At 53.0% G+C, this 230,686-nt stretch carries 196 protein-coding genes and 1 pseudogene (2 of these 197 running past the window's edge); 86 read left to right on the top strand and 111 right to left on the bottom strand.

The window, feature by feature from the left end; all coding sequences use genetic code 11:
- From ACYVHB_RS12670 to ACYVHB_RS12685, 4 genes are all read right to left on the bottom strand, one after another.
- Window positions 1-103, bottom strand: the 5' portion of a protein-coding gene (locus tag ACYVHB_RS12670) for a ribonuclease HII (protein WP_461052106.1). It extends 503 nt beyond the left edge of the window; the window shows 103 of its 606 coding nt (coding positions 1-103); its start codon is at window positions 101-103; its stop codon lies off the left edge, out of view.
- 93 nt (window positions 104-196) lie between these two features.
- Window positions 197-1,276, bottom strand: coding sequence for a VWA domain-containing protein (locus ACYVHB_RS12675; protein ID WP_461052107.1), 1,080 nt, complete (start codon window positions 1,274-1,276; stop codon window positions 197-199).
- Between the two features lie 4 nt (window positions 1,277-1,280).
- Complete coding sequence (locus ACYVHB_RS12680; RefSeq protein ID WP_461052108.1) at window positions 1,281-2,357, bottom strand: hypothetical protein; 1,077 nt, start codon at window positions 2,355-2,357, stop codon at window positions 1,281-1,283.
- Between the two features lie 2 nt (window positions 2,358-2,359).
- On the bottom strand, window positions 2,360-3,220 hold the full coding sequence (locus ACYVHB_RS12685) for a DUF58 domain-containing protein (RefSeq protein WP_461052109.1): 861 nt from the start codon (window positions 3,218-3,220) through the stop codon (window positions 2,360-2,362).
- A gap of 84 nt (window positions 3,221-3,304) precedes the next feature.
- Between ACYVHB_RS12685 and ACYVHB_RS12690 the strand changes: the two genes are divergently transcribed.
- The 3 genes from ACYVHB_RS12690 (at window position 3,305) to ACYVHB_RS12700 (ending at window position 5,953) form a co-directional block, all read left to right on the top strand.
- The gene (locus ACYVHB_RS12690; RefSeq protein ID WP_461052110.1) at window positions 3,305-3,700 is read left to right on the top strand and encodes a DUF4296 domain-containing protein; all 396 of its coding nucleotides are present in this window, start codon (window positions 3,305-3,307) and stop codon (window positions 3,698-3,700) included.
- On the top strand, window positions 3,697-5,076 hold the full coding sequence (gene hemG, locus ACYVHB_RS12695) for a protoporphyrinogen oxidase (RefSeq protein ID WP_461052111.1): 1,380 nt from the start codon (window positions 3,697-3,699) through the stop codon (window positions 5,074-5,076). The genes ACYVHB_RS12690 and hemG overlap by 4 nt, the downstream gene beginning before the upstream one ends.
- Before the next feature lie 73 nt (window positions 5,077-5,149).
- The gene (locus ACYVHB_RS12700; RefSeq protein ID WP_461052112.1) at window positions 5,150-5,953 is read left to right on the top strand and encodes a polyprenol monophosphomannose synthase; all 804 of its coding nucleotides are present in this window, start codon (window positions 5,150-5,152) and stop codon (window positions 5,951-5,953) included.
- A gap of 33 nt (window positions 5,954-5,986) precedes the next feature.
- Here the strand turns inward: ACYVHB_RS12700 and ACYVHB_RS12705 are convergent, their stop codons facing one another.
- From ACYVHB_RS12705 to ACYVHB_RS12715, 3 genes are read right to left on the bottom strand one after another with little or no spacing between them, the layout of a single operon-like run.
- A complete protein-coding gene (locus tag ACYVHB_RS12705; protein ID WP_461052113.1) occupies window positions 5,987-6,895 on the bottom strand; it encodes an SDR family oxidoreductase in 909 nt (302 codons plus the stop codon).
- A 58-nt stretch (window positions 6,896-6,953) separates the two neighbouring features.
- Window positions 6,954-7,661 (bottom strand): peptidylprolyl isomerase, encoded by a 708-nt coding sequence (locus ACYVHB_RS12710; RefSeq protein ID WP_461052114.1) that lies wholly within the window; start codon window positions 7,659-7,661, stop codon window positions 6,954-6,956.
- A 26-nt stretch (window positions 7,662-7,687) separates the two neighbouring features.
- Window positions 7,688-8,314 (bottom strand): ABC transporter ATP-binding protein, encoded by a 627-nt coding sequence (locus ACYVHB_RS12715; protein ID WP_461052115.1) that lies wholly within the window; start codon window positions 8,312-8,314, stop codon window positions 7,688-7,690.
- Between the two features lie 122 nt (window positions 8,315-8,436).
- On the opposite strand from ACYVHB_RS12715, the gene purN reads away from it, so the two are divergent.
- On the top strand, window positions 8,437-9,036 hold the full coding sequence (gene purN / locus ACYVHB_RS12720) for a phosphoribosylglycinamide formyltransferase (protein WP_461052116.1): 600 nt from the start codon (window positions 8,437-8,439) through the stop codon (window positions 9,034-9,036).
- Window positions 9,037-9,066: 30 nt separating this feature from the next.
- Window positions 9,067-10,215: an acyltransferase family protein gene (locus tag ACYVHB_RS12725; RefSeq protein ID WP_461052117.1), complete on the top strand. Its 1,149-nt coding sequence runs from the start codon at window positions 9,067-9,069 to the stop codon at window positions 10,213-10,215.
- A gap of 19 nt (window positions 10,216-10,234) precedes the next feature.
- On the opposite strand, the gene ACYVHB_RS12730 is transcribed toward ACYVHB_RS12725, so the two are convergent.
- From ACYVHB_RS12730 to ACYVHB_RS12760, 7 genes are all read right to left on the bottom strand, one after another.
- Window positions 10,235-11,161: an alpha/beta hydrolase gene (locus ACYVHB_RS12730; protein ID WP_461052118.1), complete on the bottom strand. Its 927-nt coding sequence runs from the start codon at window positions 11,159-11,161 to the stop codon at window positions 10,235-10,237.
- 34 nt (window positions 11,162-11,195) lie between these two features.
- Window positions 11,196-12,446 (bottom strand): serine hydrolase domain-containing protein, encoded by a 1,251-nt coding sequence (locus ACYVHB_RS12735; protein WP_461052119.1) that lies wholly within the window; start codon window positions 12,444-12,446, stop codon window positions 11,196-11,198.
- Between the two features lie 124 nt (window positions 12,447-12,570).
- Window positions 12,571-14,058 (bottom strand): capsule assembly Wzi family protein, encoded by a 1,488-nt coding sequence (locus ACYVHB_RS12740; protein WP_461052120.1) that lies wholly within the window; start codon window positions 14,056-14,058, stop codon window positions 12,571-12,573.
- A gap of 45 nt (window positions 14,059-14,103) precedes the next feature.
- Window positions 14,104-15,483 carry a sugar transferase gene (locus ACYVHB_RS12745; RefSeq protein ID WP_461052121.1) on the bottom strand — a complete coding sequence of 460 codons (1,380 nt, stop codon included), beginning with the start codon at window positions 15,481-15,483 and terminating at the stop codon, window positions 14,104-14,106.
- 176 nt (window positions 15,484-15,659) lie between these two features.
- Window positions 15,660-17,180: a capsule assembly Wzi family protein gene (locus ACYVHB_RS12750; protein WP_461052122.1), complete on the bottom strand. Its 1,521-nt coding sequence runs from the start codon at window positions 17,178-17,180 to the stop codon at window positions 15,660-15,662.
- Window positions 17,181-17,351: 171 nt separating this feature from the next.
- Complete coding sequence (locus tag ACYVHB_RS12755) at window positions 17,352-17,903, bottom strand: T9SS type A sorting domain-containing protein (RefSeq protein ID WP_461052123.1); 552 nt, start codon at window positions 17,901-17,903, stop codon at window positions 17,352-17,354.
- A gap of 130 nt (window positions 17,904-18,033) precedes the next feature.
- A complete protein-coding gene (locus ACYVHB_RS12760; RefSeq protein ID WP_461052124.1) occupies window positions 18,034-19,182 on the bottom strand; it encodes a glycosyltransferase in 1,149 nt (382 codons plus the stop codon).
- A 355-nt stretch (window positions 19,183-19,537) separates the two neighbouring features.
- Here ACYVHB_RS12760 and ACYVHB_RS12765 point away from each other — a divergent pair, with 355 nt between their 5' ends.
- Window positions 19,538-21,103: a glycosyl hydrolase family 28-related protein gene (locus tag ACYVHB_RS12765; RefSeq protein ID WP_461052125.1), complete on the top strand. Its 1,566-nt coding sequence runs from the start codon at window positions 19,538-19,540 to the stop codon at window positions 21,101-21,103.
- A 53-nt stretch (window positions 21,104-21,156) separates the two neighbouring features.
- Here ACYVHB_RS12765 and ACYVHB_RS12770 read toward each other — a convergent pair whose 3' ends face one another.
- The 6 genes from ACYVHB_RS12770 to ACYVHB_RS12795 form a co-directional block, all read right to left on the bottom strand.
- Window positions 21,157-22,293, bottom strand: coding sequence for a glycosyltransferase family 4 protein (locus ACYVHB_RS12770; protein WP_461052126.1), 1,137 nt, complete (start codon window positions 22,291-22,293; stop codon window positions 21,157-21,159).
- Window positions 22,278-23,219, bottom strand: coding sequence for an O-antigen ligase family protein (locus ACYVHB_RS12775; protein WP_461052127.1), 942 nt, complete (start codon window positions 23,217-23,219; stop codon window positions 22,278-22,280). Before ACYVHB_RS12775 ends, ACYVHB_RS12770 begins: the two co-directional genes overlap by 16 nt.
- Before the next feature lie 371 nt (window positions 23,220-23,590).
- Window positions 23,591-24,877, bottom strand: a complete 1,287-nt coding sequence (locus tag ACYVHB_RS12780) for a hypothetical protein (RefSeq protein ID WP_461052128.1) — start codon at window positions 24,875-24,877, stop codon at window positions 23,591-23,593.
- 6 nt (window positions 24,878-24,883) lie between these two features.
- Window positions 24,884-25,537: a class I SAM-dependent methyltransferase gene (locus ACYVHB_RS12785; protein WP_461052129.1), complete on the bottom strand. Its 654-nt coding sequence runs from the start codon at window positions 25,535-25,537 to the stop codon at window positions 24,884-24,886.
- Between the two features lie 4 nt (window positions 25,538-25,541).
- Window positions 25,542-26,102, bottom strand: a complete 561-nt coding sequence (locus tag ACYVHB_RS12790) for an acyltransferase (protein ID WP_461052130.1) — start codon at window positions 26,100-26,102, stop codon at window positions 25,542-25,544.
- Between the two features lie 43 nt (window positions 26,103-26,145).
- Entirely contained in the window at window positions 26,146-27,483 is a 1,338-nt protein-coding gene (locus tag ACYVHB_RS12795) for an oligosaccharide flippase family protein (protein ID WP_461052131.1), read from the bottom strand.
- 505 nt (window positions 27,484-27,988) lie between these two features.
- Here ACYVHB_RS12795 and ACYVHB_RS12800 point away from each other — a divergent pair.
- On the top strand, window positions 27,989-31,339 hold the full coding sequence (locus ACYVHB_RS12800) for a right-handed parallel beta-helix repeat-containing protein (protein ID WP_461052132.1): 3,351 nt from the start codon (window positions 27,989-27,991) through the stop codon (window positions 31,337-31,339).
- A gap of 66 nt (window positions 31,340-31,405) precedes the next feature.
- Here the strand turns inward: ACYVHB_RS12800 and ACYVHB_RS12805 are convergent, their stop codons facing one another.
- The 4 genes from ACYVHB_RS12805 to ACYVHB_RS12820 all read right to left on the bottom strand — a co-directional run bounded on the left by ACYVHB_RS12805 (window position 31,406) and on the right by ACYVHB_RS12820 (window position 37,999).
- Entirely contained in the window at window positions 31,406-33,319 is a 1,914-nt protein-coding gene (locus tag ACYVHB_RS12805; protein WP_461052133.1) for an autotransporter outer membrane beta-barrel domain-containing protein, read from the bottom strand.
- A 182-nt stretch (window positions 33,320-33,501) separates the two neighbouring features.
- Window positions 33,502-34,464, bottom strand: a complete 963-nt coding sequence (locus tag ACYVHB_RS12810; RefSeq protein ID WP_461052134.1) for a GDP-mannose 4,6-dehydratase — start codon at window positions 34,462-34,464, stop codon at window positions 33,502-33,504.
- Window positions 34,465-34,474: 10 nt separating this feature from the next.
- The gene (locus ACYVHB_RS12815; protein WP_461052135.1) at window positions 34,475-35,557 is read right to left on the bottom strand and encodes a GNVR domain-containing protein; all 1,083 of its coding nucleotides are present in this window, start codon (window positions 35,555-35,557) and stop codon (window positions 34,475-34,477) included.
- A gap of 12 nt (window positions 35,558-35,569) precedes the next feature.
- The gene (locus tag ACYVHB_RS12820; RefSeq protein ID WP_461052136.1) at window positions 35,570-37,999 is read right to left on the bottom strand and encodes an SLBB domain-containing protein; all 2,430 of its coding nucleotides are present in this window, start codon (window positions 37,997-37,999) and stop codon (window positions 35,570-35,572) included.
- 321 nt (window positions 38,000-38,320) lie between these two features.
- Between ACYVHB_RS12820 and secA the strand changes: the two genes are divergently transcribed.
- The 5 genes from secA (at window position 38,321) to ACYVHB_RS12845 (ending at window position 45,753) form a co-directional block, all read left to right on the top strand.
- A complete protein-coding gene (gene secA / locus ACYVHB_RS12825; protein WP_461052137.1) occupies window positions 38,321-41,716 on the top strand; it encodes a preprotein translocase subunit SecA in 3,396 nt (1,131 codons plus the stop codon).
- A gap of 155 nt (window positions 41,717-41,871) precedes the next feature.
- On the top strand, window positions 41,872-42,453 hold the full coding sequence (locus ACYVHB_RS12830; protein WP_461052138.1) for a Uma2 family endonuclease: 582 nt from the start codon (window positions 41,872-41,874) through the stop codon (window positions 42,451-42,453).
- Window positions 42,453-43,547 carry a DUF922 domain-containing protein gene (locus ACYVHB_RS12835; protein ID WP_461052139.1) on the top strand — a complete coding sequence of 365 codons (1,095 nt, stop codon included), beginning with the start codon at window positions 42,453-42,455 and terminating at the stop codon, window positions 43,545-43,547. The genes ACYVHB_RS12830 and ACYVHB_RS12835 overlap by 1 nt, the downstream gene beginning before the upstream one ends.
- A complete protein-coding gene (locus tag ACYVHB_RS12840) occupies window positions 43,544-44,680 on the top strand; it encodes a glycosyltransferase (protein ID WP_461052140.1) in 1,137 nt (378 codons plus the stop codon). The genes ACYVHB_RS12835 and ACYVHB_RS12840 overlap by 4 nt, the downstream gene beginning before the upstream one ends.
- 134 nt (window positions 44,681-44,814) lie before the next feature.
- Window positions 44,815-45,753, top strand: a complete 939-nt coding sequence (locus ACYVHB_RS12845; protein ID WP_461052141.1) for a 3-oxoacyl-ACP synthase III family protein — start codon at window positions 44,815-44,817, stop codon at window positions 45,751-45,753.
- 59 nt (window positions 45,754-45,812) lie between these two features.
- On the opposite strand, the gene ACYVHB_RS12850 is transcribed toward ACYVHB_RS12845, so the two are convergent.
- The 19 genes from ACYVHB_RS12850 to ACYVHB_RS12940 form a co-directional block, all read right to left on the bottom strand.
- On the bottom strand, window positions 45,813-47,789 hold the full coding sequence (locus tag ACYVHB_RS12850; RefSeq protein ID WP_461052142.1) for a M1 family metallopeptidase: 1,977 nt from the start codon (window positions 47,787-47,789) through the stop codon (window positions 45,813-45,815).
- 95 nt (window positions 47,790-47,884) lie between these two features.
- The gene (locus ACYVHB_RS12855) at window positions 47,885-48,493 is read right to left on the bottom strand and encodes a cytochrome c oxidase subunit 3 (RefSeq protein ID WP_461052143.1); all 609 of its coding nucleotides are present in this window, start codon (window positions 48,491-48,493) and stop codon (window positions 47,885-47,887) included.
- A 178-nt stretch (window positions 48,494-48,671) separates the two neighbouring features.
- On the bottom strand, window positions 48,672-49,478 hold the full coding sequence (gene ispE / locus ACYVHB_RS12860) for a 4-(cytidine 5'-diphospho)-2-C-methyl-D-erythritol kinase (protein ID WP_461052144.1): 807 nt from the start codon (window positions 49,476-49,478) through the stop codon (window positions 48,672-48,674).
- A 95-nt stretch (window positions 49,479-49,573) separates the two neighbouring features.
- Entirely contained in the window at window positions 49,574-52,039 is a 2,466-nt protein-coding gene (locus ACYVHB_RS12865; protein ID WP_461052145.1) for an OmpA family protein, read from the bottom strand.
- 160 nt (window positions 52,040-52,199) lie between these two features.
- A complete protein-coding gene (locus ACYVHB_RS12870; protein WP_461052146.1) occupies window positions 52,200-54,362 on the bottom strand; it encodes a T9SS type B sorting domain-containing protein in 2,163 nt (720 codons plus the stop codon).
- A 323-nt stretch (window positions 54,363-54,685) separates the two neighbouring features.
- On the bottom strand, window positions 54,686-56,074 hold the full coding sequence (locus ACYVHB_RS12875; protein WP_461052147.1) for an ATP-binding cassette domain-containing protein: 1,389 nt from the start codon (window positions 56,072-56,074) through the stop codon (window positions 54,686-54,688).
- A 66-nt stretch (window positions 56,075-56,140) separates the two neighbouring features.
- Window positions 56,141-56,752: a hypothetical protein gene (locus ACYVHB_RS12880; RefSeq protein WP_461052148.1), complete on the bottom strand. Its 612-nt coding sequence runs from the start codon at window positions 56,750-56,752 to the stop codon at window positions 56,141-56,143.
- Between the two features lie 175 nt (window positions 56,753-56,927).
- Window positions 56,928-58,649, bottom strand: a complete 1,722-nt coding sequence (locus tag ACYVHB_RS12885) for a GMC oxidoreductase (protein WP_461052149.1) — start codon at window positions 58,647-58,649, stop codon at window positions 56,928-56,930.
- A 78-nt stretch (window positions 58,650-58,727) separates the two neighbouring features.
- The gene (locus ACYVHB_RS12890; RefSeq protein ID WP_461052150.1) at window positions 58,728-59,366 is read right to left on the bottom strand and encodes a gluconate 2-dehydrogenase subunit 3 family protein; all 639 of its coding nucleotides are present in this window, start codon (window positions 59,364-59,366) and stop codon (window positions 58,728-58,730) included.
- A 238-nt stretch (window positions 59,367-59,604) separates the two neighbouring features.
- Window positions 59,605-60,921 (bottom strand): esterase-like activity of phytase family protein, encoded by a 1,317-nt coding sequence (locus ACYVHB_RS12895; protein ID WP_461052151.1) that lies wholly within the window; start codon window positions 60,919-60,921, stop codon window positions 59,605-59,607.
- 101 nt (window positions 60,922-61,022) lie between these two features.
- A complete protein-coding gene (locus ACYVHB_RS12900; RefSeq protein WP_461052152.1) occupies window positions 61,023-61,616 on the bottom strand; it encodes a YdeI/OmpD-associated family protein in 594 nt (197 codons plus the stop codon).
- The gene (locus ACYVHB_RS12905; protein ID WP_461052153.1) at window positions 61,594-62,661 is read right to left on the bottom strand and encodes an SO2930 family diheme c-type cytochrome; all 1,068 of its coding nucleotides are present in this window, start codon (window positions 62,659-62,661) and stop codon (window positions 61,594-61,596) included. The genes ACYVHB_RS12900 and ACYVHB_RS12905 overlap by 23 nt, the downstream gene beginning before the upstream one ends.
- A complete protein-coding gene (locus tag ACYVHB_RS12910) occupies window positions 62,658-63,866 on the bottom strand; it encodes a parallel beta-helix domain-containing protein (RefSeq protein ID WP_461052154.1) in 1,209 nt (402 codons plus the stop codon). The genes ACYVHB_RS12905 and ACYVHB_RS12910 overlap by 4 nt, the downstream gene beginning before the upstream one ends.
- Before the next feature lie 125 nt (window positions 63,867-63,991).
- Window positions 63,992-64,357, bottom strand: a complete 366-nt coding sequence (locus tag ACYVHB_RS12915; protein WP_461052155.1) for a helix-turn-helix domain-containing protein — start codon at window positions 64,355-64,357, stop codon at window positions 63,992-63,994.
- 152 nt (window positions 64,358-64,509) lie between these two features.
- Complete coding sequence (locus ACYVHB_RS12920) at window positions 64,510-65,595, bottom strand: mannose-1-phosphate guanylyltransferase (protein WP_461052156.1); 1,086 nt, start codon at window positions 65,593-65,595, stop codon at window positions 64,510-64,512.
- An 89-nt stretch (window positions 65,596-65,684) separates the two neighbouring features.
- On the bottom strand, window positions 65,685-67,154 hold the full coding sequence (locus ACYVHB_RS12925; protein WP_461052157.1) for an efflux transporter outer membrane subunit: 1,470 nt from the start codon (window positions 67,152-67,154) through the stop codon (window positions 65,685-65,687).
- The gene (locus ACYVHB_RS12930; RefSeq protein ID WP_461052158.1) at window positions 67,151-68,263 is read right to left on the bottom strand and encodes an efflux RND transporter periplasmic adaptor subunit; all 1,113 of its coding nucleotides are present in this window, start codon (window positions 68,261-68,263) and stop codon (window positions 67,151-67,153) included. Before ACYVHB_RS12930 ends, ACYVHB_RS12925 begins: the two co-directional genes overlap by 4 nt.
- 6 nt (window positions 68,264-68,269) lie before the next feature.
- On the bottom strand, window positions 68,270-68,572 hold the full coding sequence (locus ACYVHB_RS12935; protein ID WP_461052159.1) for a DUF952 domain-containing protein: 303 nt from the start codon (window positions 68,570-68,572) through the stop codon (window positions 68,270-68,272).
- A 2-nt stretch (window positions 68,573-68,574) separates the two neighbouring features.
- On the bottom strand, window positions 68,575-71,742 hold the full coding sequence (locus ACYVHB_RS12940; RefSeq protein ID WP_461052160.1) for an efflux RND transporter permease subunit: 3,168 nt from the start codon (window positions 71,740-71,742) through the stop codon (window positions 68,575-68,577).
- 340 nt (window positions 71,743-72,082) lie between these two features.
- On the opposite strand from ACYVHB_RS12940, the gene ACYVHB_RS12945 reads away from it, so the two are divergent.
- Window positions 72,083-72,529, top strand: a complete 447-nt coding sequence (locus tag ACYVHB_RS12945) for a peptidylprolyl isomerase (protein ID WP_461052161.1) — start codon at window positions 72,083-72,085, stop codon at window positions 72,527-72,529.
- Between the two features lie 63 nt (window positions 72,530-72,592).
- On the opposite strand, the gene ACYVHB_RS12950 is transcribed toward ACYVHB_RS12945, so the two are convergent.
- From ACYVHB_RS12950 to gcvP, 3 genes are all read right to left on the bottom strand, one after another.
- Complete coding sequence (locus ACYVHB_RS12950; RefSeq protein ID WP_461052162.1) at window positions 72,593-73,402, bottom strand: tryptophan-rich sensory protein; 810 nt, start codon at window positions 73,400-73,402, stop codon at window positions 72,593-72,595.
- Between the two features lie 91 nt (window positions 73,403-73,493).
- Window positions 73,494-75,494: an OmpA family protein gene (locus tag ACYVHB_RS12955; protein WP_461052163.1), complete on the bottom strand. Its 2,001-nt coding sequence runs from the start codon at window positions 75,492-75,494 to the stop codon at window positions 73,494-73,496.
- Between the two features lie 175 nt (window positions 75,495-75,669).
- Window positions 75,670-78,621 carry an aminomethyl-transferring glycine dehydrogenase gene (gcvP, locus tag ACYVHB_RS12960; RefSeq protein WP_461052164.1) on the bottom strand — a complete coding sequence of 984 codons (2,952 nt, stop codon included), beginning with the start codon at window positions 78,619-78,621 and terminating at the stop codon, window positions 75,670-75,672.
- Between the two features lie 112 nt (window positions 78,622-78,733).
- On the opposite strand from gcvP, the gene ACYVHB_RS12965 reads away from it, so the two are divergent.
- The 5 genes from ACYVHB_RS12965 to ACYVHB_RS12985 are packed head-to-tail and all read left to right on the top strand — an operon-like array spanning window position 78,734 to window position 82,780.
- Entirely contained in the window at window positions 78,734-79,570 is an 837-nt protein-coding gene (locus ACYVHB_RS12965) for a glycosyltransferase family 2 protein (protein WP_461052165.1), read from the top strand.
- Between the two features lie 6 nt (window positions 79,571-79,576).
- On the top strand, window positions 79,577-80,344 hold the full coding sequence (locus ACYVHB_RS12970) for a DUF268 domain-containing protein (RefSeq protein ID WP_461052166.1): 768 nt from the start codon (window positions 79,577-79,579) through the stop codon (window positions 80,342-80,344).
- Window positions 80,345-80,348: 4 nt separating this feature from the next.
- A complete protein-coding gene (locus ACYVHB_RS12975) occupies window positions 80,349-81,140 on the top strand; it encodes an FkbM family methyltransferase (RefSeq protein ID WP_461052167.1) in 792 nt (263 codons plus the stop codon).
- Window positions 81,141-81,168: 28 nt separating this feature from the next.
- Complete coding sequence (locus tag ACYVHB_RS12980; RefSeq protein WP_461052168.1) at window positions 81,169-82,035, top strand: alpha-1,2-fucosyltransferase; 867 nt, start codon at window positions 81,169-81,171, stop codon at window positions 82,033-82,035.
- Window positions 82,036-82,054: 19 nt separating this feature from the next.
- The gene (locus tag ACYVHB_RS12985; RefSeq protein WP_461052169.1) at window positions 82,055-82,780 is read left to right on the top strand and encodes an FkbM family methyltransferase; all 726 of its coding nucleotides are present in this window, start codon (window positions 82,055-82,057) and stop codon (window positions 82,778-82,780) included.
- Here ACYVHB_RS12985 and ACYVHB_RS12990 read toward each other — a convergent pair whose 3' ends face one another.
- The 3 genes from ACYVHB_RS12990 to ACYVHB_RS13000 are packed head-to-tail and all read right to left on the bottom strand — an operon-like array spanning window position 82,781 to window position 85,945.
- A complete protein-coding gene (locus ACYVHB_RS12990; protein ID WP_461052170.1) occupies window positions 82,781-83,161 on the bottom strand; it encodes a DUF2304 family protein in 381 nt (126 codons plus the stop codon).
- Window positions 83,161-83,841 (bottom strand): glycosyltransferase family 2 protein, encoded by a 681-nt coding sequence (locus tag ACYVHB_RS12995; protein WP_461052171.1) that lies wholly within the window; start codon window positions 83,839-83,841, stop codon window positions 83,161-83,163. The genes ACYVHB_RS12990 and ACYVHB_RS12995 overlap by 1 nt, the downstream gene beginning before the upstream one ends.
- Complete coding sequence (locus tag ACYVHB_RS13000; protein ID WP_461052172.1) at window positions 83,834-85,945, bottom strand: DUF7657 domain-containing protein; 2,112 nt, start codon at window positions 85,943-85,945, stop codon at window positions 83,834-83,836. Before ACYVHB_RS13000 ends, ACYVHB_RS12995 begins: the two co-directional genes overlap by 8 nt.
- A 132-nt stretch (window positions 85,946-86,077) precedes the next feature.
- Here ACYVHB_RS13000 and ACYVHB_RS13005 point away from each other — a divergent pair, with 132 nt between their 5' ends.
- On the top strand, window positions 86,078-87,100 hold the full coding sequence (locus ACYVHB_RS13005; protein ID WP_461052173.1) for a lysylphosphatidylglycerol synthase transmembrane domain-containing protein: 1,023 nt from the start codon (window positions 86,078-86,080) through the stop codon (window positions 87,098-87,100).
- A 1-nt stretch (window position 87,101) separates the two neighbouring features.
- On the opposite strand, the gene ACYVHB_RS13010 is transcribed toward ACYVHB_RS13005, so the two are convergent.
- Window positions 87,102-88,748 (bottom strand): amidohydrolase family protein, encoded by a 1,647-nt coding sequence (locus tag ACYVHB_RS13010; protein WP_461052174.1) that lies wholly within the window; start codon window positions 88,746-88,748, stop codon window positions 87,102-87,104.
- Window positions 88,749-88,841: 93 nt separating this feature from the next.
- Here ACYVHB_RS13010 and ACYVHB_RS13015 point away from each other — a divergent pair, with 93 nt between their 5' ends.
- The 9 genes from ACYVHB_RS13015 to accC all read left to right on the top strand — a co-directional run bounded on the left by ACYVHB_RS13015 (window position 88,842) and on the right by accC (window position 96,408).
- The gene (locus tag ACYVHB_RS13015; RefSeq protein ID WP_461052175.1) at window positions 88,842-89,795 is read left to right on the top strand and encodes a hypothetical protein; all 954 of its coding nucleotides are present in this window, start codon (window positions 88,842-88,844) and stop codon (window positions 89,793-89,795) included.
- A 32-nt stretch (window positions 89,796-89,827) separates the two neighbouring features.
- The gene (locus ACYVHB_RS13020; protein WP_461052176.1) at window positions 89,828-90,592 is read left to right on the top strand and encodes a hypothetical protein; all 765 of its coding nucleotides are present in this window, start codon (window positions 89,828-89,830) and stop codon (window positions 90,590-90,592) included.
- Window positions 90,593-90,698: 106 nt separating this feature from the next.
- Window positions 90,699-91,241, top strand: a complete 543-nt coding sequence (locus ACYVHB_RS13025; RefSeq protein ID WP_461052177.1) for a YceD family protein — start codon at window positions 90,699-90,701, stop codon at window positions 91,239-91,241.
- A gap of 102 nt (window positions 91,242-91,343) precedes the next feature.
- The gene (gene rpmF, locus ACYVHB_RS13030) at window positions 91,344-91,538 is read left to right on the top strand and encodes a 50S ribosomal protein L32 (protein WP_461052178.1); all 195 of its coding nucleotides are present in this window, start codon (window positions 91,344-91,346) and stop codon (window positions 91,536-91,538) included.
- A 143-nt stretch (window positions 91,539-91,681) separates the two neighbouring features.
- Entirely contained in the window at window positions 91,682-92,623 is a 942-nt protein-coding gene (gene plsX, locus ACYVHB_RS13035; protein ID WP_461052179.1) for a phosphate acyltransferase PlsX, read from the top strand.
- Window positions 92,624-92,720: 97 nt separating this feature from the next.
- Complete coding sequence (locus ACYVHB_RS13040; protein WP_461052180.1) at window positions 92,721-93,704, top strand: beta-ketoacyl-ACP synthase III; 984 nt, start codon at window positions 92,721-92,723, stop codon at window positions 93,702-93,704.
- A gap of 126 nt (window positions 93,705-93,830) precedes the next feature.
- Window positions 93,831-94,394, top strand: a complete 564-nt coding sequence (efp, locus tag ACYVHB_RS13045) for an elongation factor P (protein WP_461052181.1) — start codon at window positions 93,831-93,833, stop codon at window positions 94,392-94,394.
- Window positions 94,395-94,492: 98 nt separating this feature from the next.
- Window positions 94,493-94,972, top strand: a complete 480-nt coding sequence (accB, locus tag ACYVHB_RS13050) for an acetyl-CoA carboxylase biotin carboxyl carrier protein (RefSeq protein WP_461052182.1) — start codon at window positions 94,493-94,495, stop codon at window positions 94,970-94,972.
- A 92-nt stretch (window positions 94,973-95,064) separates the two neighbouring features.
- A complete protein-coding gene (gene accC, locus ACYVHB_RS13055) occupies window positions 95,065-96,408 on the top strand; it encodes an acetyl-CoA carboxylase biotin carboxylase subunit (protein WP_461052183.1) in 1,344 nt (447 codons plus the stop codon).
- A gap of 248 nt (window positions 96,409-96,656) precedes the next feature.
- Here accC and ACYVHB_RS13060 read toward each other — a convergent pair whose 3' ends face one another.
- A complete protein-coding gene (locus tag ACYVHB_RS13060; protein ID WP_461052184.1) occupies window positions 96,657-97,418 on the bottom strand; it encodes an AraC family ligand binding domain-containing protein in 762 nt (253 codons plus the stop codon).
- Between the two features lie 278 nt (window positions 97,419-97,696).
- Between ACYVHB_RS13060 and ACYVHB_RS13065 the strand changes: the two genes are divergently transcribed.
- From ACYVHB_RS13065 to ACYVHB_RS13075, 3 genes are all read left to right on the top strand, one after another.
- Window positions 97,697-99,349: a sodium:solute symporter family transporter gene (locus ACYVHB_RS13065; RefSeq protein ID WP_461052185.1), complete on the top strand. Its 1,653-nt coding sequence runs from the start codon at window positions 97,697-97,699 to the stop codon at window positions 99,347-99,349.
- Window positions 99,350-99,455: 106 nt separating this feature from the next.
- Window positions 99,456-100,322 (top strand): inositol oxygenase family protein, encoded by an 867-nt coding sequence (locus ACYVHB_RS13070; RefSeq protein ID WP_461052186.1) that lies wholly within the window; start codon window positions 99,456-99,458, stop codon window positions 100,320-100,322.
- Between the two features lie 84 nt (window positions 100,323-100,406).
- Entirely contained in the window at window positions 100,407-101,810 is a 1,404-nt protein-coding gene (locus ACYVHB_RS13075) for a high affinity choline transporter 1 (protein WP_461052187.1), read from the top strand.
- Here ACYVHB_RS13075 and ACYVHB_RS13080 read toward each other — a convergent pair.
- The 3 genes from ACYVHB_RS13080 to ACYVHB_RS13090 are packed head-to-tail and all read right to left on the bottom strand — an operon-like array spanning window position 101,761 to window position 104,807.
- Window positions 101,761-102,213 (bottom strand): NUDIX hydrolase, encoded by a 453-nt coding sequence (locus tag ACYVHB_RS13080; RefSeq protein ID WP_461052188.1) that lies wholly within the window; start codon window positions 102,211-102,213, stop codon window positions 101,761-101,763. The two genes, ACYVHB_RS13075 and ACYVHB_RS13080, sit on opposite strands and share 50 nt — an antisense overlap.
- A 56-nt stretch (window positions 102,214-102,269) precedes the next feature.
- Window positions 102,270-103,466, bottom strand: a complete 1,197-nt coding sequence (gene lhgO, locus ACYVHB_RS13085) for an L-2-hydroxyglutarate oxidase (protein ID WP_461052189.1) — start codon at window positions 103,464-103,466, stop codon at window positions 102,270-102,272.
- 54 nt (window positions 103,467-103,520) lie between these two features.
- Window positions 103,521-104,807 (bottom strand): anthranilate phosphoribosyltransferase, encoded by a 1,287-nt coding sequence (locus tag ACYVHB_RS13090; protein WP_461052190.1) that lies wholly within the window; start codon window positions 104,805-104,807, stop codon window positions 103,521-103,523.
- A gap of 333 nt (window positions 104,808-105,140) precedes the next feature.
- On the opposite strand from ACYVHB_RS13090, the gene ACYVHB_RS13095 reads away from it, so the two are divergent.
- The gene (locus ACYVHB_RS13095) at window positions 105,141-107,687 is read left to right on the top strand and encodes a family 20 glycosylhydrolase (protein ID WP_461052191.1); all 2,547 of its coding nucleotides are present in this window, start codon (window positions 105,141-105,143) and stop codon (window positions 107,685-107,687) included.
- A 39-nt stretch (window positions 107,688-107,726) separates the two neighbouring features.
- Here the strand turns inward: ACYVHB_RS13095 and ACYVHB_RS13100 are convergent, their stop codons facing one another.
- Window positions 107,727-108,896 (bottom strand): nitrilase-related carbon-nitrogen hydrolase, encoded by a 1,170-nt coding sequence (locus ACYVHB_RS13100; protein ID WP_461052192.1) that lies wholly within the window; start codon window positions 108,894-108,896, stop codon window positions 107,727-107,729.
- A 61-nt stretch (window positions 108,897-108,957) separates the two neighbouring features.
- Between ACYVHB_RS13100 and ACYVHB_RS13105 the strand changes: the two genes are divergently transcribed.
- The gene (locus ACYVHB_RS13105; RefSeq protein WP_461052193.1) at window positions 108,958-109,722 is read left to right on the top strand and encodes an SDR family NAD(P)-dependent oxidoreductase; all 765 of its coding nucleotides are present in this window, start codon (window positions 108,958-108,960) and stop codon (window positions 109,720-109,722) included.
- Between the two features lie 66 nt (window positions 109,723-109,788).
- A complete protein-coding gene (locus ACYVHB_RS13110; RefSeq protein ID WP_461052194.1) occupies window positions 109,789-111,612 on the top strand; it encodes an acyl-CoA dehydrogenase in 1,824 nt (607 codons plus the stop codon).
- 69 nt (window positions 111,613-111,681) lie between these two features.
- Here the strand turns inward: ACYVHB_RS13110 and ACYVHB_RS13115 are convergent, their stop codons facing one another.
- On the bottom strand, window positions 111,682-112,008 hold the full coding sequence (locus tag ACYVHB_RS13115) for a YegP family protein (protein WP_461052195.1): 327 nt from the start codon (window positions 112,006-112,008) through the stop codon (window positions 111,682-111,684).
- A gap of 60 nt (window positions 112,009-112,068) precedes the next feature.
- Window positions 112,069-112,482 (bottom strand): rRNA maturation RNase YbeY, encoded by a 414-nt coding sequence (gene ybeY, locus ACYVHB_RS13120; RefSeq protein WP_461052196.1) that lies wholly within the window; start codon window positions 112,480-112,482, stop codon window positions 112,069-112,071.
- A 118-nt stretch (window positions 112,483-112,600) separates the two neighbouring features.
- On the opposite strand from ybeY, the gene ACYVHB_RS13125 reads away from it, so the two are divergent.
- From ACYVHB_RS13125 to bioD, 3 genes are all read left to right on the top strand, one after another.
- Window positions 112,601-113,647: a zinc-binding dehydrogenase gene (locus ACYVHB_RS13125; protein ID WP_461052197.1), complete on the top strand. Its 1,047-nt coding sequence runs from the start codon at window positions 112,601-112,603 to the stop codon at window positions 113,645-113,647.
- Window positions 113,648-113,830: 183 nt separating this feature from the next.
- The gene (locus ACYVHB_RS13130) at window positions 113,831-115,000 is read left to right on the top strand and encodes an aminotransferase class I/II-fold pyridoxal phosphate-dependent enzyme (protein WP_461052198.1); all 1,170 of its coding nucleotides are present in this window, start codon (window positions 113,831-113,833) and stop codon (window positions 114,998-115,000) included.
- A complete protein-coding gene (gene bioD, locus ACYVHB_RS13135) occupies window positions 114,997-115,644 on the top strand; it encodes a dethiobiotin synthase (protein ID WP_461052199.1) in 648 nt (215 codons plus the stop codon). Before ACYVHB_RS13130 ends, bioD begins: the two co-directional genes overlap by 4 nt.
- Here bioD and ACYVHB_RS13140 read toward each other — a convergent pair.
- The 4 genes from ACYVHB_RS13140 to ACYVHB_RS13155 form a co-directional block, all read right to left on the bottom strand.
- A complete protein-coding gene (locus ACYVHB_RS13140) occupies window positions 115,619-116,449 on the bottom strand; it encodes an aminotransferase class IV (protein ID WP_461052200.1) in 831 nt (276 codons plus the stop codon). The genes bioD and ACYVHB_RS13140 overlap by 26 nt on opposite strands.
- Before the next feature lie 38 nt (window positions 116,450-116,487).
- Window positions 116,488-117,033 carry a hypothetical protein gene (locus tag ACYVHB_RS13145; RefSeq protein WP_461052201.1) on the bottom strand — a complete coding sequence of 182 codons (546 nt, stop codon included), beginning with the start codon at window positions 117,031-117,033 and terminating at the stop codon, window positions 116,488-116,490.
- Window positions 117,034-117,109: 76 nt separating this feature from the next.
- Complete coding sequence (locus tag ACYVHB_RS13150; RefSeq protein WP_461052202.1) at window positions 117,110-119,200, bottom strand: ComEA family DNA-binding protein; 2,091 nt, start codon at window positions 119,198-119,200, stop codon at window positions 117,110-117,112.
- A gap of 161 nt (window positions 119,201-119,361) precedes the next feature.
- Window positions 119,362-120,696: a hypothetical protein gene (locus ACYVHB_RS13155; protein WP_461052203.1), complete on the bottom strand. Its 1,335-nt coding sequence runs from the start codon at window positions 120,694-120,696 to the stop codon at window positions 119,362-119,364.
- Between the two features lie 74 nt (window positions 120,697-120,770).
- Here ACYVHB_RS13155 and ACYVHB_RS13160 point away from each other — a divergent pair, with 74 nt between their 5' ends.
- Both ACYVHB_RS13160 and porZ read left to right on the top strand, forming a co-directional pair.
- Window positions 120,771-121,400 (top strand): thymidine kinase, encoded by a 630-nt coding sequence (locus ACYVHB_RS13160; RefSeq protein WP_461052204.1) that lies wholly within the window; start codon window positions 120,771-120,773, stop codon window positions 121,398-121,400.
- Between the two features lie 52 nt (window positions 121,401-121,452).
- Window positions 121,453-123,735, top strand: a complete 2,283-nt coding sequence (gene porZ, locus ACYVHB_RS13165) for a type IX secretion system anionic LPS delivery protein PorZ (protein WP_461052205.1) — start codon at window positions 121,453-121,455, stop codon at window positions 123,733-123,735.
- Between the two features lie 302 nt (window positions 123,736-124,037).
- Here the strand turns inward: porZ and ACYVHB_RS13170 are convergent, their stop codons facing one another.
- The 9 genes from ACYVHB_RS13170 to ACYVHB_RS13210 all read right to left on the bottom strand — a co-directional run bounded on the left by ACYVHB_RS13170 (window position 124,038) and on the right by ACYVHB_RS13210 (window position 132,232).
- On the bottom strand, window positions 124,038-124,895 hold the full coding sequence (locus tag ACYVHB_RS13170; RefSeq protein WP_461052206.1) for a Tn3 family transposase: 858 nt from the start codon (window positions 124,893-124,895) through the stop codon (window positions 124,038-124,040).
- Between the two features lie 196 nt (window positions 124,896-125,091).
- Window positions 125,092-125,856 (bottom strand): hypothetical protein, encoded by a 765-nt coding sequence (locus ACYVHB_RS13175; protein ID WP_461052207.1) that lies wholly within the window; start codon window positions 125,854-125,856, stop codon window positions 125,092-125,094.
- A 67-nt stretch (window positions 125,857-125,923) separates the two neighbouring features.
- Window positions 125,924-127,096, bottom strand: a complete 1,173-nt coding sequence (locus ACYVHB_RS13180) for a hypothetical protein (protein ID WP_461052208.1) — start codon at window positions 127,094-127,096, stop codon at window positions 125,924-125,926.
- Window positions 127,097-127,390: 294 nt separating this feature from the next.
- Window positions 127,391-128,443 carry a fatty acid desaturase family protein gene (locus ACYVHB_RS13185; protein WP_461052209.1) on the bottom strand — a complete coding sequence of 351 codons (1,053 nt, stop codon included), beginning with the start codon at window positions 128,441-128,443 and terminating at the stop codon, window positions 127,391-127,393.
- 436 nt (window positions 128,444-128,879) lie between these two features.
- Entirely contained in the window at window positions 128,880-129,752 is an 873-nt protein-coding gene (locus tag ACYVHB_RS13190; protein WP_461052210.1) for a universal stress protein, read from the bottom strand.
- A gap of 159 nt (window positions 129,753-129,911) precedes the next feature.
- Window positions 129,912-130,883: a mechanosensitive ion channel family protein gene (locus ACYVHB_RS13195; protein ID WP_461052211.1), complete on the bottom strand. Its 972-nt coding sequence runs from the start codon at window positions 130,881-130,883 to the stop codon at window positions 129,912-129,914.
- A 34-nt stretch (window positions 130,884-130,917) separates the two neighbouring features.
- Complete coding sequence (locus ACYVHB_RS13200; protein ID WP_461052212.1) at window positions 130,918-131,487, bottom strand: hypothetical protein; 570 nt, start codon at window positions 131,485-131,487, stop codon at window positions 130,918-130,920.
- Window positions 131,488-131,533: 46 nt separating this feature from the next.
- The gene (locus tag ACYVHB_RS13205; RefSeq protein WP_461052213.1) at window positions 131,534-131,938 is read right to left on the bottom strand and encodes a hypothetical protein; all 405 of its coding nucleotides are present in this window, start codon (window positions 131,936-131,938) and stop codon (window positions 131,534-131,536) included.
- Window positions 131,939-132,055: 117 nt separating this feature from the next.
- Window positions 132,056-132,232, bottom strand: a complete 177-nt coding sequence (locus tag ACYVHB_RS13210) for a hypothetical protein (RefSeq protein WP_461052214.1) — start codon at window positions 132,230-132,232, stop codon at window positions 132,056-132,058.
- A gap of 78 nt (window positions 132,233-132,310) precedes the next feature.
- On the opposite strand from ACYVHB_RS13210, the gene ACYVHB_RS13215 reads away from it, so the two are divergent.
- Window positions 132,311-132,475, top strand: coding sequence for a hypothetical protein (locus ACYVHB_RS13215; RefSeq protein WP_461052215.1), 165 nt, complete (start codon window positions 132,311-132,313; stop codon window positions 132,473-132,475).
- 178 nt (window positions 132,476-132,653) lie between these two features.
- Here ACYVHB_RS13215 and ACYVHB_RS13220 read toward each other — a convergent pair whose 3' ends face one another.
- Complete coding sequence (locus ACYVHB_RS13220) at window positions 132,654-133,985, bottom strand: DUF2254 domain-containing protein (RefSeq protein ID WP_461052216.1); 1,332 nt, start codon at window positions 133,983-133,985, stop codon at window positions 132,654-132,656.
- Window positions 133,986-134,239: 254 nt separating this feature from the next.
- On the opposite strand from ACYVHB_RS13220, the gene ACYVHB_RS13225 reads away from it, so the two are divergent.
- The 3 genes from ACYVHB_RS13225 to ACYVHB_RS13235 are packed head-to-tail and all read left to right on the top strand — an operon-like array spanning window position 134,240 to window position 136,316.
- Entirely contained in the window at window positions 134,240-134,719 is a 480-nt protein-coding gene (locus tag ACYVHB_RS13225) for a hypothetical protein (RefSeq protein ID WP_461052217.1), read from the top strand.
- Entirely contained in the window at window positions 134,716-135,621 is a 906-nt protein-coding gene (locus ACYVHB_RS13230; RefSeq protein WP_461052218.1) for a hypothetical protein, read from the top strand. The genes ACYVHB_RS13225 and ACYVHB_RS13230 overlap by 4 nt, the downstream gene beginning before the upstream one ends.
- 17 nt (window positions 135,622-135,638) lie before the next feature.
- Window positions 135,639-136,316 (top strand): Crp/Fnr family transcriptional regulator, encoded by a 678-nt coding sequence (locus ACYVHB_RS13235; RefSeq protein ID WP_461052219.1) that lies wholly within the window; start codon window positions 135,639-135,641, stop codon window positions 136,314-136,316.
- Here the strand turns inward: ACYVHB_RS13235 and ACYVHB_RS13240 are convergent.
- Window positions 136,301-136,429, bottom strand: coding sequence for a hypothetical protein (locus ACYVHB_RS13240; protein ID WP_461052220.1), 129 nt, complete (start codon window positions 136,427-136,429; stop codon window positions 136,301-136,303). The two genes, ACYVHB_RS13235 and ACYVHB_RS13240, sit on opposite strands and share 16 nt — an antisense overlap.
- A 15-nt stretch (window positions 136,430-136,444) precedes the next feature.
- Between ACYVHB_RS13240 and ACYVHB_RS13245 the strand changes: the two genes are divergently transcribed.
- The 3 genes from ACYVHB_RS13245 to ACYVHB_RS13255 all read left to right on the top strand — a co-directional run bounded on the left by ACYVHB_RS13245 (window position 136,445) and on the right by ACYVHB_RS13255 (window position 139,712).
- Complete coding sequence (locus ACYVHB_RS13245; RefSeq protein WP_461052221.1) at window positions 136,445-137,143, top strand: response regulator transcription factor; 699 nt, start codon at window positions 136,445-136,447, stop codon at window positions 137,141-137,143.
- A 2-nt stretch (window positions 137,144-137,145) separates the two neighbouring features.
- Entirely contained in the window at window positions 137,146-138,609 is a 1,464-nt protein-coding gene (locus ACYVHB_RS13250) for a sensor histidine kinase (protein ID WP_461052222.1), read from the top strand.
- A gap of 233 nt (window positions 138,610-138,842) precedes the next feature.
- Window positions 138,843-139,712 carry a carbohydrate-binding protein gene (locus ACYVHB_RS13255; RefSeq protein ID WP_461052223.1) on the top strand — a complete coding sequence of 290 codons (870 nt, stop codon included), beginning with the start codon at window positions 138,843-138,845 and terminating at the stop codon, window positions 139,710-139,712.
- Between the two features lie 161 nt (window positions 139,713-139,873).
- Here ACYVHB_RS13255 and ACYVHB_RS13260 read toward each other — a convergent pair whose 3' ends face one another.
- Entirely contained in the window at window positions 139,874-140,053 is a 180-nt protein-coding gene (locus tag ACYVHB_RS13260) for a cation:proton antiporter domain-containing protein (RefSeq protein ID WP_461052224.1), read from the bottom strand.
- A 143-nt stretch (window positions 140,054-140,196) separates the two neighbouring features.
- Here ACYVHB_RS13260 and ACYVHB_RS13265 point away from each other — a divergent pair, with 143 nt between their 5' ends.
- Window positions 140,197-140,802: a hypothetical protein gene (locus tag ACYVHB_RS13265; protein WP_461052225.1), complete on the top strand. Its 606-nt coding sequence runs from the start codon at window positions 140,197-140,199 to the stop codon at window positions 140,800-140,802.
- 34 nt (window positions 140,803-140,836) lie between these two features.
- Here ACYVHB_RS13265 and ACYVHB_RS13270 read toward each other — a convergent pair whose 3' ends face one another.
- Window positions 140,837-141,523, bottom strand: coding sequence for a nitroreductase family protein (locus ACYVHB_RS13270; RefSeq protein ID WP_461052226.1), 687 nt, complete (start codon window positions 141,521-141,523; stop codon window positions 140,837-140,839).
- A 372-nt stretch (window positions 141,524-141,895) separates the two neighbouring features.
- On the opposite strand from ACYVHB_RS13270, the gene ACYVHB_RS13275 reads away from it, so the two are divergent.
- Window positions 141,896-143,158: a PDDEXK-like family protein gene (locus tag ACYVHB_RS13275; protein WP_461052227.1), complete on the top strand. Its 1,263-nt coding sequence runs from the start codon at window positions 141,896-141,898 to the stop codon at window positions 143,156-143,158.
- A 218-nt stretch (window positions 143,159-143,376) separates the two neighbouring features.
- Here the strand turns inward: ACYVHB_RS13275 and ACYVHB_RS13280 are convergent, their stop codons facing one another.
- The 4 genes from ACYVHB_RS13280 to ACYVHB_RS13295 all read right to left on the bottom strand — a co-directional run bounded on the left by ACYVHB_RS13280 (window position 143,377) and on the right by ACYVHB_RS13295 (window position 151,212).
- On the bottom strand, window positions 143,377-144,849 hold the full coding sequence (locus ACYVHB_RS13280) for a TolC family protein (RefSeq protein WP_461052228.1): 1,473 nt from the start codon (window positions 144,847-144,849) through the stop codon (window positions 143,377-143,379).
- Window positions 144,827-148,090, bottom strand: a complete 3,264-nt coding sequence (locus ACYVHB_RS13285) for an efflux RND transporter permease subunit (RefSeq protein WP_461052229.1) — start codon at window positions 148,088-148,090, stop codon at window positions 144,827-144,829. The genes ACYVHB_RS13280 and ACYVHB_RS13285 overlap by 23 nt, the downstream gene beginning before the upstream one ends.
- A 10-nt stretch (window positions 148,091-148,100) precedes the next feature.
- A complete protein-coding gene (locus ACYVHB_RS13290) occupies window positions 148,101-149,237 on the bottom strand; it encodes an efflux RND transporter periplasmic adaptor subunit (protein ID WP_461052230.1) in 1,137 nt (378 codons plus the stop codon).
- A 265-nt stretch (window positions 149,238-149,502) separates the two neighbouring features.
- Window positions 149,503-151,212: a tetratricopeptide repeat protein gene (locus ACYVHB_RS13295; protein ID WP_461052231.1), complete on the bottom strand. Its 1,710-nt coding sequence runs from the start codon at window positions 151,210-151,212 to the stop codon at window positions 149,503-149,505.
- A 388-nt stretch (window positions 151,213-151,600) separates the two neighbouring features.
- Here ACYVHB_RS13295 and ACYVHB_RS13300 point away from each other — a divergent pair, with 388 nt between their 5' ends.
- Window positions 151,601-153,391 carry a vanadium-dependent haloperoxidase gene (locus ACYVHB_RS13300; RefSeq protein WP_461052232.1) on the top strand — a complete coding sequence of 597 codons (1,791 nt, stop codon included), beginning with the start codon at window positions 151,601-151,603 and terminating at the stop codon, window positions 153,389-153,391.
- 335 nt (window positions 153,392-153,726) lie between these two features.
- Here ACYVHB_RS13300 and ACYVHB_RS13305 read toward each other — a convergent pair whose 3' ends face one another.
- A complete protein-coding gene (locus tag ACYVHB_RS13305) occupies window positions 153,727-154,659 on the bottom strand; it encodes a hypothetical protein (RefSeq protein ID WP_461052233.1) in 933 nt (310 codons plus the stop codon).
- A 250-nt stretch (window positions 154,660-154,909) separates the two neighbouring features.
- Between ACYVHB_RS13305 and ACYVHB_RS13310 the strand changes: the two genes are divergently transcribed.
- The 3 genes from ACYVHB_RS13310 (at window position 154,910) to ACYVHB_RS13320 (ending at window position 157,393) form a co-directional block, all read left to right on the top strand.
- Complete coding sequence (locus ACYVHB_RS13310; RefSeq protein WP_461052234.1) at window positions 154,910-155,491, top strand: DUF308 domain-containing protein; 582 nt, start codon at window positions 154,910-154,912, stop codon at window positions 155,489-155,491.
- Between the two features lie 124 nt (window positions 155,492-155,615).
- Entirely contained in the window at window positions 155,616-156,857 is a 1,242-nt protein-coding gene (locus tag ACYVHB_RS13315; protein WP_461052235.1) for a sulfite oxidase, read from the top strand.
- A 32-nt stretch (window positions 156,858-156,889) separates the two neighbouring features.
- Window positions 156,890-157,393 carry a hypothetical protein gene (locus ACYVHB_RS13320; protein WP_461052236.1) on the top strand — a complete coding sequence of 168 codons (504 nt, stop codon included), beginning with the start codon at window positions 156,890-156,892 and terminating at the stop codon, window positions 157,391-157,393.
- Between the two features lie 27 nt (window positions 157,394-157,420).
- Here ACYVHB_RS13320 and ACYVHB_RS13325 read toward each other — a convergent pair whose 3' ends face one another.
- Window positions 157,421-158,665 carry a cation:proton antiporter gene (locus ACYVHB_RS13325; protein WP_461052237.1) on the bottom strand — a complete coding sequence of 415 codons (1,245 nt, stop codon included), beginning with the start codon at window positions 158,663-158,665 and terminating at the stop codon, window positions 157,421-157,423.
- Between the two features lie 87 nt (window positions 158,666-158,752).
- Here ACYVHB_RS13325 and ACYVHB_RS13330 point away from each other — a divergent pair, with 87 nt between their 5' ends.
- Entirely contained in the window at window positions 158,753-160,147 is a 1,395-nt protein-coding gene (locus ACYVHB_RS13330; RefSeq protein ID WP_461052238.1) for a DUF389 domain-containing protein, read from the top strand.
- Window positions 160,148-160,174: 27 nt separating this feature from the next.
- Here the strand turns inward: ACYVHB_RS13330 and ACYVHB_RS13335 are convergent, their stop codons facing one another.
- Both ACYVHB_RS13335 and ACYVHB_RS13340 read right to left on the bottom strand, forming a co-directional pair.
- Entirely contained in the window at window positions 160,175-160,378 is a 204-nt protein-coding gene (locus ACYVHB_RS13335; protein ID WP_461052239.1) for a hypothetical protein, read from the bottom strand.
- Between the two features lie 98 nt (window positions 160,379-160,476).
- Window positions 160,477-161,844 (bottom strand): sensor histidine kinase, encoded by a 1,368-nt coding sequence (locus ACYVHB_RS13340; protein ID WP_461052451.1) that lies wholly within the window; start codon window positions 161,842-161,844, stop codon window positions 160,477-160,479.
- 249 nt (window positions 161,845-162,093) lie between these two features.
- Here ACYVHB_RS13340 and ACYVHB_RS13345 point away from each other — a divergent pair, with 249 nt between their 5' ends.
- From ACYVHB_RS13345 to ACYVHB_RS13385, 9 genes and pseudogenes are all read left to right on the top strand, one after another.
- Window positions 162,094-162,702 carry a TetR/AcrR family transcriptional regulator gene (locus ACYVHB_RS13345; protein WP_461052240.1) on the top strand — a complete coding sequence of 203 codons (609 nt, stop codon included), beginning with the start codon at window positions 162,094-162,096 and terminating at the stop codon, window positions 162,700-162,702.
- Between the two features lie 48 nt (window positions 162,703-162,750).
- The gene (locus ACYVHB_RS13350; RefSeq protein ID WP_461052241.1) at window positions 162,751-164,094 is read left to right on the top strand and encodes a TolC family protein; all 1,344 of its coding nucleotides are present in this window, start codon (window positions 162,751-162,753) and stop codon (window positions 164,092-164,094) included.
- A 23-nt stretch (window positions 164,095-164,117) separates the two neighbouring features.
- Window positions 164,118-165,170, top strand: coding sequence for an efflux RND transporter periplasmic adaptor subunit (locus tag ACYVHB_RS13355; protein WP_461052242.1), 1,053 nt, complete (start codon window positions 164,118-164,120; stop codon window positions 165,168-165,170).
- Between the two features lie 2 nt (window positions 165,171-165,172).
- Complete coding sequence (locus ACYVHB_RS13360; protein WP_461052243.1) at window positions 165,173-168,307, top strand: efflux RND transporter permease subunit; 3,135 nt, start codon at window positions 165,173-165,175, stop codon at window positions 168,305-168,307.
- A gap of 12 nt (window positions 168,308-168,319) precedes the next feature.
- Window positions 168,320-169,495: pseudogene (locus ACYVHB_RS13365) on the top strand (DUF1624 domain-containing protein).
- 57 nt (window positions 169,496-169,552) lie between these two features.
- Window positions 169,553-170,137 (top strand): Crp/Fnr family transcriptional regulator, encoded by a 585-nt coding sequence (locus ACYVHB_RS13370; protein WP_461052244.1) that lies wholly within the window; start codon window positions 169,553-169,555, stop codon window positions 170,135-170,137.
- Between the two features lie 108 nt (window positions 170,138-170,245).
- Entirely contained in the window at window positions 170,246-171,238 is a 993-nt protein-coding gene (locus ACYVHB_RS13375) for an NmrA family NAD(P)-binding protein (protein WP_461052245.1), read from the top strand.
- 3 nt (window positions 171,239-171,241) lie between these two features.
- Window positions 171,242-171,961 carry a hypothetical protein gene (locus tag ACYVHB_RS13380; protein WP_461052246.1) on the top strand — a complete coding sequence of 240 codons (720 nt, stop codon included), beginning with the start codon at window positions 171,242-171,244 and terminating at the stop codon, window positions 171,959-171,961.
- Window positions 171,962-172,013: 52 nt separating this feature from the next.
- On the top strand, window positions 172,014-172,700 hold the full coding sequence (locus ACYVHB_RS13385) for a nitroreductase family protein (protein ID WP_461052247.1): 687 nt from the start codon (window positions 172,014-172,016) through the stop codon (window positions 172,698-172,700).
- Window positions 172,701-172,741: 41 nt separating this feature from the next.
- Here the strand turns inward: ACYVHB_RS13385 and ACYVHB_RS13390 are convergent, their stop codons facing one another.
- Window positions 172,742-173,419: a response regulator transcription factor gene (locus tag ACYVHB_RS13390; RefSeq protein ID WP_461052248.1), complete on the bottom strand. Its 678-nt coding sequence runs from the start codon at window positions 173,417-173,419 to the stop codon at window positions 172,742-172,744.
- Between the two features lie 164 nt (window positions 173,420-173,583).
- A complete protein-coding gene (locus ACYVHB_RS13395; RefSeq protein WP_461052249.1) occupies window positions 173,584-173,826 on the bottom strand; it encodes a type II toxin-antitoxin system prevent-host-death family antitoxin in 243 nt (80 codons plus the stop codon).
- A 311-nt stretch (window positions 173,827-174,137) separates the two neighbouring features.
- Here ACYVHB_RS13395 and ACYVHB_RS13400 point away from each other — a divergent pair, with 311 nt between their 5' ends.
- The 3 genes from ACYVHB_RS13400 to ACYVHB_RS13410 all read left to right on the top strand — a co-directional run bounded on the left by ACYVHB_RS13400 (window position 174,138) and on the right by ACYVHB_RS13410 (window position 177,337).
- Window positions 174,138-175,127 carry a site-specific integrase gene (locus ACYVHB_RS13400; RefSeq protein WP_461052250.1) on the top strand — a complete coding sequence of 330 codons (990 nt, stop codon included), beginning with the start codon at window positions 174,138-174,140 and terminating at the stop codon, window positions 175,125-175,127.
- A 195-nt stretch (window positions 175,128-175,322) separates the two neighbouring features.
- Entirely contained in the window at window positions 175,323-176,321 is a 999-nt protein-coding gene (locus ACYVHB_RS13405) for a phosphotransferase (protein WP_461052251.1), read from the top strand.
- 23 nt (window positions 176,322-176,344) lie between these two features.
- Window positions 176,345-177,337 (top strand): nucleoside hydrolase, encoded by a 993-nt coding sequence (locus tag ACYVHB_RS13410; RefSeq protein ID WP_461052252.1) that lies wholly within the window; start codon window positions 176,345-176,347, stop codon window positions 177,335-177,337.
- A 72-nt stretch (window positions 177,338-177,409) separates the two neighbouring features.
- On the opposite strand, the gene ACYVHB_RS13415 is transcribed toward ACYVHB_RS13410, so the two are convergent.
- The gene (locus ACYVHB_RS13415; RefSeq protein WP_461052253.1) at window positions 177,410-179,869 is read right to left on the bottom strand and encodes a TonB-dependent receptor; all 2,460 of its coding nucleotides are present in this window, start codon (window positions 179,867-179,869) and stop codon (window positions 177,410-177,412) included.
- 372 nt (window positions 179,870-180,241) lie between these two features.
- Between ACYVHB_RS13415 and ACYVHB_RS13420 the strand changes: the two genes are divergently transcribed.
- On the top strand, window positions 180,242-181,222 hold the full coding sequence (locus tag ACYVHB_RS13420; protein ID WP_461052254.1) for a pyruvate dehydrogenase complex E1 component subunit beta: 981 nt from the start codon (window positions 180,242-180,244) through the stop codon (window positions 181,220-181,222).
- Window positions 181,223-181,448: 226 nt separating this feature from the next.
- A complete protein-coding gene (locus tag ACYVHB_RS13425; protein WP_461052255.1) occupies window positions 181,449-181,808 on the top strand; it encodes a hypothetical protein in 360 nt (119 codons plus the stop codon).
- A gap of 40 nt (window positions 181,809-181,848) precedes the next feature.
- Here the strand turns inward: ACYVHB_RS13425 and ACYVHB_RS13430 are convergent, their stop codons facing one another.
- From ACYVHB_RS13430 to ACYVHB_RS13465, 8 genes are all read right to left on the bottom strand, one after another.
- Complete coding sequence (locus tag ACYVHB_RS13430) at window positions 181,849-182,319, bottom strand: DUF6691 family protein (RefSeq protein ID WP_461052256.1); 471 nt, start codon at window positions 182,317-182,319, stop codon at window positions 181,849-181,851.
- Window positions 182,320-182,345: 26 nt separating this feature from the next.
- Window positions 182,346-182,921, bottom strand: a complete 576-nt coding sequence (locus ACYVHB_RS13435) for a YeeE/YedE family protein (RefSeq protein WP_461052257.1) — start codon at window positions 182,919-182,921, stop codon at window positions 182,346-182,348.
- An 8-nt stretch (window positions 182,922-182,929) separates the two neighbouring features.
- Window positions 182,930-184,333, bottom strand: coding sequence for an MBL fold metallo-hydrolase (locus ACYVHB_RS13440; RefSeq protein ID WP_461052258.1), 1,404 nt, complete (start codon window positions 184,331-184,333; stop codon window positions 182,930-182,932).
- A gap of 22 nt (window positions 184,334-184,355) precedes the next feature.
- Window positions 184,356-185,153 (bottom strand): sulfite exporter TauE/SafE family protein, encoded by a 798-nt coding sequence (locus ACYVHB_RS13445; protein ID WP_461052259.1) that lies wholly within the window; start codon window positions 185,151-185,153, stop codon window positions 184,356-184,358.
- Window positions 185,154-185,247: 94 nt separating this feature from the next.
- Entirely contained in the window at window positions 185,248-185,877 is a 630-nt protein-coding gene (locus ACYVHB_RS13450) for a Crp/Fnr family transcriptional regulator (RefSeq protein ID WP_461052260.1), read from the bottom strand.
- Between the two features lie 84 nt (window positions 185,878-185,961).
- Window positions 185,962-187,467 carry an APC family permease gene (locus ACYVHB_RS13455; RefSeq protein WP_461052261.1) on the bottom strand — a complete coding sequence of 502 codons (1,506 nt, stop codon included), beginning with the start codon at window positions 187,465-187,467 and terminating at the stop codon, window positions 185,962-185,964.
- A gap of 165 nt (window positions 187,468-187,632) precedes the next feature.
- The gene (gene secDF / locus ACYVHB_RS13460) at window positions 187,633-190,722 is read right to left on the bottom strand and encodes a protein translocase subunit SecDF (RefSeq protein WP_461052262.1); all 3,090 of its coding nucleotides are present in this window, start codon (window positions 190,720-190,722) and stop codon (window positions 187,633-187,635) included.
- 144 nt (window positions 190,723-190,866) lie between these two features.
- Window positions 190,867-191,262 carry a hypothetical protein gene (locus ACYVHB_RS13465; protein ID WP_461052263.1) on the bottom strand — a complete coding sequence of 132 codons (396 nt, stop codon included), beginning with the start codon at window positions 191,260-191,262 and terminating at the stop codon, window positions 190,867-190,869.
- Window positions 191,263-191,471: 209 nt separating this feature from the next.
- Between ACYVHB_RS13465 and ACYVHB_RS13470 the strand changes: the two genes are divergently transcribed.
- Window positions 191,472-193,214 (top strand): DUF885 domain-containing protein, encoded by a 1,743-nt coding sequence (locus ACYVHB_RS13470; protein ID WP_461052264.1) that lies wholly within the window; start codon window positions 191,472-191,474, stop codon window positions 193,212-193,214.
- Between the two features lie 93 nt (window positions 193,215-193,307).
- The gene (nadC, locus tag ACYVHB_RS13475) at window positions 193,308-194,141 is read left to right on the top strand and encodes a carboxylating nicotinate-nucleotide diphosphorylase (protein ID WP_461052265.1); all 834 of its coding nucleotides are present in this window, start codon (window positions 193,308-193,310) and stop codon (window positions 194,139-194,141) included.
- 7 nt (window positions 194,142-194,148) lie between these two features.
- Here the strand turns inward: nadC and ACYVHB_RS13480 are convergent, their stop codons facing one another.
- Entirely contained in the window at window positions 194,149-194,532 is a 384-nt protein-coding gene (locus ACYVHB_RS13480; RefSeq protein ID WP_461052266.1) for a DUF3037 domain-containing protein, read from the bottom strand.
- Window positions 194,510-195,310 (bottom strand): HipA family kinase, encoded by an 801-nt coding sequence (locus tag ACYVHB_RS13485; RefSeq protein ID WP_461052267.1) that lies wholly within the window; start codon window positions 195,308-195,310, stop codon window positions 194,510-194,512. Before ACYVHB_RS13485 ends, ACYVHB_RS13480 begins: the two co-directional genes overlap by 23 nt.
- Window positions 195,311-195,443: 133 nt before the next feature.
- On the opposite strand from ACYVHB_RS13485, the gene ACYVHB_RS13490 reads away from it, so the two are divergent.
- Window positions 195,444-196,283 carry a PIG-L family deacetylase gene (locus ACYVHB_RS13490; protein WP_461052268.1) on the top strand — a complete coding sequence of 280 codons (840 nt, stop codon included), beginning with the start codon at window positions 195,444-195,446 and terminating at the stop codon, window positions 196,281-196,283.
- A 22-nt stretch (window positions 196,284-196,305) separates the two neighbouring features.
- On the opposite strand, the gene ACYVHB_RS13495 is transcribed toward ACYVHB_RS13490, so the two are convergent.
- From ACYVHB_RS13495 to kdsA, 6 genes are all read right to left on the bottom strand, one after another.
- Window positions 196,306-196,884: a hypothetical protein gene (locus ACYVHB_RS13495; RefSeq protein ID WP_461052269.1), complete on the bottom strand. Its 579-nt coding sequence runs from the start codon at window positions 196,882-196,884 to the stop codon at window positions 196,306-196,308.
- Window positions 196,881-197,390: a hypothetical protein gene (locus ACYVHB_RS13500; RefSeq protein ID WP_461052270.1), complete on the bottom strand. Its 510-nt coding sequence runs from the start codon at window positions 197,388-197,390 to the stop codon at window positions 196,881-196,883. The genes ACYVHB_RS13495 and ACYVHB_RS13500 overlap by 4 nt, the downstream gene beginning before the upstream one ends.
- A gap of 76 nt (window positions 197,391-197,466) precedes the next feature.
- On the bottom strand, window positions 197,467-198,321 hold the full coding sequence (locus ACYVHB_RS13505; RefSeq protein WP_461052271.1) for a helix-turn-helix domain-containing protein: 855 nt from the start codon (window positions 198,319-198,321) through the stop codon (window positions 197,467-197,469).
- A 124-nt stretch (window positions 198,322-198,445) separates the two neighbouring features.
- On the bottom strand, window positions 198,446-198,706 hold the full coding sequence (locus tag ACYVHB_RS13510) for a hypothetical protein (protein ID WP_461052272.1): 261 nt from the start codon (window positions 198,704-198,706) through the stop codon (window positions 198,446-198,448).
- Window positions 198,707-198,842: 136 nt separating this feature from the next.
- Complete coding sequence (locus tag ACYVHB_RS13515) at window positions 198,843-200,201, bottom strand: D-arabinono-1,4-lactone oxidase (protein ID WP_461052452.1); 1,359 nt, start codon at window positions 200,199-200,201, stop codon at window positions 198,843-198,845.
- Between the two features lie 123 nt (window positions 200,202-200,324).
- On the bottom strand, window positions 200,325-201,176 hold the full coding sequence (gene kdsA / locus ACYVHB_RS13520) for a 3-deoxy-8-phosphooctulonate synthase (RefSeq protein ID WP_461052273.1): 852 nt from the start codon (window positions 201,174-201,176) through the stop codon (window positions 200,325-200,327).
- 299 nt (window positions 201,177-201,475) lie between these two features.
- Between kdsA and ACYVHB_RS13525 the strand changes: the two genes are divergently transcribed.
- The 5 genes from ACYVHB_RS13525 to ACYVHB_RS13545 all read left to right on the top strand — a co-directional run bounded on the left by ACYVHB_RS13525 (window position 201,476) and on the right by ACYVHB_RS13545 (window position 206,369).
- Entirely contained in the window at window positions 201,476-201,715 is a 240-nt protein-coding gene (locus ACYVHB_RS13525; protein WP_080237456.1) for an acyl carrier protein, read from the top strand.
- Window positions 201,716-201,860: 145 nt separating this feature from the next.
- The gene (gene fabF, locus ACYVHB_RS13530) at window positions 201,861-203,111 is read left to right on the top strand and encodes a beta-ketoacyl-ACP synthase II (RefSeq protein WP_461052274.1); all 1,251 of its coding nucleotides are present in this window, start codon (window positions 201,861-201,863) and stop codon (window positions 203,109-203,111) included.
- A gap of 3 nt (window positions 203,112-203,114) precedes the next feature.
- The gene (gene rnc, locus ACYVHB_RS13535) at window positions 203,115-203,876 is read left to right on the top strand and encodes a ribonuclease III (RefSeq protein ID WP_461052275.1); all 762 of its coding nucleotides are present in this window, start codon (window positions 203,115-203,117) and stop codon (window positions 203,874-203,876) included.
- Window positions 203,877-204,121: 245 nt separating this feature from the next.
- Window positions 204,122-204,568: an Hsp20/alpha crystallin family protein gene (locus ACYVHB_RS13540; RefSeq protein WP_461052276.1), complete on the top strand. Its 447-nt coding sequence runs from the start codon at window positions 204,122-204,124 to the stop codon at window positions 204,566-204,568.
- A 235-nt stretch (window positions 204,569-204,803) separates the two neighbouring features.
- Window positions 204,804-206,369 carry a Do family serine endopeptidase gene (locus tag ACYVHB_RS13545; RefSeq protein ID WP_461052277.1) on the top strand — a complete coding sequence of 522 codons (1,566 nt, stop codon included), beginning with the start codon at window positions 204,804-204,806 and terminating at the stop codon, window positions 206,367-206,369.
- A gap of 133 nt (window positions 206,370-206,502) precedes the next feature.
- Here the strand turns inward: ACYVHB_RS13545 and gmd are convergent, their stop codons facing one another.
- Entirely contained in the window at window positions 206,503-207,615 is a 1,113-nt protein-coding gene (gene gmd, locus ACYVHB_RS13550) for a GDP-mannose 4,6-dehydratase (protein WP_461052278.1), read from the bottom strand.
- A gap of 79 nt (window positions 207,616-207,694) precedes the next feature.
- Window positions 207,695-208,327 carry an SPOR domain-containing protein gene (locus tag ACYVHB_RS13555; RefSeq protein ID WP_461052279.1) on the bottom strand — a complete coding sequence of 211 codons (633 nt, stop codon included), beginning with the start codon at window positions 208,325-208,327 and terminating at the stop codon, window positions 207,695-207,697.
- 80 nt (window positions 208,328-208,407) lie between these two features.
- Between ACYVHB_RS13555 and murB the strand changes: the two genes are divergently transcribed.
- A complete protein-coding gene (murB, locus tag ACYVHB_RS13560; RefSeq protein WP_461052280.1) occupies window positions 208,408-209,433 on the top strand; it encodes a UDP-N-acetylmuramate dehydrogenase in 1,026 nt (341 codons plus the stop codon).
- Window positions 209,434-209,527: 94 nt separating this feature from the next.
- Here the strand turns inward: murB and ACYVHB_RS13565 are convergent, their stop codons facing one another.
- A complete protein-coding gene (locus tag ACYVHB_RS13565) occupies window positions 209,528-210,442 on the bottom strand; it encodes an ROK family protein (protein WP_461052281.1) in 915 nt (304 codons plus the stop codon).
- A 72-nt stretch (window positions 210,443-210,514) separates the two neighbouring features.
- A complete protein-coding gene (locus ACYVHB_RS13570; protein ID WP_461052282.1) occupies window positions 210,515-211,189 on the bottom strand; it encodes an SDR family oxidoreductase in 675 nt (224 codons plus the stop codon).
- 162 nt (window positions 211,190-211,351) lie between these two features.
- On the opposite strand from ACYVHB_RS13570, the gene ACYVHB_RS13575 reads away from it, so the two are divergent.
- Window positions 211,352-212,083 (top strand): MlaE family ABC transporter permease, encoded by a 732-nt coding sequence (locus tag ACYVHB_RS13575; protein WP_461052283.1) that lies wholly within the window; start codon window positions 211,352-211,354, stop codon window positions 212,081-212,083.
- A gap of 107 nt (window positions 212,084-212,190) precedes the next feature.
- Entirely contained in the window at window positions 212,191-212,937 is a 747-nt protein-coding gene (locus ACYVHB_RS13580) for an ABC transporter ATP-binding protein (protein ID WP_461052284.1), read from the top strand.
- On the opposite strand, the gene ACYVHB_RS13585 is transcribed toward ACYVHB_RS13580, so the two are convergent.
- The gene (locus tag ACYVHB_RS13585) at window positions 212,938-215,334 is read right to left on the bottom strand and encodes a TonB-dependent receptor (protein ID WP_461052285.1); all 2,397 of its coding nucleotides are present in this window, start codon (window positions 215,332-215,334) and stop codon (window positions 212,938-212,940) included.
- A 283-nt stretch (window positions 215,335-215,617) separates the two neighbouring features.
- Between ACYVHB_RS13585 and ACYVHB_RS13590 the strand changes: the two genes are divergently transcribed.
- From ACYVHB_RS13590 to ACYVHB_RS13615, 6 genes are all read left to right on the top strand, one after another.
- Window positions 215,618-216,313 carry a tetratricopeptide repeat protein gene (locus tag ACYVHB_RS13590; protein WP_461052286.1) on the top strand — a complete coding sequence of 232 codons (696 nt, stop codon included), beginning with the start codon at window positions 215,618-215,620 and terminating at the stop codon, window positions 216,311-216,313.
- A gap of 145 nt (window positions 216,314-216,458) precedes the next feature.
- On the top strand, window positions 216,459-216,965 hold the full coding sequence (gene ribH / locus ACYVHB_RS13595) for a 6,7-dimethyl-8-ribityllumazine synthase (protein ID WP_461052287.1): 507 nt from the start codon (window positions 216,459-216,461) through the stop codon (window positions 216,963-216,965).
- A 60-nt stretch (window positions 216,966-217,025) separates the two neighbouring features.
- Complete coding sequence (locus ACYVHB_RS13600) at window positions 217,026-218,366, top strand: aspartate kinase (RefSeq protein ID WP_461052288.1); 1,341 nt, start codon at window positions 217,026-217,028, stop codon at window positions 218,364-218,366.
- 44 nt (window positions 218,367-218,410) lie between these two features.
- Complete coding sequence (locus tag ACYVHB_RS13605) at window positions 218,411-218,719, top strand: nucleotidyltransferase domain-containing protein (protein ID WP_461052289.1); 309 nt, start codon at window positions 218,411-218,413, stop codon at window positions 218,717-218,719.
- Between the two features lie 115 nt (window positions 218,720-218,834).
- Window positions 218,835-220,106 carry a serine--tRNA ligase gene (gene serS / locus ACYVHB_RS13610; protein ID WP_461052290.1) on the top strand — a complete coding sequence of 424 codons (1,272 nt, stop codon included), beginning with the start codon at window positions 218,835-218,837 and terminating at the stop codon, window positions 220,104-220,106.
- A gap of 146 nt (window positions 220,107-220,252) precedes the next feature.
- On the top strand, window positions 220,253-223,789 hold the full coding sequence (locus ACYVHB_RS13615) for an SNF2-related protein (protein ID WP_461052291.1): 3,537 nt from the start codon (window positions 220,253-220,255) through the stop codon (window positions 223,787-223,789).
- On the opposite strand, the gene ACYVHB_RS13620 is transcribed toward ACYVHB_RS13615, so the two are convergent.
- From ACYVHB_RS13620 to ACYVHB_RS13630, 3 genes are all read right to left on the bottom strand, one after another.
- A complete protein-coding gene (locus ACYVHB_RS13620) occupies window positions 223,790-224,716 on the bottom strand; it encodes a CPBP family intramembrane glutamic endopeptidase (RefSeq protein WP_461052292.1) in 927 nt (308 codons plus the stop codon).
- Window positions 224,717-224,829: 113 nt separating this feature from the next.
- Window positions 224,830-225,102 (bottom strand): hypothetical protein, encoded by a 273-nt coding sequence (locus tag ACYVHB_RS13625; protein WP_461052293.1) that lies wholly within the window; start codon window positions 225,100-225,102, stop codon window positions 224,830-224,832.
- 83 nt (window positions 225,103-225,185) lie between these two features.
- Window positions 225,186-226,463 carry a DUF349 domain-containing protein gene (locus ACYVHB_RS13630; RefSeq protein WP_461052294.1) on the bottom strand — a complete coding sequence of 426 codons (1,278 nt, stop codon included), beginning with the start codon at window positions 226,461-226,463 and terminating at the stop codon, window positions 225,186-225,188.
- A 74-nt stretch (window positions 226,464-226,537) separates the two neighbouring features.
- Here ACYVHB_RS13630 and ettA point away from each other — a divergent pair, with 74 nt between their 5' ends.
- Window positions 226,538-228,205 (top strand): energy-dependent translational throttle protein EttA, encoded by a 1,668-nt coding sequence (ettA, locus tag ACYVHB_RS13635; RefSeq protein WP_461052295.1) that lies wholly within the window; start codon window positions 226,538-226,540, stop codon window positions 228,203-228,205.
- Between the two features lie 93 nt (window positions 228,206-228,298).
- Here the strand turns inward: ettA and ACYVHB_RS13640 are convergent, their stop codons facing one another.
- Window positions 228,299-229,498: a cystathionine gamma-synthase gene (locus ACYVHB_RS13640; protein ID WP_461052296.1), complete on the bottom strand. Its 1,200-nt coding sequence runs from the start codon at window positions 229,496-229,498 to the stop codon at window positions 228,299-228,301.
- On the opposite strand from ACYVHB_RS13640, the gene ACYVHB_RS13645 reads away from it, so the two are divergent.
- Window positions 229,477-230,193, top strand: coding sequence for a TVP38/TMEM64 family protein (locus tag ACYVHB_RS13645; protein WP_461052297.1), 717 nt, complete (start codon window positions 229,477-229,479; stop codon window positions 230,191-230,193). The two genes, ACYVHB_RS13640 and ACYVHB_RS13645, sit on opposite strands and share 22 nt — an antisense overlap.
- A 33-nt stretch (window positions 230,194-230,226) precedes the next feature.
- Here ACYVHB_RS13645 and ACYVHB_RS13650 read toward each other — a convergent pair whose 3' ends face one another.
- Window positions 230,227-230,686: the 3' portion of an alpha/beta fold hydrolase gene (locus ACYVHB_RS13650; RefSeq protein WP_461052298.1), read on the bottom strand. Its footprint extends 347 nt past the window's final position; only the last 460 of its 807 coding nucleotides appear in the window; the start codon falls outside the window, past its right edge — the gene reads right to left on this strand; the stop codon is at window positions 230,227-230,229.

Consider the following 230,686-nt stretch of genomic DNA (forward strand, 5'->3'; position numbering starts at 1 on the left):
GTAGGATAACCGCTGCCGCCACCACCGGACCGGCCAGACAGCCCCGCCCGACCTCGTCTAAGCCCGCTTCAATGACATTGGCATTGTAGTGTGATTTCAGCATTGCGTAGTGCCGAATCGGACGGGCGGCCCCGCTCCGGCTTCGGTCGTGAGAGCACGTTTAGTTAACAGCCGAAGCCGGAGCTTCGGTGCTATATTAATCTTCCAGCACGTTTCCAAAAATTGTGTTCTTCAGCATTAGAGCAAACAGCAGGAACGCAATGCCCCAGTATAGATAGATCCGGTAATAGTCCTGCACATCCTCATACACCCGAATCCGGACGGGCGCTTTCTCCAAGCGGTTGATCTGAGCGAACACGGCCCGCAGCCGACGCGTGTCCGTAGCCCGAAAAAAGCTGCCGTTCCCAATGGTTGCAATCGTTTTCAAAACGCCTTCGTCCAGCGTCGACGCCATCGTTTCGGAGCGGGCAACCCGGCCTACGGCAATAGTATAAAGCCGGATGTTGAACGCGTTGGCTAAGCGGGCGGCCGTGACCGGGTCTAAATTACCCGCCGTGTTGTCGCCATCGCTTAGTAGAATGATGATTTTGCTACGCTCCCGATCAACTGATTCGGTAGCCTGCTCTGTCGTATCGGCGGGTGAACTAGGTGCATCGCGCATCCGGTTGATACACCGGGCCAGGGCATCGCCAATGGCCGTGCCGGACGTACGAATCATTTGATCGTTGAGGTCGCCGAGGTACTGGTTCACTAAGGCGTAATCGGTGGTGAGCGGGCAGAGTGAGAAGGCTTCTCCCGCAAAGATGACCAAACCAATGCGGTCGTTTTTACGACCGCTGACAAACGTCTGCGCCAGTCGCCGGGCGGCAACCAAGCGCGTGGGTGGCATGTCCGACTCGGTCATCGACTCCGAAACGTCCATAGCCAGCATGATGTCGATGCCGTTAGATTGCTCCTCGCGCTGTTCGCGGATGATTTGGGGCCGGGCCAGCGCCACCAATACCAGGCTGATACCGGCAAAAACACTAATCGGCAACACATACCGCAACCCATTGAGTAGGTTGCGAAACGGTGCCATGCGGGTGTTTTCATCCATCATGGGACGCATCGACCCCAGCGATATGTTCAGCCGCTGCTGAGCACGACGGTGCAGGTAGTACCGCACAACAAACAACAGCAAAACAACGGGAATCAACGCCAGCGCCAGCGGGTTTGCCGTTTCGAACTGCGCCCACTGCGCCGGTCTGAACCACTGTAGCGAATACCAAGGAGCCATAGCGTTACGAAAATGGGAACGGTTTAGCCGGTTCAGGCTGGGCGTCGCGCTCCGTGGGCTTATCACTCGATTGCCCCGGATTTGCTTCTGTATCACTTCCAGACGACCGCCCACGGTGGAGCGGCCCGACGACCGCAGAGCGGCCTAACCACGGCAAACCAGTCTCCAGGTTTGCCCGCCGGTGGCGATACCGCTGCGTGGCTACGTCGCTGAGCACCCGCAGTGATGCGGCCGATTGAGCCGAGAAAGCCCCGCCATAAATCATTCGGTCCGCTTCGCGAAGGGCAGTCGTTACGCGTTTGTCGTCCACCCGTTCGGCAATTTCGGAGGTTGTCAGCGACGAGTAAGGCCGCTGCTCAATCGTCTCCAAATACGTTTTCCAGCTAATAACGGCCTGATTAGCCGTATCAGCGGCACTATCGGCGTTGATGCTCCGGCTGAACCGGTTGAACTCGCGCAGAAATTGGCGATGCCGTCGATTGAGTTGATACAAGCGCCACTGACGCTGGATAATGCGGCCGAACAACCCGTATAAAAGGCCCGCTACCAACGCTAAGCCAGCCACGAATAGCCCAAGCACGGGATAATTGAACTGCTGCTGCAAGGGTGCCAAGGTGGTTTCGGTAGCCAGCGTGAGCGACGCATTATTTGTTAAGCCAGCGGGCGCAGGCGCTACCTGCGCCCGTAAAAATACCGTGTCGGTTTGGGTGAACAGAGCCGTGCAGTCTGCCGCGTTAATTAACCGAATGGGCACCCGCAGTAACTGAACTGAATCAGTCTCGAACGACAGCAGCGTGTAAACGGCACTATCAACACTAACCGCATCGAAGCCAATGCCGGTTGTGCGGGTCGTAAACAAGGCCACTTTTTCTACCCGATAAGGGGCGAACTGACTCGCCGTGTCGGGGAAAAGCAAGTCGGTCGCAGGCGGATGCCGGTACGTTAACGCATACTGGAACGGGCGGCCAATGTCAATGCTATCCGTCAGAAAACGGCCCACCAGCATGGGCTGTGCGGGCGGCTGCGCCCGGAGCGATGACAGGCTCAATACCAGCAGAAGTCCCCCGGCGGGTCGTTTCATGTTCATCGCCTTACCCGGAACAAGTCTATTAGTTTAGGCACAAAATCCTCCTGTGAATCAAGGGCGAGGTAGTTGGCATTGAACTGCCGACAAAGCTGCTCCAACCGAACCTGATTTTGCCGAAACGTGTCGCGCAGCCCGTTCCGAAACGCGGTCGACGATGTGTTGACCCAAACCGTCTGCCCGCTTTCGGTATCATGAACCGGAATGATTCCCAAACGGGGCAGGTTGACCTCGCGCTGGTCATAGAGGTGAACAACGACCAGATCGTGCTTTTTAGCCAGTGCTTTCAAATTATGTTCGTACCGCTGGTCGATAAAATCCGACAACAGGATAACCACGCTCCGGCGTTTGAGGCAGTTGAGCGTAAACAGCAGCGCATCGGCAATGTTCGTTCGGCCCGACTGAGGCTGTAGTTTAAACAAACTTAGAATGAGTTGATAGCCCGTTTTAAGCCCATTTGCCGGTTTTATGTACCGCTCTTTCTGGTCAGAGAAACAGTACAGGCCAACGTGGCTGGCTTCGCGGATGGCCGACATTGCCAGAACTCCGCAAATCTCTTTGGTGGCGTCTAACTTGTCGCGGTGGCGCGGTCCAACCCGCTGCGATGCGCTGACGTCGACCACAAAAAAAACGGTTTGATCTTTCTCTTCCCGGAACACCTTCACGAAAGTGCCATGCCCCTTGGAGGACACGTTCCAGTCAATAGCCCGAACGTCGTCGCCGTACTGGTAGGTTCGTAAGTCACTGAATTCAAGACCCGTTCCCTTAAATATTGACCGAAAGCTACCGCGCATCTGTGAGTTGACGGCTTTTCGGATGCGAATGTCGAAATTGCGAAGGCGGGCTAAGAACTCGTCCATACCAAACGGGCGTTATACTTTTTTAAGAAGCAACCTCGAACGTTGACTAATGGAATTAGCTTACAAAGCTACCATTTTAACCGTATGCACCGAACCCCATTCCTCCATTGCCTGCCCGCCCTGCTGGTTAGTTTGTGGCTATTTGCAGGCTGCACCGCGCCGGAAGATCAACAGCCCGACAACCTGATGCCCGAAGCGCGGATGGCCACGATACTGACCGAGATTCATTTGGCCGAGAGCCGCGTGAGCCGACTCGGATTAGGGTCCGCCGATTCGTCTAACGTCGCTTACAAACGGCTGGAAAAGCAGATTTTCCGGAAATTTCAGGTCGACACCAGTGCCTACAACAAAAGTTATGTTTACTATTCGTCGCACCCGCGCCAGATGGAAACGATTTATAAGCAGATCACCGAAAATTTAAGGAAGAAAACCGAGCAACAGCAAAAGCAACTCCATACTAAAAAACCCGTTCGCTCATGAAAATTGGCATCATTGGCGCCGGTATTTCGGGACTAACGCTGGCTTATGAACTTCAACGGCGCGGCATCGACTACTATCTCTGGGAAGCATCGGCCGAGCCGGGTGGGTATATCCGGTCCCGGCACGACACAAGTCCCGATGGCAACCAGACCTACCTGCGCGAGTTGGGGCCAAACTCACTCCTGGGCGACGCCGACCTGTTGCGCTGGCTCGATGAACTTGGGCTGACTCCCGAACTGGCGTTCAGCAAGCCGGTCAGCAAAGCCCGCTATATCTTTCGGGATGGTCAATATCGCCAACTACCGTCCGGCCCACTGTCGCTGTTATTTGGTCGCATCGGCGAACCGTCCTTCTTCAGTTGGAAAACCAAATGGGCCATCCTCTGCGAGCGCACCAACAAAACCACTTCGCCCGAAGGAGAGACTTTGGCGCAGTTTTTTCGGCGTCGGTTTTCCGACGAAATCGTTGATTACGCCTTGACGCCGTTCGTAGCGGGCATCTACGCCGGTAATCCCGAACGGCTATTGGTTTCCGAAACGTTTCCCATTTTGTTAACCTACGAACGCGACTACGGCTCTGTGCTGCGGGGACTAATCAAGAACCAGTCGACGACCGGACGGCGGCAGTCGTTCAGCTTTCGGGAGGGCATGCAAACGCTGCCCAACGCAATTGCGGTTCAGTTAACGCAGTTATCGCTGAACGATCCGGTCGAACGCATTGGGCAGGTTGGCGATGGCTGGCAAGTCGATAGCGCAACGGGCACCCAAACCGTCGACCGGCTCGTACTGGCCGTCGGAACCGATGCGGCCGCCCGATTACTGAGTCACACTAATCTGAACGATCATTATTCCGATCTTGCCGAAGCACTCCGCCGGGTCGAGTACCCTCCTATGACAGCCGTACATTCGGCCTACAAGCGGGCCGACGTCCGGCATCCGCTCAACGGCTTTGGTGGGTTGAATCCTGAGAAGGAAGGGCGTTTTGCGGCCGGTCATATCTGGAGCAGTTCAATTTTCGATGGCCGCTGCCCCGCCGATGAAGTGCTGTTTACAACGTTCGTTGGTGGGGCCGGGTCGGCCAACAATGCCCGCCTGCCCGACCATGTTGTGTTCCGTAAGGTACATCAGGAATTGGCCAGCGCTTTTGGCATTAGCGCGATGGAGCCGACATTCCGCCGTATTTACCGGTGGGAACGGGCTATTCCGCAGTACAATGAACAGATTGTGGCGGTTAAGCGATCCGTGCAGGCTGTTGAAGCCGATAATCTGTTCGTTTGTGCCAACTGGTACGGAGGCCTGTCGTTATCAGACTGCCTTGGCAAAGCCCGTGATCTGGCCGTAAAACTGTCGTCGAACCAACTAATTAAGAAATTTTAATGCACTTTCTGCACAAGAAGACTATCTTTTTGTGTTCTTTTTATAGCCCCTCTACTAACTAATCCGACAAGCCGTGAAAGAGCGTTTGGTCGTTATTCCGACATACAATGAAATCGAGAACATCGAAGCCATCATCCGTAAGGTGTTCAGTTTACCCGAGCCGTTCGACGTGCTCATTGTAGACGACGGCTCACCCGACGGAACGGCCCGGCGTGTTCGCGATTTACAGGATGAATTTCCCAGTAGTGGTTCTTCCGGGGATCAGTCCCGACGCCTTCATCTGCTGGAACGGCGGGGTAAATTAGGGTTGGGAACGGCCTACATCGACGGCTTTAAATGGGCACTTTCGCGAGGCTACCAGTACCTGTTCGAGATGGACGCCGACTTTTCCCACAATCCGGAAGACCTCATTAAGTTATACAACGCCTGCATATCCAACCAAGCTGACGTAGCCGTAGGATCGCGTTATATTAAGGGTGTGAATGTGGTAAACTGGCCAATGGGCCGGGTATTGATGTCGTATTTCGCCGGTGTTTACGTCCGCTTCGTCACTGGCATGTCCATCATGGACCCCACCGCAGGATTCGTCTGCTACCGGGCCGATGTGCTCGAAGTTATCCTGCACAATCCAATCAAATTCGTGGGGTATGCCTTCCAGATCGAAATGAAGTTTACCTGCTGGAAATACGGCTACCGCATCACCGAAGTGCCAATTATTTTCACCGACCGTACGCGGGGCGTATCCAAAATGTCATCGAAGATATTTAAGGAAGCGGTGTTCGGCGTGTTGCAGATGAAAATCAGTAGTTTCTTCCGGCATTACATTCCGCGCAAAGAACCCGCGCTGAAAACCGAAGAGCCGGTAAACATGGTGTAGTAATGCTACCGGATTTCACGGTCAGGTGCAGTGTCACGCGGGTTGCCTCAGTTGGCTGGCCAGTACAGCAATACCCTCGTCGAACGTGTGGGGGTCGTAGCCCAGAACCGTCCGGGCTTTATCGAGCACGAACCCCGTGCGTGGGGGACGGCGGGCCACCTGCGTAAACGTCGACGCGTCGGCTTGCAAAATCAGCGACTTGTTCAAGCCAAAATAATCGGCCGTTTTAATCGCCATGTCGTAAGGGGTCAACACTTCTTTACCTGAAATATTGAAAATACCCCCAGCCTTCTGGTCAGCAATCAGGTGGCAACCCATAGCCAGATCTTCGGCCAGCGTTGGGCTGCGCCATTGGTCGGTCACGACTTTGATAGTCTTCCCGTCTTCGAGCGATTTTTTCACCCACAAAATGATGTTGCTGCGGCTCATATCGTGGGCAATGCCATAAACGAGCACCGTCCGGGCAATGGCCCACTCGATGCCTGAGTACATAACCACTTTCTCCGCTGCGTACTTGCTCCAGCCGTAGAAACTGATGGGATTTCCCTCAGCCGTTTCATCGTACGGTCCGGCTGTGCCGTCGAAAATAAAGTCGGTCGACACGTGCAACAGGAACGCCCCCACCGACCGACACGCGTCGACCAGCGACTCCACGGCCTGCACGTTCTGCGCCCAGCAATCGTCCTTCTGAACTTCGCACTTATCTACATCGGTCATGGCTGCGGTGTGGATAATTACGTCCGGGCGCGTTTCGCCAATCACATCCTGCACCTGCTGCCGGTTCGTGATGTCCATAGGGCGGTATGTGTATCCATCGGTATGGGGCAGGCGGTTGTTGCCCCGCGCTGTCGCGATGAGGTGAACACCGGACTGCTGAGTCAGCAATCCAACTAACTTTTGACCCAGCAACCCATTAGCCCCGGTAATTAAGATTTTCTTCATATGATTTTGGCTGACGCAGGCTAAGACGCAAGATGTTGCCGGTCCGCCGGTGCGGTCTTTACAGATACCGAAATTTATACTGTTTCGTAATTTTCTTTTTCCGAAGCCATTCGCCGGTCATTGTCATGCGGACATCCTGTTTAGGGCGGTCCTGTGGGTCGCGGGGCTGTTTAGCGATGCTGTCCACAATAGCCAGACCATCGACGACTTCGCCAAAAACGGTGTAGCTTCCGTCTAAGTGCGGGCTACCGCCGAGGGTTTTGTACGTTTGTTTCTGCTCATCGGTAAAAACACGGCCCGGCGCACGGGTCTTTCCCCGATCAATTTGCTTCTGTAGTTCATCGTCCGGCCAAACGCGTCCCTGCACAACGTAGAACTGGCAACCACTCGACGCTTTTTCGGGATTGTTATCGCGGGCCGCTGCCAACGCTCCTTTTTTATGGAATAGCGCTGGCACGATCTCCGCCGGTACTTTATAACCAACGTCGCCATTACCTAAGGGTCCACCGGCCGACGCTTTACGCGAGTTGGGGTCTCCGCCCTGGATCATAAAACTCTGAACAACACGGTGAAACAGCAAGCTATCGTAGAACTTTTGATTCACTAACCGGATAAAGTTTTCTTTGTGTTTCGGCGTCTGATCGTACAACAGGAGCCGCATCGGCCCATACTGAGTGCTGATAGTAACAAGATAATCTTTTCGTTTCCTGTTTTGGGCTAAGGAAATAACCGGCAACAACAGAAATAGTAAGAACAGATTTTTCATTCAGCGTTTGTCAGCGTGACAACTAATTACAGATTTACGCGATTCTGAAATACGTCTTTCAATCGCTGATCGTGCGTAACGACAATCAGGCTGGCGCCAATCCGTTCCGATTGCTGACGCAGCAGCGTTACCACCCGGTCCGTGTTTTCATCGTCGAGGTTTGACGTTGGCTCGTCGGCCAGAATAACATCGGGCTGATTCATTACGGCGCGGGCAATGCTAACGCGCTGCTGTTCGCCCTGACTAAGCTGATGCGTTTTTTTGGTCAACTGATCACCGAAACCCAACTGCCCAGCCAGTTCAGCAGCCCGTTGCCGTTGCTGCGGCTTGTTGGCTAAATAATTTGCCAGCAGCAAATTATCAACGACCGACAGCGAACTGACAAAGTGTGGTTTTTGGTAAATAATGCCAACGTGTTTAGCCCGAAAAGCGGCTGTTTGAGCCGGGCTGAGGGTAGTCAGATCGGTCTGACCAATGGTTACCGAACCGCTTTTGGGCCGGAGCAGCAACGCCAGCAGATGCAACAGCGTAGTTTTACCCGTACCCGACTGACCCAGAATCAGCAGCGCTTCGCGGTCAGCGCAGCGCAGGTCGGGAAAGGTGAACGGCTTTGTTGGCCCGTATTCAAAGGTGAGTTGGTTTGTTACCAGCATCTCGTTCGATTAACTACCCGCAAAAATAGACAAAAGTCGTATGTTTGAGTCGATAGTCGTCAGTCGATGGTCAATAGACACCCCTACCACTGACGACTATTGGCTATCGACTAACGACTATTTTGAAACGAATTGTCCTGTTTGCCTCCGGTTCTGGCTCCAATGCCGAAAAAATCGCGGCCTACTTCGTCGGTAATGCCGATGTTGAGGTGTCGTTTATCCTGACCAACAATCCCAAAGCAGGGGTTATCGACCGGTTCCGAACTGCCCGGCTCCGGCGTGAACCCGACATTGAGTTGCACGTTCCCATCCTGCTCTTTGATCGGACAACGTTTTACGACACAAACCGAATCGGGCAGTTTTTGCAGCAGCAACGCATCGACCTGATTGTGCTGGCGGGGTTTATGTGGCTCATGCCCCCTGACCTGGTCCGTGCGTTTCCTGGCCGGATTGTCAATATTCATCCGGCCCTGCTGCCCAAATTTGGCGGAAAAGGCATGTATGGTCACTTTGTTCACGAGGCCGTTGTTGCCGCTGGCGAAACCGAATCAGGTATCACCATCCATTTCGTGAACGAACAGTACGACGAGGGACAGATCATCTTTCAGGCAAGCTGTCCCGTTTTACCCACCGACACGCCCGACGATGTGGCCCGCCGGGTACAGGCGCTGGAGCATGCACATTACCCGCGTGTTGTGGCCGACCTGCTGACGAGGCTGTAAGGCAAGCTTTATATTTAAAATTAACCGCTCATGCATCCGTCTTCTGTTTCCGCTCCGGAACCCGCTCTTGCCCAACCCGCGCCCGTTCGGCGGCTGCTTTCCCTCGATGCGCTGCGGGGATTCGATATGTTCTGGATCATTGGCGGAGAAGAGATTTTCCACGTTCTGGCCAGAACCACCGGCTGGGGGTGGGCCATCTTCATGGCCGATCAGTTCACCCACGTCGATTGGAACGGTTTCCGGCTGTATGATTGCATTTTCCCGCTGTTCCTGTTCTTAGCGGGCGTGTCGACACCGTATTCCCTCGGCAGTCGGCTCGACCGGGGCGACGACCGGGGTAGTATGGTTCGCAAAATTATCATGCGTGGTCTGATACTGGTGTTGCTGGGCATTTTGTATAACAACGGGCTGTTTATGAAGCCGTTCGCCGAGATGCGGTTTCCCAGTGTACTGGCCCGGATCGGGCTGGCCGGTATGTTTGCCCAACTAATTTACGTCTACGTCCGTACCGAACGGGCACGGTACGGCGTATTTGCGGGAATACTGCTTGGCTACTGGGCGCTATTGATGCTCGTGCCCGTTCCGGAATTTGGGGCGGGAAACCTAACTATGGAAGGGAGTTTAGTGGGCTACGTCGACCGGCTGCTGATGCCCGGTCAGCTTTATAAAGTTGTTCATGACCCGGAAGGTTTGTTGTCGACGCTGCCCGCTATCGCTACGGGGCTGCTTGGCGTTTTTGCCGGAACCCTACTCCGTCGGAACGGCCTTAACGACGGGCGTAAACTGCAGCGCTTAGTGCTGGCGGGAGTCGCCTGCATTACCCTCGCCTGGCTCTGGAATATTGTTTTCCCCGTGAACAAAAACCTGTGGACAAGTTCGTTCGTGTTGATGGCGGGCGGCTGGAGTCTGCTGGCGCTGTCGTTGTTCTACTGGATCATCGATATAAAGAACTGGCGACGCTGGGCTTTTTTCTTCGTCGTCATCGGGATGAACTCCATCCTGATTTACCTCGCGGGCGAAGTGATCGACTTTGAACACGCGGCTACGTACTTATTCGCGGGCTTGCTGCGCTTCTTCAACGAACCCGTTCGGGCCGTGGGTGCCGTGATTGGTTTTTTGGCCGTGAAGTGGGTATTCCTGTATTTTTTGTATAAAAAGAAGGTGTTTCTGCGGGTGTGAGGTCCTGTTTCACCCCATTCTATTTAACCGCCCCCAATCCTTTCAGCCACGCTTTGCAGCTTTCGGGCCAGGTGTTGAGTGATTCGTATTTAGCCGTCCGCAGTCCGTAGCCATGGCCACCGGATGGGTACAGGTGCATCTCCGCCGGAACGCCGTTTTTCAGGCAGGCTAAATAGTAGTTAACGCTATTTTCAACGGGTACGGCTTTGTCATCCTGCGAATGCACCAAAAACGTGGGAGACGTTTGGGCCGTTACCTGCAACTCGTTGGAGTAAAGGGCAACCAGATCGGGCGACGTGTTCAGCTTACCCAACAGTTTGTCACGGGAGCCGGTATGCGCCTTATCGCCGAAAGTAACGACGGGGTAAAGCAGGATTGTAAAGTTCGGGCGGACCTGTGCCCCACCATCACCGGCTTGCGCCCCCTGATTAAAGTGCGTGGCTAAGGTAGATGCCAGATGCCCCCCCGCCGAGAAGCCCATCACGCCTATTTTAGCCGGGTCGATGCCGTAGCGGGTGGCATTCTGCCGAATCAGTTTCATTCCCTGCATGGCATCCATAAGCGGCACCTCATGGGGGGTGGTCATGAATTTTGAGTCGGGAAGGCGGTATTTCAGGACGAAAGCCGTAATGCCCATTCCGTTGAACCAGCGGGCTATGTCTTCGCCCTCGTGCCCCGATGCCAGAATTGTATAGCCACCTCCGGGGCAGATCATGACGGCAGCGCCAGTGGCCTGTCCGGTTGGGGGCACATAGGCCGTAATCGTTGGCACCGATACGTTGCTGATGCGCAGAATACCACCGTCCACTTCCGATTTTTCGGTTAGCTGAACCCCGGCAATGGCATTGGGAATGGCTCCATCGGGCCAGAGTTTGATCACATCCTGGGATTGAACCGTCTGACTCAACACCGTGGTAAACAGGATAAACAAAGAGAAGATGCGCATAAAACGAGAAAGCGCACCGACAGGTTGGCTATACTCATATCTCGACCTCATCATCTTCGGGCTGTTTAGCGTCCTTGGAGCCGCTGTTAAGCACGTCGACCAATTCTTTGACGCGGTAAACTGTCTTGTTATACCGGTTGCCCAGCATGATAATCACGTACTCGTCTTTGGGGCTGAACCAGAACATAGTGTTGTAGCCTTTCCACCAGCCCGAATGGTAGATGTACTCCGGTTTGTTCAGCCCGTCCAGCATCATTCTGAACCCGTATCCGTAGTTCTTGGCTCCTTTTCGCTCAAAACTACGGGGCATGAAGGCTTCGGCGAGCGATTTCTTTTGCAACAGGCAATCGCCGTTCAGCGCCCGGTACCACCGAAACAGATCGCCGGTGGTCGAGTAAATACCTTTGTCGCCTACCACATCATCGTAATAGTCTTTCGGAATACGGCGATTCCACTGGTAACCCGCCGTGCGGTGGTAGTTCAGTGAATCGTTTTTGGAGGTAGCCACGAACGTATGGTGCATACCGAGCGGCTCAAAGATGGTTTTCCGGACAAACGCTTCGTAACTCTGTCCCGTTGCCTTTTCAATGATCGACGCCAGCACCATGTAGTTTGTATTGCTGTAACTGAACCCCCGGCCCGGCACGTTATACCGCTGGGGCGTGGGTTTCACCGTGGCAAACCAGTGCATGATGGTTGCATTGGACGGGTAGGGCTTCTCCTTTTTATAGAAATTCACCTTCATGCTGTCGTCGAAAGCATAGGCGTAATTGGGAAGGCCGCTGCGGTGGCTCAACAACTCGCGGATGGTAATGCCATGGTAGGGGAAGTTCGGGTAAAATTTCTGAATGCTATCCTCGAAACTGATTTTACCCGCTTCAATCAATTTAAGCGTCCCTACCGCCGTGAACGTCTTCGACAGCGAAGCTAATTGAAATTTTGAGTCTTCGACCAGCGTATCCCGCTCATGTCGCTCGAAGTGCCCCAGGCCGTTGCTGTTCTTGTAAAGTACCAAGCCCTTTTGAGCCACCAGGATATTGCCATTGAATCCCTGCCGCACTTTCTGCCGGAAAATCTCCTCAATCTGCCGGGTTTTTTCGGCGGCATTGATCCGCTTTTGGAGAGCAGCCTCCTCACCGGCGGTAAGTTCTTCCCCATCGGCGCAGGTGCGTAACGCCCGCGTTGACTGATTCAGCTTTTGCTGCGCACTCTGTCCGCACGAAAGGCCGCCGACAACCAGTACAACTACACTCAACCAAGACCAAAATTTAGTCATTTTCACCATTTCTATGCGCTAACTGACCTCATTTTAACGTACCTGACTGCGCAAAACTAAACATTGTTGCCAGCCCGGTACAGCCGTTTCATAAATTGATTAAAAATTTCTGGTAACGGCCGGTGCCGTGGGGTCAATCAGCAGATGAGCGGCCACGCAGAAAACCCGTTTTGCGTAACCCCACATAAGCACCAGCGCTGTTGGGCAGCAACCCGCCCACATCAACGGCGACGGAACCGTTCAGCACCGTGCCACCCAGCCAGTTCAGCGGGACCGACGCCGTTAGTAGACCCGAAAATTGAGTGGGTATGCTCAGATACGGATCTCCGTACACACCTGCATTACGACTCGCCGACAGACGCGTTGTTATGTCTACGGTGTCAAACAGCAATCCGCTTAGTCCAAGGTGTACTACACTCACGCGGTTGTTGGCGATACCAACTCCATTGTTAAGCGTAATCTCCCGTTGAGGGGTGAGAAATGGGGTGCCGATTGTCCGGTTAAGATAAGTCCAGCCGTCAACAAATTGACTGTGATTAAAGTAATTATCGCGGCCCCGACGTTTGGGGTCACCAATCACAAACTCATCCCCGCCCTGACTACCCGTAAACAAATACTCGACCGTGACCTGACGCAGAAAAAAAGCAGCACCGGTCGGTTGGCTCCGATTCTCAAACCGCAGACCATTCAGCCCGTCTTTGAGATTGGTACCGTAAAACAGCGAACCGTCATCATACACGAACTGCCGGTACACATAGGCATTCCAATGGCCAATGTTCACGTCGGCGGCAAGGTCGATGGAGCCGAGGTGATTACCAATTCGATTGTCTTCAAATGAGGTAACGATCTGGTCGGTCGGTGTGCCCCGCGTCCCGAGGAAAACGGCGGGAAAGTAGTCGAGAGTGGAGGGCAATTGACCATTAACGGACAGTCCTGGAGTCAGCACTCCCGGAGCCGCAGCACCAGCCCAGATAACGTGGTGGTTAAAGCCCCCGTACAAACGAAATGGCCAGGTTGGCTTTCCCAACCGCCCGTACACGTATTTCTGATGCAGATACGATCCTTTCACCAATCGGTCGGCGTTTTCAAACCAGCCGTGGGCAAGCACGCCCATGACGGATACAATGCCTTTCGTAAACGGGATAGGCGTGAAGTTGGGTAATCCAAGCTGAATCTTGGGAATGGGCAGCGCGTTCCCCGACCAGATGTAAGCTCCGGTGGTTAACAGTGTATCAACCAATCCAACCAGTTCACGGCGTCGACCGGCGTACAGTTCAAAGGGACCTAATCGGCCTTTTATGTACGCTTCGGGTAGTAAAAACTGATTAACTTGCCCGGCGTTGACAATCCCATTGACTCCGTATCCCCAGTCAGCAACAGGCCGGGTGTTGACACTATCGGCCGACCGGTAATCAGAGTAAATACCCGCCCCCAGTCGAAGCACCGGTCTTTGAAGGGGAACCGTACCATATTGATTGGCACGTAGCCAAAAAGGCGTCTGGGCCGACGAGATCATACCACCCGCTTCTACCTGGTATTTAGTGACCCGCTGGCCGTAACTGCGTATCCAAATAGTACCAACCAACAACAGGCAACCAGCCCGTACAAGCGAAGACAGCATAGAGTAGAGAAAAACGGAGGAGACCGTCAATAGGTCCTCTAAAAATTACTTACCACGGCCCTGCGCCATTACCCGGAGGGTTTGAGCGATAATCCACATGTCGAAGAAGAACGATCTGCGCTCCGGGTAAAGCAGGTCGTAACGCAGTCGTTGAACCATCTCTTCAATGGTTGCTGCATATCCGTATTTAATCTGTCCAATTGACGTGATACCCGGTTTCACTTTCAACAGCGAGTGATATTCCGGCGCAATCTCCACGATTTTGTCGATAAAGAATTGCCGCTCCGGGCGCGGTCCCACAACCGACATATCGCCCCGTAACACGTTGACGAACTGGGGCAATTCGTCCAATCGTGTTTGGCGCATGAACCGCCCCCAGGGAGTAATTCGCGTGTCGAGAAGCCCGCCCGACAGTACCGGACCCGTTTTTTCGGCGTCGGTGTACATACTGCGGAACTTATAAATCCTGAAAATTTTACCCTGACGACCCACCCGTTCCTGCGCGTAGAATGCCGGACCGGGCGAAGTCAGGCGGGTAATAAGGCCCAGCATCAGGAAAATGGGTGACCCAACAATTAGCACACCCAGCGAAAAAACAATGTCGAACGCCCGCTTAAATACGTTAACCCGGAAGTCAGACAGCATTTGCGACGATAGGTTCAACACCGGCAGGAAGTCGTGGTATTCAACCGACGCCCCCCGCGACAGGAATCCCCGAAAATCGACCAGCACTTTAACCTGGTAGTCCATTGCTTCGGCCCGGTCAGCAATGTCCTTCATCTGTTTATTGTCGATGTACGGCATACAGCAGTAAACGCAGTCTACGCCCTCCTGAACAACGTACGACTGCAGGGTAGTATAATCCCCCTTGAGCAACCCCTCATTTTCGGGCGAAGGGGTATCGAAATAACCGTGAAACCGGAAGCCCATTTCGGGGTGTGCTTCATAAAAACTACGGATTGTATCAGCTAATTTGCCGTATCCCACAATCACGTAACGCCGGTTGTTGTACCCTCTGGCCCGGTACTCCCGCAAAAAAATCAGCCCACCAATCCGAAACGCAGCGGCCAACGTCATGAACAGGAAGTAGGTAATTAATAAATGTTCACGCGAGTAATAATAGCCTCTGATGGCCACCCAGCACACTGAGATAACGGCGACGTGAATCACCGTCAGAATCAGCAGCTTCTTCAGCAAATGATTCGCTTTAAACAGTTGCCGGGGATATATGTACGGCTTGAGCAGAAGAATCTCGACGAGCCATATCGCATTAAAAAGCCACCACAGCGATGCGTACGGCGGATCCGAAACAGTTTCAATGGTGTGAAACTTAATCCAATAAGCGCCCACAAATGCCGCATTGAGACTCAGAAAATCGACAATGACGTGAAGCGGAAAAAATAATATAGAATACCGATGCCTCATACCTGCTGGGTTAGCTCATCGTGTTTTGGCAGCTGTTTACCCAAACGTTCGTACGCGAAAATAGCGCGGACGGTTGACGAGTTTGTACTAATATTATCCTGCGGTTCAACTGATGAGTGTGCAATTTAGTCAGAAAATGCTTTTTACGCTATCATACCCAGTGGTACGCCCACTCATTACCGGGGCGAACTCCATACTTTACGAACACTGACGTAGCTCCCAACGCCGTTCCGGTAGAGCGTACCGGCGTCGACGGCCACACTTCCCGTTAGCTGTAGCCCGCCCAGTATCGACAGGGGGGCCATTAGTTGAGCATAGCCCGAAAACTGATTGCGGGCGGGCTGGTACGGCTGGTCATACGTACCGAGGTTGTGGCTGAATGATGCTTTTACCTGATAGCCAATTAGCCCCGCCAGGACGCCCCCCTGCACGGGTAAGCTTCCGGCTACGCCGATGTGCACCACCGTTACGCGGTTGTTTTCCGTGAACGTACCATACGGGTATTCACCATTGGGTCCGAGCGCCGGTGGAATAAACGGCGTACCAATGGTGTGCTGCCGATACCCCCACCCATCGCGAAATTGCTGGTGATTGAAATACGTATCTTTTCCCCGCAGCAGCGCATCATCAATAATAAACTGCGATCCGCCCTGACTCGTGGTATTCAGAAACTCAAACAGAATATCACGAACGAGCGCATTGGGGTCGTTCCGGCGAATGCGCAGCCCATTCAATCCGTCGGCAATGTTGATAAGCGATGCCAGCGAACCATCCTCGAACAAACTTTGCCGATACGCGTAGAGGGTATGCCTGATTAAATCGATCTCCATTGCGATGTCGATGGAGCCAAGGTGATTTCCAACCCGGTTGGTCTGGTCGAAAAACGTGTACTTGGTTGTATCGGTACGGCCCTTATTGATACCCGTTACGACGTAAAAATAGTCGATCAGGCCCGACGGCAACTTACCACCCGCCGGTATCACGCCCGGAATGCCCCGACGGTCCGTAGCCTGACCGCCCCACACAACCTGGTGATTGAAACCGCCGTACAGCCGCACACTACTGTTGGCCCGGCCAATGCGCAGGTACAGTGATTTCTGATGGAGCATCGTATTATTAATATACCCCGATGCATCCAGAAACCCATGGGCGTAGGTGCCCTGTATGGCCAAAAAACCTCTTGTAAACCCAATCGGGGTAAAAACGGGAATTGACACCTGAATTTTAGGAACCGGCAGGGCATTGCCCGACCAGGCGTAGGACCCCGTTGAAAGGGTTGAGTCAGCTAAGCCAAATTTTTCGCGCCGACGCCCCACGTATCCCTCAAAAATACCCCGACGTACTTTCACGTACGCTTCCAGCAATGGAAACGTGTTGCCCTGCTGGCTGACGTTACCCACCATGTTCAGGCCATAGCCAACGTCGAACGTCGATTCGCGCCAGCGGGTATTGGCACGTTGCGTAGAATCGTAGTCACTGAACACACCCGCCCGTAAAGTCAGTGCGGGCGACTGATTGGGCACAATACCGTACTGATTTGACCGCAGCCAGAACGGTGTTTGCGTCGAGGACGACAAAAAAGCCCCTACCTCCGCCGAATAATAATTGGGCGGGCGAATCGACTGGGCTTGCAGCAAACAGGGAATACTGGTGAGTATACTGACGAGTAAGACATTGATTCTGTAGCCAATACGCATTGATAAGTTGGGGTAGTGAACGTGCGTGAATGCACATTAATAATGCTGTGCCCTCCGCTTTATTGCCAATAATCAAATTTTCCGAGGGTAGACCGGGTCGACAAAGGTAGGTTTAAATAGGAAAACCCGCGTTTTGAGCGCGGGTCTGACTAATTTGGATTCAGGCAACGTTTACTTTTTTATCAACCGGCTAACGGCTTTTTGCTGATTCGCTTCAATAATGGGAATGTACACCCCGGACATGATGGCTCCCGCTTTCCAGTCGATCCGGTGCCGCCCGGCCGGTTGATTTTCGCCTTGGATCAACTGTCCCACGACTTTACCCTGCGCATCGGTAATCCACAGGTTTACCGTTCCATCGGCAGGCAGGTAGTATTCAATGGTCGTTGTCTGCTCAAACGGATTGGGAAAAGCTGCCAACTGTAGCGGACGTTCACCAGTAATGTCGATCTCTTTAATGGAAGCCGTAAACGTACTACCCGCCTTTGCCTCGAAACCGGGTTGCAGTGTCACCGACCGACCCGCCCGGTACTCAACCGTTAAAGACCGGCCAACCGTGTTGACGGCTTCGATGGTTTCGATGGCCTGCTCCAGATACTGCCCCGGTTTCTGGTAACTAATCTGAATCCGTAGTGATTGCTTAGGTGCCTGAGCTAAGCTACACAATGATAGACAGCAACCACTGATTAATAAAGCAACGCGTTGTAAATATACCTTTTTCATAAAATCAGAAGTTTGCTTCACAAATTAGTTTACGAAAGATTCTTTTAGTTGCATCAGGAGTTAGCAAAGATGTAAAATATTTCTAACACTACATACTGCAGTACGCAAGCTGACTTATTCAACTAAGCACTCATTTTATAAGAGTTGACACTGTTCTCTGGTGCTTAGCATACTTATCAGCGACGAACTGCCGAATTTTACTGATGAATTTCAGTTCATCAAATGACTCAGCGTGTGCACGAATAAATGCCGAATCGAACTGATCCTCAATTTGTTCGTACCGCTTTACCGCATCAATAAGATCATCGACCGTTTGATTCCCGAAAAACACGGCGGTTGCGTCTGCCGGATCGTTGGCCACCGGATTCTGAGTTGTCAGCACCCCGCCTGCCTGATAAGCGATTACGGGACGACCAGCCGCATTAGCTTCCAGTGGTGTGATACCGTAGTCTTCGTGCTGGGGGAAAATGAATGCCCGACAACCAGCGTACACATCGGCTAACTCCTGTGCCGACAAGCCACTCATGAATGTAATGTTTTTGTTTGCCCGTGATTTGATCTCTTCGGCCTGTACGCCTTTTCCTACAATAATCAATGGATACCCTAACTGGTTAAACGCGTCAACCACCAAATCTACTTTCTTATAATACTCAAGCCTCGATACGACTAAAAAGTAGTCTTTCGGCTTATTGGATACGTAAAAATTCTGCGTGTTGACGGGTGGATTGATAATGTCAATTGCATTCTTAACCTGATAGGCTTTCCTAAGCCGTTCTGACGTTTCTTCCGTCATGGCGACATAATAGTCTGGACGCTGTCCAAACCGAAAGTCAACAGAACGCAGATAACGCAATACCCCGTCGAATACTTTCCGCCTGGCAGGACCCGCTTCAGCGTACTGTGCATATGAGACCGGGTCCCATACCAACCGAAACGGTGTAAAACTGTAGCTGACGACTAAAGCGTCAGACCGTACCTTGACATATTTAGCGCAATGTGTTCCTGACATCAGCACGACATCAAACTCCGTTAAATCATGCGACTGCATAGCCCAGACACCAAGCGGGAAGAACAGATTCTTCATCACATCGTCTGTTTTAGCGATACGCTGCAGCCAAGTCGTTCGAACATCACAGTGCTGAAACTCAGGAAACGTTAAGTTAGGCTGATAACATTGTGTATAGATGGGAGCCTCAGGAAATGCTTTGTGAAAGCAGAGAGCCACCTGTTCCCCACCCGCCCGACACATTAACCCATCCTGAACTAAAGCAATTTTCACGACACCTTGAATTGGTACAACTGCAAAATTCGGTTTGACGAAGCAAATTTCATTGCACGTCGACAAAGTATTCTAAAAAACATTAGCAGCGGAGGCTTTATCTTAGGAGATCCCTTAAATTTGGCAATCCGCTCTAATAGAATTAACGACCATCTTGGTTACAAAATTTACGTTGTTACGGATAGGACTGAATTAGTTTCAGCTACGCCAAATAGCAAAAAGACCTCAGTTAGTAAGCTACAGAGACGCGCTCATATTCACCCAAGCCTACCATCAGGCCAATAATTAATAAAACTTCCTGACTTTGAGTGCACTATTCTCAACTTTCATAGAAAAACAACGTAAATAAGACATTATGTTCAAGTCCACTTTAGCTTCGCTGCTACTACTATCTGCCACATTACTAGCACAAACGCCTACTTACGATGCGGCTAAGACCACGGTCAATCGAAAGCTGCAACGTCAGGCAGATGGCAAAAATATCTCTGGATCAATAGCAGAGGCTATTTTGACTGTAAACGACCGAATTACTACAGTCCGTAATACGGCCGAACTACAAGCATACAGTGGTCCGGCAACGCAGTTAACCACATCAGACGGACGATCATGGACATATAATGCAACCAGTGTTCTTGCAGCTAACGTTGGCACCGTTGTTCTTGCCAGTGGCAAAGGGAAAGGCCGTTGGCTGCATAGGGCAAAAGACGTAGTTAACATTCTTGACTTCGGTGCAACACCAAACGACGCGACCGATGACCAGGCGGCTATTCAACGTGCAGTAGATTACACCGCGACTAACGACGTTACTATTATCGTGCCAGACGGAATATACAAGGTTAACAGTCCAATTGTCAAAGCAGAAAGTTTTTCAGGACTTAACCTTCGGGCGGCTGGTAGCGACGCAATTTTCGATTATTCAGAGATTAAGAAATCGCTACCATGCTTGAAAATTGTGGGTGGGTCAGGCAAACTTTGTCAGGCAACGGTGAATGGCATACGATTTCGAGGAAATACAAGCAGTATAGGCATCGATATTGTCGGTCAATGTGGACAAACAATCACACACTGCACATTTGAGACTAATTTAATAGGCATCCGCTTTCACAACGATGCGCCAAACAGTTTTTCAGAATGGAACACCGGTGCTTACTGTTCGTTTGAGGCCAGTTGCCAGTATGCGATAGCGTATAAAAAAACAAAAGGCAATAATTCATTTCATGGCTCTGGCCTAACTGGAATCAATTATATCAACGCAAGTGGAGCAGCCGTAGTTTTGGTGGGTGAGGACTGCTTCCCCTACAATGCTCCCCTTAATGCTCAGGTGTGGTTTAAACAAAATTGTGCTTTTATTCAAAACGACAACGAAAACACGACAACAACACCTTACTTCAATGGCAATGTAACTTTTGAACATTTTGGCGGAGCGATAACCTTAGCAACCAAGAACAAGGTTTATTTTACGGGGGGCATACAGGCGATGGGTGACTTCGTAGCAAGTGGTTTGTTTTATCAGTGTGATGCATTAGTAATTAATAAGAATAACAGTTCTACCCCATACGGTTTACGGTGGAATGGTCAACTGACCGTGAACTCTGCTTCAACAACAGTGGGTGAAGTAAGGGGAGCAATCTATCAAGTTGCTGTTACGGTAGTAGGAGCAAATTATGATTACCGATATATATTAATCGTCGACTCATCGGGGGGTACTTCAGGGAAAGGAAGTGTAACGACATTGGCGACAACACGCGAATTTAACAGCTCGGGCTATGGTAAAGGAACTTTCAGCATCGACGGCTCAGGGCGTTTAGTATTAACTAATCCTAATTATCCCACCTCCGGTAGTAACCAGCTTAAAATCTACGCAACATTCAGGCAAATCGCTGATCATTATTATGGCAACTATCCGGCAAGATCGTTTTAACTAACTCACTATAACAGTTGGTGTTGAGTGGTAAATATCTGAAATATCAGGATTTATTGTTCATTGGCAAGCTGATACACTTGCTGAACGAATTGCCGCTCTGATTTGAGCCAATCATACATCAACACATGCTGCTTACCCGCCTTAATCAGTTCTTCGCGCAATAAAGAATTTGTTAACACCTCCTGCAGGCCGCGCGCAATATCATCGGGGTTGGTTGGGTCAACATAAAAAGCGGCAGTTCCGCAAATTTCCGGAATGCTGCTGGCATTCGATGCAACAACGGGGCAACCGCAGGCCATAGCTTCTAAAGGTGGAAAACCAAAGCCCTCGTAAATAGATGGGAAAGCAAATAAAGTAGCTAAGCTATATAAAACAGGTAGATCTTCACCATCTACGAAACCAGTAAAAACGATACGGTCAGCTAATACTTGATCGGCGCGAATACGAGCGAACAAAGCCGGATCGCCAGTAATAAATCCTTCCCGTTTGCCAGTTATCACTAATTTCAAATTTGACAGCTCTGCTGGTAGTTTAGCAAATCCGTCGACCAATCGCCGTAAATTTTTATTCGGTTTAACATTTCCTACAAATAATATGTACTGGTCAGGCAGATTGTAGTTACGCTGAACTCGCTGCCGAACAGTCTCATCTTCAGCACGATGGAACAAATCAGTATCCATTCCAAGTAAAATAACTTTAATTTTAGCGTCTTTAATTCCCGTTAAACGTACAATCTCTCGGGTGGAAAACTGAGATATTGTCGTTACCCTGTCAGATTGTCGGGCAGCCGCCTTAGTCACCACCTGCGCATATACTTTCTGCGCCGTGGTAAGCGTTTCCAAGTGGGCCAAATGGAAAACATCAGGCACTGTAGCAAGTCGTCTTCTCGCTCTAATTGGTAGTAAAGGAATATTATAATGAGGAGACCAAAACACGTCGCAAGCTGGAACAAGCAATGGCAGTTTCAACTGCTCAATAATTGAATAGATAGGAAAGTCAGCTTCAATGTGCTTGTAAGCGTCAGGCTGAAAATATGCATTCAACTCTTTACTGCGACCAATCAGTATAACTGAACACATAGAATCAGCTAATAACGCACGGATAAAATGCCTTATATAAACACCGATTCCAGAATTATTTATCATTCTTACGTCGGCGCAGAAAATTTTTTTTAGTTTTTCAGCCATTGCTCTGTATTTATATTTTTTCTATCCGCAAGCTGTGCCATTTTCACCTGATAAAAAACGCCATTAAGAACCGCGATATGTACCCACAAGTAAGCCCTTAAGATATTTTGATTAAAACAAAGGATAATAAATTCAAATAACAAGCTCCAAACAAATCCATTCAGCAGAAGACTATTTACATCTGTCTGGCCCCTTGTTCCCGCTGATCTAATAGACTTAACCAACAAGCAGTATATGTACCAAAGGAAAAACGCAAATCCGATCAATCCGCTCGCGGTTAGTGCTTCGATAAAAATATTAATACTTACATCATAAGGTTTAATCGTCTCTTGAGTAAAGGACGTAACGCCCTTTTCTAAGGCAATAGCCTGTGAGACCCCTCCTAAACTATATCCTTTCAGTGGATCTCGACTAAAAATAGTTAGTTGAGTAATGAACCCATCCAAACGCTCCAGACTTGAGTGAGCGGAGCTTCCCATAATTCCCAAGCCAGTAAGCAGAAAAGAGAGGTTCTCGTTAGAGAATAACACGAATAGAAACGCGCCTGTTACCGCCACCGTTACTGTCAGGAACAGCAATAACTGTTTAATATTTTTACGTTTTACAATGAGTTCAAAGCTTACTATCTGCAAAAAAGCAACTAATATGCCCATCCGGGATGAACTTAAGAAAATAGCAAGTAGGGTAGCAATAGTAGTATAAAGAGGTAGCTTTCCATATAAAATAAATCTTTTTCTATATAAGTAATAGGCCAGCGAAAATCCTATCAATAGATAAGTAGCATAATAAGACGGTTCATAAGAAAATCCATTCAGGCGCGGTAAACGGCCTTCGATCCACCACTGTTCTACGTATAAATCAATACCGAGTAGACCTAAAAATAATTGAGTTAATCCAAGAGCGCTAATGAGCAGAAATGTAATCAAGTATAATCGAACCAGTTTGTGAACTGTATTTTGTCTAAAGTAATAACCGCAAATTACAATGAACGCGAAATGTATATATAGCCATAGAACATAACCTATATTCCGGCCAATTAACGGCATATTAGGAATGAATACAATAAGCAGAAAAGACCACAGTATAAACGGAACAAGCCCAATCATACGAACAGATAGTGATTGACGCCCTATGCCTTCACCCACATATATAAAAAATAATAATATAATAACAATATAAACGAATCTGAACGAAAACCCACCTATCCGTAAATTAAGTACTACATCAAATGAAGAACTCAAAAAAACGAGAAAGAACAGACACTGTACTAATTGGCGATATGTAATAGCATAATCCTTCATTTCAAATTTACGTACCTATTCTCATTTACGAAAGGAAGATTTGATGCGTGTTCTTTCAGTAGAAAGGCTTGGTTTTCGGATCTTACGTACCGAAACATAAACTTACAAAGCAAGGCATAACGATCAAAGCCAATAATAGTTTTAACAAGCCTCGCCACACGATTCAGCATTCTCAACTTGCGATCAAAACCGTCGAAATTAACCTCATTTAGTTTATCAAGATTACGATTGTTACCCAGTAATCCATTTTTCGATAAGTGGTGGTGATAGGATTCAGCACCAATTGTTGTAAACGGGTTTGGGTAAGCCTCACCATTTTCCACTAAGCGCCGATAGAAACGTCGATGAAATTGAGCTATAGGCTGTCCATCATCAAACGTTGCGTAGGAGTACGCGAGTTTTGCCAATTGCGCTACGGTATTTTCACGAGTCAATAATTCGGCGTAAAATCGACTTACGTCCATAATGTCAGCCATACGCTCCACATTCACCGGCACAAATTTTTGAACATCGTCAGCGTCCCTGAACTTATAATTAGAGAAATGATAGAACACTAAGGCCTGTGCTTCTCCACCCTGAATTCGATTAGTGACCCAATAGCGGCCATCCTGATGACTGAGCTTTCGTTCGTGCCAGTTCCAGATTGCCATGTTATACCCTAACCCTCTCTCAATTCGCACGTCATCGAAAAGGGTTGGTAAGAAATCGGCCCACTTCTGATCGACATGTAAACCATCCGTACGATCCGCGTAGCATTGGTCGATCAAACGGCTACTCCACCAACTGACGATACGACTCCCATTGCCAGAACGTTTCAGTGCGCAAAAGCCCAAATTGAAAATTCCTGCGAACAGTATATTTCCTTCTCTGAACAATCCTGAATAGTTCTCTTCTACAGTACTATAATGAGGGGTAAGCACCATAGACGATTCCTGAAGTGCATCATAAATGGCAGTTAATTTGTCGAAAATGTAGATGTCAGGATCGAAATATATAACTTCTTCAAACCCCTTGTCGAATAAGTATCTGAAGCTGAATGGCTTGAGCGCAGTGCAAAATTCGGTGACATTATAAGTGAAGGCCATTGTGGCTAACTGCGCTATACCAAGTTGTTCGGCAGCAATAACAGGATACCGCTGTTGATCAAATTGGATAAGACCATCCGCCCGGTCGGCCACGACAATGAAAAAGGCAATATCAGGATGATGACGCATGAGCGAATCGCCCAGGACGTTAGCCAGCGGTATATAGTTTTTGGCAACGATGGTGAAAACAGCCCGCACAGTCGATTAAATTTTTTTACTAACTACTATATTCTGAGGAGCCAGGAATGGGTCGAGCAGGCCAAAGTGCATCAGGCGGAACTGTTGGCGTCGGGGAGTGATGAAGTAGTTAGGCACGGCACGAACAGGACTTAACTCGTCAGTCGTCATCAGGTCGACAAGATCTTTCTTACAGAAAAAACGAAGATGGGTTTTGTCCATAATGCCGCTTCCCTGGTATTGAAAACTACCGGTGAACAGAATACGACTCCAATTGACAACCTCCCGTATGTTAGGACAGGATATTATCATTACTCCTCCTTTCTTCAAATATCGGCTCACCCGACGAACGGTATCCCAAGGGTCAACAAGGTGCTCTAACACGTCGCCACAAAGAATGATGTCAAAGTAGTCCGTCGGGAAATCGGGTAGCGTCTGCTCAATATTACCGATAAATAGTTGATCCAGAAGCGGATTTTTCTGGTTTGAATTTGCAATAGCAAATAACTCAACTCCGAAGACTTGAGCGGCTAACTTCCGTTCTTTGATGGCCACCAACGTATCACATCCTCCAGCCCCAATCTCTAATATACGATTATCAGGATTGGCAGGCATCTGTTTGATTAAATCTTCTCTAACCTGGGTGAAATAGATAGGCTTTTTCTGCTCGTAAAGCTGCATTTCATTAAGAGTAAGTTGGGTCTAATTGCTTCAATAATCGTGCAGGAACACCCGCAACTACTGAATAATCAGGGAATGAATGAGTAACAACCGAATGAGCACCAACAACGCAATGCTTACCTAATTGAACGCCCGGCAGTACGGATGCTCGGTATCCAATAAATGTATTTTCTCCAATATACACTGGTCCTTTGCTGTGTAACGGTTGCATGGCTGGTGCGCCAAGTTCAGGCTCCGTTCCGTGTGAATGATCGGAGATATAAACATACTCACTAAACAAACATCCATCTCCTATTTCAATTTTATCAATTGCCGTGAGACAGAAAAAATTGCCAATAGTAACATTATTACCTATTCTTATAGATGGGGAAAAACGTTGGTCTCGAAAGCTATCAAAGGCGGCTATCCAAGCATGCTTACCAATTGTTGTATTATGGCCTAAGCTTACATACTCTCCTCCGGTTATGCTGAGATATGGAACAGATAGATAACTGCCCTTCCCCATATCTATTCGTAAGAAAACTCCACTTAACCAAGTAATGATACGCTTTATTAAACGGTTCATATAGCTGATTTTATCTGGCGGATCACTAATTAGTATAATGTCATCAATCAGTGGCCCATAATGCGTACATAGGGTAGCGCGTTGCCAGCACCCAATGTAAAGTCAAAGTTACGATGATTTGTGTAAAAATCGCTGAGTAGGCAGCGCCCACTGCGCCATAATTAGACGATAATACAACACATACTGATGCGTTGATAACAACTGAGACATTGAAAATCAATGCATTAGCTTTTTGCTTTTCATAAACTAACAGCAGTTGGTGAGCAGAAACATTCAAACAAACTACAAACGGAAATAAACATAAAATACGTAATAACAAGACGATATCAGCTTGTATTGAGCCACTCAAAGCTAATACAATTTCTTCTGCCATTACCGCCATTAATGCACACATTACACCAATTATAACCGTAAAAGGAATGTAATATCTACGCATAAACTTCAAAATACTTTCATGAGAATCGATAGCTAAACGGCAAATCACAGGATAGGTGGCTTGAGAGAATACGCTAATCAACTGCCAAATAGCAAAAATAATTTTTTCAGCAATTCCGTATTTACCAAGCACGTCATTAGCTACAAATAAGCCAAGGATAAACACTGTAGAATTACTAAATGCCACCGATGAAAAGGAAGATAGAAAATAATACAGCCCTGATCTTACTTCACTATATAGGATAGTAACAGGCTGCCAACGTAATATTAACTTGTATTTATAACAAGCATATATTATACCAACTATCCCTGAAAGCAAGTTTGCTATTCCAAACAGACCAATCGTATACTGGTAATCTTCAGGCTGTTTAATTATCATAAATACGAGTAACGTATTTCCAATTTTGGCAGTTAAATTAATCCACGTTATATGGCGCATATCTTCCAAGCCCTGAAATAGCCAAGTTGGCAATGTGCAACTACCTGCTAAGTATAATAAACCAAAAATATACAGCCAACTATCTTGTTGCAACCTGTCAATAAACAAGGCTCCAATAGTTATCATGAAGCTACAAATCAGAAAAAGACATAATTTCACCTGAAGGACTGTTGAAACTACTGTTGCTAAACGATTTCTATCACCACGGGCTAATATCACAGATCGGGGAGCCGACAGATTGAAGCCGTAGTCTATAAGAGCAGTCAAATAAATCATTATATTAAATGCATATATAACAGCGCCAAATTTGCTATCACCAACTGTTCTAAATAAATAAGGATAAGTTAGTAGAGGTAGTGCGAAGTTGGTAAATTGCACTAACCCAAGCGATAGAAGGTTAATGAATAACCTTCTATCTGAACGAAAAGAGGTAGTCAACCAATCTGCTGGCTTTTTGATAAGAGCGATTATTACGTTATTCTCTTTACTTATAGGCACTTTGCTCATGCTGTATTCAATTATGACAAGCCTACTTGTTTAGCACCGTTGACTTGAATTTTTCAAAAAACAGTCAAATACTAACACTCATATTATATATTTTAGAATGGATTAGCTGTAAAACATACATTTGACGTTGGTTGGTGTTGTAAGGAGTGAGACCTTTGACTTAGTAAATTTCAAAAAATGTGTTCAGGGCTCTTGCTGTCTATATGTGATATCCATTAATCAAACTGAGTCACTCACTTAGTGAGTTGCTCCTCAAACTGCTTAGTTAGATATTCACTTGAATTAATTTGAGAAATTTTTTGCAAAGTAACGCAAAAACAAGCTGTTAACTGCAACCAGTCTTGGTTGGAGCAATCTGTGAAGCAGGCTGCTATTGTTATCCGCTTGTAATTAAGTGCCACATTTACGCAAATCACTAATTAGTTACTTTTTATCAAAATATAGTTAAATTTGCTGTTAGATGTTGAAAGCTTTAGCAATATTATCAACCACAAGTTTAAAATATATGAGATTTACTTTACCATTTTATTTCATAGTCGCTTTTTCGGCGTCACAATCACTGGGGCAACAGTCCTACTACGTTGCCACTAACGGTAATGATAGCAACAATGGCACAACTATAGATACTCCTTTTAGAACTATAGCTAAAGTTAACACCCTGACATTACAACCAGATAGCCGAGTACTCTTTCGTAGAGGAGATACTTTCCGGGGTATGCTGTTAATTAGTCAATCTGGCACAGCCACTAACCCTATCGTTGTGGATGCCTACGGAACCGGTGCCAAGCCAATCATCGCAGGTTCCGTAGGTGTATCGGGCTGGACATCCGTTGGTAATGGACGATGGCAGGCTACCTGTGCTGAGTGCGGTCCAGTAGTGACCAGCTTGTACGCCAATTCCATATCTCAGCCATTAGGACGATACCCTAATCCAAGTGAACCCAATCGAGGCTATTTGACAGTACAGTCCCATGTTGGTAAAACTAAGTTGGTAAGCCAACAATCATTATCATCAACCTTTGTTGGTGGCGAAGTTGTGGTTCGGTCTAACTATTTCATTATAGACCGTGCCTTAATCACACAACAGAGTAGCAATACGCTCACCCTGAGTAATTCCTCCGTATACGACCTGACTGATAATTTTGGCTATTTTATTCAAAATCACCCCAACACACTCGACAGCCAAGGTGAATGGTATTACGATCCAGCCAACAAGCGAATTACGCTATATGACAATCAGGCCGACCCAAATAACCGCGTGATAACGGCTACCGTTAACGGCCGGGGAATCACGGCCATAGCCAGGGCCGGTATCAGCGTCAATAATATTGAGATTATTGAGACGCTGAACATTGGCATGTACTTCGAGAACTGTTCCGACATTACAGTCAAAAATTGTAATGTGATTAATTCGGGCGAGAATGGGGTGCAATTTAGTGGCTCAGGTAGCAATATATTGTTTGAAAATAACTTTATCAGCCGGACTAATAACAATGCATTCCAAATTGATACGTACAACAATTTCACTTTTCGTACAAACAGAATTCACCGAACCGCCTTGGAACCGGGACGAGGCAAATCGGGTGACGCTCAGTATAACGGGTTAATTGCTTATAGCCTTATCAGCACATTGATTGAAAATAACAGCATTGATAGCACTGGTTATTGTGCGCTTATCTTTCCTAAGAGTAATGCCGTTGTCAGAAGGAATCTGCTTTCTAACTTTTGCATGACAAAAAATGACGGTGGCGGATTGTATATTACTAACAATGCTCAGGAGTCGATGACGAATGTACAACTCGTAGAAAACATAATTTCTGATGGGTTAGGCGTCGCAGAGGGAACACCCGATGGTTTTTTAGGAGCTAACGGCATTTATTTAGACAATTGCGTTCAGAACATGACTGTTAGAGCCAATACAACGTTCAGATGTACAGGCGCAGGCATATACCTTCACGATGTAACAAATGTGATTGCAGAGGAGAATACGAGCTTCGATAATACTTACACTCAATACGCACTTGATTACACTACCCCTTGCCCGTCTACCAATAACACGACACGTAATAATGTATTTGTCGCGAAATCACCTGCTCAATATGCAGCTATATATGATTCCTACACAACTAACTTAGCCACGTTCGGCACTTTCAGTAATAACGTGTATGCCCGTCCAGTAGATGATGTGCAAACGTTGCGTTTGTCCTACCCACCCCCCAACGGAACGTTGTTCGATCCGCAATCTTTAACGGAATGGCAAACGAGATACGGTAAAGATCTAGACTCCAGACGGTCTCCCTTGACCTATAAAAGGTATATTTTCAATTCGTTTACGGGTCCTGAACGGGTAGTAGGTGGCGATTTTACCAATAATTCAGGTTTTGGTTTTGGTGGTCCCTTTATATTCAGTGACTTCAACAATGGTCGGGGAGACTTCGACAATAACAACCGTGTGAATAGTGGTGGTAGCCTGAATTTGAATTTCACATCGGTCACCAACAATCCGGGAGCATCGTTGTACGCATCTCAGGTAATTAACGCGGTATCGAAAGACAAAGACTACATAATACGTTTCGATGCGGTCAGTACAGTGGCTAACCGGCTTGTACAGGTATACATTCAACCTCAGTTTGCTCCTTTCACGCAATTAGTAGAAACACGCCCCGCTGTCGTTGTTGGCACAACTGTTCAGCAATATGAAGTGTCTATACGCCCTCTTAGAGATTTGGGAAATACTTTGGCAATTCTACGGGTGTTTGAAAATGGCCAACCATTATTTGTCGATAATTTCAGTTTTAGAGAAGCCGCCATTACACGGGTCAATCCGGACAGGTTCTTGTTTATCGTCTACAATCCATCGGCTGTCGATTCGGTAGTCACGCTCAATGGTAAATACCGTGACGCAAATAATCAACTGTACACCAGCCAAGTGACGGTGTCCGCCTATCGTTCCATCGTTCTATTTCGCGATGCACCCGAAGCCACTGGTTTAGCCGACTTAAGCATTAAAATAGAGACTGATAAAGAGGCAGTACGCATAAATGAGATTACTACGTTTCGAGTCAGGCTGAGAAACAATGGGGTAATAGGCAGCACTCCTACTCCGGTCGCGGCCCAGTGGAATAGTCGCTTGCCGCCAAACCTTCAAATTACCAATAGTGCTGGTTTACAGCTAAACGGTGGGGTATTAGGCGGTACGGTGAGTAACCTGCCAGCCCTGACCGAAACATTATTTACCTTCCAGGCACGGCCAACCGTTGCTGGCGTTTACAGTACCGCCGTTACTGTAGCGTCTTCTAATTACATTGACCCTGACAGTACCCCAAACCTGGGAACGGCCAATGGCGAAGACGATGAGAACAAGGCATTAATTAGAACGAAGGAATTAAGCGGTGCCTTGTTCGTATCGCCTAATCCCAATCAGCAAAAATTACCGCCGGTTGCTTCCGGCGAACCGGTGGCCGACGTGGCAAAAGCTGACCTCAGTCTGCGAATGAATTTTAGCAAACGGTCTTTAGCGGTTGGTCAGTTGGTCAATGGCACGGTAACAGTTACCAATCGCGGGGGAAGCTATGCCAATTCGATTCAGGTTCAGAATGTACTTCCAGCCGGTTTAGCGTTTGTGAGTGGAAACGGGTGGTCACAAAGTGGTAGTACGCTTACGACTACGTTGGATAAGTTAGCCCCCGGAAAAAGTTTCAGCTTTACGTTCACGGCTCAGGCTGTTAGCGTTGGTCAATGGTCTGACCAGGCTCAGATTACGGCATCGGGCAACCCTGACCCCGACTCAACACCGAATAATGGGTATACGTTAGGAGAAGACGACGAGGCACGTCTTGCTTTCAGAATTTATTAATCTCCATCTGTCCAACAAAAAAGACCCTGTTTGTGCAGGGTCTTTTTTGTTGGACAGATGGGTAGTCTATTTCTTTTTGGCCAATTGCTTTTTAAGATAATGATTACCCTGCTTCAGCCCATCTACTTCCTTCTTCATGCTAATCATATGTAGTGTCAGCTCTTCTATTTTCTCCAGGAGCTTGGCATTCATCTTAGCAACATCCATACCATCTTTCACCACGTCTTCTGCGGCTGGCACTCCCGGCAAATGCTGGTGCTTTTTCACGTACGCTTCTACCTCGGCTAAGGGCGTGAGCTGATACGACGGAGCAAATACGTGGTCAGACCAATCGGCAGTGTTTTGTACTGCTACTTTCACCTTCTCGGTCAAAATACCGTCCTGCACGTATAGCCGGTAGCCAGCGGGTGTTTTAGTTACAGCGGTACCGATAATGACTCCTTCGCCCGTTGCGTTCTGAATATGGTTGCCCTGTATTGTCCAGAGACCATCAGCAGCCGCCAGCCGACCACCGCCAGCCGAGTAGTTTGCTAAAATAACGTCACCAGTAGCATTTACCGTTAAAAACTTGTTGGCATTAGCGGAGGGAGCAAAATCAGATTTCAGGTTAGTGAACCGAAGGCCGCTATTTCCATTTACACCCTGCGTCACTTCCAGTTTCGTCTGGGGGCTGGTAGTACCAATGCCTACATTGACGCCATTACCCAACACAAGGCTGTTGTTTGCCGTAACGCGGGCGTTATAACCGATAGCCGTCGAATTTTGCAGCGATGGCGAACCAGCGGGAACACCAGCGTTGGTACCGATAAACGTATTCTGCTGACCGCCAACGTTCTCAAGGCCAGCGTCGCGTCCAATCATCACATTTTCTGACGCTGTGGTTTTAAACCCAGTGTTGACACCTACTAATGTATTGTTGCTGCCACTACTGTTGTTATAACCAGCTCCATTACCAACGAACGTATTGAAGGTTCCGTTGCTGTTGGTATAACCAGTAGATGCTCCCAAAAAGAGGTTGAAGTTGCCCGAATTATTGGAGAAACCGGCCCGTTGCCCAAAAAATACGTTATTCTCTCCCGTGACGTTTGAGTAACCACTGTTTAAACCAACGAAGGTATTAAATCGACCGGTAGTGTTAGTAAACCCAGAACCGGAACCAAAGAACAGATTCTCACGTCCGGTTGTATTAGCCCGTCCCGCATTTCCACCAACGAAAAGGTTAAAACTACCATCTACGTTTGCACGTCCCGCATTCACACCAATAAATACATTGTCAACCCCTACCGTATTGGTCAAACCGCTTTCAAAACCTATAAATGTATTACCAGTGGCATTATTCGCCAATCCGGAACGTGTACCAATGAAAGTACCCTGCTGACCTGTACTGTTCGATGATCCAGCTAAAGACCCAACGAACACGTTATTGGCACCACTTGCGTTAGCACCACCGGCATCGGCTCCAACGAATGTATTCTCAGTACCCGTATCATTCGTATACCCTGCACCCGCACCAATAAACGAGTTATTTCGCCCGGATGTATTAAAATAACCGGTTCGGTAACCGCCAAAAAAGTTGTTATACCCATCCGTGTTCGAGTACCCGGCTCCATTGCCAACAAAGGCGTTGTTGTTTCCGGTAGTATTGTTTGCTCCTGCCTCGTAGCCAAAAAAACTATTAGCACTTCCAGCAGTATTCTGGCGCCCCGCCATAGAGCCTACAAATGAATTTTGTGCGCCCGCCATGTTTTGCACACCAGCGCCACGCCCTAAAATAAGATTGCCGTTACCGCTCATATTCAGATTGCCGGCTCCAACACCAACTAATGTGTTATCCGAACCGCCTGTGGTTGTAGCCGTTGGCGAGGTTAAGGCAATATTCGTCTGGCCCAGCGTACACACAGCCGTCATCTGTGTTAGTACGATCACAAGTCCGAACTTGCAAAGTAGGCTCTTAGAATTAAGTGTAGACCTGTGTATCATGGAAGTTTGTAGAAAAATTTGACTAAAATAACGATCACAAATTTGTAAATAATTTCACTATTACCCATCACATATTTATCTTTTTCAAAACAACAATAATTTTGCCAACCTTCAGTTTGCTTTTTATACCATTCGTAAACTTAATTTGATTGACATGTTCAACTCGCTTACGTAGTTGGCTACTAACTTACTGATGATCCGTACCCTCGTACCATTAGCTGACCTACCTCTTCCATAGTATGACGGGCTTTCCAACTCAAGAGATTATAAGCTTTGGCGGGGTTTGCATGCCCCTCGGCAATGTCGGTCGGTCGGTAAAATGACGAATCAGTACGAACATGATTTTCCCACTGCAAGCCAACTGCTTCAAACACAACACGAATAAAATCACGCAGTTTTGTCGTCTGCCCCGTTGCAATCACATAATCATCAGCCTGCTCCTGCTGGAGCATCATCCACATGGCTTCCACATAATCAGGTGCCCAGCCCCAATCGCGGGCAATGTCAATATTGCCTAATGTTAAGGTCTCGGTACTGCCGCGAGCAATGCGGCAGGCAGTGGCCACTATTTTCTGAGTCACGAACCGTTCGGGGCGCAGGGGCGACTCATGATTGAATAGGATACCAGTACTTGCCTGTAGTTGATACGCTTCCCGGTAGTTAGCAACTTGCCAGAAAGCGGCTGCTTTAGCTACGCCATACGGACTACGGGGCCGAAATGGTGTGTTTTCGTCGGCCGCCACATTACCCGTATCACCGAAGCACTCGCTGGAACCTGCGTTGTAAAACTTAATGGGCAGGTTGCTGAAGCGAATAGCCTCAAGCAAATTCAACGTTCCTACGCTTATGCTTTCTAATGTTTCAACGGGTTGCTCGAACGAAAGACCTACCGAACTTTGCCCAGCTAAGTTGTATATCTCGTCTGGTTTCACTTTGAGCAGCGTTTGTAACACGCTGCGAAAATCATTGATACTAACCGATACCAATTCCACCTTCTGACGGATACCTAATCGAACGAGATTGTTGGCCGAGGTCATTTGGGCATCGCGGGAACCGCCGTACACCTGATAGCCCTTTTCGAGCAATAGCTTGGCTAAGTAGGCACCATCCTGTCCCGATACTCCACAGATTAAGGCTATTTTCATTCTACATTGATTACGACCTATTACTATTGACGAATCGACGGGCAAAAAATACAATTACGCCTAAAATCGCTCCGAGAATCGAGAACCCGACAACAATAAGCGTCCGGCCTGGTTCGCTTTTCCGCAGTGGAATTGTGGGCGGTTCGAGTAGTTGAAACACGGGGGCCTCCTCCTGTACTTTAATTCGGGCTTGCTCCAACTGCTTCGATAAGTCATTGTAAACCGTCTGAGCCAGTAAATAATCGGCTTGAAGCCGCTGTTCTTCAATTTTGGCAGTATTCAAAAACAGACTACGGTTACGGTCACGGTAACTCGACAGTGCGTATTCGGAAGCACCATACCGTCGGCGGGCGTTGCTAACCTGTTGACCCAAAAACTGAACCTGCTTGCGCGACTTCCCCGTGCGGTAGTTCGTCACATAATTCGTCAGGTAATCAAGCGTTTGCCGGGCAGTGATAGCGGCCACAACCGGATCGGGCATTTTAGCCGTGATAGTAACGATACCTGATTTCTTATCAATAGCTGCGCCCACGCGCTGACCGATCATTCGACTGAGTTCTTCCTGCTGTTTCGTTAATTGCAGAGCCGCTGCTGTTGGCGCAGGTTGCACGTCCTCATCTGAATCACCCGCCAGCCTGCCAACCCAGCCCGACAGCCCACGATTCGACTGTTCGATAAGGAACCGTTGCAACGGCTGAGGTTTCTTCGTCTCATTCGTGGTGACGGGTTGACTGAGCAGATATAGCGTAAACGGGACACTCTGCACAATGTCGGGATACAGGTCAGGGCGAATAGCCTCCGAGGTACCGCTCAGGTTATCCAGACTGACGCCCGCTAACCCAGCCAATGATTTCAAGTCACCCAGGCCACTGGCTCCGGCCGGTGATTTTAATTCGGGCATAACCCGCACGGTGGATACGTACTCATTTGCTTTACTGACTGCGTACAATACGCCAAGCAGCAGAAAAATAGTCATGCATAGCAGTACCGTCCGACGGCTATCCTTTAAAAACTTCACAACATCGCTCAGCCGAATTTCAATTTCGTCGGGGTCAGATTTGTGCGTAGGCAGTATAGCTTGTGTAGTAGACATGCGCAGGATAACCTATGGCGTTCTTCTTAAATTGATAATAACCGACGCAGCCGTAGCAGCCAACGTACCAATGACGGAAAGAATACCAATGCGCTCAACCGGGCTTAACCGGTTCGTATCTAATGGTTTAAACGGAACGACAATGGTTGAGCCAGGTTGAACACGGGGCCGGATGGCGAAAAACAGGAAGCGATGCGTTCGGTCTTTTTGTCCGTTTGGGTAAATAATGTAGGCTTTCGTGTTACGGGCATTATCCGTAAATCCCCCGGCTTCGCTAACGTAATCGTTGAATTTATAACCTACTTTATAACTTACCGACGACGGATTCAATACTGCGCCTTCAATGGCTACTATTTCGGATTGACGCGGAATAAACAGCGTATCGCCATCATTAAGCAGCAGGTTTTCTTCGGCACCGGGGTCTTCCAATATGCGTCGCAGATCACTGCCAATGACCTGGCCCACCCGCTTATACTGCGCCCCCGCCATGTAAGCCCCCGGTCTCAGCCCCCCCGCCCGTTCAATCAGGTCGGAGATGCGCTGCTGTCGGCTGGCAATAGCGTAATTACCGGGATGAAGAATCTCGCCCGATACGTAAACCTGCCGCTGGGCTTCGTAATTAGGCGAAGTTCGCACGTAGACAATATCGAACGGTTGCAGGCGAAACGTTGCCATGTTCACACTCACGCCACTCAGTGGGGCCACCTCCAGCGGGGTGATCTGTAGGTTGCGGTCGAGCGCGAACTGGTACATGTCGAGCGTTGTCGTACGAACACCCGCCGAGTCCTGCCGGATGCGCCGGGCCACTTCAATGCGGTTGGGCGTCGCTCCTTCCTGGAAGCCCCCCGCCAGCGCAATCAGGTCGGCCACGCTCATGTTACTGACGAACTGCACTGTGTCAGGTCGGTTCACAGCCCCTTCGACCGTGATGTAGTAGTTCTCGCGCAGGTCGCGGATGGACAGGACCGTCAGGCTGTCCTGCCGCAGGAGTGGAATGTCGGCGATTTCGCCCCGCATCAGCTTACCCAAATCGAAGGACAAGTTCTCCCGGTCCTGGTCGGGCCGCTCCCGGATGATGGTGGCCCGGTTAATGAACGCGTCTTTACTTAGCCCTTCGGCGCGGGTAATGAGTTGGCGGACGGTTTCAAGACCCGGCTCAAGGGCATAATCGCCCGGTCGCATGACGGCACCGGCTACCTGAACGCGGTTCTCGTACCGCTCCAGAATTTTTCCCACGAAATACTTATCACCCCGTTGCGGCACAAAATCGGCGATCTGTTCTTCACTGATGGTCACAATCCGGCGTTCGCGGCTGGTGTTGCGCCGGAGGGTGATGCTGGCCCGGTAGGCATCGTCACCAAAGCCGCCCGCAAAACTCAGCAGGTTCTTGAGCGTTTCGCCGGTCAGCACTTCAAAAATGGCGGGTCGTCGAACTTGCCCCGTCAGTTCGACGCGGGTATCGTAGTCGGCCACGCGGATCACATCCTGATCCTGCAGCCGGATGTTGTCCCGCTGGTCGGCGCGAAGAATAAAGTCGTAGAGGTCGATGGTACGGACGACGCGGTTGCCCCGGATGACGCTGATTTTGCGGAACGATCCCGTCTCCGGGTTTGGCCCACCGGCTAAATAAAGTGCATTGAAAGCCGACCCAAGCGATGAGATCGTGTACGTTCCCGGCCGGACAACTTCGCCCACGAGCGTAACGCGGATGCTGCGGATGTTAGTGAGCGCCACGTTGGCACTGGTGCCGCTGCCGGGTACACCCAGGCCCTGATAGCCGCCCTTGCGCAGCCGGGCGATGATCCGCTGTTCGGCTTGCTCAATGGTGAGGCCACTCACGAAAATGGGTTGAATGTTGGGTACTTTCACCGTGCCTTCGGGCGACACGCGAAGTTTAAAACTATCGGACGAAGCGCCGGAAACGTCAATGCTTATTTCGTCGTCGGGGCCGACGATGTAGTTGCGTGGGGTAGCAATCCGCAGATTTGGCTCAAAGGACAAGCTGGCATTTTCGAAGAGCGACGCCCCGAACACCCGCAGTCGACGGCTCGTGTCGGCACGCGTACCATAAGGCAGTGAGTCGATGTAACGCCGGGAGAGGCCGTTGGGTAGGGTTCGACCGTTGCTGGTGTCAGCAAACGACCGGCCTGATGAGCGGGATGTCTGCGACCGGATTTCGGCAATCCGTCGGCGCATCTTGGCAATATCAGTGAGGGTGTAGCCCTGCGACATGGCGGCCTGTTCAATCTGCGCTTCGCTCAACCCGCTGGCCTGTGCCCGGCTATAAAACTGTTCTACCTGCTCATCGCTCAACTGGTCGACCCGCGAACCCGTCTGTTGAGCAGTGGCCTGACCCGCTCCAAGCAGCAGGAACGTACTGATAACGAAAAGAAGGGAGCAAATACAGCGGATAAAGTATGACAATTTGTCGGTGGTACGCATGAACGGTGGCCGTTGGGCCAAAAATTGACCAGCAAAAGTAATAGATTACTCGTAAAACGTTGTTGCCATTTGGTAAGGTACGTTTGAGATGATCGTTTTCCCAACCCTGAAGGGGTGGGCTGATACAGGGTCTGCGAGAGCCTCATAACTGCGTAACTCCTGTTATCACCCCTGATTGTACTCTGTATTAGACCACAACTTCAACCTTGTATTAGCCCACAACTTCAGTTGTGGGGAAGCGGCAATGCATTAAATTTGTAGAAAAAATTCGTTATAAATGAGTCGGGTTACCTCATCTGCCGACTCACTACCAGACCTGAAATGATCAATTTCATAGCCAAGTTTTTCGGCACCAAATCGCAGCGGGACGTTAAAGAACTGCTTCCCTACGTCGAGAAGGTGAACACCGAGTTTGCCCGCCTGAAAGACCTTTCCAACGATGAACTGCGCCAGTTCTCGGCCGATCTGAAAGCCACGATTGCCCGTGAACTGGCCGACATCGACGGTCAGCTTACCGAACTGGGCGAACACGCAGCCAGCCCGGACGTGGACGTTAACGAGAAGGAGCAGCTTTTCAACCGGATCGACAAACTCGAAGCCGACCGCAACGTTGAACTCGAACGGGTGCTGCTCGACATTCTGCCGCAGGCCTTTGCGGTGATGAAAGAAACCGCCCGCCGGTTCACCCAGAGCGAGCAACTGACCGTCAGCACGACGGACTTCGACCGGGAGATTGCCGCCCGCAAGAAAAACGTCGTTATCGACGGCGATCAGGCACAGTGGTCCAGCACCTGGGACGCGGCCGGGACGCCCATCCGGTGGGATATGATTCACTACGACGTGCAGATTATTGGGGGCGTGGTCCTTCACCAGGGTAAAATTGCCGAAATGGCGACGGGCGAGGGCAAGACCCTCGTGGCTACGTTTCCGGCTTTCCTGAACGGGCTGGCCGGTCGGGGGGTACATATTGTGACAGTCAACGATTACCTCGCCAAGCGTGACTCCGACTGGATGGCTCCACTGTTCGAGTTTCACGGTCTGCGCGTCGACTGTATCGACAAGCACCAGCCCAACTCCGAACAGCGCAAACACGCGTATCTCGCTGATATCACCTACGGCACCAATAACGAGTTTGGCTTCGATTACCTGCGCGACAACATGGCCCGCGAAACGGGGGAACTGGTGCAGCGCAAACACCATTACGCGATGGTGGATGAAGTTGACTCGGTCCTGATCGACGATGCCCGTACCCCGCTCATCATCAGCGGTCCCGTGCCGCGTGGCGACGAGCAGGATTACATTGAACTGAAGCCGCGCGTGGCCCGTGTGGTGGAAGCGCAACGGAAGTTGGTGTACGATTTTCTGAACGATGCCAAGAAGAAGATTGCGGCCGGTGATGAGAAAGATGGTGGCGTATCGTTGTTTCGGGCGTACCGGGGACTGCCTAAGCACAAGCCGCTGATTAAGTACCTGACCGAGACGGGCAACAAAGCACTGCTTCAAAAAACGGAATCAATTTATCTGGCCGAAAACCAGAAGCTGATGCCCGAAGCCGACGCGCCCCTCTACTTCACCATCGACGAGCGGCACAACGGGATTGACCTGACCGAAAAAGGCATTGACTTCATTACCGGTTCCGGCGAAGACGCCAGCTTTTTTATATTGCCCGACCTGTCGATTGACCTCAACGCCATTGACAAGGATGGTGACTTGTCGGAGCAGGAAAAAATCTTGCACCGGGAAGCGCTCATTCGTGATTACGCGGTCAAGACGCAGCGGATCAACACCGTTAACCAATTGCTGAAGGCGTATACGCTGTTCGAGAAGGATACCGAGTACGTCATTATGGACGGCAAGGTAAAGATCGTGGATGAGCAGACGGGCCGGATTATGGAAGGTCGCCGGTGGTCGGACGGGCTGCACCAGGCCGTTGAAGCGAAGGAAAACGTGAAAGTTGAGGATGCCACGCAGACCTACGCCACGGTAACGCTCCAGAACTACTTTCGGATGTATCATAAACGGGCGGGTATGACCGGTACGGCCGAGACGGAAGCGTCGGAGTTCTGGCAGATTTACAAAATGGATGTGGTCGTGATCCCGACTAACCGGGCCATCAGCCGCGCCGACGAAGAGGATAAAGTGTACCGTTCGGTGCGCGAGAAATACAATGCGGTATCCGACGAAATTACGGCGTTGGTCGAGAAAGGACGGCCGGTGCTCGTTGGTACAACCTCCGTTGAAAACTCCGAACTGCTGAGCCGCCTGCTAACGCTGCGCAAAATTCAGCACCAGGTACTGAACGCCAAATACCACCAGCGCGAAGCCGAAATTGTGGCGTCGGCGGGTTTGCCGGGCACGGTCACCATTGCCACCAACATGGCCGGACGTGGCACGGACATCAAACTGACGCCCGACTCGAAAGCGGCTGGCGGATTAGCCATTATCGGTACGGAGCGCCACGAGTCGCGCCGGGTCGACCGGCAGTTGCGTGGTCGGGCGGGGCGGCAGGGGGACCCCGGCACGTCGCAGTTCTTTGTGTCGCTCGAAGACAGCCTGATGCGCTTGTTTGGTTCCGACCGGATTGCCAAAGTAATGGACCGCATGGGGCTGGAGGAGGGTGAGGTAATTCAGCACTCGATGATTACGAAGTCGATTGAGCGGGCGCAGAAAAAGGTTGAAGAAAATAACTTCGGCGTCCGAAAGCGGCTGCTCGAATACGATGACGTGATGAACTACCAGCGCGAGGCTATTTACAAACGCCGTCGGAACGCACTCTTCGGCGACCGGCTGCCGCTCGACATCGCCAACACGATGTACGATGTGGTGGAAGAGACGGTCAACAACGCCGAGGGCAACTACGAAGAAGTGAAGCTGCAACTGCTGACGACCATTGGCGTGGTGCCCGAACTGACCGCCGATGAATTTGGCAGGCTTAAGAAATCGGATCAGATTCGGCGGTTATACGACGAAACTGAAGCACAGTATCAGGCCAAGAACCACGCCATTGCCGACAAAGCCCTGCCGGTGCTGACGCAGGTATTGGCCGAACAAGGGCAGCAGATCAAGAATATTGTAGTGCCATTTACCGACGGACTGCACGAACTGACAGTGGTGTCGGACCTGCGCAAGGCGGTTGAAACGGGTGGACGTGATTTGGTGACGGAGATGGAAAAAGCCGTGACGCTATCAGTGATCGACCAGGAATGGAAAGAACACCTCCGCGAAATGGACGACCTGAAGCAGTCGGTGCAGAACGCCGTATTCGAGCAGAAAGACCCGCTGTTAGTGTATAAGTTTGAATCGGTGGAGTTATTCAAGCGGTTTCTGAACAAAGTCAATTTCGACACCATCAGTTTTTTGAGCAAAGCCGACATTCCAGCCGAGAAGGTGGAGGAGGTACAGCAGGAGATCCGGCAGGCTCCGGCACAGCGTCGTCCACAGCCCCAACCTCAGTTGCACACCAACATGGAGGATTTTGACGACGAGCACCTCGCCACGGGCCCTGAGGAATACGCCCGGCGCATGGCGGAAAACAACGCTATGGGAGCCGGTGCGCCCCCCATGCCTGCCCCCCGCCAGGTACCCGTTCGCGTGGCCAAGATGGACCGCAACGCCCGCGTCAACGTTCAGTATGTGGATGGTTCGGTGAAGCGCGATGTGAAGTTCAAAAGCGTGGAAAACGACGTGATGAGTGGCAAAGCCATGCTGATTGAGTAAGGTATTCTGGTGGTGCGTATCCTGGACGGCCACGTCCGGGCGAATAAATTGGTCTTGTTTACGCCCGGACGTGGCCGTCCAGGATACTTTATTGACTTCTAACCCGCTGATTCGTACCTTCGTTGGTATCAGTCAGCGGGTTAATTTTTGAGGACATGGTAGCAGAGCAGCGGCAGTTTATCACGCAGGACGCGTATCTGGTAATGGAGCGGGAAGCCTTCGAGAAGAATGAGTATTTTGAAGGACAACTATATCCAATGGCAGGCGCAACAAAGGAACACAATCGCATCAAGGAGAATTTATCAGGCGAAATTTACATTGCTCTAAAGGGTAAATTGTGTCAGTCCTTTTCATCCGACTATCGGGTTCATATTCCTAAAAACGGCTTGTATGCGTATCCAGATGTATTTGTAGTTTGTGATGAGCCGGAATTGCTTGACGGCAAGTTCGATACGCTGCTTAATCCAACGGTGCTCATTGAAATTCTTTCAAAAAGTACACGGGGATACGATAAGAATGCCAAATTCGCCCTCTACCGGGACATTCCGACGCTGCGTGAGTATTTGCTAGTGGATTCCCAACGGGTGAAGATTGAAGTCTGGCAGAAATCAACCGATAGTATCTGGTCGTTATCTGGGGAAACGGGTCAGATAGATGACAGTATCCGAATCGAAGCCATTGGCTTGACGCTCCCTCTGCGTACTATTTACGACCGCATACCGGGCTTGAGTGCTTGATGAAATATTCCTTTCTGTTCGGTTTGTTTTACTTGGTTGTCGGCTTCCTGCCCGCAACCTTTCAGCCTGCTCCTGCCCCCATCCGGCTCCAGCCGCAGCCGCTGCCATTTGTCCCGAGGGAATTTCACATTGCCACCATTACCGATCAGCGCTCCAGCAAGGGGGCCGTTGCCCGACTCGCGCTAACGCTTAATCAACCCGTCCAGCCGGTTGATCTTGACGGTGGTCTGGTGTCTAATTTCCGGGCGTTTATCAATCAGAACCTGAAACAGAATAGGGCACTGCGCCCCATTGCGATGCGCGTTCAGCAGTGCCGCGTAACCGAAACCGCCGTTGGCAACCGCGTCCGGGGCGAGTTTGTGTACGCCGTCGTGTTCGATTTGCTGGGTAAAGACGACTTCGGTACGGAGACCAGTACCCGCCTAACCGAATACAGCGGCAGTGCCACCTACACGCGGCCATTGGGTCAGTTAACGGTTATCGAGCCAACCATCCGGCAGGCGCTCGTGTCGTCGCTTCGCAGCCTGAACGAGTATATGAACCGCGAATCCAGACAAAATGAGAAGTTAGCGACCAGTCTCCGGGTTGTTTTCACCGATGATACGCGGATCACCAGCGACGATACGGTGCAGTACAACCCCGACCGCAAGCTAACCTGGGCCGACTTCCGGGCCGAACCACGCCGGGGCAGTCATTACGCAGCCGAAGTATTTACCAGTTTTGGCTACGAAGGTAAAAGCTCCGTTAAAAACGGCATCATTACGCTCAACCTGACCATAAAGAGCTACATGCTCAAGAACTCGTCGTGGGCGAGGGCCGACGCCAAAAACGCGTACGCCCTAAACCACGAACAGCGCCATTTCGACATTGTAAAATTAATCGCGGAACGCTTCAAGCAGAAAATTCACCCCGATAGCCTGACGGTTGAGGACTACAACAGTATTGTTCAGTATCAGTTTATTGAGTCGTTTCGGGAGATGAACCAGATGCAGGAGGAGTACGACGCCGAAACAAACCACAGCCTCGATCAGGCCGATCAGGAACGCTGGAACGAGCGAATTGACGCTGAACTGCGTAAGTTTGGCGTCAAGTGAAAAAGTTCCGCATACTGCACATCAGCACGGCCCACCAGCCCCAGGACCCCCGCATCGTGTTTAAACAGTGCCAAACTCTCTCGGATCAACACGAGGTGTTTTGTGCAATTCCCCATGCAGACCCCGCCATTGCGCCCACGATCCGGTTCGTTCGCTTGCCGTTTTTCAGGCGCGTCGTCTGGCGGGCGTTAATCACTGGCCCCTACATTCTGATGCGATGCCTGTGGCTACGGCCCGCCGTTGTCCATATATATGTGCCGGAGTTGATACCGGTTGCCCTCATTTTTCAGCTATTCGGGGCGAACGTAATCTATGAAGTGCAGGAAAATCTATTCAAGAAAATGCACCTGAAGCACCTGAATCGGGGCTATCTGCTGGAGTGTTTCTTCCGCTGGTTCGACGCCCTTGCCCGACGCCGATTTTACTTGGTCTTCACCGAACACCGCTACCTGGATACGTACACGAACCTGACCAAACCCCATGCGGTCATCTATAACTACCCGCTGCTCCCTTTTTTAGACCCGTTTCGGCAGCCGTACCAGCCTAACCTCAGCCAGCCCGTGTTCTTTTACATTGGCTGGCTCAGTTTCGAGCGGGCGTTCGATACGTTGGTCAATGGCCTGGCACTACTCAGGGAAACCCATCCAACTTTCGTCATGCATCTGTTCGGGCAACGGACGTTCAGCGATCGAGATCTGGAGCACCTTCCCAACTTTGATGCCGTGCGCGACAACGTTCATTTTTACGGCTATACCGATCAGCGCAGGGCGTTCCCGTACGCGGCCCAAGCCACCGCCGGACTGGCCCTGCTTAAGCCCATTGGTGACTATCCGGACTCTTACACGACTAAACTGTTTGAATACATGGCCCTTGGCCTGCCCGTTATCACGTCCGATTTTCCACTGTACCGCGACGTGGTCGAGCGGCACCACTGCGGATTCTGTGTATCGCCCTATGACCCGAAACAGTTGACGGCGGCAATGATTTACCTGATCGAGCATCCAGCCGAAGCCCACGCTATGGGTGAGCGCGGGCGGCTTGCCGTGGAGCAAACGTATAACTGGGCTACTGAAGCCCGGAAGCTAATTGACTTGTATGCCCTGGTCTTGAACAACAAAAACGGTGAACATTGAATTTTTAATTGAAACAGTGACTTTATCAACACGTTATGGTATTGTTCTAATGTTAAATGCTATGTTTTCCCGGAAGGATTTAACTTTCAGCACTAATTTGGGAGCTACCCACGTTAGCCTTACTTTTCCGCCTGATGTATATTCATGCAGTAAGCCATTATCTGCCAACGCAGGTAGTCGGCAATGAACATTTTACCCGGCTCAACGGCTTATCGAACGATTGGATAATTGAACGTACTGGTATCGAAGAGCGACGCAAAGCCGCTCCCGGTGAGAATACCAATACCATGACAATCGACGTGATTCAGCGGCTCCAGGAAAAAGTTGATCTGTCGACGGTAAATCTTATCGTTGGGGCTACCTACACGCCCTACGACACCATTGTTTCCCTCGCCCACGAAGCGCAGCATCATCTTGGCATCGCCGACATTCCCGTTATCTCCGTGTCAACCGCCTGCTCGTCGCTGCTCAACGCTATTGAAGTGGTCGAAGGTTATTTCGCACTCAACAAAGCCGACCGGGCATTGGTCATCGTGTCGGAGCATAATACGGCTTACAACAACGACGAGGATACGATATCGGGCCATTTGTGGGGCGACGGAGCTGCGGCCCTGCTGATAACAAAAGAGCGTCAGGGTGAAGGCGATTTCTTTGTCAAAGCCTTGTTAACGGGCGGAGCAGCTCACACGGCTAAGGCAACGACGGCGGTTACGATGAAACCCAACGAAGGGGGCGTTGCCATGCCGTTTGGCCGCGACGTATTTATCAACGCCTGTCAGTACATGCCCAAAGCCAGCCTGCAAATTCTTGAGCGCTGCGGCCTGACTCTTGCCGACGTAGACTACATACTACCTCACCAGGCAAATCTCCGTATCTCGCGCAACGTGATGAACACGCTCGGCCTGCCCGAAGAAAAGCTCATTTCCAACATTCAGTTACTGGGCAATACGGGCTGTGCAGGCTGCGCCATTGCGCTGTCGGAGCAGTGGGATTTATTCCAAAAAGGGCAGCGCATTGTAGTTACCGTTTTCGGGGGCGGTTATTCGTACGGGGCGATGCTGATAGAAAAATAGTCGTAAGTCAACAGTCACAAGTGGCTAACGTTTGCGGCTGTTGACTTACGACTTTTGTCTCACTGTGCTTCGGCCCGCCAAGTGTTGTTTTTGCTGTTGACATCGGGGAGTTTTTCGTCCGGGTCGACAACGACGGTTTTCAGGGCCGAGGTCGAGTTGTAGCGAAACGTCCAGGTGCCGCCCCGCTGCCACACTTCGACCGGCAGGGTCACACGGCCTTTCTTGCCATTGATTTCGGTTACCTCAACCGTGACGGGCATCGCTAATTTTTCGAGGTTCTCAATCGAAATCAACGACCCTTTGTCGGCTGCGCCGTTTACGTATTTCACGTCCCGAACGCTCTGATCCAATTTCCAGGTTTCGTAGAAAAATCCGCGCCAGAACCAGCCCAAATCCTCCCCGGCTCCGTCTTCCATACTTCGGAAGAAATCGTAGGGCGTTGGATGTTTAAACGCCCAGCGGCTAACGTAGTTTTTAAAGGCGAAGTCGAAGCGTTCAGCACCAAGAATCGACTCGCGAAGGATTTTCAGACCCATACCCGGCTTGTAATACGCCAGCGTACCCAGGACGCGGGGTTGCTGCACGTCGGGGATGGTCATAACCGGCTCGGCGGGCGCGAACAGGGCGGGCGCAATGTCGTGCATGGTACCGCGCTCCCGGTTGTATTCTCCTTTGTTGAAATTAGCGGTAGACAGGGTATTTATGAACGTGTTGAAGCCTTCGTCCATCCACGGAAATTTACGCTCGTTGCTCCCCACAATCATGGGAAACCAGTTGTGGCCAAACTCGTGATCGGTAACGCCCCAGAGCGCATCCCGTTTGTCTTTATGGTCGCAGAACACAATCCCCGGATACTCCATGCCGCCCACGATACCAGCCACGTTAGTGGCCACTGGATAGCTGTATTCGTAGAGGTATTTTGAGTAAAATTCGATGCAGCTCTTCACGTATTCCGTCGAGCGGCCCCACGAATCGTTGGTAGCACTTTCGGCCGGATACACCGACTGAGCCAGCGCCGACTTACCACTGGGCAGGTTCATTTTGGCAGCATCCCATACAAATGCCCGGCTCGATGCCCAGGCCACGTCGCGGGTGTTGAGGCAGCGGAATCTCCAGGTCAGCGTACCCGACTTTTTTGGACGCGTATTGGCATCCCGTACCTCGTCTTTACCACGAATGATAACTGTTTTGTCACTTTGGCGAGCTTGTGCCAGGCGCTTGATCTGCTCCTGCGTTAACACCTCGTTCGGGTTCAGCAACTCGCCAGAACCGGCAACGATATGATCCCAGGGCACGGTAATGCCGTATTCGTAGTCGCCATAGTCCAAATAAAACTCACCCGCGCCCAGGTAGGGCAACACATTCCAGCCTTCGATGTCGTCATAAACGCACATGCGCGGATACCACTGCGCTATTTCGTAAATAATGCCGTCTTTGCGGGTCAACTGACCCATTCGATCTGAGCCGTACTCAGGAATTTTGAACGAATACGCGACCTTCACTTTTATCTCGCCACCGGGCTTCACCGGCTCAGACAAGCGCAGTTGCATCCGGGTGTCGGTAATTTCGTAGGACGTAGCGGCAAATTTAGCTTTGCCCTGTTCGGTCGTTACACTCGTGATGCTCAGCCCACCCGCAAAGCCTACGTTACCAAAACGGCCACCCGTAACCGGTGTTGTCCGGGCCGAGCGCGATGTGTCGCTGAAGGCATTCTGATCGAGTTGAAGCCACAGAAAAGGCAACACCTCCGGCGAGTTGTTTTTGTACGTAATCGTTACGTCGCCGGTGATGGTGTTTTGCTGATCGTCGAGACTGACGTTGATCTGATAGTCGGCCCGGTTTTGCCAGTAACGCGGACCGGGAGACCCGCTGCCCGTTCGGTAGTCATTGCCCGGTTGCATGTTGAACAGGGGATGAAACAGCGCAAGAGGATCGTATTTAGATCCAGGAGACGGTGTGGAGACGGGTCCGGTCGTTTGAGCGAGGGACGTCAGACTAAGCGCCAAGAAACCCACCCAAAGTGCAATTTTCTTCATGAAGTATTTACAAAACGATTTTTACACAAATAACGAAACAAGCGGACAAAAACGGATACTACACGGTCATCCAAGCCATAAAATCAATCCTGCCGTCACAGCGAGAAGCGCAGGTTAACACCGTGGTGAATAACCAAAAAGATGAACAAGCCGATCCAGAGCACATCGACAAAGTGCCAATAGAGCGTAATAAGACGGATTTTTAGCTGATTAGGGGGGTTAACGCTGTAGACAAACGAGTCGACATAAGGTCGGCGACGCAGGGCCTCGGCCAACACGATAACGATAAAAACCAGCCCGATCAGAATGTGAAGCAAGTGAATGCCGGAGATGATGTACACAAAACTACCGGACGGATTGCCCGTTAACCCAATACCGGACCGGATCATCTGCCGCCAGCCCCAGCCCTGCAAAAGCATAAACAAGGTGCCCAGCACCAGCGTTGTGGCCATATTTGTACGGTAGCTGTCGAAGCGCTCGTGCCGGAAAGCCTGATTCGCATTGTGCAACGTGAGACTACTCAGAACAATGACCACCGTGCTGACCAAAAATACATTGGGCAATTTAACATCGATCCAGTCCGACGCGCTGCGACGAATGACGTACGTGACTAAAAGGATTGTAAACAGCATGACGCTGCTGGCAATACCTAACCAAATCATGAAGCGAAACGGCTCCCGCCGTTTCGTGACAAAGTTGCTCATTCGGCTGAGTTTGTAGTTTATGCGGTTCCCTCGGTACCGCACGGCAGCGGCCGACCGTCGGCGGACGGGCCGTGGTCCGGCATTCCGGGATTTGTAGTTGACCAGCGTATGATGAAAACCGTATGACAGCCGGTATAAGCTGACCGGAGGAACAACGAACGACAAACTACAAACTGAATCAAAGTTTCCCTTGCCAAACGCTGTAATTCCAAAATTGGTTTGGGCGGTTAATGGGCGCGTTGAAAATACCGTACACCGTTGATCCAGAGCCGCTCATACTGGCATACACGGCCCCCAATTCATAGAGTTGCTGCTTAATTTGACCCAGAATCGGGTAGTGAGGGAACAGGCTGTCTTCAAAATCGTTGAAAACGGTTTTTTGCCAGGTGTCGATGGGTGCCTGCAAGTGATTACGCAGAGACGTTTCAGGTTGATGAGGCCGAATGGCTGCGTAGGCTTCGGCGGTAGAAATAGCCAGGTTTGGATAGACTAACAGCAGGTAATAACCCCGTAGATCAATGCCAATTGATTCAAATACATCACCCTTCCCCATGCAGTATATCGGTTGGTTTTTGATGAAAAAGGCACAGTCACTCCCTAACTGTCGGGCATAATTTTCCAGCGATGCTACGTCTATACCCAGGTTAAACCGGTCGTTCAGCAGTGTGAGGGTAAAGGCGGCATCGGCCGAACCACCACCTAAGCCTGCACCGATGGGCACAATTTTGTGCAAATGCAGTTGAACGGGCGGCAGGTCGAAGTCGGCGCTCAGCAGGTTGTAAGCCCGTACGCACAGGTTTGTGTCGGCGGCACCGGGAATGGCAAGACCACTGCTGCTAAAACCGAACGCATCGGATGGAATTACTTCCAGCACGTCGCTCCACCCGACCGGATAAAAGCACGACTGCAGGTTATGAAACCCGTCGGGGCGCTTTTCGGTGATGCGCAGCCCAATATTGATTTTGGCGTTGGGAAAAGAGATCATAAATGAATAATGAACAATTAAAAATGAACAATGGCACGAGCAGCATTATTCATTGTCCATTTTACCGCACGGGCGGCCCCGATTATTCATTCATCTTATTTTATATCGACCACCCTGAACTCCGTCCGGCGGTTTCGCTGGTGTTCGGCGTCGGTGCAGATTACGCCATCAGTGCAATTGTTGACTAACTGCGATTCTCCCATCCCGATTGCCGCCATCCGTCGACGGCTGATTCCTTTGGCGGCCAACAGATTAGCAACGGCTTTGGCCCGTTGGGTCGATAGTAATTTGTTCTGTTCAGCAGTGCCCCGGCTGTCGGTGTGCGACCGAATTTCGATAATTAGTGAAGGATACTTACGCATGGTAGCCACTAACCTGTCCAGTTCGCGGGCGGCATCGGATCTAAGGCTGAACCGGTCGAGATCGTAGTAGATATTATCAATCGTGACTACATCACCCACGCTGAGCATCCGCAAATCGGCGGAGAGTACATCTGGTTTGGCTTTCGGGGTGAGTCGTTTGATCTTGTTGGTGTTCGTACCAAACGCGGGTTTAGACGCAATCAGCGTGTAATCGCAACCCTCGACCAGGTCGAACGAATAGCGTCCATCCGGTCCGGTAACATACTCAAGCTGGGTGTTATCGCACTCGTTGCGGAGCCGGACGGTGACGCCCGGAATGGGCCGACGGTAGTGCTCACTAACCACCACGCCCCGGATGCGGGACCGCGTCAGTGATTCTGTCGGATTGACCTCTTTCACCTCCGCCGAAATCGTATCGACTTCAGCTATCGGCTTCATCAGGCCTAATTCGAGCTGCGTAGGCTCATCATCCGTCAGAAACCGGGTAGTGAAACCAACCGTGCTGTTCATGTACCCATCGCGGCTGGACTGAAATATGAAATCGTTGTCACTTTCGAGGCAGAGCCGCACAAAGCCGTCCTTGCCGGTAAGCATCGTTTGATCGGCCTGACCCTCCCCCTTCGCCTTTATCAGCACGCTAACGCTGTCCAACGGAGCATCGGTGTCGCTGTCATAGAGACGGAGCGTCAGATCGCGGCACCCGTAAAGCGAACTTTCCCGCCGAAACCGGTAAATATCGTCGTTGCCATTGCGCCGGTTGCTGCTGAAATACCCCCCCCGTCGGCTAACGTCCGTTATCAGGCCGAAATCATCCTGGGGCGAGTTAATTGGAGCATCCAGATGAACAACGGATTCTACAATCAAGCCGGTGGCCAGGGTAGTCACGGTAGCAAAGAATATGTCTAATTCACCAAGACCCTTCCGGCCATCAGTCGAGAAGTACAGGTTCCCAGCATCATCCACGTAGGGGAACAACTCATTACCAGTGGTGTTGATGTCTTCGCCAAGGTTGACCGGGCGACCCCAGTTTCCATTTTGGTAGCGGCTGACATACAGGTCAGTGCCACCAAGCCCTCCGGGCATATCAGACGCAAAAAAGAGCAGTTGCTCATCGCGGCTCAGCGTCGGATGCCCCACCGAATACTCGTTGCTGTTAAAAGGCAATTCCGTTACATCAGTCCAAACGCCATTTTGCTGACGAGCCATGTATAATTTAAGTTTTGTGACGCCTTCAGCACTCTTGCTGGTACGGCCTTCGCTGTAGTTGTTACGCGTAAAAATAATTTGAGACCCATCGCGCGAAAACGTTGCCGGGCCTTCGTGGTATCTCGAATTAAGCGTTTTACTGAGCGGCTGCGCCGTGTTTTCTGACCCGGTTTGAGCGGATCCGACCTGGGCTGGCCGACTTTCATACCCCAATCCATCGGAGATGTTGATACCTCCGTCAAAATCCGGTACGGTATGTGAGTCGTTGGCCGTGGGGCGGCTGTACTCATCGGCACCAATCTGCCAGCCAGTTTTAGTGGGAGCAGCGCTGACCTTACTGGCAACTCCGTCGGCGTTAATGGTACTCTTGATTCTAAGGCTGTTTCGGTTTGGGGCATAGAACAGATCGAGATAGTCCCCCCCGCTCCCCCGCCCCGATGTCTCAATGATCGATTTACCTTTGCCGCCGGATACGTAAACCAAACCGTCCTGATAAAATGCAGGGCTAAACTCTTCGCCCGGCGAGTTGAGGGCTAAGTAATCGAGTCGGTAGCGCACCGTCCCTTTCGGGTCACCTGTCGACCCCGCCGATGGTGTTGGTGTTACGGGGCGTCGCGGAATCACTTTACTCTTCTGCAATAGATACTGTTCGTAGTGCTGCTGGGCTTCCTGAAATTTACCGTTGCCCGCCAGTGTCTGGGCAAAATTCAGGATTCGCTGCGGGTTATCAGTGGAATCAGCGGTTAACGATTCCCGGTAATAGCGTTCTGCCCTGACACCATCGCCCACTTGCTTGTACGCATTGGCGAGTTGCCCCTGAATCGTTGATTTTTGAGCCGGAGTAAATTTATTGTCCGGGTTGGTCAGTAGTTGTGTGTATGTGTCAATGGCACGGCCGTAGGCTTTGTAGCTAAGCAGTCGATCTGCCTGCTGCAACAGCGAATCGACCTGTGCCCAGGCGGTCAGGCCGCTTAAACACAGTAATAGACTCACTCCAATTTGCCTTGCCCAATTTCTACACATCGATGTCATACTTACCTCTCCCGCAGGCGACTGCTCCGTGTTTATCCGGCCCCTAAATTCGCCCAAAATCATTGTCCCGTTCGCACATCGGTTGAGCAGTTCAATGCCCAACCAACCTGCTCCCCCGCCTTTATCGAACCAGGGTCAGGAAGCGCGTAAAATCCCGACCGTCGCTAAGACGTACCTGGTAGTAATAGGTTCCATCGGGCAGGCTCTGGTTCGACCCGCCTGCACTGATACCCTGGTTGGCGGTTCCGTCCCAGTCGTTTCTATAGTCACTATTCTCATAGACGACGTGCCCCCACCGGTTGTAAATTTCGAGTCGAATTGTAAGCCCAGCCGGTACGCGCTGAATCACAAACCGGTCGTTGATACCATCGTTATTGGGTGAAAATCCCTCCGGAATAAAAACCGCTTCGTCGCCGTCCGGTTGCAGCGACTGTAGTGTTACGCGGGTCGGTTCATTATTATCGGTGGGAGTTCCGTTCTTGTCCGGGTCAGCACTGCTTCCTTCGGCAGAGCGGTCACGCTGTCGTGCTCCGGTCACGTCGAGGGCCTCAACGGCAGCCCGATTCTGAAACGTTAGGGTAGTGGCCCGGCTAACATCTAAGCGAACCGTTAGCCAAATGTTGCCGCGCCTGGCAACGGCTAACTTACCGTCCGAAACAAGCATTGTATCGGCCCCACGCCCCGTGTAGGCCGGATTGAGCACCAGACCGCTGTCGGCCCGAACACTCACGGACTGCACCTGTGCACCAACCGCCGAGAAAGCCACGTCCAGATTATCGGACACCTGCACGTTCGTCAGTACGCTCTCTCCCATATTCTCAACCCCTACCTGGTAGGTCAACTCAATCAGGCGGCTGCTGCCCTGAGTTACCCAAACAGGAGCGCTCACCTGTTTGCTGAGGCCAATGACCTCGCGCAGCCTGACCGGAGCCGCTACTACAATCCGGGATGTCGCACCCACGCAGGGTCCAGCCCCGTCGGGGTCGGGCGTAGTGAGCGAGAACGTAGCTGCCCCCCGCTGCCGGTCCCCTTCCGACAAGAGGTAACGGACGTTCAGACCCGAAGCGGTAAACAGGCCATCGCCACTGCTCCGCCAGTTGGCTTCCGTGGCAAACCCGCTCAGTTTCCCTCGCAGTTGCACGACACCCGTTGCCCAGTTCAGGGTATCGAGTTGGGCAACCAGCGCAGCCGGATTGCTCAGGCAGACGGGAATGGCGTTCGCGCACGGGCTGATGGTTACCGCTACCGTCACGGGTTCGGTATAGCACCCGTCAGCACTACGCCCAAAAATGTAATACGTACCGGCAGTGACGGCTCCCGGTGACTGCACGGTAGGCCCATCGGGCCGTGATTCCGTTCGGAACACATAGTGATAACCGGGTGCGGGCGCGGATTCATCTTCAGCAATGGTTTTCGATAAATCAGCGGTTTGAAACGGACACCCGTTGGCCAGCGTGGTTGCTAATGGCTGTAATTGCGCGGCTGACCGAACAGTCACCAATATCGTTTCTGAACTGTCGCTGCGGCACGAGCCGATTTGACAAATAGCGCGGTACGTCGTCGTGTAGTGGGGCAACGCCGTTCGGACCAGGCCACTTTCTCCGTCTGACCAGCGAACCGTACCCATACAACCGGAGGCTGTGAGCCGAACGGTCTGACCGGCGCATAACTCGTTTTTATCAATGGAAACAAGGGGTATGGCAGGCGTCGCAATTTGAACCAGCGCGGTTGCCGATGGGTCGCTGATGCACGAGTTTTGTTCGCAGGTTGCCTGGTACGCGGTCGTTTGCTGGGGCCGGTCGGTCCAGAATGAATTCGTACTTGACAGGGCTTTGCCCGGAACCAACCAGCGAACAGTTCCGGGGCAGTTAGCGACGGTTAGTGTTACGGCATCGCCTGCGCACACGAGCGCCGTGGAAGGAGTTACCGTTGGAACCGCCGGTGTGTTGACGATTACTTTCCAGCCATCGGCGAAACAACTGATACAGCCCTGGCGGGCGCGGCAAATGGCCGTGTACGTAGTATTCTGCTGAGGCTGAGCCAGAATTCGGTTGCCTGTTTCGCCGGTAGACCAAACAACCGTACCCGCGCAACCCGTGGCGGTTAGCGCCACTGTTTCAGACCGGCAGATCGTGCCTGCCGACCCCACAATGACGGGCGGCTTCGGATGTTGGCATGAATCGGATGGCGGCTGAACACCGGCCAGAACCCGCATTGTTGTCAACAGCCCCACCAAGAGCCAGCCATTCATCCAGGCAAACTTCTTCAGTAATCTTTTTTCCATGAGCTCGTACCAACCGTAACGAATGCGACCAATATCATGCCAAGCCATCTTTTGAGTGAATCGGCCCGATTGTTGGGAACAAGCTGTCTGGTTTAACTTCCATATTACAGTCGGCAACCCAGTGACCCGTTCGTTCAGATACCCGTAGAAAGCAGTCCGACTTTGCGACATAAATCATGCCAGTGTAACACCCACGTTCCTGTCTGCTTTTGTCTGTTATGACAACAGAATTCAAGATATGTCACTTCTTAACGTAGATTATTTAACAAAAGAAAGCATTCGCAACAGCAGGTAGAATATGGTATATCCAACGGGCATCATTTTTAATTAATGCGGCTTAATCTGAATAGTTGGTTCACACTATCAGGCAGTTCTCGTTGGTTGTGAGTCACAAAAAGCAGGCTTTTTTCAAGTAGCGTGTCAAGCAGTTGCCGGGCCAACTGAATATGGTGGGAATCAAATGTCTGAAACGGCTCGTCCAGCAGCAGCACTGGTGGATTTTTGATCAATGCCCGAATCAACAGCATCAGTCTCTGTTCGCCAGTCGACAGTGTCCCGAAGGAGCGGCTTAGTAAAGCGGTCACCCCAAAATACAGCGTCAGTGCATTTAAATCGATTTCCGTTACGAGAGAAATCGCTACGGGTACAGTGAGCGTGTCGGTCAGACCCGTGAGAATTACTTGCCGGGCGGTGAGATGCTGCGGGAAGTACAGATGTAGTTCGGGTGAGACAAACCCAATCCGGCGTTTCACGGTCCAGATGCTCTCCCCTGATTTTCCGCGCCGGTGGCCAAACACACGAACGTCGTTGGCGTAAGCCTGCGGATGGTCGCCGTACAGCAAACTTAGCAACACCGACTTGCCAACTCCGTTTGGTCCGAGCAGTGCCCATTTCTCGCCTGCTCGAACGATCCAGGTTAACCCGCTCAAAAGTAACCGTTCACCGTAGCGAACAGTCACGTTGTTTAGCTGAAAAACGTCCGTAGCCTCCAGCGGTTCTGCTGGCGTTTGCAGCGTAGGTATTGGTGGGCTACTGTGGATGTTTGCCGGGGCTTTGTAGAATTGCTTCGCGCCTGCCCAAGGAACTCCTCCAAGGCTCAGAACGTGCGTTACGAAGACGGGTATGTCGTCAGATTTGGTTACCAGAACAAGCGTTGTATCCCGCCTGATTAGTGTGCTTAGCCAAATGGTCAGATCGGCACAGGAAGCAGCATCAAGGCCAACGAATGGATTATCGAGCAGTAACAGAGCAGGCCGTTGCAGTAACGCTTTGGCAATTCGGGCTTTACGCGTTTGCCCATTGGATAATTTCAGAAACGACAAATCGAGTACTGGCACCAGACCAAGCTGCTCAATTAGGCTCTCATCCGCCAGCAGTCCTGCGTAATTCAGGTAGGTACGCAGTGACGGGCCAGCATCACTTATGGTGGCCTGGTAGCGTTGCTGATAGAAATAGTGCCCATACGAAAACTGACGCGATTCCTCCCTGAATGAGACAAAAGTGGCGGCTGAATGCCGCACCAGCGCACCTGCCGACAGGGACACCTGACCGGCCAGCACCTGTAGCAGTGATGTTTTGCCGCTACCCATCGGTCCGACTACCGCCCAGCACTCATTCGACCGAATCTGAACCGATACGTTATCCAGAATTCGTTGCCCATTTCGCCTGACAGTTGCATCGTTCAGGTCGACCAGAACCTCTCTTTCAGCCATAAAAAACCGGGTCACTACCTTCGTATAAAGGTAATGACCCGGTTCTCGTTATCAGCTACTCCCAACCTACTTTCCTGGAGGAGTCGTAGTGGTCGATGTCGAAGATGAGCGCGATGGCTTACTCTTCGTACGGCGCGTTTTGTTATCAGTCGATCCGCTGTTGGTCCGGTCCGTTGTATTCATCGAATCCGATGTACCAGTCGTAGTCGTGGTACCACTGTTCATTGTACCCGTACCTGTCGAGTAAGATCCGGTTGTTCCCGTACCCGTCGTGCCAGTGGTACCCGTAGTCCCTGAACCCGTTGTACCCACAGTTCCTGTTCCGGTGGTACCAGTCGTACCCATCGTTCCTGAACCCGTCGTGCCGGTGTTACCCGTTGTGCCCATCGTTCCCGTACCCGTTGTACCGGTACCGGTCGTGCCAGTGGTCGGCGGTTGAGTGCCGGTGGCTGGCGGTTGAGTCTGATAAGTACCAGTCGACGTGCCTGTGTTCGTACCATTGTTCATGGTGCCAGTCGAGCTTGGGTTGGTTGTGCCCGTTGTCGTCGATCCAGTTGAGCCTGAACCCGTCGTTGTACCAGTTGAACCTGAACCCGTTGTTGAGTTCGTTGTTTGTGCATTTGCACTTAGGCCCATGCCAGCTACCAGCATCCAGCCCATCATAATCACTTTTTTCATGGTTGAGTCGTTTGTTATCAATTACTTGACATTCTACTCTATAACACTACTTCCACAAAATTGTTATCTTTTGCTTGTCCGATTGATGCAAAAACTGCCTTTACGGACGCACAAGCCCAAAAAAAAACAGACAACCACTTGGTGTAGCTGTCTGTTTTTATTAATCAAAGTTAATCTACAGATTGGTCTTCTTCATTTCCTTCACGGCAAAATCGGCCGCACGGGCAGTCAGGGCCATGTAGGTCAGCGACGGGTTCACGCAAGAGGCTGAAGTCATGCAGGCCCCGTCGGTATTGAACACGTTCTTGACGGAATGAAGTTGGTTATGTGCGTTCAGAACCGACGTTTTAGGGTCGCGTCCCATACGGGCGGTACCCATTTCGTGAATACCGATGCCCGGGTTCTTGGACTCATCGTTGTACGGTGTCACATTTTTCAGACCGGCCGCTTCAAGCATTTCAGCCGCGTCGTTCATCATGTCCTTGCGCATTTTCTTCTCATTCTCGCCGTAAGCCGCGTCAAACAGTATTACAGGCAACCCCCACTTGTCTTTCTGGTCAGACAGGGTCATGCGGTTATTCGGATCGGCAATCATCTCGCCAAACCCGCCCAAACTCATTGTCCAGGGGCCGGGGGTGGTCAGGCTCTCTTTGAAATCGGCTCCAAAACCGTCCATGCCGTTACCCCGGTTCCAGCCTCCGCGCCCCGCGCCACCCTGGTAGCCAAAGCCCCGGACGTAATCGCGCTTGTCGCCCGCCCAGTTCCGGTAGCGTGGCACATAGACACCGTTGGCCCGCCGACCGTAGTAGTACTGATCTTCCATACCGTCGAACGTGCCGGAAGCTCCCACGGCGAGGTGGTGGTCCATAATGTTACGACCAAGCTGATCCGAGTCGTTACCCATCCCGTTCGGGAAACGGCTCGACTTGGAATTCATCAAAATGGACGTGCTGGCGAAGGCCGACGCATTCAGGAAAATGATGCGGGCGTAATATTCGCGAACCTGCTTTGTATTTTGGTCGATGATCCGTACGCCGGTCGCTCTGCTCTTCGTCGCGTCATACAATACTTCCGACACAATTGAGTCGGGGCGGAGCGTCAGACGGCCGGTTTTTACGGCTGCGGGTAAGGTGGCCGATTGAGTGCTGAAATAAGCACCATACGGGCAACCCCGCATACACTGATTCCGGAATTGACAGGCGGCCCGGCCGAGGTCATAATGCTGCTGCTTAGGCGCGGTTAAGTGAGCCGTACGGCCCATCGTTACTTTGCGGCCACCAAACGACTTTTCAATACGGGCCTTCACTTCCTTCTCCACGCAATTCATCTGCATGGCTGGCTGGAAGTTTCCATCGGGCAATACGTCTAATCCGTCTTTGCTACCCGATACGCCCACAAACCCTTCGACGTAAGTGTACCAGGGGGCGAGGTCTTCGTAGCGAACCGGCCAGTCGACGCCAATACCTTCTTTGCCGTTTGCCATGAAGTCTTCTTTATTCCAGCGGTAGCTTTGCCGTCCCCACATCAGCGACCGGCCACCCACGTGATACCCACGGATCCAGTCTACCTTCCGGTTTGGTTTTTCGAGGTACGGGTTTTCTTTATCGTTCTCAAAGTGGTGCCGCCACTCTTCGTTAGCGGTGTAACCGGTGCGCATGTTAGCCCAGTATTCCTCAGCCGCCAGCGTGGTGATTCGACCCCGGTGCGGAAATTCCCACGGGTTTTTGGTAGCCGTTTCATAGCCTTCAATGTGCTTGATATCGCGACCACGCTCCAGCATCAGCACTTTCAGGCCTTTTTGCGTCAGCTCTTTAGCTGCCCAGCCACCCGATATACCCGACCCTACGACGATTGCGTCGTACGTCATTTCTTTTTTAGCGTCTATATTGAGATTCATGATTGTAGTCTTAAGAGTCATAAAGTCATAAGTCGTAAGTAATCGTTCGCGTCAGCTACTTACCGACTTACAACTAATTTAAATAGCCCACGCCTTTTGACCGGGTTTGAGCGGAACACAACCGTCGTAGCGACCCGGAACGGCTACGTATTCAAGTGCCTGCGTACAACCGATTTCGGAGGTGAAGTAGCCCGTCAGGGTCAGGTCTTTCAGGATTGTGAAGAAGGGTGAATTGCGATCTCCCCCCCGGCCCCGGTTTCTGGGCATTTGCGCGTCGGGCTGAGCACCGGCGGTCTGCATACTGGCCTGTTGGGCTTTCTGCTGTTTAGCGTCGGCTTCGAGCTTCTTCACGATGTCGATTCGTTGAGTGGCGTCGAGTTGGGCAAATGCTTTTCCGTACGCATCCTGACTTAGTTTATTGGTTTGCGCCAACCCTTCGAGGAATCGTTTTTGATCGGCTTCTTTGTAGCAGTCTTTCAAAATAACGTCGATGATTTCGTTCACCTTAGCGGCTTTTGCACCGGGCGTGCTGGTTGTGGGAATAATGGTATCGGCCAGTTCAGCAACCGTTGCGTCCTGGTCGGCCGTAAAGAAGACCGGCTTACCAGTCAGGGTACGCCGGGCCGCCGACGCTTCCAAGGTATCTGCCAGCGCGGGCAGCGTCAATGTGGCACCAGTTAACGCGGCTACCCGCATAAGGGCGTCTCTTCTGTTCATGAGCGTAGAGCGAGTTATAATTTCAGTTAGAACGATGCAAAAGAATACAAATATATAACATTCAATGACTGAATTGTCTGTTTCTGAGATGCAGATCTGCGATATAACCCGGAAATACGCGAAAGAGTTATGAGCGAAAAATGGGCTGCTCCTTATAAACAGGAGCAGCCCATTTTTCGCTCATAGGTGCGCGTTGCGGGTTAGCTTGCCTACAGAAGCGCATCATAAATAAAATCATTTATTTTACGGCTGTCTTCAACGTAACGAAGTACACTCGGTTTCGGTCGATTGTGTTGGAAGCGGGGAGCAATTTGGCCGTGTACGTACCGACGCCGACAACGCCAAAATCATCGTCGTTGGCAACTGCCAGCAACGTTGGGCTGATAAGGGCTAAACCTTCTGCTTTATCATGCGGATAGACCGGCGACGTTTCCAATGCCAGATCCAACACCAGCGTCTTGCTGACAGGTGTAACACCATTGGTCTGCAACACAGCCGCTGTTTTCAGTTCTTCCACCGTTTTGCCGCCGTATAGTTTGCCATTAGCACTGTTAGCTAAGTCCGAAATATCGGTCGCACCCGTCAGGTCAATTTTGTAAACGCGCTTGAAGAGCGTATTTTTATTGGCATCGGTGCCGTATTCACCGTCGCGTTCGAGCACCAGGAAGGTTGTGTTGGTGATGGCCGTAATTTCACTGTTAGCTTGTAGGTTAGCCCGCTCAATAAGGTACACGAACTGCTTATTGGCTCCGGTAGCAATATCGAACGTCAAAATCCGCGTAACCAACGAGCCAGATACTGCTGCCGCTGATGGGTTGTAGAGCGGAAACTGCATGATACCAACCAGCATTTTCCCATCGGGTGTGATCGTTAGTCCTTCCATACCCCGGTTGGCCCGCCGGGTGGCAAAAACCAGCGGTATGGTGCGCCCGCCCGTGCCACTGCCGAACGGATTGATGCGCTCGATGGTCCGGCCGCTGGCATCGAAATGAACCAGGTGCGGTCCATATTCGTCACTGACCCAAAACGTACCGTCCGGTGCAACGGCCAGCCCTTCGGAATCAAGCCCATCGACACTCGGCGCGATGGTGTTGCCATTCAGATCAAGCGCCAGTTCCCCGGTGCTGCCCTGGTTAGCCGGGTTGGGCAGACCATTAAGTTTACCACCTGCACTGTTTTTCAGTTCGATGATCGCTTCCAGCATCATCTGCCCGTTCTTGACCCGAAACTTACCAATCTGCGGGGCAAAGTCGGGTTTGGCAAACACTTTCGAGTTAGCGATAGTGCCGTCAATGTTCGGCCCTCGGTCAGTAAGCATGTAAAAGGCACCGGGGTCGTTGGGGTCGGCGGCAATAGCCGAACCGAACCCACCGTTGGACACCAAGACCCCGTTAACCGTCGTCAGGATAGCGGGCAGAAAGGTGCCGGGATTGGTAGCATCAACAACGGCAGGCAAACCCGGTGTAGAAATTAGCTGGTGATCTTGGCAGGCAGTCGTCAATAGCGCAATGGCCGTGACGACGAACACGGGTCGTGAAAGGGATACGTACTTCATGATTGATTCTCTTCTCAGAATGTAGTATAGGAGAATCTGCAAAATTCGGGTCGGTCTGTTACGCCAGCGTTACCCTAACAGCATGAGTTATGAAGGGATTGTTAACGTTTCGGAGTGTACTGGTTCGCTCGTTCGTTCCGTTCAGCTTTTGCCACAATGTCGGCAATGCGTTTAGCGCGGGTGGCGGGCATCTTAGCGTTGAGCAGCCACTCCAGAACACCGCGCTTCGCCGAACGGGGAAAATTGTCGAAATACCCTTTCGCGGTCGGATTAGCGTCTAACGATTCTTGCAAATCAGGCGGACTGATCAAGTTGTTAACCTCATCTAAAGCTGTCCATGTGCCGGTTCGTTTGGCCAGATCAATCATCGCCTGTCCCGCGTCAGTTATCAGACCGGCTTTCGTTAATTTTTCGACCTTGTCCTTATTAACCCGGCTCCAATTGCTTTTGGGGTTTCGTTTGGTAAAATACTGCAAGTAGTACTGATCGTCGCCTTTTTTAGCTGAACTGTCGATCCACCCGAAGCAGAGCGCTTCGTCCACAGCTTCTGCATACGTCACACTACCTGTATCACCATCTTTTCTGTAAATTTTGAGCCAAACGCTTTTTTCCGTCGCGTGATTATCGGCGAGCCAATGCCGCCAGTCGGCGCGGGTTGGCGCGTGGATGGCCTCAATGGGCGTTGCTGGTGGCATTAGGCAATGATTTTATCCACTCACGAACGAGCGCAACCCCTTCTTTGTGCGTGACTTTACGGGACACTTCGGGCATCATCACGCCGGGATCGGTCGATTCCATACGATACAGCAGAATCGACTCATCGGGACGACCCGGTACAATGTCGTACCCCCGACCACCCGACCCGCGCCCGGCGGCCACGGGTGTTTTCATAATGCCCCAGGCGGTTGGGTTATGCTCGTGGATACTTAGATTCAGTCCTGACGTGCTGGCGGGACCATCGGGGCGGTGACAGTGGGCGCAGTTAATGTCGAGCCAGATGCGGGCGCGGTCATCCAGACTGCCCGTTTGGGGATCGTTCCAGACGGGCGCACGGGGCACATCGGTCAGCGTAGGCATATCCGTCAGCCAGCCTGCCTTCTGCCAGTGAATAAGCTGATTCTCAGCACCGCCCGAATAGGCTAAATCACCGTTAAGTTGCCGGGCCGAGGGACCAATAGGCATCAGCACTTCGGCCCGATTGTGGCAGCTTTTGCACTGATTCAGGTTCGGAATTATGTATTCCTGCTGGCGACTACGGCCGTCAGCGTCAACGTACGTAACGGGTTTGCGGTCGCCCGCTACTTCAAGTACGGCCTCGGTCTGCTCGTCGTTCCACACATACTCGAAGGCTTTCCAGCCCGCCGTTTCATGAATGAGCAGCCTCGTTTCCATCAGGCGTCGGCCTTTACTGGCATCGCGGAAGTCGTTCGGGAAATAAAACGTTTTGATGAGCGTAGTACCGACCGGAAAATTTAGTACTTCCGTCGCGTTGTATGGCACTGTCTGGCCAGCGGGTAGCTTGACAAACCGGAGTTTTTCGGCGTAATCCGAGAACAGCGGTGTATTGAGTCGGTAGGGCACAACGCCTTCAGCGGGCATTTGGTCGGCTAATTTTCCCGCGAAAAATCCGTATTCCGACAACGTCTGCCGGGCAGCCACGCGCGTTGTTTCTTCCGGCCGGAAGGCCAGCAGAAGCAGACAAAATAAGCCCGAAAACAAGATAAAGCTGAGTGTTCTCACCGTGTTAAGTTCAACCCCACGGCATTGAGCGCGGGAAGTTCGCAGGTATGCGGGGCCGGGTCGCGCGAAACGTTTTTGAAATTGTTACCGGCGTCTATATTCGCGAAGCGGGCATTTTTATTGTTGCGCAAACACAGGATTGGAGCGCGGCCGACGGCCTTGCCATCCACAATACCATCCCAGATGATGTCGGGAACGTCTTTGCCAAAGCGTAGTTTGAACTGAAACATCTGACCCATGCGGCCTTTGTGGGTTGGATGCACCGCCTGACGCTGGTACTCATTGTCGTGAATGCTGATATTAGCCGGATACGGGTTATAGAGACTATCCTTGATGGCTTCTTCGGTTACGTGATAGCTGATAATCCCTGTCCCAAATGATTTATTATTAATAATCCGGTTCTTAAATAGTTCGATATTACTCGTCGCCAGAATCAGCACCCCCGTACCGGCGGGCACTTTCGCCACAATGTTTCCCTTGGGCGCGAAATTTTCGAGGTTGTTGTCGTGGATGTGATTGTCATACACCCGCACGTTACCGCCCTTTTTCTGGATGAGATCGGGCAGGTCGAACACCAGAATACCGCCTGTATTCTGATAGGCTTCGTTTTGGTACACGTCGGCCCCGATGGAGTTTTCAATTTCGATGCCCGCTACGTTATGATACGCCACGCAGTTGCGCACGACAATGTTCCGCGACTGCCCCACGTATATGCCCGCGTCCGACGCGCCAATAGCCGTGCATTTCTCGATCAGCACATTGTCGCACTGTACTGGGTACAACCCGTAGGAGCCGTTGTTTTCCGATAGGTTGCCCGTCCACTCGGTGCGTACGTTGCGGAAGGTGATGCCGCGCACATTCATGGTCTTTATACCATCGCCCTTGGTATCCTGAATAGTCAGGTTTTCAACGACAATGTTCTTCCCGTTCGTGATGCGTAACCCCTCGGCTCCTTCGGTCTGCCCTTTGAACGACAGCACCGTTTTGCCCTCGCCCACTCCCCGGATGGTAATGTTGTTCTTGTCCTGCAACGACAGACTACCCGTGAGCACAAACGTACCGGCGGGCAATTCGATGACTGCCCCATCGTCGGCCATAATCAGGTCGGTCTGGATTTTCTTTTGCACGTTGGGCTGTGCAACGGCGACCAACACGCCAAAGAGGCACAGAAATGTAAAAGCGATGAAGCGGGTCAAGGTAGTCATAACAAAGCGCCGTTTTAGAATTGGCCAGACGAAGTGGTCTTTACAAAGTTAAACGTTGCATTGGTTAATTCATACTAACTCAGGGACAAGAAGTTGAGCGAGCGGTAGAGTGATACAGACAGCGGTCAAGCGGTTTTCAGAATGAACTCCGGGCTGATGTCTGACCGTTCGTGGAGCTTCTTAGCTAAATCAATCGTAATGCGCCGTTTGCCGGTTATCACCTCAGAGAAACGAGCCATGGATACATCCAGAAATTGAGCCATTTCTTTCTGCTTCATGTTTCTTTCCGCCATCTTGATATGAATCATACCGGGTAGTGTTTCCGGTACGCGGATAGGCATGAGCGGAATGCTATTTTCGAAAGCTTCAACTGATATAGCCAGTTTAGAGAATTGTGCTTCACGCTGGGCACCTCCTTCAAATCCTGCCGCGATCAGCTTATCAAGATCACTTAGCGCTGCTCTATGCTCGTCCCAATTAGTTATTTTCATTCGTCTTTGAGGTGAAGGCACAATGACCTAAACTCCCCTACAACCCACAAGCGCAACGCTCTAATTTGTATTAAGTGATTAGGTTGTAGCCCCGTCGCTGTGTCCTCATAGCGATGGGGGCTACAACCTAATTAACCAGTGTCTATAATCCACTACACGAACTGCGCGCCCTGCTCTTTAGCGTCGGCAACGAAGGCTTTGACTTTTTGCTCGTCTTCTTTACGGCAGATCATTAGTACGTTATCATATTCGGCCACAATGAACCCGTCTAAGCCGTTGATCGCTACGAGCCGGTTTTTGGGCGTTTTAATGATGCAGTTCTTTGTGTCGTAGAGCATGACGTGCCCGTCCACCACGTTCTGGTCGGCGTTTTTATCCGATGCTTCGTACAGCGATTTCCACGTGCCGAGGTCTGACCACCCAAAATCGCTCAGCACGACATACACGTTATGGGCTTTCTCCATGATGCCATTGTCGATGGAGATGCTTCCGGTGAGCGAATACGCTTTGTCGATGAACGCCTTCTCGCGGTCGGTGTAATAAGCGTCACTCCCTTCGGCAAAAATTTCAGCTACTTCGGGCAGGTGGGTTTCAAAGGCTTTGCTAATGGCCCGCACGTTCCAGACGAAGATTCCCGCGTTCCAAACGAATTCGCCACTGTCGATGAACTGCCGGGCCAAGTCAAGGTTAGGCTTTTCCATGAAGCACTTCACTTTGCGAACCTCCGAGCCGTTTTCTTCATCAGTCGCATCCGAAACGTACTGAATGTAGCCGTAACCTGTGTCGGGACGGCTGGGCTGAATACCCAGCGTAACCAGAACATCCTGTTCCTGAGTGGCATCGAGCGCCGTGCGGATGGTTCGTTTAAACTCCTCTTCTTTTAAAATAATGTGATCGGCAGGAGCCACGACGATATTGGCCTCAGGATCGCGCTGGGCAATTTTATAGCAGGCGTAAGCAATGCAGGGGGCCGTATTGCGGGCAATGGGTTCGCACAGTACCTGGTCGTCGGCAAGTTGGGGCAACTGCTGCTGGCAGAGGTCTTTATACAGCGTACTGGTGACAATAAATATGTTTTCCGACGGGCAAACGCCCTCGAAGCGGTCGGCGGTTTGTTGGAGCAGCGTCCGACCGGTGCCGAGCACATCGTGGAACTGTTTGGGGTAACTCGTCCGGCTAAAGGGCCAGAACCGCGTTCCGACGCCCCCCGCCATGATAATAACATACGTATGATTCATTGGTACTGAAGGAAGTGATATTGCTGCAAATTTGCTCTTTTCTTACCCATCTGAACCCCAAAAGGTCAGGATTGTTGCGAGCGCAATCTTCACCAGTCTCCGCCCACGGCCCGCAGCAATGCTACGGCAAATTGTGCTTCCTGGGTGCGAAGCTGCACCAACTGCTGTTCATTGGTCAGAATGGTGCGTTGCGCATCCAGTACTTCAAGGTAAGTAGCCAAGCCCCGAACATACAGTTCTCGGTTGTACTGCTCTGTTCGACGGGCCAGCACAATGGTCTGATTTTGCAAACCGATCTGCTCGCGAAGCAGTGCAAGATTATCCAAAGCCGTTTCGGCTTCACGCTGGGCCAGTTGCAGTTGCTGCTGGTAGGTTTGCTGCCCGGTTTGAACCTGTTGCCGCGCTAAGGCAACCAACTCGCGGTTGCGATGGCCTTCGTAGAGCGGCACCGACGCATTGACGCCGACTAAATAGGTGGCACTGCTGGGCGCGAACCACGGCCCAAACCGCCCCGACAACAATCCCCCCGACCCAATCAGGTTTACGCGCGGGCGGGTGGTTGCCTGCTGGACAACGGCCTGCGCATCAACAATCTGAATCTGCCGGGCAAATTGCTGCAAATCGGGCCGACGCCCGAGCAGATCGGTTGTTAGGTTAGCGTACGGAAATGTCGGCGTCGTGGCGGGCAACGTACCGGGCGCCACCGTGAACGCCGTTGGGTCCTGCGCACACAGTTGCGCGAGTCCGTTGACCAGTTCGGTGCGGGCGCGTTGCAGTCCTTTCAGCGTCACGCGCAAACCGGCGAAATCGGTTTCGGCCCGCTGCACGTCGATCTGGTTAATCAGCCCGACCCGGAACCGTTCGCGCAGAATAGACAGCGTGGTGTCACGAGCCAACAGGTTCCGCGCAAAGACGGCCTGTTCCGCGTCGTTACCCCGGATGAGGAAGTACGTACGGGCAATGTCTGACGCTAAGGTGAGTCGAAACGACCGGTAGTCAGCGTCGGAGGCCTGCGCTTGTAAATCAGCTACGGTGATGCCGCCCCGGATGCGCTTGAACAGGTCCAGTTCATACGTTGCATCGACGGGCAGGAATTGAAACGTGCTTAGCTGAAAGCGCGGCAACCGGTCGCTGGCCGTGGGGATAGCAATGGGGCGGTGCTCCGAGAGACTCTGCGTTGTAATCAGGGCCGAACTACGGATGGATGGCTGCAAAAACGACTGCGCGATCCGGACCCGAACGCGGGCTTCTTCCAGCCGACTCAACGCAGCCCGCAAGTTGGGGCTGTTGGCAATGCCCAACTGAATCAGCGATTCGAGCGTTGGGTCGGCAAAACGATTGAACCCACTTACGAATAAATCAGCAGTCGGCAACCCGGCGGCACCAGATGCCGTAGCTGATGACTCCACGCTTGCGTTTGCAGCGGTAGCTGATGGCTGTACTGTTCCGGCACCGGGCTGGAGCGTAACGGCCCCACCGCTTGGCGAGACGGGCGCGGTCTGCGCTTGCGCCCAACCACACACTAAAAACCACAAACCACACACTAAAAACTCCCTCATCGCTTGACTATGGTTTTTGCGGCAACTGCCGGGGCCACGTTTGTTTTCCGAAAGCGCACTTTCTGACCGTCGCGCAGTCGGTCGTTGGGGTTAGTTACGACGCGCTCCTGACCGGTCAGGCCCGTGACGGCTTCGATGGTGGTGCCGTAGTCGCGGCCGAGCGTAATCGGCACAAATCGAATGTGCTGATCCGATTCAACCACCACCACGCGCGGTCCCTGCGGAGTGATTTGTAGGGCATTAGCTGGAATCAAAACCGGCGCGTTCGTTGAAATCATGTCGAATTTCACCTGGCTAAACAGGCCCGACGGCAGTTCCTGCTTTGGATTAGGAATGGAGACTTCGGCCAGCAGCGTCCGCGAATCGCTCCGTAGTGCGCCTGATGTACGAACGACTTTACCGGAAAGCGTCCGTTTCAACTCCGGAACAATAACCGTGGCGGGCATCCCCACTTTAACAGATCGAAAATATGTCTGCGGCACATCGACAAACACCCGCAACGTCCCTAATTCCGAGATCGTAAACAGCGGCTGGCCCGACCCCGGCGAAACTAAGTTACCGTTCTCGGCCGTCCGGCTTGTAATAACGCCACTGAACGGCGCCCGTACCAGTTGAAGATCTTTCAAGGCCTGCAACCGGCCAAGGTTAGCCTTGGCCACCGCCACGCCCGACCGGCGAGTGTCGATGTCCTGCGTGGCTACAGCACCAGGGAGTTTGACGCTCTCCAACCGGTCGAGGTTGCTTTGGGCGAGTTGCTGGTCGGCTTTGGCGCGGGCAATGTCCTGATCGAGCTCGGGGGCGTCGATGGTAGCTAAAAGCTGCCCCTGTTTCACCTGAGCACCAATATCGACGTACCATCGACGCAGAAAGCCTTGCGTCCGGGCGTAGAGGGGCGTTTGACGATACGGCTGAATTTGTCCCGGTAAAGTCAGACCGGTCGTGTCGGATGCTTGCTTGAGCGGTACGGCGTTGACGATGGGATCACGACTTTTTTCGGCATTGGCCTCCTCTTTCAGTTGGCTGGCATTGCGCATCCGGGGCAATACGCCCGCAAAAACGAACAGCGCGACCAGCAACAGCAGAGGAATGATGATTTTAAGAATTTTCATAGGTATTCACTGGACTATTTTTTCAATTTCTACCACGGCGTCTTTGTTAACCGGACCGTACACATGCGGGAAACGGTCGCCGTTAGCAGCTTCTTCATACCGGAGTTCATGAGTCAGTTTAGCCGGGTCGACGTGCAGAAGCAGTAAGCCCGGCACGTTTCGGTAATACCGACTGAGTACCCCGGCTACCTGGTGTTGCTCCGAAAGGTGAATAAACCCTTCGCTCTCTAAACTATCCGCTGCGTATATCGGTTCACCGTCAAATTTTGCCCAGGTTTCGGCGGGAACGACGTGGTAAATGGTGTCCATGATTAAACGATTTCAGGCTGTTTTCCCGAGTCTGTTTTTCGTGCTAAATAGCTAAAGACCACTGGCACAAACAGCAGCGTCGTGAACGTGGCCAGCAGCAGCCCACCAATAACGGCGCGGCCGAGGGGAGCGTTCTGCTCGCCCCCTTCGCCTAACCCAAGCGACATGGGCAACATCCCGATAATCATGGCGATGGCCGTCATCAGAATGGGCCGCAGCCGCGTCCGGCCCGCTTCCAGAGCCGCTTCGTACGCATTCCCGCCCACAGCAGGCAGGTGATCTTTGGCAAAGCTAATCAACAGAATACTGTTCGCCGTCGCCACCCCGACGCTCATAATCGCTCCCATCAGCGACGGAATACTGAACGTGGTGCCCGTTAGAAACAGCATCCAGACCATACCGCACAAGGCGCCTGGCAGGGCCGTAATAATGATGAACGGATAGCGAAACGACTGGAAATTGACGACCATCAACAGATATACCAGCAGAGCCGCGAACACAATACCCAGTCCTAATCGACTGAATGCGCTTTCCATGCTTTCGACCTGCCCACGAATGGAAATGGCATTACCCGGTTTGAGCCGGTCTTTGTATTCAGCCGCCAACTTGTTTAATTCCTTCGCGACCGAGCCGAGGTCCGTCCGCTCCACGGCGGCATACACGTCGTAGGTTGGCTGGGTGTTTACCCGGTTGATAATAACCGGGGACGAGGTGCGTCGTACGGTAGTGACGTTGCTCAACAACTGGGGCGACACCTGACCCGGCACAATGGGCGTTCGGAGCAGTTTTTCGTAGGAGTCAAGTTTGTAGGGGGGCGTTTGCACGGCAATAATGTAGGGAAATCCCGTGACGGGGTCTGACCAGAAGTTGGGGCGCGTTTGCCCCGAACCGCTGAGCGAGATGTTCATGTTCGTCGCTACCCGCTGCTCGGTCAGGCCGAACTGGCTGGCCCGCTCGCGGTCAACGTCGATGAAGAGTTCGGGCGCGTCGAGGGCCTGGTGCAGGTGAACGTCCACCGCGCCGGGAATACCCGCCACGCGGTCGCGGAGTTCGCGGGCAATGGTCAGGTTGTTAGCCCGGTCGAAGCCTGATATCTGCACGTCGATGGCCGAAGTCAGACCAAAGTTCAGAATCTGGCTAACGATATCGGCGGGCTGAAAAAAGTACGTCACGTCGGGCATCTCTTCGCGCAGCCGCGCCCGTAGTTCGCGCACGTAGTCGTCAGTCGGGCGTGAGCGTTCTTCGGTCAGCGAAATCAGCAGTTCGGCGTCGGCGCTGCCCAGCGAGGAGTTGTCGGAGAAAATAAAGTTGAAGCGTTCGGAAGTCAGGCCAATGTTACTGATAACCGACCCCACTTCGTCTTCCGGAATTACCTCGCGCACCAGTTCAGCGGTCTGGGCCGCCACCTGCTCGGTAGCTTCGAGCCGGGTTCCCACGGGTGCCCGCAGGTGCAGCCGAATCTGCCCCGCATCGACCTTTGGGAAAAAATCGCGCCCAACAAACGGTACGAGTACCCCCGTAAACGCCACCACGACCACAAACACCACAAGCGCGACTTTGCGGTGGTTCAGCACCCATTCTAACGCCCGGATGTACCGCACTTGGAACCGGTCGAATCCACGGTTGAAGCGGGCGTAGAGTGAGTTCCCGCCACCAGCCGTCTGATGATCGGCCTGATTTGAGTGACTTTCATTCCGCAGCATCAGGTCGGCCAGCATCGGCACCAGCGTCCGCGACAGGATATACGAGGCCAGCATGGCAAACACCACCGCCTGCGCCAGCGGACCGAACAGAAACCGGGCGGGACCTTCCAGGAAAAGCACCGACGTAAACACGATGCAGATGGTCAGCGTGGACACCAGCGTGGGGGTGGCAATTTGCTGCGCCCCCTCCAGAATAGCCTGCCGAAGCGGCATACCGAGTTCTTCGTTGCGGTGAATGTTCTCGATGGTTACGGTGGCGTCGTCGACTAAGATGCCGATGGCCAGCGCCAGCCCGCCGAGGGTCATGATGTTGAGCGTTTCGCCAAGCAGATACAACACAATCAGCGATGAGAGAATGGACAGTGGAATCGACACGGCCACAATCAGGGTGGATCGCCAGCTACCCAGAAACAACAGGATCAGGCCCGCCGTGAGCAAGGCGGCAATCAGTCCTTCCACCAGCACCCCCTGGATGGACGCCTTCACGAACACCGACTGGTCGAACAACTCCTGAATACGCAGGCCCGATGGGGCGGCTGCCCGCACCGTTGGCAATATCTGATTCCGAATGCGGTCCACAATCTCTGTAGTCGATGCGTTACCGGTTTTTACCAGACTCATCAGCAAGCCTTTGCTGCCGTCCTGCTTCACAATATTCGTCTGCACGGCGGCACCGTCGTGTACGTTGGCCACGTCGCGCATGTGCACGGTGGTGCCATTGAGTTGCTTAATTGGCAAATCATTTAATACGCTGACCGCGTCGGGTTTGGAGTTGAGCCGGACGTTGTATTCACGGTCGGCCAATCGGATGGCCCCCGTTGGCAGGGTCAGGTTCTGAGCGGCTACGGCGTTGAGCACCTCTTCGGGCGTTACGTTGTAAGTAATGAGTTGCTCCGGTTCCAGGTCGACCATGATTTGCCGCGACTTTCCGCCAAACGGCTGCGACAGCCGGGTGCCGGGCAGCGTCGATATGCTGGGGCGGATGCGCGTGGTGGCATAATCGGTGATCTGGGATTCGCTCAGGCTGTCGGACGAAAGACCCAGTTGCAGCACCGGCACGTCGGTGGCGTTGTAGCGTACAATCAGGGGTGGCTGAGTGCCGGGCGGCATCCGGACCAGAATAGTTTGCGAAATGGCCGACACCTGCGCCAGTGCTTCTTCAATCTTTACCGTCGGCTGGAAATAAATCTTGATGGCTGCCGTGCCGGTATAGGTCTGCGATTCGACCCGCTGAATATCGCCGACGTTGTTGATAATCGAGGTTTCGGAAAAGTTTGTAATCATCCGTTCCATTTCGCTGGACGAGAGACCACTGTAGCCCCACATAACCGTCACGACCGGAATGTTAATGCGCGGAAAAATATCCGTCGGCATCTGCGAAATCGACAGGCCACCCATAATCATAATGAGCAGTGCCATGACGGCAATGGTATATTTTTTTTCTAAAGCCAACCGAACAATCCACATGATAGATCAAACGTAAAAAGCAGTTGCAGGAACTACGGATGGGGTTCTACTCAGACAACTGACGTTAACTGAGTAGAATTAGATAAAATTGGGGAAGTGGCAACAGTTTGTCGCTTGCAAAGCGTACTAAGGGGCAATTTAGCCCCTATCTATTAAAAACACACATCGACAAATTGTCTTATTTAAAGAACTATTTGTCAGGGCTTTATCTGCCAAATTCAGTTAACTTCTGCTTTCCTGTGAAGAATGGGAAAAACAAGGCCAGCGCCAGCAACCAATAACAGCGTCTATTGACCACAAATCATCGTAATTTTGTCCTTCAACAAAATCAGATTCAGCCATGCCGAAGGCACAAATGAATACCGACAAGGGCACAATGCTCATCGAATTTTATGATAAAGACGCTCCGAAAGCGGTCAACAATTTTATTACGTTAGCCAAAAAAGGATTTTACGACGGCGTTAAGTTTCACCGCGTCATTCCAAATTTCATGATTCAGGGGGGCGACCCAACCGGCACTGGCGCGGGTGGTCCGGGCTACACCATCGACTGCGAACTGACGGGCGGCAACCAGTACCACGACCGGGGCGTGTTGTCGATGGCGCACCGGGGCCGTAACACGGGTGGTTCGCAATTTTTCATCTGCCACAGTCGCCAGAACACCGCTCACCTCGACGGTGTGCACACGGTTTTCGGCAAAGTAGTTGACGGGATCGATGTGATCGACCAGATTAAGCAGGGCGATAAAATCAATAACATCACCGTGTTGGAAGAGGAACAGGCGTAACATAGCCTCGGTCAACTTTGCCAAAGTTCTAAACTTTGGCAAAGTTGACCGAGGCTATGTTGTTTAAGCGTAAGCAGGCGTTTTGCGCGAAATAACCCCGCTAATAGCCAGCAGCACCGCGCCGATAGCCCCCGCCCCGGCCGCCACCTGAACTAATCCGTACCCTGCCTGTTCTACGACAATAGCCACGTAGGCCCAAACAAACACCAGGATATACGCCACGCTACGGTAGCGGTTAAACAGCCACGCTCCAACGACTAAACCCACAATCAGGATGGCAATTGCCCACGATGGCTCACTCAGGCCCAGCAGGCTAAATTCTGTTGCTTTCAGGTAAACGGCCACGTTCAGAATCGTGGCAACGGTAAGCCAGCCGAAGTAGATGGAAAACGGAATCCGGGCAAGCCACGTCTCAACCGCCGACGTGGGCGACTCGGGCAGTGTCGCATCCAAGTCAGGCGCAACGACTGGTACGCGGGGCCGCATCAGCAGGCGCTGCTCAATGACGGCTACCGAAAACAACATCACCAAGATTACGATCAGGGCAATGCCAATACGCTCGTTATTGAAAAGCGGACTCCAGATGGCGTTGCAAAGCGTATTCAGTGTAACCCACCACCCCACCGCCCGAAAGCGAGGGTTGGTCCGTTGCGAGGGCAGCGCCTGATAAATGGCAAAGCCCAGCAATCCTAAGAAAATAAGTCCCCAAATGGAAAATGCGTACCCTGCGGGCGTAATCAGCGTGTGGTATTTATCGGAAATCTCCTTATTGGTCATGCCCCCAAAGGCGCCAGCGTTGGAGAGGTAATTCATCACGATCATCGTGACAACGCTGAATATAACCAGGAACTGACGGAGTTTATCGTTTTGCATAAAAAGCGAACGGAATTGGTGTCTCTCAACAACCAACCCCGTTCGTGTTGTGTTTTCTATTCGGTTTCACAATGCTGAAGCGGTGGGCTAATTATAATTCCAGAATCTTGATCTCCGTCCGGCGGTTGCGCTGATGCTCCTCTTCGGTTTTCGCATTCTTGACCACCAACTGTGTTTCGCCATAGCCTTTAGCCACTAACCGATCAGCCACAATACCCTGCGATACAATGTACTCAACGGCAGATTTGGCCCGGTTCTGCGACAGGCGCAGGTTGTACGAATCCGTATCGCGGACGTCGGTGTGCGAACTCAGTTCGAGTTTAAGCGTCGGATTGTCTTTTAATATTACCACGATCTTGTCAAGTTCGGGCGCGGCATCGGCCCTGATGTTGTATTTATTGAGATCGTAATAAATATTTTCCAGCACGAACGTCTTGTTCAGCAGCGACTTATCGAGCAGAATAGGCACGTAGAACGTGGTATCGGTTTGCGACTTGGTCAGGAACACCTGCGGAATACTCTTACCCTGCATCGTAAACGGTTCCCGGCGTGTCAGATACCCCCGGCGTTCGGCCAGAATCGTGTAATCTTTCCCTTCCTGCAACGGATACTTCCCGAACGTACCACCCTCACCTGTTGTCACTTCGGCAATGGGCTGACCGGTCGCATCGTCGAGAATGCGCACCCGTGCCGAGTCGAGCGGCACCACCGGCGACTCGTTTACGGATACCGTCCCGGCGATGAAGTAGCGCACCGTTTTGGGCGCTCCCGGTGGTGGATTTTGCGCAATGGTCGTTGTGTCGCGGGCCGGGCCTTCCTGGAAAAAATAAATGTCGTCGTCGCCTTTGCCACCGCTGCGGTTCGAGGCCAGAAACCCTTTCGTCGGTTCAGTGTAGATCAGGCCGAAATCGTCGGCGGGTGAGTTGACCGGCTGCCCCATATTCTCCACCCGCGTGACGCCACCGGAGCGCGTCGCCACAAACACGTCTAACTTGCCCAAACCTGGGTGTCCGTCGGACGCGAAGTACAGCTTGGCATTGGGTGCTACGTAGGGAAACATCTCATCGCCGGGCGTGTTAATGTCGCGGCCCATGTTGACCGGGCGGCTGAACCGTCCCGACGCGTCGATGCTGGTGCGGTAGAGGTCGATACCTCCGGCTCCCCCAGCCCGGTTCGACGCAAAATACAGCGTCTTGCCATCGGCCGAAAAGGCGGGTGATCCGTCCCAAGCGAGCGAATCACTGATGGGCAACCGTGCAGGCTGACTCCACGCATTGCCGTCGCCCAACCGGCTGATGTATAGGTCAACGTCGACTCCGCCTTTACGTTTGCCATTGTTACCCCGCGCCAAAATCATCATCTTGCCATCTTTCGAGAAAGTCGGGGTGCCTTCATTCACATCGCTTTGCAACACATTGGTGCTGAATGGCTCCGGAGCGGCTGGGCTGGTTGTGCCGGTTTCGTCGGGGTTTTGCGTGAGCTTGGTGCGGTACAGGCCCAGCATGGGCTGACCATTGTTTTTGTAGATCTGTTCTTTGCGCGAAGCCGTAAAAATCAACTCCTCCCCCCGCACAACCGGCGCAAACTCCGCTCCCGTCGAATTAAGGTTACCCATATTGCGAAGGTTGATGAGCGACTTATTCTGGGCGATAATGTCAATGGCCTTTAGCGTTTCGATCTCGCGCCGGGCCTTGTCCAGCACGGGCTTGGCCGTAGTTTTGGGCGCATTCGCTACGTACTGTTGCAACTGCTCCAGTGCCCCGGCGTAATTTCCCTGAGATTTCAGCGCGTAGGCATAGTTGAAACGGGCGTCCGGCTCGGTTGTGTTGGCTTCGATTGCCTTCTGATAGAACGGCACAGCCTCGGCAAACCGGTTCGACAGCCGATACGACTCAGCGGTGTAGTAATTCAAACGAGCAGGGTCGATTGAGCCTTTGGCGGCTTTTTCAAACTGGGGCAGGGCCAGATTATACTCGCCGACATCGTAATGGCGAACCCCTTTTTTGTACGCCTGCATGGCCGAGTTGCAACCTGTCAGGCTGATGATCACGAACAGCGCCAGCAGCAGCGCAGACAACGTATTGGTTTTCATAAAATTAAATGGGCAAAACAGTCATTCTCCACCAATCTAAACACATCTCGGGCAGGACTTACTTTTAACGATTACAACTGATTTTTATTGAGGGGTATTTTAAAGACAACTTACACAGTAAAACCCTATCTCGTTACGAAATGGGGCTTTGCTGTGTACTCACCTCAGTTGTACCTTACGCTTCCTGCTCCATACTCATCTCCTCAGCCACTTCCGTTGCATAGGCATCCGTTGGGACGCAGGAGCAGACGAGGTTCCGGTCGCCGTAGGCCGAGTCGATCCGGCTGACGCTTGGCCAGAATTTGCGGGCGCGAACCTGAGGCAATGGGTAAACGGCTTTTTCACGGCTGTAGGGCCGGTTCCAGTCATCGGCCAGTGCTACAGCCGCCGTGTGAGGGGCGTGTTTCAGAACATTGTTGGTGCGGTCAGCTACGCCAGTCTCAATCTCGCGGATTTCATTGCGAATGGCGATCATGGCGTCGCAGAAGCGGTCGAGTTCGGCTTTCGATTCCGATTCAGTTGGCTCAATCATCATCGTACCCGCTACCGGAAACGATACCGTCGGGGCGTGAAAACCGTAGTCCATTAACCGCTTGGCAATATCTTCGACCTCAACACCCACCGCCGATTTGAACGGGCGGCAGTCGATAATCATCTCGTGGGCCGCGCGGCCGTTTTTCCCAGTGTAGAGGGTATCATAATGGCCATCCAACCGTGCTCTGATGTAGTTAGCGTTCAAAATAGCCCGCTTCGTCGCATTGGTCAGACCCTCACCGCCCATCATGGCAATGTAGGCGTACGAAATTGTGAGGATACTGGCTGACCCGTACGGAGCTGCCGACACCGCGCCCTGACCTTCGACTTGTAGCCCTTCACCCATTTTAGGCGCAGGTAAGTCAACATGACCCGGCAGGAACGGCACCAACTGCGACGCGACGCCGATAGGGCCCATCCCAGGCCCACCCCCGCCGTGGGGAATGCAGAACGTTTTGTGCAGGTTCAGGTGACAAACGTCCGCGCCAATGGCGGCTGGTGAGGTGACTCCGACTTGCGCGTTCATGTTTGCGCCATCCATGTACACCTGTCCACCGTGCTGGTGAATGGTGGCGCAGATTTCCCTGATGCTTTCTTCAAACACGCCATGCGTCGACGGATAAGTTACCATCAGACACGACAGATCATTGCTATGCTGTTCGGCTTTGGCAGTCAGGTCAGCTACGTCGATGTTGCCCCGCTCGTCGCACTTGACAATGACGACTTTCATCCCGGCCATCACTGCGCTGGCGGGGTTAGTGCCGTGTGCCGACTGCGGAATCAGGGCGATGTTGCGATGGTGCTCGTTCCGACTTTCGTGATACGCCCGGATCACCATCAGCCCTGCATATTCGCCCTGTGCCCCGGAGTTGGGTTGCAGTGACATAGCTGCAAAACCCGTGATCTCGCAGAGCCAAGTGTTCAGATCAGCAAAAAGCTGCTGATAACCCAATGTCTGGTCTTTCGGCGCGAAGGGGTGAATCTGGCCGAACTCGGGCCACGTGACGGGTATCATCTCGGCCGTGGCGTTCAGCTTCATGGTACAGCTACCAAGGGCGATCATGGAATGAACCAGCGAGAGGTCTTTTTCTTCCAGTGACTTCAGATACCGCAACATCTCATGTTCGGTATGGTGCGTATTGAAAACGGGATGCGATAGGTAGTTCGACTGACGAATGAGCCGCTCCGGCCACGTGATTGCCAACTCGTCCACAATCGCGTCAAGGTCCGCTTTTACACTGAAGACCGTCAGCAGTTCCGATACGTCGTGCAAAGTTTTGGCTTCATCGAAGGAAACGCTGACGTGCTGACCATCGGCCGCATACCGCAGATTAAGCTGAGCCGCTTTTGCCGACTTCTTCAGCGATTCGACATCACTTACTTTTATCGTGACCGTGTCGAAGTAGTTCTCCGTGCTCACCTCGTGGCCGTTCCAGCGCAGGGCGGTGGCGAATACTTTAGTCAGCCCGTGGACGCGCTCGCCGATCTCCCGGAGCCGCTCGGGACCGTGGTAAACGGCGTAGCTACCCGCCATAACGGCCAATAACACCTGTGCGGTGCAGATGTTGGACGTTGCTTTCTCGCGCCGGATGTGCTGTTCACGAGTTTGCAGGGCCATCCGCAGGGCGGGCTTTCCCTGCGCATCTACCGATACGCCGATGATACGGCCGGGAATCTGCCGTTTGAAAGCGTCGCGCGTGGCAAAGAAGGCCGCATGTGGGCCACCGTAGCCCATCGGTACGCCAAACCGCTGCGCCGACCCAACTACCACGTCAGCACCCATTTCGCCGGGAGGAGTCAGCAGCGTCAAGGCCAGCAGGTCAGCGGCAACGGCAACGGTGATGTTCAGTTCGTGAGCCGCCGTGATCAGATCCGTGTAATCGAACACCTCACCGTCGGAAGCCGGATATTGCAACAGAACGGCGAAAAGAGCAGCGTTCGTGAGGTCGGCGATGCGGTGGTCGCCCACAATTACCTCAATGTTGAGGGGCGTGGCACGGGTGCGGACCACGTCGATAGTTTGCGGGTGGCACCGTTCCGAGACAAAAATGGCGCTCGCAGCTTTCTTCGCGGTCGGTCGCTGACCGTAGAGCATCGTCATCGCTTCGGCGGCAGCGGTGGCTTCGTCCAGCAACGATGCGTTGGCGATGGGCAAGCCAGTGAGATCACAAACAACGGTTTGAAAATTCAGCAGCGCTTCGAGCCGTCCCTGAGCAATTTCGGCTTGGTAGGGCGTATAGGCCGTGTACCAGGCGGGATTTTCGAGAATATTACGCAAAATGACGTTCGGCGTAATCGTGTCATAATAGCCCGTACCGATGTATGATTTGAACACCTTGTTTTGATTGGCCAGCTTTCTAAAATCTGCCAGGAACTGCATTTCCGATTTTGGCGCGGGCAGATTAAGCGGGCGCGGAAGCCGGATGGCGGCTGGCACGGTCTGGTCGATGAGCTGGTCGATAGAATCAAGGCCAATCGTCGTTAGCATCTGGGTGAGAGCCCTGTCGGTCTGGCTGGAGCGCTGGCCGTCGGAGTGCCGACCACCATGATGGCGGTCTTCAAAAAAGTCTGTTTGCTGAAGGGTTAATTTCATGCCGGGAAGTGCCGCGTTTTCGTTTAGATGAAAACTCAAAATTACGGCAGAAGGTGCGAACTCCGGTAAAACTTGCGAGTATTGTGGTACAGTATTTGCCTACCCCTTGTCAATGATTATGTCAGACAGCCCACTCGTATCGGTTATCATGCCCGTTTATAATGGGGAGCGGTATTTGGCGCAGGCAATTGAAAGCGTACTGTCGCAGTCGTATCGGCAACTGGAACTGTTAATTTTAGATAATGGATCGTCCGATGGCACGGCTACCATCATCGCGGACTATGCCCGGCGTGACCAACGCGTACGACCACTTTGGGAACCAACCCCGTTAGGCTACGGGGGTGAAATAGCCAGTAACGTAGCATCTCGCTGGGCTAAAGGCGCATTCATTGCTAAACTCGACGCCGATGACGTAGCTATGCCCGACCGGTTGACCAAGCAAGTCGACTACCTGATAGCCAATCCTGATGTATTTCTGGTTGGCAGCCAGTTAACACTCATTGATCAGTTGGGCCGGATTACGGGTACGCGGAAATATCCAGTTACGCACGAGGAAATCTATCATGAGTTTTACCTCCGGTTTCCGATTGCTAACCCGGCCGTGATGTATCGAAATGAGCTGAACGCGGATTTGTACCAGATTCGGTTCAGTCACTTTAATGACTATTACAGTCTTTTCCGGCTAATGCGGGCGGGGTATCGAATGTACAACTTACCGGAGTCATTAACGGCCTACCGTATCCATACGACAAACACTGTGTTCACTAACCTTCGGGCTAAGTGGCGCAGTAATGTAGCAATCAAGCAAAGTTTCATTCGTGAGTTTGGCTACGTAGCGCCCTGGTGGCACCGGGCTAAAATAGCGGCCATCACGAGTGCGATCAACCTGCTTCCCGAAAAAGTTCTCGTTAAATCAATGAACAAAGCCCGTCAGCTAATCAACGCTTAATCTACTATGGTCGGACGCATTCTTAAAGTCGGCTCGCAAATCGTTTGGGGCGGAATGAAGGCAACGCCCGCTTACATAAGCGATTATTTTACACTGAAGAAGCAACTAAACGGTCACTCGGACTTTCCGATCCGTAGTTACTATCCGGCTCTCTTCGACCGGTACGCCGAGAGTGGACTATTGGTGAAACACTACTTCCTACAGGACCTGTACGTGGCTCAGCGTATTTTTAAAAATAATCCAGTCAAGCACGTTGACATTGGCTCCCGCATTGACGGATTTGTTGGTCACGTTGCGTCGTATCGGCCGGTAGAAATCGTCGATATCCGACCACTGACCCGACCTATTCCCAACGTCAGTTTTCGGCAGGCGGATTTGATGAACTTACCCGCAGACCTGATTCATTCAACTGATTCTATTTCGGCTCTGCACGCCATCGAACACTTTGGTCTGGGCCGCTACGGCGATCCAATTGATGCCAATGGCCACCTTAAAGCACTGGACAATATCCGGCAGATTGTCAAGCCGGGTGGAACGTTCTATTTTTCGTCGCCTATCGGTCCGCAGGGAATCGTTTACAATGCCCACCGGGTGTTCTCGGTGAGCTACCTCATCAACTTGTTTGAGCCCCATTATACAATAGAGCGATTCTCGTACATTGATGATGACGAACAGTTTGTAGAAAACGCCGATTGGCATTCGGCCGCCGTTCAAACTAATTTCGGCTGTAGTTACGGCTGTGGTATTTTTGAGATGACCAGACGAATTGACTAAACGCATGAAGAAATTTCTGCAATGGCTGCTGGCTCCTATCCGTATTACGCTGCTTCAGCCCGTCTACGAAAAACTGTACATGTTCACGCTATACGCGATGAATTACGGCGGTGGCTCCTTTACGGACGACAGCGGAGAAAAGTACGTTGTTAGCTACCTCGCCCGCAAAACGGCCGGGCAACCCAGTCCGGTTACAATCTTCGACGTGGGAGCTAACGTAGGCAGTTACGCCCGTCTGTTGCTGAACGGACTGGACGGGCGGGCAACCATTCATTGCTTCGAACCATCGTATGCTACTTACCAGACGTTGGCCCGGAATGTGCCCGAGCCGAACGTCGAAAAACATAACATAGGCCTGAGTGACCGGGTTGGGGAACTGGCTCTGTATACCGACGCTGAGCAGTCGGGTATGACATCGGTGTACGAGCGCGATTTGCAACACATCAACCTGTCATTTTCTCAGCACGAAGTGGCTACTTTCAGCACGGTCGATGAGTTCTCGGCCCACCAAACTATTACTCACATCGATTTATTGAAAATCGACGTGGAAGGGCACGAACTGGCCGTTTTGCGGGGAGCCAGCCGGATGATTGAGGAGCAGCGTATCCGTTTGATCCAGTTTGAATTTGGCGGCACCAGCATCGACTCACGGACCTACTTCCGGGATTTCTGGCAGTTGCTCTCACCCAATTATACGCTGTATCGGATCGTGGGAAACGGCTTGCGCCGGATTGACACGTATTCTGAATTTCTCGAAATCTTCGTCACCGTTAATTTTCTGGCCGAACGCCGGTGAGCAGCCAATCTATATCCAGCCAACGTGTATGATCATCTCTGTTCTGGCCGGTGGATTGGGCAATCAGTTGTTCCAGTACGCGTTTGGTTTTCGACTGGCCCGGCAATGCCAGACCGAGCTTCGGCTGGAGCGGCATTTGCTGGAGAGCCGGTTGCTGGCCCGGCTCCGTCAGTACACGCCCCGCCACTATGAACTCAACGCCTTTACCATTAAGCCGACGGACGCTTCTCCGTACGATGTAATGCGGTGCCTGAGCCGTATGCTGCTACCTGGCCAACGAGCCATTCTGTTACGTGATTCTGACCCGGATGTCTCCCCGTGCTTTGACGGCCAAACGCAGGATGTCCTGTGCTTCGGTTATTGGCAGTCTGAAGATTATTTCAAATCAGAAGCGGAGGCTCTTCGGCAGCAACTGACTTTTCGGCAACGCCCCTCTGATTTAACATTAACCATTGCCGACGCTGTTCTTTCGGCTCCCAATGCTACGTTTGTTCATGTTCGCCGGGGCGACTATGTGGCCAATCCAATCGCTAATCAGCATCACGGCGTTTGTGGCGTAGATTATTACCATCGGTCGATCAAATACCTGCACGAACGGGTATCCGGCGCTCAATTTTTCGTGTTTTCGGACGACCACGACTGGGTAAAACAGGCATTGGGCCACTTGATTCAGCCTGCTACATTTGTCGAACACAACACGGGAGTCGATAACTGGCAGGATATGTACCTGATGAGTTTGTGCCGCCACGCTATCGTAGCGAATAGCTCATTCAGTTGGTGGGGGGCCTGGCTTAATCCCGCAACCGACCGGGTCGTGGTAGCCCCGCGCCAATGGTTTGCCGCCGATACGTCAACTTACCCTGCGGTTGTGCCTCCCCACTGGATTAGCTTATAATCAAACCTCTTTTACCATTATGATTCGTCAATTAGTAGCTCCTTACTGGCACACGTTCTATGATCGAATGATGGCTGGTCGCCGTGAAAAGTTCTACAAAACATTAATCAAGCCCGGCGACCTGTGTTTCGACGTCGGGGCTAACATTGGCAACCGAACGGCCATTTTTCTTAACCTCAACGCTAAAGTCGTTGCTGTAGAGCCGCAGCCTACCTGTGTCCAGACCCTTACCCGCCGGTTTAGTAATCAGATCAAGATCGTGCCCAAAGGATTAGGGTCCGAAGAAGGTCAGTTACCCATCCATATTGGCAGTAACAGTACGTTATCGAGCTTTTCGGAGGAGTGGATTGATAATGTGCAGGATCGTTTCGCCAATTACAAGTGGACCGAAACCCTTATGGTTCCTATAACAACCCTCGATCAACTGATTGCGACGTATGGCGTACCGGCTTTTTGCAAGATTGACGTAGAGGGGTTTGAATTGCAGGTATTACGAGGGTTAACGCAGCCCATCCCGATGCTTTCGCTCGAGTATGCTGTCCCTGAGGCCAAAAACAACTTAGTAGCGGCTATTGATTTGCTTGGTTCGCTTACTACGGATGTTCGTTTTAATTACTCCCCCGGCGAAAGTATGCGCATGGCATTACCCGAGTTCACTTCATTGTCAGCGTTTAAGCAACTCATCAACTCGCATGATTTTGAGAAAACGCTGTTTGGCGATGTGTACGTTAAAAGCAGTACGTAATTAAGTCGTCCCTACTTTCGCTTTATGGGCCGTAACCGGAGCGCGGTGATTCTTGATGGCGTTTTGCCGGATAATCTGTGTTAGAATCGTATCGTGCTGAAGTAATCGACGGTATAATACCGCAATAAGCAGGAGGAAGCCCGTAAACAAAAGGTAAAATACTAAGTCGACCCCCCGGCCCACACCCATCACCGTGGCCAGATACACCGGCAAAATAGGAACTGCCACAAATAAGATACCTGTGAAAACAATTGCAATAAAAAACAGGCGGTATAGCAACCGATTGCGAAACAAACGCAGCGAAGCAACCGCTACCACCAGCAATAAAGCAGATAGTAATAACTGAATAGGGGTCAATGTGAATTGAATATCAGCCGTCATTAGCGGAAATATTTATTGATAAAAACGTCGATTAGAATGTCGAGGGCACCCTGCCAGCGTTGCCCTTTTACCTGCGAATACTCGGAGTAAACGATGTGCGTCGGACATTCGACATAACGCAGTTTCTGCCGCCGGATGTGCATGAGTATTTCTGATGCGTGGGCCATCCGGTTTTCTTTTAGTTGAATAGCTCGCAACGCCTGCCGATTCATAACCCGAAAGCCATTGTGCGCGTCGGAGAGCCACAAACCCGTCAATAATCCGTTAACAACCCGGGCCACCCGCAGCAGCAAACGCCGTAAGCGAGGTATGGCCAGGAGATCGTCCTGCCGCATAAATCGCGACCCCAGCACGACATCGACCTTTTGGTTTTTCAGCACGGTGATAAACCGGTCAATATCCGCCGGATTGTGCTGGCCGTCGGCATCAAAATGGACCACAATATCGGCCCCCTGCTGAAGCGCGAAATCCATACCGGTCTGCAAAGCGGCTCCCTGCCCAAGATTGATGTCGTGACGCAGATAATGGATCGGCAAATCACGCACGGCGTTGGCGGTATCATCGGTGGAGGCATCGTCGATGAGCACAATATGGTATTGATTGGCCAGCGACCGAATGGTCTGGCGAATGACCTTACCTTCGTTAAAGGATGGTATCAGAATAAAAATCTGGTCAGTCATTGGTCCGGTAGATTTCAATGTTGCCCATTTTTGCCATTTGCTTCATGCAACGAATTTCGACCGGCTGGGGCGTTCGGTCAAAAATAATATAACGCACGTTGAGCGATCTGAGTTTGGGCGAGCAGGGGTCAATCCCGACTTGATAACCATCCTCAAAACCGTTCTGTATCAGCACTGTATCGGGATGAGCGGGATCAATGTACGTACTATAAATGGCATGTGCGTAACGATTGTAGGCAGAGTCCCGCCGGGCGGTTGGGTCCAGTACGCGCATCGTTTTGAAATCGGGTTGGTTTTTTACCCCGCTCAACTGATTAACTCCCGTAGCCGTAACCAGATAAGTAATGTACTGACTACCCAGCACAACCCACCGGGCTTCGGGCTCTTCTAAATGCAGTTCCCGAACTTTCCTGTACAGCGCGTTATCAATAATGGGGCTCATTCCTTTTCCCATCGGGTTGATTTTCAGGTTAGGCAGCGTAAATAAAACAACAGCCCCCACAACCGCGATTTCTTTATACTTGAAATTGACAACCGGGAGCAACAGAAAATTGAGAGCCATGAAAAACAGAGTGGGCAGAAACAACTGATGAGATTTGTAAGTACCCTGCGCATCGTCCAGATTTAACCAGGCGGTATACACCATAAAACCAACCACACCCACCGAGAGCAGGGTCGCTACCGACCCGCTGACTGTGATTTTCCTCGTTTGGATGTAGCTAAGGTAGAGCACGGCCAACACAACGTTACCAATACCAAATGGAATTTGCGTTCGTCGGGTTGGACTGACATCAAGGAGCGTTGCTTTAGCTAAAAAGGAAGGAAAACCAACTTCAATCCAGAGGAGAAGGAGAAGGACATAGCCTAAAATTAGGGCCAGTAAGGGATCAACTTTTCGAGTGCGGGCGAAGTAGATCGGTATACTAACGGCGATGACGGGCGTAAATGTGATGAAGTGCGACAGTTCGCATATGTTAAGCCAAGTCTTCGGAAATTGCTGATCATTGAGCAGCCAACCGGCAAAATATTCAGAGAACCAGTTGGCCACAAAACCAGTCCCACCAGTCTCGCTTCGTTTACCTGGGTAAACCGTATTGGACATCACATCAATGGTTGATTTGGCATCTAAGTAATAGGCATAGAACACGACGCCCATCACGGCGAAAGCAAGCGCGAACACACCCAATTTTAGCCATACCTTGCTCAACAGCAGTTGTTTGTTATAATGCCGCCAAGTGTAGCCAATCAGCAAAAACAAGAGCAGATAACCCAACGGTACCTGGTAGGGCGGGTAAAGCGTTAGGGCAAACATGGAAAAACACCAGAAGAACACCACCCCCGCAATAAGTATGGTTCGGGTTTTGGTAGAAAAAAACAGGTAAGCCGAAGCCACCACCATACCAAACCCAGCGTAAATACTGGTCAGCAGAAAGAACGACCACCACGCCAGGCCCGGCGAAAAAATCAGCCAGATCGTTCCCAACACGGAGAGCCAGAACTGGTTGCGGGTCAGAAGCATGAAGGCCAGCATGACGGAAATGATCCCAAAACAAAGAATGAAGTTCCAGCGCCAGGCAAAGCCATGCTCAATGTCGAACAGGTAGAAACCCCAATAGTCGGGTCGAAAAAAAGAAATGAAGTGATTAATGGGAAAGTAGCCGACCAGTGCCACCTTTTCGCCACCAATGGCCGGATTTTCAAGCGGAAAACCCTGATGGGCCTGCGACAGCATGAAAGGAGCCAAAATAGCCCACTCATCCATTCTTATTTGCTTCGGCGTTCCCAAAACAATACCCCGCTTAGCATCGGCCCCGTCGGGAATAACCGTGTTCCACATGCCAATGGACGAATAATTGATCTTCGCCAGGGTCAGCAGAATGAACAATCCTATGCAAATTCCGATGAACCACTTTACCCGCTTATCGAACCGAATTAACTCGAAAGGCCGTTCAGCTTCGGGTAATTCAACGGGCTTAGGCGGGGCTGCGGGCTGCGAACGAACCGGCGTGGGCGGGGTGTAAGGCGGGGTTGATCGGCTGGGCGAAGGCGGTCGTCGTTCCGGCACGGCCGATGCGATGGGCTGACCTTTCCTTTTTTTCGACATGAGCGGGTCTACGGAAGGATTATTGTATGGGTTAAGCAATACGAACAGGTACGCAAAAATCAAAACTACCAATACCGTGCCAGATCTGCCAGTAGGAAACGGTCTGTTTACAAAAATACCTAATTTGCCCGCATGATTAAACGAATCGTCCGGCAGGCGCTGCCAATTGGATTGGCCATTGGGTTGCTGTGGTACGTGCTGAAAGACGTTCGGCTCACCGAACTTGCCAATCAGTTCCGGCGGGCTGATTACCGCTGGCTGGCACTGGTTGGACTGCTGGTTGGTTTGTACCACCTCACGCGGGCGGCCCGCTGGCAACTTACGCTGCAGGCCCTTGGCTACCGTCCATCGCTGTTCCGAACCACCGTGGCGCTGCTGGCCGGAACATTGGCCAGCATGATTGTTCCCGGCGCGGGTGAACTGACGCGCTGCGCCACCCTCCAGCGCACCGATGGCATACCAATGGCCCAGGGGCTGGGGTCCGTCGTAGCCGAACGCGTGATTGACCTGCTCCTGCTGGCAGGACTGATTGGACTAACGCTGCTGCTGGAGTTTGACCGCGTGGGGCAGTACATTGCTAACCTACTGGCCCCAGTTCGGGCACGATTCGCTTCGGATAGCCAGTCGGGTTTATTGCTCGGTGTAGTCCTGCTTGGTGTGGGCGTAGTGGTGGGCTTGCTCTACTGGCTGGCCAGCAAACAAGCCATTCGCCAGCACCGGCTTGTGGTTCGTTTGCTGGGTATTGGGCGCGGTATGAAGCAGGGGTTTATGGGTATCCGCCAACTTCAGCGGCCGGGCCTGTTTGTAGCCCTCACGCTGCTGACCGAGGTACTGCTGTTTTTGATTACGTACGTTCTTTTCTTCGCGTCTGACCAAACAAAGACGTTACCCCCCGTAGCTGCCCTGACGATCCTGACCATCAGTTCGCTGGGGAGCCTGGCAGCCCCAACGCAGGGTGGCCTGGGCACATACCATTTTTTGGTTAGCCGGGTGCTGATGCTCTACGGCATGAACGAAACAGACGGGGTTGTTGTCGCTACGTTTCTGCACGCGGTTCAAGTGGGGTTTTCGCTCCTGTTCAGCAGCCTGAGTTTTCTGATTGTGCCAATTCTGATTCGGCAACGGTCCCGACGGGCAGAGAGCGTACTGGATTAGTTTAATTTTTTCCCCCACTCACTTTTCCCGCCTTTGCCGGAACACCGGGCTGCGTGATCTCGAAGTTTTCTTTCTGGTTGGCGTCGGCCACCAGCGCCCGCACGTCGGCTAAGAGTTTTTTGGCATCGTAGACCACGCCGTCCTTCACCGTGTAGGTGACGCCCCCCACGCGCTCTACTTCGTTTTTGTCGGTCAGGTGAATGGCCCCCGTACCGTACAGCGTTTTCAAATTAGCCAGCGGGTTTTCTTTCACGATCACAAAATCGGCTAATTTCCCTACCTCTACCGAACCAATCTGATCGGCCATACCGAGGGCTTCGGCTCCTTTGAGCGTGGCCGCCCGGATCACTTCGAGTGGATGGAAACCCGCTTCGCGCAGCAGTTCGAGTTCGCGGATGTATGCGAAGCCGTAAAGTTGGTATATGAACCCCGAGTCGGAGCCGGTAGTGACGCGCCCACCCCGGTTTTTATATTCGTTGATGAATTGCATCCAGAGTTGATAATTCTTTTTCCAAGCCACCTCCTGCTCGGTCCCCCAATTGTGCCAGTATGACCCGTGCGAAATCCGGCTGGGACCGTAAAACCGCCACAAACTTGGCAGCGTGTAGTCATCGTGCCATTCGGCACGCCGGGCCAGCATCAGTTCGCGGTTGGCTTCGTAAATATTGAAGGTCGGGTCGAGGGTGAAATCCAGCGCAATCAGTTCGTCCATGACCTTGTTCCAGCGGTCGGTGCCAGGTTTGGCGGCTTGCTGCCAGAGATTGCCCGCCTGCTCGAACCGGTTCTGTTCGTTATTGTAATTGTAATCGGCGGGGTAATTCTGAACCGTTTTATCATCGAAGAGACTCTCAGGCAGGCCATACCAATGCTCCAGCGATGTCAGACCCGCTTTTGCCGTTGCTAAGGCGTTCATCCGGGCGACTTCCAACTGCGCATGGTGGCAGGCCGACCGCAGTCCCAGCTTCTTGTTTTCGTCCAGTGCCGCCCGGAAAACTGCCGGTTCCGCCCCAAAGAACTTGATTCCGTCGGCCCCGCGTTTGGCGTTTTGCTGCACCCAGGCGCGGGCTTGTTCGGGCGTACTGATGGGTTCCTTTGCACCCTGTCCAAATACCGTGTAGGCCAAAATGCGCGGGGCCGCAATCTCATTCCGGTTGCTTTTGGCCTTGTGTTCAAGCACCCAATCCAGCCCATTGCCACAGCTTGGGTCGCGGATGGTGGTGATACCGTGGCCGAGCCAGAGTTTAAACACGTATTCGGCGCTGGCCCCCTGCGCCTGCCCGCCAATGTGGCCGTGCATATCCACAAAGCCCGGCATCAGGTACATGCCTTCGCAGTTCAGTTCCTTATCGCCCCCGTTGGCCACCGGCCGACTTTTAGGGTCGATAGCCACGCCGGGGTAACCCACCTGTTTGATCTGCGCAATCCGGTTTTTCTCAACGACGATATCAACCGGCCCAACCGGGGGTGCACCGGTGCTGTTGATGAGCGTGACGCCCCGGATGATGAGCCGGGTATGGGGTCCATCGCCCTCACCCGTCTTCCGCAGGGGAGCTTTCACAACCTGGGCGGTGAGCGAATGAACCGTGAGGACTGACCCAATGACTAATGAGCAATGGATAATGAGGATAAGGTGACTGATGCGTGACATTGTGTCTGGACAAATCGTTTTGATTAACAGTTGTAAGATAGCCAAAACTGCCGGACTTTTGCGCAAGTAGCTTGGTTAGGCTACAAACAAACTATGAAACAGACCATTACCAAAAACTTCCTGCTGATTGTGCTGGCACTGGCGGTGGTGTTTGCCTTTGCCATGAAAGCCACCGTTTTCCAGAATCCGGCAGCGGCAACCACGCCCGCCACTCCCCCTTCGGTAGAATTCGCCAAATACTGGTTTGCGGGTAAAGCAGAACTGAACAGCTATTCGCTCGAACAGGCGCAGTATGGCGTCCTAAATCCAGGAGAAGCCGTACTCATTTTTGTGACGGAAGATTTCCGAACGGATACACAGGTGAAATCGGAAAGCCCGGACAGCCGGGATAAATCGGTGCCGGTAATGAAGACGAATATCAGCAAAAAGTTCGTGACCGGAATTTACGATTACTCGCTGTTTACATCGATTTTCACACCTATCAATAACACACTTTTTCCCAACACGTTGAAGGTGAGCATGTCAGGGCAGGAATGGTGCGGGCACAGTTATTTACAACTCAACTACGCTGCCAACGGTTACCACGTTGAGGGAAAATCGTATTTCGAGAAAGAAGTGGCGGAGAATTATGATGTCGAGAAAACGCTGCTTGAAGACGAACTATGGAATCGCATTCGACTCGACCCCAACAAACTGCCCATTGGCGAAACGCGGATGATTCCGGGTACGATGGCGGCCCGGCTGCGTCACAAACGGCTCGATCCGCTGCTGGTGAACGCTAAACTGGCCGACTACGATGGGGTGCTGTTTCCCGGCAAGCTGCTTAAATCGTACACCGTCCAATACCCCACCGACGACCGAACGCTGATGATCGTTTTCGAGCAGCCGTTTCCGCACAAAATCGTCGGCTGGGAAGAAACTTACAAGAGCAAAGACAATCTTCTGACCTCCCGGGCCGTATTGAAAAAGACGATACAGTCGGACTACTGGAACCACAACGCCCCCGCCGACACAACATTACGAGCGGAGTTATTTTCAAACCGGTAAGCCTTTGAAAACCTTGCCGGTATTGCAATCCTATGAGAATCAGCTTCACGTTTTTCCTGATACTGACGGTTTTCGCCTGCTCCAACGATGGCAAAAAAGCGGAGATCACCACCGATGAGCCAACCTACACGCTTATTTTCTTAGACAAAACCCGCAGCGTAAACGTAGACGAGTCATTCGTACGACAGAAATACCAGCAGGCGTTGACCAGCATTATTGAGGAGAACATCCGGCAGAAAGGTGATAGACTGGCAGTTTACTTCATCCACGAAAACACCGCCAAAGCCCGTGCGCTCAATCTGACGGCCCGCACCGAAATGGAAGATGTGTCGGCCACCAGTTCCACCGACCGCGAAGCGGCCAAAACCGAGTTTGATCTGGCACTGAACCGTGAGAAAACTACGATTCGGCAACGAGTCCTCCAACAATTGGTGGCGCAAAACACCGGGGCGTCGAATCAGCAGACTGACATCTGGGCCAGTCTCCCCGTGATTGAAAAAGCGACTGAAACTGGTGCGGCCGTGAAAGTCTATTACTTGAGCGATATGGTTGAGAGTGTCAAAGGACCAAACCGGCGGGATTTCCACGTGCGCCCACCCAAAGGCAGCGCTCAGGCCGACGAATGGGCTAAAGCCGACGCGAAACAATTGAAACGCTACACCATCGGTTCACCCACTATCACCATGATTCTGCCGTTCGAGCCAAACGCATCTGTACGCCAGAACAACCCGGCTGTGACGCAGTACTGGCAAACGCTGTTTGCAGAGCTGGGCGTACCAACAGTTGAAGAGGAGTAAGAAGGCGGTTAAGCTACTCATAAAGTAACTCTTTTTAGCGCACCACTTTCCTGATTGACAAACGTTTTGTACCTTTGCGGTCTTATTTTTGAGGAGGATACGCAACGTGAATGCACTACGCGACTACGACATTAACATTGTCGGGCTGGAAAACAAACGCTACGAATACGACTTCGAGTCGGACGATGCGTTTTTTGCCGCGATGGAGCAGGAACTGATCCGCAGGGGTAGTGTTCAAACGCACGTCGTGCTCGACAAATCGGAGACGATGATCCGGTTGGATTTTCACATCGTTGGTACGGTTGAACAAATTTGCGACCGCAGTCTCGATGAGTATGATGAGCAGGTCGACACGCGGCAAATGATGCTGCTTAAGTTCGGGGATCACAACGAGGAACTGAGCGACGAAATTGAACTCATCGAACGGAACACGGCAACGGTCAACGTGGCCCGCTATATTTTTGAGTTCATTAGCCTGTCACTCCCCATGAAGCGGCTTCATCCCCGTTTCCGGGACGAGGATGACCAGGATGATAAGTCGGATGTGAAGCTGATTTACAGTTCCGGTCCGGCTACCAACGATGAGAACGACGACCAGCCGACGACGGACCCCCGCTGGGCCGCCCTACGAAAACTGAACGACAACTAAACGAAGTTACAGAGTTATATGGTTGACGAGTCGTAACGTTATGATCTCTGCACCAGTCAACTCTACAACGTTACAACTACATAACTTTATAACTCAAAAGAAATGGCACACCCCAAACGACGCCACTCTAGCACCCGGCGCGACAAGCGAAGAACCCACTACAAAGCGGTACCGGTAACCCTCTCGACGGATGCCCAGACGGGCGAAGTCCACGAGCGGCATCACGCTCACGTTTTTGAAGGCAACCTGTTCTACAAAGGACAAATGCTCATTGAGAATTACGCAAAAACGGCCTAATTTTCAGTCGATTACAAGAAGTATTTCGCCGACGTCTTTCCGAAGATGGGCGCGAAATACTTTTTTATTACCCGCTACTTCCTATTTTTACGCGTACTTTTTACGGTCCGGCGTAGTCGGAAGGTGTTGAACAAACGGAGTCAATGAAAATTGCAGTGGACGCGATGGGTGGTGATTTTGCTCCTGAAGCGATTGTGGAGGGCGTACTGATGGCCGCTGCTGAAGTGCCGCAACAGGTGACAATTGTGTTGATTGGCCGAGAGGCTGTCATGCAGGCGTTACTCGAAGCGCACGGTGCCGACTCCGTAATCAATGTTGAGCTGGTCGATGCCGATGACGTTATTGATATGAGCGAACACCCGACTAAGGCTCTTTCGCAGAAACCCAATTCCAGTATTGGAGTTGGGTTTAAACTTTTGAAGGAAGGGCAGGTCGACGCTTTTTGCAGCGCAGGTAATACCGGTGCGATGCACGTGGGTGCGTTGTTCAGCATCAAATCAATTGAAGGTGTGCTGCGCCCCTGCATAGCCGGCCTGGTCCCGCAAATTACCGGCGATTATGCCGTTATGCTTGATATTGGCGCCAACGCAAACTGCAAACCCGAAGTAATGGCTCAGTTCGGGGAAATTGGCTCTATCTACGCGCAATACACATTTAACATCAGTCGGCCCCGTGTGGGTCTGATGAATATTGGCTCCGAAGCGCAGAAAGGTTCCTTAGTAGCTCAGGCTACCCATCAACTTCTGAAAGATAGCCGTCGCATCAATTTCATTGGCAACATTGAAGGAGGTGACTTTTTTGCCGGTAAAGCCGATGTTATTGTAACGGACGGATTCACCGGCAATGCGATGTACAAACTGGGCGAATCGTTTCATACGATGGCTGAACAGCGGGGAATTCAGGATGAATTCATAGCCAAAACGAACTACGAGTCCATAGGCGGAAGTCCAATCTTGGGTGTCAATGGAAATGTGATTATTGCGCACGGCGTTTCGTCACCCTTAGCCATTAAAAACATGATTAATCTGGCCATTCGGCAGGTTGAATCCAATGTTTACACGAAAATTGCACAAGCATTGAGTTAACAGTAGTCTATCAGTTGATGAGTCGGTGCGTTAGTCAGTCAATACCTTCACTTAACCAACTGGCGAACGCACCGACTCATCAACTGACCTCCCGCCCATGAGTAAAGCTGCCATAACAGGAATTTACGGTTACGTTCCCGATTATGTATTGACCAATGCTGAACTGGAGCGGATGGTAGATACGAATGACGAATGGATTACGACCCGTACGGGTATTAAAGAACGCCACATTCTTAAAGGCGAAGGCATGGGATCCTCCCACATGGGTGCCAAAGCGGTGGCCGGGCTGCTCCAGAAAACGGGCACTAAACCTGAGGAAGTGGATCTGCTCATCTGCGCAACCACCACACCCGACTACGTGTTTCCCTGCACGGCTAACCTGATTAGCGACATGGTCGGCATTCGTAACGTGGGCGGGTTCGACATTCAGGCCGCCTGTTCCGGCTTTTTGTATGCTCTCACGGTCGGGACTCAGTTCATTGAGACCGGTAAGTATCGGAAAGTTGTTATCGTGGGAGCCGATAAGATGTCGGCCATCACCGATTATACCGACCGGACAACCTGCGTTTTGTTCGGCGATGGGGCCGGGGCGGTGCTGCTCGAACCCAATGATGATGGTTACGGCGTACTTGATTCCATCATTCGTTCCGACGGGTCGGGGCAGCAGCACCTGTTGCAGAAAGCGGGAGGAAGCCGCTATCCACCAACTCACGAAACGATTGAGAAACGCTGGCATTACGTGTATCAGGACGGGCCATCGGTGTTTAAATTCGCCGTTAAAAATATGGCCGACGTGTCGGCTGAAATTATGGAGCGTAACCACCTCGCGGGTGACGATGTTGCCTGGCTGGTTCCTCATCAGGCCAACAAACGCATTATCGACGCCACGGCAAACCGAATGGGCATCAACACGGGCAAGGTGATGATGAACATTCATAAGTACGGCAACACGACGGCCGCTACCATTCCACTTTGCCTGTTTGACTACGAATCCCAATTAAACAAAGGAGACAATCTGGTGCTGGCCGCTTTTGGTGGTGGCTTCACCTGGGGAGCAGCTTACGTAAAGTGGGCCTACTAATTAATTGAATGTAAACTGATCAATGAATAATGTATAATGGGCTTCGCAGGCGAACAACCATCGGCCTATTCATTACTCATTCGGGGCCGCCCGCACGGCACATTAACTATTATTCATTAAAAAAGAATGGCAACGACCGCAGACATCCGTAATGGATTGGTTATTAACTTTAATAACGACCTGTTTCAGGTCACTGAGTTTCAGCATGTAAAGCCGGGCAAGGGTGCCGCTTTTGTGCGAACAAAAATAAAAAGCCTTACATCGGGCAAAGTGCTGGATAATACGTTTAACTCGGGCGTTACCATTTTTCCGGTGCGGGTAGAGCGTCGGAAGTTCCAGTACCTCTACAAGGACGAAGCGGGCTATAACTTTATGGATCAGGAATCGTTCGATCAGATCAACCTCGGCGAAAAACTCGTTGACGGTGCCGATCTGATGAAAGAAGGGCAGGAAGTTGAGATTTTGATCAACGCCGACAGCGACACGCCCTTGTCGTGCGAACTGCCGCCATTCGTTGAACTCGAAGTTACTTACGCCGAACCGGGTATCAAGGGTGATACGGCCAATAGTCCCAAAAAGCGGATTGAGGTGGAATCGGGGGCCAAAATTATGGTGCCACTTTTCATCGAATCGGGTCAGAAAATTCGGATCGATACCCGCACCCGGGATTACGTAGAACGGGTGAAATAATTAAATGAAGTCGTAAGTCAGTAAGTCGCAGAAGTCGTAAGTGGCTGGCGCAAGAGTTGCTTACGACCTCTGCGACTTACTGACTTACGACTACTTTTATGGATACAAAGGACATACAACAACTAATCGACTTCATTTCCCAATCGGGGCTGGATGAGGTAAACATTGAAACAAGCGGCCTGAAAATCAGCGTCAAGCGATACGGCTCAGGCATGTCGGCTGCTGCCGCCGTTGCGGCACCGGTTCAGGCAGTGGCCGCTCCGGCACTCGTAGCCGCAGCGGCTCCGCAACCAGCGGCACCAGCCGCTGCGGCCGCTCCCCAAGCTGATACCTCAGCCTATGCCACCATCAAGTCGCCGATGATCGGAACATTCTACCGGTCGGCTACGCCCGATTCGCCGTTGTTCGTCGAAGTAGGTGACAGCATCAGTGACGGTAAAGTGGTTTGTATTATTGAAGCTATGAAGCTTTTCAACGAAATTGAGTCGGAAATATCAGGCCGGATCGTGAAGGTACTTGTTGAAAACGCGACGCCGGTGGAGTACGATCAGCCGCTGTTTTTGGTAGAACCCATTTAATTTAATTGGTGAATGAGTGAATGAGTGAATGGCGAATTTTTCTCAGGAATCATTCGCTCATTCACTCATTCACTCATTCACTCATTTAGACCATGTTCAAAAAAATATTGATCGCCAATCGGGGGGAAATTGCCCTGCGGATCATCCGGACGTGCCGCGAAATGGGTATCCAGACGGTAGCCGTTTACTCAACGGCCGACCGGGATAGCCTCCACGTACGTTTCGCCGATGAAGCCGTTTGCATTGGTCCGCCCCCCAGTCGGCAGTCTTACCTGAGCGTTCCGAGCATCATTTCGGCCGCCGAAGTTACCGGTGCCGACGCTATTCATCCCGGCTACGGTTTTTTGTCGGAAAACGCGGAGTTTTCTCAAATCTGCGCCGATTACGGCATTAAATTTATTGGGGCTACCGCCGAACAAATCAACGGCATGGGCGACAAAGCAACCGCCAAAGCAACCATGAAAGCGGCCGGTGTGCCCGTCATTCCCGGTTCCGACGGCTTGCTGGAATCTGTTGAGCAAGGGCAGAAGCTATCGGCCGAGATGGGCTATCCCGTTATTGTGAAGGCAACGGCCGGGGGCGGTGGGCGCGGAATGCGTATTGTCCGGTCGGAAGACGAGTTTGAGAAAGCTTGGAACGACGCCCGCACCGAAGCCGGAGCTGCCTTTGGCAACGACGGCCTGTACTTGGAGAAGTTCGTGGAAGAACCCCGCCATATCGAAATTCAGATCGTTGGCGATCAATACGGTAATGTATGCCACCTCTCAGAGCGTGACTGCTCCATTCAGCGTCGGCACCAGAAGCTGGTCGAAGAAACGCCGTCGCCCATTGTATCGCCTGAACTGCGGGAGGAGATGGGCGAAGCAGCCATCAAGGGCGCTCAGGCTATTGGATACGAGGGAGCGGGTACGGTGGAGTTTCTGGTTGATAAGTACGGGCAGTTCTTCTTTATGGAGATGAACACCCGAATTCAGGTCGAGCATCCCATTACGGAAGAAGTAACGGATTTTGACCTTATCAAAGAGCAAATCAAAGTAGCCGCCGGTGCCGAAATTTCAGGGCGCAACTACACGCCGAAGCTCTTTGCGATGGAGTGCCGCATCAATGCCGAAGACCCGGCCAACGGCTTTCGACCGGCACCGGGTAAAATCACAGTGCTGCATTTGCCCGGTGGTCACGGCGTCCGGATCGACACGCATGTGTATGCAGGCTACACGATTCCCCCCAACTACGATTCCATGATTGCCAAGCTAATCGTGTCGGGGCAGTCACGGGAGGAAGTCATTACGCGCATGAAGCGAGCGTTGCAGGAGTTCGTCATTGAAGGCATCAAGACCACAATTCCGTTCCATATCCGGCTTATGGACGATCCCGTCTTTAAGTCCGGGAAGTTTACAACGGCCTTTCTCGATACGTTCGACTTTTCGAAGCTGTAGGATTTTAGCCAACGTTTTTTGTCGGTGAAAGCCGACTGTTATTACCGACAGTCGGCTTTTTAAGCGAACCTAACCCCATCCGCTGCTGAACCGGTCACCCCGAAGCGACCGGACTACGGACTAATGAACTGACCGAAAAAGCGGGCCGCACACATGCAGGCGATTTGTACCTCTGCCAGCCAGTTGCCAAAAACGTCTGACAAACTAATGCAACCCATCAGTGATACAGACAGACGATGAATTGACGATTAAAATTGGATTGCGAAGTAGGTGCTGCCTTCGTTGCCGACAGTATGAATAGCGTGGGATACATCCGATTCCACAAAGACAACATCTCCCACCTGCGCCCTATTCAACTTTCCCCCAATGTGGACCTCAACCGGATGATTCAGGAGAACCAGAATCTCGGCCGCCCGGTGAGTATGGGGCGGATAGCTCCGTAGACCCGCATCGAGCGTGGTGAGCTGCACGGCAACGCGGTTGCTCATCACGGTGGCACCGGTAAACATCCGTCGAGTACTCCCTTGGTGGTCAGCGGTGGCGGGCACTTCCTGCCAGTCGATCCAGAATGAGCCACCGGCGAGCCGGTACAAATCCAGATCCGGCACTTCGTTGGAGGTATACCGCACTATGTAATAAGTGAGAGGCTGGGCGGCCTTATTTTCTATCCGGTAGTCATCCCCTGGCATGATTAGCACTAAGCTGCCGGGTCCTAAATTTTTGCGTTTATCGCCAAGCGTCAGCGTTAGCTCACCGGCTTTGATGAGTAGCAGGGCCTCCTCATCGAGTTGTTGAGTAGGCTGGGCGGGCGGGTTGACCACTAAAGTTACGGCCTGAATGAATAAATGGGAAAAATCACGGGTAGCCCCTTCCAGCAGGATTCGCTCCTCGTAACCCGCCTGTTTGACCACCGGCGAATGATTCCAGGAATAGACATTCGACCCGATGGCCTGAGGGAAGGCAGGAAGGGCAGCCAATACGGCTATCCAGAAAAGCAGAAAAGGTCTCATTGAAAAGATAGCTGCCGTAACCGAGTGATTTCTACTTACAAACCCCGAGTCTGTTTCGTGCTTCTGGTGGTATCCATAGACTACGAAATTAGGCAGGGCTACCGTCAAAAACAAGCTAATAAGCGTCAACAACGTCAGTACCTACCCGCTTTTTTGAGCCGTCGTGAGGGTAATCCTGTGTATAAAATTTGACTACGGAATTAGTGAGTCACCCGCTCGCGTGGTAAAACGGACTCCCGCATTGCTTTATAGGTGAGCCCTAATCCCACTTCCCACCCATGAACCACCTTGCCACCGCCGATTATGTTGTTTTTGGTATCTACTTAGTCGTTGTCGTTGGCTACGGGTACTGGGTTTATCAACGGAAACGGGCGGCCGAGATGAGCACAAGCGACTTTTTCTTAGCCGAGGGGTCGCTGACGTGGTGGGCCATTGGCGCTTCGCTGATTGCGTCCAACATCTCGGCGGAGCATTTTATCGGTATGGCGGGGTCGGGCTTCGCCATGGGATTAGCGATTTCATCCTACGAGTGGATTGCGGCTGCAACGCTGGTAATTGTGGCTGTGTTTTTCATTCCGATCTACCTCCGAAATCATATCTACACGATGCCCCAGTTTCTGGCGCAACGCTACAGCGACACCGTCAGCACAATTCTGGCCGTGTTCTGGCTGGTGGTTTACGTAGTGGTCAATCTAACGTCAATTCTTTACTTGGGCGCGATTGCTATTGAGTCGCTGGCGGGCATTTCGTTTACCATCTGCACCCTTGGACTGGCCGTTTTCGCCATTTTTATCACGCTCGGCGGTATGAAAGTGATCGGCTACACCGACGTGATTCAGGTGGTTGTGTTGATTTTCGGTGGCTTGGTGGTAACTTACTTAGCCCTACAGTTAGTCGCGGAACAGTCGGGTGGTCTGACATCCGGGATAGCAGGCGTGTGGAACGGGATGGTGACGCTGCGGCAAGAGGCCGACAGCCATTTTCATATGTTTTTTGCTAAAGGTCACCCTTATTACGAAGTCTTGCCAGGTATGGCGTTGGTAACGGGCGGCATGTGGATCAATAACCTGTCGTACTGGGGCTGCAATCAGTACATCGTGCAACGTGCCTTAGGTGCCGACCTCAAGACCGCCCGCTCAGGCATCCTGTTTGCCGCTTTTCTGAAGTTGATGATTCCGCTAATCGTGGTTATTCCCGGCATTGCCGCCTACGTGCTGTACCAAAGCGGCCCGTTTCGGGCCGCTATGACCGACGCATCCGGCGTGGTAAAGCCCGATCAGGCTTACCCAGTGTTAATGAACCTGCTGCCGGTAGGCATGAAAGGACTGGCGTTTGCGGCCCTGACAGCCGCCATCGTGGCTTCTCTGGCGGGCAAGTGCAATTCTATTTCGACCATCTTCACGCTCGATATTTACAAGAAATACCTAAACAGAACGGCTTCGGAGCAAAAATTAGTCAACGTAGGCCGGTGGGCGGTGCTGGTCTCGTTTGCGGTGGCCGTAGTGATAGCACCAATGCTGCGGTCGCTCGATCAGGTGTATCAGTACATTCAGGAGTACACGAACTTCATCACACCGGGTGTATTTGCCATTTTTCTGCTGGGTTTCTTTTGGAAACGGGCCACCAACCGGGCCGCGCTAACGGTAGCCATTCTGACAATTCCGCTGTCAATTTTGCTTAAATTCTGGCCGGAAGTGACGGGTCTGGCGGGAATCGAATCCGACTCCATTCCGTTTCTGCACCGAACAACCTGGGTATTTTGTATCGACGTGGCGCTGATGGTCGTTGTATCCCTGACCGATCCTACGCAGGCAGCAGCGGGCAAAGGGTTGATCGTTGACCGGCAACTGTTTCGCGTTTCCCGTTCGTTCGTAGCCGGGTCAGTGGGTATTTTTGCAATCCTGGCCGTGCTGTATTCGGTGTTTTGGTAGGTTATTCCGGAGCTATTTTTTAGCTGAATCAACAAAAAATAGTCACTTAATCGGTTGACCATTAAATTTTTATCTACGTTTACAGACCGAAAATAGCTTACTCGATATGACTGCTTTCAACAACGCCGAACTTAGCCCCCTCGCGAGTCTCGACCAATGGGAAGACGACCTGCTGGTCCGCTACCCCGAAACGGCTACCAAAGCCAAAGACGATTACCGGAACTACGACGACCCGGCGCGGGATACCGTTCGGGAGTTTTACCGGCTTAATCATACCTACCAGACGTACGATTTTGTGCGGGCAAAAGAAGCTGAGTTTCTGCGTTTCGACAAAAAAGAACTGCCTGTTTGGGGCGCAATGGAATTCCTCAACACCCTCGTCGACGACTCCGACCCGGACACCGACCTCGACCAGCTTCAGCACCTGCTCCAAACCGCCGAGGCCATCCGCGCCGACGGGCACCCCGACTGGTTTGTGCTGACGGGATTCCTGCACGACATGGGCAAGGTACTGTGTCTGTTCGGCGAGCCACAGTGGGCCGTGGTGGGCGACACGTTCCCGGTTGGTTGCCAGCATTCGGACAAGATTGTTTACCCGGAATATTTTGCCAACAACCCCGATAGTCAGGACAAGTGGTACAACACCAAATATGGCGTTTACGAACCCAATTGTGGACTGCGCAACGTGCACATGTCGTGGGGTCACGACGAATACCTGTACCAATTAATGAAGGATTACTTACCCGAGCCAGCGCTGTACATGATGCGCTATCACTCGTTCTATGCCCAACACCGTGAGGAGGCTTACGATCACCTGATGGACGACCACGACCGAGCTATGTTTAACTGGGTGCGGGCGTTCAATCCGTACGATTTGTATTCTAAAAGTCCCAGGCCACCAGTAGTGAGCGAGTTAAAGCCCTATTATCAGGAGTTGATTGCGAAGTATCTGCCCGCAACGGTACGGTTATAAGTCTCCGCAATTTACTTTTACGAAGCCGAAACAAACGCGCCGTTTGTTTCGGCTTTTTATTTACTATGTCTTTATTCTGCGTCGATGCTTCTTCTCTTCATCGCCCTCTACCTACTGTCTAATGTTGCCGTGGGCGCGTGGGCGGCCCGACGCGTGACAACGTCGCAGGATTTTGTGCTGGCGGGTCGGCGGTTGCCGCTGGTGCTGGCTGCGTCTGTTACGTTCGCGACCTGGTTCGGCTCGGAGACGATTATGGGTGCCCCCGCGATGTTTGTCGAGGGTGGCATTCCCGCCGTAATCGAAGAGCCGTTTGGATCGGCGCTGTGTCTATTTTTAGTGGGGGCTTTCTTCGCCCGTCCGCTGTACCGGCTCAACATCACTACGTTCTGTGACTATTTCCGCGTTCGGTTCGGGCGGGCGGCTGAGCTACTGTCGGCCGTGATGGTTATTCCGTCCTATTTTAGCTGGATTGCGGCCCAACTTATCGCCATTGGCATCGTGCTAAGCGTTGTGACGGACATTCCCCGCGAGTACTGCATCCTCTTCAGCGCAACAATCGTCATGCTCTACACGCTATTAGGCGGGATGTGGTCCATCTCAATAACCGATTTCTTCCATAACCTAATCATTATCATTGCCTTGTTAGTGCTGGCCGTTCTGCTCTGGAATCAGGTTGGTGGTTGGGACACCATTCAGCAACAAACGCCCGAAGGATTTTTTCGGTTTACGCCCAAAGCGACGATCAAAGACTGGGTCGAGTACTTAGCCGCTTGGTTTACGATTGGATTAGGCTCCATTCCGCAACAGGACATTTTCCAGCGCGTGATGGCCGCTAAAACGGAGAATACTGCCGTGCGGGCCTCTTACGTAGCGTCGGGTATGTACCTGACCGTGGCCATGTTGCCCCTGTTCATTGCGCTGAGTGCCCGAATTCTCCACCCAAATCTGGGCAAAGACAATCAGCTCATCATTCCCAATATGGTTATGCAATACGGGAGTTTGCCATTGCAGGTACTGTTCTTTGGGGCAGTCACGTCGGCAATATTGAGTGTGTCGAGCGGGGCGATCCTGGCCCCGGCGGCCGTTTTTGGCGAGAACATTGTGAAGTTTTTCCGGCCAAGCCTCAGCGACCGGGCGTTGCTGAAAACCATCCGGTTGGCCGTCGTGGTCATTACGGTCATCTGCGTCTGGATGAGCACCGCCCGCGATACTAACATCTTCGATCTTGTCGGCGAATCGTCGGCGTTCAGTTTGGTATCGCTGTTTGTGCCGCTCACGGCCGGTATTTACTGGAAACGGGCCAACCTAACGGGTTGCCTGTGGTCAATGGCGGTTGGGCTGTGCGTTTGGCTACTGTGTTTGTGGGTTGACACGGAGTACTCACCCATGATGATTGGTCTGTTAGCCAGCACAATTGCGATGGTAGCGGGGAGCTTACTTACCCAAAATACTGTTGAGCAATCCGTCCAACGTAGCCCAAATACGTAGCGGTGCTAAACCACGGCTGAATCTTCGCCCCAACATTTGGGTATAAGTTTAGCTGGTCCAGCCCGACAACCGGTACCCACACCAGTTCGAGCGCAGTGGTTTCGGCGGGGTTCAGCGTAGGCTCACCCTTGAGATTGCGGGCGGCAAAGACGACATGCAGCACATCGTCGCTGCGTTCGGAGAGGAGCATTTCACCGGCCAGAATCATCTCGCCAATATCGACCGACACCCCTAACTCCTCCTGCAATTCGCGGATGACTGTTTCGGGCAGCGTTTCGCCCCGGTCGCAGCTACCTCCGGGCAGCGCAAACACATCCTGCCCGCCATATTGATAACGCATAAGCAGAATCTCAGTCTGGTTCTCGTGCTGGCGCCAGATGAGCACGGAAGGGCGAACTTTCATACCTGTTTATCAATAAATTCATGAACACCTAAAAAACAAAATACCCACGCACTGCCTTAAAACCGCGCCAGCACTTTCTCCGATACGGTTTTCCCAATCGAAAGCGACGACGTCGCGGCTGGCGACGGCGCATTTACTACGTTGATCGCCTTGTCGGTTTCCAGAATGGCAAAGTCATCCAGCAGACCACCCGTGCGGTCACAGGCCTGCGCCCGCACGCCCGCGCCCCCGGCTTCGAGATCGCTCTCCTGCACGGCTGGAATCAACTCCTGCAACGCTTTCGTAAACGCCGATTTGGAAAAGGAGCGGTACATTTCACCCAGGCCCGTTTGCCAATATTTAGCCGCCACCTTCTGAAATCCAGGCCACGACAGCGTTTCGTACAGTTCCTTCAGATCAACGTCGGACTTAGCGTAGCCTTCGCGCCGGAACGCCAGCACCGCATTCGGACCCGCTTCTACGCCCCCGTGAATCATACGGGTGAAATGAACGCCCAGAAATGGAAAGTTGGGGTCAGGAACGGGATAAATCAGGTTTTTGACCAAGTACTGCTTGTCTGCCCGAATCTTGAAATATTCACCCCGGAACGGTACAATTCGCACGTCAATAGCGTCGCGCTGTGTCAGTTGAGCTATTTTATCGGAGTAAAGCCCGGCACAGTTGACGACGAGTTTGGTTTCGTACCGATTTTTATCGGTCACCACAATACTCAAACTCTGGCCCGGCGTCACCTGCTCCACGCGTTCGCCCAGGCGAATTTTGCCCCCCAGCAACTGGAATTTCTGGGCGTACTTGTCGGACACCTGCTTGTAGTTGATGATGCCCGTTTGCGGCACGAACATCCCGGCAACCCCATTCACGTGCGGTTCGATCTCGCGCAGTTCGGCCAGTGTCATCATCCGTAAACCGCCCAGCCCGTTTTGTTGCCCGCGTGTGTGCAACATGTCTAACTGCGGTATTTCTTCCTGCTTGGTAGCCACCACAATCTTACCGCAGAGATCGTAGGCAATCCCTTCGGCGTCGCAGAAGTCGAGCAACATTCGGTAGCCTCGAATGCAGTTGGTGGCTTTCAGGCTGCCCGGTTTGTAATACAGCCCGGAGTGGATTACGCCGGAGTTATGACCCGTTTGGTGACGGGCCACGTCCGGTTCTTTCTCGATGAGTACGACGTTTAAATTGGGTTGTTGTTGTTTAAGTTGCAGCGCGGTGGCTAAACCAACAATGCCTCCGCCAATAATCGTTACGTCTGTCATGATAGAGTGGCGAACTGCCCGCCACAAAGGTACGGCTTTCGGCCTAACACATCCCTACCGCAACTGCCCTTCGATCCAGTCCAGACCCCGGCCGTAGAGCGCATGGGCGAACCGCACCCGGTTGTCGAAATCAGCGTCGGGGGTGTGCCCGTCGGTCATGAACTGGCGCACCAGCCGGGCGTTGTCGAGGGCCTGAGGCTGGTCGTGCTTCGTTTCAGTTTCGGTTCTGAACGACGCGAAAGCGGGTGCGTCGCCCTCAAACTGCTGAAAAAACAAATGCCCTTTTGGTGTTCGGACGGCGCACAACACTCCACACGCCCGGCTGGTCGATGGGGCCAGACTCCCCTCCAAACCCCTTTTCAAGACAATTACCCCGTCGAAACCAGCCAGCATGGCCAGTTCGGCCATCTTCATCTGGTAGGTGATGTGAAACACCGACGTAACCAGAATGCGGGCGTGGCAGGGGTTCAGCACTTTTTCGAGCGTTGCCAGAAAGGGACGTTTGATAATCGTTCGTCGCCGGTCGACCCAGCGGTTGAGCGCGGGCGAGAGGGCTTTTTGATCCAATACCCAGCCGTGATGAGCCGGGGGCACGTTGAGTTCATGGTTACTTTGCAAAAACTGACACCCCATGTGCATGTATAAATCGAGCGCGTTGAGCGTGAACTTAGGCCCACCCGAACGCCCCACCATCGACACAGCCCCGTAGCCGCGTTTCTGAAAAAATTGCGCCAGCAGGGGCGTAATCAAATAGCAATTATCAACACCATCGAATGGGTCGGCTACCTGAATGAGCGGTCGGTCGGCGCAGCTCATCGGCCCGAATCCGGGCGAGTACGTGCGCTCAACGGCCCGCATCAGACCGTGGTACTCTTCGTTGGTCTCATGCCGAACACGCATAATACTGGCCGCCAGCCCCCGGAACGTCTCGCAGTCCACCTCCGGGGGGAGTCCCGCGCTGAACAAATAATCGCCCAACTGCTCCGCTTCACTAACCTGAAGATGATGTCCCCGCACTAATTTGGTGGCAATGGGATGCATACCGACGGGCAACTTGGTACATACTTTATTGATAAAAAACGTCGGGTGCGAAAAAGACCCTTTGCCAATTACGGCCTCCAGCGTCATCTCCTCCGGTGTTGGCCCTTTGGCCAGTAGTGCACCCAAAAACGCCCCCCGCTGAAGTGGATGAGCGTTGAGATCGGCCAACGCCTGCCGACACTCAGCCAGCAAATCGGGCGGCAGGGGTTTACTGCCGTACTTGCCGATGCCAATGTGTTTAATACCCCGGCCGAGGGTCGTAGTAGCCGGGGCGTCCAAAGTCAGGCTGACGATTGACATAGTGAAGAACAAGGGATACGTGTGTAAGTAAAAGTACGCAGGAAACCGCTACCTATTTGCAGCGTTGACCCGGATAAATTAGTCACATTTACACCATCAAGTTGTAGTCATCAATTGATGTACAGACGAACATCATTCAGAAAACAATGATTAAACTTGTTATCTGACGGTTCGCCAGGACCACTTATGCGCAATGAAAACTTCCCGGCTTTATGAATGTAGTAAAAACAGGGTGGCGTACGCTTACTTTTGCTGGTTGAACTAATTGGCCAAATCCCTTCTATTTAAAGCTTGTTTGGTTGGCTGCTCCTTACTTTCCCCTTATTTCTCCCCATGCGAATCTGTTTCTCCAGTCTGTTTGTGCTTTGCCTACCCTTGCTTACGGCCTGCGGACAAACGCCATCGGGTGCGCTGTCAGCGGTCAATAGCTCAAAGCCGCTGACAATTACCCTAAAGCTGGCCGACAATAATTATCGCGGTCAGCCCCGTTCGCGTTCGGCGCTGACGTTAACCAACACCGGCAATGCGCCCCTGCCTGCCACCGGCTGGAAGCTGTACTTCAACGACGGAGACCCAGCCACGTTTGATGCAGCAGTGGCGCGGGTAACGGCGGCCAACGGCGATCTGTTTTACCTTAGTCCCGGCCCGGCGTTTAAAGCCATTCCGCCCGGTGGGTCGGCGACGGTAGCGTTCCTGTCGGGCAAAATTCGCAGTGCTACCGATTACGCGGCTGGGTTTTACCTTGTCTTCAACAATAAACTGGCGCAGGCATTTCCCATTGCGCTGACCATCGACCCGGCGAACCAGTTCGAAAAATCCGACCGGCGGGTAACGGAACGAATCTTTGAGCAGAACGCCCTGATTCAGCCAGTCGCCGACGATAAGCTGCTGAAACTAATTCCAACTCCGGTTTCGTATCAGGCGACGGAACAGCCGTTTCAATTAGATAATCAGGTTACCCTTGTGGCCGATAGTGTGTTTAGCCCGGAAGCAGACCTGCTGGCTAACCTGATAGGTTCAATCGTCGGCAAAAAACCAACTATTCAGCCGCGGGCGACGGGCCGGACTATTTCACTTCGTAAGAGTCTGACCCTGGCGCCCGAAGGCTACGAACTGCGCATTGACCAGACCAGCGTTCAGGTGTCAGCCTCAACGCGGGCGGGTATGTTTTACGCCATTCAGTCGATACAGATGCTGATGCCGCCCAGTATGCTGGCCGACAAACCGAGTTCAGTCAGCTTACCCGGTCTGGTGATTCGTGATGCACCCCGTTTTGGTTACCGCGCCCTGCTGTTGGACGTAGCCCGTAATTTTCAGCCTAAGTCTGAAGTGCTCAAAGTGCTGAATCTGATGGCTTTGTACAAGCTTAACGTGCTACACCTGCACTTCAGCGACGACGAAGGCTGGCGTGTCGAAATACCGTCGCTGCCCGAACTGACGGCGGTGGGGTCCAAACGGGCGCACGCCCCCAATGAATCGGCCAACATCATTCCGGCCTACGGCTCCGGTCCTACTGGCGACAACCCATCCGGAACCGGCTTTTACAGCAAGGCCGACTTCATAGAAATTCTACGATACGCCCACGACCGCCACATCGAGGTAATTCCCGAAATTGAATCGCCGGGTCACGCCAGGGCCGCCCTGCGAGCAATGGATGCCCGCTACAACCGCCTGATAAAAGCCGGAAATAAGGTCGAGGCCGAGCGGTATCTGTTGCACGATCTGGGCGACAAATCGGTCTACCAGTCAGTGCAGGGTTTTACGGATAACGTGATTGACGTGGCCCTGCCATCTACCTACACCTTCATGGAGCGGGTGATCGACGACCTGCGGAGCATGTACAAAGAAGCCGGTGCACCCCTAAACACAATCCACCTCGGGGGCGACGAGGTGCCCGCTGGCGTCTGGACAAAATCGCCCGCCGTTGGTCGGTTAGCCGCTACCAACCCGTCGGCCGCATCGCCCAATGGATTGTGGGTGTACTACTTCGGCAAGATCAACCAGATTCTCAAGAGCCGGGGCCTGTTTGTGTCGGGTTGGGAAGAAGCCGGACTGCGGAAAGTGACGCAGAACGGCAAGTCGGTCTGGGTGCCTAATGAGGCATACGCGACTCAAAAGTTCAGGGTTAATGTCTGGTTGAACAGCCCCGGTTCCGGCTCCGAAGACCTCGCCTACCGAATGGCCAACGCGGGCTACAAGGTCGTGCTGACGGCGGTTACCCATCTGTATCTGGATATGGCCTATAACAGTTCGTCGGGCGAGCCGGGGCAGTACTGGGGCGGCTACGTCGACATTGAAAAGCCGTTTTCTTTTATTCCTTACAACTACCTGCGCAATCTGAAAGACGATCAGACCGGCCAGCGGATCAACCCGTCGATTATCAAAGGCCGGGTTCCGCTCACCGAAAAAGGGAGGGCCAACATCGTGGGCATTGAGGGACCGCTCTGGGCCGAAACCAACAAATCACCGGAAGATCTGGAATACAAACTGCTGCCCAAGATGCTGGCGTTGGCCGAACGGGCCTGGGCCAAAGACCCGGCCTGGGCCGTTGAAACCGACCAGGCCAGAAGCGATCAGCTCTACCGCCAGGCCTGGTCTGAGTTCATCAGCACGGTGGGCAAACGCGAACTGCCCCGGCTCGACGTATATGGTGGTGGATTTCAATACCGAATTCCAACGGCGGGGGCCAAGCTGATCGGTGGCAAGGTGGCGGCCAACGTGCAGTTACCGGGCCTGACGATCCGCTACACCACCGACGGCACCGAACCCACCCCGGCCAGCCCGGTGTATACCGAACCTATTGCGGCCACCGGCCCCGTGAAGCTGAAGGTGTTCAACACCCGGAACCGGGCCGGACGAACGGTGACGATCACTCCATAACAAGCAGGTTCCTCGCCCAGTGGCCGTTTTTGGTGAAGGTTAGAGCCATAGGCACGTCAGCGCGGCACCATCCACGCGCCGGACCGATTTAGGACCTGTTTCACCGTTCACAATGAGGGTTGTACCATCGGTGCCCAAATCCCAGAGCTTACCTCGTAGAAACACGTTCAACCCTTTAGTGATGCCCGCTTCCGGTGTGGCGCGGCCCACCATGGCATACGCCAGCCAGGCTTGCCCCTCGGTAATGCGCCCCACGTCGGCGCGGGCGTCGGCGGGTGTTTTTGTGCCGCTGTAGCCGCGCCAGACCGTTTTCCAGACGCCGTCGCCCGCCGAGTACGATGGGACCGCCAGCAGCGTAGCCCCCTTCTGCCGCAACGTTTTGTAGACTGGTGCATTCCACGAGTCGGCGCAGACCAGCACTCCCAAGTTGCCAACGGGCGTATCGAAAACCGGCACATCGGCGGGGCTGGTGGGGCACACAAACGGCAGCTCGTCATTGATGGGGTACACCTTGCGGATCAACTGCGGATCGAGCCGACCGTCGGGATGGAAAACCGCCGAGACATTGTAAAGCGGCCCCTTACCAACGATTAATTTACCGCCCTGTACTGTTGGGTCGGGCAGCAGAATGGAACCAGCTACGATTGTCACGGCAAACTCAGCCGCCAGCATATCGAACGCCAGTTGATACGCTTCGGCCATCTGACGGGCTTTCATGGCAAACACGGCGTACTTCGTTTTGTCAGTGACGCCGTCGGGTGCACTTCGGTAGGCGTTCCAGAAGTTAAGAGGACTCGCCAACACCAGTGTAGTCAACGCATCCTGCACGGTTTGGGACGTATAAACCCGATTCGGCTCGTCTGATGCGACCAACCAAGTGCCAAGGTATTCGGGGAAAATAACAATCGTTTTTTGGGGGACGATCAGTCCGCTGTCTTTTGCCGTTTGAAGATACGTATGGAGTTTTTCCCGAAAACGTAGCCCATCGCGGTAGTCATCGGGCGCCATCCACGGCTGAATACCGAGTAGATTACCACGCCCGTCGTTCGTGTTGATCCGGTTTATAGGACTGATTACCCGTTCATACGTTACGCTTTTTGCCGGGCTGTTGCCTTTGTTGAGCCAACCCCACCAAGTTAGAGAAGCTGCGTAGTATAAAATGAGCCCTACCGCAAGAGCGTAGACGTAATTACGAACGGTTGTGTTCATACAAAACCACTATTTAACTACAAAATAGCACTATTTTTCGGCAACATATAAAATCACCTTCATGACGAGTTTTACCAGCCAGATTGCCTTCATCACCGGAGCCGGTTCAGGAATTGGGCGGGCCACGGCGCTTGCGTTTGCCCAAGCGGGCGCTAAAATCATTGTCTCCGACATAAACGACGCGGGCGGGCACGAAACAGTTAATCAAATCAAAGCCGCTGGGGGCGAGTGCACGTACGTCACCTGTAACGTTGCTGATCCGGGTCAGGTCGAGACCGCAATTCAGCAAACCGTCGACACGTACGGCCGGTTAGATATTGGCATTAATAACGCGGGAATCGGCGGCAAATTCGGTCGGCTGCTGGACCAAACTTCTCAGGACTTCGATCAGATGATGGCCATCAACGTAGGTGGCGTATTTTACGGAATGCAGGCGCAAATTCGGCAGATGCTGGCGCAGGCGAATCCCGGCGGAAAAATAGTGAACGTATCCAGCATTGCGGGGGTACGTGGGATGCCGATGGGCGGGCCGTACAGTGCCTCGAAACACGCCGTGCTGGGCCTGACGAAAACAGCCGCGCTGGAATACGTCCGGCAGAATATCCGAGTTAATGCCATTTGCCCGGTTTACACGCACTCGGCCATGGTCGACGGCCTCATCAACACGGCTCCCGGCATGGAAGATCGGATGCGCCGGGTGATCCCCATTGGGCGGTTTGGTCAGCCGGAGGAGATTGCCCAAGCTATTTTGTGGCTCTGCTCCGACGAAAACGCGTTCTGCACCGGCCAGGCCATTCAAATGGACGGGGGGCTGACGGCGGGGTGAATTAACTAATAATGTATCGTTTGTGGATTCCCAATTGATGTATCCACTGCTACAATCAATCAAAGCATGGCCAACCAATTCTATTCTCCCCGTGACCTGCGTTTCCACCTCTATGAAGTCCTCGACGCCGAGCGCCTGACGCAGTTTCCGTACTTCGCCGACCACGACCGCGAGTCGTTCGAGATGGTGCTGGATGCGGCCGGGCAGATCGGCGAGACGCTGCTCAAACCCCTGCTGACGGTGATGGACCGCGACGAACCGCAGCTCGTGGATGGCAAAATCCGGGTGCATCGGCAGATGGGGTCCATCATCCGCAAATTTGGCGATGATGGCTGGATCAACGCGCCGTTCAGTTACGACGAGGGCGGGCAGCAGCTTCCGGCCACGATCATGAACGCAGCCACGTTTGTGTTTGGCGCAGCTAATTATTCGGCCAGCGTGTTTCCGTTTTTGACCACCGGCGCGGCCAACCTGCTGCGCTCGTTTGGGTCGCCGGAATTAGTCGAGCGTTTCACGCCCAACATGTACGCCGGTCGCTGGCAGGGAACGATGGCGCTCACCGAACCCGACGCCGGGTCGTCGCTCTCCGACATCAGCACCTCGGCCGAACCAATTGACGAACCTGGCCGGTACGCCGGTGCGGTGGATTCACCCAGTGCCTACCAGATTCGAGGTCAGAAAATTTATATCTCGGCGGGCGATCACGACGCGGTCGAAAACGTGGTGCATCTGATGCTGGCCAAAATTAAAGGTGGACCCGCTGGCGCTAAAGGTATCTCACTTTTCGCTGTACCGCAGAAACGGCTGGAGGGCAACGTACTCGTTGACAACGACGTACTAACGGCGGGCGTATATCACAAAATGGGCTACAAAGGTGCTCCCATTGCCCACCTGATGGTTGGCTCCAACGACGGAACAGTGGGTTACCTCGTCGGCGAACCGCATCAGGGGCTGCGCTACATGTTCCAGATGATGAACGAAGCCCGCGTTGGCGTTGGCATGAACGCCGTGTCAATCGGCACGGCCGCCTACTACGCATCGCTCGAATACGCCCGCGAACGCCCGCAGGGACGCCACATTACCGAAAAAAATGCGGCTCTGCCCCAAACACCAATCATTCGCCATGCTGACGTGAAGCGGATGCTGCTGTTCCAGAAATCGGTACTGGAGGGGTCGCTGGGGCTGTTGCTGTATTGTAGCTACCTCTCCGACGTTGCGCACGCGGGGGAAGGGCAGGCGAAAGCCGATGCGGTTCTGCTGCTGGATTTGCTGACACCAATTGCTAAATCGTACCCATCCGAGATGGGAACCCTGACTACGAGCGCGGCTGTGCAGATTTTGGGTGGGGCGGGTTACACGACCGATTTTCCGGTGGAGCAGTTTTACCGCGAGGCCCGCATTCACCCCATCCATGAAGGCACCACGGGTATTCACGGGCTGGATCTACTGGGCCGCAAAGTCACCATGCACAACGGCCGGGCGGTTCAACTGCTAATGACCGCCATTCAAACCGATCTGGACGGTGCCCGTCAACACTCCGAACTACTGCCACTCACCAACCAGCTTACAACCGCGCTGAACCGGTTAGATGCCGTTACTAAGCACCTGCTTAGCTTAGCTCCCATTAATCACGAAGCCTTTTTGTCCGACGCGACGCTGTATTTGGAGCTGTTCGGCATCGTTACGCTGGCGTGGCAGTGGCTCCGGCAGGCCACGGTAGCAACGGCCGCTTTACCTATTGCTGACGGTGATGATCCTCATTTCTACTACGGCAAGCTGATGGCCACCCGGTATTTTTACGAATACGAGTTAGTGAAGGTCCACGGGCTATCGCAGCGGTTGCAGTCGAACGACCGGGTGACGGTAGAGATGAAAAACGAGTGGTTCTAAACAGGTATCAGTGAGCAGCCAGCAGTGAACAGATACGCTCGCATTAACTGCTGGCTGCTCATTACGGGGTTACTCGGCTTCTACTTCGGCATCGGGGGCGTTTTTCTTTACTGATTCGATCCCATTTTCGCGGCCGCTTTCGCTTTCGTACGTTTCGCTACTACCAATGACCTGTCCGTTAGCCGCTTTGAGGTTGAATCGGAATTTACCCGCGTTGGTCGTGGTGCGTTCGTAACGGGCATCGTCGGGCGCGTTTTTCTTCACCGACTCGACACCGTTCGTGCAGCCACTCTGCGATGAATAGCCTTCACTGGTTAAAATAACCTGCCCGTTACCGGCTTTCAGGTTGAACTGAAATTCTCCGTTTTTGCGGGTAGAAATTACGAACTTGCCCATAATACCAATCTGATTTAGTGAATGTTGGTTGACTTAGTTGACTCGTGTAGAAAGTAGTTGTCACCATTTTTCTAACCAGCCCTCTTCTTTTGCCCGCATTAGCACAACATCATCGTCGGATTTGTCGCCGTAACCACAAAGATGGAGCAACCCGTGGGCCAATACCCGGCGCATCTCTCCGTCGGCCGGGACACCCAACTGCGTTGCGTTATCCGTCACGCGGTCGACACTGATGAAAATGTCGCCCTCAATCCGACCTTCGTCTTCGCTCGTGTCAAACGTAATAATGTCGGTGTAATAATCGTGCTGTAAGTGCTCGCGGTTAACTTGCAGGAGGTACTCATCGGAGCAGAAGATATAATTTAGCTCACCCACGGCATAACCTTCGCGTTCGGCCTGCTGTTTAAGCCACTGGCGCGTCACCTGCTTTTGAGGTAGTTTATACGGTACGTCCTCGTTGAAAAATCGAATCATATTGCGGTCCTTTGTCGTGCCGGATGGTCAACAGATATGGCTGGAAGCAAGACAAAAGTAGGCTATTCACTCCGCTTCGGCGTACCGATTCACTCTTTCACTCATTCGCTCTTCCACTATGAAAGCCATTCTTCTTGCCGAAACGCATCAGCCCGTTCAGTTCACCGACGCACCGACGCCGACGCCCGGACCCGGCGAAGTGCTGGTGAACATCCGGGCGGCTGCGCTTAATCACCGGGACGTCTTCATTCAGAAAGGCATGTACCCCGGCGTCAAACTTCCCGTCATTCTGGGGTCCGACGGGGCGGGCGTTGTGGCGAACGTTGGCGAGGGCGTCGATCCAGTATGGCGGGGCCGGGAGGTCATTATTAATTGCTCACTCAACTGGGGCGCTAACCCAAATTTTTACGGATCGGATTTCAAAATTCTCGGTATGCCCGATAACGGGACGTTTGCAGAGTACGTAGCCGTACCAGCGAAATACATCCATCACAAACCGACGCATCTAACCTTTGCGCAGGCGGCTGCGTTGCCATTAGCGGGCCTAACGGCCTGGCGAGCGCTCATGACGCGGGCGGGCCTGCACACAACGGGTACGCAAACGCCCGAAAAAGTCCTGATTACCGGCATTGGTGGTGGTGCGGCCTTGTTTGCGCTGCAATTTGCTGTGGGGGGCGGAGCCGAAGTTTGGGTAACGTCTGGGTCGGATGAGAAGCTTGCCAACGCGCAGGCACTCGGTGCCACGGGGGGCGTCAACTACCGCGAACCGGATTGGGCGAAAACGCTCATAACCAAAACGGGCGGTGGTCGTACGGGCCATCCAGCCCGGGGCTATTTTGATGTTATCATCGACAGCGCGGGTGGAGCGGGTTTCGCTAAATTAATTGACGTAGCCGCACCGGGTGGGCGGATTGCTCTGTTTGGCGGCACCACCGGCAATCTGACGGACATCGCTCCGCCGAAAGTATTCTTCAAGCAGTTAGCGATCTTTGGATCGACGATGGGAACCGAACGTGAGTTTACCGACATGATTGCCTTCGTCACGGCTAAAAAAATGATACCCGTCGTTGACGAAACGTTTCCATTAGCCGATGCCGAACTGGCTTTGCGCCGGATGGATGAAGGAAAGCAATTTGGCAAGATTGTCCTGAATGTCAGCCCGTAACCAATTGAGTAAGGCGTAAGTTTTGCGCTTTTAGCACCATTTAATCATTTTATATAGGATAAGTCAGATGTCCAATTAGTTATCCACAAACCAGGTGTGGATAACCAGTAGTTTATTCACATTTCTTCTAATGCTCTCTTCCAATAACAAGTCTGTTTATAGGCTATATTACACTCAGGTTACATGACCACACGGCTAAAAAGCGTATGCAATGTGTTATCAGATCGGTTGACTACCCGCCAGCAATCCGGCCTGTTGCGTCAACTCCGAACCGCTGACAATCTAATTGATTTCTGTTCGAACGACTACCTCGGATTTGCCCACTCGACCGAGCTTCGGGCGGCAATTCAGCGGGCGAACACTGATGAAATAGCCCTGCAAACGGGCGCAACTGGCTCCCGGCTTCTCGCGGGCCATTCGGAATTAGCTAATGAGGTTGAGCAGGAACTGGCCTTGTTTTATCAGGCTGAAACGGCGTTGTTGTTTAATTCCGGTTACGACGCCAACCTTGGTCTGCTGGCCTGCCTGCCGAAAGTGGGTGACACGCTCCTGACCGACGAACTCGTTCACGCCAGTACGATTGATGGTGCCCGGCTCAGCTATGCTACCCGGCGTCGATTTCGCCACAACGACCTCGCTGACCTCGCCGACCAACTTTGTCAGGAAGTCAGTTTGCAAGCGCCGGGACAGGTGTTTGTGGCGGTCGAATCAGTCTATTCGATGGATGGCGACGTGGCTCCATTGCGGGAGATGGCGGACCTGTGCGACCACTACGGCGCGGCCCTTATCGTGGACGAAGCACACGCAACGGGCATTTATGGACCCACTGGCGAGGGCTTAACCGTGGCGCTGGGTTTGCAGGACCGCGTTTTTGCGCGGGTTCACACATTCGGAAAAGCACTGGGCGTTCATGGCGCGGCTGTCGTTGGCCCGGCCGTACTGCGCGATTACCTCATCAACTTTGCCCGGCCGTTTATTTATTCAACAGCCCTGCCACCCCATAGTCTGCTGGCCATTCGCTGCGCTCATGAACACCTGCAAACGCATCCCAGCGCCCGCGAGCAACTCTGGAATCGACTTGTCTATTTCCCGCAATGCATTGCCAGGGCACTACCCGGCCGCACCTGGACCAGTAGTCAGTCGCCCATTCAATGCCTGATTGTGCCCGGTAATGACAACGCCCGTCGGGTGGCAGCAATTGTACAAAACGCCGGTTTTGACGTTCGGGCCATCCTCAGCCCCACCGTTCCGGCCGGTCTGGAACGGCTGCGCATTTGCGTTCATGCCAACAATACCGAAGCCGAAATTGACCAACTGATTGCCTTTTTGAGCGAAATCGAACTAATCCCATGAGGGAACCACTGCATCTAATCGTGGCCGGTATCGGTACCGAAGTTGGTAAGACGGTTGCATCGGCCGTGTTGGTGGAAGCCCTGAAAGCGGATTATTGGAAACCTATTCAATCAGGGTCACTAATCGACTCGGACACGGAGACAGTACGTCGGTTGGTGAGCAATCCAGTCACCCGTTTCCACCCGGAAGCGTACCGGCTGACGCAGCCGCTGTCGCCCCACGCAGCCGCCGAACTCGATGGTGTACGGATTGAATTAGACGGTATCAGGGCTCCCCAAACCGACAATACGTTAGTTATTGAACTGGCCGGTGGGCTGATGGTGCCACTCAACGACCACGATCTGACCATCGACTGGGTCGCGCAGTCAGGTCTGCCGGTGGCATTAATTTCCCGTAATTATCTGGGCAGCATTAACCACACGCTCTTGTCAGTCGAAGCATGCCGGAGCCGAACCATTCCAATTTTAGGCCTTATTTTCAACGGTCCAGCCGTTCCAGCAACGGAGACGTTTGTGCTGAACTACACAAGTTTACCCTGCATTGGTCGGATCGGACAGGAAGAAACCATCACCCAGGCGGTCATAAAGAAGTACGCCGATACCATTGACTTGTCGCTCCTTACCACGCTTCGATCAAAGCATTGAAGCGCTCCAGCAGAAATCGGGAAGTGGGGCCAACGTGCCCGTCGCCGATGGTAAGTTCGCCGATCTGAGTGATAGGCAGCACTTTCTTGGTCGAGCTGGTGGTGAAGGCTTCATCGGCATCATAGAGTTCGGAGAGTAACACCGGCCGCTCTTCAACTGTCAATTCGGTCTGCGCCAGTTGCATGACCGTTCGGCGGGTGATGCCGTGCAGAATGTGCCGGTCGGACGTGATGAGCCGGTTGCCTTTGACGAGAAAAAAGTTGCTCCGGCTTAGTTCGCTGATTTCGCCCCCTTTCTGATACAGCAAGTCCGACGCCCCGGCCGCCCGAATCGCTTCGGCCATCAGGATAACGCGTTTATAATCCGTGCTTTTCACCTCGGCCATTTCCCGAACGTAATCGTCCAGGATCACCTTGATTCCCTGCTGATACTGCACCGGTGGCACGGGATGAATGGCTTCGGTGAGAATTAGCAGGTTGGGCCGTTCGACGCTGATGCTGTCGGCCGAGTAGCCACCCGTCAGCACAAATCGAAATGCCGTGTCGAACGCAACCCCGCCACCACGCTCCATTAAATCCATCAGAACGGCGTACGTCTCATCTTTACCGAGTGGCAATGGCAGGTGCATCCGCGATGCCGAGTTTTGGAACCGCTCCCAGTACCAGTCCCATTGGAACGGCCGCCCGTTGTAGGTCAGGAAGTAGTCGAACAGGCCGTAGCCCCGGAGCAAACCAAGGTCGGCTGTGCCAATGGACAATTGATCGACGGGGGCAACGGTGCCATTGAAATAGCCGTAGTGAGCCATGCGATTGGAATCAATGAAAGGGCAAAGATAGGCCGTACTTACAACCGAACGGCAATGTTCTCGCTCACTACAGCGGGGGTGTCCGCTTGTTTTTTCAAAAACTCTTCCCGCTTCTTTAACTCTGTTTTCAGCGCAGCAATTTCGTTGGTGATGCGGTTCCATTCGGCGTCCTGCGTAAAGTCATACGTAGTGCGCTTGGTAATCTGGACGCTGGCACTGGCGTACTGAATCGTGTTCTGACGTACCACACCCTGCGAATCGGCATAATCACCTTCGCCATCCATTGGCGTCAAAGCGGGCAGATTGGTCATCGACCCGGTATCGTCGGGAGTTTCCTGTCCGGGCAACGAGGCCGGTCGCTGATCTTCTTCGCGCATTACCCGCGCCTGATACGCCGATGCGGTTTTGAGTTTGTTGATAATTGTTTTGATATATAGCTCATACCGCTTCATCTCAACGTACGTCTTGAGCAGATCGTAGTTGCCGCCGTCGATAATCTGATTGGCGTGATCGTTGGCGAGGCTAACGATGGCCGTTTTGGTAATCGTCCGGTCGAGGGTGCCAATCGGCTGGATAAAGCCCATGTTGTGGTTGATTATGGGATGAGGTATCGACCGTGAAATTGTGAAATTTTCGGGAAACGTACATCGAGCCTTATCCTTAGAACCGCCACCGTGCCTGTACTTTTACTTCCGATTTGTGGGGCTTGCCGATCTCGTCGAGGCTGGAGCCAACGGTTTCGACGTTGGTGTAGTCGGTTCTGGCCCAGCGCACCCACAAATCGAGGTGACGGCTCAGATTATACTGCGCCAGCAGGTAATGCCGGACGCCCCGGTTGAAGTAGGCTGGAAACGAAAACGCGTAGAGCACGTCGCGTTCGTAAACGTACTGCCGACTATCATAATCATCCGTTCCGAACAGGGCCACGCGCCCACTCAGGCTTAGTTTCTTGTAGTCGAGCGTGGCATCCTGAACCAGGGCGAACCCGCGCGACGCCGACTGGCTCTGGTATGCAAAGCTACCCCACTGCACCCGCGACCGCAGCGACAGCCCATGAATCGGCACATAATCAGCGTTCAGTGCTACAGTTTGGCGGACGGTTCCCACAACGGCTTTGGTTTTGCTCACTGAAGCAGGCAAATTTTTCTCTTTATGCTCTTCGTGGTACACCGCGTAGAAAGCCGTTTTTCGATTGGGCGTGTAGCGGGCCTGGAGCAGGTAATCGAATCCGGCTGAGGGCGCATCGACTAAATATTTCCACCACGGGAAGCGATACACATCCACAAACCCGCCGAGCGTAATCTGGCGGTAAACGGTGTATTTGAGACCCAGATACGCACCGGTCTCGTTGCTGTTGCGGCTCCCTTCGCTGAAGGCATTGGCGTAGAAACTGTGGAAATTCCGGTCGTAATGCCGGACAGCTAAGGCTACATCTACTTTTTTGGTTAGGCTACCCAGCACACCCGCCACCGCGCCGATGCCACCCGAATTGGTCTGGGACCCACCACTCCGGGCCATCTCGCCAAACAGATTCCAGTTTCGCCAAACGTAGCCGCCGTGCAGCCCGATCACAAGGTTCTGCTTTCCCGTAAACTCATACCGATTGTAAGCCAAATCACGCTTGCGGTAATACGCGTCGAATGTCGTTTGCAGTACGGTCAGGCCAATTTGCCCTTGCTGCCGATTGTGGTAGAGCACGTGCGCTCCGAGATTGGTTTCGTGCAGACTACCCTGATCGCCCATCTCGGACGGGGTGCGGTGCAGTCCCGACGTTTGCAGCGATGTGGCTACGATTCCCTCGGTCACGTCTGCAGTTGTGTTGGCATCGCGCCGAAGTCTTGATGCCAGTAGTGTTACGTCGATGTTAGGGTGCAAGGCGTAGGTGGCCGTTGCACCCCGGAAGTAGCCATACTCGGTGAGCGACGTGTAGGGCCGCGCACCCAGCGTCGGCCGACGAACGGTTTGCACGGTTTCGGCGCTCTTGCCCAGCACAAACCCCGCCGACAGCACTAAACCCTGACCAATTTGCATCTGGTAATCGCCGAGGAGAATGTTCCGCCAGCGCCCCCGGTTTTGCACCTGTGCGTGAACCGATACGTAGTCGGCCCCGTAGCGACGCTTCTTCGGTTGCCAGCCTGGTACCTCGCCGGGGTCCTGCTCCATAGTCAGGCCTACACTAAACGCGCGGGGACGACTGTACCGGTAGCGGGCGTACCACTGACCGGGGTTTCCGGTATAGCGGGTGGGCAAAGTTCCTTTCTTGTCAGGATTAGCCTCGGAAAAACCTTTTTGTTGCTCAATAGTACGCTCGTAGCGGACAATCAGGTAGTTGTCAGTTGGGGTGGGCAGCGCCCCAAATAGCCGGGAGTTTTCCGCCACCGTCACGAACGGCAGCAGTCGCCGAATCGTCGGCCCGTCGAAGTTGGGCACGGCCTGAAGCTCGTAAATGGAAAGCAGGTCACCATACTCGGCGCGGTAGGTGGTTAAACTGCTCAACTGCCGTTCGGTAAGCAGATACGTCGCCGACAGTTCGTCGCGGGTAGCCCGATTCAGGTCCAGCGGGTTGGCGTAGAGTTGAGTGAGGGCATCAAAAACCGCTTCGTAGTCGATGCCTTCGGTCTGAACTGGAAACAAATCCTGAATCGACTGACTGATGGCATCCGCGTTACGACGGGTGACAGGCTGACGCTGAGAGAAAGCCGGTAGGGCAGCAAGCAATCCAACCACGGCCAGCACAAAAAGAGTACGCACAGTCTTCTTCAATCAAGTTACGGAATGCTGCGATATGAATCGGAGCACCTAATTTGGCCGAAGATAAGCGTTTCAACGTATTATGTATACCGAGTGTTCGTATTTAGATACTATCCATCTCTGATTTATCTCCCGGACGTGGCCGTTCGGGCTACTATTCGTTAGGTAAATCGTCGTTTCAAAATTTCAACCAGTTCGCTCACCTCGTCGCTGCTCGTATCCCAGACGTACTGCGAAGCGTACCGGTACGAAATCAGGTCGAGTGCCTGACCGTAGTTGTCTAACGAGTCAATTTCTTCGATAGCCTGATTATAAGCACTTGAGTTACCGTTGAATAGCTGGTTGATGAACCGAAACTTCTGGTTCAGCGAGATGCTCCGGGCGACACTGTCGATGGGTGCCCTGGTGAATGTTTCTGCAACGGTCTCCGGCTCAATCGAAGCCGCTTCCCGCAGCGTATCGTTCAACGTAGGCACCGGGTGGGGTTCGGACGACGCAGCAACCGGCTCGCGCTCCGGGCTGGCAGTCGCTAGTTGAGAAATTGCTCCCGTCTGCAATTGGGACGGCTGAGCAGTTGGCGCAACTGGTTCCGGGCCGGACTCATTACCGCTTAGGAACAGGGGACCCCCACCGCCCGATTCATCGGTAGAACGATCTGAAGGGGGCGTTTTCTGCTCCAGAGTCGGCGTATTCGTCGATGCGATGGCTACAATGGGGGTTGATATAGGGTCGGCTTGTGGCGGCACGGCGGGGGTGTCATCGGCCGGGGTAGCGTCGGCTGGTACCAACGGCGCGGGCGGAACGGCTGGTTCAGTCACCGTGTCGAAGAACGACCGGCTGGGCGCGTGTGGAATGCTATCGGGGACGTGGCTGCGCAACAAAGCCGACACGTCCATTGGCACTTTCTGGGAGAATAGTTCCACAAATTTATCGTAATGCTCCAGTTCATGGCCGCGTTGCGTAAGGGCTTCGTCCAAGTAGCCCAGTGCCTGATTAGCGTACAGGAATGGCTTGCCGTTCATGCGCTGCGTGATGTGCGCTGGGATAAACTGGTTAATTTTGGTGTAGCGCGTAATTTGTTTGAGCGCGTCGGCCGTCAGCGTGAATTCAGGTTGTGCCCGCAGCACCTCGTCGAAGTACGCCCGTGGATCAAAGATCAGAATAATCGTTTTTCGGGTTGCCTCGGCCAGCAGCGGTTCGAGGTGTTCGCGCCGGACGCAAATGTGCTGCGAGACGACGTTCATGAAATTTTCCAGCGCTTCCTGAACCTCAGCATTTGTGAAGTCGAAATACGGACTGCGAAACTTCTCGGCGTCGCCCCGCCACTTGTGGAATAAGTTGCTGACAACAAACAGATTGATCTGACTAATGGCGGATAGTGACAGCAGTTGTTGACCCGTGATTGCCGAGTGATGCTGGTAAAAATCGGCAGCGGTCCGACGGGCGTAGGACTTGCTGTATTCGGTGAGCGCGTTGGCGTTAAACTTGTTCGACATTGGGAAAAGTCTTTGATTTGTAAATATATAGTTTTCGGAATCAAACCGCTTTTTGACCGTACGTAAATCAAAAAATGTTTATTGAACCTTCCCGACGGCGCGAACCGCCCCACCTCCGCACTGGCTGGATCGAATTGATCTGCGGGTCGATGTTCTCCGGCAAAACCGAGGAACTCATCCGGCGGCTAACCCGTGCCCGCATCGCCAAACTCAACGTTCAGATCTTCAAACCCGCCCTCGACACCCGCTACGATGACCAGAATATCGTTTCTCACTCCGCCCTGACCATTCAATCGACACCCGTGCAAACGGCAGGCCAAATTGTGAATCTGGCCGGAAATTGCGACGTAGTTGGCATTGATGAAGCCCAGTTTTTTGACAAAGAGATTGTCGATGTCTGCAACACATTAGCCGATCAGGGACAGCGCGTTATCGTGGCCGGGTTAGACATGGACTTTGCCGGGCAACCGTTCGGCTATATGCCTCAGTTAATGTCCGTTGCCGAGTTCGTAACTAAAGTTCACGCCATTTGTGTTGTCTGTGGCGACATTGCGCAGTATTCTTACCGATTGGTTCCGTCGCAGGAACGTGTGCTACTGGGCGAAACCGACAGCTACGAAGCCCGCTGCCGACGCTGTTTCAACCTCGGCCCCGAAGCGGGTCGGCGTGAGTGGGTGTATGAGAATGAGACGGGTAATGAATGATGAATCGGTCCCCCTCCGGCGTACCGGCCGAAGCGGTAAAATAAAATTTTGCATGGGTAAAGCAGCGTGGTTGCTCGGCTCGGTATTATCATTCATCATTCATCATTCATCATTAGGGCAGCTTAACTCTTGGCAGTCGCACGTTAGCTACCGATTGGGGCAGTCGGTGGCGGTGGTCGGCCCTAAAGTTTATGCGGCCACGCAGAACGGATTTTTCTACTACGACAAAACTACTGGCGAAACCACCACGCTCAGCAAACGAACGAATCCGTCGCAGCCCGGACTAACCGATGTTGGCATCAGCCGGTTAGTCTATCTCGCCGATCAAAACCGGTTGCTCATCGCCTACCGCAGCGGCAATCTGGATTTCATGACCCTTTCGCCCACCGGCGAACCGGGCAGCGTGCTCAACCTCAATACCATCGTCACGGCTCCCAACCTGCCCGCTTCGCGCGGCATCAATCACATTAACCGAATCGGAAATAACGCCTACCTCAGCACCGATTTTGGGGTGGTCGTGCTGGATGTTGTTAGAAACGAAATCAGGGATACGTACTTTAGCCAGCGGTCCGACGGTTCGCCCCGGCCCATTTATCAGACAGCCGCTACCGCTGATAGTCTGTATGCCCTGACGGCTCCACCGAGTACTATTGAAACCGGTCGACGGATACAGGCCATTCGGTTCGCGCCTGCTGTCAACATCGCCGATCCCGCCAACTGGCGCGTTTTAATCGGACCGGGTTTGCAAACCGAGTCCATTACAGCGAGTCAGGGGCGGCTGTCAACAACGGTGAACGGGCAGGGAATCTACGAACGGCAGTCGGGTCGATGGGTGCTGACGCAGGCGCTGACAAGTTCACTTATCCGTCAATTTTCCGGGGCAGAAACGGAATTTATTCTGGCTACGAATCAGATCATTACGCTGCCCGGCAGTAATTCGTTTACCGGTTCGCTACTGACCAGTCCGCGCGAAGTCGTTGCCGATGGAAACCGCGTTTGGGTAGCCGACGAGCAAAATGGTTTGTTGGCGGGCAGCGCAGGCACATTTGAACGCATCGCACCCGAAGGACCGACGCAGGATTCGTTTAACCGCCTGTACACCTACGCAAACCGGCTCGTTACCTTACCCAGTGGTGCGCAGGACGCGCAGTTGCCAGTTCCGGGTCAACCCCCGGCCGAAACGTTTGCCGTGCCGGATGGCCGCTGGCAAAGCAGCCTGGTACCTGGCCTGGATCGTGGGTTCAATTCGGCGGTTTATCTACCGACGGAGCAACGGTTGTACGCAGGCAGTTTTGGGGGCGGTTTGTGGAGTCAGGCCGATGGGCAAGCGCCTGCATCAATCGCGCTACCGGCGACCGTGGGTCCTTTCATCAGCAGTTTGGCAACGGATATCAACGGTAATTTATGGATTACGACGGCTGGCGCTAACGCCCGGCAGGCCACGTTGCACGTTCGGCGACCCGACGGCACGTTTCAGTCGTTCCCGGTCGTTACGCGACGCACTATTGCGCAGGTTGTTCCCGACGACAACGGCTTCCTGTGGCTCCGGCTCGACGGAAGCGCGGGCCTGCTGGTGTTTGACCCAGCCACTAACCGCAGCCGTTCGTTGGGTACCCTGCGCGGGGAGGGTGGTTTGCTCACGAGCAGTGTTCGGGCGCTGGTTAAAGACCGCACCGGAGCGATCTGGGTCGGCACCGATCTGGGTCCAACCGTGTTCGACAATCCGGCGGGTGCCTTTGATATCGCTATCGACGCGCAGCCGCCCCTGCTGAATAGCCAACAGTTGCTGACGAACGAGGTTGTTACGAGCATTGCCGTTGATGGTGGCAACCGGAAGTGGATCGGCACCCGAACGGGCCTGTACCGCGTAGCGCCCGACGGGTCGCAGTTGCTCGACAGCTTCACGGCCGACAACAGTCCACTACCCAGTAACGGTATCCAGGCAGTAGCCATTGAGCCGGTCAGTGGCCGTGTATTCATCCAAACCGGATCGTCGGGGGTGCGGCCTTCCGACCGCAGTAACGGAATTTTATCGTACCAAGGTCCGGCGACTGAACCAGCCGAAGCGCTCAGCAACCTGACCATTTTTCCTAATCCCGTCCGGCCGGACTTCAGCGGTACGGTCGGCATCAACGGCCTGACCGATAACGCAACAGTGAAAGTGCTGGATTCGGGTGGGCAGTTGGTTTACGAAACTCAGTCGCAGGGTGGCACGGCCACCTGGAACCTGCGCGACTACCGAAACCGACCCGCGCAAACGGGCGTATACATGATTGTGGTCGTCACAGCCGATGGCACCGAAGGCGTAGCCGGAAAATTAGCCGTAGTTCGATAAGTTTCTAAATGTCAACTGTTTGTAGTCTTGTGTTTACGTGTTTAAGGGGGTAGCCAACATTCGTACGAAATGCCCCACCAAAGATAGGTAAACTATTAATTTACAGCGTGTTATGTCCTAATCTCCTCCTCACTTAAAATCTTGTTTAGATTGATGTTGACGATATTGCGGAGTGTATCTTCCGAGAAGTCGTACTCGCCCGCTCCGATGGCCCGGCTGAAAATTGATGTGCTTCCAGCTCAAGGGGGCGGTGTCTGTTAAGGACACTAAAATTTCCTCGCGTTCCGCTCGACTAACTTCGGTCAGCTTCTGAGTAATGCGCAGCATGTTCCAACAAGTTGGTGATTCACCCGTTGCCGGGTCTGATCCTCATGCATGTACTGTAATAAGAAGGTAGTACGCACAATTTTGCCCAGCTCGACCAGTGCCCGGTGCAGCGGATGTTGGTTGGCATACGAGGTCAGCCGCCGGAACAGAGCCGATGGTAGCGCGTGATTGAGCTTAATCGTTACCAGCAGCCGCAGGATGGTGTCCCACTGCTCAGCGATAAGTTTGGTATTGACCAATCCGCCGTTTTTGAATCCAAAGTCGGCCGGCACTTCCAATAGTATGCCCGGCATTCCGTAGAGGGTGGCCCGGTGGAAGGCCTTGATGCGTGGTTGAAAGGCCATGCCCAATAGATGAGTTAGGACAAAATTCAAATCCGTTACCCCGTGGGTATCCGTCGAGTGGATCGGCTCGCTGGGCATACTCAGGGCGTTGTGCAACAGGCCGTCCAGCACGTACCAGGCTTCGTAGTCGCCCGACGAAAATACGGTCGTGTAAAAGACCGGATAGTGCTCACTAATAAAACTGTAGATGGTAATGCCTTTGTCCTTGCCAAAATACTTGGCTGAGTAGGTGGCGTGGGTGGAGTCCAAGGCCAGCGTGTACTTCTGGCCGTCCGAGACTGAGCGGTACACGACTTCCTGCTCGCGCAGCCGCCCGGCGATGGGTAGTTGATTCATCAGGGCCATTACGCGGTCGTTGGCAGCCAGTAGGTTCTGGGCTGAAAAGTACCAGTTGGTGGCCCGTTCGAGTTCCTTGATGGGCACCGATGAGGTCTTGGCCATGTGGTGCAAACCCAGATTACAACGGCAGCGGCCGACCGTCCCAGCCAATCAGGGTGGCAAAATTAACGGTATTGGGTAGTAACGGTTGATGGGTGTGATCCATGCGATGGGTCAGCGCATTAGTAAAACCACAATAGGGGTTGACCGTGTGCAGCACAGCACGGGCGGCCCCGCTCGAAGATGGACACGTAGTACTCGTGGGGATAGAAACTGCTCACCGGAGTAGGCGTGTCTTTCTTGGGTGTCACAAAACGCAGTCCACCCTTCTTACGTGGGCGCACGAACAGGTTCCCCCAGCGCTGATGGCGTCAATGGTTTGGCCCATCTGCGCTTGCAGCGCCTTTTCCAAGTCCTCTTTAACCGTCGACCAGCTTTCTAAATGCCGTAGGCCAGCCCGCTCCAGCAGCGTTTGTTTCTGGGCCTGCCAGGTGATCTCGTCAATCAGGTAATCTTCGAAGGCTTGATACGTGTGCGAAGTGGCCACCGTAATGCGGCCCCCTTTTAGATCGTCCAGCACCGAGCGGGCCAGCAGCGTTCGATACAGGGCAAAATCAACCTCCTCACCCAGCACGGCTTTTCGCTCTTCGCGGCTTAAAAAATCGGTCGGTAGCTCATCGGCTTTCCCAAGGCTACTGATATGACCTCCCTTCTGCTGATAGAACGCCAAGGCCTGCATGACCGGGTTGTCGGGATGCTGACCAACAAATTCGATGTGGCGCAACAGATCGGCAATGCGGTCCATCAGCGTTCGTGAGCCTTCGCCCAGCGCCTGATGAAAACTGACCAAGTTGGCCAGCATATCGTCGATGGCGTCGCTCCGTACGGCCACTTTATTGATAATTTTGTTCACCAGCTTACCCAGCAGCCAGAAAAACACGAACACCAGTACGCCCGCTGGGTTGTTCCGCCGGTCAGCCCCACCAGCAATAGAATCATCCCTACTGATGCCCCTGTCCCGGTGGTGTTTTCCGGCTGACGAATACGAATGGTAGCTACCCCTTCCACGCATGCCTGTTGCCGACCTACAGGCTGCCAAACGAACCCGACCGGTTGTGGTTGACAGGAGTCGCCCGGCGTTAAAGAATAACAGGGTGCCGGTGAAACGGTTTTTCGGGGTCGAACAGGTGGCGGTACGTCACCAGCAACCGATTTTGCTGGGCCCCTAAGTTGCGGGATATATTCAGCATCTTGGGGTTAAAGTCGCCCTGCCACTGCAATTCTACTTCTTTATAGCGGGTAGCCGCTTTTATCACCTTTTCGGCTTCAACGATCATAAAATAGTCAATGCCGCTTCCCTGAAACTCAGGGACGATGCCATAGGCTAACCCCACAAATCGGGTACACACGCCAAGCCGCCTGAGCAACAGAAATTTGAGCTTGGCCCAACCGTTAAATTTGCCCCCAAGGTGAGCTATAATCTGGTTCAGGTCCGGGATGTTGAGCCACATGGCTACCGGCACGTCTTTGTAGTATACGAACCAGATGAGCCGCTCGTCCAGAACGGGAGCCATTGTTTTAAACAGCCGGTAAGCCTGCTCGTCGCCTATTTGCTTGTTTCCTTCATGTTTAGCCCATGCCTGGTTGTAAACCGTGCTGAAATCGGTGGCGTACTTACGCAGCCGGGCTTTTGTCAGGTGTTCAGCCCTGACATCCGGGTTGTCGGCAAAAGTCTGGTGTGCGGTGTAGAATTTAGGGGCCAACTGAGCCGATTCAGACCCCACGGTCATTTTCCAGCAGATCTGGTTATAAAAGTTTTTGAAGCCGTACGCGTCGAACAGCCGCTGGTAATAGGGCGGATTGTAGTTCATCAGGTAAAGGGGCGACTCAAAGCCCGCTACCAGCAGTCCCCACCACTTGTCGCGCTCGCCAAAATTAATGGGGCCGTCCATCGCTTCCATGCCCCGCTCCCGCAGCCATTGTTTGGCGCCGTCAAACAGGCTGCCGGCGGCCCGCTGATCGTCGATGCAGTCAAAAAAACCAACTCCTCCCACCCGAACGTCGTCGCCTTTGTTTCGGTAGCGGTGGTTGACAAACGCGGCTATCCGGCCAATTGTTCTTCCGGTATCCGTTTGCAGCAGCCACCGGGTTGCCTCCCCGTTCCGGAAAGCTTTGTTCTGGCGGGGATCAAAAACGGCGCGAATGTCCTTGTTTAAGGGCCTGATCCAGGTCGGGTTGTCCTTGTTGATTTGGTTATGCACGTCCAGAAAATCAGCTTCCTGTTGCCGATTACTGACCTGAGTAAGATACATACTTGTAAGGGAATTTGCCTGATTGACTGCTCAACACAAGCGTGTTTTTTGTGAAGTGAATCCGATTGCCCCTCTACCCAGCCGACGCTCTTACCCAAAGGGTGGCGTATCCGGCGTTATACGCTGAATATCAGGGGCAATGCACTAAATATCGTTCTAATAACCAACAGAGTAACCGCTTACTACGGACAAATGACCGTTTAACCAGGCACTCTATCCGGTACCTGGGCAATCATGAACTATGATAAAGTCTGGCTTTCCTGAGTAGGGTAGCGAGTCCTGAAAAGGCTGGACCTAATCGCTGACCGCAACGGGTATACGCTGGGTGCGTCGGCGTAAGAGAGCAATGGCGTCGGCATCGCTGGCGAACGTTTTGTTGAGGTTAATCATGTGGGCGGCCAATCGGTCATATCGACCGCGCATTAGCAGAAAGAACACCTGTAAGAAGTCCAATCCATCGAATATGATCGCCTGATTTCGGTCGTATTGCTCAATTGTTTTCCGGAAAAATACGGGGTGCTCGGTCCAGTGCAGTGCGGGTCGGATATGATGACTAATGTGGTAACCGTCGTTCCAGCACAGCTTGTTGTACCTGACATTGATGCAGGTGATGCTGTTCTTATAGGGGTTGCCCGGCTCATCGCCATCAACGAAGGCGTGCTGTGTCCAGTTACCGATCATGGCAATGACCCGGTAGATAATCAGGGGGAAGATAAATACGGCCACCGTAGCGGACCAGTTTACCAGCAATAGCCCGACCACGACGACCGTAAAAATAAGTTCACCTATTAGTGCGCGTTTGGCCAGCCTCGAGCGGTTTTTTCGGCGTAGATAGCCCAGCAGGTTGCGAACGCCGAAGACGAAAAACTGGCCGGTATACGCCAGAAAACTGCGTAGACTATCGCGCTGAAAAGGCATCGTACTACTATCATCATCTTCTTGGTTATTCTCGGGATGGTGCATCCCGATGTGATGACTGTAGTACGTTTCGGGGGTATGCCCAAAAAACGGAGCGATGCCCCACGGTAGAACATGGTTCATGTAAGCGAACTCCGGTCTAAACAGCGAACGGTGACTGGTGCAGTGCAGCATGAGACCGAAGGGGCCTTTGAACACAAAATTGCTGACGTAAAAATGCCCGGCGGCCACGGCCAGCCACGGCCAACCCGTCAGTGATGGAATGAACAGCACCAGGCTCATCGGAATGAGAACCAAACTGATGCGAATGATCAGGTAAACGAACGGCAGGTCGCGCTCGTCTTTGATAAGACAAAGCAACCGCCGGTCAAGCCCGGAGTAAGCTTTCTGGCTGAATGTAGGATCGTGAATCAAACCTAACTGTTTCATGTGACATCAAAATTAACAGTACAAATGACCCACGATTAACTACTTATTCGATGATATTCAGCAGCGTGTTGACAGCGTGGTTTAAGCAGTTTAATGAGGCAATGATTCATCAAAGGCTACGGCAGCTACCCAGCCAAAACTACGGCGGAGTGGCTGACACAAAACCGACTTTTTCGCCACGCGACTGATTCAGCCATTTTTACTTCAGTTACTCCGGCAGGACCAACGTGTGCGGAAACGGCCTATTGGTACCGGTTTTATCCAGGATCAACTTGACGCCCGTCACCACCTGATCGCTAACCATGAGTACGTTGGTCTGCTGCGATTTGGTCCGGAAATACACCGTCGGGTGTACCGATGAACCGGCCAGCTCCGTCAGGGGAAACCGGTCATCAGCCGGGCAGGCATCTAAGTCGGCAGGAACTGCTCGCGCTGATTATACCTGAACAACTGACTGAAAATGAGGCCGAACGGACAACACCGGCACGTTGGCGTAATTGATAATCTGTTGGGCAAACGGCCCTAATAACGAATACGGACTGGCTGCATTGATATCGGCGGTGATAACGATCAGGTCGGCGTCAAATTCACTAATCTTTTGCTGAATGGCATAAGCTATCGAATCCGTTTTAAGCAGCAGGATTTCCCCCTTAATTTCGTCGTGCATCAACTGGTTCTTCAGATTGTCCACCACGCTGGTCAGGATTTCGTTTTTCAGTTCATCATACCGGTCGAATAAACCCAGAACGGTCAGATGAGCGTTGTTTTTAAGACTGATGGCGCGGGTAATATCGTATTTTTCAGTGGCTCCCGGAATAGGTCGAACGGGGAAGATGATTTCGTTGAAGTCAGTCCACTTGCGGTGATTGGGAACGGTCAGCACAGGACATTGAGCGGCTTCGACCACCCGGTACGCTTCTAAACCCATGAAATAGGCGCGAATGCCGGATGTGTCACAGGTGCCCATCACAATGAGGTCAGCGTTAAATTCGTTAGCCGCCTGCACGATGGTATCGCAGACAACGCCCGTCCGGCATTCAATCGAACAATGAACGGAATGGTTGGCTGACGTGGTTTCGGCTAAGGTTTGCAACCGCAGGATAGTAGTCTCCATCAGCGATTCCTGCACCGGGTCAACTCCGTCGTTGCTGTTCCCGGCAGAGCACGCCCGACGGGAATCCACTACGAAAAGCAGCCGGATTTCGGCACCGTGGCGTTCGCTCATGGCCACGGCTAAGGCCAGCGCATTGAGCGACGTATGGCTGTGATCAACGGGAACCAGTAGTTTTCTCAGGGTTAAATTTTCCATACGTATTGGGGTTTAGTGCATGAAGGACAAACGGGTTTTCGAAGTCCGGCCGGATTGGGAACCGGATGGCAAATTGCCGCTCAATCCTTAACGCCCGCTTAGGATTCGATTAGAATTTGATAAGAGACGGTCAGCCCAGCCCGTTGCGCTGGGCTGGGTTTACGCCTGACCGTTTGCGCCAGCCAGCGTCTGCGATTTGACCGGGGGGCGCGACGTAATGCCAGACCCGGCTGCCTGCGGTTCGAGCAGTACCACCGTATGCGGAAACGGCATGTCGATGCCCGCTTTGTCCAAGGCCAGTTTGATACCTGTCACCACCTGATCGCTGACTTTGAGCACGTTGGCCTGCTGCGATTCGGCCCAGAAAAAAACCGTCAGGTTCACCGACGAACCGGCCAGTTCCGTTACGTATACCCACGGCGCGGGGTCGTTCAGGACACCGTCGATACCGGTCAATACGTCGTGAATGACCGTGCGGGCTTCTTCGATGGAATCGGGGTAGCCGATGCCCACCACAAATTTGAGCCGCCGTTTAGGATAGGCCGTTCGGACCAGTATTGAACTCGTATAGACATCGCCGTTCGGCAGAATGGCCCGCTCACCATCGTAGGTTTTGAGCCGGGTGGAACGCATATTGATCTCTTCAACGGTACCCTCGTAGTCTTTCACCCGAATCTGGTCGCCGACCTTAAAAGGCCGACGCCACAGAATCAGGATACCGGCAAAGAAATTTTGCAGAATGTCTTTGAAGGCAAAGCCGATAGCCACCGAGGTAACGCCTAAGCCCGCAATAATGTCACCGGGTTTGAAGGAGGGAAAGACAACCACGCAGGCCGCCAGAAAGCCAATGATGGTAATCAATGTACTGGCAATGCGGCTCACTAAGCTGGCCAGCGTATCGTCAATGGAGTGGCTCTTAACCGCTACTTTATTGATAAGTTTCTTGACGCCTTTGCCCAGCAGCCAGAACAGCATAAACACAACCGCGCCAACGATGAGGTAGGGCAGTCGCTCGATGGCCCCTTTGCCAAAATCCCGTACCGTGCGCCAGAACAGCGTAATGCCGTCGTTGATGGTAAACGGCGGTTCGGCAACCGCGCCGGGCTGGAACAAACGCAACAGGAGAGGCATAGGATTGGACGTAAAGACCCGGTGGAACAGCACCTTATTGGTTAATCGCCACTGAATCCGGCAAAACCGACGTCGGCGTGTAAAACATCACCAGCGTACCCAGCCGCCCGTTGGGCGAAGTAACCGGCGCGGAAAGTTCGTAAGGTAGTTTACGGTTAAAATAAACATCCTGCCGTTGCAGCAGATACGCCGGAAACCGCTCGGCAAACCGGATGCCCTGGTTTTTCTTATTGGTTGAAATCGTCACTTTCCCCGCAGCATCGACCAGCAGCATTTCTTTAATGCCCCGGTCTTTGACGAGAGTGTTGAAATACTCGTTGATCTCTCCCGCTTTGTTTTGCAGCAGCGCGTTTCGAACGGCCCAGACAAACGTTTTCATCCCGAACGTGAGTTGCTGGCGATCATTGGTCAACTGGTTTTGTCGGACGGTCTGGAGTAAGGCGGTTCGTTGCTGCTCCATCCGCTGCGTTGACTGCCCGTTACGGTAAAGCAGATATCCCGCCCCGGCGAGCAGGAAAACAATAATGCCGTACAACAACACTTTCAGGTCGAGGACCGGTTGTGATGAAGTTGTCGGATGGGTTGTTTGCGTAGCGGTCGCCATTGTTGCGCAGGGTTAGTGTGTTCATTGTCCAGATTTAGCCCACTCCTTACCGGCGTTCGGTGGCTAATACTTCTGTGCCGCCCGGGTACTGGATTTCGGGGCTGCTTTCCGCCGTGACGAAGATGCGGTTCGGATTGGCAACCGCCGTTGCGCTCAGACTGGCATCCAGGGCCTTTGAGGAGGGTTCGAGCAGACCCAGTTTTTTGATGGTGTTCCGGTCCGATTCTATCCACACAATATAGGTCCGCTGCGGGGGTGTCAGCCGGTCGGGCGGGGCCAGGTTCCGCACGTTTACCTTAATCAGATAGTTCGAATTCTTATCGCGTTTTACGGTTGCCTTACCCGTAGCGGCTGGCACCACCGACGAGGACAGAAAGTTCATCGACGGCGTGCATGAACCCAGCAACAGGATCAGTACAAGCGGGACTATCGGATGGATTGCCTTTTTCATAATGCGTTGAGTTTAAGCCAGGGTTAGCCACTGACGTGTAACAAAGGAACGGGCACCAACTTAGGAAGTACTTACAGGCGACTTAGAATCTGCTTAGAGACGGTGATGACCAACTCGTTACGGCGTGAACAGCAGACCGATGGACGGGGCCTGACTATACTGAATCGGGCTATCCTGGTTTTTGTCGTAGAGCAGCACACCCGTCAGGTTAGCGTTCAGGGCCTTGTTGATTTTACCCGTCAGCGTTACGTCGAGCCGGTGGTCGGATAGTCCGCTCCCACCAGCGTGTCCCATTACGTATGAATAGCACTGCCGAACAATAGAACAGCCCGACCGTTCATTATACGAATAACCCACTGATTGTCACTGTTTATGAACAAGCTAACCTACCTGGTTACCGCGCTGACACTGACCTGTATCCGCGTCGGGCTGGTGGCAGGTCCGTTGCTCCTGCTGATGCACCAAACGACGGTTGCGCAACCGACTCTTGCGACCGATACGACCCATGCTGAGGGCGGACACGTACAGGCACGATGAACCGATGTCGTTGCCGCGCCGATGGCCGATGCGGGCAGTTCGCCCAGTTTAGTGTGCGGTTTCACAGGTATAGGGTTTACCTGGCCAGACCTGCCAGTGCAAATAACGCGGGTCGGCACGTAGGATACAGCAGGGTTCCCAATTGTTCACCCACGCTGCAATGACCGCCCACCGCCGTTCATTGCCAGACTGCTTTCACCTCATCGTACAGGGCACGTACCTGTTGCTTTTCGTAGTCGGTAGTCAGTGTCTGACTGGCGTGGTCCAGCAGCAGCCGAGCCTGTTCATTAATAATAGGCTTACGGTCGGCCGCGCAGGCGGCAGCGGCTCCCACGGCCAGTGCCCGCAGCAGCCGCCGAAATACGGCGTGGTTCCCTTCGGCGTTGATGCGCGGCAGATCGAAGGCCAGCCGCACGTAATCGGCATAATCGGTGGCCCGGACCAGCACCCGCAACTGCTGCCCGTCGGAACGGAGCCGGGCCGGAAACTCGCGTTCGGCCAGCCGCCCGACAATGGCCCCGAGGTAATCGATGGCCATGATGGCCGTTGTGGTGTCGTTGATGCCCGGCGAGAGGGCTTTAAGCGTGATATCGACTAACTGCTGAATGCCGAAGGCCACGTCCTGCTCCACGTTCCGGTGCCGCCCGATGCTGACAAAATCGAGCAGATCGTCGGGCCAGTCGGCCTGGTCGGGGTCGGGTCGTTCCATGCCGCTGCGAACGCTGAAAAGCCGCGTTCCTTCGTTGATGAAGGCGCCCATGCCGCGCTCAATCCGCAGCACCACCCGGTTCTTTGTGGCCCAGCGCAGCAGCCCTTCCGTGTCGATGCGTTGCAGATAACCCGTCTGTTTAGCCACAACAGGCCACCAGCCGGTTTCTTCGTCACTGTAGCGCAGGGCGGCTTCGGCTTTCGCCGGGTCGTCGATGGGTTCGCCAAGTTGATCAGGGAACAGATCGTCGATGGCCAGACCGGTTTCGTGAAAGATACGCCGGACAATGGTGCCCGTCTGGAGCGATTCGGCGATGTGGTGAATAAAGAAAATCAGCGCAGCTACGCCCCCCAGCGCCAGCAGTAACCCCGCCAGCACCGCCGTAGCGGGCACAAACTTCCCTTCGTCAGTGCCGCGAATGGTGCCCAGCACAATCAGGCAGTAGGCAAACACGCCCACGAAGTAGCCCATCACGACCTGATTGACGCGGTCGCGCATGAAATTACGCAGCACACGGGGCGAATACTGGCTGCTGACCTGCGAAATAGTGGACAGCGTCAGCGAGAAGGCCAGCGCGGCCACCGTCAGCATCGACCCGGCAATGGCCGTAAGCATTCCCCGCGACCCTTCGGCTCCCACCCCAAACAGCAGCGGGAAGCGTTTGGCTCCGTCGAACGAAGTGCTGCTGTCGAACTCGATCAGCCCGTAGGCCAGCCCGAACGCGCCCAGCACCAGCAGGCCGGGTACGAACCAGAGCGATTCACGCAGTAACTGCCAGTACTGTCGGAGGTGGGTGGGCATGGAGGAAACCGGTACATTAGGTGTGTCTGCTTAACCAGTGGGTTCGTAAATAGTTACGCCCCTTCCGGTAGCAACGTCTGTACGGGTCGGAGCAGGCCGCACGGACGTTGCCGGGGAGACAACCGGCTGCCTTCCTGAAATAGCATCAAAACGTGACCAGCGCGTGATACTTCCGTGATACCTGAGCGGGTACTTTGTGTCCGTAATCAAATCAATTACCCTCTAAATTAGCCGCTTCGGTGGTTCGACCTGACATGAATGCATGGACCAATGCTCGCAGTTTTCTTTTTGCCGCCCTGTTTGCCGTCGGCATGAGCGCCTGTAACAACGACGACGATGCCACCCCCCAAACGACTGATGGACCATCGGGTACGACAACGACCCTGCGAACGGGCGCCCTCACGGCCGAAAACGGCACCCCAACGGCGGGTACGGTGTCCACTGTCCGGGACGCCAACAACGTAGAATGGCTGAGCCTGGGTAGTGACTTCAAATCTGACTTCGGTACGGGAACGGTAACGGCCTATCTGGGGAAGACGGGCGCCAACATTAAATCGCAGCGGACTACGGCCACCGGTGCACCCAACGGGGCGGGTAATGTCCTGGCGGTTGGCTTCGTCACCAAAAATGGCCAGCAGTTTCTGCGGTTACCCGCGTCGCCAAGTCCGTTCTCATACGTCGTCATGTACTGCGAGACGGTTGAGATCAACTTTGGCAACGCCCAGTTGAGATGAGTTATCCGGCACACAACGCAACCCGGCCGGGCTTTGAGCAGCCCGGCCGGGTGCTGACCCGCAGGCTGCTGGTAGCCGGGCTGGTCATGCTGGTCAGCTTCGGCGGGCCGGACAATGCACGGGCCGGGGGGGGCTGGGTTAAGAAAAAACGGGGTTTTTACGGCAAAGTCAGCGTCAGTTCATTCCGGTCCAACCAGTACTACAGCCTGCTGGGTACGCTGAACGATCAGGGGGCGCAGTTCCGGCAAACGTCGGTCAACCTCTACGCCGAATACGGCCTGACCGACCGGCTGACGGTGATTCTCAACACGCCCCTGTTTCGGGCCAACCGCTTTACCAATACGGGCACGACATCGGGGTTCGGCGACGCGATGGTCGAGATGAAATACGGCCTGCTGACCAAAAAGATTCCGGTCGCCATCAGTATTGCGCCCAGTTTCCCAACGGGTAAAAGCCGGGCGTTGGTGGCGAACCGGGATGTGCCGGGCAACTTCATCAACCTGCCCATCGGCGACGGCGAACTCAATATCTGGACGCGGGCCTATGCGTCGTCGTCGCTGGGCAACAACACCTACGTGAGTATTGACGCGGGCTATAATTTCCGCACCCAGGGGTTCACCAATCAGTATACCTTCGGGGGCGAGATTGGACACCGCTTTGGCGAAAAACTATGGATCAACGGCACCCTGCGCCAATTCGCCACGGCGGGGACCCCCAACCCCAACAAAGGTTCCTTTGTGTATGGCGAAGGGCTGGAGTACGTTGGTTACTCGGTGGGGGCGGCTTATTCGGTCAGTCAGCAAATTAGCCTGACGGTTGATTATGCCAACCTGCTGGGTCGCCGTCAGAACGTGTATTCCGGGCCGATGGTCGGTGTCGGCCTGTCTGTTCAACTCAATTGATGCCAAACCTACCTGGTATGACACCTGCAATACACCAACCTGGCCTTGACCTGTTTCGTTTATTCGATACGCTGACCGATGCCGAACGGGAGCCGCTAAGTCGCAAATTAATCAGGATAAACCGGCCGAAGGGGGCTGTTCTATTGCTGGCCTCGTCGGCCTCGCCGGTTTTGTACCTGATTCATCGGGGGCAGGTAAAGTTATCGCGTTACGCACCCGATGGTCGGGAGCTTATTCTTGATATCAGACGAGCGGGTGAGGTAATCGGCGAACTGGCCCTGCTGGGCTGGTCCCAGCGCGATGAAGAAGTTGAAATTACCAGTCCCGCGCTGATCAGCACCCTGTCCGTCAGTGAATTAGTACCGCTACTGGCGACGAACGCCCGGTTCAGCGTTCAGGTGGCGCAGCTCATTGGTCGACAACTGAAGCGCATGCAATACCGCTACGAATCGCTTTGTTTTCAGGGGGCCGGTAGCCGGGTCCGGCAGTTCATCCGGGAGCAGGCCGACACATTTGGGCGCCGGATCGGCAATGAAGTCACCGTCGATATGACGCTCACCCACGAAGATATTGCCAAGCTCACCAGCACGTCGAGACAGTCAGTCACGGGCGAGCTGAGTGAATTGAAACGCCGACGGGTCATTACCTACAATCGAAACCATCTATTAATCCTTGATTATCAGGCATTAATTTGATTATATTGAGCCGGGGTACCGAACCACCGTGCCGACCCATCGGATTGCCGGACCACCGTCGCGTTGGTAACCAGCGTTACGCCCGACGATACCGCCCCTAACAACGGAGTCATTCCCCAACAACAGGCATGGAAAAGCGGGCTTTAGTGATCGAAGACGACGCCGACATTGCCAATCTGGTGGCGGTGAATCTGCGCGACATCAACATCCAGACCGACATCGTAGGCAACGGGGCCGACGGGCTGCGATACGCCACCACCCAGACCTACGACGTCATTATTTTAGACATCATGCTGCCGGGCCTGAACGGCATTGAAGTATGCCGACGGATGCGTGAACAGCGGGTGATGACCCCCGTGCTGATGCTCACTTCGCGTACCGAAGAGATTGACAAGGTATTAGCCATTGACCTCGGTGCCGATGATTACATCACCAAGCCGTTCGGCATCCGCGAACTGCTGTCGCGGGTGAAAGCCCGCCTGCGCCGGTTTGAGCGTCCCCAGGGACCGCCTTCGACCGTGTACACCCACGGCAGCCTGTCGCTGTCGGTGGACTTTCGCCAAGTAACCATCCACGGCAAACCCGTCGAACTCACGGCCAAAGAATTCGATCTGCTGGCCCTGTTCATGCGCAATCCGGGCCGGGCTTTCTCGCGCACCGAATTGCTCGACTTAGTGTGGGGCTACTCCTACCGGGGCTACGAACACACCGTCAATTCGCACATCAACCGGCTACGGATGAAGATTGAACCGCAACCGACCCGGCCCTGCTTTATTCTGACGGTCTGGGCCATTGGCTATAAATTCACCGACGAGCCGTTCTGTTAATCATGTTCCAGCGTCTTTCCTTAGGGGTTAAACTGTCCCTGCTTTTCGCGGCCCTGCTGGTGACCATCAGCGTCGTTGACGTGCTGAGCGTCACCAGCGCGTCGCGCCGGTACATCAACGAAGTGACCCAGCGGGCAAATCTGGACCTGGCCGCGTCGATTGCCAGAGAAATCCGCATCGACACCATCACCGGAAATGTGTCGGACGTGGGCCTGAATACCCTGTTCATGGCCGCCATGACCATCAACCCAAGCGTCAAGCTGTTCATCGTGGGCTTAGATGGTAAAATCATGGTGTCGTCGGCTACACCCGAAGCCACTAAACTGACGGCCGTGCCGGTTGCTCCGATTCGGGACCTGCTCAATGCCCGCCGACCGCTGCCGATCTACAACGACGACCCGCGCAATCCCGATGATCCCAAGATTTTTTCGGTGGCTCCGCTCACCCGGCCCGACGGTTCGCCCACGGCTTACCTCTACGTCACCATCGGCACCAGCGATCAGACCGATCTTTCATCGGTCAAACAAAGCTACATCCTCACTACGCTGCTACGCAGTCTGCTGCTGGTGGCCGGGGTGGTGCTGGTGGTTGGTCTGCTGCTGATTTTTGTACTCACCCGCAACGTCCGTAAACTGGCGGAGGGCGTTGAGCGCATCCGGCAGGGCGATCTGACCGCCCGGGTGCAGATCAGCACGGGGGATGAGATTGGTCAGTTGGGCACGGCTTTCAACGAGATGGCCACCCAGATCGAAACCGCCCTCGACACGCTGAGCCGCAACGACACCCTGCGCCGGGAATTGGTGGCCAACATCTCGCACGATCTGCGCACTCCGCTCGCGTCGATTGAGGGCTACACCGAAACCATTCTGCTGAAAGAGCATCTGCTTTCGACTTCGGAACGCGAAACGTACCTGCAAACGATTCTGAAAAACACGAAAAGCTTAGGCCGTCTGGTTACGGATCTGTTTGAACTCTCTAAACTCGAAGCCCGGCAAACGGACGTTCACATCGAGCCGTTCTCGATTACCGAACTGGTGCAGGACAACCTGCTCCGGTTCGAGCAACAGGCTATTCAGAAGGCTATCCACCTGTCGGGCGACCTGCCCCGCGACCTGCCCCTGGTCCAGGCTGACGTGTCGCTGATTGAGCGGGTCCTGCAGAATTTCATCGCGAACGCTATCCAATATACGCCCCAGCAGGGCCGGGTAAACGTGCGGGTGTACCAGAGCACGGCCGCCCACGTGCACGTCAGCGTGGCCGACACGGGCCGGGGCATCGCGGCCGACGATTTGCCCTATGTTTTCGACCGGTTCTACCGGAGTGGGGCGGTCCGCGAGAAATCGCGGCTGGGGCTGGGCTTGGCCATTGCCCACAAGATCGTTGAACTCCACGGCAGTACCATCGAGGTAGATAGCACACCCGACGTTGGCACCGCTTTCTCGTTTCAGCTGCCCGTTTATCAATGAAACCAGGTGGTTCCTGCTCCCTCCCCGAAAGAATCAAGGCCAGAAACCGCAGCTAATCATCCCTTAGCTCCAACACCTCGATGGCTTGTCCCGCCAGATTTTGCCCCTGTCCTGGCAAGACGTTACGGGCTTGGCGAACGCCATTAGAATCGGCACAAAGTCGATGTTATAGTTTCGTGATTATTCGTCTAACGAACTGTATTATGTTCGTGGGCAACTAACTGCATTGTTTTATGAAACAGACACGAGTATTTTCCCAACTGGCACTCACGGCCAGTTTGCTGTTGGCTTTAGCGGCCTGCCAGCAACAACCGGACGTTACGCCCGGCACCCCGTTCAGCGGAGCGCGGTCGGCGCTCAATCCGTCCATTTTCGTTAAAGCCATTAAGTTATCGACTAACCAGGTTATTGGTGGTAAGCGCTTTACGGCCACGGCGATTCTAAACCAGCCCGCCCCGGCAGGCGGTCAGGAGGTAACGTTTACGAAGAACTCAACCAACTCACCCCTGCTGGACTTGCCTAAATCGGCGGTCGTTCCCCAGGGCGACACATCGGTTACCGTAGTCATTCAAACCCTACCTGTTATCGGTACGCTGGTTGATATTCTTTTTGCCCGTCCAGCCCCGTTCTCCAGCAATTTGAGACCAATTACTATTCTGCCGCGTCCGGCTTCGGACCCCCGGCCCCCATTGCAGGTGCTGGAAGCCGAAAAAGCCCGGTTAAGGAATGCTGTTGTGGTGGATGCCGGAATCAATGAGGCCTTTTTTTCGGGTGGTGCTTACGCCAAGTACACAAAAGCGTCGGGTGGTACCATCACGTTTAACGTCTCATCCGCACAGGCCGGCGAAACGATTCTTATAGTTGATTACTCCCCGCTCACCACCAGCGACCCGGCCTTCCAGCTGTCGGTGGACGTAAACGGGACGAAGTATCCGATCACTTTCCCACCCCTCAGCCGCATCAGCACCACGTCCGACGGGATTAATACAACGGGCAACGCGTCGCTGCGGGTACCCTTGCAAGCTGGGTCAAACGTAATACGTCTGCTGACGACGGGGCAGGGTGGTCCTAATATCGATAAGCTGACTGTCGCTGTTCCGTAACCTTCCAACGGGTTTTTGTTAAAAAACTTCCCGGTAATCAATCAGTTTCGATTCAGTACAACAAGCCCGGGACCTCAATCCCGGGCTTGCGTTTGTTTAGCTGCTACGGTATTACTGCGTAGCAACTCCCCCCGTCACTGGTCGGCAATCCGGCAATCCGGTCACCCATCGGGATAGAGCCGCCGGATGAGCCGCTCCAGGGTCAGGCCCTGGCCGATCACCGAAAACAGGACCACTGCGTAGGTGATAGCAACGATAAACTCGTTGTGAGGCACCCCATCATTAATCGACAGGGCCATGGCAATCGACAGCCCACCCCGCAGACCACCCCAGGTCAGCATCAGGGGGCTTTATCGTCGAGGTCGAGCCAGCGCCGGGCCAGCGTGAACGGAATCAGGATGGCTAAATAACGCGCTACCAGCACGACAGGTGGTTATTGAAAAATAGGAATGACCTTTACACCCTGTTTCAACACCTTTCTGTCGTGAAAACAACCCTTATTTTGGCTATCTGCACTTTAGCAGCCCACATTTCTTTGGCCCAACCGACCACCCTGCCCGCCGATACGCTTCCGTTCCGCCAGATACCCGATTACCCCGCAACCTACACGGCCAAAACGATGCTCGTGAGGATGATCGACGGCCTAGGGTTCCGCTATTACTGGGCCACCGACGCACTGACTGCCCACGACCTTGCCCATAAACCCACCCCCGAAGCCCGCACCACCGAACACACCATTGACCATATTCTGGGCCTGACGACCATCATTGCCAATGCGGTCCAGAGAAAAGTCAACACCCGGTCGGACGATGAGACGTCGGCTCTGATGTTTGCCCAAAAGCAGCAGCTAACGCTCCGGAACCTGAAAACGGCGCGGGATTTACTGCTGATCCAAACCGACTCGGTATCCGATTACAAACTACTATTCGGCAACGGCAGCAAAACCGTCAGCTACCCCGTGTGGAACCTGATCAACGGTCCGCTCGAAGACGCACTCTGGCACGTTGGGCAGGTGGTGTCCTTTCGGCGGTCGTCAGGCAATCCGATTGATTCAAAGGTAAATGTGCTGACGGGAAAGGTAGGTGAGTAGCTGACAATGAGTTGTCTGAGTGCGTTCACGCCCCTCAGTACCAGACAGCTATATCGTCTAAAGGCTTGCGGGTCAGGGATGGTACGCGGGCATCGGGAGCCGGATAGCCAACGGGAATCAGCAGAAACGGGCGTTCGTTGGCGGGGCGGTTCAGCAGCGTGGCCAGAAAATTCATCGGGCTGGGGGTGTGGGTGAGGGCTACTAAGCCCGCGTGATGAATGGCTGCCAGCAGCAACCCACAGGCAATCCCGACCGATTCATTGACGTAATAGTTGGTGCGCTTCGTACCGTCGGGCAGCAGGTCGAAGGGTTTGCGGAAGACCACAATCAGGTAGGGAGCCGTTTCCAGAAACGGTTTTTGCCAGTCGGTGCCAAACGGTTTGAGGTCGTTGAGCCATTCGTCGTTCATGCGGCCCGCGTAGTTTTCCTGCTCTTCGGCTTCGGCCCCTTCGCGGATATGGCGTTTGATCACGGGGTCAGCCACAACGCAAAACGTCCAGGGTTGTTTGTGCGCCCCCGACGGCGCCGTACCAGCGGCCCACACGATCTGTTCGATGACTTCGCGGGGTACGTCCCGGTCCGAAAATTCGCGCACGGTTCGGCGGGTGTCGAGCCAGGCATAAAAAGCGCGGCTGCGGGTCAGCATCTCCTCCGCCGGGTAAGACGTGGGCGAATAACTCATAAAAGCAGGTTCGTCAACGGGTTCGATTGCTGGATTCATAGGGGTAAAGATAGGTGCATCCGACCACGCTACGATACGTGCAGGTCAGTGATAAGTCGTTGAAGAAAATCAAAAGCCCGCTGGACTCACTGATTTAAAGGTGTGTGGGGCGTTTCGGTATGATTACCGCACTGCGCATTTTTGTATTGTCAGTAACGGTTCAACGTCTAAGCAGCGCAATGCGTATTCTCTATTACCCAGACAAATAAGGACACGTCGAAAAAATTTAACACGCTTACTTTCAGGTGTTTAATAAATTATTGACCTGAATTTTGGTTTACAAAAACTCTCGTCTATTATTGCAAAAACGTACAAAACTTGCGTCTATTCAAGAGTTATGGGCAAGCCTAACAGACCGCAACAACATCGACAATGACAAACAATTTTACCATAGACCAAATCAGAGATGAAATAATAAAATTCAAAAACGACCCTGACTTTCAAAAGTTGGAGAATTTTTATTATTCAAAATCATTTTCAGAAATTTTGGGAGTAAGCAGACGAGAACTAAGTCACAGCGGTTTAGTTGCTTGGTTACTTGGGAATTTGGAAAGTCACAAATTGGGTGAATTTCCAATTAAAAAGTTTTTAGACATCATTTTAAAATTCAGCAATGACAACTTAAAAAGTAAACACAGCGACCTTTTCAATTCATTTGTTACAGAAGATTACTTAATTGAAAGGCTATTCATTAAGTCTGAATACGCAATTAAAAATGTTGGTAGGCTTGACATCTACATCGAATTGACACTTTTAATTGCAGGAAAAACAAAGAACATTAAGTTAGTAATTGAAAATAAAGTTGAAAGCAGAGAAAACAACGACCAAACGAATAGCTACTTTAATTTCTTTAACCCAACAGAAAATGATGACAATATTGTAATCTATGTTTACTTAACACCAATTTCTACACTTGAACTCATAGAATTGACTGAGCCAGAATGCAACTGTAAAGCGTTCATTCAAATTAATTATCAATCAATTGTTGACTACTTGATTGAACCTGCTTTAAATCAAAACATTTCCACTCGAACACAAAATATACTAACTGAATATTTAAAATCTTTAAGCCAGCCTTCAATAGACGAAGAAGCGGATGGACATAAACAAGAATTAATTATGGCACTTGGAAACGAAGAAAGAAAACTACTATCAAGTTTTTGGGAGAAAAACCAAAAATTAATTTTAGCATCGCTTTATGCAATCAGTTCTGACCCAGAACAAGAAAAAGACACAAGAGACAGCATACGAGAAGCACTTGATAGTTTATCTTCTGACAAAGACCGAAGCACATATAACATAAAATACAATGGTGTAGTATTTAAACGAAACTTTAAGAAATCTGACATTGGACTTCAAACAGTAAACTTGTTAAATTCGAAAGGCTTAATCGACCAGAACATTATCAATTATCTTAAAGAAGACAAAAGTTGTAGTTTTGTCCTACTGAAAAAGAAAGAAGACTTCACTGAAACGGAAATCAAATACAGAAAATACAAAACTAATGACGCACCCGAATTAATTTTCAACGAAGAAGAATTTTATGTGGCAAGAAATTGGGGAATTGGAAATATTCACAAACTCATAAATAAATTTACTGACAAATTCCCAGGACTTGAATACGAAACAAATTAGTAACGGACAAAGAAGCCCAGCCCATAACATGCGTTTGGCAAAAAAGCGGGTTCAGTAGTTAATTGAACATTCTACCTCGTATCAACTTTTGTGCTGGGTTGACAGTTTAGTGCTCCGAAATCCGCTTCTCCGCCAAGCGCCAAAACGTTAGCAGTAATTCGATCAACCCAGACGTGAATGTACTTGTGGGCAAACTGGCGAAGCAGCGGGCATCCCCATCACTCCCAGCCCCCCCCCAGCGCCCGGTACAGATCTGTTAGGGATAAAAACTGGGCCTGTTTGGTGTTAATCAGGGCCAGTTCGGCTTCTAGTACGCTCCGCTGGGCGGTAATCACCTCTAAGTAGGTGGCGTAACCACTGCGGAACAGATCATTGGAAATATTGACGGCGTTGGTCAGCGTCTGCACTTCTTCGGTCTGTAACTCGGCCACCTGCCGGTAGTTTTCTACCCCCCGCAAGTTCGTAGTTACTTCGCTGAAGCCGTTCACAATTGTTTGCCGGTAGCGGTAAAACACTTCGCGGCTCTGGGCTATCGAACCCTGGTAATTAGCCCGGATAAACCGCCGGTTGAATACCGGTGCAGACAGCCCGCCCAGCAACCCGGCCGCAACAGAAGCCGGGTTCACCAGCGTACCCAGCCGGAAGGAATTCATCCCTACGTAGCCCGTCAGGTTCAGGCTGGGCAGAAATTCCGCCCGCGTCACGTCCACGTCTATGTTGGCGGCCTGCAGGTCGAGTTCGGCCTGTTGGATGTCGGGTCGGCGGATGAGCATCCGGGCGGGCAGACCCGTCAGTACCTGACCGGGCAGGTCGCGGGTCTGGAGCGAACGGCCCCGCGCAATCGACTGCGGATAGCGGCCCAGTAGCCGGTTCAGTTCGTTTTCGGCTTCGATGATCTGCTGCCGCACCTGCCCCTGTCGGCTGCGGGTGTTGAGCAGTTGAGCGGCAAACTGCTGCACGGCGAGTTCCGTCACCCGACCGGCCTGCTTCTGAATCCGTACCAGGTCCAGCGCGTTCTGCTGGTAGGTAATGTTCTTCTGAATGATCTCCTGTTCGCCATCCAGGGCCAGCAGGCTGTAGTACTGCCGGGCAATCTCAGCTACTAATCCCGTTATCACGGCGTGACGACCTTTTTCGGACCCCAGCAGCCGCAGGTAAGCCGCCTTGCGCCGGTTGCGGAGCTTTCCCCAGATGTCGATCTCCCACGTACTGCGGGCACCCACGAAAAAGTCAGGGGTGGGGTTGGGAATGAGCAGATTACCCCGCACGTTGTCCGACAGGTTGGTGTCGAAGTTACCCACGCCGTTGAGCGTGTTGCGGCCGTAGCGATCCACGCCCGCTGAGGCTGCGAGATTCACCTGCGGGGCCAGAAAACCCCGGCTGTAGTCGAATGTGGCCCGCGCCTGCTCAATCCGCTGCGTGGCGATACGGAGGTCGAGGTTACCCGACAGGGCCGTGTCGATGAGGGTGACCAGGCTTTCGTCACCGAAGAAGGTACGCCAGTTCCGGGCCGCAATTCCAACCGAATCGGCGTTTCCGGCGAAAGAAACCGGCACGGGCCGGGCCGAAAGCGATTGGGGCGGGGGTGGTTGCAGTGATTTAATCGCCTGACAGCCAGTCAGCAGCGCTACGCCCGGCAGCAGCAACAGCGCGGATTTACGAAAAATACTATGCATGAAGGGTACGTCCATTGACGGGCTGTTGAGTGGGTGATGCGCCAGATTCCGCGGGCCGGGCTGGTATAGTCTCATCCGATGGCCCGTCCGGTACGCCGGAGCGGCCCGGCGAAGCGTCGCCCGGCCTTGGTTTGGAACCGAAGCGTTCGCCGAGTTTGGTGAAGAAAACAAACAGGCCGGGAATCAGGATGAGGCCAAAGACGGTGCCGGTGAACATCCCCCCGGCCGCAGCCGCGCCGATGGAACGGTTTCCCAAAGCTCCGGCTCCCGACGCGATGCAGAGCGGAATCAGACCCGCGATGAAGGCAAACGAAGTCATCAGAATAGGTCGCAGCCGCGAAACGGCCCCCTCGATGGCGGCTTCCACCACCGGCAGACCTTCTTTGTACCGCTGGTTGGCAAACTCCACGATCAGAATCGCGTTTTTGCCCAGCAGCCCGATGAGCATCACCAGTGCCACCTGCGCGTAAATGTTGTTTTGCAGACCCATTAACTGTAGCAGCGCGAACGACCCGAATATGCCCGTCGGCAGGGAGAGCAGTACCGACAGCGGCAGCAACAAACTCTCGTACTGCGCCATCAGCAGAATATAGACGAATACCAGACAGATCGCGAAGATGTACAGGGCCTGATCGCCCGACAGAATCTCCTCCCGCGTCATGCCCGACCATTCGTAGCCGAAGCCTTTGGGCAGCTCTTCGGCGGCCACTTCCTGAATGGCTTTAATGGCGTCGCCACTGCTGTAGCCGGGGGCGGCATCGCCGTTAATCATCGCCGAGGTGTACATGTTGTAGCGGGTCAACTGCTCGGGGCCATACACGCGCTCCAGCCTGACGAAGTTGGCGTAGGGCACCATTTCGCCCTGGTCGTTTTTGACCCGCATCGTCAGCAGATCGTCGGGTTTGGTGCGGTAGCTGGGGTCGGCCTGCACCATAACCTTATACATCTGGCCGAAGCGGATGAAGTTCGACGCGTAGTAGCTGCCCATCAGCGTTTGCAGGCCGCTCATGGCGTTGTCGATGGAAACGCCTTCCTGGGCCGCTCTTTCCTGATCGACGTGCAACAGGTACTGCGGAAAACTGGGATCAAAGCTGGTGAAGGCATCCCCGATTTCGGGCCGTTTTTTCAGGGCCGCCATAAATCCCTGAGCCGCTTTGGCCGTTTGGGTCAGATCGCCACTTTTGCCCCGGTCCAGCAACCGCAGTTCAAACCCAGCCGCATTACCGAAGCCCGGCACGGTGGGGGGCGGAAAAAACTGGATGGTGGCATCGTCGATGTGGCCCGCTTTTTCCTGGAGCCGGGCCATCAGCGCGTCGATGGACTCGTGCCGCTCGTCCCAGGGTTTGAGGTTAATCATACCCATGCCGTAGGATGCCCCCGCCCCGTCGGTCAGCAGGCTGTAGCCCGCCAGCGTCGACACGTTTTCGACCGATTCTTCCTCCGAAGCCACCGCTTCAATCGCGTCCAGTACCGTTTCCGTCCGCGAAACGGTAGCCCCCGGCGGGGTAGTTACGCTGACGTAGATCATGCCCTGATCTTCGGTCGGGATGAAGCCTCCCGGCAGCAGCATCGCCAGTCCCCACGTACCCACCATAAAGGCCAGCAGCAGCCCCCAGGTCACGACTCCGCGATTAACAATCCGGCGCAGTATTCCACTGTAGCGGCTGGCCACGGCTTCGTACCCCCGGTTGAAGCGGGCGAAAAACCGGCCCAGCAACCCTTTTTTCTGGCCGTGCATGGGGCGGAGCAAAATGGCGCAAAGGGCCGGGGTGAGCGTCAGTGCGTTGACCCCCGAAATGACAATGGCAATGGCCAGCGTGAGCGAAAACTGCCGGTAGAAAATGCCCACTGGCCCCGACATGAACGCGACGGGGATAAACACCGCCGACATCACCAGCGTGATCGAGACGATGGCCCCGGCAATGTCGCTCATGGCGGCAAACGTGGCTTCGCGGGGTGACATGTGGCCCAACTCGCCCCTGTCCTCTTCCATCTTGGCGTGAACGGCTTCGACCACCACGATGGCGTTATCGACCACGATGCCGATGGCCAGCACCAGCGCGAAGAGCGTGAGCAGGTTGATCGAAAAACCAATCATACTCATGAATGCGAACGTACCCACCAACGATACCGGCACGGCCAGCGCACAAATCAGCGTGGACCGCCAGTCCTGTAAAAACAGAAACACAATCAGGAATACCAGTACGAAAGCCTCGAGCAGCGTGTGCAGCACTTCATCAATGGAAGCGTCCAGGAAACGGGATACGTCGTAGGCGTAGTTGAAGGTCATACCCGGTGGAAAGGCGCTTTCTTTCAGTTCGGCCATGCGCGTTTTCACGTTGGCAATAACCTCGCGGGCGTTGGAGCCGGGCCGCTGCTTGAGCATGATAGCCGCCGAGGGTCGCCCGTCGGTTTTGGACAATACGCCGTAATCCTGCGAACCGAATTCGATGTCGGCTACGTCTTTCAGGCGCAGTAACGAACCGTCGGGGTTGGCCCGCAGCACTAAGTTTTCGTACTGCTTCGGCTCAAAAAACTTCCCCGTGTAGCGCAGCACGTATTGCAGCGTCTGCGGGTCGCGGTCGGCGCTTTCGCCCGCTTTGCCGGGTGCGGCTTCCACGTTCTGCTTGCGGATGGCGGCCACCACGTCGGCCGCCGATACCTCATAAACGGTCATGCGGTCGGGCTTGAGCCAGACGCGCATGGCGTAATCCCGGCTCCCCATGATGGCGGCAAAACCTACGCCGTCGATGCGCTTCAACTCGGCCAGCACGTTGATGTCGGCGAAGTTATAGATGAATTTTTCGTCCACCGTGGGGTCGTCGCTGACGATGTTGAGGTAGAGCAGCATACTGTTTACCTCTTTTTCGGTCACGACCCCGGCTTTGATCACCTCTTCGGGCAGTTCGTCGAGCACGGTCGTCACGCGGTTCTGCACGTTCACAGCGGCTAAGTCGGGGTCGGTGCCGACCTGAAAAAAGACGGTGATGAGCGTGGTGCCGTCGTTCCCCGAAATAGAAGTCATGTAGGTCATGCCCGGCACGCCGTTGATGGCCCGTTCGAGGGGCGTGGCAACCGCTTTCACGCACACGTCGGCACTCGCCCCGGTATAGTTCGTCGTTACCGTGACGGACGGCGGCACGATGTCGGGGAACTGCGTAACGGGCAGACCTGTCAGGGCCAGCACCCCCAGCAGCACAATCATGACCGAGATGGCGGTAGACAGCAGTGGGCGTTTGATGAAGGTGTTGAACATAGCGTTGTGGTTATTGGGCGGATGCGAACAAGGCTTTTAGCTGATCGGCGGGCAGGGGCTGGGGCGTAATGGCCATGCCGTCGCGGAGTTGCTGAATGCCTTCGTACACCACGCGGTCGCCGGGTTTCAGACCCGATTTGACGACGTAAAACTGATCGACCCGACTGCTCGGCACGAACGAGCAGGTACGGACCTTGTTGCCACCGTCCACGACGTACACAAAGTTTTTGTCCTGCACCTCGAACACGGCCTTTTGCGGCACCAGTATTGCATCGTCAACGTCGGTCGTCAGCCGGATTTTACCCGTCGCGCCGTGGCGCAGCAGCCGGTCGGGGTTGGGGAAGGTGGCCCGGAAGGCAATGGTGCCGGAGGTGCCTTCGAACACAGTTTCGGTGGTTTCGATTTTACCCTTCTGAGGATAGTGTGAATCGTCGGCCAGCAACAGATCCACTTCCCGAACAACGGTCTTGTTGGGGTCGCGCCGTTTTTTGATGAACGCCAGGTATTCCCGCTCCGAGACGTTGAAGTAGGCATACATCCGGCTCAGGTCGGAGATGGTCGTCAGCAGGGTACCTTCCTCAATCAGACTGCCCCGTTTGAACGGGAGCCGGTTGATGACCCCATCGAAGGGGGCGCGGATGCTGGTCAGCGACACTAATAGCCGGGCGTTGCTGAGCGCGGCTTTGGCCTGGTCGATGGTGGCCCGTGCCGTGGCCATCTTCGCGCGGGACAGTTTCAGTTCGGAGGGGGAGATCACGTTTTTGTCCACTAATAGTTTCACCCGGCTCATTTCCACGGCGGCCGACTGTTCCTGCGCGGTGGCGCTTTCCAGACTGGCCCGTGCTTCGGCAATTTTCACCTGGTATTCGGCCGGGTTGAGTTGAAACAGCAACTGGCCTTTACGTACGGACTGCCCTTCGTCCACGAGCATTTTGTCTAAGTACCCCGCCACGCGGGCGCGGACTTCCACGTTCTGTACCGCTTCAATCTGGCTGGCGTAATCCCGGTCGAGGGTGGCGTCCTGCTGGGTGAGTTGGATAACGGGTACGGCCGGTTTGCCGACTTCTTTTTTGGTCTCGCTCTTAGCCGTGCAGCCGACCAGCCAGGCCCCCGCGATAAGTACGTGTAGATTCCGATAAATTTTCATAAAAGGCCTGTTGATGGCAGATAAAAGTGGTATGAACGACCGTGTGACGATTCCCTGAACTGTCCGCAAATAGCACGTGACGGTTAAACGACCGCTTAGAGACTACTTAGAATTTGCTTAGAATTGAGTCGTTACGCCTGAAATGGGGAGTATGCAGTGCTCCATTTCTGACGCAACGACTCAGTAGTGGTCGTGATACACAATACCGCTACCAGAGATCGTTGCTCCGGTAGCGGTCGGGTCATGTTCAACTGTGAAAAAAGGACTATTGGTCGTCGGTGTCGGGGGCGGCAATCTTGGCTAAATCTTTGTTTTCCGGGAAGAGCGCCAGCCCTTTTTTGAGCCACTCACTGCGGGCGTTCTGATCTTTGGTCACTAATTCGTGGTACGAAATCAGGTATTTAAGCCCCAGTATGAGGTCTTTTTTGTACCGGTTTCGTTCTTCTTCTTTGTCCACCACCATCGAAATGAACTGCTCGAAGTAGGGCTTGGCCTTGCCGTTGCGTACGGCCTGTTCGGGCGTGTAGGCGTAGTAGTTGGCTTTGGCCCGGTACAGCACCGTGGGCGCGTATTCCGGCGAGCCTGTCTGCGCCAGGGCCAGCGCCGAGTCGGCCAGGGCAAAGCGGGTAGTATCGCGCACCAACTTACCGAGACTGTCGCGTCCGAAGCCGAGGGTGTAGTTGCTCATGCCGTAGCGGAACAAATCCTGCACGTCGGCCTTGAAGCCGTGTTTAGCGGCCGAATCGAGCGTGGCTACGGCCTGCGGGTGCTTTTTGGCCCGGTAGTAGTATTTGGCAATGTCGCCGTAAAGGTTGTCCGTCGTGTCGAAGGGCGCAGCTTTTTCGAGGTACGCAACGCCGACGGAGTCATTGATGGCCTTGAGCGAATCGCTGCCGGGGTTTTCAATACCCAGATACGCCTGACCCAAGTACTTATAATCGTCGTACATGACCTTGTCGGGCGCTTTGTCTATGAACATGTTGATGTTCTCGATGGCCTTCTGCGGTTGTTTCAGCGACGAATAGGCCCAGCCCTGAATCCGGTAGACAATCGGGTTCTGCGCCAGCGCGGTGCGGTTGCTGTCGATCAGGTTCACGGCCCGCTGGTAGTCTTTGGCTAAGAAGTGGAACTGCGCCTGCCGCAGCAGCGTCTCCTGCCGGTTGTCTTTCGACACATTCACGTACTTGTCTTCGTAGCTGGCGGCTTCTTTGTAGCGGTTTACCAGAAAGTATAATTCGGCCAACTGATGGTAAGCCGGGGCGTAGTTGGGGTTGGCATCAATGGCTTTTTTGTAATTCTCCACGGCTAAGTTCAGGTTACGCCCCTGCCAGTAAATATCACCAATGCGCTGATACACCCGCGACGGGTTCATACCCAGCTCAATCGCACTTTCGTAACGCGATACGGCCGTACCCGCGTCTTTGTTGAGGTAATAGGCGTCGCCGAGGGCTAACTGAGTAGCTGCGCTTTTTTTGTCGCGTTCCACGGCCCGGTTCAGGTAATCGATGGCCTTGGCCGGGTTGACCACCTTCGGGTAAATGGGTTTGATGGAGCCGTCGCCCGGTGTCAGGTAGCCGGTGTAAGCCTCACCGATCCGGTACAGAATATCGGCATTTTTGCCCTTACTCTTTTTGACGACCTCGGCTAATTTCGGTTCCGCATTGGCCGCGTTGTTTTGCACTAAATACGTGAGGGCAATGCCAGTTTCGTTGAGTGGCACCCGCTTTTCGTCCATCGAAACTCCTTTTTCAAACCAGATGCGGGCCGAATCGGGCTTACCGGCCCGGAGGTAGCCGTAACCCGCGTCGAAGTTCGCCTGCATCGACGGGTTCTGTTGGGCATTGCGGCTCAGCAGTTGGGTAGCCTCGTCGAAGCGACCGACGCTCATCAGCGTAGTTGCATCAGGGGCGGGGGTCTGCGCCAGCGCCGTACCGGTCAGTCCCGAAAGAAGTACTATAGTTAGTTGCGTTTTCATGCTGTGTTGGGGTTTAGCTTCGCCAGCGCGGTAGAAAATGGTGGGGAAGCACTGCAAATTGCCGCGCAGACCTGAGAGAGGGCTTAAGAACAGCTTAGAATTAGCTTAGAAGCCGCTTACTGTCTCCCCAACATCTTCTTAAACAAATCAAGGTTTAGTGCTGCTTTCCTACCCTAATCAACTACAAAAACAGGGTCTTCTCTAATAGGAGGCACTATTTACCACTACCTATAAACCGTATTTATACCCCGAAAACATGGGGATAAATACGCTATTTTGGCAACGTTGCGCTGCGTTAGTTTGCTACATAATTATCTGATTATCAATAACTAAAAATTCGACTGAGTCTTTCTTACTCCATCATTTTAATCAAATTCCCGAAACCCTTATGAAAAATCGCCGAATTGCCGCCCACCAGCTACGGTACGAAGCCGCCGATGTAGCTTACAATCGTCCACATGGTTATCAACGCTCCAACGGTGAAGAGAACCGGTATCGGATTGGCGTGACTCCCAACTTTCCGTCGTACATCGCAGCCTTCACCAAAGGGTTCGAGCATGACGCGAATGGTTTCATGGTGAATCCCCAGAATGAAGACTATCAATGTTTCATTCGGGCTTGCGACGTGGGTGATCTAACGTCTATTCAGGCGCTGAATTTGAATCAAAACGTTGCCTGGCAATCCCAGCTCGCTACGGCCGCCGTGGCCAAAGTGCGGGGCTGGGAAAGCATGGGAGCTGGTCTGACGTATGACTTGGAAGGCCCCGATGCCCAATCGCTTACTATTCCACCCGCCCCGATGTTAGACAGCGAGGAACTGATTGCCGAAATGGCCGAGCTATACTGGATGGCTTTACTACGGGATGTTGAGTTCAAGTCGTTCGACAGCAATTCTCAGGTAGCCGATGCCGTGGCTGACCTCAATAGTCTCAACTGGTTCAAAAACAAGAGCAATTACGGTCTTCATCCGTACCAGGCGGCTCGCAAACGGGGGTATTTCACTGACAGCGAAACCGAGGCTTTTTCGACCAAGAACGTCTTCCGGGGCAACGTAAAGGGCGACGACATTGGCCCTTACATTTCGCAGTTCCTGTACGTCGGCAACAAATCGCTGGGCACAAGTAGTGCTTCGTTCGGCGATAACCAGGGGCTAATCACTTACGGCTCAACGGTTATTGATCAACGGGTACGAATTGCCAAACAGTCAGTCGATTATATGACCACCTGGAAGCAGTGGCTCGATGTGCAGAACGGAGCTAATCTTCGTGGTCTGGAGGAGTACGAAGATACTGACACGGGAAATAATATCAACCGGGAAAAAGGGTATCGGTTTATCTGTACTCCGCGCGATTTAAGCACCTGGGTTCACTACGACGCGCTGCACCAAGCCTATTTTAACGCCTGCCTGATTCTGCTGGGCATCAACGCCCCGGTTGATCCGGGTATGCCCTTCCGGTTGCCCGACAGTGTGGACAAGCAAACTGGGTTTGCTCAGTTTGGCGGCCCCCACATTCTGAATTTAGTGTCTGAAGTGGCTACCCGTGCGCTGAAGGCGGTTCGCTTTCAGAAGTACAATGTTCACCGTCGTGCCCGCCCGGAAGTGGTAGGCGGATGGATTCATCGGTACGCCACCGGCCAGACGGCCAATCTGGAGATTATGGAGAATCCGACCACTATTTTGACGTCGCTTAATCTCTGGCCCCTACTGTCAGCCCACAATCAGGCGCAAAACTTAAATCCAGACCGCAGCGGAGATGCCCCGGCCGGGACGGCGTCGTATCTTTTGCCCATGCCCTTCGCCGAGGGGTCGCCTATGCACCCCTCCTACGGCTCCGGCCATGCTACGGTGGCGGGCGCGTGTGTCACGATTTTAAAAGCGTTTTTCGATGAGGGCTACGTACTGCCGTTTGCCTACGAGCCTGCCAACAAGGGCAAAAATCTGAAATCAAACCCGGACTTTGTCAACAAACTGACCGTTGAGAACGAACTTAATAAACTGGCGGCCAACGTTGCTTTTGGCCGCGACTGGTCCGGGGTGCATTACTGGTCGGACCAGATCGAGTCGTTGCGGCTGGGCGAGCAGATTGCGCTCGGCATTCTGGAAGAACAGAAAATGCAGTATGGGGAAAACTTCTCGATGAACGTGCCGCTCTTCGACGGGACAAGCGTCAGAATTTAGGTTTCCATAACTGACTAAGCATAAAACCGGCGTGGGGTATCACCCGCGCCGGTTTTATGCTTAATACAATTCCCGTCAGTCGGGTAACCATTCGGCGTGGTAACCTGCCTGATGCACCGCCTTCATTACCAGATCGGCGATGCGATTATCCGTGGTTTGCACCGTCAGCCGGTTATCCGGGGTATTTCTGTCCACGTTCCAGCCGTCTACCTGTTAAATACCGTTCAGGTTAAGCGTTACGGCGGCTACGTCGTCAGGAGTCGCGATGTTCGTTGTAAAATTCAGCGTTTTTATGACTTTGTCAAGTTCGTATTATCGGTCGGCCGCCGGTGGCATCAGAAAAACAGGAAGCTGTCCCGGAGCCGGAATTCGGTGGCCCCCAAGTACGCATTTTTAGTGTAGACCGACGCCCGGTAAACGCCGGGCTTAATGGGGCTGGCCGGGTTGATGGTGAAGGAAATGCGCTGCGGAGACTGGCCAAATTTCACGTTCTGCACGGCGTGGACCGAAATCTCCTCGTTCAAACCGGGCCGGTTAATAGTCGCGGTACGGAGCGCGGGCATCATCCCGTTGCGCTGCTCATCGGTCAGGCTGAGGTAAACCTCCTGCTCACCAGTCAGGCCCAGTTCGGCGGGTACGTTAAATGAAACCAGCAGGGCGTCTACTTTTTTAGCTTTGGCCGTCTCTTTCCGGTTTCCCTTGCTGGTTTCGACCCGGAATCCGTCGCCGGTGAGTGCCGAGCGCGGCACCATCGTCAGCAGTTTGGCGCTGTTTTCTGCCCCCTGTGCGGTGAGTTGCTGCTGAAGTTCCGTGTTGCGGCCCGCCAGCGACTGATTCTCGCTCGTTTGCCGGTCGATCTTGTCGCGGGTGGCGTCCAACTGGGCCGTCATACTATCGCGGGCGACGCGCAGCCGGGCCACATCGGCCGTCAGGGTACTTACGGACCGGGTCTGTCCGGCGCTGCTCCGGCGCAGGGTAACCAATTGGTTTTCGCGCTGAGTCAGCAACAGATTGACGTCCGCCAGCCGCTGGTTGGTCGACGTGTTATCTTCTTCGGCCGTTGTGAGTTTGGTCGACAAGCTGCGAATGTCGGTTTCGAGCTGGAGCCGCACCGACAGCAGCGAATCGGCCCGGCGTTCGGACCGGTCGTTCTGGCGGGTAAGGGCTTTGTTGCCGTTCCAGAAATAGATACCACCCGCCAGCAGTAGGGCCGACAGCCCACCAAGCAACCAGGTGAGCGGGCTTGTTTTTTGTTCGTAGTCTTCCATGTTTGTGTTATCTAAAGGGTTTATGTTTCCTGTTCTCCTGAGACAAACCTCGTTCTCAAGTCTAACAGACTGCTTAGGGATTACTTAGAATTTACTTAGAAAGTAGTTGCCGGTTAATCCAATTGCCTGATTCAGCGTTTACCCGTCCGGCTACAGCATCGAATCGCCCATAACCAATTGTGATGGTAACGATTGTTACGTAAACTACTCTGGGTGAGTTGAATAAACGTACACGTAACTTGTTCAACCTATGGACATACTCGCCCAAAAACAGAACCAGCCCTGGTGGTTAAGGTATATTCATAACGCCTGTTATGGCCTGATGGGCGTTGTTCTGCTCGTTAACCCCACGCAGGCATCCATGCTTCATGAGGCTCTGCGGGGTAGCCTTTTAGGGCTGGCTGGACTCGCCACCGCGCTATTTGGTATCCGCCGACATCAGTACGGTGAACGCGATAACTACTGGTTCATTTTGTCCAGTATTCGCGACATGCTGTTTGGCATAGCCCTACTGATTATCGTGGGCGATTCGCTGCGAACGATGGTCAACCTACTGGGGCTGTGGGCCATTATCTATGCTTTTTTGCAGGCCATTGAAGCCAATTTCTATTTTCTGGGCACCCGCTCCATTGAAGCCAAAGTTTACTGGGTAGAATTGATTCACTTCTTCTGTGTGCTGGTGGCGGGTGGTTTTGCCTATACACTGGTTATGCGGCCGGAGGGCCTGGTTGCTTCCATGGGGTTTGTCGGTTTATTTCTGATAGGGCTGGGTATTCTTCAGTGCGTGCTGACTTGGCGACTAAAGAACATGGTGTCTGTGTATACGGAATAAGCCCACGTCGGTCTGACCCTGACGCTATTTCTGATTGGGGTGGGGTTATCAGATAAAGTGAAACCAGTCAACAATCCCCAACGAATTATCGGGTAAATTGCCCATTTCTTCTGCTTCATTGTGTATGAAAAACCAATCAGTTTCTTCATCCCTGTTTAATCGCCGGGGCTTTCTAAAGACAGGCTCACTGGCCACGCTAACTACATTGTTGGGAACCGACATCGTTTTTGCCGACCGGATGCCCCCGAATTATCTGCCCCTGGCGTTTGGTGTTGATCCAATGGCGGACAAAAACAAAAACCTGGTGGTGCTCAACGATAAACCCTGGAACGTCGAAACGCCCGCCCACCTGCTGGACGATGCCGTTACGCCCGCCGATAAAATGTTTATCCGTAACAACGGCCAGATTCCCGAAAAAATCGACCTTGCCAACTGGAAACTCACCATCAATGGGGAATCGGTGAAAGCACCAAAGACCTACTCGTTAACCGAACTGAAAACGAACTTTAAACCCTATACATACCAGTTGGTACTGGAATGCGGAGGTAATGGCCGGGCGGGTTATTTCCCCAAAACGGCGGGCAATCAGTGGACCGAAGGGGGCGTTAGCTGTGCCGAGTGGACGGGCGTTCGTCTGAAAGATATTCTGGCTGATGTGGGCATAACGGACACGGCTGTTTATATCGGCTACTACGGTCAGGACCTGCACCTGAGTGGCGATCCTAACCAGCCGGTTATCTCGCGGGGTGTACCCATTCGTAAAGCCCTCGAAGACGAAACCCTGGTGGCCTGGTCGATGAACGGCAAAGATATTCCGCTGGTACATGGTTATCCGTTACGCTTAGTTATTGGTGGCTGGCCCGCATCGACATCGGGGAAGTGGCTGCATACGATTGCCATCCGCAACAAAGTTCACGACGGAGCCAAGATGACCGGCAAGAGCTACCGCGTACCTATCCATCCGGTTGTGCCGGGTGTCGATCCCCCCGACAGTGCCTTTAAAATCATCGAGTCGATGCCGGTTAAATCGGTCATTACGTTCCCAAAAACGGGCCTGGAACTGCCAATGGGTAAACCGTTGGTGTTACGTGGTCAAGCCTGGGCGGGCGACCGGGCGGTGAAAGACCTGCACGTATCGACCGACTTTGGCGCAACCTGGCAGAAAGCAGAGGTACAGGCGCCCAAAAATCGACTGGCCTGGCAACAGTGGACAGCGGAGGTAAAACTACCCATTCAGGGCTATTATGAGGTATGGGCACGAGCCACCGACGATGCGGGCGTGTCGCAGCCGATGGTAATGCCGCAGTGGAATCCCGAAGGCTATGTTAACAATGCCTGCCACCGGATTGCGGTTAAAGTGGTATGAGCGGGGAAAGAAAAGGAGTAAACAAGCGAACGATGATTACTATACGGACAATAAAATACAGGTTGCTGGTGGGTAGTCTGTGCATCTGGCTGTTGTGTGCCTGGGTAGCCCGGCAACAGCCCACACCCATCAGAAAAGCACCGGCAAAGGCCCATTCGTCAGTCGTGCGTCGCCCGACGATAAAGAAGACTGGGCTGGTGAAACCCGTCGCCACCGTACCGGCAGCAACCACAATGGTCAATGTTGAGGGCGTTCGGGTTGATGCCGAATCGGGGTTGACCCTCGACGCAACGATGCCAATTGTGAAAGGGCAGTGTACGGCATGCCATTCAAGCAAATTGATTCTGCAAAGCCACTTCGACCGCGAGAAATGGATTGAGCGGATTCGGTGGATGCAACGCACCCAGAAGCTCTGGGATCTGGGCGATACAGAAAAGCCGATTCTGGATTATCTAACCAAATACTACGGGCCAGTTGAAACACCATTCGATGGTCGCCGGTTGCCACTGTCAGCCCAAACCTGGCACGAGTCCTAAATTACACGTCAGATTCGTTAAGCGTCTTCACCCATCGGGATACAGCCGCCGGATGAGCCGCTCCAGCGTCAGGCCCTGCCCGATCACCGAAAACAGCACCACCGCGTAGGTGATGGTGACGATAAATTCTTTGTGAGCCACTCCATCATCAATCGACAGGGCCATCGCAATCGACAGACCACCCCGCAGACCACCCCAGGTCAGCATCAGAGGGGCTTTATCGTCGAGGTCGAGCCAACGCCGGGCCAGCGTAAAGGGAATTAAAATAGCTAAGTAACGCGCTACCAGTACCAGCAGGACAACCAACAAATAAATGGTCCAGGAGGTGATCCGAAAATCAATAACTAATAGTTCCAGCCCAATCAGGACAAACAGTACGGCATTCAGGATGCTGTCGAGCAGTTCCCAGAATTTGTCGATGTAATCTTCCGTTCGACGGCTCATGGCGTGCTCACGGGCGTGGTCGCCCACGAACAACCCCGCCACCACCATCGCCAGCGGCCCCGATATGTGGAGCTTCTGGGCCAGCAGGTAGCCGCCCATTACTCCGGCAACGGTGATAATTACTTCGGTCTGGTAATGGTTGATGGAGCGCAGCAGGCGGTACATGCCGTAGCCCAGGGCCAGCCCGAACAGCACCCCACCCCCGGCTTCTTCTAAAAAGATGAGGACAATCTCCCCCGCGCTGACGCTATCGGTTCCGCCCACAACGATCCGCAGGATGGTGGCAAACACCACGACGCCCACCCCATCGTTGAATAGCGACTCGCCCACGATATTGAGCTTGACGTTTTCGGGTAGTTTGAACTTGGCTAAGATACCCAGCACGGCAATGGGATCGGTGGGCGAAATGAGCGCCCCAAACAGGAGACAAAGCGGATAGGTTAAGGGGAAGCCCAATCCCCCGGCGAGGAAATATAGCCCGGTGCCAACCAGCGCAGTACTGAGTAGTATGCCCACGAAGGCAAACAGCATGACCGACCGGCGTTCGACCCGAAGCTGGGCCGCGTCGGTATGGAAGGCCCCGGCAAACAGCAGGAAACTCAGCATGACGTCGAACAGCACCTCCCCGAATTTAATCTGTGCCACCGTTTGCCGAACCAGCGCAAAGGTGGTGGGCAGCAGCGCGTTGAGGCCAATAAGTAGCAGCGAAAACAGCAGCGACAACACCATAACCCCAATGGCGTCGGGCAGTTTCAGGAAGCGGGTATTGAGGTAGGAAAAAAGGGCCGCTACCACAATCAGGAGAGTAATGAGGGTAAATAAATCCATTGAAGAAGGAGAAATACAGGGGATTACCTTATTTTTCGTTTGGTAAAGGTAGTCGCGTTTGTCAGCGCGTCCGTTTTACCATTGATTATGCTTGTTAACGACCCCAACCTACCCCAGACCAAACGCCCGGACGTGCTGACCCGCCTGGGCGCGTTTGTGCGGTACCGCTTCAGCTTAGATGAGGACAAAGACGACGAAGCCGGGGTGATTCTGTCCGTGAGCCGGGGTATCGAGTTCCGGGGCATCAACCTGTGGACGCTCATTTTTGCCATCTTCATTGCTTCCATCGGGCTGAACGTCAACTCGACGGCGGTCATTATCGGGGCCATGCTCATTTCGCCCCTGATGGGTCCCATTATGGGCATCGGACTGGGCGTGGGCATCAACGACCTGGCCATGATTCTGCGGGCGCTGAAGAACCTGGGCTTAGCCGTGTTTATCAGCCTGCTAACCTCCACGGTTTATTTTCTCATCAGTCCGCTCCACATTGCTCAAGCCGAGTTGCTGGCCCGCACTTCGCCCACCGTCTGGGACGCGTTTATCGCGTTTTTCGGCGGGCTGGCGGGCATCGTGGCCGGGTCGCGCCGGGACAAGGTAACCAACGTGATTCCGGGGGTCGCCATCGCGACGGCCCTGATGCCGCCCCTCTGCACGGCGGGCTACGGGCTGGCATCGGGTAACCTGTATTATTTCGCCGGGGCGTTTTACCTGTTTTTGATCAACAGCATCTGCATCAGCTTAGCCACGTTCCTGATTGTGCGGTATCTGGGTTACCACCAGAGGACGTATCCCAGCGCGGGCGTTGAACGGCGGGTGCGCCATACGATCTGGCTGGCCGTGCTGCTGGTGATTATTCCCAGCAGCTACTTAGCCTATCAGATTGTCCGCAAAACCATCTTCGAGCAGTCGGCGAAACGATTCGTTACCAACGAATGCAATTTTCAGTACCGGCAGGTCGTCAGTTACGCAGCCCGCTTCAACCGCCGTCAGAGTAAGCTGGAACTCACGCTGGTCGGCGAGTCGCTGCCCCCCGACTCCATCAACCTGCTGCGGGCCAAAATGCCACCTTATGGTCTGGGTGATGCCCAACTCGTGGTGAAGCAGGGTAGTTTTAAGGATGAAGACATTGACGTGGATGCCATTAAAAGCACCGTAACCGACGAGGTGATTAAATACAGTCAGTCGTCAATCGCCCGCAAAGACCAGACCATCGACTCGCTGCGCCGGTACATCGAAATGACCCAAACCTCGCGGCTACCGGTAGCCGACCTGCGCAACGAACTGAAAACGCTCATGCCCGACGTGCAGACCTTTACAGCCGCCCGCTCTTTGGTAATGAATGCCAACCGGGCAATGCCAGACACGGTCATGCTGGTGTACGCCAAATTCTCCCGGCGGCATACCCGGTCCGAGCGGCAGCGTATTGAACGATGGCTGCAAAGCCGTACCAAAAGTAAGCGCATCAAGCTGATTGTCGAGTAAACGAGTCGGCTTCCTTTTTCAGGTGTATCAGCGACCCAGCACGGGTACGTCAACCAGCCAGGCAATGAACAGGGTAAGCAGAAACAGAATGCTCACCAGAATTAACAGCCAGTCGGGTTTGCCGGGCGGTTTATCGTCTATTGATTTGTTCGTCGGGTTTGGGGACAAATCCGTTTGAACGGAGGCCGGCGAGAAGGACGAATAGGTTTGCAGAAAGGAAGGAGAAATCATTGAATCGCTCATTTAGGTATGCGTACAACCCAAAAGTCTCCTTCTTTCCTTAGGGTTTGCTGACAAACTCCTTAGAATTTGCTTAGAAGCCGCTCGCGTCACCGGGGCAACCCAATCCGAAACGTAGTCGGTACGTCGATTCCTGATTGTACCTGTATTTCCCCCCCGTGCAGCCGGATAATCTGATCGACCAAGGCCAGCCCCACTCCGTAGCCCCGCACCTGATCGGCCGTCTGGCGGCTGCGGTAGAACGGCTCGAACAGAAAGGGCAAATCCGCTTTGGGTATCGGCTGGCCCGTGTTTTCGATGTCAACCTGTACCCGGTCCGGTTCAAACCGGACGCGAACCTGTGCTTGGCCGTCGTCGGAAAACTTACAGGCGTTTTCGGTCAGGTTTTTCAGGGCCGTACACAGCAGGGTTTTATTGCCCGGCAGGGTAAGCCCGTCGGGGTCGTCGGGCAGGTTGATTAGGTCGACCGTTACCCGGTAACGCGGGTTGATTGCCGCCACCTCATCCCGGATATCCCATGCCAGTTCATCCAGCCGCACGGTTTCCGTGAGCATACTTGTCCCGCCCTCCTGGTTCACCTGCGAGAGTTGTAGCAACTCGTGCGTCAGGGTCGAAAGCTGCGTCACGTCGTCGAGCACGGAGCGAATGGTCTGACGGTACGTTTCAGGAGTACGCTGGTTCAGCAGACTCACTTCCAGTTGAGAGCTGATTTGGGTCAGCGGGTTTTTCAGCTCATGGGAAACGTTGGCCACAAACATCCGCTGCAATCGAAACGACTCCGCCACCCGGTCGAGCAGCCGGTTGATGGTGGCCGACAGGCGGCTGATTTCGTCCGGTTCGTCACCCACCCGCAACCGCTCCTCCCGGTTTTTGGGAAAGATTTGGCCGAGTGTCCGGTCAATTTGCTGCACGGGCCGGAGGGCATCGCCCGCAAACAACCGGCCCGCCAGCGCCGTAATGCCGATAACCAGGCCAAACAGGCCTCCGAGTGCCCACAATAGCTGCCGGAGAAACACATCCCCATAGACATTTTCGGCGCTGGCAATGACGACAAACTGACCGGTGGCCGTCATGTAGCGGCTCCCCGACAGGTAATACCCGTCCTGCCTGAAATCCTGCTGTTTGCGCTGGCGGATGTCGGCCCGCACCGCCGGGGAGATTGCCAGCGACAGGGAATCGCTGGTCGCGAAAATCAGCGAGTCCCGCCCGTCGAAGATTATGATGTTCTGGTTGGGTAACTGGTCGCGCCGGATGTGGCTCAGTTGACGGATCAGGTCGGCGTTCAGGCGGTGGCGGATGAGCATATCGCCCGTTGTGGCGGCTTTACGGTCGAGCCGCCGGTAAAAATCCGACGCGATAAAATACCAGCAGAAGGCGTAGATGCTCACCAAGGCCAGCAGCAGAATGCTAGATACGAGGGCAGTAAAGCGAAGGGTTAGCCGGTCACGGATGGTCATTCCGAAAGATACCCGAAAAATATGGGTCATGCTTAATCGGCAATCAGGTTGCTGATTTCGTGGTTCAGGTTTTTTTAGACCGATCCGCTACCAAACTATCATCTGACGGGTAAATGCAGGCTATCCATCGACAGCCTTTGTCGAGAATTCGATTAGTCAAATTTCTATGAGGGCGGGCAGCAAAAATTTTCTGCATTATTGAACTATGTTCAGTAAAAATTCCTTCCTCGACTATACATCAGTGAAGCAATGGGTAGTACCGAACGAAAAACGCGGGAAAAAGAAGAACTCCGTCAGCTATTGCTGAAAGCGGCCATGAATCTCTTCGTCGAGAAAGGTATTGACAACGTTACAATCCGCAGTATTGCCGAAGCTACCGAGTACAGTGTGGGCACGATTTACGTCTATTTTAAGGACAAAAACGCCATTCTTCATGCCTTGCACGCGCAAGGTTTTGGCGAGCTTCGGGGCCGTTTTCAGGTGTTGCAGGTCGTGGCGGACCCAATGGAACGGCTAAAGGCAATTGGCCATATCTATATTCAGTTTGCCCGCGAAGAGCCTGCTATGTACGACCTTATCTTCAATAGCCAGGCCCCGCTGGAGTTTGTGCGGGAGTGGGCCGATGACGAATGGAACGAAGGGAATGCCACGTTTGGCTTTCTGCGGGCCGTGGTTCAGGACTGCGTGACGGCCGGTCACTTTAACTATGCCCCCGTTGAAGCCCTCTCGTTCATGATCTGGGGAACCGTTCATGGGATGTGTAGTCTGGTTATCTCGCAACGCTGCAAAGTCGTCAGTCTGGAAAATCCGGTGGAGCAGGGGTACGCTGTTTTTTTACAAATGATTGATCCCCGGTAATTTTTTTATTCCTATTTTGAACTATGTTCATTTTTAAAACTATATTCAATGAAATTCCCATTTATGTACCTCGCCCTGCTGTTGCCCTGGCTCACGGCCCGCGCTCAGCCCGGCACCCACCTAAATACCTATATCCAGCAGGCCTTTGCCACCAACGATGGCCTGAAGCAGCAACAGTTTTTGCTGCAACGCAACCTGTATGCGTTGCAGGAGGCCAAAACTCTCTACCTGCCCAACGTTAACCTGGCGGGGGCCTACACTCTGGCCGGTGGGGGTCGAACGGTAGATTTTCCCGTTGGCGACCTGCTGAACCCGGTCTATCGAACGCTCAATCAGATGACGGGAGCCGATCAGTTTCCGCAGCTTGACAACCAGCGGATTCTGTTGAACCCCAACAAATTTTATGACCTGCACCTGCGGACAACGTACCCGATTCTGAACGCCGAAATTGGTTATAACCAGCGCATTAAACGGCAGCAGTATGACGGGCAGCAGATTGAGATTGACCGCTACAAACGCGAACTGGCCAAAGACATTAAGGTCGGTTACTACACTTGGCTTCAGGCCACCGAAGTCATTCAGATTTACGAAAACGCCCGGCAGTTGGTGCTTGAAAACCAGCGCATTAACCAGGCTTTGTTCGACAATCAGAAGGTAAACCGAACGAGCGTGGTACGAAGCACGAACGAGGTCACCCGGGTTGCCACCCAACTGGAGGTTGCCCGGCAAACGCAGCGAACCGCCCAGGCTTACGTCAATTTTCTGCTCAACCGCCCGGCCGAAACCACTGTCGAACGCGATTCGGTGCGGGCCGTTCCCGATGGCCTGGCACTGGCCGATTCGTCGGTGGCGGGCCGGGAGGAGTTAGCGAAACTGCGGCAGGCGCAGGGCATCAACAGTAGCTTAGTGGGGCTGGCCCAGACCTACAAACGCCCAAAAATCAATGCCTTTTTAGACCTGGGGGCGCAGGGCTTTAACACCGTCAACCGCCGTAGTCCGTATTATTTTGGCGGGATATCGCTCGACTGGATGGTGTTTTCGGCGGGGCGCAACGCCCGGCGGGTGCAGCAGGTCGAAGCCGACGGGCTGGCCCTGAACGCCAATACCAACTACGTGACCCAGCAACTGCGGTTGCAACTCGTCTCGGCCCAGAATGCCCTGCGCTCCTCACTGGCGCAGCACCGCGCGGCTCTGTCGCAGGTGGCGGCATCAGAGAAGTACTACGGCGACATCCAGCGGCTCTACCGGGAAGGGCAGGTCCTCTACATCGAATTACTGGACGCTCAAAATCAACTCATTACGGATCGCCTGCAGGTCAGCATCACCCGGTTCGATGCCTGGACCAAACAAGCCGGTGTCGAATACGCCAATGCCTCGTCTCCGCTCAATTAAGCCCACAAACACCCGCAACCAGCATGAAAACTTCGTTTATTTTTCTTGGCCTGACGGTGGCGGCCCTGGCTGGCTGCAACCCCGGTGCCGAACGCAAGAAAACGCCCTTAGACCAGGCGACCGGAACCGTAGCCGTTCACGTGTTGCCCGTTGGCTCAGCCACCATTCAGCCCGATGTGAAAGCGACCGGCTTGCTATCGACCGAAAATGAAGCCCGCTATGGCTTCAAAATCAGCGGGGTCATCGACCGAATCTGGGTGCAGGAAGGGCAATCCTTTCGGAAGGGGCAGCGACTGGCCGCGCTCAAAATCACCGAAATCAACGAGCAACTGGGGCAGGCCGAACTGGGGCAGGAAAAAGCCCGGCGCGACTACCAACGGGTGCAGAACCTTTACCGCGACAGCGTGGCGACGCTCGAACAGGTGCAGAACGCCAAAACCACCTTCGACCTGACTCAGAAAGCGACCCGCGTGGTGGCCTTCAACCAGCAATATGCCTACGTCTACGCCACTGCCGACGGAATCGTAACCAAAAAATTAGCCAGTGAAGGCGAGGTAATCGCGTCTGGTACGCCCGTGCTGGCCATCAACGAAACCAGCAACAGCCGCGACTGGACGCTCGAACTGGGCCTCAACGACCGGGACTGGGCCGCCGTCAGCCTTGGGAATCGGGCGGTTGTTACGCTCGATGCCTTTCCGGGGCGCACCTTCAAGGGCACTGTATTCCGCAAACCGACAGCCGCCGACCCGGCCAGTGGCACGTTTCAGGTGGAAGTTAAACTGAACCTGACCGGCACAAAGCCCTCCGTCGGGATGTTTGGCCGGGCCACGCTGCAAACGGGTCGAAGCAGCCGGCAGACAGTCATTCCCTACGAAGCGGTGGTGGAAGCCAACGGCAACGATGCGTTTGTGTTTGTACCCCAGGGCAAAAACCGGGTTCGGCGCGTACCGATTGTAATTGACCGGTTCGACGACCACCACGTGGTCGTCAAGCGCGGGCTGGAGCAGGTGTCGGCGGTAGTGGTGTCGAACAGTGCATTTCTGAACGAATCGTCCACCATCCAAATCGTCCGATAGCCATGAATCTGACCCAATTTTCGGTTAAAAATTACCAGTTCACCTTGGTTATGTTCCTGATGATTCTGGTGGTCGGGGGGGTGACGATTCTGACCATGCCCCGTGCTGAAGATCCCCAGATCAATCCGCCCCAGTTCCCGATTGTGGTCGTGTATCCCGGCACCACCCCCGCCGACATGGAGCAGTTGGTGGTGAAACCGATTGAAAACAAACTTTATGAACTCGAGAACATCAAAAAAATCACGACCTCTATTCAGGACGGGCTGGCCGTGATTCAGCCGGAGTTCACCTACAGCGTCAACGTTGATAACAAATACCAGGAGGTGGTGCGGGAAGTAAATAGCCTGCGAAACTCCCTGCCGCCCGACATTTATACCATTGAGGTGCGAAAAATTGACCCGTCCGACGTGCGGATTCTGCAACTGGCCCTCGTGTCGGAGACAGCGTCAATGGCTACGCTCAAACGCCACGCCGACGCGTTGCGGGAAGACCTTGAAAAAATCACCGATCTCAAGAAAGTAGAGGTGTCGGGCGTGCCGGAGCAGGTGGCGCGGGTGGATGTGCAGGTGGCCAAACTGGCGCAGTTACGCATTCCGCTCACGACGGTGATCGGGAGCCTGCAAAGTGAAGACGCCAACATCCCCGGCGGCAGTTTAGACGCGGGCGGCAAGAGCTTTACGGTCAAAAGCAGCGGGCGGTTCCGCAACGTGGCCGACATTGCCAACACGGTTATTTTTAACGGCAACGGCCACATTACCTACCTACGAGACGTGGCTACGGTGACGCTCAAGAACGACATCCGGAAACACATCACCCGCATCAACCGCCACCGGGCCGTGCTGGTGACGGCGGCCCAGAAGGTGGGCGTAAACATTGCCAATACCCAGGGCCAGTACGCGCCGGTGGTGGCCGCTTTTGAAAAAAAGCTCCCGCCCACCATCAAACTGGTAGCCAACTTCGACCAGGCCGACAACGTAGCCGGGCGGCTGGGCGGACTGGCCCTTGATTTTGGCCTGGCACTGTTGCTGGTGCTGGTCACGCTGCTGCCGCTGGGCTGGCGGGCCGCGCTGGTCGTGATGATTGCCATTCCGCTGTCGCTGGGGCTGGGCGTGGTGGGGCTGAACCTGTTCGGCATTTCGCTCAACCAGTTGAGCATTGTGGGGCTGGTGGTGGCCCTGGGGCTGCTGGTGGACGATAGTATTGTGGTGGTTGAAAATACGGAGCGGTGGCTGCGCGATGGCTATCCGAAACGGGAAGCGATTGTGGGGGCCACGAGCCAGATTACGGTGGCCGTGATCGGCACGACCGCTACGCTGATTATCGCGTTTTTACCCTTGATTTTCCTGCCCGACGGACCCGGCGAATTTGTGCGCGGCCTGCCCTTGGCCGTTGTAGCGAGCGTGGCGGGGTCGTTGCTGGTGTCGCTGACAGTGGTGCCCTTTTTGAGCAGCCTTTTACTGAAAAATCATGCGTCGGCGGAGGGGAACCTGCTGCTGCGGCTCCTCAAACGGGGTATTCATGCCACCTATGCTCCCCTGATGGGAACGGCACTGAAGCGCCCCGTGGCGACGCTGGTGATAGCCTTTGGGTTGTTTGCCAGCTCGTTGCTGCTGTTCGGGCAGTTGGGCTTTAAGCTGTTTCCCGTCTCCGAAAAACCCATTTTCTTAGTCAACGTTCGGATGCCCGCCCAAACCAGCCTGACCCAAAGCGACCGCATTGCCCGGCAGGTAGAAGATACCTTAGCCACCGACAGCCGCATTGAGTTCTTTACGACGAACGTGGGGAAGGGCAATCCCCAGATTTATTACAACGTACCCCAGCAGGAAGACAAAGTAGATTTTGCCCAGGTGTTTGTCCAACTGCCCGCGCATACCGAACCCATTGCTAAACAGAAGGTTGTCAACGATCTGCGGAATCGGTTCAGCCGCTTTCCGCTGGCCAGCGTGGAGGTGAAAGACTTTGAGCAGGGGCCGCCCATCGAAGCCCCCCTCTCGATTCGGGTACTGGGCCCCAACCTCGACACGCTGCGGAAACTTTCGTTTGCCGTTGAGCGCATCCTACAGCGCCATCCGGGGGTTATTTACAGTAACAACGAACTGAATGTACTCAAGACTGACATTCGGGTGGCCATTGACCGCGAAAAGGCCCGCACCCTCGGCATCCTGACGGCCGACATCGACCGGACGGTGCGGCTGGCAGTGGCGGGGCTAAAAGTCGGGTCGTTTTCGGACGAGAACGGCGGGGGAAATGACGATGATTACGAGGTGGTCCTGAACGTGCCCCGCGGGGAGTTTGCCACGCTGCGCGTATTCGACAACCTGTTCGTGAACAACGCCACCGGTACGCCCGTCCCGTTGAATCAGGTGGCTGCGATTCGGTTCGAGACTTCGCCCACCAGCATCAACCACAGCAACAAAAGCCGGTTTGCCAAAGTGAACGCCTACACCCGGACGGGGGTGCTGGCCAACAGTGTGCTGAAGGATGTTGTACCCAAACTCGACGCGCTTAACCTGCCCGCCGGGTACCGCTATAAACTATCGGGCGAAGCCGAGAGCGAAGGCGATGCGTTTGGGGGCGGGTTTATCACCGTGATTCTGCTGACGGTCTTTCTGTTCCTGGCGGTGTTGATCCTGCAATTCAAAACCTTCAAAGGCACGTTGATTGTGCTGTCGGTAGTGCCGCTGGGCGTAGTCGGCGGAGCTACGCTGCTCTACCTGACGGGCAACCCCCTGTCGTTTGTGGCCATCATCGGGTTCATCGCCTTAGCGGGGATCGAAGTCAAAAACTCCATTCTGCTGGTCGATTTTACCAACCAGTTGCGGCAGCAGGGGCTGGGGTTGGTCGAAGCCATTGAGCAGGCGGGCGAGTTGCGGTTTCTGCCCGTCGTGCTGACCTCGCTCACGGCCATTGGGGGGCTAATCCCGCTGGCCTTCAACGCGAACCCGTTGATTTCGCCCCTGGCCCTGGTCCTCATCGGCGGGCTGATTAGTTCGACTATTCTGTCCAGGATTGTGACACCGGTGATGTACAAGCTCCTGCCGCCCGCCATCAAGGGGGTGAACCCGCCTGCCCCAACGGACCCTGCCAACGGAATGCGCCATCCGAACGGGGCAACTCATAAGCCAATCCCCCTATAACAACCGACCGCTATGACTGCACAACCTCTACCGGCTCCGCCGACTCCGAAGTCCGACCGATTACCCGCCATCGACCTGCTTCGGGGTCTGATTGTAGTGCTGATGACGATTGACCACGCCCGCGACTTCTGGAGTGCCACGCCCTACCGGCCCGAAGACGTGACGCAGGCTTCGGCCGCGCTGTTCATTACCCGCTGGGTCACGCACCTCTGCGCCCCCACGTTTGTGCTGCTGGCGGGACTGAGTGCGTATCTGCTGGGCAAAAAAACCGGTGACAAACCAGGCCTGAGCCGGTTTCTGATCACGCGCGGTCTGTAGCTGATGCTGCTCGATGTTAACCTGCTGACGCTTTGCTGGCAGTTCGGCTACAATTTTGTGTTTCTGTAGGTGATCTGGGTCATTGGCTGTTCGATGGTCATCTTGGCGGGCCTGATCTGGCTGCCCCGCCCGGCCATTGCCGCGTTTGCTCTTGTGCTGATTGCGGGACATAATCTGCTGGATGTGATTCAGCCTGAATCGGCCAATGCGTGGTGGACGCTGTTGCACAAACAGGGCGTTTTCAGGCTAAACGGAAAACTGCCCGTTTTTGTGGCCTACCCGCTCATTCCCTGGCTGGGGATTATGGCGAGTGGCTACTGGCTCGGCACGGTATTCACCCAGTCCGCGTCCCTCCGAAATCGCTGGCTGCTGCGGGCCGGGGGGCTGTTGCTGCTGGCGTTTGTGGGGTTGCGGTTTCTGAACCTGTACGGCGACCCGCGCTCGTGGACGGTTCAGCCGCGGGGGGTGATTTATACGCTGTTTTCGGTCGTAAACGTGACCAAATACCCGCCCTCACTACTCTACACCTGCCTGATGCTGGGGCTGGCTCTGCTGCTGCTGGCTCGCATCGACCGGGTGCAGGGCGGGTTGCGGCAGGTGCTGCTGGTCTATGGGCGGGTGCCCTTTTTCTTTTACATTGGCCATATTCTGCTGCTGCACACCGGGGCCGCTTTGTGGAAGTATGGTCAGTACGGACGGGTGCTGAACCTGATGTTCGACAAACCCGATACCTGGCCCGCTGCCTACTCGCCGAATCTGGGCCGGTTGTACGCGGTCTGGCTTGCTATGCTGGTGGTCATGTATTACGTCTGCCGCTGGTACGGCGGTATCAAACGGCGGTACGCCTATCCGTGGCTGAGTTATTTGTAACTTGTATCCCAAACCGGCTGTGAACCGCGAAAAAACTGGTCATCATTACCGGGCACTATGGACAAAGAACCCCTCATTCAGTTTATTCAACAGCACGTACCGGCCACGCGGCAGACGGTAGAGACGATTGCCGGACATTTTGACGAGCGGGTGTTAGCCAAAAATGAGTATCTGCTCAAAGCAGGCCGGATCAGTAACGAGTATTTTTTTCTGGCCGATGGGTTCGTGCGGGCATTCACGCTTGATGCCGACGGGCAGGAAGTAACGACTAATTTTTTTGGCAAAAACCGGGCGGTGTTCGAGGTGTCGTCCCTGTTCATGCGTACCGTCTCGACCGAAACCATGCAGGCTCTGACCGACAGTATCGTCTTCGTCATCGAGTTTGGGACGTTGAACACGCTGTTCCATTCGCTGCCCGAATTTCGGGAATTTGGCCGGGCCATGCTGGTGAAAGAATTTGCGGCTTTTAAGCAGCGGACCCTGTCGCTGATTAACAAACGTGCTGAAGAACGGTACGCTGATTTAATTGAGACCAACGGCGACCTGTTCCAGCACGCCCCCCTCAAATACATCGCTTCCTACCTCGGCATCACCGATACGTCCCTAAGCCGAATCCGGCGTGAATTTGCCCGAAAAGGGTGATTGACTGTTTTCTTGCCAATTGACAAGTGCGTTCTTGTCTTATGACAGGTGTGGCCGTGCCCGCCGTGTCTTCCTTTGTGTCATTAATTGTTGACGCAAAGGAAGACCATGAACGAGAAAATTCTCATTACCTCCGCCACCGGAAAAACGGGCTATGCCACCGCGGTACAACTGCTCAACGAAGGCTATCCGGTACGCATCTTTGTCCGCTCCCGAAACGCCAAAGCCATCGAACTCGAAAAACGCGGTGCCGAAATCGCCCTGGGTACGTTCGACAACTACGGGCAGTTGCAAAACGCGCTGACGGGCATCAGCCGGGTGTATTACTGCTACCCCATTATGCCCAGGATGCCCGAAAACGTGGCCCAGTTCATCAAAGCGGCCAGAGAAGCAGCCATCGACGCGGTGGTGTTTATGGGGCAGCGCATTGCCGAATTTGCCGATACGGGCAGCGTCATGACCAACGATACCCGAACCGCCTACCGGCTGTTTGCCGAATCGGGTCTGAACGTAGTGTATTTTGTACCGGGCTATTTCGCCGACAATGTCTTTGTCCTCACGGAGTTTGTGTTGCAACTGGGCCTGTTGGCTTCGCCGTTTGGCGTGGGGAAAAACCCCTGGATTTCCAACGGCGACATGAGCCGGTCGATTGCCGCGCTGCTGAAAAATCCGGCTCCGTACTACGGCCAAAAACTGTTCCCGACGGGGCCAACGTCAATCGACACCCACGAGATGGCGGCTATTTTCTCGACCGTCAGCGGACGCAACATCCGGGTGGTCAACTCGCCGGACTGGTTGTTTCTGAAGTTCGGGCTGATGCTCGGCAGGGAATTTGGCTTCGACCCGTTTGCCATTGTGCAGGCCAATTTCTACAACCGGCAGATGCGCCTGAACCGCTTCGACATCGCCCCAACCGACGTAGTAAAACAACTAACGGGCCGCGAACCGGACGATTTTGAAACCATCACGCGGGACTATTTCGCCAGGTCACCTTACTGGGCACGCAACTTCGGAAACTGGCTGTCAGCCATGAAAAAGTTTATGATGATGCCCCTGACGCCCGTGCCGGGTACCCGCGAACGCGAACGACTAAACCAATAAGCCATGCTCCCCAACCTACCCGCTTACGTACCCATCACGTTTGCCCTAACGGTTTTGGCCACGCTCCTGCTTTTCTACCGAGCTGTCAATCAGGCCAATAGCCAAGCCGCACGACAAAAAGCGACCCCGATTCTGATTGGGCTACTCATCTGGCTACTGCTTCAGGCCGTGCTGACGTTCAATGGTCTCTACAAATCCGCCCCCGCTGCCGGGCCACCGCGCATTGTGCTGTTCGGCATTTTGCCCGTTATGCTTACGGTTGTTTCGGTATTCGCTACGTCAGCCGGTCGTCGGTTTGCGGATAGTTTACCGCTCGTGAATCTGACGTACCTGAACACCGTCCGGGTAGTGGTCGAACTGGTGCTGTACTGGCTTTTTCTGGACAAAGCCGTACCGGAAATAATGACCTTCGAAGGCCGGAACTACGATATTTTCTCTGGCATCACAGCCCCGTTTTTGGCTTGGTTCGGCCTGACAAAAGGAAAAATGAGCCGACAATTGATTTTAGTCTGGAACATCGTTTGTCTGGGTTTACTACTGACAATCATCGCCATCGCGTTTTTATCGGCCCCCACACCCTTGCAACGTTTCGCCTTCGAGCAGCCCAACCGCGCCATCGGCAACTTCCCCTTTAGCTGGCTGCCCACGTTTGTGGTACCCATCGTTTTATTCGGGCATCTGGTGTCCATTCGGCGGCTGTTGAAACGGTCGGTAACGGCATAGCCGTCTGTTCGGGCAACGGTACGATTTTAGGATAAGACCGTAACTTTACCCGATGAATCCATCAATCGAATCCGTTGAAGAACCCGCTTTTGTGCGCTATTCACCTGCGTCTTACCCCACGGACGAGATGCTGACCCGCAGCCGCGCTTTTTATGCCTGGCTCGACACCCGCCGAACCGTGCGCGAATTTTCGGGCCGGGACGTACCCATTGAAGTTATCGAACAGATTGTGCGGGCGGCTGGTACGGCACCGTCGGGGGCGCACAAACAGCCCTGGACGTTTTGCGTCGTGGCCGACCCCGTAATCAAACGCCAAATCCGCGAAGGGGCCGAAGCCGAAGAGCGTGAAAACTACGCGGGCCGTATGAACGACGAGTGGCTCAACGACCTCAAACCGTTTGGCACCGACTGGCAAAAACCGTTTCTGGAAACGGCTCCCTACCTGATTGTGGTCTTCCGCAAACCCTTCGACCTGCTGCCCGACGGTACGAAGCGCACCAACTATTACGTCAACGAATCGGTCGGGATTGCCTGTGGGTTGCTGCTTGCAGCCATTCACCACGCGGGCTTAGCAGCCCTCACCCACACCCCCAGCCCGATGAACTTTCTGGCTACGCTGCTGAACCGCCCCGCCAACGAACGCCCGTTTCTGCTGATTCCCGTTGGCTATCCAGCACCCGAGGCCCAAATACCTGCCCTGACCCGAAAGTCCCTGAACGATATAGCTGCCTGGTACTAAGGAATTTGACTGTACTCATGCTAATGCGAACAGCCCACACACTACTCCTCTTTAAAGATGTAGCCCATGCCGAACTGCGTATGAATTAGCTTTTGGGGGAAATCCCGGTCGATTTTCTTGCGCAGGTAATTGATGTACACCTCCACGACGTTGGTGCCCGTATCGAAGTTGATATCCCAAACGTGTTCGGCAATGGTTGGTTTGGAGAGCACCCGCCCCTGATTGCGCATCAGAAATTCGAGCAGGGCAAACTCGCGGGCCGTCAGGTCAATGGGTTGCCCGTCGCGGGTAACGGATTTGGCATCTAAGTTCATCTCGACCCCGCCATAGCGGAGCATTTGAGCCGTCATGGCCACCTGGGTACCACGTTTGGTGAGTGCCCGTACCCGCGCCAGCAGTTCCGAAAACTGAAATGGCTTGGTCAGGTACTGATCGGCCCCCGCGTCGAATCCCATCACTTTATCCTCGGTTTCACCCAGCGCGGTCAGCATCAAAATGGGCGTGGTTAGCCCTTCAGCCCGGAGCTGACGGCAGAGTTCATAGCCATTCAGTCCCGGCAGTACCAGGTCGGTGATGATGGCCGCGTAATTATTTTTCAGGGCCAACCGTTTGGCAATCAACCCATCATAGGCCACCTCGACTTCAAACTGGCTCTCTTCCAGTCCCTGCCGGATGGCCTGGAGCGTTTTGGGTTCGTCTTCAACGACCAATAGTTTCATAGGAAGGCAAAGGTAAAAATCATCTGGTGAGCCGGCTTACTGTTTATTGTCATCAACAGACGGGTGATTTCTGCCTTACATCAATCAGCACAAAAAAGCCGTGCTAACAGTGTCCGAGTGCGGCTTTCTGGAGATGTGATTTTTCAGTACAGTAGTATCAATCATCAGGTTGTTTCCTCATTCGTTTGAATAGCTTCACCGTTCGATAAGCCGGTTGGTGGCCGATCCGCTAAAGTCTGCGAGTAAAAAGCTTCCAACTCACTCAGACGGTTAAGCGTGGCCATGGGTACCAAGGCCGCCACTTTTTTCTCCCCTTTGGTTAGTACAAAGGCCTTACCCGCATAGTACGTCTGGTTGATGTACTCACCTACCTGACGCCGAAATTCGTTCATGGCTACATTCTCCATCCTATAACATCACGTTTTCGCAAACTTGCGCAGAACGTGTTACTTATCAAAGTTTATTTTCCATGACTGTACATATTGATTATGCTTGTCTTAAAATCAATTTGTACAAATCGTATACAAAATACACATGAGACTGATTAAAGATTTTGAATTAACGGCGCAAAGAGTCGAAATATATATTTTAACCAGCTGTTTTTTACTATTGATAAGTAAAAATTATCGGTAGCAGATCACCGGTCAAACTTTCAATCGTAATACGGTTTGTTTGCTTTGTGACAAACCGGTATGTTTGTAAAGAATTGTCAAAACGAATGGAAAGTCAAGCTGTGCTTTTGTTGCCAGCCTCTCAAACCGATCTGTTTTCCGCAGTTGTGCTTCCCCCAATGGGCAATGCCAAGCAGAAGTACCTACTGAAAGGACTCCAAGGAGCGGCCAACACCGAGCGGGCTTACCGGGCCGATCTGGATCATTACGTGGGATACTGTCAGAGGCAAGACCTGTCCCCGCTGCCAGCAACGGCGGCTACATTGGGTCAGTACGTGTCGGCCTTAGCTCCTCATAAAAAGTGGGCCACTATCGCCCGCCGACTGTCAGCCGTGCGCAAGTGGCATGAGTTGCATAATGAAACGATGCCCATTGATGACCGCTGGCTGCGAGCAACGCTGAAGGGCATCCAGCGCGAACACGGTACCCACGCCGAGCAGGCACCGGCGTTCGGAGCCGCTCAGCTCAAGCTGATCCTGCGTGGCCTAGTGACAGAGGTGAAGGGCGTGCCCCGCTTCGGCCCGTTGCGCGATAAGGTAGCCCTACTTCTGGGTTTCATGGGTGCGTTTCGCCGGTCGGAACTGGTGGCCCTGAACGTGGAGCAGCTTCACTTTAGCGAAGACGGCGTGGTCATCACCTACTACGGCAGCAAAACAAACCAGACCGGTCAGCGGGAAGAAAAAGCCCTCTTCTACAGTCACGATGCTCAGATCTGTCCGATACGTACCTTGCAGAAGTGGGTGGCTCTACTGGAGCGCACGAAGGGGCCGCTGCTGGTGCGGGTACGCAAGGGAAACGAGCTAACGGAGGAGCGGCTGACCGACCAGTCGATTGGTGCCATTGTCAAGCAGCATGTGGGAAAGCGGTATTCGGCGCACTCCCTACGCGCTTCGTTCGTCACGACGGCCAAGCTCAACGGAGCCGACGACTCAGAGGTAATGCAGCAAACCAAGCATAAAACCAGCGCCATGATTCGGCGCTATACCCGGTTGGATTCCATCAAGCAACACAATGCGGCTAAAAAGTTGGGCTGGTAGTTCAATGTTATTAATTAAACCATAAAATGAGGTTAATTTACCTGCAACTTATTGGTTAACAATAGATTGAGTAGTTTTGGTGGAACATCTCGTACGAATGTTGGCTACCCCCCTGTTTAGTGTGTACGGATGTCATCAACCGCGACGCACACATTAAACACGTGAACACTTACTTACACTAACTTAGTCAATTCTATGCACGTAGACGCTCAACAACCGCTTGTCCTTCAGGATTACCTTCGCCGACGCGGCTGGCTCGATACCGACGAAGCAATTTCATCCGTTGAGAAGCCCGGTGAAGGCAACATGAACTACACGCTTCGGGTAATCACCCCGAACCGAACGCTGATTGCGAAGCAGTCGCGCGGGTACGTGGAGAAATACCCAACAATTGGCGCCCCAGCCGACCGCGCCGTTATTGAAGGGCGTTTTTATCAGACAATTCAGGCCATTCCGTCGCTGGCTGGGCAGATGCCGCAGCTACTGGGTATCGACGCCGAAAATAACGTATTGGTGCTGGAGGACTTGGGCGCAGCCAGCGATTTTACGTTCCTCTACCAGCCCGGTCAACAGTTGAGCGAAGCTGATGCATTGGCCTTAACAACTTATTTGTCAGACCTACACGATCAGTTTGCGACCCGGACGCCCGACTCAGCGTTTGCGAACCGCGCCATGCGGGTCTTGAACCACGAACACATCATCAACTATCCGTTTTTGGAAGACAACGGCTTCGATCTGGATACCATTCAGCCGGGTTTACAGGAGATGGCAATGATTTACAAGCGCAATATTGACTTGAAGAAGACAATTCAAACGTTGGGTGAGGTGTATTTAGCTGATGACCGTACCGACAAACCGATTACACTTCTCCACGGCGACTATTACCCTGGAAGCTGGCTACAAACCGCATCGGGCACCAAGATTATCGACCCGGAATTTTGCTTCTACGGCCCGGCCGAGTTCGACCTCGGGGTTATGATTGCGCATCTGATGATGGCCGAACAGCCACCAACCGTACTGAATACGGTGTTGACAAGTTATCAGCCAATTGAAGGCTTCGATGAGGTGTTACGCCAGCGATTTACGGGCGTCGAGATCATGCGCCGACTGATTGGTCTGGCGCAGTTACCGCTGAATTTGTCGCTCGACAAAAAACGGGCGCTGCTCAACGAAGCGTACGCACTACTTACTTAAACGTGGAGCGCTCCGGGTTTAACATGAAATCAATTGGTTATCTACTTTGCCTGCTGCTGATGACCTACTCCGGCACGGCCCAGACACCCACCAAACCCCGCCGAATCTGGCTCGACACTGACCAGATGATCGGAATGAAAGACAAAACACCCCGCGAGGTGGACGACGCCATTGCGCTCATCATGGCCCTGCAACACCCCGATAAAATCGAACTGGTAGGTATCAGCACGATTACGTACGCCAACTACGGCTATGAGGTAGTCCAGAAGTTACTAACCTGGTACAACCGGACGGGAAAGGTGATTCCGGTTTATCGCGGCTCGGATATGGCTAAAGACGTCGGCACCGAAAACGACGCAACGCGGGCAATGGCCAATGCACTACGCACCGAGAAAATGCCGATTCTGGCCATTGGGCCAGTCACCAACGTCGCCACCGTTGTCAAAAACTATCCCGAACTGATTTCACAAATTGAAGAAGTTGTCGTGTGCGCAGGCCGGTCGCCGGGATTGCCCTTCAGGCCGGGTTTGGAAAAATTGACGGTACGGGACTACAATTTCGAGACGGACCCCGAATCATTCCGGATTCTGTTCGATGCGGGCGTCAAGATGGTGCTGTCGGGTTATGAATGCAGCATCTACACATTCCTGGGCAAAACGGACATCGACTTTTTAAACAACAAAAACGAGTCGGACAAATGGGTGTATGACCAGCTTCGGCCGTGGCAGCAGTTTAACCAAAAACTTTTTGGCGTCGACGGGTTCGTTCCCTGGGACACGACGCCCCTCGGCTACTTCACCCACCCCAACTACTTTAAGTATCATCGGGACATTCCCGTGACGATTAACGTCCGCCAAAACGATGCGGGCACCACCGATAATAAACCGTATCTGGAAGCTTCCTACGACTACAAAGACACAAAATGGCGGGCCACGTACGCCTACAAAACCCTACCCGGCTTCGAGGAAATTGTGATTGAAGACCTGAAGCGGGCCTCTTCACAGAATGTAAAATGAGGCATGTAAAATGGATAGTGAGGGTGGCGTACCACTATTCATTATCCATTTTACATGCCTCATTCGTCTGCCCTACCGGCTGCGGTCGTCGTTATTAATTTTTTTGCTTTGCTTACCGCCCCCATTGTTCATCTGGCCGAAGCGCCACTCGAAAGTTAGCCGGGCCGACCGCGTTACGTTGAGCGATTGAATATCCGATACGAACGTAGTCGCCTGTTCGCGACCAGTTTGCCGGACGCCCCGGTTGAACGGACTATTGACACCCAGCGTCAGGCTGGCTTTTTTGTCCCAGAACTCGCGCTTCGCCGAAATTCCGTACCAGTACCAGCCCGAAAAACGGCCCTGTAGATTAATCCAGCCGGAGCCATAATTGCCGTTAGCCTGCACGGTATAGTTTTTGGGTAATTTGTAGGTGGTATTCAGGTTCACGCTCCATATCCAGCCGCTGTTACGCAGATTGGTGGCCGGACTCCGCAGGTCCATGTAGCGCAGATCGCCCCCGGCGCTCAGGTTCCAGTCTTTATTCGGTTGACCGGACCCGTTCAGGTTAAGGCCGTAATTAGCACGACGGCCAATGTTCTGCGGCTTAGCGGTTGATACCCCGGCGGCATCGACCGTCGACAGGTACTCAATCGCGTTATTTGTTTGTCGCCAGTAAACCGATGAGTTGATAGATACACCTTTCTTAGTTGTTAGGCTGTGTGCCAACTCGGTGGTGTGGCTTAGTTCGGCGTTGAGGAATGGATTGCCGGTTCGAATATTCTGCGGATCGGCCGCGTTTACCCACGGGTTCAGGTACCAGATCAGGGGCCGCGAAATGCGTTGCGTGTAACTCACCTTAACCGTATGATTGCCAATACCCTTTGACAAAGTAACGCTTGGAATCAGGTTGTTATACTGGCTGCTGAACGCCGTGCGGGTAGTCAGAAAATCGCCCTGGATAACGGTGCGTTCGAGTCGCGCTCCGGCATTCAGACCCCATTTACGCCGGGTATCCATCCGAAGTGAAGTGTAGGCAGCATATACTTTCTGGGTGTAATCGAAGTCATTTGATAATTCTGGGGCTGGAATGAATGCCGGGCCGCCGTCGGCTGACTGTTCAACACGGTACTCGCTGCCGATGTAGCGCAGAATAGCCTTCGCGCCAATCTCTAATTTAAACGTAGTCGTGTCTTTGCGCCCGATAGCCCTGAATGGGTGCGTATAGTCCGACTGGAAGGTGAACTCGTTGTTGCGGCTGTAGTTAGTACTGCGTTCCCGGTAACTCACCACCTCTGACGAACTGGTGTAGCGGTCGCTGTCGTAAAAATAATTGTCCGGCATCCGGCTGTACTGGGTCAGCAATGAAAATTCCGCCGGGGTCGCGTCCGACTCCGACTGGCCCGGCTTTTTGATCGTCTTTGTGTAGCCCAGATCAAGCTGACCATTGCCGTAGGGATTACGAAACTGGACTTCGTTGCGATACGCCAGTAAGTCGGCTCCTGCCGGATCAGTCAGGCGAAATACCATGCTACTGTTGTCGGGAAAGGCCCCGCCCCAGACGTTAGCCGCCAGGTTGATCCGGCTGGTCGAGTCAGGATCATAATCAACGCTCATTTCGCCGTAGCCGCCCGCACCCGTGTTATCACGGTCAATCTGTTGGGTCAAAAGGCTCGTTGGGACGTTATCTGACAGGGCAGTACGGACGAGTTGGTATTGGTTGATGTTTCGGTTATTATAACCGTTAGCGGACAGCGACAGGCCAATTTTATTCTTTTTCAGGTTCAAACTCGTGCCAACGCCCTGATTCAAATTCCCTCCCGTCGCATTGACTGACCCGTTGAATCCCTGCAACGCTTTTTTGGTGATGATGTTGATAACACCAGCCGCCCCCTCGGCATCGTATTTCGCGCCCGGACTGGTAATAACCTCCACCGACTTAATGATGCTGGCAGGCATCTGCTTGAGGGCCTGGGCGAGATTGCGTGCCATAATGCTCGACGGCTTGCCATTGACCAGCACTTTGAGGTTGCCGTTGCCACGCATCTGCACGTTTCCGTCGAGGTCAACCGTTAGCATCGGCACTTTGCGCAACACGTCAACGGCCGTACCGCCCGCGTTCGAAATGTCTTTTTCGGCGTTGTACACCAACCGGTCGCCTTTATCTTCGACCAGCGCTTTCTGGCCCACCACGTTCACCTCGCCCAGTGTTTTGTTGTCGGCTGAAAGTTTTATCGTACTCAGTTCAATTAATGGTTTTTCGGCAGTAATGACCACATTCCCGATTATCCTGGTGCGATAGCCCACAAACGAAAGAGTCAGTTTGTACGCGCCAACCGCAATTGACGAGAGCCGGAACGCACCTTTGTCGTCGGTGGTGACGCCGGTAATGAGTTGGCCGTCGGTCGTTTGCAGCGATACCGTCGCGAACGGAACGGCCTTAGTCGTTGTAGAGTCGGCGAGGGTGCCGACAATCGTTCCGGGGCCAGCCGGTATCTGAGCTGCGGCCCTAAACGCACTAATCAATATGATAACGACGAGTAAAAATTTCATACAAACGGAGACGATCAAGTAATGAGCGGGTAAAAGTAGCGTAGTGATATAGTACTAAACAGGTCATTAAGACTATTTAACAGCCCCATTAAGTCTATTTAACAAAGGGCACATACGGGTTTTCGGACCAGTAACCACCGGAGATCTTCTCAATGATGCACCTTACGTCGTTCGCGTTGCGTCGTTCATGTGTTTAATTTATGTTACCTACATTAGTCGTAGCTTCTTACGCTCACGCCCAAAGCGGTCGTTTGATGAATCCCTCCATTTTGCCTAATTTTGACCGGCTTTACCAGCCATCTCTTTTAGTAATTAAATGACTTCGAGTTATTTGATTACTGTACACTCCAAAACGTAATCAACGCACTCAGCATGAGAGAAATACAATTCCGCGAAGCCCTGCGGGAGGCCATGAACGAAGAAATGCGCCGGGACCCGTTGGTCTATCTGATGGGCGAGGAAGTAGCCGAGTACAACGGAGCCTACAAAGTCAGTCAGGGAATGCTGGATGAGTTTGGGCCGGAGCGGGTTATCGACACACCCATCGCCGAACTTGGTTTTGCCGGTATCGGCGTGGGTTCGGCTATCAATGGGCTGCGGCCGATCATCGAGTTTATGACCTTCAACTTCTCACTCGTCGCCATTGACCAGGTTATCAACTCGGCCGCCAAAATAATGTCGATGTCGGGCGGGCAGTACTCGTGTCCCATTGTATTTCGCGGGCCAACCGGTAACGCCGGGATGCTATCGAGTCAGCACTCACAGAACTTCGAGAACTGGTTTGCCAATACGTCGGGCCTGAAAGTGGTGGTTCCCTCGAATCCCTACGACGCCAAAGGCCTGCTCAAAAGCTGCATCCGCGACAATGATCCGGTTATTTTTATGGAATCGGAGTTGATGTACGGTGACAAAGGGCAGGTGCCGGAAGAAGAGTACCTGATTCCCATTGGCAAAGCCAACATCGTACGCGAGGGTAACGACGTGACCATTGTTTCCTTCGGCAAGATTATGAAAGTGGCAATTGCTGCCGCCGAAGAATTAGCCAAAAATGGTATCTCGGCGGAAGTGATTGACTTGCGCTCGGTTCGTCCCATCGACTACGCGACGGTCATCAACTCGGTGAAGAAAACGAATCGTTGCGTAGTGGTTGAGGAAGCCTGGCCATTAGCGGCAATCTCGTCGGAACTGACGTACAACATTCAGCGCAACGCCTTCGATTATTTAGACGCGCCCGTTATTCGGGTTAACAGCATGGATCTGCCCCTGCCCTACGCACCCACACTGATTGAAGCTATTCTGCCGAACGTCAAACGCACGTTGCAGGCGGTTGATGCAGTAATGTATAAGAAATGATATTGTTGCTTGTCATTCCAACCGGTCCGGTCCGCCGGTGCGGTCGGAATGATACTCAAAAAAAGCGTCAGCCTTAACGGACTGACGCTTTTTTTGAGTATGAAAAAGCCCGATCAATCAAATGGCCGGGCGTTGTACTGATGCAAGTAATAGTAAAACGGCCATAGTCTCTTTTTAGTTTACGAGTCGAAAAATAGTCTGATAGTTTTTCGTATAATTATGCTTGATGAACGACTTAGAAATTAATGACCAAAAATCACCTAAAATCAGGCTGTCAGGGCGCGTCATATATGAAGTGACAGTCCAGTACGTGGGATCACTAAATACCCTTCGGCAACGGGAGCCTACAATCATTTTCTTCTCGAATCTGCAAAAGGCTGTCGACGCTGTCACGGCGGAATTAGCGCTCAACAACTGGCCCCAAAAAGTGAACTATACGGCGGTGTACCGGGGTGTGAAGCAGCGTGGTTTCTACAGTTGTGACTTCGACGTAGCGGGTACGCGGGTATTTCGGATTAAAGTTGTACCACAGGTTTTGAATCCAGCCCTGCCGAGATTAGGCATTGACGAGAACCCAGTAAAGTAAAAAGAGTATCGTATAGATCGTGCGTACCCTCAGGCGCGAATCAATGCGGCAATCGATTTTGTACGGCCCCGTAAACCCACGTTCCGGCAATGGCGCTCAGCAACGTGACCAATACGACTGAATACCCCGCGCCGATCTGCGCAAACAACGGCCCCGGACAGGCACCCGTGATGGCCCAGCCAAAACCAAACAACAACCCGCCATAAATCTGGCCCTTACTAAATTGTTTCGGTGCAATGGTTATCGGCTCACCCTGTATAGTTCTGATGCCGAGCCATTTGATTAGCTGCACGGAGACCAGACCCACTACAACGGCCGTACCAATGACCCCGTACATGTGGAACGAGTCGAGCCGGAACATTTCCTGAATGCGAAACCACGAGATGATTTCGGCTCTGACGAACACAACACCGAAAAACAGACCCACCAAACCAAATTTCCAATTTCCTCGCCCGGAACCCACCGCCGTGGCCGTGTTCTGCCGATCTATTTCTATTTCCTGAGTTGTCATGTACGCTCTATTTGATTTATACTGGATTACGGTGAAACGAGCTGCATCAGCAATGGCAACCCGATATGGGTCATGGCGAAACCACCGACCATGAAACTGATGGTAGCCACCAGTGATGGCCATTGCAAATTAGACAGTCCCATAATGGCGTGACCCGACGTACACCCACCGGCGTACCGTGTTCCAAACCCGACCAGAAATCCACCGAACACGAGAAAAATTAACCCTTTGGCGGTTAGCAGATTAGCCCAGCTAAACAGGTCGGTGGGGAGCAGACCACTCGTAAAATCCTGTATGCCCAGCGCCTGCAAATCGCGCACCGTATCAGGCGCAATAACCAGCGGGGCGGGGCTGCTCAGGAGGGTGCTCCCAATGAACCCTCCGACGGCGATGCCCCCCACGAACCACAAATTCCACGCTTCTTTGCGCCAATCGTAGGTAAAAAAGGGAAGGTTAGTCGGCAGACAAGCCGCGCAGATGTGCCGCAACGACGACGAAATACCAAACGCCTTGTTGCCCAGAATCAGCAGGGTTGGCACCGTCAAACCAATAAGTGGCCCGGCCACGTACCACGGCCAAGGATGGGTTATGAAGTGGAGCATTTTAACGGTTAATGAATTTCGGATAAAGCAGTTACTACCGGTACGTCGGTACCTTTAATGGCGGCCATACCACCCTCTACATTAATAACATTATCGAAACCCCGCGCTTTCAGGATTGAGTTGGCAACCATCGAGCGGTAGCCACCTGCGCAGTGAACATACACGGGTTCGTTGCGGGGAATCTGGCCCATCTGCTCACTGAGCGTATCCAACGGCACATTTATCGCCCCGTCGACGCGTTCCGATTCGTATTCGTCGGGTTTGCGAACGTCTACCACCGTCACTTTAGCCGTTGCTTCCCAATGACGGGCAAACTCGTCAGCCGAAATAGACCCGATTGCATCTACTTCGTTGCCGGACTGCTGCCAGGCAGCAAACCCGCCGTCCAGATAGCCGATGCAGTGGTCGTAGCCAACGCGGGCCAGTCTCAGGACCGTTTCCGTTTCCTGCCCAACGGGAGCGATAAGGGCGATGGGCTGTAACAAATCGGGGATGAGTGCCCCAACCCAGGGGGCAAACTGTCCGTTCAGTCCAATGTTGATGGCGTTGGGAATGAGCCCACGGGCAAAATCGGCCGCGTCCCGCACGTCGAGTACCAATGCGCCGGTCTCGTTTACGGCGGCTTCAAACGCGCCGGGCAAGAGGGCTGCGCTGCCCCGTTTCATCACGGCGTCGATGGGTTCGTACCCTTCCTTGTTAAGCCGGGCGTTTTCGGCAAAATAAGCCGGGGCGGCAGTCAGTCCATCGAGGACTTTCTGGACAAACTCGGCCTTCGATTTGGCCCGGAGCGCGTAGTTAACCCGTTTCTGGTTGCCCAGTGAGTCGGTTGTTTCCTTGCTCATGTTCTTGCCGCAGGCCGACCCCGCCCCGTGAGCCGGGTACACGATTACATTGTCGGCCAGGGGCATAATCTTGGTTTGCAGACTGTCGTAGAGCATTCCGGCCAGGTCGCGCTCGTCCAGGTCGCCCTTGATGGCGAGGTCAGGACGGCCCACATCGCCAATGAACAGGGTATCGCCGGTAAAAATGGCATGATCGCGGCCCATTTCGTCCTTGAGTAGATACGTCGTCGACTCGAAGGTGTGTCCGGGTGTGTGTAGCACTTTGATTGTTACGTCGCCCAGTTTAAACGTTTCTCCGTCTTTGGCATGATGCACGTCGTATGTTGTGTTGGCGTTGGGGCCGTAAACGATTTGCGCACCCGTCTTTTTAGCTAAATCCAGATGGCCCGACACGAAATCGGCGTGGAAGTGCGTCTCAAATACGTATTTGATGGTTGCCCCCGCCCGGTCGGCCTTGCGGATATAAGGTAAAGTTTCGCGAAGGGGGTCGATGATGGCGGCTTCACCCGCACTTTCAATATAATAGGCTCCTTGCGCTAAACAGCCCGTGTACAGTTGTTCGATTGTCATAAACCGGCGGAATTATCCCGCATTACGTTAACTCCTTTACAATCATGTAACCCGCTACGGCCAACACAAACCAGCCAAATCCTTTCTTAAGTTTATCCGGTGCTACGAAGCGGGCCAAATACATCCCAATAAAAATTCCAACAATGGATAGCCCCGCAAAGGGCAACAGAAAATTCCAGTTAAGGCGCGTGTGATTCAGGTCGCCCAGAAACCCGACGAACGAGTTAACGGCAATAATCAGCACCGACGTCGCTACGGCTCGTTTGATGGGCAACCCGGCCAGCAACACCAGCATCGGTACAATCAGAAACCCGCCCCCCGCGCCAATGGTGCCCGTCAGCAACCCAACCGCCAGTCCATCGAGCGACAACGTGCCGTATCGGGGTCGGCCATCGGCGGCTTCACCCCGCTCGGGACTGTCACTGTGAATCATAGCGCGGGCGGCAATAATCATAACGATAGCAAAAAAGTAAAGGATCGCGTCGGATTTTGACAGCGCAAAACTGTTTATCCGCAGCAGAGGGTCGGGCAACGCGGGCACTACAAACCGCCGACTCAGGTAGACCGATACAAAGGACGGCAGCGCAAAAACAAGCGTTACGCGCAGATCAACCCGCTTTTTCCAGATGTGGTTGACTGACCCAATCAGCGAGGTTGACCCGACCACGAACAGCGAATACGTGGTAGCCAGCACGGTTGGAATGCCAAAGACGTACACAAAAATGGGCACCGTCAGAATTGAGCCACCGCCCCCGGCCAGACCAATTACCAGGCCAACCACAATCGCCGATGCGTATCCGAATAGTTCCTGTCCACTCATTGATCGGCAAAACTATGACGGCGGGAGAATGATTTCCGTGATACAGCGCACATAAACAGCCAGCAGGCGTCGAATTCGTTGAGGAGACAGCGCATCACGAACGCACCAAACTAATTTTATTCCGTCCCAGCACTACGCGCCCCAGCCGTTCCAACTGCTTGAGCAAACGGGAAATTACCTCGCGGGAGGTGTTCAGGTCGCGGGCAATGTCCTCATGCGTGACGTACAGATGCCGCCCATCCGTCAACAACGCCCTCTGATCCAGATACGCCAGTAGCCGTTCGTCCAGTTGCCGGAACGCGACCGAGTCCAGCGTTAACAGCAGATTGTCGAAGCGTTTCTGGTACGTCTGAAACACAAACGCCCGCCAGCTTGCATAACGACCCATCCAATCTTCAGCCTGTTCAACGGGAATCAGCAGTACCTGTGCTTTTTCTTCAACAACGGCCAGAATTGGACTGCTGCCACCCGACAGCAGACTGCTAAGCGACAGAGCACAGGTATCGGATGCTCTGAGGTAATACAGCAATAAATCGCCCGCATTGCCGTCGGAACGAAGAATCTTAATGCTTCCCTCCAGCACAATCGGCACAAAGTGAATTGGCTGGCCCGGCTCCATTAGCACGGTCCCCACATCAACCCTGCGCAGTAGAGCCACCTGCTCCAGTTCGGTTAGCAAAGCGGCTTCAAACGGGAAACTTAACCGGGTAGACAGCGTAGACATAGTGAATCTGATTCGATGGCTAACAACAAACGGCCCCCGACAAGTTGCCGGGGGCCGTTTGTTATGTATCAGAAGTCACAAAGATCACTCCTGTGAATTATTCAGATTGCTATTTCGCCGACTGTAGAGAAAATAAACGATTAAACCCAGCGCACACCACACGACAAACGTGAGTTTAGTATCATGCCGCAGGTTCCACATCAGATACAGGTTGGCCAGAATGCCCAGCGTCGCAATTACCGGCAGGGCCGGGGTGCGGTAAGGTCGCTCTAAATTAGGCTCACGAACGCGCAACAGCCACACAGCCCCGCAAATCATGGCGAAGGCAAACAGCGTACCCGAACTGCACAACTGCGATACTTTGTCGATTGGCGTTAGCGCGGCAACCGTCGAGACAATGGCACCCACGAAAATGGTGCTTTTCCAGGGCGTTTTAAACGTCGGGTGGATGGATGCGAACAGATTGCGCGGCAGTAAACCGTCTTTGGCCATACCCAGGAAAATGCGGGTCTGACCCAGCATCATCACCAGCATAACAGAGGTTAAACCGGCGATGGCGGCAATCGTAATCAGGTATACAGCCCACGTCAGCCCCACATCGGCGAATGCCTGCGCAACGGGAGCTTTCAAGTCAAGGCTATCATAACGAACCATACCGGTCAGTACTAAAGAAACCAAGATGTACAGTACCGTACAGATAATCAGCGACGCAATAATGGCAAATGGTACGTCTTTGCGCGGATTGATGGCTTCGCCAGCCTGCGTCGATACGGCGTCGAAACCGATGTAGGCAAAGAAAACGATCCCGGCCGCCGTCACGATTCCGTTAAAGCCAAAGTGCGTCTGACCGGTATCGTCGGCAACTGGTTCGGGAATGAAAGGCGTCCAGTTGGCTACGTCAATGTAAAATGAACCGGCGATGATAACGAATATAACTGTTGCCACTTTAACAATGACAATGATGTTATTGGTGCTGGCCGCTTCCTTAATTCCCTTTACCAGTATGTACGTCACAACCCAAACGATTAGGAACGCGGGCAAATTAACGGCAAAAGTAAAATCCGGAACAGTTTGTCCAGCCGCCCGCATCACGTCGGCTTTTTCCTGCGCCGTTACGGGATCATTCATCAACCATACGGGTGGGTAGACGTTGAAGAGGTGCAAAAACTTTTCGAAGTAACCCGACCAGCTTACCGCTACTGTTGTAGCGCCCATCATGTACTCCAGAATTAAGTTCCAGCCAATGAGCCAGGCGAATAACTCGCCGACAGTGCCATATGAGTAGGCATAAGCCGATCCTTCAACGGGTAGGATCGACGCAAATTCGGCGTAGCAGAGTGCCGCAAACGCACAGGCAACGCCCGCCATCATGAACGACAGCGCCAGGGCCGGACCTGCCCACTCGTTGGCGGCAATACCCGTCAGCACGAACACGCCCCCGCCAATAACGGCTCCAATACCAAGCGAGGTGAGCCCCCAGCGCGTAAGCACCCGTTTCAGTTCGCTCTTTTTCATGTCGGCTTCATAAGCCGCTAAGGGCTTCTTCCGCCAGATGCTGGTCGTATCAACCGATCTTAATTTAGTCTCCATGCAAGGAAATAGAGTTTGGTGATTACTGGTTTCGGAAAAAGATTCTTGGCTAATAACGTTCAGAAAGGTGCGAAAGATAACGAGCGAATAGCGAATGAGCGAATTAGTGACGGTTTTCCTTTTGGAAATTCACTAATTCGCTCAGTCAACGATCCGCTCAACGAATTACGATTGCGACGGCCGTATCAGCGGCTTCTTTTCTTTTCTCTCTTTCTTGGCCGTAAACTCTTCAGGTGCAGCAGTGTTCACCCCCGTAAACTCCGTTGGAACAGCATCGTAGCCAACTTTTTTCTCCGGGCTGACTGGTTTAACCACGTCGTCTTTTTCCTGGTCGCGGCTCAGCGAATCAACCACAATCGGCGTGGCGACGAACAGTGACGAGTAAGTACCGACGATGACGCCGATCAGCATGGCGAAGGAAAAACCCCGGATGGTTTCACCCCCGAAGATAAACAGCACCAGCAACACCAGAATTGTGGAGAAACCCGTAACGGCGGTGCGGCTCAACGTCGCGTTCAGCGCGTTGTTAATGATCGTCGGGATGCTTTCTTTCTTACCCTTATTCTCGGCTAAGTATTCGCGCACTCGATCAAAGACCACGACCGTATCGTTCATGGAATAACCCATAATCGTGAGCAAAGCGCCCACAAAAGCCTGGTCGATGTCGAGCGAGAACGGCAGCAATCCGTTAAAAATCGAGAAGATAGCCAGAATCACAAGTACGTCGTGGAATAGGGCCACCACCGCGCCATACCCGAAGGCCAACCGCTTGAACCGGATCAGAATGTAGACGAATACAGCAGCTACGGCCAGCAGAATCGACCACAGGGCTGAGGTGAGAATGTCATAAGCGATGGTTGGACCAACTTTCTGCGAACTCTCGATCCGGGCGGGGTTACCGCTGATGTTAGCCAATCCTTTGTAAATGGCCGCTTCAGCCCGCTTGTCGGCCGTTGGTGCCGTATCGTCAATCAGGTACGGCGTCGTCACCTTCACCTGGTTGTTGTCGCCGATGTTGGCCCCGCCGTACGTTTTTACTTCGGGCGCGGCACCCAGCACACTCGCCAGCGACGTTCTGACCTGATCCGTGCTGACGGATTTCTCAAACCGCACCACGTACGAACGTCCCCCTTTAAAGTCGACGCCCAGTCCGAAGCCTTTGAAAATGATTGAGATAATGCCTAAGCCAATGATAACCGACGAAACGGTGTAGTACAGCTTCCGGCGCGAAACGAAATCGAAGTTAGAATCTTTAAACAAGTTCTTCGACCACGACGACGTGAACGACAGCGTTTTACCGTTGCGGATGTAATATTCCAGCAGCAGGCGAGTAATGAAGATAGCCGCGAACAGCGAGGTCAAAATACCGATGATCAGTGTTGTGGCAAAGCCCAGAATCAGGCCCGTCCCGAAAATAAACAGAATAATCCCCGTCAGGAACGTCGTTACGTTGGAGTCGATAATGGACGACAGCGCGTTTTTGAAGCCGTCCGTAACAGCCAGCTTGAAACCCTTACCCAAGGCCAGTTCTTCCTTGATGCGCTCAAAAATCAAGACATTAGCGTCCACCGCCATACCAATCGACAGTACGATGCCGGCAATACCGGGCATGGTCAGTACGGCACCGAGCGAGGCCATCACGCCCAACAGGAAGAACAGGTTGACAAACAGAGCGATGTCGGCAATGAGTCCGGCCCGGTTGTAATAGAATACCACGAACGCCAGCACCAGCAGAATACCGATTATCGACGACAACACACCCGCACTGACGGCCTCTGAGCCAAGTGTAGCACCCACCACGCTTTCCTCAACAATGTTGGTAGGCGCGGGCAGTTTACCAGCCTTCAACACGTTGGCCATGTCGCGGGTCTCTTCCACCGTGAAATTTCCTGAGATGCTGGAGCGGCCGTTTGGAATTTCGTTTTGCACGTTCGGTGCGGTGTACACGAGGTTGTCAAGCAGAATAGCCACTGGGCGATTGACGTTGGCTGCTGTCAGGTTTTTCCACTTGCGGGCACCGTCGGCGTTCATGTTCATGGTCACCTCTGGGCGACCCCGGTCGTCGTAGTCATTAGAAGCATCCGTAATCACATCGCCTTCGAGCGGGGCGCGGCCAGCGGGTTTCTTCAGGAAATAAAGCGGCAAAATCTCTTTGCCGTCTGTGGCTTTAAACGTCTTGCGGTCCCAGGCAAAAAACGCATCGGCGGGGAACTGCGCCCGCACGTCGGGCGCGTTCAGCACAGCGTTGGCGCGGGCCGTGTCTTTCAGGTAAACGCCCAACTGATCCTGACCAACGGGCAGAAACAACTGCGTCAGGGCCGTACCCTGGGCGGCTGCGGCTGCCGTATCTTTCCCGGCAGTGGAATCTTTCTTGGCTCCCTGCGCTAATTGCGACTCAAGGCTCGTGCCTTTAGCGGCCGTGCCACTGGTGGCAGTCGTCGCTTTCCCAGCCGTGCCGAGAGCAGCTTTCCGGGCCGCTTCTTCTGCCACTAAGTAAGCGCCCATGCCTTCGAGCGCCGGAGACAGTTCGTTCAGGCGGTACACTTCGGTGAATTCCAGCTTGGCCGCACCGGTCAGCAGGCGACGAACGCGTTCGGGATTATCCACACCTGGCAGTTCGATCTGAATCCGGCCCGAACCGGGTAACCGCTGAATGTTTGGGTTAGCTACACCAAACTTGTCGACGCGGGCCTGAATGATCTGGTACGCGCGGGCAATGGCTCCGTCAACCTCGTCGTTGAGCATTTTCCGCACTTCGGTATCGGAGGACTGGTAGCTGATCTTACCCCGGTTGGCGCTGGTAGCAAATACGCTCGCCAATTTATTGCCCGGTGCCAGTTCTTTGTAATTATCGACGAACAGATCGACGAAGCTGGTCTTGCTGGTTTTCTGATCTTCGGCGGTTTGCTTTAGCGCCTGAGTGAATTTAGGATCGCGGTTATTACCCGACAAACCCCGCAGAATGTCGGCGGGCGATACTTCGAGCACGACGTGCATACCGCCTTGTAGATCAAGCCCTAAGCCAAGCTCACGCTCGGTCACTTCCTGAAGCGTACTGCCGAGGTAAACGGGTTCTTTCCAGAGTGAATCGAGATACCGTTGTTTTTTGGTACGATCCATCTGACCAGCCTTATTGGTTGCGTAAGCCTCGGCATCGGACTTAACGCTCCGCGAGACGAACGTAAACGACAGGAAATACAGGCATATAGCCGTGATTACACCCGTCAGAATGAGTATTCCGGTTTTATTTTGCATTGCTATTCAAAGGCTGAAGCCCCTAATTTGAAATGAACTGTACTAAATATAAAGTAGAAATTTGTGACGTCCGGCGCGGGAAAGTGGATGTGACCGGCTCACGAGCTAAAGTGGAACCACCAGTTTAACCGTGGAAACAGTACGTCAGGGAGCGTTAGGCGCGATAGCGTGCCCAAAGACGTAGCGGAGATAAGAAAAGAAATAATGAGGGAACGTAAAATGCCGGAGCAAGGGAACGCTCAACAGCAACAGAATCATGAGCGCTGGCGCAGGTAGCAGGAACGCCGTTTGACTACCACCACCTACCGTGGGCGCGGGCATTACAACCGCTTCAAACTGAGCGGCACTAAGCTGGGCCTCACTCGATTGCGAGTCGTGTGCTTTTTGTGCTTTTGCACGACCAGCAACCGTATTGTCCGCTGTTTTTGTCTGCAACGCCTGCGGTTTCGCCAGACCGTCGTGACCCCATACGGCCGTAAACAGCAGTAAGGTGGCCAGTAACAGACTTGAAAGACGTTGTATGACGCGGGGTTGCTTCATGTTTTCCTCAAAGGGATTACAAATTTCGTACCATTTCGGGAGATGTGCAAATAAAAACAAGACTACGTAATGAACACCGGAACGACTCAAACTTGCCTTTCGGCGGGGCGTTTTCCACCCAGGAACGCGCCGGTTACGTTACATACTCCGCCCGGCTTGTTTGAACAACTCAAAGTTGGTAAGTTGAAGGCTGGAAATAGACACACTCAATGAAATACACGGCATTATTACTGATACTTGTAGCGGCTTCAGCAGCTTTTATCAAAAAAGCGGATCAATCAGGCTCGGCCCCGGCTGACCCGGCTTTTGACCGTTACAAAGGGCATTTTCTGGAAGTTCTCTGGAAACAATATCCCGACTGGGCAACGTCGGTAGGCTACCATCAGTATGATAGTGTGCTGGTCATTCCCAATGAGCAAAGCCGCCGGAATGACCTCGCTTTTGTCGAAGCCCAGCTCGACTCGCTGAGCCGGTTTGAGATCAGTCGTTTGTCGGCGCTTAACCAGATCGATTATCGGTTGATCTATAATCAGTTACGGTCAACGCGCTGGGAAACTGATACGCTCCGATCATACGAGTGGAACCCAGCTTCGTATAACGTAACGGGTAGTTTCGCCTTCATCTTAAGCGAACCATACGCGCCGTTAGAAACCCGGCTGCGTCGTTTTTACCAGAAAATGGCCACAATCCCTGCTTACTATGAAGCTGTCAGAAAGCAACTGCGCAACCCTGTAGTAGAACTTACCAAATTAGCTGCCGATCAGCACTCAGGCGGAATATCGGTACTGGAAACGGATTTTGCTGATTCATTGAAGCGATCATCTATTCCAGCCCTGGAGCAACAGCAGATGCTAAACCGTGCCAAAGTCTCAGTTCAGGCTATCAAAGGCCACGTAGTGTGGCTAAACGCATTACCCCATCAAAAGCCGCGTTCGTTCCGATTAGGAAAGGCGCTTTACGAGCGAAAGTTTGCGTACGACATTCAATCAGCTTATACCGCTGAACAGATGTATAACTCGGCGCTGGCCCGTAAAAAGTACCTTCACCGCCAGATGGCTCAACGCAGCAGGCAGCTCTGGCCCCGCTATTTTGGGGCGAAACCAGTACCCGCCGACACGCTCGATCTAATCCGGCGCATGATTGATACGTTGTCGGTTCAGCACGTTAAGCCAGAAGCGTTTCAGGCATCCATTGAGCAGCAACTGCCCCAGTTGGTAGCCTTCGTCAACCAAAAAAACCTGCTCTATATAGACCCGTCAAAGCCATTGGTGGTCCGTAAAGAACCCGGTTACATGGCCGGTGTAGCGGGGGCTTCGGTCAGTTCGCCCGGTCCGTACGACAAAAATGGCAATACCTATTACAACGTCGGGAGTATGGCAGGCTGGTCGGCCGAGCGGGCCGAAAGTTACCTGCGGGAGTACAATCAGTACATGATGCAGATTCTGAACATTCACGAAGCCATTCCCGGTCATTATACCCAACTTGTGTACGCCAACCAATCGCCGAGCTTAATCAAATCGGTGCTGAGTAATGGCGCTATGATTGAAGGCTGGGCCGTTTACACCGAACAGATGATGCTGGAAAACGGCTATGGCAACCAGCAGCCCGAATTGTGGCTGATGTGGTACAAGTGGAATCTGCGCTCGGTTTGCAATACCATTTTAGATTACGGTGTTCACACCGGTACACTAAACCGCAACGACGTAATTAAACTGCTCACGCGGGAAGCGTTTCAGCAGCAGGCCGAAGCCGACGGCAAATGGAAGCGGGTCAGCGTAACCAGCGTTCAGCTAACGAGTTATTACACCGGTTTCAAAGAAATCAGCGACCTACATGAAGCCTATAAACGGAAAACCGGCAATGCGTATCGACTGAAAACATTTAACGAAACATTCCTTAGCTACGGCAATGCACCCGTGAAATACATTCAGCAACTGATGCTAACCAACTAATTTAACTGATTTTGCAGGTCCTGCTTGCCGCTTAGCGTACCGTGTCCGGGTACGAGCGGCTGTTATCAGGCGGCTTTACCTACCTTTGATCTCATGAATCTGCACGAATTTATCCAGTTGGCCCTTGCCGAGGATGTTGGCGATGGCGACCATACGTCCCTCTCCACCATTCCGGCCGACGCGCAGAAACGCGCGCGGCTTTTAGTCAAAGAAGCGGGTGTGCTGGCGGGCGTTGAGGTGGCGCAGGCCATTTTCGCCGAAGTCGATCCGACTTTTGTGGTCGAGGTGCTGATGCCCGACGGGGCCAGTATTCAGCCCGGCGATGTCGTTTTGACCGTCAGTGGCAACGCCCGCAACATTCTCACCGCCGAGCGGTTAGTGCTCAACTGTATGCAGCGCATGAGTGGCATCGCCACCCACACCCGCGAGTTAGTCAACCTGCTGGAGGGTACGCGGGCGCAATTGTTAGATACCCGCAAAACGACGCCCAACTTCCGCATCTGCGAGAAAATGGCCACCAAAATTGGCGGGGCCGTCAACCACCGGTTTGGATTGTACGACATGATTCTGATCAAAGACAACCACGTCGATTACGCCGGGGGCATTGAAGCTGCCATCACGAAAGCCGTTATGTATTTGAAAGAAACGGGCCGGACGTTACGCATCGAAATTGAAACCCGCAACCGTACCGAAGTTGAAGAGGTCCTGCGCGTCGGCCAGGTGGACGTGATTTTGTTGGACAATTTCCAGCCCGACGGCATCCGGGAAATGGTGCGGCTAATTGACGGCCGCTACACAACGGAAGCATCGGGCGGCATTGACGAAACCAACCTACGGGCGTATGCCGAAACGGGCGTCGACTTCATCTCGTCTGGAGCGCTGACTCACCAGATCAAGAGCCTGGATTTGAGTTTGAAAGCGTACTAATTGCAGGCTATTCAACCAACTGAGCAAACAGCCGGGCTAAGGTTTCGGCAGCATTGACGCATAAACCTGGATGCACCGGCGAGGTCTGCACAACGGTGCTGCGGGCGGCCGTCAGCCAGCGAAACCGGGCGGCTATCGGTAGCTGACCGATGATTCCGCCCTGTTTCCGGCCCGCACAGATGCGCTCGAAAGCGCTCAGCCGCTCGTGCAGGACGGACAGTTCCAGTTCGGCCGAAAAGTTACGGAGCCGGTCTTCGGGGAGCATGTACATCGTTTGCAGAAATCCCTGCGCCGAACAGTAGAGAATAACACCGACGTTCAGAAACTCTTCGCGTTCGACGCGCGGCACGACCCGGATCACGGCATACTCAAATAAGTGCGTTTCTGGCATCTTTTGCAGCGTTGACAAAGGTTGCTGAACTGGCCAGCCTGGTTTCCAAGAATTGAGTATACACCTGCCGACGTTCATCGGGCGACTCTCCGGCCGGATCGTCGGTTGCCAACCACGCATTGGGAATAAGCTGAACGACAGACCGGATGCGTTCCGACGTTAGCAACTGCCGAAACTCGGCATTAACAACGTCGAGTTCGGTGGCATGAGAGAGCAGGACATGGTCTCTGACGGGCGCAAACGCCCGTCGTGCCTGCTCGGTCCAGGGCTGGTCGGAGTGGTGAAAATAAAGGGCCGCGCCGTGGTCGATGAGCCACAGTTCCTTATGCCAGATAAGCATGTTCGTGTTGCGGGCGGTGCGGTCCACGTTCGTAACGAAGCAGTCCAGCCAAACAATCTGCGAGGCAAGTTTGGCATCGACGGTCGTGACCAGCGGGTCGAACGTGATGGCCCCGGACAGGTAGTGCAGACCGAGGTTCAGCCCTTCACTGGCCCGCAGCAAATCCTGAATTTCTTCGTCGGGTTCGGTACGGCCAAACGCTTCATCGAGCGTAGCGAACACCAGTTCGGGTACGCGCAGGCCCAGCATCCGCGCCAGTTCACCGGCAATCAGTTCGGCGATGAGCGCTTTAGCTCCCTGACCCGCTCCACGAAATTTTAGCACGTACAAAAAATCGTCGTCGGCCTCCACAATAGCGGGCAGCGATCCACCTTCGCGCAGGGGCGTCACATAACGCGTAACGCTGACGGTTCGGAGTTCAGGGTGGTTATCGGGCACAGGGACAGGAAATCGAGGTCAACTCAAGATAACGTTCGGCTAATTTAGATGAAAAGGTCTTGTCAGGAATTGGTTGTAGTAGAAAAACACCAAACGGCTTTTAAGTAATATAATCCCTGTCGTGTCAGTACTCATGAATCCATTCGGTTACGCCCTACTTCTGCTCTTTTCCCTAACAACCCTCGCTCAGGGGCCGAAAGTGCTGATCGTAACGGCGCATCCCGACGATGAAACGATGTTTCCGGTAGTGGTTTTTAAGATTACGCACGAGATGAAGGGTAGTGCAGACCTGGCGCTGTTGACGGATGCGTCGGGTGGATTCAACGGCATGGTGGCGTCCAGCTATTTTGGCATGAATATGCTCGATTCGACAGTGGGGCGCAAGAACCTACCGCGCATCCGCAAGCAGGAGATGAAGGCGTCGGGCGAAATTCTGGGCGTCAAGAACTACTTCTTTTTCGACCAACGCGACGATTTCTACAACCGCGACGAAAAGCCGTACCTGCAAGGCAAGCGCTGGAATATGGCCTATGTCGAACGACGCTTGGATAGCATTCTGACCAGGCAGTATGACTACGTATTTTGCTTAGTGCCGCACGAGGGGCAGCACGCTCACCACAAAACGGCTTCACTGAGTGCGCTCCGGGCCGTTCAACGGTATAGGGGCGCTAAGAAACCGATTGTGCTGGGCGGCCAATCGCAGAACAAGGGGTCTACGTTTCGGTTCAACGAATTGACAGGCTATTCTGAAACCCGCATCAGCTCGACCGCACCTATATTCACATTCGACCGGTCCTATGGCTTTGGCGAAGACAACAAGCACAGCTACATGATCGTGGCCGACTGGGTGAAAGCCGCGCACAAAACCCAGATCGGACCGCCGAAGCGGTGGCGACATGAACCAGGCTATGCACCGGGGCGACCTGGAAACGTTCTGGTACTTCGCCCTCAACGGCGACGACCGCATTGGTGAGGTTACGAAACTGTTTGATACGCTAAAAACGACCGGTTTCTCCACGAAGTGATTTTACCGGATTATGCAGCGGTAGCCAGCGTGTTGCTGACGGTAGAAAGGGCGTTAAGGCAACCACTATGAAACTGCCAATAGCCAACAGTTCCCGTTTCTGAAAATTAGCGATAAGCTGTGGATGAAGGGTCTCAATTTTCTGAATTTGATCGTCGGTAAGTCGAGTAAAATTCAGGGTCTGAATGTATTGATTGATTGGCAATTGGTTTTGGATGGTGAAATGAACATCGATAGAGAAGAAGATAAAAGCAACCAACACAAGCCACAATGTAGGTTTTCGCCATTGAGCCATGAACATCAGAATAGTCAAGATATAGGTTAGCTGAATAATGGGGCCAAAAACACCCATTCGTGAGCCCATAAACCCGTCGGTTATCTGCCAGGATGCTGCCCACTGCACTGATGGCATTAGATCGCCCGACGGATTTACGATGCCGAACACGGATGGATTCATCATGCTCGTGAAATGTAAGCCTGCGTAGAAACCCGATACGACAATAAGCAGGTAAAGGGCTACGGGTCGCGCTATATTGACAAATGAGCTCATTTGGCAGGTTGCGGTTTAGTCCATCCAGACCGGGTCCAGTAAAAGTAACACCCTATAAATACCAGGACCGAGTAGGCTGTATTGAAGAAGAAGTTTCGCTCGTGCCCGCCCAGCCATTCGTCGCGGACGACTTGCCAATTAGCGGGCAGGTGGTCAGGGTTCCAAGCATTCATACCGGCATTCATCGCCACATTGGTGTTGATCGCAATGACAGTGACCAAGATTTGCAGGAAAAGGGCCAGCGCCACGCACCGAAACGGCCAGTCGCGCCAATTTTTCCATTGCAGCCTCAGAAATAGGAGTTGGAAGAACATGAACGATAAGCCCACAACAGGCGCTCGTTTGCTCATGTAGAAATCAATGGCTTTGTGCCATTCGGCAAAGGCTTTACCCGATACATCGTGTTCCCAGGGGGCAATCTTCGCACCAAAATCAAATACGTTAGCCGCATAAGCCACCAGAATAAAGGTAACTATTTTGGTGATTGTGGCTTTGCGAGATGACATGATGACATAGCGAGATATATGTTGGAGCAAACCTACGCCAGCCCCTGGTGCAACGCATAGTAAAAAAACGACAACATCAGAACCGGATTCCCCTTATGTCGTAGGCGTCAAAAAACTGCTGACAAGCTAACTCATCCGAAAACAACTGGCCCGGAGTCGTGCCCGCAAACTGCTGAAAGTCTTTGACTAAGTGGTTTGGGTCGTAGTAGTGGCAACCGTAGGCAATGTCGAGCCAGGAGCGGGCTGGGTCGGCTTCGCGGAGTTTGTAGGCCTGACCAAAGCGGGCAATCCGGGTGAAAAGTTTGGGACTGACACCTAATCGTTCCCGAAATTTTCGTTCAAACTGACGCACACTCAAACAGGCATCAGAGGCCAATCGGTCGAGTTGATGGTAGGCTGGGGGCTGGAGCATTCGTTGGGCAACCCGATCGATGGGCAGTATCGGCTGGCGGCATTGAGCGGCTTTTCGGAGCAGGAATTCTTCGACAAGCTGAACCATGGCCGCGTAGTCGGTTGCTTCGGGAAGCCGCTCGTTCACTTCCCTTATGGCTTTGCCCGTAATCGCTTCCAGATCGGCGTAGCTGTCGGCAAACAGGTGCATCGGCAAACCCAGCAACCGGAACAGTGCCCCCGGCTGAAAGCTGACTTTCAGCATCAGGTAGTTTGTATTTAGAGTAATATTATACCTCGTAAGTTGCTGGCCAACTATGTTGCCCGATGTGGCATTATCGGGTATTTGATTACCTGCCCGAACGCTGTGGGGTAGGTCATACGGGTAAAAATACAGGCATTGCTCCGTGATGGGCGGGTAGGGCTTTTTTGGCAACTGCTCACGCGGGGTTTTGGGGTCAAGCTGGATGTGGATGATCCAGTAGTGGCGCACGAATGTTTGCAGAGCCGGATTGGGAGCGTATTCGCGGAAAAAGACCATAGTGCAGGCGGGATGATTTCCTGAAGTTATTAATTTTCGGTGTATCAACTCGCAGACCCTAAAAAATACCGGCTTCCCCACAAAGTGAGAAAGCCAGAATTACGTAGCCGTTAGGTCGACTCATTTACGCTTTGGGCGGCAGCGGTTGAGGGTTGAGCGCAACCGCAATACCGGCCCCGATGCGCCCACCAGCAAAGGCGGCTGCCGACGTGGTCAGTGTGTCTTTCCCGAAAATAGCGGCTGCGCCGAGGCCACCAACAAGCGTTAGGCCCGCTACGACGAATCGGTTCCGGATAACATCGGGGGCGGGGTCGCCCAGCCCCGGACCTTTGGTCCACCACCAGGATGGAAGCGATGAAATTGCGACGAGTATGGGAAGTGTCAAGCTCACTTGTTTGTTGGTTAAGGGTGAAGAACTACCCGATCAGTCGTTTTCTCCGGCCCGCTTGGAAACAACGGAGAATGATTCATTAATACCAAGAAAAGACGGACGGTAGAAGCAAAATGAGCAATCCCGCACTTTAGGTACCGTATATGTTCATGTTCAGGAATGCATTACGGAATTTTCCCTGCGGGTCGTATTCATGGAGCATTTTGCGGAAATCGGAAAGCTTCTCGTAGCGCGACTGGAGTGCAGCGGGGGCCATCGTGAACAGCTTCCCCCAGTGCGGTCGGGCACCAAACGGTGCCAGTTCACGCTCAATCAGGGGCAGCACCTTTTTGACTGACGGCCAGTCCTGTTTCCAGGTGAAGTGAATGGCCAGCGAGGGTTGCTTGTAGCACGGACTCATCCAGAGACTATCGCCGTCGATGGTGCGCAGTTCGGAAATCATCAGGAGTGGCGTTACCGAATCGCGCAGCCGCTCCACCGCCAAAATCGCTTCAACCGCGTTGCGCCGGGGAACGAAATATTCCGACTGCAACTCTTTGCCACTGCTGGGCGTGAACCCCATGCGAAAATGGGGCATCCGTTCGTACCAGGGGCCGGGTACGCCCATTTGTTCAGTGCAGTTTTCGGCGGAAAGTTCGGCAATCGGATGCAGATTCCTGGTGGCAAGGGTCGCCCCGAAAAAGTCGACGGCTGCTTCGGGTTTAGCATCCGGCGTTACGCCCTCGTCGATGCGCTGTTTCAGCCAAACCTCACTAATTGACTTTTTCTGCCAGTCAGTGAAAAGGCTCACACTGTAACCAGCCCCCATAATGGTTTCAAAATGGTCGGTTAGCTGCGCTAAAGGCAGGTTTTCATAGACATCCTGCTTCATTTTGAACGTAGGCTGGATATCGAGTGTAACCTTCGTCACGACGCCCAGCCCGCCTAAATGGACCACGGCCGCCGGGAAGGCTTCGCCGTCTTTCTCCCGCGACAGCGTCCGTACATCGCCCCCGGCCGTAATGAACTCCAGACCGGCAACGGCGGTGGCTAAGTTGCCGTTTTTCACGCCCGATCCGTGGGTAGCGGTGGCGCAGGCTCCGGCAATGGAGATATGGGGCAGCGACGCCAGGTTGTGCAGCGCAAATCCTTTGGTGTCGAGGTACGGGGCAAGCTGACCGTAGCGCATGGCCGCATCAACGGTTACGGTGCGAGCCTCCGGGTTCAACCCGATTACCTGCTCCATGGGTGCCAGTGAAATAAGGTTGTGCGTGCTATCAGCAATGCCGTTGAAACAATGCCGCGTACCCAGCACCTTCAGGTTTCGGTGCTTGCGGACCAGTTCCTGAACCTGTGCAATTGACTTGGCTGGCGAAAGCCGGTCGGTGCTGTACTCGTAATTACCTGCCCAATTTTTCAATTTATCGTTGGCAGCCCAGCTTACCAATGGCGACAATACAGGGACAGCCAGCAACGTGGATGACAACTTAATAAACATCCGTTTTTGCATGGTTAAGGGAGTTTTCATCTAAATCGAATTCAACAGAATTTTCTCAGAATGAATTATAAAAGCCAACCCGCAGAAGGCTGGCTTTTGTGGTCGGGAGACAGGAATTTCTCTCGACGTATACCTTCAGGCCAGTTCGGGCAACACATTCCGGTATTTTACTTCGAGTTGGTGCAGTTCCAGCAACGGCTTCATAAACTCCTCCAGGTACCGGATATCCAACTGACTCGCAGCATCGCAGAGTGCTTCCGATGGGCAAGTGTGCGTTTCGATAAAGAGTCCATCTACCCCCGCAGCAACGCCCGCCCGCGCCAACACCGGCAGGTACTCACGGGCGCCCCCCTTGGCGTCTTTCGACGGAATTCCATATTTACGAATGGCGTGGGTCACGTCGAACACAACCGGGTAACCGATGCGGTTCATGTGGTAGAAGCTGCGCGGGTCAACCACCAGGTCATTATAGCCAAACGTATAGCCCCGTTCGGTCAGAATGATCCGTTCGTTGCCAGAGTCTTCAATTTTTTTGACCGGGTGCTTCATGTTCTCCGGAGCCAGAAACTGCCCGTGCTTGACATTTACGACCCGGCCGGTCTGGGCAGCGGCTACCACTAAGGTCGTTTGCATGCACAGGTAAGCCGGAATCTGTAGTATATCCACCACTTCAGCAACCGGAGCGGCCTGGTCAGGATAGTGAATATCGGTCAGGATTGGGAAACCGAACTGCTCTTTCACTTTGGCCAGCAGGGCTATTCCCTTCGCTAAGCCCGGTCCGGTGTAATAGTCTAAGCTGGAGCGGTTATCCTTCTGAAATGATGATTTATAAATCACCTTGATGTTGAGTCGCTCGGCAATTTCCCTTAATTGCTCCGCAACGCTCATCATAATTTTTTCGTCTTCAATGACACAGGGACCGGAGATGAGGAATAACTCATCAGAGCCGCAATCGATGTTGCCGACTTGAACAATTTTCTGAGACATAAATTGATAAGTAAGAGTCAAATATACCGAGATTGTTCAGATTGGAATGCGATTTAAGGAGCATTCTGTAGGCAACTCTACCCGGTTGTCGGCTCCGATGACTCACTATTCGTTAGCTATCAGCCAGGCATAAAAATCAACAAACCATCGGCAATACTGATTGACACCATTCTGACTATCAACAGTTTAGGTTAAGGCCAGATTAAATAGCGAACGTCGGTCGATCCAAAAAATTGTTTGATAATCCGGTGGTAAATCTGTTTATTTGCGCAGTTTTTTAACCCCAACGGACTACTAAAATGTCAGAAATTGCACAGAAAGTAAAGAATATCATCGTCGAGAAATTAGGTGTTGAGGAGTCGGAAGTAACGCCGGAGGCCAGCTTCACGAACGACCTCGGTGCGGACTCGCTCGACACGGTTGAGTTGATTATGGAGTTTGAAAAAGAGTTTAACTTGCCTATCCCCGACGACGAAGCTGAGAAAATCGCTACGGTTGGCTTAGCAATCGAGTACCTGGAAAAGCACATCGGTAAGTAAGTTCGGCACGTGGGGGAGCTTCTCCATCCGTCGAGTCTTTCGACAGCCCGTTACCGTTGGCCAGCCCACTAATTATGGGATAACAAACGTTGCCGATGGGCAAACGACACTGTTTTTCCCTTTTATCATCGCGCAGTATAACTGTATGACATTCAAACGAGTAGTAGTGACCGGCCTCGGTGCCTTAACGCCGATTGGTAATGATGTACCCACTTATTGGAGCAACTTAGCCGCAGGTGTCAGTGGGGCCGGTCCCATTACAAAGTTTGACGCGGGCAAGTTTAGAACGCAGTTCGCCTGCGAAGTAAAAGGCCTCGACGTTACTCAGTTTATACCGCGCCAGGATGCCCGGAAAATGGATGCCTTCACCCATTATGCACTCATCGTCACCGACGAGGCAATTCGGGATTCAGGCGTTAACATTGAAACACTCGACCGTAATAAAGTAGGGGTCATCTGGGGGTCGGGTATTGGTGGGTTGAAGTCCTTTGAAGACGAGGTCATTGATTTTGCCAGAGGGGATGGTACGCCCCGCATCAACCCATTTTTTATTGTCCGCATGATTGCCGACAGCGCGTCGGGTCAAATTTCTATGCGTTATGGCTTCCGGGGTACGAATTACGTAACCGTTTCGGCCTGTGCTTCAACTAACAATGCAATCATCGACGCGCTGAACTACATTCGGCTGGGACGGTTGAAAATGTGCGTTGTCGGTGGCTCCGAAGCCGCCGTCACCCGCGCGGGCATCGGTGGCTTCAACGCGAACCGTGCCCTGTCGGAGCGGAACGATTCGCCCCAGACAGCCTCCCGCCCGTATGACAAGAACCGCGACGGCTTTGTGTTGGGAGAAGGCGCTGGTGCGCTTATTCTCGAAGAATATGAACACGCTCAGGAGCGGGGTGCCAGAATTTACGCCGAATTAATTGGTGGCGGTATGTCGTCCGACGCCTACCATATCACCGCTCCCCACCCCGATGGGCTGGGTGCGTTTCTGGCCATGCAGGATGCGCTGGACGACGCCGGTATTGCACCGACCGAGGTTGACTACATCAATACCCACGGCACTTCAACGCCCATTGGCGACCCGCAGGAGTTGAAAGCAATTTATCAACTGTTTGGTGAGCATTCGTTCAAGCTAAATATCAGCTCGACTAAATCCATGACCGGGCACCTGCTGGGAGCGGCCGGAGCCGTTGAAGCAATTGCTTCTATCAAAGCGCTTGAGCATCAGCTCGTTCCGCCGACGATTAACTACGTCACGCCCGACGAGGAAATTGACCCCCGTTTCAACTTAACGGTCAATACGGGTCAGGCTCGTCCCCTAACGACCGTTATGAGCAACGCGTTTGGATTTGGTGGTCACAACGCCATCATCATCTTTCGTAAAATTAGCTGAGCCGTGCAATCCGCTCTGCCCCGCAGCTTATTCAACCCGCTGGAGTGGTTCCGGTCGGACAAAGCGGACGTACGTAAGAATTTGCGCCGGTCAATTGCGCACATCATCGGCGAACGTCCGTCGAACCTCGGTCTTTATCAATTAGCACTCAGGCACACGTCGGCTTCGAAAGCAACAGCCATTGAAGGGTTTCGTGAATCGAACGAACGGCTGGAATATTTAGGCGACGCTGTACTGGGTATGGTCATTGCCGAATTTTTATTCAAGAAATACCCCTACAAAGACGAAGGTTTCTTAACCGAGGTTCGCTCCCGAATTGTGAACCGGGAGACATTGAACGGCATTGCCCGTAAAATTGGTCTCGATGAACTGATTGAATACGATGGGAACCGGACACGCAGCCTGCCCACCCGAACATCCATGTACGGCGATGCGCTCGAAGCGTTGGTTGGTGCGGTTTACTTAGATAAAGGCTTCCGGTTCTCCCGCCGGTTCATCCTGAAAGAATTGCTGTCGCACTATGATATCGATTCAGTAGTGCAGAATAATGTCAACTTCAAAAGCCGCCTGATCGAGTGGGCACAACGGGCGGGCAAGGATATTCGCTTCGATATTCTGTCGGAGAAAGGAAATAGTCACTTTCGCGAATTTGTGGCTCAGGTGATGATCGATGACCAGCCGTTTGCTACGGGCACAGGCTACTCCAAGAAAAAAGCCGAGCAGGCAGCCGCTGAGAAGGCCCTGACTTTGGTAGACGAGCGATAAGTCCCGCTATTTAACAGAGATCGGTAGTGCTGTCCGCGTATAATTTATCCAACTTTCCTGTCAACTATACCTTTTGTCAGATTTAGACAAAGAGTGTACTGCCTTTTCGTCATACTTAATTTAAATTAATCAAAATGAAGTGACACCATGTCATTATTGTTCGGTTTTTATGGATTGGTACAGGATTTGAAAAATGTGCGGTGTAGTGCTACACTATTCTGTCTAACCAAAACCAATTAACAGCCATGAATCCGTTAATGCGCACGAACAACAATTTACCGTCGTTGATTGAAAACTTTTTTGGTCGCGACATGAACGACTTCTTCAACACAAACACGCCTGCCATGCATAGCTTGCCTGCGGTGAATGTCTTGGAGCATCAGGACGGCTTTCGTATCGAAGTAGCCGTGCCGGGCTTGAAAAAGGAAGACTTCAAACTGAATCTGAATCACAACAACCTGACTATTTCGGCTTATCAGGAGTCACACAAAGAAGACAAGGAGCAAAACGGCGAAAAGTATACCCGTCGTGAGTTCAGCTACTCGTCTTTTCAGCGGACGTTTACCTTGCCGACTTCAGTTGACGCCGACAGTATTCAGGCTACTTACACGGAGGGTGTCCTGAAAATTAATGTACCAAAACGGGAAGAGGCCAAAGTGAAGCCCCCACGCCAGATTGAAATTAGCAATTAGCGAACTGTGGAGTGGCGCAGAAGGCTCGTGGGTGTTTCGCTTACGAGCCTTTTATTTGCGAATTAATGGGTCTAACAAAGCCCTGTTAAAATTTGTTAAGGGCAGATAATCGCTGGATTTTTAAACACTACTTTCCGTTATATCAACAAGCAGATGACCGAATCAGCGCGGAGCCACCCGTACGGTCTGATACCCGTCTTACACAAACGCAGCAATTAGATTTTCCCAATTAACCATGAAAAGCAACTGGAAACTTTTAGCCCTGATGGCACTCCTGTCGAGTGTGGTCACGCTGGCCGCTTACAACCTGTTGGGGTTCAACAACCGGGACGTTATTTTTAACGAGTCGGCACCAACACCCACGATTACGGGCCGTTTAGCGGCTCTGACGGGTAATGGACCAACGGTGGCCCCCGGCGATTTTTCAACGGCCGCCGAAGCAGTTACTCCCACCGTTGTACACATCCGCACAACCATTACCCGTACCGTTCGTCAGCAACAGGTACCTGACATCTTTCGGGATTTCTTTGGCGATGAATTTGGTCAGGGACAAGGCCAGGGTCGGCCACGTCGGCAGCAGGGTCAGGCATCCGGGTCGGGCGTAATTATCAGCAAGGACGGCTACATTATAACCAATAACCACGTTGTGCAGGACGCCGATGAGGTTGAAGTTATCATGACCGACAAACGCAGTTTGAAAGCGAAAGTAATTGGCACAGACCCGCTTACGGATCTTGCCGTTATCAAAGTAGAAGCTAATAACCTGCCTTCCATCACGCTGGGCGATTCTGACGCTCTCCGCTTGGGCGAATGGGTATTAGCCGTTGGCTATCCGCTCGATCTGGAATCGACCGTAACAGCCGGTATCGTTAGTGCCAAGGGACGCCGGATTGGTATTTTGGAGGAGGACTTTGCGCAACGGCAGGGGCTTCAGCAGCAACAAGGCGGATCGGATAAACAAGCATCTTCTGATAACCCAATTGAATCATTTATTCAAACGGATGCTGCCATTAATCCCGGCAATTCGGGTGGTGCACTGGTAAACCTGCGGGGTGAACTGATTGGCATTAACTCGGCCATTGCCTCAAGAACCGGATTTTATAGCGGCTACGGTTTTGCGGTGCCAGTATCGTTAGTCAAGAAAGTATCGGCCGATTTGCTTAAATACGGTACCGTACAACGGGGTTACCTCGGTATTCTGCCGATTGAACTGAACAGCACCGTTGCTAAAGAAAAAGGGGTGAAGGTAGGCCGTGGTATTTACGTTCAGGAAGTGACGGCGAATGGTGCGGCTAAAACGGCTGGTTTGCAACCCGGCGATGTTATCGTGAAAATGGAAGGCCAATTACTCGACTCACAGGCGCAGATGCGCGAGATCATTGGTCGTCGTCGGCCGGGCGATGCGGTCACCGTTACGGTTGACCGCAACGGCACGGAGCGCGACTTTAAAGTTGAGTTACGCAACCGCAACGGAGGCCGCGATGTCATCAAAAAGACGGAGGTCGCTGCCGCCAAAACATCGCTCAACACGCTGGGTGCCGAATTTGAAGAGTTAAGCGCTCAGGACGCTAAAGAGCTTGGCGTAAATGGAGGTGTTCGGGTCAGAAAGATTTTAGACGGCAAACTGGCCGAGATTGATATTGAGGAAGGGTTCATCATCGTTAAGGCGAACACGAAGAACGTAAAGTCGGTGAAAGACCTGCAGGCTATTATGTCGGCGGTGAAAGAAGGCGAAGGTTTGATGCTGATCGGTATGTATCCCAACAGTTCACGAATGTATTATTACGCCGTGCCGATGTAAAGGAACAAAGTCATAGGTCGTAAAAGTCAATAAGTCGAAAGTGACTGACGCGAAGGGAAACCTCCTGCGTCAGCCATTTTCGACTTATTGACTTTTACGACCTATGACTGATCTGACTTACTCAATGCTGTTTTTATTCGTAGTAGTTCAGTACCTGATGGCCGCTTTGAGCGAGGAGTTGATCGCGACGGAAGAGGTTAATGTCGGCGGCCATCATGTCATTGACCAACGCGGGCAAATCGTACTTAGGCTTCCAGCCAAGCTGCGTCATGGCTTTGGTAGGGTCGCCGAGGAGCAGGTCTACTTCGGTTGGGCGGAAATAGCGAGGATCGACGCAAACAACTTCTTTACCAATCTGCACCGGGAAATCGGGGTTCGACGAACTGACCACTGTACCAATCTCGGCCGCTCCTTCACCTTTAAACTCAAGCACAACGCCAATTTCAGCGAACGCCATCCGAACAAAATCACGGATGCGGGTTGTCACGCCCGTAGCAATAACGAAATCTTCAGGTTTATCCTGCTGTAGAATCAGGTACATTGCTTCGACGTAATCTTTAGCGTGGCCCCAGTCGCGTTGCGAATCGAGATTGCCCAGATACACCCGATCCTGCAAACCCAGGCCAATGCGGGCAACGGCGCGAGTAATTTTGCGCGTTACGAAAGTCTCGCCCCGCAGGGGTGATTCGTGGTTGAACAGGATACCGTTGCAGGCATACATGTTATAAGCCTCGCGGTAGTTGACCGTTATCCAGTAACCATACAGTTTAGCAACTGCATAGGGCGAACGCGGGTAAAATGGCGTCGTTTCTGACTGTGCATGGCCCTGAACACCACCGTACAGTTCAGACGTTGATGCCTGATAAATCCGCGTTTTTTCGGTTAGACCCAGCAGCCGGACGGCCTCCAGAATCCGCAGTGTGCCAATTCCATCGACCTGTGCGGCATACTCCGGCTCTTCAAAGCTGACCTGCACGTGCGACATGGCACCGAGGTTATAAATCTCGTCGGGCTGAACTTCCTGAATAATTCGGATGATGTTGGTTGAGTCGGACAGGTCGCCGTAGTGCAGTTTGAACCGGATGTTCCGCTCGTGCGGGTCCTCATACATGTGATCAATACGCTGCGTGTTGAACAGCGAACTCCGGCGCTTGATGCCGTGTACTTCGTACCCCTTTTCCAACAGCAACTCGGCCAGATAGGCTCCGTCTTGTCCGGTAACACCGGTTATCAACGCTTTTTTCATGGTATACGTACTGGTGTAGGCTACCGCCTGAATTGTCTAAAACGTGCAAAGTTACGGGAGACAACCTAAAACTTATGATTTATTTTATCAGAAGGCTCCGTCGAACGTCCACTTTATCAGGACGTAACTGCGCTGATGCAATTAATTGTCTGATGGATGAGTAGTAGCGTTCAGCATCGAGCCGACGCATAAAGTCGCCTACTTTAAGTTTATACGTTGGCTGACTATAGCTCAGGTAAGCGCTTAACTCAGGGAAATTTTGATAGATTAGTAACTTAACCGATTCAACTTCCTGCCGCTGATTGCCCACGTACACCTGAACGCGATACCCCGGCGCATACCGAATGGACCGGTTCTGGGACGCGATGGTGTCGAGCACCGAATCGAGCCGCCGGTTAACGTGCAGAGCCTCGGCCGGGCCGCTTGTTTTGTGAGGTTCGTTCCGGCCTGAAGCGGTTGGTACAGCAGGCACCCTTATCACGGGCGCGACCGGGCGACTGGCGGGTGTGGTGGTGGCTGGCGTTTTATACACCGGCCGAACGGACGATAAATCTTCACTGTATCCGTTATAATCGGCATCTGATCGACCAAAAACGGCGGGTCTGCTGCTGGCACAACCGCTCAGGCTTAGAATCGCCAGTACAAAAACCCCGCTGTATCCGAAACGCATGATGAGTAGTAAATGAACCAGCAAAAATAACCTTTTTGTCATTCATCGCATGGGATACAATAGTCAGATAAGGCACCCTATGGAAGATTTTGGTTAATTTTGGGTGCTCACTTCCCGTCAAAATGCTCAACGTACAAAGCCACGTATCGCTCAAACCCTATAACACCTTTGGCATTGACGCCGACGCACGGTATTTAGTCGACATAAATCACGCCGATGACATCCATACCCTTTTGCAAATAACCGATTTCGTCGGCATGCCCAAGTTAGTGTTGGGTAGTGGCAGTAATGTGCTGCTTTGTCATGATTTTGACGGCTTGGTTCTCCGAATGAACATTCAGGGTATCGAACTCATTCGGGAAGACGATGACCACGTTTATCTAGGCGTTGGCGCGGGGGTTAACTGGCATGAGCTGGTGCTGTTCTGCGTTCAGCATGGATATGCAGGCATGGAAAATCTATCCCTTATTCCGGGCACGGTTGGTGCAGCTCCCATGCAAAACATTGGCGCGTATGGCGTTGAACTGGAGCAGGTGTTTGACTCGCTAACGGCTATCCATACGCTCACGAATGACCGACGGACGTTTTCCCACGCCGACTGCCAGTTTGGCTATCGGGAAAGCGTATTCAAACGTCAACTGAAAGATCAGTATATCATTACCGGCGTTCGGTTTCGATTGGACAAACGGCCCACGTTTCACACCCGTTACGGGGCCATTCAGGAAACGCTGACCGACATGGGCGTGTCGCACGACGATCTGTCGATAAAGGCTATCAGCGAAGCAGTCATTCGTATTAGGCGTAGCAAACTTCCCGATCCAGCGCAGATTGGCAATGCGGGCAGTTTTTTCAAAAATCCCGAAATTCCCAAAGCCCAATTCGACGCCCTCAAAGAGCAGTTCGATACACTACCGGGCTACCCCCTTGGCGACGATGTTGTTAAAATTCCGGCGGGTTGGCTCATTGAGCAGGCGGGCTGGAAGGGATATCGATCCGGCGACGCGGGCGTTCACACTAAACAGGCTCTGGTGCTGGTCAACTACGGTAGTGCTACGGGTCAGGACCTGTTAACCCTCGCCGGACGGGTGCAGGATTCGGTGCAGGAGAAGTTTGGCGTGGTCATCACGCCAGAGGTGAATGTGGTGTAGAAAAGTTAATAAGTCAGTCAGTTGATGAGTCGGTCAGTGGCTGACGCATTATGACAGGCGTCAGCTACTCACCAACTGACTGACTCATCGATTATTATTCAAAACACAGCGAGGCTGCACCGAGCAGACCCGCATCATTACCGAGCGTAGCCCGCCGGATCAACAAGCCGTTTTTATAGTAGTCGTTGAGCCAGTAATCCAGCGTTTTTTCGACCGCTGGCAGAATGTAATCGAACGAGGCCGACAGCCCCCCGCCGATCAGTATTTGCTTGATATCTAATATTTTAATGAGCGATGCCAGCCCTTCGCCCAGCATTTCGCCGACTTCGGTCCAGATTTGAAGGGCAAGTTCGTCGCCCTCGGCGGCCGCAGCTACCAGACCCGTCGTTGATATATCACCGTCGTCCGACAAGTTCGTTTTGCCTTTAAATTCGCTTCGGCGCTCATTAGCCAACAGCAGTAATTCTACTTTACCAATGTTACGTTCCAGCACCCGCCCATTGCGCGACGGAATGTGGCCCGGCTCCATGGCGTTGCCGTCGCCCCCGGTAAAAATCTTTTTGTTAATAATAGCCGCTCCCCCCACGCCCGTACCAAGCGTAATGAAAATGTAATTCTCCGTGATTTTCTCTTCCGCGAAGTAATACTCACCCAGGGCAGCCGCGTTTGCGTCGTTCGCCAGAAAAAACTGAACACCGGGAAATCGTTTGGTGAGCATATCGACCATCGGTACCCCGTCAATTTCTGGAATGGCCGTAATCTCAAGCGGCACCGTACGGTCGGCGTTGAGCATACCCGGCAAACCAATTCCTACTTTTTTGACGTCCTTGTTGGCTAAAAGCTGCAGCGCAACGGCATCACCAAAACGATCGACAAAATGGCCTGACTGCCGCCAGCTTATTGTATCGTGGCTGTAGAAATTGGAGATTTTGCCGGAATTAGCCTCTACAATACCCATTTTGACGTTTGTACCACCAACGTCGATACCCAGATAATCAACGGAAGACATTTTTTGAATTTTCAGTTTAAGGGTTTGATTTGTGGTTTAGGCGCATGAAGTGGGCCGCAAGATACAACTACCTCAAATATCACCCAACTGCGGTCGGATCAGGATTTCCTCGACTACGGCGCTTTTAGACAGGGAATACGCCATCCAGGCGCTGTCGGCCACGTCTTCCGGTTTCATAAACCGGTCTTCGGGCAGGTCGGTACCGGCCCAGCTGGCAGTGAGTGTAGCCCCTGGCAAAATGGCCGTAACTTTCACGTTGTGCGGTTTCAGCTCCTCACGCAGCACCCGACTCATACCCAACAGCGCAAACTTGGAGATGCAGTAGGACCCGCCGTTGGTGTAAGGCGTGATACTGGCCGTGGAGCACATCATAAAAATATGCCCCTGCCGCCGGATCATCATGTCACGTACCAAACCGCGCGTCAGGTGATAGGCACTGCCAACGTTGGTGTTCATTAGCTGCTCAAATGTTCCATCGGCTTCGTTGTGAATCTGCCCCGGTTGGAACACGCCCGTGTTGTTGACCAGCACCTCAACGGGCCGATTCAGCGACTGAATGTAAGCAACCAACGCATCGACACCGGGGCGGGCCGACAGATCAGCTGCAACCGGCAGCAAACCGGGTCCAGCAACGCCCTCAATTGATCGGGCGCACACAACGGCGTCGAAGCCGCCCGCCACAAACCGGTCTGCAATGGCGCGGCCGATGCCTTTGGTACCGCCCGTAACAACAATTAATGGATTCATAACGTCGAAGAATTCGATTCGTATCGTACAGCCCTTGATCCAGGTCTGAGATTAAAAACGGCGTAAGTTACTGTAGAAACCATTCTACCTTTGCTTGGGTTGTTCCCAATGTATTTTGTTCGTCCGATGATCGGCGCGGACCCTTGTTCACTACACGCTCGTATGTCACGGATAGGCCGGTATTTCATTTTCTTAGGATCGCTTTTTCGTAACCGTGAAAAGCTCGGTGTCTACCTAAGACTTATCTTGAATGAGTGCAGTTCCATTGGAGTCGGTTCGGTATTCATTGTCGCCCTTGTTTCTTTCTTTATTGGAGCCGTAACCTGCGTACAAACGGCTTATAACCTCTCGAACCCGTTTGTTCCGAAGAACATTATTGCGCTCATTGTTCGCGACAGCACCATTCTGGAACTGGCTCCGACTATCACCTGCATCGTGCTGGCCGGTAAAGTTGGCTCCAATATCGCCAGTGAACTGGGCACGATGCGCATTACCGAGCAGATCGACGCGCTGGAAGTAATGGGCATCAACTCCAGTTCGTATCTGATTTTACCCAAATTGATTGCGTCCCTCCTGATGTATCCCCTGTTGGTTATTCTTGCGGGTTTTCTGTCGATTCTGGGCGGCTACATTGCCGGCGTTCTGGCGGGTGTTATCACATCGGAAGAGTACGTTTCGGGGCTTCGCTACGAGTACAACCCGTTCGGTGTGACGTTCGCGCTCGTCAAAACAACAGCATTTGCGTTTTTGACCTCAACTATTTCGGCGTTTCAGGGATACAACGTTCAGGGAGGAGCGCTCGAAGTAGGCAGTGCATCAACCTCCGCCGTTACCAATAGTTGTATCGCCATCGTAGCCGCCGACTTTATCCTGACGCAGTTGCTGTTAACCTAATTAGTGAATGAGCGAATAAGCCCATCGGCGATCCGGCAGACATTCACTCATTTGCTCATTCGCCCTTTCACTCCGGTCCGGCGTTCCGGTTCACTCATTAGAAGGGAATGATCGACATTAAAAACATATCGAAAACGTTTGGCGACCGGCAAGTGCTGGCGGGCATCGACGGCTCATTTAAACCGGGCGAAACGAGCCTGATTATTGGCGGCAGCGGTACGGGCAAAAGCGTACTGCTGAAGTGTATGATCGGGCTGATTAAACCCGACGAGGGTGAGGTGCTCTACGACGATCGTGATTTTCTGACGGTAAACGAAGACGATCAGAAAATTATCCGGCGCGAGATGGGCGTGCTGTTCCAGGGGTCTGCCTTGTTCGACTCGAAAACGGTGCTGGAGAATGTTCGTTTCCCGCTCGACATGCTGACCGATCAGTCCGAAAAAGACAAAATCGACCGGGCGAAGGAGTGCCTGCAACGCGTTGGACTGGAGCAGGCCGCCGACCGGATGCCCTCTGAAATTAGTGGCGGCATGAAAAAACGGGTTGGTATTGCCCGAGCTATTGTACTGAATCCTAAATACTTATTCTGCGACGAACCGAACTCGGGTCTTGATCCGCTGACATCAATCAAAATTGATCAGTTGATCAAAGAGATCACCGATGAGTTCAACATCACCACCGTCGTTATTACGCACGATATGAACTCGATGATGGAGATTGGCGAGAATATAATGTTTCTCTACGAAGGCAAGAAACTGTGGGAGGGTACCAGTGCGACCCTCACCCAGTCGAACGTCAATGAGTTGAACGAATTTGTTTTCGCTAATAAATTACTGCGCGAGACAGAGAAGTAGTCAAAATCGCAGCCGTACACCCGCTAAGAAATTTCGTCCGGCCTGCGGGTAGTAGCCATTATCGGCAATGACCTTACCCTCCGAAATGTAAGCGTACGTATATCCGTTAGACTCATACAGTTCATTCAGTACGTTGTTGAGCAGCAACGTAAACGCGATTTCCTGCGCAAATTTCGGCTTGATCGAATAAATGATTCGGATATCGTTTGTCAGATACGGATTCAGTTTTCGGCTTTCATTGGACGTATTGTCTAAGTACTGCTTCCCCACATACTTCGACAACAGCCCCAATTCCAGCCCTTTAGCAGGAGTGAACAGCAGTTGCGACCCGCTAATCACGCTGGGCGAAAACGAAATGTTCGTCTCGCCATACTGTTGACTCTCCTGATTGCCCGTGTCGAAATTGTCGATGAACTCCGTAAAATTCCTCACTTTGTTCCGGCTGACTGTCGCGTTGACGTTCCAGCGAAGGTTTTTGGCCAGTCGGGCACCCGCTTCCAGTTCCAGCCCGGCACGGTAACTAATTGGAATATTGACCCGGTTAGCCGCCCCAACGTCGTTCAGCTTCCCCGACAGCGCCAACTGATTCCGGTAGTTCATATAATACGCATTTGCCGTGAACGCCAGCCCGGCCGTCTGAATTTTATACCCTGCTTCGTAGTCGATCAGCCGTTCAGCCTTTGGGCGGCTGGCGGGTGTCGACTGCGTGTAATCGTCGCGGTTGGGTTCCCGGTGGCCCACCCCTACCGATGCATAGACGGTATTGCGGTCATTGAGCACATAGGTCAGACCCGCCTTTGGGTTAAAAAAAGTCAGGTTAGCGGCCTGCTGTACGTTTTGAAGCTGACTGTTGAATCCCAAAAACGAATAGCCAACCGTTCGTACCTGCACATCGGCAAAACCATTGAGTTTGGCACCAAGCTGGTAAAACGCCTTGGCGTATAGGTTAACATCCGTTTTAGTGGCGTTGTCGTCATAATAGCGATCCCGAATGTTGGCGTTCCCGGCGACCCTCGCCCAGATAATCTCGCCGAAGTGCCCGCCTTTGTACTGATTCCAGCCCCCACCAATATTGGCAGTCAACTTGCCAAACCCGTTGTAGTCGAGCGAGAAAACAGTGCCGTAGTAATCGTTAGCCAACCACCGGCGCCGGATTATGTCCGTTCGTTCGATGACTGAATCCCCAATGACGACATTCGGCAAACCATAGCTACTAAACTCATCGTCAGACCGGTACTGCTCATAATAGCCTTTTCCTTTGGTGTAAAAAAGCGAGGTATTTACCCGCCACTTCCGGCTTAGTTCGTGCGAGGCAATTAGTTGGTAATTGTCCTGCTGGTAATTGTCAGTTTCGTTATCGTAGGTGTACGGGTTGAACGTCCGGTTGGTACGGAGTAAGCCTTCGGGTACACCGCCCCACGATTGGTAGGTTCGTTCCTGCCCTGAAAATACGTTGAGCCGGATAAAGCTTTTATCGGTGTAATAGCCACCCGACAGATAGAACGATTTCAGGTCCGCGAAGGCCCGGTCAATGTAGCCATCGGAATCTATTTTTGAGAGTCGGGCATCCAGCACAAAATGATTCCGTAGCAAACCCGTTCCGGCCAGAATGTTTACTTTACGCGTTCCAAACGAACCAGCCGACAGGTTCGTTTCGGCATACGGTTTCGTTTCTAACTTGTTTGTTTGAATATTGACTGATGCCCCGAACGCGCCCGCGCCATTAGTCGATGTGCCCACTCCCCGTTGAATCTGGATGCTGCTCACTGACGAGGCAAAGTCGGGCATATCGACAAAAAACGTCCCCTGCGACTCGGCATCATTGTAGGGAATGCCGTTGAGCGTCACGTTGACGCGTGTCGCATCGGACCCCCGGATTCGAATGCCCGTATACCCCACACCCGTGCCCGCGTCGGAAGTCGTCACGATGGACGGCGTGAAATTAAGCAGTTGCGGAATATCCTGCCCCAGGTTGAGTTTATCCAGATCACGGCGCGACACGTCCGTGTATGCGATTGCCGATTTCTGGTTGGCCCGCGTGGCACTGACGACCACCTCATCGACCACGATGGCCGCTTTTTTCAGTACTACTCGTAGCGTGACGTTTTGAGTCATGTCCAGCGTTTGTGTTTGGGGTTCGTAGCCAAGCAATGAAACACGCACCGTTACCAGACCGGGTTTCAGGTTGGTAAGTTGAAAGGCTCCGCTAACATCAGCAAACGTACCGGTATACGTACCTTCGATAGTAACGGCTGCACCGGGCAACGCTTTGCCGGATAACGATTGCTCGTCTGCATCGTAGACGGTGCCGGAAATGGAAAACTGCGCCCGAACGGGGAATGCCGACAGCCACAATACGGCAATCAGCAAAGAGAGATAGGTCGTCGTTTTTTTCATAACGAAAAAGCGTGACGATAGGCAAGGGGCCGATCCTACCTTTGGTTAAACGATACGTGAATACTGATGAACTCCAGTTCCCTTCCCGGCATTACCCGGGCAGGTTCAATGGGTATAATCTCAGCCCGTTATGTTAGGGCACCCCTTAGACAGATTAGCGGTACAAATGTATGTTTTTTGGTGATACGACCGCACGTGACAAAAACCAATTCGTAAAGTTTTGACCGTTATGCTTTCCCACCCGGACAAATAGTTCTAATTTTGCAATCCAAATTGCAAAAACATGAGCAAAAAGAACACCGGACTGGATTTTTTAGAAGATCCGGATGCATTAGAAAACAAGTTAGAAGATGTTGGCGATTTTTTTCAACAGAATCGAAACATCGTTTTGGGCGTAATTGGCGGTATTGTCCTGTTGATTGCCGGTTTCTTTGGCTACCGGGCTTATGTGAGCAGTCAGGATGAAACGGCGCAGATCGAACTGTTTCCATCGATTTATAAACTCGAAGCCGATTCACTCAAACAAGCCCTCAATGGCGATGGAAGAACGCCTGGCCTGCTGAGCGTTGCCGATAACTACGGATCGACGCCGGGTGGTAACCTAGCCGGGTTCTACGCTGGTCTGGGTTTGCTTAAGCAAGGAAAGTACGACGAAGCCATCGAGCATCTGGATGATTTCAAGTCGTCCGATTTGTTGGTGCAGGCCCGCGCTTACGCGCTCCTTGGGGATGCTTACATGGAGAAGAAAAGTTATGACGAAGCGGCCGATTACTACCGAAAAGCAGCCGATTACAAGTCGAACAAGTTCTTCACGCCTGGCTACCTCATGAAATTAGCCGTTGCCTACGAGCAGGCGAAACAGAACGATAAAGCCATTAGTACCTACAACGACATCATCGAAAACTACGCCCAGTCAGCCGAGGCCGTTAGTGCCAAGAAGTACAAATCCGTGCTTGAAGCAGCGGTTGGCGAGTCGTAAGCGTATCTGAATCAATCAATACAGCAAAGGACAAAGCCAAACCGGGTTTTGTCCTTTTTTTGTATCCTGGACGGCCACGTCCGGACACAAAAACGCTCATTAACAACCTTTTCCCACCCGGACGTGGTCGTCCAGGATACTTTATATGTCTTCAGCCAATAAAAATCTCAGTGTTTTCTCAACGGCCGAGCTGCCCGACATCAGCCACCGCCGATTCGTCATTCTGGTTTCAGAGTGGAACACCGACGTTACCGAAGCACTGTACGACGGTGCTTACCAAACGCTGATCCAGTACGGGGCAAAAGCCGACAACATTGTTCGGGGTAACGTGCCAGGCAGTTACGAATTGAGCTTGGGTGCTTTGTGGTTCGCCCAGCGCGACGATGTCGATGCGGTGATTGCGCTCGGCTGCGTAATCCAGGGCGAAACTAAGCACAACGATTACATCAACCATGCCGTAGCCCAGGGATTGACCAACGTTAGTCTGAAAACCGGCAAGCCCGTCATCTTTGGTGTGCTGACGCCAAACGACCAGCAACAGGCCCTCGATCGGGCGGGTGGCAAACACGGCAACAAAGGCGACGAAGCGGCTATCACGGCCGTCAAAATGCTGGGATTACAGAAACAGGTGTATTCATTTCAGTTTAAATAAAGATAGAAGGAGCGGCTCACAACCTACACTTTTGCTCTTTCGCTTATTCACTCTTTCGCTATGCACGTCTGGAAATTTGGCGGCACGTCGGTCGGGAAGCCCGAACGTATGCAGTCCATCCGTACTCTCATCACAAGCGACGACACCCGTAAAATCGTCGTTTTGTCAGCCCTTTCCGGCACGACGAATGCCCTGTTAGCCATCGGCGAGTCGCTCAAGGCGAATAATGATGCCGACGCAACTACGAAGATTGACACGTTAAAGGTTCATTATGATGGGTTCGTCAGTGAACTTTACAAAACTGCCGACGGAAAAGTCGTCGGGCAACAAGCCGTCGATAACGAGTTCTCGTTCATTCGGTCGTTAACGGGCATTAAGCCATTTACGCTCAGGCAGGAAAAGGAGTTAGTAGCCGAAGGTGAGTTGTTGAGCACCCAGTTATTTCAGGCGTATCTGGCCGAAGAGGGCGTAGCGTCGACGTTGTTGCCCGCGCTGGAGTTTATGCGGATCGACGCCGACAATGAGCCGGAAATTCAGTACACGCAGCAACGGCTGGCCGACATGCTGCCCCAGCACACTGATAAGCAGATTATTGTTACGCAGGGCTTCATCTGTCGCAACCCGCGTGGTGAAGTGGATAACTTGAAGCGGGGCGGCTCCGACTACACCGCGTCGCTGATTGGCGGAGCGATCCGGGCCGACGAAATTCAGATCTGGACCGACATTGATGGAATGCACAACAACGACCCGCGCATTGTGAAGAACACCTTCCCCGTGCGCGAGCTGACCTTCGACGAAGCGGCCGAACTGGCCTACTTCGGCGCTAAGATCCTGCACCCATCCACGATTACGCCCGCCCGGATGTTTGGGGTGCCCGTGCGGCTTAAAAACACCATGGACCCGGCGGCTCCGGGTACGCTGATTGCCGAGCGAACCAGCACGCCAACGGCTAACGATCAGGTGTTCAAGGCCGTTGCGGCTAAAGACGGCATCACGGCGCTGTATATTCACTCCACCCGGATGCTGAACGCCTATGGATTCCTGCGCCGGATTTTCGAGATTTTCGAGAAATATAAAACGCCGGTAGACATGTTGGCAACGTCCGAGGTGTCCGTATCGGTGACGATTGACAACACCGAGCAAATTGAGGCCATCACCGCCGAACTCAGCACGTTCTGCGACCTTGAAGAGCCTGACTACGACCAGACGATCATTTGCATTGTGGGCAACTTCAGTGCCGACAACGAAGGCGTAGCCGTGCGGGTGTTCAATGCCATGAAACACATTCCGATTCGGATGGTTTCGTATGGCGGCACAGAAAGCAATTTGTCGTTACTGGTGCACAGCCGCTACAAAGCCCACGCGCTCAACGCCTTGAACGACGGACTGTTTTCGGCGTAATTTTGCTGGGATGAAACCTGTAAGGTTTACAACCAACTATGACCATGACTGACGTCGAGTTCTTACAGGAAGTGAAGCGCAACGTTCAGGAAATCGACCCGCAGGCCGAGGTGTGGCTGTTTGGCTCTCGGGAGCGGGGCGACGCGCGGAACGATTCAGACTGGGACTTTCTGGTATTTACAAATAACGATTTATCAGGTGGTCGAAGATGGCAGTTTTCTGACCACCTGTTTGACATTGAACTGGAAACAGGCCGAATGATTAGTACAATTGTATGGCCTCAGCGGGAACGAAGTCGATATGCCGTTACAAACTTATACTCGAACGTAATGGATGAGGGAATACGATTATGAGCGGCAGTAAACGTGATTTGATTGATTATCGGATCGAGCGTGCCGACATTCTACCCCTACTACCGCAAACCGAAGAATTCATCGACGTAATTAAATGTCTGATTAATAAGAACTGATGCTTCAACTTTCATTCATCCGCGAGAATAAAGAGACTACCCTGGCCGGTCTGCGCAAGAGAAATTTTGCCGATGTCGATGCTATTGTGGATCAGGTCATCGCGCTTGATCAGCAACGACGCGATACCCAGCGCGATCTGGACGATACACTGGCCCTATCCAACGCGAAAGCGGGTCAGATTGGTGCGCTCATGAAAGCGGGCGACAAAACCGCTGCCGAAGCCGCCAAGACCGAAACCGCAGACCTTAAAGTTCGTTCAAAAACCCTCGCTGATACGCTCCGTCAACTTGAAGCCGATTTACAGGATCTTCTGGTCACGATCCCAAACCTGCCGCACAGCAGCGTTCCCGAAGGTCGTACGCCCGACGATAATGAGGTAGTGCTCGAACAGGGCACCATTCCAACGCTCCACAACAAGTCCCAGCCCCATTGGGAGTTGATCGAGAAGTACGATATAATTGACTTCAAGTTGGGTGTCAAGATTTCGGGAGCAGGCTTTCCGGTGTACAAGGGCAAGGGTGCCCGAATTCAGCGGGCCATGATTAACTTTTTCTTAGACGAAGCGCTGAAAGCTGGCTACGCGGAAGTGCAGCCACCGATTTTAATCAACGAGGAGTCGGGCTTCGGAACGGGGCAGTTACCCGACAAGGAAGGGCAGATGTACTTTGCTACTGAAGACAAACTATATCTGATTCCGACCGCAGAGGTGTCGATTACGAACATCTACCGCGACGTGATTCTGCCCGAAAGTCAGTTGCCCGTTAAGCACGTTGGCTACACACCCTGTTTCCGGCGCGAAGCTGGTTCGTGGGGGGCGCACGTCCGGGGGCTAAATCGCCTGCACCAGTTCGATAAGGTCGAACTGGTCAGGGTCGAGAAGCCGGAGAACTCGTATGCCGCGCTGGAGGAAATGAGCCAGTACGTGCAGTTGCTGCTGCAAAAGCTGGAATTGCCCTACCGCGTGCTGCGGCTCTGCGGGGGCGACATGGGCTTCACGTCGGCCCTGACGTATGATATGGAAGTGTGGTCGGCGGCTCAGGAGCGTTGGCTGGAAGTTAGCTCGGTCTCAAACTTCGAGACGTATCAGGCCAATCGACTCAAACTGCGCTCAAAGGTGGAGGGGAAGATGCAATTGCTTCACACGCTGAACGGTTCGGCATTGGCCCTGCCCCGTATATTGGCGTCTATTCTGGAAAACAATCAGACGCCGGACGGCATCCGCATTCCGGCCGTGTTGGTGCCTTATTGCGGTTTCGATATGATCGGTTAACCAGTTGTCGTTTGTTCAGCTATCCAACGCAGGACCGAGTAAGGTCCAAACTATCGCCTGCTCGACTCCGCATTAGTGCTTGAAGCCGTCGTTTACACTGCCAAACCCCTATTTTTGCACCCAAATTAGTTTTCAAACCAGCAAACATGGCGGAACGTATCACCTACGGCAAAACGTGGTGGGGACAGCAGTGGCTCAACGCCCTGACCAGCATTGACATGGCTAACCGCCTGCCGCGCGGCAAAACCTACGCCAATAAAGGGGCCGTGCAGGGGTTAAAAATAGACGGGAATCAAATTAGTGCATCCATTAAGGGATCGGCCCCCCGGCCGTATCGGTCCAAGCTGTCGGTGCCGCTGTTCATAGAACAGGAACAGGATTGGCTCCTCACCGAAATCCGCGAAAACCCGGCAATTCTGGCGCAGCTACTTAACCGCCAACTCCCCAATGAACTCACCGAATTTGCCAAAAAACGGGGTATCAGATTATTTCCACGCACATTCGAGGATTTAACGATGGGGTGCTCCTGCCCCGACTACGCCATTCCTTGTAAGCACCTCGCAGCCGTAGTTTATGTAATTGCCAACGAGATCGACCGAAACCCCTTTCTGGTTTTCCAGCTAAAAGGCTTAGACATTTTAGCGGAGTTGCAAAAACTCAAAACCGACTCGCCCGGCGCGGGTATGGAAGCCGTATTATCGTTGAAAGACTTATGCACTGACGATATTCCTGACGAAGACGAGGATTGGAAACCTGACGACACCGTCCGCGCCGGGTTGGATTTCGCGACCATACCACCCCTGTCCGATCAACTGCTCGACCTGCTGGCCCTGGAGGTAACCTTCGCCAAAGGTGATTTTCATAAGTCGCTTGCGAAGTCCTACAAGCTGTTCAGCAAGGCGGACGCAACCCAGTTGACAAGTACCAAACCAGCCACGAGCGACGAGTTTCCCAGCTTCAGCGATAGCATTGAGTTGCAGGTCGACGAGGTAATGGAGCTGCGCAAGATCAACATCTTTAGCGAACACGGCGAACCCCGACCGCTGAAGGAGTTTACGATGAGCAACCTGACGAGCTGGCTTGGCACCCTCACCGAAGCCGACTGGCCCGAAATGAGCGACTCGGTACGGGGGTTATACCTGACGCAGCAGTTTGCGACCGCGCTCCTGCGCCGGGGCGCGGTAGTACCGCAACTCCTGAGGGTTGGTCCGGCCGAAGAGCAGCACCGGGTTCGGTGGTTGCCCGCTACGCTCAACGAAACGGTCCGCAACCTGACCAATCAACTCGCTACGCAACTGCCGCCTACGTTGCTATCGGTACGCTGGCAGAAGGATATTCTGGCCTTGCCCAACGAGCAGCAGGTGCTCACGCTCTGCTCTCTGCTGATGCGCCCAACTATTAAGCAAACGACTATTGAACTCTGGGAACGCTGGCCACTCGAAGATGCCGACCGGCTGTTCTTCGGCGTCGAAACCTTGCGGTTTGAGGGATTTGGGAAGCGGGAGATGCCACTGGCTATGCAGCTCTGGCTCAATGACTTTTTCCTAACCCACAAACGCTTCGTGCCCATTCTGACGGTGGAGGACAACGAGTTAGGAGACGAGTTCCGGCTTAGCTTACTAATCCGTGACCGGGAAGCAGCCGATGCCACCGCTCCCATTCCACTGCCCGAACTATTGACCGAGAAGAAGCACTCGGGCATCCGAATGGCCGTTTTACAGGATCTGCTGGTGCTCTCCCGTCACTTCCCCGATTTGGCCAAATTAACGCAAAAGAACGGACCCGCACACCTGTTTTATAAACCGCAGGATTTTGTGAAAGTCCTTTTAGACACGCTTCCCCGAATGCAGTTGCTTGGTATCGCGCTCCTGCTGCCCAGGTCGCTTCGGCACTGGGTCCGGCCGCAGGTGGGCGGGCGGCTCAAGGCCAAGGTTACGGCCAACAACGCGTTTATGCGGCTGGACGATATGCTTACTTTCGACTGGCAGGTGGCGCTCGGCGATGAAATGGTGAATGTTCGGGAGTTCCAAAAACTGGTTAACAACTCAACGGGTTTGGTCAAAATCAAAGATCAGTACGTCCTGCTCGACCCTGCCGACCTTACCAAGCTATACAAACAACTTGAAAGCCCACCCGAACTGACCGGCCCTGAACTGTTGCGGGCCGCTCTAACAGAAGAATATAAGGGTGGTCGGCTGGGCATTTCAGGGGAAGTACGGGCGCTCATCAAAAAATTCACCGACAGCCCCGAACAAGCTCTCCCAGACGCGCTTAACGCCCAACTGCGCCCTTACCAGCAGCGCGGCTACGACTGGCTCGTTAAAAACACGGCCCTCGGCATGGGCAGTCTGCTGGCCGACGACATGGGATTGGGTAAAACGTTGCAAATCATTGCATTGCTGCTTAAATTCAGGCAAGAAGGTCGGTTCAAAAAGCAAAAGGGACTGGTCGTTTTACCAACAACTCTGCTCACTAACTGGCAGAAAGAGATCGCCCGATTTGCGCCGGAATTACAGGCGCGGGTGTACCACGGTTCTGGCCGGAAGCTGCCAACTGCATCGGATACGTATGATCTGTTACTGACTACCTATGGCGTGGTGCGTTCGGACCTCGACACGTTCAAAAAAACGACCTGGGCGGTGGTCATTATTGACGAAGCACAAAACATTAAAAACAGCGATACAGAACAAACCAAAGCCGTAAAAGCGCTGAAATCACCGATTCGGATTGCCCTCAGCGGTACGCCTGTTGAAAACCGGCTGTCGGAGTTCTGGAGCATTATGGACTTCGTGAACAAGGGGTATCTGGGCGGGTTAAGCAAATTCAATGAGGAGTTTGGCAAGCCGATTCAGCAGGAGCGCGACCATCAGAAACTCGATCAGTTTCGGCGTGTAACGAGTCCGTTCCTGCTCCGGCGCGTGAAAACTGACAAAACTATCATCAGCGACCTACCCGACAAAATCGAGAACAACCAGTTTTGCGCCCTCACCCCCGAACAGGCGGCTCTGTATCAAAGCGTGGTGCAGGAGAGTTTGCGGGCCATCGAAGATAAGGACGGCATTGCCCGACGCGGCTTAGTGCTCAAACTGATGACGGCCCTCAAGCAAATCGGTAATCACCCGCATCAGTATCTGAAGAAAGGCAACAGCAACCCAGCCCTTTCCGGCAAAGCAACGCTGTTGCTCAATCTGCTCGAGACGATTTACGCCAATCACGAGAAAGTGCTGATTTTTACGCAGTACCGCGAGATGGGTGAACTGTTGCAGCAGTTCATTCAGCAGGCATTTGGGCAGCAGCCCCTGTTTCTACACGGCGGCACCTCCCGCCCCCACCGCGATGAGATGGTGGAGCAATTCCAGCGCAACCGCTCCGACCACACGTTTATTCTATCGCTCAAAGCGGGCGGCACCGGCCTGAACCTGACCCAAGCGAACCACGTGATTCACTACGATTTGTGGTGGAACCCCGCCGTTGAGAGCCAGGCCACCGACCGCGCTTTCCGCATCGGTCAAACCAAGAATGTGCTGGTGTATCGGCTGATGAATCAGGGCACGCTGGAAGAGAAAATCGACGCCATGATCCGCTCCAAACGCGAACTCGCCAACCTCAGCATCAAAACCGGCGAAACGTGGCTCGGCGACCTGAGCGACGAGGAACTGACCGAGTTAGTGAGTTTGGCATAGTTACGACTGCAAAAAAGCGGCAATCTCCATCCCCCACGCAATACCGATGTGGATGAGCAGGCCACCCCATATGCTACGAGTACTCAGGGCCAGTATGCCCAGCAGATACCCGCCAAATACCGACGACACAGCTTCGCCCAATGGTCGGCCGAAGTGGATGGCGCAGTACCAAACGACCATCGGTAACACCGCCCCGCGCCCCAGCACCTGGCTCATCCCAATAACCAAAAAGCCTCGGAACAGTAATTCGGTCGGCACGAAATCCCAGCCGTAACACAGTTCGTAGATCAGAGCCGTTACCCACTCCGGCACACTAAAGAATTCGTTGGCATTGGTATCTTTGTACGTTGGGTAAGACGCCAAGAAATCCGGCTGAAACGACGCCAGTGTGATGAGCGGAACCATCAACACCAGCATTAACGCGTAGAGCGCCAAGCCCTTTCGTTTAGGAGCCATGCCATAGAAGTTAGACGGTTGCCGGTCCACAAACCTGTAGAATAAAAATAGCGGCAACACAATTGTCAGCACCGATTGCAGGTTACGGAAGCAGTAATACAGAAAAACAAATACCTGTCCGTCAAATAGTTGCTGACTCCAGGCGGTATGAGCATAGAACCCGGCATAAATGGAGTAACAGACGAGAGCCGTGCCACTTCGGAGCCAGAAGTCGCGGTTGCGCCATACGTTCGGCCGACGATGAAAATACGTCCAAAGCCAAACACTGCCGTAGTAAGCGGTTGCGTAGAGCGAGAAATACAGCAATGGCCAGCGCGGGTCGTTCTGGAATGAGTCGATATAGCTGTCCTCAAAATCGAGGTAATAATTGGTGGATAGAAGCAGCGCGAGCCACAGCGCCGTAGCCACGTATAAATCGGATCGGAAATCAGTTCGGATGTGGTCGCGCAGGTCGCGCCAGAGAGTTTTCACGAAATAAAGACGGTGTTCACTAACTTATTCCAAGCATAAAAATAGCTGACCGGGCCATCAGTCAGCTGTCACGAAATCAATTAAAATTCAACGCAATTAATTTGTCCGACAACCTAACAAGCGCATGAGTAATCGTCGTAGCCGGGATAGTTGGGCGATAGGTGACCGTCGATGCGGATCACCCGGTCGAGTGGAATTTGTTCGCCGGTGGCTAATTCAAGATGATCGACGCCATCTATTACGATAATTGCTTTCGTCAGCGCATCGGTCTTGATGAACTCGCGCAGATCGGTGAAATAGTGGAGCCGGACGAATTTGTTAAGTGGGATCAACGCCCGAAACTCGGCGTCAGTCAACATTGCGGGTGCGGTCGTGTTCGTTTCCATACTTAATAAACAAAGCCTTAAACTGAAACGTGCCCCAGTGTTGAGCCGGGGCACGTTTCAGTTTTTTCATAATAATAAAACCGTCAATACCCCACCGTTTCCAACTGCTTCTGGAACTCGCGCAGGATCGTTTCTTTCATGGCGATCTTGCGCTTCTGGGTGTTAATCTTGTTCAGTATCTGTTTGTCTTCGTCTTTGTTGGGATCGAGACCATCGACGTCCTGAAGCGCAAACTGTAAATCACTTTTTTCGCGCTTAACGAGATACTCCATTTCCCGAATCTTGGTCCGTACCTGCTCCGACTGGCTTTTCAGCTCGAAAGCTGGGTATTTGCGGGTAAGCACACGGCCAAGGTAGCTCAATTCAAAAATCTTGTCGCAGGCGGCCCGGAAGCGTTCGTTAACCGTCTTGTCCTGCATCTTAAAGGGCACCCGGATCTCTTTCCAACTGTTGAGCAGCACTTTGGCCCGCTCGGCAGCCGCGAAAATGTCGTCCTGTTTCGATAGTTTCTCGGCCTCGTCGGCCATCTTCATCTGCTGTTCGATGCGGGGGTCGACCTTCGGCACGATAACGATACCTTTAACCTCGTTGTATTTCGCGTAGAAAGCCGTCGTCGCCTTTTTAAACGATTTGTACAATTTACCGCTCTTTTTGATCGGTACCTCGCCAACCTGTTTCCAGGCGTTGTTGAGTCGCCGAACTTCCAGAAAAGCCGCATCTAAGTCGCCAAGCCGGTTTGCCCGAAACGCCAGGCGGATCAACTCATCGTACTTATCCAGGCGCTCCTGAATGACCTTGTTCTGCTCATTGAAATACTCACGTCGGCGCGTGAAGAATGCATCTAAGAGCGCCTGAAACCGATCTTCAACCTCCGCTTCGACAGATTTGTCAACGGGTCCGGTTTTAATCCATTTCGTCTTAATTTCCTGCAACGCATCGGCCGTTTCCCGCCATTCGGTACTGTCAGCAACAGCTTCTGCCTCGCCAATCAGGGCACGTTTTATTTCAAGATTCTTGAGCTGATTGACCGAAATCAGGTTAGAAAGAATGTCTTCCTGAGCATCTAAGCGATCAAGCAGGGGTGGAAAATTGCCGAGGGCATCAAAACCGATCAGTTTTCTCCGGAGCTGCACCAGCTTTGTCAGATACGATCCTTTGTTTTGAGCCTCCGCAATGTCGTTCTCTAACTGGCTTACCTTGTTTTCGGCGATAACGAAGCGATTCCTGAAATAATCGAGCGCTTCCTGCTCAGTACGTTTGACTTCGCCGATCTGGCGGTCTTCAAAATTCAGGTAGCCTTTCAAAAATACCTTTCCGTCTAAGACGTAACCGTATTCGTCTACCAGTGAAGCGTTTTCCATTACTGTTCTTGGTTAAGGCTGCGCTGTGGGTTAATTTTGGTGGTTATTGCCAACCACAAATCTATTAGAATTTAATGAGCCAGGAAACCATAATTTTTTCAATGGCCGGTGTGAGTAAAAATATTCCGCCCAACCGACAAATCCTAAAGAACATATACCTTTCCTTCTTTTACGGCGCTAAAATCGGTGTTTTGGGGCTAAATGGTTCCGGGAAATCAACGCTGATGCGCATCATTGCGGGCATCGACAAGAACTACACGGGCGAAGTCGTTTTCTCACCCGGTTACTCGGTTGGCATGCTCGAACAGGAGCCGCAGTTCACACCCGGCCGCACCGTTCGCGAGGTCGTTGAAGAAGGCGTTCAGGAAGTAGTGAACCTGCTGAAGGAATTTGAGGAGATCAATGAAGCGTTTGGTGACCCCGACGCTGACTTCGATAAGCTGATTGCCCGACAGGGCGAAGTGCAGGAGAAAATTGACCATTTTAACGGCTGGGAACTTGACCAGAAACTCGAACGGGCCATGGACGCGCTCCGTTGCCCACCACCCGAGGCCGCCATCGATGTGCTGTCCGGGGGCGAAAGACGGCGCGTAGCCCTGTGCCGCCTGCTGCTTCAGCAACCCGACGTGCTCCTGCTCGATGAGCCAACCAACCACCTCGACGCCGAATCGGTGCTGTGGCTCGAAGAACACCTGCGTCAGTACGCCGGAACGGTGATCGCCGTGACGCACGATCGTTATTTCTTGGATAACGTAGCCGGCTGGATTCTCGAACTCGACCGGGGTGAGGGTATCCCGTGGAAAGGCAATTATTCATCGTGGTTAGAGCAGAAGTCGAACCGCTTAGCCAAAGAAGAGAAGACCGAATCGAAACGGCAAAAAACGCTTCAACGCGAGTTAGAATGGGTGCGGATGGCTCCCAAAGCCCGGCAGGCAAAATCAAAAGCCCGGTTGGGGGCTTACGAAAAACTCTTAGACGAAGACAGCCGCCAAAAAGACGAACGGCTCGAAATCTTCATTCCCTCTGGCCCGCGGCTCGGTGCTAAAGTCATCGAAGCCGACGATGTGGCGAAAGCCTTCGGCGACCGGCTGCTGTTCGAGCATCTGGGCTTCCGGCTGCCACAAGGCGGCATTGTGGGCATCATTGGACCAAACGGCGCGGGTAAAACAACGCTCTTTAAACTCATCACTGGCCGCGATAAACCCGACGCCGGTACATTCGACGTGGGCGATACAGTCAAGTGGGCGTACGTCGATCAGGAACACGACGGTTTAGACCCCAGCAAGACGGTGTACGAGACTATTGCGGGTGGCAACGACTGGATTATGCTGGGTGGCAAGCAGGCCAATGCCCGCGCCTACGTGAGCCGGTTCAACTTTGCCGGGGCCGATCAGGAAAAGAAAGTCGGACTGCTATCGGGTGGGGAGCGCAACCGCGTTCACTTAGCCATGACACTGAAAGAAGGCGCGAACCTGCTGCTGCTGGATGAGCCAACCAACGACCTTGACGTCAACACCTTGCGGGCTCTGGAAGAGGGCTTAGAGAATTTCGCGGGCTGCGCTGTGGTCATCAGCCACGACCGCTGGTTTCTGGACCGCATCGCCACGCATATTCTGGCGTTCGAGGGTGACTCACAAGTGTACTGGTTTGAAGGCAACTTCTCGGAGTACGAAGAAAACCGGCGTAAACGGTTAGGCACTGACGCCACGCCAACCCGCATTCGGTACAAGAAGCTGGGATAGGCAGTGGCGCAGTGGCTATGCACATTATATCCGTAAGCACCTTGAAGGCGTTCTGGGAGAAACACCCAGACGCGGAAGGAGCGCTCTTTAGATTTACCCAATCGCCTGCGCCAAATCCTGAATTAGGTCATCAACGTCTTCAATGCCGACGCTGAGCCGGATGAGCGTGTCTTTGAGTCCGTTCTTCTCGCGCTCTTCTTTGGGAATGCTGGCGTGGGTCATACTCGCCGGGTGCGTACACAACGATTCGACGCCCCCCAGCGATTCAGCTAATGAAAACACCCCAAAACTTTCCATTACCCGCACGGCTTCGGGCATCGAGTCGCCAACTAACTCGAATGATAGCATTCCGCCGAAGCCACGCATCTGCCGTTTAGCCAACTCGTGGCCGGGATGCGACGCCAGACCGGGATAATGCACCTGACTCACCTTTGGATGTTGCTGTAAGTACTGAGCAACCTTCAGGGCATTTTGGCAGTGGCGCTCCATGCGGATGTGCAGGGTTTTAATGCCGCGCAACACTAAAAAACAATCCTGGGGACCCGGAACGGCCCCGCAGGCGTTCTGGATGAAGGTCAGCCGCTGGGCTATCTCGTCGTCGTTCAGGATGATAGCACCCATGACCGTATCTGAGTGGCCACCGAGGTACTTGGTAACCGAATGCAATACCATGTCAGCCCCAAGCTCGAGCGGGTTTTGCAGATAGGGCGATGCAAACGTGTTGTCCACCACCAACTGAATACCGTTCGGCTTTGTAATGGCAGCAATAGCTTCAACATCGACTAAGCGGAGCAGCGGGTTCGTCGGCGTTTCTATCCAGACCATCTTCGTTGAGGGCGAAATAGCGGCTTCCAACTTGGTCGGGTTCGACAAATCAACAAAGTTGAATTTCAGGCCAAACTCCTGAAAAACGCGCACCATGATCCGGTACGTACCACCGTAGAGGTCATTGCTGGCAATGATCTCGTCGCCGGGCCGGAATAACTTCAGAATAGCATCCGTAGCGCCTAAGCCAGAGGAATAGCAAATGCCGTGTTTGCCGTTTTCGAGAGCCGCAAGGTTATTCTGCAGCACCGTCCGCGTGGGGTTTTGCGTCCGGGCGTACTCGTAGCCTTTGTGCTTGCCCGGTGACTCCTGCACGTAAGTCGACGTTTGATAAATAGGCGTCATGATGGCGCCCGTCGTAGGGTCCGGCTCGACACCGGCGTGGATGGCTTTGGTTCCGAATTTCATAGCCGCAAAGGTAGTACTTGTATCGCGGACCGTCTGCCATGCACAAAACCAGTCTGTCAACCGTTACCTCATTAGTGAAGTACACCATTCTCCAAAAATTAACCGGTCCGGCTATCGCGGGGGTCCTCCTATCAGTCCTGCCGATTCTTTTTACGTCGGTGCTGACGTATTACGCCGTTGTTCACGAGCCAGCAATTCGGGCACTGACGGCCTGGCATTGGGCGGGTCTCACCATTGCGTTCGCCATTACGTCGGCCGGTCTGACGCCCCCTACAATTCTGGCCCTTCTCTTTGGGTACTTTATGGGCTGGCAGGCCGTTTTGCCCCTGTTTATTATCAACTTCGGCGGTATTTTGCTTATCAACCTCCTGGTGCATTGGCTGGATCAGGACCAACTTTTACAGTTTCTACGTCGAAATCCTAAAGCGCAGTCGGTACTCGACCGTATTTTGAACAAAGAATTAGAAGTCATCTTCTTCACCAAACTCTCCCCTATTTTACCCTTCGGCCTAACGAATTTAGTATTTGCGCTATCGGGCGCTAAACTCAGAAATATTCTCTTGGGGGGATTCCTGGGCATGACGCCCCGAACGCTGCTGGCGATCTGGTCGGGACGCGAAGCCCGTGAGATTCGGACCCTGCTCAACAATCCCAATCAAAGCGGATGGGGTCAGCTTATCGTAGCCGCACTAATTCTTGTCTCTGTCGCCGGACTGTGGCAGGTGCTGCGTGGGGCGTTGAAAAGAAGTGTTTAAGTGTAAAAGTATCTGCGATACAAGCTCATACACTCACCCTCCCAACTCGTTCGCCATTAACTCAATCAGGTGATTATGTCCCGTTTTCAGAACTGTCAACTCGTACCGCTGCAACTGGTCGGTGAGCGGCAGGATAAACGCACCGGGCACGATTCGGTCGAAGGCACCCGTGAAAAACCGAACGCGTACCGAATGCTTGGTAAGCGACGCACTCGCTACATCTAAATCGGGATAAATCAGCCGGAACTGTGTCCAGACGCGGTACACCAGCGTTCGTTGCGTCGACGTACTGAGCGATAATTCGGCGAAACGCATGGCCGTTCGGTTCAACAGACCAGCCCAAACGAGCGCGTGACCAAGCTGATCAAGCGCTGATAAATGCCGCAATCCGTGTCGGAATAGCCATCGTCCGGCGCTGGTCGTCGTTGCCAGCCGATACCAGACATTGTGAGTGATGCCGTCGGGCGCAATCAGGATTAGTTGGTCGAGCCGG

Source organism: Spirosoma arcticum, assembly GCF_054779955.1.

What these genes read in the sequence shown, in the direction of transcription:
- plsX (WP_461052179.1), top strand. Translation starts at nt 91,682, where the DNA reads ATGAAAATTGCAGTGGACGCGATGGGTGGTGATTTTGCTCCTGAAGCG.
- ACYVHB_RS12915 (WP_461052155.1), bottom strand. Translation starts at nt 64,357, where the DNA reads ATGAAAATAACTAATTGGGACGAGCATAGAGCAGCGCTAAGTGATCTT.
- ACYVHB_RS13260 (WP_461052224.1), bottom strand. Translation starts at nt 140,053, where the DNA reads ATGCTGACCTGGGGTGGTCTGCGGGGTGGGCTGTCGATTGCCATGGCC.
- ybeY (WP_461052196.1), bottom strand. Translation starts at nt 112,482, where the DNA reads ATGATTCGATTTTTCAACGAGGACGTACCGTATAAACTACCTCAAAAG.
- ACYVHB_RS13290 (WP_461052230.1), bottom strand. Translation starts at nt 149,237, where the DNA reads ATGAAAATTTATCGGAATCTACACGTACTTATCGCGGGGGCCTGGCTG.
- ACYVHB_RS12835 (WP_461052139.1), top strand. Translation starts at nt 42,453, where the DNA reads ATGAAATATTCCTTTCTGTTCGGTTTGTTTTACTTGGTTGTCGGCTTC.
- ACYVHB_RS12740 (WP_461052120.1), bottom strand. Translation starts at nt 14,058, where the DNA reads ATGCTGTCTTCGCTTGTACGGGCTGGTTGCCTGTTGTTGGTTGGTACT.
- ACYVHB_RS13405 (WP_461052251.1), top strand. Translation starts at nt 175,323, where the DNA reads ATGCACGTAGACGCTCAACAACCGCTTGTCCTTCAGGATTACCTTCGC.
- ACYVHB_RS13325 (WP_461052237.1), bottom strand. Translation starts at nt 158,665, where the DNA reads ATGGATTTATTTACCCTCATTACTCTCCTGATTGTGGTAGCGGCCCTT.
- ACYVHB_RS12785 (WP_461052129.1), bottom strand. Translation starts at nt 25,537, where the DNA reads ATGCAGCTTTACGAGCAGAAAAAGCCTATCTATTTCACCCAGGTTAGA.
- ACYVHB_RS12755 (WP_461052123.1), bottom strand. Translation starts at nt 17,903, where the DNA reads ATGAAAAAGGTATATTTACAACGCGTTGCTTTATTAATCAGTGGTTGC.
- ACYVHB_RS12690 (WP_461052110.1), top strand. Translation starts at nt 3,305, where the DNA reads ATGCACCGAACCCCATTCCTCCATTGCCTGCCCGCCCTGCTGGTTAGT.
- fabF (WP_461052274.1), top strand. Translation starts at nt 201,861, where the DNA reads ATGACATTCAAACGAGTAGTAGTGACCGGCCTCGGTGCCTTAACGCCG.
- ACYVHB_RS13190 (WP_461052210.1), bottom strand. Translation starts at nt 129,752, where the DNA reads ATGGAAAATTTAACCCTGAGAAAACTACTGGTTCCCGTTGATCACAGC.
- ACYVHB_RS12885 (WP_461052149.1), bottom strand. Translation starts at nt 58,649, where the DNA reads ATGAATCTCAATATAGACGCTAAAAAAGAAATGACGTACGACGCAATC.
- rpmF (WP_461052178.1), top strand. Translation starts at nt 91,344, where the DNA reads ATGGCACACCCCAAACGACGCCACTCTAGCACCCGGCGCGACAAGCGA.
- secDF (WP_461052262.1), bottom strand. Translation starts at nt 190,722, where the DNA reads ATGCAAAATAAAACCGGAATACTCATTCTGACGGGTGTAATCACGGCT.
- ACYVHB_RS13605 (WP_461052289.1), top strand. Translation starts at nt 218,411, where the DNA reads ATGACTGACGTCGAGTTCTTACAGGAAGTGAAGCGCAACGTTCAGGAA.
- ACYVHB_RS12970 (WP_461052166.1), top strand. Translation starts at nt 79,577, where the DNA reads ATGGTCGGACGCATTCTTAAAGTCGGCTCGCAAATCGTTTGGGGCGGA.
- ACYVHB_RS13450 (WP_461052260.1), bottom strand. Translation starts at nt 185,877, where the DNA reads ATGTCTACGCTGTCTACCCGGTTAAGTTTCCCGTTTGAAGCCGCTTTG.
- ACYVHB_RS12680 (WP_461052108.1), bottom strand. Translation starts at nt 2,357, where the DNA reads ATGAAACGACCCGCCGGGGGACTTCTGCTGGTATTGAGCCTGTCATCG.
- ACYVHB_RS12855 (WP_461052143.1), bottom strand. Translation starts at nt 48,493, where the DNA reads ATGAGCAACTTTGTCACGAAACGGCGGGAGCCGTTTCGCTTCATGATT.
- ACYVHB_RS13095 (WP_461052191.1), top strand. Translation starts at nt 105,141, where the DNA reads ATGCGAATCTGTTTCTCCAGTCTGTTTGTGCTTTGCCTACCCTTGCTT.
- ACYVHB_RS12870 (WP_461052146.1), bottom strand. Translation starts at nt 54,362, where the DNA reads ATGGAAAAAAGATTACTGAAGAAGTTTGCCTGGATGAATGGCTGGCTC.
- ACYVHB_RS13110 (WP_461052194.1), top strand. Translation starts at nt 109,789, where the DNA reads ATGGCCAACCAATTCTATTCTCCCCGTGACCTGCGTTTCCACCTCTAT.
- ACYVHB_RS12820 (WP_461052136.1), bottom strand. Translation starts at nt 37,999, where the DNA reads ATGCGTACCACCGACAAATTGTCATACTTTATCCGCTGTATTTGCTCC.
- ACYVHB_RS13395 (WP_461052249.1), bottom strand. Translation starts at nt 173,826, where the DNA reads ATGGAGAATGTAGCCATGAACGAATTTCGGCGTCAGGTAGGTGAGTAC.
- ACYVHB_RS12900 (WP_461052152.1), bottom strand. Translation starts at nt 61,616, where the DNA reads ATGCCACCAGCAACGCCCATTGAGGCCATCCACGCGCCAACCCGCGCC.
- ACYVHB_RS12980 (WP_461052168.1), top strand. Translation starts at nt 81,169, where the DNA reads ATGATCATCTCTGTTCTGGCCGGTGGATTGGGCAATCAGTTGTTCCAG.
- ACYVHB_RS12965 (WP_461052165.1), top strand. Translation starts at nt 78,734, where the DNA reads ATGATTATGTCAGACAGCCCACTCGTATCGGTTATCATGCCCGTTTAT.
- ACYVHB_RS12955 (WP_461052163.1), bottom strand. Translation starts at nt 75,494, where the DNA reads ATGAAAACCAATACGTTGTCTGCGCTGCTGCTGGCGCTGTTCGTGATC.
- ACYVHB_RS13215 (WP_461052215.1), top strand. Translation starts at nt 132,311, where the DNA reads ATGAACAAGCTAACCTACCTGGTTACCGCGCTGACACTGACCTGTATC.
- ACYVHB_RS13505 (WP_461052271.1), bottom strand. Translation starts at nt 198,321, where the DNA reads ATGGTCTTTTTCCGCGAATACGCTCCCAATCCGGCTCTGCAAACATTC.
- ACYVHB_RS13010 (WP_461052174.1), bottom strand. Translation starts at nt 88,748, where the DNA reads ATGTCACGCATCAGTCACCTTATCCTCATTATCCATTGCTCATTAGTC.
- ACYVHB_RS12710 (WP_461052114.1), bottom strand. Translation starts at nt 7,661, where the DNA reads ATGAAAAATCTGTTCTTACTATTTCTGTTGTTGCCGGTTATTTCCTTA.
- ACYVHB_RS12770 (WP_461052126.1), bottom strand. Translation starts at nt 22,293, where the DNA reads ATGGCTGAAAAACTAAAAAAAATTTTCTGCGCCGACGTAAGAATGATA.
- ACYVHB_RS12845 (WP_461052141.1), top strand. Translation starts at nt 44,815, where the DNA reads ATGTATATTCATGCAGTAAGCCATTATCTGCCAACGCAGGTAGTCGGC.
- ACYVHB_RS12920 (WP_461052156.1), bottom strand. Translation starts at nt 65,595, where the DNA reads ATGAATCATACGTATGTTATTATCATGGCGGGGGGCGTCGGAACGCGG.
- ACYVHB_RS13060 (WP_461052184.1), bottom strand. Translation starts at nt 97,418, where the DNA reads ATGAGACCTTTTCTGCTTTTCTGGATAGCCGTATTGGCTGCCCTTCCT.
- ACYVHB_RS12830 (WP_461052138.1), top strand. Translation starts at nt 41,872, where the DNA reads ATGGTAGCAGAGCAGCGGCAGTTTATCACGCAGGACGCGTATCTGGTA.
- ACYVHB_RS13490 (WP_461052268.1), top strand. Translation starts at nt 195,444, where the DNA reads ATGAATCCATTCGGTTACGCCCTACTTCTGCTCTTTTCCCTAACAACC.
- ACYVHB_RS13350 (WP_461052241.1), top strand. Translation starts at nt 162,751, where the DNA reads ATGAAATTCCCATTTATGTACCTCGCCCTGCTGTTGCCCTGGCTCACG.
- ACYVHB_RS13360 (WP_461052243.1), top strand. Translation starts at nt 165,173, where the DNA reads ATGAATCTGACCCAATTTTCGGTTAAAAATTACCAGTTCACCTTGGTT.
- ACYVHB_RS12990 (WP_461052170.1), bottom strand. Translation starts at nt 83,161, where the DNA reads ATGACGGCTGATATTCAATTCACATTGACCCCTATTCAGTTATTACTA.
- ACYVHB_RS12735 (WP_461052119.1), bottom strand. Translation starts at nt 12,446, where the DNA reads ATGGTGAAAATGACTAAATTTTGGTCTTGGTTGAGTGTAGTTGTACTG.
- ACYVHB_RS13005 (WP_461052173.1), top strand. Translation starts at nt 86,078, where the DNA reads ATGATTAAACGAATCGTCCGGCAGGCGCTGCCAATTGGATTGGCCATT.
- ACYVHB_RS12810 (WP_461052134.1), bottom strand. Translation starts at nt 34,464, where the DNA reads ATGAAAATAGCCTTAATCTGTGGAGTATCGGGACAGGATGGTGCCTAC.
- ACYVHB_RS13440 (WP_461052258.1), bottom strand. Translation starts at nt 184,333, where the DNA reads ATGACAATCGAACAACTGTACACGGGCTGTTTAGCGCAAGGAGCCTAT.
- ACYVHB_RS13285 (WP_461052229.1), bottom strand. Translation starts at nt 148,090, where the DNA reads ATGTTCAACACCTTCATCAAACGCCCACTGCTGTCTACCGCCATCTCG.
- ACYVHB_RS12985 (WP_461052169.1), top strand. Translation starts at nt 82,055, where the DNA reads ATGATTCGTCAATTAGTAGCTCCTTACTGGCACACGTTCTATGATCGA.
- ACYVHB_RS13220 (WP_461052216.1), bottom strand. Translation starts at nt 133,985, where the DNA reads ATGCCCACCCACCTCCGACAGTACTGGCAGTTACTGCGTGAATCGCTC.
- ACYVHB_RS12745 (WP_461052121.1), bottom strand. Translation starts at nt 15,483, where the DNA reads ATGAGGCATCGGTATTCTATATTATTTTTTCCGCTTCACGTCATTGTC.
- ACYVHB_RS13145 (WP_461052201.1), bottom strand. Translation starts at nt 117,033, where the DNA reads ATGGGCTTTATCCAGCCGATTGGCACCCTCGACCGGACGATTACCAAA.
- ACYVHB_RS13455 (WP_461052261.1), bottom strand. Translation starts at nt 187,467, where the DNA reads ATGGAGACTAAATTAAGATCGGTTGATACGACCAGCATCTGGCGGAAG.
- kdsA (WP_461052273.1), bottom strand. Translation starts at nt 201,176, where the DNA reads ATGTCTCAGAAAATTGTTCAAGTCGGCAACATCGATTGCGGCTCTGAT.
- ACYVHB_RS13495 (WP_461052269.1), bottom strand. Translation starts at nt 196,884, where the DNA reads ATGAGCTCATTTGTCAATATAGCGCGACCCGTAGCCCTTTACCTGCTT.
- ACYVHB_RS12685 (WP_461052109.1), bottom strand. Translation starts at nt 3,220, where the DNA reads ATGGACGAGTTCTTAGCCCGCCTTCGCAATTTCGACATTCGCATCCGA.
- accC (WP_461052183.1), top strand. Translation starts at nt 95,065, where the DNA reads ATGTTCAAAAAAATATTGATCGCCAATCGGGGGGAAATTGCCCTGCGG.
- ACYVHB_RS12950 (WP_461052162.1), bottom strand. Translation starts at nt 73,402, where the DNA reads ATGCAAAACGATAAACTCCGTCAGTTCCTGGTTATATTCAGCGTTGTC.
- ACYVHB_RS13070 (WP_461052186.1), top strand. Translation starts at nt 99,456, where the DNA reads ATGACTGCTTTCAACAACGCCGAACTTAGCCCCCTCGCGAGTCTCGAC.
- ACYVHB_RS13280 (WP_461052228.1), bottom strand. Translation starts at nt 144,849, where the DNA reads ATGGACGTACCCTTCATGCATAGTATTTTTCGTAAATCCGCGCTGTTG.
- ACYVHB_RS12875 (WP_461052147.1), bottom strand. Translation starts at nt 56,074, where the DNA reads ATGGCTGAAAGAGAGGTTCTGGTCGACCTGAACGATGCAACTGTCAGG.
- ACYVHB_RS13115 (WP_461052195.1), bottom strand. Translation starts at nt 112,008, where the DNA reads ATGGGCAAGTTCGTAATTTCTACCCGCAAAAACGGAGAATTTCAGTTC.
- ACYVHB_RS13100 (WP_461052192.1), bottom strand. Translation starts at nt 108,896, where the DNA reads ATGAACACAACCGTTCGTAATTACGTCTACGCTCTTGCGGTAGGGCTC.
- ACYVHB_RS13380 (WP_461052246.1), top strand. Translation starts at nt 171,242, where the DNA reads ATGCTCCCCAACCTACCCGCTTACGTACCCATCACGTTTGCCCTAACG.
- ACYVHB_RS13300 (WP_461052232.1), top strand. Translation starts at nt 151,601, where the DNA reads ATGAAAAATCGCCGAATTGCCGCCCACCAGCTACGGTACGAAGCCGCC.
- ACYVHB_RS13555 (WP_461052279.1), bottom strand. Translation starts at nt 208,327, where the DNA reads ATGACAAAAAGGTTATTTTTGCTGGTTCATTTACTACTCATCATGCGT.
- ACYVHB_RS13255 (WP_461052223.1), top strand. Translation starts at nt 138,843, where the DNA reads ATGAAACAGACACGAGTATTTTCCCAACTGGCACTCACGGCCAGTTTG.
- hemG (WP_461052111.1), top strand. Translation starts at nt 3,697, where the DNA reads ATGAAAATTGGCATCATTGGCGCCGGTATTTCGGGACTAACGCTGGCT.
- ACYVHB_RS12795 (WP_461052131.1), bottom strand. Translation starts at nt 27,483, where the DNA reads ATGAGCAAAGTGCCTATAAGTAAAGAGAATAACGTAATAATCGCTCTT.
- ACYVHB_RS13210 (WP_461052214.1), bottom strand. Translation starts at nt 132,232, where the DNA reads ATGGGACACGCTGGTGGGAGCGGACTATCCGACCACCGGCTCGACGTA.
- ACYVHB_RS13275 (WP_461052227.1), top strand. Translation starts at nt 141,896, where the DNA reads ATGACAAACAATTTTACCATAGACCAAATCAGAGATGAAATAATAAAA.
- ettA (WP_461052295.1), top strand. Translation starts at nt 226,538, where the DNA reads ATGAGCCAGGAAACCATAATTTTTTCAATGGCCGGTGTGAGTAAAAAT.
- lhgO (WP_461052189.1), bottom strand. Translation starts at nt 103,466, where the DNA reads ATGACAGACGTAACGATTATTGGCGGAGGCATTGTTGGTTTAGCCACC.
- ACYVHB_RS12800 (WP_461052132.1), top strand. Translation starts at nt 27,989, where the DNA reads ATGAGATTTACTTTACCATTTTATTTCATAGTCGCTTTTTCGGCGTCA.
- ACYVHB_RS13320 (WP_461052236.1), top strand. Translation starts at nt 156,890, where the DNA reads ATGATTACTATACGGACAATAAAATACAGGTTGCTGGTGGGTAGTCTG.
- ACYVHB_RS13525 (WP_080237456.1), top strand. Translation starts at nt 201,476, where the DNA reads ATGTCAGAAATTGCACAGAAAGTAAAGAATATCATCGTCGAGAAATTA.
- ACYVHB_RS12910 (WP_461052154.1), bottom strand. Translation starts at nt 63,866, where the DNA reads ATGACTACCTTGACCCGCTTCATCGCTTTTACATTTCTGTGCCTCTTT.
- ACYVHB_RS12790 (WP_461052130.1), bottom strand. Translation starts at nt 26,102, where the DNA reads ATGAACCGTTTAATAAAGCGTATCATTACTTGGTTAAGTGGAGTTTTC.
- ACYVHB_RS13080 (WP_461052188.1), bottom strand. Translation starts at nt 102,213, where the DNA reads ATGAAAGTTCGCCCTTCCGTGCTCATCTGGCGCCAGCACGAGAACCAG.
- ACYVHB_RS13345 (WP_461052240.1), top strand. Translation starts at nt 162,094, where the DNA reads ATGGGTAGTACCGAACGAAAAACGCGGGAAAAAGAAGAACTCCGTCAG.
- ACYVHB_RS13225 (WP_461052217.1), top strand. Translation starts at nt 134,240, where the DNA reads ATGAATGCATGGACCAATGCTCGCAGTTTTCTTTTTGCCGCCCTGTTT.
- ACYVHB_RS13600 (WP_461052288.1), top strand. Translation starts at nt 217,026, where the DNA reads ATGCACGTCTGGAAATTTGGCGGCACGTCGGTCGGGAAGCCCGAACGT.
- porZ (WP_461052205.1), top strand. Translation starts at nt 121,453, where the DNA reads ATGGGTAAAGCAGCGTGGTTGCTCGGCTCGGTATTATCATTCATCATT.
- ACYVHB_RS13400 (WP_461052250.1), top strand. Translation starts at nt 174,138, where the DNA reads ATGGAAAGTCAAGCTGTGCTTTTGTTGCCAGCCTCTCAAACCGATCTG.
- ACYVHB_RS13590 (WP_461052286.1), top strand. Translation starts at nt 215,618, where the DNA reads ATGAGCAAAAAGAACACCGGACTGGATTTTTTAGAAGATCCGGATGCA.
- ACYVHB_RS13410 (WP_461052252.1), top strand. Translation starts at nt 176,345, where the DNA reads ATGAAATCAATTGGTTATCTACTTTGCCTGCTGCTGATGACCTACTCC.
- ACYVHB_RS13000 (WP_461052172.1), bottom strand. Translation starts at nt 85,945, where the DNA reads ATGTCGAAAAAAAGGAAAGGTCAGCCCATCGCATCGGCCGTGCCGGAA.
- accB (WP_461052182.1), top strand. Translation starts at nt 94,493, where the DNA reads ATGGATACAAAGGACATACAACAACTAATCGACTTCATTTCCCAATCG.
- ACYVHB_RS13515 (WP_461052452.1), bottom strand. Translation starts at nt 200,201, where the DNA reads ATGCAAAAACGGATGTTTATTAAGTTGTCATCCACGTTGCTGGCTGTC.
- ACYVHB_RS12995 (WP_461052171.1), bottom strand. Translation starts at nt 83,841, where the DNA reads ATGACTGACCAGATTTTTATTCTGATACCATCCTTTAACGAAGGTAAG.
- ACYVHB_RS13230 (WP_461052218.1), top strand. Translation starts at nt 134,716, where the DNA reads ATGAGTTATCCGGCACACAACGCAACCCGGCCGGGCTTTGAGCAGCCC.
- ACYVHB_RS12730 (WP_461052118.1), bottom strand. Translation starts at nt 11,161, where the DNA reads ATGCGCATCTTCTCTTTGTTTATCCTGTTTACCACGGTGTTGAGTCAG.
- ACYVHB_RS12935 (WP_461052159.1), bottom strand. Translation starts at nt 68,572, where the DNA reads ATGGACACCATTTACCACGTCGTTCCCGCCGAAACCTGGGCAAAATTT.
- ACYVHB_RS12925 (WP_461052157.1), bottom strand. Translation starts at nt 67,154, where the DNA reads ATGAGGGAGTTTTTAGTGTGTGGTTTGTGGTTTTTAGTGTGTGGTTGG.
- ACYVHB_RS13425 (WP_461052255.1), top strand. Translation starts at nt 181,449, where the DNA reads ATGAACGACTTAGAAATTAATGACCAAAAATCACCTAAAATCAGGCTG.
- ACYVHB_RS12940 (WP_461052160.1), bottom strand. Translation starts at nt 71,742, where the DNA reads ATGTGGATTGTTCGGTTGGCTTTAGAAAAAAAATATACCATTGCCGTC.
- ACYVHB_RS13565 (WP_461052281.1), bottom strand. Translation starts at nt 210,442, where the DNA reads ATGTCTTCCGTTGATTATCTGGGTATCGACGTTGGTGGTACAAACGTC.
- ACYVHB_RS13200 (WP_461052212.1), bottom strand. Translation starts at nt 131,487, where the DNA reads ATGGCGACCGCTACGCAAACAACCCATCCGACAACTTCATCACAACCG.
- ACYVHB_RS13585 (WP_461052285.1), bottom strand. Translation starts at nt 215,334, where the DNA reads ATGAAAAAAACGACGACCTATCTCTCTTTGCTGATTGCCGTATTGTGG.
- ACYVHB_RS13175 (WP_461052207.1), bottom strand. Translation starts at nt 125,856, where the DNA reads ATGCGTGGAAGGGGTAGCTACCATTCGTATTCGTCAGCCGGAAAACAC.
- ACYVHB_RS13480 (WP_461052266.1), bottom strand. Translation starts at nt 194,532, where the DNA reads ATGCCAGAAACGCACTTATTTGAGTATGCCGTGATCCGGGTCGTGCCG.
- ACYVHB_RS13375 (WP_461052245.1), top strand. Translation starts at nt 170,246, where the DNA reads ATGAACGAGAAAATTCTCATTACCTCCGCCACCGGAAAAACGGGCTAT.
- ACYVHB_RS13545 (WP_461052277.1), top strand. Translation starts at nt 204,804, where the DNA reads ATGAAAAGCAACTGGAAACTTTTAGCCCTGATGGCACTCCTGTCGAGT.
- ACYVHB_RS12675 (WP_461052107.1), bottom strand. Translation starts at nt 1,276, where the DNA reads ATGGCTCCTTGGTATTCGCTACAGTGGTTCAGACCGGCGCAGTGGGCG.
- ACYVHB_RS13465 (WP_461052263.1), bottom strand. Translation starts at nt 191,262, where the DNA reads ATGAAGCAACCCCGCGTCATACAACGTCTTTCAAGTCTGTTACTGGCC.
- ACYVHB_RS13270 (WP_461052226.1), bottom strand. Translation starts at nt 141,523, where the DNA reads ATGAATCCAGCAATCGAACCCGTTGACGAACCTGCTTTTATGAGTTAT.
- ACYVHB_RS13315 (WP_461052235.1), top strand. Translation starts at nt 155,616, where the DNA reads ATGAAAAACCAATCAGTTTCTTCATCCCTGTTTAATCGCCGGGGCTTT.
- efp (WP_461052181.1), top strand. Translation starts at nt 93,831, where the DNA reads ATGGCAACGACCGCAGACATCCGTAATGGATTGGTTATTAACTTTAAT.
- ACYVHB_RS13130 (WP_461052198.1), top strand. Translation starts at nt 113,831, where the DNA reads ATGACCACACGGCTAAAAAGCGTATGCAATGTGTTATCAGATCGGTTG.
- ACYVHB_RS13390 (WP_461052248.1), bottom strand. Translation starts at nt 173,419, where the DNA reads ATGAAACTATTGGTCGTTGAAGACGAACCCAAAACGCTCCAGGCCATC.
- ACYVHB_RS12750 (WP_461052122.1), bottom strand. Translation starts at nt 17,180, where the DNA reads ATGCGTATTGGCTACAGAATCAATGTCTTACTCGTCAGTATACTCACC.
- ACYVHB_RS13235 (WP_461052219.1), top strand. Translation starts at nt 135,639, where the DNA reads ATGACACCTGCAATACACCAACCTGGCCTTGACCTGTTTCGTTTATTC.
- ACYVHB_RS13075 (WP_461052187.1), top strand. Translation starts at nt 100,407, where the DNA reads ATGCTTCTTCTCTTCATCGCCCTCTACCTACTGTCTAATGTTGCCGTG.
- ACYVHB_RS13125 (WP_461052197.1), top strand. Translation starts at nt 112,601, where the DNA reads ATGAAAGCCATTCTTCTTGCCGAAACGCATCAGCCCGTTCAGTTCACC.
- ACYVHB_RS13645 (WP_461052297.1), top strand. Translation starts at nt 229,477, where the DNA reads ATGCACAAAACCAGTCTGTCAACCGTTACCTCATTAGTGAAGTACACC.
- ACYVHB_RS13470 (WP_461052264.1), top strand. Translation starts at nt 191,472, where the DNA reads ATGAAATACACGGCATTATTACTGATACTTGTAGCGGCTTCAGCAGCT.
- ACYVHB_RS12930 (WP_461052158.1), bottom strand. Translation starts at nt 68,263, where the DNA reads ATGAAAATTCTTAAAATCATCATTCCTCTGCTGTTGCTGGTCGCGCTG.
- ribH (WP_461052287.1), top strand. Translation starts at nt 216,459, where the DNA reads ATGTCTTCAGCCAATAAAAATCTCAGTGTTTTCTCAACGGCCGAGCTG.
- ACYVHB_RS13020 (WP_461052176.1), top strand. Translation starts at nt 89,828, where the DNA reads ATGAGAATCAGCTTCACGTTTTTCCTGATACTGACGGTTTTCGCCTGC.
- ispE (WP_461052144.1), bottom strand. Translation starts at nt 49,478, where the DNA reads ATGATCTCTTTTCCCAACGCCAAAATCAATATTGGGCTGCGCATCACC.
- ACYVHB_RS13500 (WP_461052270.1), bottom strand. Translation starts at nt 197,390, where the DNA reads ATGTCATCTCGCAAAGCCACAATCACCAAAATAGTTACCTTTATTCTG.
- ACYVHB_RS12765 (WP_461052125.1), top strand. Translation starts at nt 19,538, where the DNA reads ATGTTCAAGTCCACTTTAGCTTCGCTGCTACTACTATCTGCCACATTA.
- ACYVHB_RS12945 (WP_461052161.1), top strand. Translation starts at nt 72,083, where the DNA reads ATGCCGAAGGCACAAATGAATACCGACAAGGGCACAATGCTCATCGAA.
- ACYVHB_RS13305 (WP_461052233.1), bottom strand. Translation starts at nt 154,659, where the DNA reads ATGGAAGACTACGAACAAAAAACAAGCCCGCTCACCTGGTTGCTTGGT.
- gcvP (WP_461052164.1), bottom strand. Translation starts at nt 78,621, where the DNA reads ATGAAATTAACCCTTCAGCAAACAGACTTTTTTGAAGACCGCCATCAT.
- ACYVHB_RS13040 (WP_461052180.1), top strand. Translation starts at nt 92,721, where the DNA reads ATGAGTAAAGCTGCCATAACAGGAATTTACGGTTACGTTCCCGATTAT.
- ACYVHB_RS13580 (WP_461052284.1), top strand. Translation starts at nt 212,191, where the DNA reads ATGATCGACATTAAAAACATATCGAAAACGTTTGGCGACCGGCAAGTG.
- ACYVHB_RS13090 (WP_461052190.1), bottom strand. Translation starts at nt 104,807, where the DNA reads ATGTCAATCGTCAGCCTGACTTTGGACGCCCCGGCTACTACGACCCTC.
- ACYVHB_RS13420 (WP_461052254.1), top strand. Translation starts at nt 180,242, where the DNA reads ATGAGAGAAATACAATTCCGCGAAGCCCTGCGGGAGGCCATGAACGAA.
- ACYVHB_RS13570 (WP_461052282.1), bottom strand. Translation starts at nt 211,189, where the DNA reads ATGAATCCATTAATTGTTGTTACGGGCGGTACCAAAGGCATCGGCCGC.
- ACYVHB_RS12850 (WP_461052142.1), bottom strand. Translation starts at nt 47,789, where the DNA reads ATGAAGAAAATTGCACTTTGGGTGGGTTTCTTGGCGCTTAGTCTGACG.
- ACYVHB_RS13180 (WP_461052208.1), bottom strand. Translation starts at nt 127,096, where the DNA reads ATGTATCTTACTCAGGTCAGTAATCGGCAACAGGAAGCTGATTTTCTG.
- ACYVHB_RS13445 (WP_461052259.1), bottom strand. Translation starts at nt 185,153, where the DNA reads ATGAGTGGACAGGAACTATTCGGATACGCATCGGCGATTGTGGTTGGC.
- ACYVHB_RS13195 (WP_461052211.1), bottom strand. Translation starts at nt 130,883, where the DNA reads ATGCCTCTCCTGTTGCGTTTGTTCCAGCCCGGCGCGGTTGCCGAACCG.
- ACYVHB_RS13415 (WP_461052253.1), bottom strand. Translation starts at nt 179,869, where the DNA reads ATGAAATTTTTACTCGTCGTTATCATATTGATTAGTGCGTTTAGGGCC.
- bioD (WP_461052199.1), top strand. Translation starts at nt 114,997, where the DNA reads ATGAGGGAACCACTGCATCTAATCGTGGCCGGTATCGGTACCGAAGTT.
- ACYVHB_RS12705 (WP_461052113.1), bottom strand. Translation starts at nt 6,895, where the DNA reads ATGAAGAAAATCTTAATTACCGGGGCTAATGGGTTGCTGGGTCAAAAG.
- ACYVHB_RS13330 (WP_461052238.1), top strand. Translation starts at nt 158,753, where the DNA reads ATGCTTGTTAACGACCCCAACCTACCCCAGACCAAACGCCCGGACGTG.
- nadC (WP_461052265.1), top strand. Translation starts at nt 193,308, where the DNA reads ATGAATCTGCACGAATTTATCCAGTTGGCCCTTGCCGAGGATGTTGGC.
- ACYVHB_RS13370 (WP_461052244.1), top strand. Translation starts at nt 169,553, where the DNA reads ATGGACAAAGAACCCCTCATTCAGTTTATTCAACAGCACGTACCGGCC.
- ACYVHB_RS13630 (WP_461052294.1), bottom strand. Translation starts at nt 226,463, where the DNA reads ATGGAAAACGCTTCACTGGTAGACGAATACGGTTACGTCTTAGACGGA.
- ACYVHB_RS13615 (WP_461052291.1), top strand. Translation starts at nt 220,253, where the DNA reads ATGGCGGAACGTATCACCTACGGCAAAACGTGGTGGGGACAGCAGTGG.
- ACYVHB_RS13240 (WP_461052220.1), bottom strand. Translation starts at nt 136,429, where the DNA reads ATGACTCCGTTGTTAGGGGCGGTATCGTCGGGCGTAACGCTGGTTACC.
- ACYVHB_RS12805 (WP_461052133.1), bottom strand. Translation starts at nt 33,319, where the DNA reads ATGATACACAGGTCTACACTTAATTCTAAGAGCCTACTTTGCAAGTTC.
- ACYVHB_RS13205 (WP_461052213.1), bottom strand. Translation starts at nt 131,938, where the DNA reads ATGAAAAAGGCAATCCATCCGATAGTCCCGCTTGTACTGATCCTGTTG.
- gmd (WP_461052278.1), bottom strand. Translation starts at nt 207,615, where the DNA reads ATGAAAAAAGCGTTGATAACCGGTGTTACCGGACAAGACGGAGCCTAT.
- ACYVHB_RS12975 (WP_461052167.1), top strand. Translation starts at nt 80,349, where the DNA reads ATGAAGAAATTTCTGCAATGGCTGCTGGCTCCTATCCGTATTACGCTG.
- ACYVHB_RS13340 (WP_461052451.1), bottom strand. Translation starts at nt 161,844, where the DNA reads ATGACCATCCGTGACCGGCTAACCCTTCGCTTTACTGCCCTCGTATCT.
- ACYVHB_RS13295 (WP_461052231.1), bottom strand. Translation starts at nt 151,212, where the DNA reads ATGAAAACGCAACTAACTATAGTACTTCTTTCGGGACTGACCGGTACG.
- ACYVHB_RS13355 (WP_461052242.1), top strand. Translation starts at nt 164,118, where the DNA reads ATGAAAACTTCGTTTATTTTTCTTGGCCTGACGGTGGCGGCCCTGGCT.
- murB (WP_461052280.1), top strand. Translation starts at nt 208,408, where the DNA reads ATGCTCAACGTACAAAGCCACGTATCGCTCAAACCCTATAACACCTTT.
- ACYVHB_RS13310 (WP_461052234.1), top strand. Translation starts at nt 154,910, where the DNA reads ATGGACATACTCGCCCAAAAACAGAACCAGCCCTGGTGGTTAAGGTAT.
- ACYVHB_RS13430 (WP_461052256.1), bottom strand. Translation starts at nt 182,319, where the DNA reads ATGACAACTCAGGAAATAGAAATAGATCGGCAGAACACGGCCACGGCG.
- ACYVHB_RS13245 (WP_461052221.1), top strand. Translation starts at nt 136,445, where the DNA reads ATGGAAAAGCGGGCTTTAGTGATCGAAGACGACGCCGACATTGCCAAT.
- ACYVHB_RS13105 (WP_461052193.1), top strand. Translation starts at nt 108,958, where the DNA reads ATGACGAGTTTTACCAGCCAGATTGCCTTCATCACCGGAGCCGGTTCA.
- ACYVHB_RS13065 (WP_461052185.1), top strand. Translation starts at nt 97,697, where the DNA reads ATGAACCACCTTGCCACCGCCGATTATGTTGTTTTTGGTATCTACTTA.
- serS (WP_461052290.1), top strand. Translation starts at nt 218,835, where the DNA reads ATGCTTCAACTTTCATTCATCCGCGAGAATAAAGAGACTACCCTGGCC.
- ACYVHB_RS13385 (WP_461052247.1), top strand. Translation starts at nt 172,014, where the DNA reads ATGAATCCATCAATCGAATCCGTTGAAGAACCCGCTTTTGTGCGCTAT.
- secA (WP_461052137.1), top strand. Translation starts at nt 38,321, where the DNA reads ATGATCAATTTCATAGCCAAGTTTTTCGGCACCAAATCGCAGCGGGAC.
- ACYVHB_RS12725 (WP_461052117.1), top strand. Translation starts at nt 9,067, where the DNA reads ATGCATCCGTCTTCTGTTTCCGCTCCGGAACCCGCTCTTGCCCAACCC.
- ACYVHB_RS13625 (WP_461052293.1), bottom strand. Translation starts at nt 225,102, where the DNA reads ATGGAAACGAACACGACCGCACCCGCAATGTTGACTGACGCCGAGTTT.
- ACYVHB_RS12880 (WP_461052148.1), bottom strand. Translation starts at nt 56,752, where the DNA reads ATGAAAAAAGTGATTATGATGGGCTGGATGCTGGTAGCTGGCATGGGC.
- ACYVHB_RS13575 (WP_461052283.1), top strand. Translation starts at nt 211,352, where the DNA reads ATGTCACGGATAGGCCGGTATTTCATTTTCTTAGGATCGCTTTTTCGT.
- ACYVHB_RS12890 (WP_461052150.1), bottom strand. Translation starts at nt 59,366, where the DNA reads ATGAACAGAAGAGACGCCCTTATGCGGGTAGCCGCGTTAACTGGTGCC.
- ACYVHB_RS13155 (WP_461052203.1), bottom strand. Translation starts at nt 120,696, where the DNA reads ATGTCGAACAAGTTTAACGCCAACGCGCTCACCGAATACAGCAAGTCC.
- ACYVHB_RS13140 (WP_461052200.1), bottom strand. Translation starts at nt 116,449, where the DNA reads ATGGCTCACTACGGCTATTTCAATGGCACCGTTGCCCCCGTCGATCAA.
- ACYVHB_RS13015 (WP_461052175.1), top strand. Translation starts at nt 88,842, where the DNA reads ATGAAACAGACCATTACCAAAAACTTCCTGCTGATTGTGCTGGCACTG.
- ACYVHB_RS12815 (WP_461052135.1), bottom strand. Translation starts at nt 35,557, where the DNA reads ATGTCTACTACACAAGCTATACTGCCTACGCACAAATCTGACCCCGAC.
- ACYVHB_RS12895 (WP_461052151.1), bottom strand. Translation starts at nt 60,921, where the DNA reads ATGAAGTACGTATCCCTTTCACGACCCGTGTTCGTCGTCACGGCCATT.
- ACYVHB_RS13335 (WP_461052239.1), bottom strand. Translation starts at nt 160,378, where the DNA reads ATGATTTCTCCTTCCTTTCTGCAAACCTATTCGTCCTTCTCGCCGGCC.
- ACYVHB_RS13250 (WP_461052222.1), top strand. Translation starts at nt 137,146, where the DNA reads ATGTTCCAGCGTCTTTCCTTAGGGGTTAAACTGTCCCTGCTTTTCGCG.
- ACYVHB_RS13160 (WP_461052204.1), top strand. Translation starts at nt 120,771, where the DNA reads ATGTTTATTGAACCTTCCCGACGGCGCGAACCGCCCCACCTCCGCACT.
- ACYVHB_RS13185 (WP_461052209.1), bottom strand. Translation starts at nt 128,443, where the DNA reads ATGAAACAGTTAGGTTTGATTCACGATCCTACATTCAGCCAGAAAGCT.
- ACYVHB_RS12715 (WP_461052115.1), bottom strand. Translation starts at nt 8,314, where the DNA reads ATGCTGGTAACAAACCAACTCACCTTTGAATACGGGCCAACAAAGCCG.
- ACYVHB_RS13435 (WP_461052257.1), bottom strand. Translation starts at nt 182,921, where the DNA reads ATGCTCCACTTCATAACCCATCCTTGGCCGTGGTACGTGGCCGGGCCA.
- ACYVHB_RS13540 (WP_461052276.1), top strand. Translation starts at nt 204,122, where the DNA reads ATGAATCCGTTAATGCGCACGAACAACAATTTACCGTCGTTGATTGAA.